We start from the raw sequence: 215,000 nt of genomic DNA on the forward strand, positions 1-215,000 counted from the left end.
GCCAGCTAAGGTCCCAAAGTGTGTATTAAGTGGAAAAGGATGTGGAGTTGCTTAGACAACTAGGATGTTGGCTTAGAAGCAGCCACCATTTAAAGAGTGCGTAATAGCTCACTAGTCGAGTGACTCTGCGCCGAAAATGTACCGGGGCTAAATACACCACCGAAGCTGCGGATTGATACCAATGGTATCAGTGGTAGGGGAGCGTTCTAAGGACAGTGAAGTCAGACCGGAAGGACTGGTGGAGTGCTTAGAAGTGAGAATGCCGGTATGAGTAGCGAAAGACGGGTGAGAATCCCGTCCACCGAATGCCTAAGGTTTCCTGAGGAAGGCTCGTCCGCTCAGGGTTAGTCAGGACCTAAGCCGAGGCCGACAGGCGTAGGCGATGGACAACAGGTTGATATTCCTGTACCACCTCTTTATCGTTTGAGCAATGGAGGGACGCAGAAGGATAGAAGAAGCGTGCGATTGGTTGTGCACGTCTAAGCAGTTAGGCTGATAAGTAGGCAAATCCGCTTATCGTAAAGGCTGAGCTGTGATGGGGAAGCTCCTTATGGAGCGAAGTCTTTGATTCCCCGCTGCCAAGAAAAGCTTCTAGCGAGATAAAAGGTGCCTGTACCGCAAACCGACACAGGTAGGCGAGGAGAGAATCCTAAGGTGTGCGAGAGAACTCTGGTTAAGGAACTCGGCAAAATGACCCCGTAACTTCGGGAGAAGGGGTGCTTTCTTAACGGAAAGCCGCAGTGAATAGGCCCAAGCGACTGTTTAGCAAAAACACAGCTCTCTGCGAAGCCGTAAGGCGAAGTATAGGGGGTGACACCTGCCCGGTGCTGGAAGGTTAAGGAGAGGGGTTAGCGTAAGCGAAGCTCTGAACTGAAGCCCCAGTAAACGGCGGCCGTAACTATAACGGTCCTAAGGTAGCGAAATTCCTTGTCGGGTAAGTTCCGACCCGCACGAAAGGTGTAACGATTTGGGCACTGTCTCAACCAGAGACTCGGTGAAATTATAGTACCTGTGAAGATGCAGGTTACCCGCGACAGGACGGAAAGACCCCGTGGAGCTTTACTGTAGCCTGATATTGAATTTTGGTACAGTTTGTACAGGATAGGCGGGAGCCATTGAAACCGGAGCGCTAGCTTCGGTGGAGGCGCTGGTGGGATACCGCCCTGACTGTATTGAAATTCTAACCTACGGGTCTTATCGACCCGGGAGACAGTGTCAGGTGGGCAGTTTGACTGGGGCGGTCGCCTCCTAAAGTGTAACGGAGGCGCCCAAAGGTTCCCTCAGAATGGTTGGAAATCATTCGTAGAGTGCAAAGGCATAAGGGAGCTTGACTGCGAGACCTACAAGTCGAGCAGGGACGAAAGTCGGGCTTAGTGATCCGGTGGTTCCGCATGGAAGGGCCATCGCTCAACGGATAAAAGCTACCCCGGGGATAACAGGCTTATCTCCCCCAAGAGTCCACATCGACGGGGAGGTTTGGCACCTCGATGTCGGCTCATCGCATCCTGGGGCTGTAGTCGGTCCCAAGGGTTGGGCTGTTCGCCCATTAAAGCGGTACGCGAGCTGGGTTCAGAACGTCGTGAGACAGTTCGGTCCCTATCCGTCGTGGGCGTAGGAAATTTGAGAGGAGCTGTCCTTAGTACGAGAGGACCGGGATGGACGCACCGCTGGTGTACCAGTTGTTCTGCCAAGGGCATAGCTGGGTAGCTATGTGCGGAAGGGATAAGTGCTGAAAGCATCTAAGCATGAAGCCCCCCTCAAGATGAGATTTCCCATAGCGTAAGCTAGTAAGATCCCTGAAAGATGATCAGGTTGATAGGTTCGAGGTGGAAGCATGGTGACATGTGGAGCTGACGAATACTAATAGATCGAGGACTTAACCATATAATATGTAGCAATGTTATCTAGTTTTGAAGGAATATGCCTTCATAGTTTGGTGATGATGGCAGAGAGGTCACACCCGTTCCCATACCGAACACGGAAGTTAAGCTCTCTAGCGCCGATGGTAGTTGGGACCTTGTCCCTGTGAGAGTAGGACGTCGCCAAGCAAGAACCTAAGTTATTTTGACTTAGGTTTTTTTGTGTTTATTTTTATTTACCGAATGCTATAATCCGTAAATTTAATAAAGCTACAGACGAAAAAAGAATGAAGTAGAGACTCTTTAAAATAATAGTAATGATTTTTTGTGTTCCTGATTTTCCTAATGTCGCTAAAGTAATACTTAAAATAGGACACATTATTTCTATCATAAGTATATATTTTAAATAATGAGATGCTATAAATAAATATTTAATAATTACAGAAATTACTGCAATAGAGAAAAATAAATAGGATAATAGCAAAGTTCTTTCTTTAACAGTTATCCTCCTTAGAAATTAAATCGTTATAATAATACAAGAGTGTATATATTTTGATTAAAAACATACTGAAGTGCTATTTAAACGATAAATACATAAAATAGATCTCTAGAAATATATATTCTAATTCCCTTTTCTTCTTGTATATAGTTGCAATTCTTCTTTTGAATATAACTAAAACACGAACGTTATTGACTGCTAATAAAAAAACATTCGATTATTTATTGACATTGTTTATGAAATATTGTTAATATAGCCATAGAAACAATAATATAAGACCTCATATAATCGCGGGGATATGGCCTGCAAGTCTCTACCTAACGACCGTTATTCGTTAGACTATGAGGGAAAGTCACTCGGTATTTTTCTATTCACAAGGGATACGTATGCCTGAGTAGAGCGCTTTCTCTCATAGTAAAAGAGAAACTGTTCTATTTCAGGCTTTTTTTATTTGAATCGGGGGGATTCTAATATGAAATCACTAGTTGGAGTCATAATGGGAAGTACGTCAGACTGGGAAACAATGAAATATGCTTGTGACATTTTAGATGAATTAAATATACCGTATGAGAAAAAAGTTGTATCCGCTCATCGGACTCCGGATTATATGTTTGAGTATGCAGAGACGGCTCGTGAACGTGGATTGAAAGTTATTATTGCTGGAGCTGGTGGAGCAGCACATTTACCAGGAATGGTTGCAGCGAAGACAAATCTTCCTGTAATTGGAGTTCCAGTTCAATCAAAAGCATTAAACGGCTTAGATTCATTATTATCCATCGCCCAAATGCCAGGAGGTGTTCCAGTTGCAACTGTTGCAATTGGTAAAGCCGGTTCAACGAATGCTGGATTACTTGCCGCACAAATACTTGGATCATTCCATGATGATATACATGATGGATTAGAATTGAGACGAGAAGCGATTGAAAAAGATGTGCGTGAAGGTAGTGAGCTAGTATGACGAGAATCATTTTACCTGGAAAAACAATCGGTATTATTGGAGGCGGCCAGCTAGGAAGAATGATGGCATTGGCAGCTAAGGAGATGGGATATAAAATTGCTGTTTTAGATCCTACAAAGCATTCGCCATGTGCACAAGTTGCTGATATTGAAATTGTTGCACCATATGATGATTTAAAAGCAATTCAGCATTTAGCAGAGATAAGTGATGTTGTCACATATGAATTTGAGAATATTGATTATAGATGTTTACAATGGCTTGAAAAACATGCGTACTTACCACAAGGTAGTCAGTTGTTAAATACAACGCAAAATCGTTTTACAGAAAAGAATGCGATTGAGAAGGCTGGGTTACCAGTAGCAACGTATAGATTAGTTCAAAATCAAGATCAGCTTACAGAAGCAATTGCTGGGTTATCATTCCCTTCCGTCTTAAAAACGACGACAGGTGGATATGATGGGAAAGGGCAAGTTGTTTTAAGAAGTGAAGCTGATGTTGAGGCGGCAAGAAATCTTGTGGATAAAGCAGAATGTATTTTAGAGAAATGGGTGCCTTTTGAAAAAGAAGTATCAGTTATTGTGATTCGTAGTGTAAGTGGTGAAACAAAAGTGTTTCCAGTAGCAGAAAATATTCATGTAAATAACATTTTACATGAATCTATCGTTCCAGCTCGCATTACAGAAGAGCTTTCTCAAAAAGCAATTGCGTATGCAAAGGTACTTGCGGATGAATTAGAACTTGTGGGAACACTAGCTGTAGAGATGTTTGCTACAGATAATGGTGAGATTTATATTAATGAATTAGCGCCAAGACCTCACAATTCAGGACACTATACACAGGATGCATGTGAAACGAGTCAATTTGGTCAACATATTCGAGCAATCTGTAATTTACCTCTAGGAGAAACAAATTTGTTAAAACCAGTTGTCATGGTAAACATTTTAGGCGAACATATAGAAGGGGTCCTAAGACAAGTGAATAGATTAACCGGGTGCTATTTACACTTGTATGGAAAAGAAGAAGCAAAAGCACAGCGAAAAATGGGGCATGTTAATATTTTAAATGATAATATTGAAGTCGCTCTAGAAAAAGCGAAGAGTTTGCATATTTGGGACCATCAAGAACAACTGTTGGAGGGAAAAAGATGATTAGTCGTTATACACGCCCTGAAATGGGTGCGATTTGGACGGAAGAGAACAAATTTAAAGCGTGGTTAGAAGTTGAGATTTTAGCTTGTGAAGCATGGGCTGAGCTTGGCGATATTCCAAAAGAAGATGTTAAAAAAATTCGTGAACATGCATCATTTGATATTGATCGTATTTATGAAATTGAAAAAGAAACACGTCATGACGTAGTTGCATTCACTCGTGCTGTATCAGAAACGCCAGCATTAGGCGAAGAACGTAAATGGGTTCATTACGGTTTAACATCTACAGATGTAGTAGATACAGCATTATCTTACATCTTAAAACAAGCGAATGAAATTATATTAAAAGACTTAGAGAACTTTGTAAGCATTTTAGCTAACAAAGCGAAAGAGCATAAATACACAATCATGATGGGAAGAACACACGGTGTTCATGCAGAACCAACGACATTTGGTTTAAAACTTGGTCTTTGGTATGAAGAGATGAAACGTAACGTAGAGCGTTTCAAACAAGCTGCTGATACAGTTCGTGTTGGTAAACTATCTGGTGCGGTTGGTACATATGCAAATATCGATCCATTCGTAGAAAAATATGTTTGTGAAAATTTAGGATTAGAAGCAGCACCAATTTCAACACAAACATTGCAACGTGATCGTCACGCACACTACATGTCAACACTTGCACTAATTGCAACATCTATCGAAAAGATGGCAGTTGAGATTCGTGGTTTACAAAAGAGTGAAACACGTGAAGTTGAAGAAGCTTTCGCAAAAGGTCAAAAGGGTTCTTCTGCAATGCCACATAAACGTAATCCAATTGGTTCTGAAAATATGACTGGTTTAGCTCGTGTTATCCGCGGTTATATGATGACAGCTTACGAAAATGTTCCATTATGGCATGAGCGTGACATTTCTCACTCTTCGGCAGAACGCGTAATTTTACCAGATGCTACAATCGCATTAAATTACATGTTAAATCGCTTTGGTAATATTGTTAAAAACTTAACTGTATACCCAGAGAATATGAAACGTAATATGACAAGAACATACGGCTTAATTTATTCTCAGCGCGTAATGCTTACACTAATCGACAAAGGTATGGTACGTGAAGAAGCTTATGATATCGTACAGCCTAAAGCGATGGAAGCTTGGGAAACACAAGTACAATTTAAAGAGCTTGTAGAAGCTGATGAGCGTATTACAAGCAAGTTAACACAAGAAGAAATTAATGAATGCTTCAACTATGAGCATCATATGCAACACGTTGATACAATCTTTGAACGCCTTGGATTAAACGAAGCGTAAAATTTCATATGGCACAGAATAGAGTCATTCTGTGCCATTCTTTATAAAAATATTATTCACATTTTTCAAACTACAGGGGGCTTGCGAAATGCAAAAGCTAGAATTGCTGTATGAAGGTAAGGCAAAAAGAATTTATCGTACAGAATCAGCAGATATGGTTTGGGTAGAGTACAAAGATAGTGCGACTGCTTTCAATGGGGAGAAAAAAGAGACGATTACAGGAAAAGGTCGTTTGAACAATGAAATTACAACTTTATTGTTCAGAAAGTTACAAGAAGTGGGAATTAAAACACATTTTGTTGAGAAGTTATCTGAGACAGAACAACTTGTTAAAAAAGTGAGTATTATTCCTTTAGAAGTTGTCACAAGAAATGTAATTGCAGGAAGTCTTTCAAAACGATTAGGAATGGAAGAGGGAACTGTACTTGCAGAACCAATCGTAGAATTTTACTTCAAAGATGATGATTTAGGAGATCCGCTTGTAACGGAAGATCATATTCGTGTATTAAACGTTGCATCGCCAGAGCAAGTAAGTGTATTACGAGATATGGCTCTACAAATCAATCAAGTGTTGATTGATCATTTCGCAAGCTGTCGTGTAAGATTAGTAGATTTCAAATTAGAGTTTGGTGTAACGGAAGAAGGAGAAATCATTTTAGCGGATGAAATTTCACCAGATACTTGCCGTTTATGGGATGAAACGAGCAATGAAAAGTTTGATAAAGACGTATTCCGTCGTGATCTTGGAAATTTAACAGATGCTTATGAAGAGATTTTAAAACGTTTAGGGGGAATTTCACATGTATAAAGTTAAGGTATATGTAACATTAAGAGAAAGCGTATTAGATCCACAAGGAACAGCAGTAAAAGGAGCACTTCATAGTCTTTCATTCACAGAAGTACAAGACGTTCGAATCGGAAAGTACATGGAACTAACAATTGATAAATCTGTATCTGATTTAGATAGCAAGGTAAAAGAAATGTGTGAAAAACTATTAGCGAACGTTGTAATGGAAGACTTCCGTTATGAAGTTGAGGAGGTTGTCGCACAGTGAAATTTGCCGTAATAGTATTTCCGGGTTCGAACTGTGATGTCGATATGTTCCATGCAATTAAAGATGAGCTTGGCGAAGAAGTAGATTACGTTTGGCACGATACAGAGAATTTAGATGAATATGATGCAATTCTACTACCAGGTGGATTTTCTTATGGTGACTACTTACGCTGCGGTGCTATCTCTCGCTTTGCTAATGCAATGAAAGCAGTGCAAAAAGCTGCTGAGCAAGGAAAGCCGATTTTAGGTGTATGTAATGGATTCCAGATTCTTGTTGAATCAGGATTACTACCAGGAGCGTTAATGAGAAACGAAAACTTAAAATTTATGTGTCGCACTGTTCAGTTACGTGTTGAAAATAATGAAACGATGTTTACATCACAATATGGAAAAGATGAAATAATTAATATTCCAATCGCGCATGGTGAGGGGAATTACTATTGTGATGAAGCGACTCTTAAACAATTAGAAGAGAACAATCAAATCGCATTCCGTTACGTAGAAAACCCTAACGGTAGCGTTTCAGATATTGCTGGTATTGTAAATGAAAAAGGAAATGTACTTGGTATGATGCCACACCCAGAGCGTGCTGTAGATGAATTACTTGGCGGTGCTGAAGGGTTAAAAGTCTTTCAATCTATCTTAAAACAGTGGAGGGAAACATATGTCGTTAATGCTTGAACCAAATCCAACACAAATTAAAGAAGAGCGTATATATGCGGAAATGGGGCTAACAGACGAAGAGTTTGCCATGGTTGAAAAGATTTTAGGTCGTCTGCCAAATTATACAGAAACAGGGTTATTCTCTGTAATGTGGTCTGAACATTGTAGTTATAAAAATTCAAAACCAGTGCTTCGAAAATTCCCAACAACAGGTGAGCGTGTTCTACAAGGGCCTGGGGAAGGTGCTGGAATTGTAGATATCGGTGATAATCAAGCAGTTGTATTTAAAATGGAAAGTCATAACCATCCTTCAGCTATTGAACCATATCAAGGAGCTGCAACAGGTGTTGGTGGTATTATTCGTGACGTATTCTCTATGGGAGCACGTCCGGTAGCTCTATTAAACTCACTTCGTTTCGGTGAATTACAGTCACCACGTGTGAAATATTTATTCGAAGAAGTAGTAGCAGGAATTGCAGGATACGGTAACTGCATCGGTATTCCGACTGTTGGCGGCGAAGTACAATTTGATTCATGTTACGAAGGAAATCCACTTGTAAATGCAATGTGCGTAGGTTTGATTAACCACGAAGACATTAAAAAAGGACAAGCACATGGTGCTGGTAACACAGTAATGTACGTAGGAGCATCAACTGGTCGTGACGGTATTCACGGTGCAACATTCGCGTCGGAAGAACTATCTGAAAGCTCAGAAGCGAAACGTCCAGCGGTTCAAGTAGGGGATCCATTTATGGAAAAACTTCTTATTGAAGCGTGTTTAGAATTAATTCAATCTGATGCACTTGTTGGAATTCAAGATATGGGTGCGGCTGGTTTAACATCATCATCTGCAGAAATGGCAAGTAAAGCAGGAATGGGTATTGAAATGTACTTAGATGATGTACCACAGCGTGAAACAGGAATGACACCATATGAAATGATGCTATCTGAATCACAAGAGCGTATGTTAATTGTCGTGAAAAAAGGTAGAGAACAAGAAATAGTAGATTTATTTGAGAAGTATGGTCTTGCAGCGGTTACGATGGGGAAAGTAACAGAAGATAAAATGCTTCGTTTATTCCATAAAGGTGAAAAGGTAGCTGAAGTTCCAGCAGATGCTTTAGCAGAAGAAGCACCAATTTATCATAAGCCCTCAAAAGAAGCAGCATACTTTGCTGAATTCCAAGCAATGAAAATGGAAACGCCAAAAGTAGAAAATTATAAAGAAACGTTATTCGCTTTATTACAGCAACCAACAATTGCAAGTAAAGAGTGGGTATACGATCAATACGATTACCAAGTTCGCACAAGCACAGTTGTTACGCCAGGTTCAGATGCTGCAGTTGTACGTGTACGCGGTACAGAAAAAGGATTAGCAATGACGACAGATTGTAACTCTCGCTACATTTATCTAGACCCAGAGATGGGCGGTAAAATTGCAGTAGCAGAGGCAGCGCGTAATATCGTATGTTCTGGCGGAGAGCCACTTGCAATTACAGATTGCTTAAACTTCGGTAACCCAGAAAAACCAGAAATCTTCTGGCAAATTGAGAAATCAGTAGACGGTATGAGTGAAGCTTGTCGCACATTACAAACACCAGTTATCGGCGGAAACGTATCGATGTATAACGAGCGTAGTGGTGAAGCTGTATATCCAACACCAACTGTTGGGATGGTCGGACTTGTGCATGACTTAAAACATGTAACAACACAAGAGTTTAAGCAAGCTGGTGATTTAGTGTATGTAATTGGTGAGACGAAAGCTGAGTTTGGCGGAAGTGAATTACAGAAAATGATTCACGGCAAAATTTTCGGTCAATCACCAAGTATCGATTTAGATGTAGAATTAAAACGCCAAAAACAAGTATTAGAAGCAATTCAAGCTGGTCTTGTTCAATCTGCACATGATGTTGCTGAAGGTGGTTTAGCAGTTGCGATTTCAGAAAGTGCAATTGGTGCTAAAGGCTTAGGTGCTACTGTGAAATTAGATGGAGAAGCAACAGCTGCATTATTCGCTGAATCACAGTCTCGCTTCGTGATAACTGTAAAACGTGAAAATAAAGAGGCGTTTGAGAAAGTGGTAGAAGCAATCCAAGTTGGAGAAGTAACAAGTACAAATGAAGTAACAATTCATAATGAAGAAAATGAAGTATTACTTACAGCAAATGTAGATGAAATGAGAAAGGCTTGGAAAGGGGCAATCCCATGCTTGCTGAAATAAAGGGGTTAAACGAAGAATGTGGCGTTTTCGGAATTTGGGGGCATGAAAATGCAGCACAAGTTTCATACTACGGATTGCACAGTTTACAGCACCGTGGGCAAGAAGGCGCAGGCATTGTCGTAAATAATGGGGAAAAAATCGTCGGTCACAAGGGGTTAGGTTTAATATCAGAAGTGTTTTCAAGAGGTGAGCTAGAAGGATTAAATGGAAAATCAGCAATCGGACATGTACGATATGCAACAGCTGGTGGAAGTGAAGTTGCTAACGTTCAACCATTGTTGTTCCGTTTTTCCGATCATAGTATGGCGTTAGCTCATAACGGAAATTTAATTAACGCAAAAATGCTTCGTCGTGAATTAGAAGCAGAGGGCAGTATTTTTCAAACTAGTTCAGATACAGAAGTACTTTTACATCTTATTAAACGTAGTACGAAAGATTCTTTAATTGAAAGTGTAAAAGAGGCTTTAAATAAAGTGAAAGGTGCGTTTGCGTATCTTTTACTAACTGGAAATGAAATGATCGTTGCATTAGATCCGAATGGGTTCCGTCCGCTTTCAATTGGAAAGATGGGGGATGCTTACGTTGTAGCATCTGAAACATGTGCTTTTGATGTAGTAGGTGCAACATACATTCGTGATGTAGAACCGGGTGAATTACTTATCATTAATGATGAAGGAATTCACGTAGATCGTTTCACAAACGATGTAGAACATGCAATTTGTAGTATGGAATACATTTACTTTGCACGACCAGATTCTAATATTGCAGGCGTTAACGTTCATGCAGCACGTAAGAATATGGGGAAACGTTTAGCGGCAGAAGCTCCTATTGAAGCAGATGTTGTTACTGGTGTACCAGACTCTAGTATTTCAGCTGCGATTGGCTATGCGGAGGCGACAGGTATTCCATATGAGTTAGGATTAATTAAAAATCGTTACGTTGGACGTACGTTTATCCAACCTTCTCAAGAACTGCGCGAGCAAGGGGTTAAGATGAAGCTTTCCGCAGTAAGAGGTGTAGTTGAAGGGAAACGAGTTGTTATGATTGATGACTCTATCGTAAGAGGAACGACAAGTAAACGAATTGTTCGTATGCTTCGGGAGGCTGGAGCGACAGAAGTTCACGTAAGAATTGCTTCACCACCTCTGAAATATCCATGTTTCTATGGCATTGATATTCAAACGAGAAAAGAATTAATTGCAGCAAATCATACAGTAGAAGAAATCCGTGAAATGATCGGAGCAGATTCTTTAACATTTTTAAGTGAAGATGGATTAGTAGATGCAATTGGACGTCCATATGAAGGAAAATATGGCGGCCTATGCATGGCTTACTTTAATGGGGACTATCCAACAGCTCTTTATGATTATGAGCAAGAGCTTTTAGAAAGTATGAAATAAGAAAAGTGAGAAAAGCTTCTACTTCTTTTGATGTAGAAGCTAGCTCTTTTCTTAAAATAGCCCGCCCTGGATGGGGAGAAATTAAAAGACGAGGTGTAAATAACGATGGCGAATGCATATAAGCAAGCAGGAGTAGATATTGAAGCTGGATATGAAGCGGTATCTCGCATGAAAAAACACGTACAAACAACTATGAGAAAAGAAGTACTAGGCGGTTTAGGCGGTTTTGGAGGTATGTTTGATCTATCAAAATTTGCATTAGAAGAACCTGTATTAGTATCTGGAACAGATGGCGTGGGAACGAAATTGATGCTCGCTTTTATGGCAGATAAACATGACACAATTGGTATTGATGCAGTAGCAATGTGTGTAAATGATATTGTTGTCCAAGGAGCAGAGCCGCTTTTCTTCCTTGATTATATTGCTTGCGGTAAAGCTGAACCTAGTAAAATTGAAAACATCGTCAAAGGTATATCAGAGGGCTGTCGCCAAGCTGGTTGTGCATTAATCGGTGGAGAAACAGCTGAAATGCCAGGAATGTATTCTACGGAAGAATATGATTTAGCTGGTTTTACAGTTGGGATTGTTGATAAAAAGAAAATTGTAACAGGTGAAAAGATTGAAGCTGGTCACGTGCTAATTGGCTTAGCATCTAGCGGTATTCATAGCAATGGTTACTCTTTAGTACGAAAAGTGTTACTAGAAGATGGGGAACTATCTTTAGAGCGTATTTATGGCCGCTTAGAACTACCTCTTGGTGAAGAATTATTAAAACCAACGAAAATTTATGTCAAACCTATTTTAGAACTATTGAAGAAACATGAAGTATACGGTATGGCGCATATTACAGGTGGTGGATTTATTGAAAATATTCCACGCATGTTGCCAGAAGGAATCGGTGCCGAGATTGAACTAGGATCTTGGGAAATTCAGCCGATCTTTAGTTTGCTTCAAGAAGTTGGAAAACTGGAAGAAAAAGAAATGTTCAATATTTTTAACATGGGTATTGGTATGGTAGTAGCAGTGAAGGAAGAAGATGCAAAAGATGTTGTTCGTCTTCTTGAAGAGCAAGGAGAAATGGCTCGTATTATTGGACGTACTATACAAGGAGCTGGCGTTACTTTTAATGGGGGCACAGCACTATGAGTAGATTAGCAGTTTTTGCTTCTGGAAGCGGATCTAACTTTCAATCTCTCGTTAATGCGGTAGAAGAAAAAAGATTGGATGCAGAAATTAGTTTATTAGTATGTGATAAACCAGAAGCACGCGCTGTTGGACGGGCAAATTATCATCATATTCCGTGTTTTGCTTTTTCAGCGAAAGCATATGAGTCAAAAGAAGCATTTGAAAAAGAGATATTAAAGAAGCTAGAAGAATATGAAATTGATTATGTTATTTTAGCTGGATATATGCGGTTAATCGGGCCGACGTTACTAGAAGCATACGGCGGGAAGATTATTAATATTCATCCATCATTACTACCGAGCTTTCCGGGTAAAGATGCTGTCGGTCAAGCGTTAGAAGCAGGTGTGAAAGTAACTGGAGTAACAATTCATTATGTAGATGCAGGTATGGATACAGGGCCAATTATTGCGCAAGAAGCAGTGGTTGTTTCTGAAGGGGATACGAGAGAAAGTTTACAAAAGAAAATTCAACAAGTTGAACATAAATTATACGTAAATACAGTGAATCAAATTGTTCAGTCTGTGAAAGAATCAACTGTTAACTAACATACAACCAGGGGTGAAGGATAAATGAAAAAGCGTGCATTAGTAAGTGTTTCAGATAAAACAGGAGTAGTAGAATTTGTTAAAGGGTTACTAGAACAAGGGATTGAAGTTATTTCAACAGGTGGTACGAAAAAGTTATTAGAAGAAAACGGTTTACAAGTAATTGGTATTTCTGAAGTAACTGGTTTCCCTGAAATTATGGATGGCCGTGTGAAAACGTTACATCCAAATATTCATGGTGGTCTATTAGCAGTTCGTGATAATGAAACACATGTAACACAAATGAATGAATTAGGTATGGAGCCAATTGACTTTGTTGTTGTTAACTTATATCCATTTAAAGAAACAATCGCTAAGCCTGATGTAACATTTGCTGATGCAATTGAAAATATTGATATCGGTGGCCCGACAATGATTCGCTCTGCTGCGAAAAATCATAAATTCGTATCTGTAATTGTAGATCCAGTAGATTATGATATTGTGTTAGCAGAACTGAAAGAGAACGGTGAAGTAGCAGAGGAAACGAAACGTAAACTAGCAGCGAAAGTATTCCGTCATACAGCAGCGTATGATGCGTTAATTTCTAACTACTTAACAGAGCAAATGGGTGAAGAAAGTCCAGAAACATTAACTGTGACATTTGAGAAAAAGCAAGACTTACGTTATGGCGAGAACCCACATCAAAAAGCAACTTTCTATAAAGCGCCATTCGCAGCAACTTCTTCTGTTGCATACGCAGAACAATTACACGGTAAAGAATTATCGTATAACAATATTAATGATGCAGACGCAGCGCTTAGCATCGTAAAAGAATTTACAGAACCAGCAGTAGTAGCAGTAAAACATATGAATCCATGTGGTGTTGGAGTAGGAACTAATATTCACGAAGCATATACTCGTGCTTATGAAGCAGATCCAGTATCAATCTTCGGCGGTATTATTGCAGCAAATCGTGAAATTGATAAAGCTACAGCAGAAAAGTTACATGAAATTTTCTTAGAAATTGTTATCGCACCTTCGTTCTCGCAAGAAGCTTTAGAAGTGTTGCAAAGTAAGAAGAACTTACGTTTATTAACTATAAATATTGAAAAAGCGACAAGTGCAAGCAAAAAACTAACTTCTGTACAAGGTGGACTTCTCGTTCAAGAGGAAGATACGTTATCATTAGATGAAAGTACAATTTCAATTCCAACGAAACGTGAACCTTCAGAGCAAGAATGGAAAGATTTAAAACTAGCTTGGAAAGTTGTAAAACATGTGAAATCAAATGCAATTGTTTTAGCGAAAGATGACATGACAATTGGTGTCGGTGCGGGACAGATGAACCGTGTAGGTTCTGCAAAAATCGCGATTACACAAGCTGGTGAAAAAGCACAAGGTAGCGCGCTTGCATCTGATGCTTTCTTCCCAATGCCAGATACATTAGAAGAAGCAGCAAAAGCGGGAATTACAGCAATCATTCAACCAGGCGGATCGATCCGTGATGAAGATTCTATTAAAGTGGCAGATACGTATGGGATTGCTATGGTGTTCACTGGCGTACGTCATTTCAAACACTAATAGAGGATGTTTAAAAAGTCCGGTCAAGATAACCTTCGCATGTCGTCGTTGCATCGCCAGTGCGGTACTTATGTAGGAAAGCTACACTCCGTGTCCTCCTGGCAAATGCGCCTAGACCTGCTCGGTGCTCTTGATCCTCCTTTTAAACCTTTATTGAGATGGATGTTTAAAAAGTCCGGTCAAGATAACCTTTTATTGATATGAAAAAGCAAACTAGGAGCATAGCTTCTAGTTTGTACTTATTTAATTATTGGGGGATGAAATATGAATGTTTTAGTAATTGGCCGCGGTGGGCGTGAGCATGCTTTAGCTTGGAAGTTTGTACAATCTGCAAAAGTGAAAAAGGTATATGTAGCACCAGGTAATGAAGGTATGCGAGATGTTGCAATACCAGTTGATATTGATGAAAATGATTTTGATGCATTAGTTTTATTTGCCAAAGAGAATAATGTGGAATTAACTTTCGTTGGACCAGAAATTCCACTTATGAATGGAATTGTTGATCGTTTTAAAGAAGAGGGACTTCGCGTATTTGGTCCGAATAAAGCGGCTGCTGTTATTGAAGGTAGTAAAGCTTTTACAAAAGAGCTTATGAAAAAGTATGATATTCCAACTGGGGCGTACGAAACTTTTACCGATTATGAAGAAGCAGTACAGTACATTCAAAAAGTTGGTGCACCAATCGTTATTAAAGCTGACGGATTAGCTGCTGGTAAAGGGGTAACGGTAGCAATGACGCTTGAAGAGGCATTACAAGCTGTGAAAGAAATGCTACAAGATGTGAAATTCGGCGCGGCAAGTAAGAAGATCGTTATTGAAGAGTTTTTAGATGGACAAGAATTTTCATTAATGGCATTCGTGAATGGAACAACTGTACATCCAATGGTAATCGCCCAAGATCATAAAAGAGCTTTTGATGGTGATAAAGGTCCAAATACGGGCGGAATGGGTGCATATTCTCCAGTACCACAAATTCCAGAATCAGCAGTTCAAGAAGCGATTCAAACCGTATTACATCCAACTGCTAAGGCGATGATTGCAGAAAACCGTTCGTTTACAGGTATTTTATACGCAGGTCTTATTTTAACAAATGATGGTCCGAAGGTAATTGAATTTAATGCACGCTTCGGTGATCCTGAAACAGAAGTTGTATTACCTCGCTTAGAAAATGATTTAGTTGACGTATGTAACGCTGTATTAGATGAAAGTGAACTAACGTTACAATGGTCAGAAGAAGCTGTAATCGGTGTTGTACTTGCTTCTAAAGGATATCCAGAAGCATATAAAAAAGGTGATATTATTAGTGGACTAGATGCACTGCAAGATGTGATTGTTTTCCATGCAGGTACAGCAATGAAACATGGGGACTTTGTAACGAACGGTGGCCGTGTATTATTTGTTGCTTGTAAGGCAAATAGTTTACAAGAAGCAAAAGATAAAGTATATAAAGAAATCGGTAAAATTGAGAGTGATGGTCTATTTTATCGAAGTGATATAGGATATCGTGCAATTGGGCATGAGATGACGAAAAGTTAATATGTAAAAATCCCGCTGAGGAATCAGCGGGATTTTTTATGCATCTTTATCTTTTTTTAATTTCCCTTTTTGCTTTGCCATTTCTCGAAGTAAATACTCGATGTGTGCATTGACGCTACGAAATTCATCATTTGCCCATTTTTCGATGACTGCGTGTAATTCAGGATCAATACGTAATGGAAAGCTTTTCTTTTTAGCCATAATTACTTATAGCCCTTAGTATAGGCTTCCTGTATTAATAACTGGTTGCGCACCTTTATCTGAAACGATGGCAACTAATAAGTTGTTTACCATATTTGCTTTACGCTCGTCATCGAGTTCTAGTACGCCTTCTTCATCTAACATATGGATGGAATCTTTCGCCATCTTCACAGCACCTTCAACAATTTCTTTTCTAGCAGCTAATACTGCTTTTGCTTGCTGGCGTTGTAGCATTGCATGGGCAATTTCTGTTGCGTAAGCTAAGTGCGTTAAACGAGTTTCTAATACTTCTACACCAGCAATTTCAAGACGCGCCTCTAATTCACGTTTTAATTCTTCAGAGATTTCTTCAGTATTTCCGCGTAACGTAACGCAGGTTTCATCTTGGAAATTGTCATAAGGATATTTTGTTGCAACATGGCGGATTGCCGTTTCGCTTTGAATTTCTACAAATCGATCATAATGTTCAACACCAAACATTGCTTTTGCAGAATCAACAACTTTATATACGATAACAGCTGCAATTTCAATTGGATTTCCATCAACGTCATTTACTTTTAATTTTTTACTGTTAAAGTTTTCAACACGTAAAGATACAGTTTGACGGAATGCGAACGGAATCGTTAAAAATAAACCGTTTTGACGAATTGTTCCTAAATAATTACCGAAGAACGTAATAACCTTCGCTTGATTCGGTTGAACAATACCGATACCTGTAGCGAGAACTGCGGCTAATATAATAGTTAGTGCCGCTCCTATGAAAATTTCTTGTGCAAGGAAAAATACACCGATAGCAGCTAAAATCAAAATTCCAATAATACCGAGAAAACCATTTACATAAAATACTTGTTTTTCTTTCATATGATCGCCTCCTGATATAAAAATGATATCACTTTTATATCATTTTAAGCAAGAGGTATGCACCTAATTTTCTGAATTTTATTGATTGATATCTTTTATATACATTTTAAGGCCGAAAAAGAGAATGTACGTTCTGTTTTATGGTAAAATAAAGAAGACTTAACCGCCCACTGCAGCAGCTAAGTCCCTTTGAGAGCATCTTGCATCGTGACAAATGATTCAAAGCGGTTTTGCCAGGATTATATTTTCAATCGCTGACTCAATCTCTTTGTCAGAAGCGTCATAACTTCCTTTTGACTTTGGCTTGTCATGAGTGGAAGTTTGATTCACTTCTTCTTTAGCATGTCCTTTTTCAGCAAAATTCATGCTAGGCATTTTAAATGCCCCCATATTCATGTATTTTCCGAATTTCCACATTTCAACAACAGGGCAGAAACGAACAATTCCTTCTGCAACTTTCATTGCACCAATCCATAGAAAAATGTTAGACCAAGTGCACCACGGCTTGCGTACAAGTTTAGTTGCACTACATCCGAAGAGGACAAGCCCAAGTGTAATTCGAATTAGAGCGTTTATTGTCCCGATATTTTGCTTCATTAGAAAAACACTCCTTTTTATGAAAGTTGAAATAGATAATACTATTTCTTTTATTAGTATCCCGTTTGATTTTTGGGATATGTAATCCAACATTTGACGTGGAAAAAGATGTTGGAATGTGCGTGTGTGTAAGTAACTTTTTTTGTTATAATGAAAGAATGCATAAAAGGAACTTCAAAATTAAATCCTCTAGTTTAAAAAATATGGAAGAGGTAATTCCAAACTTAATTCTCCGTTTTAAACAAATATTTAAGATGAAGTTAAAACAATAATGATGAAAATAAACTGTTATTTTGAACAGAAATATATATAACTAGAGAAAAGGAAGGGTGTTTTCATGTACGATATTTCCGGATGGAAACATGTATTTAAGCTTGATCCAAATAAGGAGTTAAGCGATGAACATTTAGAAATGATTTGTGAGTCTGGAACTGATGCGGTTATTGTAGGCGGAAGTGATGGAGTTACAATTGATAACGTATTACACATGCTAGTTAGCATTCGTAGATATGCAGTTCCTTGTGTATTAGAGGTTTCTGATGTAGAAGCAATTACACCAGGATTTGATTTTTATTACATCCCAAGTGTTTTAAATAGCCGAAAAGTAGAATGGGTAACAGGTGTTCATCATGAGGCATTGAAAGAATTTGGGGATATTATGGACTGGGACGAAATTTTTATGGAAGGGTATTGTGTTTTAAATCCAGAAGCGAAAGTAGCCCAGCTTACAGAAGCGAAATGTGATTTAACAGAAGATGACGTTATTGCATATGCTCGTTTAGCAGACAAGTTATTACATTTACCGATATTTTATTTAGAATATAGCGGTACGTATGGAGATGTTGAACTTGTTAAAAATGTAAAAGCAGAATTGAAACAAGCTAAGTTATACTATGGCGGTGGTATTTCTAATGCAGAACAGGCGAAAGAAATGGCACAATATGCTGATACAGTAGTTGTTGGAAATATTATTTATGATGATATAAAATTGGCGTTAAAAACAGTTAAAGCAGTAAAAGGAGAGTAGGTGCAGGCGTATATGAGTATGACAGATAGATTATTAAACGGTTTAAATCCACAGCAACAAAAAGCAGTCCAAACAACGAATGGACCACTTCTATTAATGGCAGGTGCAGGTAGTGGTAAGACACGTGTGTTAACACATCGTATTGCGTATTTACTTGGTGAAAAAGGTGTAGCACCATGGAATGTACTAGCTATTACCTTCACAAATAAAGCAGCTCGTGAAATGCGTGAGCGTATTGATACACTTGTGGGACCAGAAGCAGAAGATATTTGGATTTCGACGTTCCACTCTATGTGTGTACGTATTTTACGACGGGATATCGATCGTATTGGTATTAATCGTAACTTTACAATCTTAGATTCAGGCGATCAGCTAACTGTAGTCAAAAAAATTATGAAAGAGCGCAATATTGATCCGAAGAAATTTGAGCCGCGCTCTATTTTAGCGGGTATTAGTAATGCGAAAAATGAACTGTTATCTGCGGATAAATATGCAAAAAAAATTACAATGGCTGATCCATATGAAAAATTAACGAGCGATGTATACACAGAGTATCAAAAACGTCTTTTGAAAAATAATTCATTAGACTTTGATGATTTAATTATGACCACGATTCAGTTATTTGAACGTGTTCCAGAAGTATTAGAGTTTTATCAGCGTAAGTTCCAATATATTCACGTTGATGAGTATCAAGATACGAACAAAGCGCAATATCTTCTTGTTAAACATTTGGCAGCGCGTTTTAAAAATCTTTGCGTTGTAGGTGACTCTGACCAGTCTATTTATCGCTGGCGTGGTGCAGATATTTCTAACATTTTGTCGTTCGAAAAAGACTATGAGAATGCACAAGTAATTTTGTTAGAACAAAACTATCGTTCGTCACAAAATATTTTAAATGCAGCGAATGCTGTTATTGAAAAAAATACGAATCGTAAGCCGAAGAAATTATGGACAGACAATCAAGTTGGAAGTAAAATCTCGTATTATCGTGCTGCAACTGAAAAGGACGAAGCGTATTTTGTTGCGAAAAAAATTCGTGACGATATTCAAATGGGGAAACGAAAATATACTGATTTTGCAGTATTATATCGTACGAATGCTCAGTCTCGTATGGTCGAGGAGATTTTCCTTAAATCTAACATTCCGTACAAAATTGTCGGAGGTACGAAGTTCTACGATCGTAAAGAGATTAAAGATATTTTGGCGTACTTACGTTTAATCGGTAATCCAGATGATGAAATTAGTTTTGCACGTATTATTAACATGCCAAAGCGTGGTATTGGTGCGACTTCTATCGATAAAATTATTAATTACGGTGTGCAAAACGGAATTTCATTAACTGCTGTATTTGATGAAATTGAGCATGTTGGAGTAAGTGCAAAAATTACAAAGGCAGTAAAAGAATTTGCGAATTTATTAAATAACTGGGTAAATATGCAAGAGTATTTATCTGTTACAGAATTAGTAGAAGAAGTTATTGAAAAAACAGGCTATCGCGATATGTTGAAAAATGAACGTTCTTTAGAAGCGGAAGGTCGTTTAGAAAACTTAGACGAGTTCTTATCTGTTACGCAAACATTTGAATCTCAAAGCGAAGATAAGAGCCTTGTTGCATTCTTAACAGATTTAGCACTTGTTGCTGATATTGATCGTGTAGATGAAGACCCAACTGCTGGTGAAGAAGTTATTTTAATGACGATGCACTCAGCGAAAGGATTAGAGTTCCCGGTTGTCTTTATTGTTGGCTTAGAGGAGGGGATATTCCCTCATACTCGTTCTCTTATGGAAGAGGATGAAATGCAAGAAGAACGTCGTCTTGCTTATGTAGGTATTACCCGTGCAGAAGAAGAGCTATATTTATCTAACGCGCAAATGCGTACTTTATTTGGTAGAACAAGTATGAACGCTGCGTCTCGATTCATTACAGAAATCCCGACAGAACTAGTGGAATCATTAAATGAAACAGCGCCAAAGCGTGAAACATCGTTTGGTGCAAAAGGCAGAACGGCAAGTAGCGGCAAAACGACAATCACAACGACAACACGCTCTCGTTCAGCTTTCGCGCGCCCTGCAGCTAAGACGACAGGCGGCGAACAAATTGGCTGGGCAGTAGGAGATAAAGCTTCCCACCAAAAATGGGGAGTCGGTACAGTTGTAAGTGTAAAAGGTGAAGGGGATGCAAAAGAATTAGATATTGCATTCCCAAGCCCAATTGGTGTTAAACGTTTGTTAGCAAAATTTGCACCTGTGACGAAACAATAGAAAGGAATGAGGATATGTCAAAAGAGATAGCAAAAAAACGTATAGAAGAACTGCGTGATTTATTAAATACATTTAACTATCAATATCACGTATTAGACAATCCTTCTGTTTCTGATGCGGAATATGACCGTAATATGCAGGAGCTTATAAAATTAGAAGCAGAGAACCCAGAGTTTATGAGTGAAGATTCTCCCTCCGTTCGCGTTGGGGGGACTGTTCTTGATATATTTGAAAAAGTAACACATAAGTCACCAATGTTAAGTTTAGGAAATGCATTTAACGAAGGAGATTTACGTGATTTCGACAGAAGAGTACGTCAAGGAATTGATGGTGCGAATGTAAGATATATATGTGAATTAAAAATTGACGGGCTTGCCGTTTCGCTTCATTATGAAAAAGGACGCTTCATTCAAGGGGCGACACGTGGTGATGGTGTAACGGGTGAAGATATTACTCAAAATTTAAAAACGATTAAAGCTATCCCACTTCGTTTAAATGAAGAAGTAACGTTAGAAGCACGAGGCGAAGCTTATATGCCGAAGCGTTCATTCGTTAAACTAAATGAAGAAAAAGAGCAAAATGGAGAAGATGTATTTGCGAATCCGCGTAATGCAGCAGCAGGTTCAATACGTCAACTTGATCCGAAAATTGCAGCGAAGCGTAACTTATCTATGTTTGTGTATGGTCTTGCGAATGTAGAAGAAAAAACAATTCCATCACATAGTGAATCGCTTGATTTCTTAGGTGAACTTGGATTTAAGACAAATCCAAATCGCCGTACATGTGAAACAATTGAAGAAGTTATAGCTTATGTAGAAGAATGGCAAGAAAAACGTCCGCATCTTGATTATGAGATTGATGGAATCGTTATAAAAGTAGATGATGTTGCCCTTCAAGAAAGTCTAGGAACTACAGCGAAGAGTCCAAGATGGGCGATTGCTTATAAATTCCCGGCTGAAGAAGTTGTAACGAGATTAACAGGCATTGAATTAAGTGTTGGCCGAACAGGAGTTGTAACACCGACTGCAGAACTAGAGCCAGTGAGAGTTGCTGGTACGATTGTTCGTCGTGCTTCTTTACATAACGAGGATTTAATTCGTGAAAAAGACATTCGAATTGGTGACTACGTTGTTGTGAAGAAGGCTGGAGATATTATTCCTGAAGTTGTGAACGTTATTTTTGATAAGCGTACTGGTGAGGAAGAAGAATACCGCATGCCAACTCATTGTCCAGCATGTGAGAGTGAACTTGTTCGTTTAGAAGAAGAAGTAGCACTTCGTTGTATAAATCCAACTTGTCCTGCTCAAATTCGAGAAGGGTTAATCCATTTCGTTTCAAGAAATGCAATGAATATTGATGGACTTGGAGAACGTGTCATTACACAACTCTTTGATGCTGATTACATTCGTACATTTGCTGATTTATATGCATTGACGAAAGAGCAATTATTACAGTTAGAACGTTTTGGTGAAAAATCAGCAACAAACTTAATACAAGCAATTGAAAATTCTAAAGAAAACTCGTTAGAGCGATTATTATTTGGTCTTGGAATTCGCCACGTTGGAGCGAAAGCAGCACGTACATTTGCAGAGCACTTTGAAACGATGGATGAGCTTGTAAAAGCAACGGAAGAAGAACTAAAAGCAATTAATGAAATTGGCGAAAAAATGGCTCAATCTGTTGTGACATATTTTGATAATGAAGATGTATTAGAGTTATTACAGCAGTTTAAAGAGTATGGCGTGAATATGACATACAAAGGTATAAAAATTGCAGATTTACAAAATGTTGAATCTTACTTCGCAGGAAAAACGGTTGTTTTAACAGGTAAGCTAGAAGTTATGGGGCGAAGTGAAGCGAAGAAGAAGATTGAGGCATTAGGTGGAAAAGTAACGGGAAGTGTTAGTAAGAGTACGGATTTAGTTGTTGCAGGTGAAGCGGCTGGTTCGAAATTAGCACAAGCGGAGAAACATAATGTTGAGGTTTGGAATGAAGAGAGGTTCTTACAAGAGCTAAATAAGTAAGAGGTGCAAACTTACCATGAAAAAAATAGCATTAGCGGTATTAAGCCTTGGCCTACTTGTAAGTGGGTGTAGTGCAGGTGCCGACAAAGATGAAAAAGTGGCTGAGAAATCGGGGAAAGCAAAAGAACAATCAGTTGTTCCAAAATACGCTATTTCGGATGAATATTATAAGACGACTATTCCATTTGATGGTGGAAATGCACGTGGTTTAGTGGTGCAAGGGTTAAATAGTCGTCTTGATATAGATGAATTTGAAACAGGGTTAATGCGAATTGCAAAAGAATCATTTAGTACGAAAGATAATTTTTTAAAAGGCGGAAAAGCTCTAGATACTCAAACTATACAGATGCTTGTTAAAAGAAAACGTACAGATGCTGAACAAAAGGAACTAGAGGACAAATTAAAAAAAGATGCAGTTAAATTTCCTAATATAGGATTAAACCCTGCATTAGGAACAGGATCCGAATCACTAGAAGTGAAAAATAAAAAAAATCCAATATATATTTCAAATATTTTAGAGCATGATTATTATGTGAAAAAAGGCGATAACGGCGAGGAACGCGTTGGTATGGTAGTTGGATTAGCAATGAATTCTGTTCAATATTTTAACGAAGAGCATGGTTATCCACGTGAAGCTGCAATCCCGGATGAAAAGATGTTAGCTGAAGGGAAAAAAATGGCGCAAGAAATTTTGAAAGTCATACATCAAAAAGAACCTGAAACCAAAAATATTCCAATAACATTTGCGATTTATCGCCAAGCTCCAAAGTCTTCGCTCGTGCCAGGTAACTTTGTTTCTTATGCAAATGCCGAAAAAGGTAGTGAAACGGTTGAAGATTGGCAACAAATTAATGAAAAATATTATTTGTTCCCATCAGAGCAAGCGAAAACAGATAATAAACGTGAAGACCTTGCAAGAGTATCCAACTTTAAGGCAAAACTAAGCGATTATTTCCAAGGCGACTATACAGCTGTTATTGGTACTGGTATGTATAGAGATGATGAATTAAGAGAAATGAAGCTTGATATTCCTGTCCAGTTTAATGGAAAAGCTGAAATAGTTGGTTTTACACAATATGTGGCAGGGCTTGTTATGGAATACTTCCCGAATTATATGAAAGTACAAGTAACGATTAAATCTGTAGAACGCCCAGAAGCTATTATTATACGTGAAGCAAAACAAGATGAACCACTTGTGAAGATTTTAGATTAAATATGAAGGCTGTTCCTCTATGGAACAGCTTTTTTTCTTATGTAATTTTGTTATAATTTAAAATGTTGTAAAAAATAGGGGTAAGGGGTAAATCTCATGGAAGAATTAAGTTTTCAAGTCATTATTTTATTAATTGCATTCGGTTTTTTAGCAGCTTTTATTGATTCCGTTGTTGGAGGAGGAGGGTTAATTTCGCTTCCTGCGCTTATGTTTGTTGGCTTATCGCCAGCTTCGGCAATTGCAACGAATAAATTAGCGGCAACAATGGGGACGTTTACGAGTGCGATGTATTTTATTCGATCAGGAAAAGTTGATTTTAAAATTGTAGGAAAGTTAATCCCGTTAACTATTGTTGGAGCTGTTGCAGGTGCTTTAGTAGTAAAATTTATTCCACCGGATATTTTACGCCCATTAGTACTTGTAATGTTGGTATTTATTGCTATTTATATTATTGCAAAAAAGAATTGGGGAAGTGTGTCTACCTATAAGAAGATGACGCAAAGAAAAACATTAATATTTTTCTTTGCTATTTTAATGATAGGATTTTATGATGGATTTTTTGGACCAGGGACAGGGTCGTTTTTAATTTTTGCATTTTTATTAATTGGCTTGGATTTTATTCAAGCGGCAGCATCTGGAAAACTTTTGAACTTTGTTAGTAATATTGTATCTTTAATTACTTTTTTATTTTTAGATATAATTCATTTTGAATACGGTATTATCATGGGATTATCAATGATCTTAGGTGCTTATTTTGGATCGAAGTTTGCGGTTCAAAAAGGTGTTGGATATGTAAGGACTTTATTTTTATTAGTTACTATATTATTGATCGGGAAAAATGTTTTGGAATATACTCATATTTTGTAGATTCATACGCATGTATGAATCTCTTTTTTTTATTATATTTTAAAAATTTATTAATTTTTAAAATATAAGTCTAGGAATATTTGAATAAATCTAAATTATCGTGTAGAATAATGTTGTAAAATGTAAACGTTTTTCTAAGGGGAGGCTAAAAAAAATGGTAGTAGCATACAAACATGAGCCATTTACAGATTTTTCAGTGGAGGCTAACAAATTAGCGTTTGAAGAAGGTTTAAAGAAAGTAGAATCTTATCTTGGACAAGACTATCCATTAATTATTGGGGGAGAAAAAATCACTACAGAAGACAAAATTGTTTCTGTAAACCCTGCAAATAAAGAGGAACTTGTTGGTCGTGTTTCAAAAGCAAGCCGTGAGTTAGCTGAAAAAGCAATGCAAGTAGCGGATGAAACATTCCAAACTTGGAGAAAATCAAAGCCAGAAATGCGTGCAGACATTTTATTCCGTGCTGCAGCAATCGTTCGTCGCAGAAAACATGAATTCTCTGCTATTCTTGTAAAAGAAGCAGGTAAGCCATGGAATGAGGCAGATGCTGATACAGCAGAAGCAATCGACTTTATGGAATATTATGGTCGTCAAATGTTAAAATTAAAAGACGGTATTCCAGTAGAAAGCCGTCCAATTGAATATAATCGTTTCTCTTACATTCCATTAGGAGTAGGTGTTATCATTTCTCCTTGGAACTTCCCATTCGCAATTATGGCAGGTATGACAACAGCTGCTTTAGTTTCTGGTAACACAGTATTACTAAAACCAGCTAGTACAACTCCTGTAGTAGCAGCGAAATTTATGGAAGTATTAGAAGAAGCTGGCTTACCAGCTGGCGTAGTAAACTTCGTTCCAGGTAACGGTTCTGAAGTTGGTGACTACTTAGTAGATCATCCTCGTACACGTTTCGTAAGCTTCACGGGATCTCGTGATGTAGGTATCCGCATCTATGAGCGTGCAGCGAAAGTAAACCCAGGACAAATTTGGTTAAAACGCGTTATCGCTGAAATGGGCGGTAAAGATACAATCGTTGTTGATAAAGAAGCAGATCTTGAATTAGCAGCTAAGTCTATCGTTGCATCAGCATTCGGATTCTCAGGACAAAAATGTTCTGCATGTTCTCGTGCAGTAATCCATGAAGATGTATATGATCATGTATTAAATCGTGCTGTTGAATTAACAAAAGAATTAACAGTTGCTAACCCAGCAGTATTAGGTACAAACATGGGTCCTGTTAATGACCAAGCTGCATTCGATAAAGTAATGAGCTATGTTGCAATTGGTAAAGAAGAAGGTAGAATCTTAGCAGGTGGCGAAGGAGACGATTCTAAAGGTTGGTTCATCCAACCAACAATCGTTGCTGACGTTGCAGAAGATGCTCGCTTAATGAAAGAAGAAATCTTCGGACCAGTAGTAGCATTCTGTAAAGCGAAAGACTTCGATCATGCACTTGCAATTGCAAATAATACGGAATACGGTTTAACAGGTGCTGTTATTACTAACAACCGTGACCATATTGAAAAAGCACGCGAAGACTTCCACGTTGGTAACTTATACTTCAACCGTGGATGTACTGGTGCAATCGTAGGTTACCAACCATTCGGTGGCTTTAACATGTCTGGTACAGACTCTAAAGCTGGTGGACCTGATTACTTAGCACTTCACATGCAAGCAAAAACTACTTCTGAAACTTTATAAGAAATAGTAGAGGAGCTCTTCACAGAATGTGAAGAGCTCCTTTTAAAATTGAAATCCTATATATTACCATCGTTCGAAGGGAATGAGCTAAAACCTATTAATAGCGGGATAAACATGTGAACAGAAATAAAATGATGAGAAAAGTTGACTTATTAGTAATATTTTTTAGTATTCATTTTGAGAATTTCCTGTATAATACAATTTGAAAGAAAATCTATGGTTCGACAAGGAACACTCCTTTCGGTTTTGCTCACTGAAAGGAGTGTTTTTTTATGTAGCTAAAAATTCTTGCGTGCTTATTACATTTGCATATACGCCATTTAAACTAGCTAAAATTGTATTGTGAATGTAAACAGCTGGTATAGTAGCGTTCTTAAAAGACAGGTCTTTTGTAGCACAAGCATCATGTATAACGGTACATTGAAAGCCAAAATCGAATGCAGCCCTTACTGTAGCATCGATACACATATGAGTCATCATCCCACATACAACGACATGTTCAATATTTAAACGTTTTAATTGCTCTAGAAGATTAGTTTCTCGGAAGCTATTTGGATAATGTTTGACTATAACTGTTTCTTCTCTAAGTGGACGTACGCTTTCGTGAATATGTACACCTTCTGTATTAGGTAGGAAAAAAGTAGCGTCATCTTTTATAGCTACGTGTTGGATATGAAGAATAGGTTCGCTGTTTGTTCTAAAGTGTTGTAATAACTGATTAGCATATTTGCTTGCTTCTACTGGATTACGCAATTCCATCTTTCCATTTGGGAAATAATCGTTTTGAATATCGACGAGTAAAAGAGCTGTTTTCATATATTTATCTTCCTCCGAGTTTCATATTCAAATAAATTTATTCAATTCGTAGAGAGGATTCTCCTGTTTAAAAATATGAGGAAGAAGAATTTTAAATAACCTTGAAAGTTACTATTTTCTCATGAATTTTCATCTGAAAATTTTAATAAAGGAATAATTAATATTTTTCTAAAAAATGTATTGACTCTTATTATTCTGAGTTCTATAATGAGAATTAATTAAACGACAATTAAATCGATACATTCTTATCCAGAGAGGTGGAGGGACTGGCCCTACGATACCTCAGCAACGGGTTTTTTTAATACCGTGCTAACTCCAGCAAGCCATATAAAGGCTTGGAAGATGAGAAGATGTGAATGAGTACATATAAGTGCTCTCCTTCTTATCTTTATGGTTGATAAGAAGGAGAGCACTTTTTATTTTACCTCGAAAGCTCTGCTTCAAGTTTTTACAGCATATAGGAGGGGAAAAAATGATTTCTTTTAACAATGTAAGTAAAGTGTATGAATCAGCTGGGCAATCTGTTCATGCGGTAGAGGATGTAACATTATCAGTTGAGAAAGGCGAAATTTTTGGCATTATCGGTTTTAGTGGCGCTGGAAAGAGTACGTTATTACGCCTAGTAAATATGTTAGAGAGACCGACGGCAGGAACGATTTCAATAGATGATAAAGATATTACATCATTATCGACGAAAGAATTACGTAAACTGAGACAAAGAATTGGAATGATTTTTCAAAGTTTTAATTTATTTAATTCAAGAACAGTATTTGGAAATATTGCTTATCCATTAAAGTTAGCGAAAGTGCCAAAGAATGAGATAAAAGAAAGAGTAAATGAACTGCTGAAGTTTGTAGGGTTAGAAGATAAAGCAAACTATTACCCAGAGCAGCTATCAGGTGGACAAAAGCAGCGTGTGGGCATTGCTAGAGCACTTGCGACATCGCCAGATATTCTTATATGTGATGAGGCAACATCAGCCTTAGATCCAGAAACAACGACAGAAATTCTAAACTTATTAAAGAAAGTAAATAGAGAATACAATTTAACAATTCTTCTTATTACACATGAAATGCATGTTGTGAAAGAAATTTGTCACCGTGTAGCTGTAATGGAGAAGGGAAAAGTTATTGAAGAAGGAAAACTGTTTGATGTTTTCACGCAACCAAAAACAAAGACGACTCAAAACTTTGTACGTTCTGTCATTAATGATCATTTACCGGAAAGTGTTCTAGCGAAAATTCAAAATGGTGGTCAAATTTATCGTCTAACATTTACTGGTGAGGAGACAGGACAGCCGGTACTATCATATATCGCAAAAAACTATAACGTCGATGTAAATGTACTGTACGGAAATATTATTGAACTTCAAAATGTGCTATTTGGAAATCTTCTTGTAGAGTTGCAAGGTGAGCAGAGGGAAATTCAAAAAGCATTACAACATCTAAGACTGCAAGTGCAGCTGAAGGAGGTAGAAGCTCATGCGAGTTGATTGGAGTATATTTTGGCCGCGCATACTAGATGCGACGGGGGATACCCTCTTAATGGTAATTGTAACCCTTATATTTGCTACAATTCTTGGTATACCGCTAGGTTTACTTTTATATGTAACGAGAAAAGGAAACTTTTTAGAAAATAAATGGGTCTTTTCTATTCTTAACATCATAATTAATACAATTCGTCCGGTACCATTCATTATCTTTTTAGTAGCGTTAAGTCCACTAACGAGAAGTGTTATCGGAACGACGATTGGAACAGCAGCAGCAATTTTCCCGATGACGTTAGTCGCATCAATTGGTATTGCTAGAATGGTTGAAACAAACCTTGTTTCCGTTCCGAAAGGAGTAATTGAAGCAGCGCAAGCAATGGGCGCCTCGCCAATTAGAATTGTTTTTGAAATCCTTGTACCAGAAGCGTTAGCACCATTAATCTTAGGTGTCACATTTATGACAGTTGGTTTAATTGAATTTTCTGCAGTTGCTGGGCTTGTCGGTGGTGGCGGTCTTGGTGATTTAGCAATGACATATGGTTATCAACGTTTTGATACATCAGTTATGTTCGTAACGGTCGTGTTACTTATTATTCTCGTACAGATAGCTCAAAATTTAGGGAATTACTTTGCGAAAGTCTTGTTACGCAGATCATAAAAAGGAAGAGAGGAAAAGAGAATGAAGAAAATTTTAGCATTTGCATTATCAGCGATTGTAGGAGTCTCAGCATTAAGCGGCTGCTCAAGTGGAGACACGGGTGCAGGAGCGAAAGAAAAAGTAGTTCGCGTCGGTGTAACTGGAACGGATGGAGACGCTTGGGAAATTTTGAAGAAAAAAGCTGAAAAAGAAGGGATTAAGATTAAACTGGTGGAGTTCTCCGATTACACAACGCCAAATAAAGCGTTAGCTGATGGAGATATTGAACTAAATTCATTCCAGCATATTGCGTTCTTAGAGCAATTTAAAAAGGAACATAAGTTAGATATTACAGCTGTTGGTACAACACAAATTGCACCAATGGGTTTATACTCTGAAAAATATAAGAAATCAAATGAAATCCCAGATGGTTCAGAAATTGCAATTCCAAACGATCCAACGAACCAAGCACGTGCATTAAAACTTCTTGATGCAGCTGGATTATTAAAGCTGAAAAAGGATTTTGGTCTATTTGGAGATCCAAGTGGTATTGCTGAAAATCCGAAGAAATTAAAAATTACACCGGTTATCGCACAGCAAACACCTCGTGTGTTAAAAGATGTAGCGGCATCAGTTATTAATAACGGTGTTGCTGGTCAAGCTGGATTAGATCCAGCGAAGGATCCTATTTTCTTAGAAGATCCAAAGAATGAAAATGCGAAGCCTTATATTAATATTTTCGCAGCTCGTACGAAAGATAAAGATGATCCAACACTGAAAAAAGTAATTGAATTATACCATTCAAAAGAAGTAACAGATGCAATTAAGAAAGAAACAAATGATGGTTCAATTTCAGTAGATCTTTCACTTGAGGAGCTTGAAAAAATCGTAAAATAATGATTGGGTTTAATGGACTAACAGAAGGAACCCCTCCGCTGTTAGTTCGTTCAACATATAAACTTAACAAACAAACCCTAATTCTGTACCTTCCAATTTTGTATAACGTAGAATCCAATGTTTGTTAAGTAGAGTAATGGACCAGGAGTTTTCCTGGTCTTTTTTTATGAATGAAAATAGCTAGCGAACAGTAAGGTAATCCAAATTATAATGGGATAAGAAAATAAGCTGAAAAGGAGTGTAATTACGAATTGCTTTTGATGAATTAAGTGTTTTTTGGATAAAAAAAAGAAAATAGAAAAGAGAGTAATGAAAAATGCTGATATTACGCCGGGGTTATAGGAGCGATAAATGAAAAACAAAATAATATGTTGAACAGAGTTAAAGAAGATGGCCCCTTGTATAAAAATAATCCAGCATATAGAAGACAAGAAGTTAAGTTGATATAGAAAGACGATAAGTAATACAAAGATTGTTAATACGGAAATGGCAATGAAAAATTGTTGGCTAGTTATAAGACGGATTGAAAATTGATTAGCAAGATATTGTGGCATTTGGAAAGCTTCTTCAAGGTTATGAATGAAAAATAATAAGGGAATGATCCAGAGTATAGTAGTGGAATGCTTTTTCATCAACTTACATCACTCCAATAAAGTATAGAAAGCCTAAAAAAGGCCCTCTATACAGAGATAGTTATTCAATTATGATATTTTTTAAATTAACTTCATGATGATCTCGTTCTTTCGGATAAGCAGTTAGCTCCTCTTGCAAAATATTTAATATTTGCTTAGCTGATTGCTGGATTGGATTAGGTAGCTCATCTAATATATGCATCCCGACTTTTACTTTTGTACGAATTACCCTTCGTAGTAGTTCCTCATGCATGCACTACACCTCCAAACCGAATGTTTAGTATATCTTCTTCAAATTTTGCCCCTTGAATAGAAAGGTGTGTTAACGTTTTTGGCAATGTAATATTTCGTTTTACAGAGCCAGCTCGAATAATTAGCTCATCACCTTTTTGATTTAATGAAAGTTCACTTTTGTTTGAGAAGGGAATAGAAAGAATGAAAATATAATCATCGCCATCTTTTCTTACATATTGTGTGCGGCCGTTAAATTTCACTTCAGTAGGACAATGATCAGTTTTAAATAAAGCATCTCCTACACGTTCTAACATGGGTAAACCAACAACTTCTTGTTCAAACATTGGAGCTTCGTAAATAGGAAGTGGATCAAAACTATTTTGAATTAATGTTTTATATTTCTTTTGCGTATCTTTCCATGCTTGAAAATAAGGATCGGTGACGGTGTTAGGGATGACGCGATTAATCATAATGGCATCTACGTTATAATCGTATAAATTTAAATAAGTAAAGCTACGCTGAGCTTCTTTAATGACCATTTTTTCAGGATTTACAACGATGCGGATACTTGTTACTTCTCGGTTTGATAAAATATCTCTCATTTCTCCGAGCTGTTCAAGTGTATTTGTTAATTCGTCCATAATATCATCGGTTGGAAGAGGGACACCAAGGAGTGGTTGAGCTACAGGACGAACGACTTTTAAAACTTTTCTTTTAATAGGAAACAATTTTTCCATCCACCAGCCGAGCATGTCTGGAAAGCTTAGCATTGCTAATGTTTCTCCTGTTGGAGCACAATCAATAATGATAACATCATATGTGTTTTGTTTATAATAATCGAGTACGCGAAGTAAGCTAATTAAATCTTCCATACCAGGAAACATCGTTAATTCTTCTGTTGTAATATCATCGGCTGCTTTGGAAGTGAAGAGTAGTGTAATATATTTCTGTAATTTTCCCCATCCTTTTTCCATCTCATAAATCGTATTAATTTCTTGTGCCCACAAATTTTCACGAATTTCTAATGGCTCAGAAGATAGCTTTATACCAAATGAATCTCCTAAACTATGAGCGGGATCTGTACTCATGACTAAAGTTTTTAATCCTTGTTTTGCGCTTTGAATTGCTGTTGCTGCTGAAATGCTAGTTTTTCCTACGCCGCCTTTACCTGTATACAAAATAATTCTCATCATTCATATCTCCTTTGTTTCGAATATCGAATATTACGAGTGTCGAAGTAAATGATTGAATAAAAACCCAGATAGGGTTTTATTCAATCGGAATGTTTTTCATTTTAGGTGTAGAAACTTTTTCTTCTGTTTTTTGCTGTGACGTAGCAATGTGATTCATAATCTTTTGGAAGATTTGTAGTAAGAATGCTTTTTCTTCTTCTGACAATGCTTCTGTCACTAAGCTAAAGTAGTGGGCTGCATTTTGTTTTACTTCTTGAACGAGCATTACGCCGTTTTCTGTTAACCGAATTAATACAATACGTCGGTCGTTTTCATCACGGTAGCGCTCAATATATCCCTTTTTTACAAGGCGATTTACAACGCCCGTCGTTGTACTCATCGGTATATCAAGAAGGTCAGCAATTTTCGTCATTGTAATATCTGTATTTCGATCCATCCAAAGTAAACAAAATACTTCTGTTTTAGAAAGTGTTAAATCTAGGCTTACCCATTCTTCAGGATAGAAAAGTTTCTTGGCGTTATCTAGCAGTAAGTCTAAAAAATGTTCATATTGCAACAATTAATTCCACTCCCGTATATTTCGAGGTTCGTAATATTTATTTTTATTTTATGTAGAATAGAAAAAATTGTCAATGATTTTAATTATTTTTTCAGATTAGGCAGAAAACTTCCTTTAAAATAGTATTCTTTTATGATAGATTTATAAATATAAAACTAGAATTTACATAAAAATCCATCATGGTAAATATACTTATCTATAATGGGTATACAGCTAACGAGGGGGAGAACGATGAGAAGACGTAATACGCAAGCGTTCACGTTTTTAGCATGGACTTCATTTGTTTGTGCGCTTTCAGGTATGCTAATTGGGATTTATACGTTAGATGAAACGCTTAGTGTAAAAGGATACTATTTAATTGGAACATTATTTTTAACGATGTCTTGTTTTGTATTACAAAAAACAATTCGTGATAATGAAGAAGATAACGAGAGATTTCCGAAAAATAAACCGTTAGATAAAGAGTAAATTGTAAAGAAAGGCATTTGCCTTTCTTTTTTTATGTAAAAATGGCGTAAGTACTCTGTGTTGACTTGCTTGAAGTACTGAAAATTTGGTATCATCAATAGTATTGTAGATTGAACGATATATTATGGAGGTGGCCTAGCCGTGTCAAGAATTTCCGTTGAGAATGTAAAGCACGTAGCACATTTAGCACGTCTTGCAATTACTGATCAAGAAGCAGAAAAATTTCAAAAACAACTAGATGCAATTGTTACATTTGCAGAACAGTTAAATGAATTAGATACAACAGATGTAAAACCAACAACTCATGTATTAACTATGAAAAATGTTATGCGTGAAGATGTACCAGAAAAAGGTTTACCAGTCGAAGAAGTATTAAAAAATGCACCGGATCACAAAGATAATCAAATCCGTGTTCCAGCAGTATTAGAATAGAGGAGGGGAATTTCGATGTCATTATTTGATCATTCAGTATCAGAGTTACATAAGAAGTTAAACAGCAAAGAAATTTCCGTTACGGATTTAGTAGAAGAATCTTACAAACGTATTGCGGATGTTGAAGATAACGTAAAAGCTTTTCTTACATTAGATGAAGAAAATGCACGCGCAAAAGCGAAAGAATTAGATGCAAAAATCGGCGCTGAAGATAATGGTTTATTATTCGGTATGCCAATTGGTGTAAAAGATAACATTGTAACTAACGGTCTTCGTACAACTTGTGCGAGCAAAATGTTAGCAAACTTCGATCCAATTTATGATGCGACAGTTGTGCAAAAGCTAAAAGCTGCTGACACAATTACAATCGGTAAATTAAACATGGACGAGTTCGCAATGGGTTCTTCAAATGAAAACTCAGGATTCTACGCTACGAAAAACCCATGGAACTTAGATTACGTTCCAGGCGGATCTAGTGGTGGTTCTGCAGCAGCTGTAGCAGCAGGAGAAGTACTATTCTCTCTAGGTTCTGATACGGGTGGTTCTATCCGTCAGCCAGCTGCATATTGCGGTGTTGTAGGTTTAAAACCAACTTACGGACGCGTATCTCGTTACGGATTAGTAGCATTCGCATCTTCACTTGACCAAATCGGACCGATTACACGTACAGTAGAAGACAATGCATACTTATTACAAGCTATTTCAGGTATTGACCGAATGGATGCAACTTCTGCAAACGTTGAAGTTGGAAACTATTTAGCTGGTTTAACAGGCGATGTTAAAGGTTTACGCATTGCTGTACCGAAAGAATACTTAGGCGAAGGTGTTGGCGAAGAAGCTCGTGAGTCAGTACTAGCTGCTTTAAAAGTATTAGAAGGTATGGGTGCAACTTGGGAGGAAGTATCTCTTCCACACTCTAAATACGCTCTAGCAACGTATTACTTACTATCTTCTTCTGAAGCATCTGCTAACCTTTCACGCTTTGATGGCGTGCGTTACGGTGTTCGTTCTGATAATGTAAATAACTTATTAGATCTTTACAAAAACACACGTAGTGAAGGTTTCGGTGATGAAGTTAAACGTCGTATTATGCTTGGTACATTTGCTCTTAGCTCTGGTTACTATGATGCATATTACAAAAAAGCACAACAAGTACGTACATTAATTAAGAACGACTTTGAAAATGTATTTGCTAACTATGATGTTATTATTGGACCAACAACACCAACTCCGGCATTTAAAGTGGGAGAAAAAGTTGACGATCCAATGACAATGTATGCAAATGACATTTTAACAATCCCAGTAAACTTAGCGGGTGTTCCAGCGATTTCAGTTCCATGTGGATTCGGTGCTAACAACATGCCACTTGGTCTACAAATCATTGGTAAACACTTCGATGAAGCGACAATTTACCGCGTTGCACATGCGTTTGAGCAAGCAACAGACTATCATACAAAAAAAGCAAGTCTGTAAGGAGGCGAGCATAGATGAATTTAGAAACAATTATTGGTTTAGAGGTTCACGTTGAGTTAAAAACAAATTCGAAAATTTTCTCTGCGAGTCCAACAGAATTCGGAGCGGAGCCAAATACACAAACAAGTGTAATTGACTTAGGATACCCAGGGGTACTTCCTACTTTAAATAAAGAAGCAGTTAACTTTGCGATGAAAGCTGCAATGGCATTAAACTGTGAAATCGCAACGGAAACGAAGTTTGACCGTAAAAACTATTTCTATCCAGATAACCCGAAAGCTTACCAAATCTCTCAATTTGATAAGCCAATTGGTGAAAATGGTTGGATTGAAATCGAAGTAGACGGTAAAAAGAAACGTATCGGTATTACACGTCTTCATTTAGAAGAAGATGCTGGTAAATCAACGCATACAGCTGATGGTTCATTAGTAGACTACAACCGTCAAGGTATGCCTTTAATCGAGATCGTATCTGAGCCAGATATGCGTACGCCAGAAGAAGCATATGCATACTTAGAGAAGTTAAAATCAATCATTCAATACACTGGTGTATCTGATTGTAAGATGGAAGAAGGTTCCTTACGTTGTGATGCGAACATTTCTCTTCGTCCAGTTGGACAAGAGAAGTTCGGTACAAAAGCGGAACTGAAAAACTTAAACTCATTCACTTACGTACAAAAAGGTCTTGAGCACGAGCAAGTGCGCCAAGAAAAAGAACTGTTATCTGGTGGTATCATCCAACAAGAAACACGTCGTTATGATGAAGCAACGAAGAAAACAATCTTAATGCGTGTGAAAGAAGGATCTGACGATTACCGTTACTTCCCGGAGCCAGACTTAGTTGAACTTTACATCGATGATGAGTGGAAAGAAGCAGTTCGAGCTTCTATTCCAGAACTTCCAGATGCACGTAAAGCTCGCTACGTTGCAGAACTAGGCTTACCAGCTTATGATGCACACGTGTTAACATTAACGAAAGAGATGTCTGATTTCTTTGAAGCAACTGTTGCAGACGGTGCTGATGCGAAATTAACATCGAACTGGTTAATGGGTGAAGTACTTGCATACTTAAACAAACAACAAAAAGAATTAAAAGACGTTGCATTAACGCCTGCTGGTTTATCTAAAATGGTTCAATTAATTGAAAAAGGTACAATTTCTTCTAAAATCGCGAAGAAAGTATTTAATGAATTAATTGAAAAAGGTGGAGACCCAGAAGAAATCGTTAAAGCGAAAGGTCTTGTTCAAATTTCTGACGAGGGTACACTTCGTAAAGTTGTAACAGAAATTCTTGATAATAATGAGCAATCTATCGAAGACTTTAAAAACGGTAAAGACCGTGCAATTGGCTTCTTAGTTGGTCAAATTATGAAAGCTACAAAAGGACAAGCAAATCCACCGCTTGTTAACAAAATCTTACTTGAAGAGATTAATAAGCGATAATAGTAGTAACTTTTAAAGATTAAGCAGAAAAACACCCGTACATGGGTGTTTTTCTAGGTTAATCAAACGTTTGTTTAAATGAGACAAAATCGTTTAAACAAACGTTTGATTAACTGTCAAAAGTGGAAAAATGTTTGTATAGCAACTATGGTATGATAGTTGCAAAAAGGTGGGAATAATGATAAATCTAAACATAGAGGTTTTTTTCATCTCATGAAATAATAGATAGTTATTATTCGTTATATGTAAATTTTTATGGAAGAATGGATAGAAATAAAGTGAAACTTTAATCAGTGGGAGGTTCATCCAACACTGATTATTAGCCCTCACCAATCGGGCATTTACTGCCCGCAAATAGCGGGATAAATTTTGGAGTCAAATAAAAAACCATTGAAATGAATATTTACTTTTGATGGACTACACGAATCGGGTTCTTACTGCCTGTTTGAGCGGGATAAAAGAAGGATAGCAAGATGAGAGGAGGTAGGCATGGGAATACTGAATAGAAGTTCAGTATGTTCTTTTTCGATACATAAAGAAATTTCCTGTGCTAATAAATGATGAAGCGAGCAAGAATTATTTATAATCCTACTTCTGGGCGTGAGCTATTTAAGAAGAGCTTACCAGAAGTATTACAAAAATTAGAACAAGCTGGCTATGAGACATCTTGTCATGCGACAACGGGTCCTGGAGACGCTACTGTGGCGGCGAGGCAAGCTGCGGATCGTAAGTTTGATGTTGTTATTGCGGCTGGTGGCGACGGTACATTAAATGAAGTAGTAAACGGTTTAGTTGGGCATGAATTCCGTCCGAAATTTGGAATTATTCCAGTTGGAACGACAAATGACTTTGCACGTGCAATTGGTGTACCTCGTTCTATTGAAGAGGCAGCAGATATTATTTGCGAAGGAAAAACAGTGCCATTAGACCTTGGTAGAGCGAACGATACATATTTTATTAACATCGCTGGTGGCGGTCGTATTACAGAATTAACATACGAAGTACCGAGTAAGTTAAAGACAGTATTAGGGCAGCTTGCTTATTACCTAAAAGGTATCGAGATGTTACCATCATTGCATCCGACATATGTTGAAATTGAGTATGATGGAAAGTTACTACAAGAAGAAATTACGATGTTTTTAATTACGAATACTCGTTCAGTAGGTGGATTTGAAAAGGTAGCACCGTATGCATCTATTAACGATGGGTTATTTGACCTATTAGTATTGAAAAAAGGTTCTATCGCTGATTTAATTAAAGCAGCAACACAAGCACAACGTGGTGAACATATTAATAATCCAAAAGTGTTATATACACAAGCGAACCGAATTAAAGTACATTCACCAGATAAACTAATGATTAATTTAGATGGTGAGTATGGTGGAGATGCACCGATGGAATTCGAAAATATATATCATTGTTTAGAACTATTTGTTCCTGAACATCAAGAGGATGCCCTGTAAAGGCATCCTTTTTTACTTTGTTAAAATGAATTGTAAATTGGGAGTTAGTTTGATTTTTATGGTATTTTTACAATTCTTTTATTTTACATCCATACTTTATTGATACACTGGAAGAGATAAGAAATGAGAGGTAGGGTGCTATGGAGAAGGTAAAGGCGATATTATTTGATAAAGATGGGACATTAATGGATTTTCATTCAATATGGATAAAAGTAGCTGAAGAACTTGTAGCTGAATGTATAAGTTTATATCATTTACCAAGTACAATGCGGCAGACCTTATTAGAAGAGATTGGTGTAGAGGGAGCATTTGTTAATCCAAGGAGTGCAATAGCTGCTGGAACAAGCCTTGATGTAGCGAAGGGGCTTTGTAATTATATTGAGTCTGCTAGAGAAGAAGAGATGCATCAGTGGGTAAGTGAGAAGTTATTTTCCCTTATGTATGAGCATCGTTCGCATATGAAAATGACAGCAGACTTACCGAAAGTGTTACAGGCATTAAAAGATAAAGGATTTATATTAGGGGTTGTCACGGCGGATGATTTCGCACCAACAGAATTATTTTTAAAACAATATAAGTTGGAGAACTTTTTTGATTATATTATAGCCTCGGATACATTCCCTGCGCAAAAACCAGATAAAAAGATTATAGAAGTGTTTTGTGAGAAATTTAATTTAGAATCATGTGAGGTTGCGGTTGTTGGAGATACGCCAACTGATTTACATTTAGCTAAAAATGGCGATTGCTATGCAATTGGGGTGCTATCTGGTACAGGAGACCGTCCAACATTAGAACCACTTGCTGATTTAGTGTTAGATTCTGTTGGAGAGTTTATTTCTCAATCGGGTGAGTTTTTCTGGGAGAAAGAAAAGTCTAATGTGTAAGGAAAATAAGTCTATAAAGACTCTTAATGAGTCTTTATAGACTTATTTTTTATGCATGGATACAAAGAATATAGGATAAATGCTAGAAAAGAAAGTTGGCATATATTTTGCAATAAAAAGAGAAAACAATGTAAAGAAAAGGATGGGGTACGCAATGAACACAAAAAAATTTGCTAAAGTAAATGAACAAATTCCAGGACCGAAAGCGGCATCTTTATTAGAACGCCGTCAAAATATAGTACCAAAAGGAGTAAGTAACGGCATCCCAACGTTTGTACAATCTGCCAATGGTGCTCTTGTAACAGATGTTGATGGCAATCAGTACATTGATTTTGCAGGAGCAATCGGGACAATTAACGTAGGGCATTGTCATCCAACGGTTAAAGAAGCGCTCCATAAACAAGTCGATCAATACATTCATACTGGATTTAACGTCATGATGTATGAGCCATATATTGAATTAGCAGAAAAGCTTGCGGCATTGGCACCAGGAAGTTTCGATAAGCAAGTCCTGTTTTTAAATAGTGGTGCAGAAGCAGTTGAGAACGCGGTGAAAATCGCTCGTAAATATACGAAGAGACCTGGTATTATCGCATTTTCTAAAGGTTTCCACGGGCGTACATTAATGACAATGACGATGACAAGTAAAGTGAAGCCATATAAATTTGGGTTTGGTCCCTTTGCTCCAGAAGTATATAAAGCGCCATTTCCATACGAATACCGTCGCCCAGAGGGATTAACGGAAGAGCAGTATGATAATTTTATTATTGAAGAGTTTAAGAACTTCTTCATATCGGAAGTAGCACCAGAAACAATTGCAGCTGTTGTAATGGAACCTGTTCAAGGGGAAGGTGGATTTATCGTCCCAAGTAAGAAATTTGTCCAAGAAGTACGCCGCATTTGTTCAGAGAACGGCATCTTATTTGTAGCGGATGAAATACAAACAGGCTTTAGTCGTACAGGAAAATATTTTGCAATTGATCACTATGATGTCGTTCCAGATTTAATTACAGTGTCTAAATCATTAGGTGCTGGTGTACCGATAAGTGGTGTCATTGGACGTAAAGAAATTATGAATGAGTCTGCACCAGGTGAACTTGGTGGAACGTATGCAGGAAGTCCATTAGGATGTGCGGCTGCATTAGCTGTTCTCGATGTAATAGAAAATGAGAAATTAAATGATAGAGCGATAGAATTAGGAAAAGTCGTAATGAACCGATTCGAAGAGATGAAAAATAAATATCATTGCATCGGTGATGTGCGTGGGTTAGGCGCAATGTGTGCATTTGAGGTCGTTCAAGATCGTAAGACGAAAGCACCTGACAAAACGTTAACGGCTAATCTATGTGCAGAAGCAAATAAGCGTGGGTTACTGTTATTATCAGCAGGGACGTATGGAAATGTTATCCGTGTGTTAATGCCTTTAGTTATTACAGATGAGCAACTTGAAGAAGGTTTAACAATAATTGAAGAATCATTGCAAGCTTGTTATGAGCAAACAAACATCGCTCGCGTTTAAAAACTGAAGTATAAATAGCAAACATTCTAGCTGACTCTATATTAAATGCAGAAAATTCACTTTATAATAAAGGTAGTGAAGTGGATCGATGGATTTGAAGTTAGGGGTGGCTAGGATGGTTGCAGAAAAGGAACGAGTGTTAATGGATTTAAAAGATGTATTTGAATATGCGTTTGACGAAATTTTTGTTACAGATGAGCAAGGAATCGTTGTGCGTGTAAATAGTACATGTGAAAGGCACTACCAACTAGCTGCAGAAGAGTTAGTTGGTAAGCATGTAAAAGAACTACAAAAGGATGGAATCTTTTATCCATCAGCGACATTAGAAGTGATTGAAAAAAAGAGGCCAATTGAACTCGTTCAAACGACAAAATCAGGAGAGTATTTACACGTTCGTACAAGGCCTGTTTTTGATGATGAGGGAAATTTAAGAAGAGTGATTAGTTATTCTCGCGACCTTACTGAACTCTATCAATTACGTCAAAAGGTAGAGGAAATGGATAATCAGCTAAAAACATATAAAAAAGAATTAAGAGAAACATATGAGCATGAAGGACTTATTTTTAAAAGTCTAGCTATGCAAAAAATAGTCGATACAATCAAAAAAGTATCTGTAGTGGATAGTACTGTTCTCGTTTTAGGCGAGACTGGAGTAGGAAAAAGTCGATTAGTACGCCATTTACATGAAGTGAGTCACCGTAAGCATGAAAGTTTCTATGAAATTAATTGTGCGGCATTACCAACTAATTTAATTGAATCGGAGCTTTTTGGATATTCAGGTGGATCTTTTACAGGTGCGAATCGTGAAGGGAAAAAGGGACTATTAGAATCCGCGCATAAAGGAACTCTTTTTTTAGATGAAATCGGTGAAATGCCGCTTGAAATTCAAGCGAAGCTTTTGCAAGTATTGCAAGAAAAAACATTTCGTCCTATAGGCGGAAGAGAATTAAAAAAAGTAGATGTTCGAATTGTGGCGGCAACAAATAGAGATTTAAGCGAGATGGTGAAACAAGGAACATTTCGGAAAGATTTATACTATCGTTTGAATGTCATTCCAATTGCAATTCCCCCGCTTAGGGAAAGAACAGAAGATATTTTGCCGCTTATTTATCATTACTTGCAGCACTTTAATAAAAAGTACGGACGTGATGTGAAACTAGCGCCGAGTACGTTACAAATGTTTGTTGGATATCCGTGGGAAGGGAACAATAGAGAAATAGAGAATGTAATTGAGAGAATTGTTATTACTGTTGATGATGTTGTAACGGTAGAGGATTTGCCACTCTCTATGCAAGAGGCTGCAGTTGAACAATCGGGGCAAAGCCTTTATAAAATGCTGGAAGAGGTAGAGAGAAATATAATTCTTAAAGCGTATAAAACGTATGGATCAAGTTATAAAGTGGCTGAGTTTTTGCAAATTAGTCAATCTGCTGCTACTAGAAAAATTAAGAAGTTCATAGAGGAGGAAGAAAACATTGGATAAAAAGGCGACTTTCGTAAGTATAGATAAAAAGGCGATGTATATAAATGGTGAGTGGATTACACTACAAGAACAAATTGAAGTAAATAATCCTGCGACGAAGGAAATATTTGCAACTGTACCAAAAGGCGGAGTAACAGAGGCAAAGCAAGCTGTTGATGCTGCACATGAAGCTTTTAAAACGTGGTCTAAGTTAACGGCAGCAGATCGTGCAACGAAGTTAAAAAAGTGGTTTACGCTTATTGATGAAAATAAAGAAGAGATCGCAGCGATTATGACGAAGGAACAAGGGAAGCCGTTTGCAGAAGCGCTTGGTGAAGTAAATTATGCAAACAGTTTTGTTGAATGGTATGCAGAAGAGGGGAAACGCGTATATGGTGAAATGATTCCTGCTGCTCATCCGAATAAGCGCATTTTAGTTATGAAGCAACCAGTTGGCGTTATGGCAGCTATTACACCTTGGAACTTCCCAGCTGCTATGATTACGAGAAAGGTAGCCCCAGCGCTTGCAGCAGGCTGTACAGCCGTTGTGAAACCGGCAAGTCAAACGCCATTAACTGCATTGAAATTAGCTGAATTAGCCCATGAAGCAGATATTCCAAAGGGCGTAATCAATATCATAACAGGTAGTGCAAAAGCAATTGCTGATACATGGATGGAAGATGGTCGCGTTCGAAAAGTGTCCTTTACAGGGTCAACGGAAATCGGGAAAGAGTTAATGGCTAGTGCGGCGCAAACGATGAAAAAAGTTTCGCTTGAGTTAGGGGGACACGCTCCGTTTATCGTAATGAATGATGCAGATTTAGATAAAGCAGTAGAAGCGGTGATTGGTTCGAAATTCCGTAATGCAGGACAAACGTGTATATGTACAAACCGAGTATTCGTTCAAGAAGAAGTATACGAAGTATTTGTAGAGAAGTTCCAAAAGGCAGTAGGGCAGTTGAAAGTAGGAGACGGTTTCGGTGACGGAACGACTGTCGGGCCACTTATTGATGAGAATGCAGTTTCAAAAGTACAAGAACATATTGAAGATGCTATTCAAAAAGGTGGAACAGTTTTATATGGTGGTCAAAAGGTCGCAGAGTTAGAGGGACATTTCATTCAACCGACTGTAATTGGGTTGGCAAATGATACGATGCTTTGTATGAATGAAGAAACATTTGGGCCAGTGGCACCAGTTGCGAAATTTAAAACAGTTGATGAAGTAATCGAACGTGCAAACAATACACCATACGGTTTAGCTGCGTATATTTTCACGAAAGACATTAGCCAAGCATTCCAAATTAGTGAAGCGTTAGAGTACGGTATTATCGGTCTAAACGATGGTCTTCCATCAGTTGCACAAGCACCATTTGGTGGATTTAAAGAAAGTGGTATCGGTCGTGAAGGAGGCCATTTCGGCATCGAGGAATATTTAGAAATTAAATATATTTCATTGGGATTATAAGTAGTATACTAGAATCTCTATAAGGTAACAGAGAAGGAGATTCTAGTATGGTATATTGGCTATTATTACTTGTTACAATTATTTTTGAAGTAGCTGGAACAATTGCGATGAAACTATCAAATGGTTTAACAAAGCTCGTTCCAAGTGTACTGATTTTCGTGTTTTATGGGATTTGTTTCAGCGTGTTTGCCATCGTTGTGAAAAAGATTCATTTAAGTATTGCTTATGCTATTTGGTCTGGCGTTGGAACATTACTTATTACAATCATCAGTGTGTACTTTTTTAAAGAGCATATTAGTTTATTTCAAGCATTTTGTATTCTTTTTATTGTTTTGGGTGTCATTGGACTTAAGGTTTCATCGGCATCATGAAAGCTATCTTTTGTAGAAGATAGCTTTTTTCTATTTGTGCAGTTAGCAATTAATACGACAAAATATGACAAAAAAGAGTAAAGCGTTTTGTTATGATACATATGAAATATTGTCTTATGTGGAGGAAAGAGTATGTTAAAAAAGGTAAGTCAAATTGTTTTAATTTTTGGCATAGCTTTTAGTTTAAGTGCTTGCACTGAGACTAAAGATAGTAATGAAAGTAAACAAGAAGATGTTCAAGATAAAGTGTATAAAATAGGGGAGACAGTAGACGTAGATGGTTTGCAAGTAACTATCGATTCAGTTAAATTAGGATATCCGGATTATGATGAGAATAAAAAGAAAGAGGAGATTTTGGGGATTATTTTCAAAGTAGAAAATAATAGTAAAAAGGAAATACCTTTTGCATTTTATGAATTTGAGATTACCGATAAGAAAGGTACAAGATTTAAAGAATATAATAATCCTGATAGCTTTATTAGTAAAAAGTTAGCACCAGATGAAAAAATTCAAGATATCATGCTATTTGACGTAGCGAAAGAAAATACGTATATCGCTACGTATAGACCGGAGTTTACGCATGAAAATAGAACGATAAAATTTGAATTGAGACCAAATAAATAAAGAAACACATTGGATTATCCAATGTGTTTCTTTATGGTAATAAATTTAAAACGCCCAGTTACCTTTACGGAAGATAGGCTCATGTCTGCCATCAGCAGTAATACCGTCAATATCAAGCTCAGCTGATCCAATCATGAAGTCGTTGTGTGTGATACTAGCGTTTGCGCCGTTTTCAGCAAGTTCTTCTTTAGACATTGTTTTTCCGCCAACTAAGTTAAATGCATAAGCATTTCCGATTGCAAGGTGGCAAGATGCATTTTCGTCAAATAGTGTATTGTAGAATAAAACATTTGTGTTTGAAATTGGTGAGTCATGAGGTACTAAAGCTACTTCTCCTAAGAAGTGAGAACCTTCATCTGTTTCTACTAAATGTTTTAAAGCTTCTTCACCAGCTTCAGCTTTATAGTCTACGATACGCCCGTTTTCAAATGTTAACGTGAAATTATCGATAATATTACCTGCAAATACTAACGGTTTTGTACTAGAAACTTGGCCGTTTACACCTGTTTTAAGTGGCATTGTAAATACTTCTTCAGTTGGAATATTAGCCATAAATGGTACGTTCTTTTCATTTAAGCTACCAGCACCAGCCCATACATGTTTTTCTGGAAGTTCGATTGTTAAATCTGTTCCAGGACCTGTATAGTGAAGAGCTTTATAATGCTTTTCGTTTAAGTAATCCACTTTTGTATGTAATGTTTCATCATGTTCTTTCCATGCTTCTACAGGATTTTCTAAATCAGCACGAGTAGCTTTGAAAATAGCATCCCATAACTTTGCTTCTTGTTCTTCTGGCGCTACGTCAGGGAATACTTTCGCAGCCCATTCTTTCGTAGGAACAGAAATGACACACCAACTTACTTTATCTGCTTGTACGTAATCACGGTATACTTTCATTGCTTCTCCAGCTACTTTATGAGCTGTTGCAATACGCGATGCTTCTACACCTTTTAATAAATCAGGGTTTTCTGCATAGATAGACATAAATGCAGCGCCTTCTTTTGCTAATTCTTCACGAGCATGTGCTTTCCAAGATGGAAATTCAGCGAAAGCTTCTTCAGGAGCTAGATCGAACTTTAAGCGTGTTAACGTCTCATCATTCCAATCTACATATACGTGTTTTGCACCAGATTTATATGCTTTTTCTGTAACGAGGCGTACAAATTGTACAGCTTCAAGAGGTGCACTAATTGATAAAGTTTGTCCAGGTTGAATATTAACACCAACATTAACTGCAAGAGCAGCATATTTCTCTAACGTTTGTTCAAATGACATATGTATAATCTCCTTTAATTTGAAAGATTTCTTACTATATATAATACAAGAAAATTCTAAAAATATATATAAATATAAAGTAAAAAGAGAGCTCAAAATGTATTGAGCCCTTATATTTACTTAATTGAAGAAGCAAACTGCTCTACAGTCGTTGTATGGTGTATACGAACGCGCTTCATCTTTAACAATTCATTAGGTTCACCCTTCGTAATGAATTGCCCAGGCTTTGTCGTCGTCGCAAATTGATAATACTTCTTCGTTTCTGTAACAACCTTATCATCTACATGACCGAATGGATAAGCAATCGCGATAACAGGCTTACCTGTTATTTTTTCTAGTTTTTCTTTTGAACCTTTTAACTCTTCCTCATAGTTTGTAATTTTCGGTAAGTCTGCATGTGTTGCAGTATGAGATTGCACCGAGAAAATGCCGGAATCAACCATTTCTTTTATTTCAGAAGTAGACAATGCTCCTTCTACATCAACGTTATCAACAATCATATATTCTGTTGCTGCCGGTTTAAAAGTATCATCTTTTAGCTTTTGTAAAACGCGAAATGCATTCATATTATTTTTCATACCGTCATCAAATGTAACGAAAATCGGCTTATTTACTTTATTTATATCGCCCCAGCGTTCAAACGTTAAAAGCGTATAACCATTGTCTTTTAAATGTTTCATTTGTGCTTCAAAGTTAGCTGGTGATACGAATAAGTCTTTAATACCGTGACCATGATAATCATCGATTGCGTGATACATAAGAACAGGAACCTTTTGTTCGAAAGTAATAGTAGATTTCGTAAGCGGGATTGTTTTCCCATCTTCTTTCATTCCTGTTGCTTCAATTTGGAACTCACCGCGTTTTCCTTCAAATTCTTTTATGTCAAAAGGAATTGTAAATTGTTTCTCCTTTTCTTTAGAAGAAAAAGATTTAGCACGTTCCTTTCCATCAGCTGTGCGCCAAATTTTATATTGTACTTCATTTAAAGAATCTTTTAAGTCTGTAATATGAATACTTGTGTTTGTAGATTCGTGTGTGATGGGAGTATAAGAAATTTTACCTTGTTCTTGTAGAGCCTCTTTTTGTATAGCTACTTCTTGAACCTTTTTCTCTTTTTTAGGTTCTTGGCTTACATTGCTAGTATTGCAGCCTGCTAGAATGGCAGACGTACATAAAGCAATTGCTGCGTATTTTCTCATAAAAATCACCTTCTATTGTGTAGTATGTTGCATATTGACATTAAAATCCCCACCGCTATAAGAGTGGTGGGGATTTACCCTTGTTCATCATATCATTTGAAGAAAATGAGGGGAATATGATTTTTAGGAGGCTATTAAGGTAATAGATTAGTGACTTTGAATAGATGTATTTTTTTGTTTCTTATTAGAATTAATAATAATATAACCGACTACAAAGATAAGAGGAATAATGAAGACATAGATAGGCATTCCCCATACATAATAGCTTTTCAGCGTTAAGACTAGTAAATGTAAGAAATCGAAAATTGCGTGGGCTTTCATAATATCCTCCAATGGTTTTTTTGAAAATTATAACATTTTTAACTTGTTATTTGTATAATTTGGAAAATGATTTAAGCTAATTTTAAAGTAAGAAGAATACATATTAATATGCAATTTTGCATAAGTATATGTATTTTATTAAAATATAAAGATTTTATACTATAATGAAAACCGCTATAAAACTAAGTAAGAATAATGTATGGAGTGGAGAATAGAAATGAAATATAAAAAAATAATATATATCTTTTTTATATCGCTATTTATAGTTGGTTGTCAAAGTGAAGTGAGTAAAGCGAATAGCGTGGAAGAGTATATTCCATCGCATCTTATGAATGCGGAAGTGACGGCGGATATTATGACACTAGAATTTCCTTATGAGATAAAAGAGAAATTAGAGAAAATCGGAAATAAAATGAGCAATAGTATTACAAATAATTTAGATTGGTATTTGAAGTATGCCGAAGAAGAAATTATACCGAAAAAAACGTTTCCTTATCATCAAAACTTAGGTATTACAAAAGAAGAATATGATTTTATGATAGATAAAATGGATAATGCAGAATATATAAATACCAAAGACGGAAAACTCTTTTTTAAAAAGAAAGATCATGAAATTCAAATTCTCTCTGATGAAAATTTGAAGCTAATTAAAAATATTCGAATTGATACAGAGAAGAATACAATTAAAACTCCTTTGGGAGAATGCGAATATGAAGGTGAAATAAAGGCGTCGGATGAACAAAAAGCTACTGGTCCATGGAGTGGGAAGATGTGGACTTTAAAAAGCGATGGATTACTTTATCATTTTTCATTAGGAAAGTTAAAAAACATAAACAAATCTATCATTTACATTTCAATAAAAGGTATATATAAAGATAGGATTATCAATACAGAAGAAGCAGTTGAATTTCACTCGGTTTCATAAAGAATCAAAAAAATCACCTTACTTGTTAAAGTAAGGTGATTTTTTATTAAATAAACAATCCAGCGATTGTCGCAGATAAAATAGAAGCAAGTGTTGATGCAAATAGCATTTTCCAACCAAATTTAGAAACAACGCTTCCTTGCTTTTCAGAAAGGGCACGGATTGTACCAACGATTGCACCAATTTGGCTAATACTTGCGAAGCTAATTAAGAATACTGTAACGATTCCAACTGTACGTGGAGCTAATGTTGTAGCTGTGTCTTTTAAATCAAGGATTGCTACAAACTCGTTTAAAACAATCTTCGTACCCATAATACCACCAGCTGGGATAATATCTTGAGTTGGAATACCCATTAAGAATGCGAATGGAGAAAGTACGTAACCGAAGATTTGTTGTAAAGTAACAGCATGTCCCATTGCGCCTGAAGCTGCACTAATTACGTAGTTTACAACTTCCATCACACCGATAAAGGCGATCATTAATGCGGCAACGATACCAGCTACTTTTAAACCATCAAGCGCACCGTTAATCATTGCGCCGATAAAGCTGTCTCCGAATAGAGTTCTATCAAATTTCTGAATCACTTCATCTTCTTTCTTCGTATCAACTGGTGTTAATAACGAACAAACGATTAAGCTTGAGAATAAGTTTAGCGGAAGAGCTGCTAGTACGTATTTTGCATCTAACATCATTACGTATGATGCTGTAACAGAAGCAGAAACGGAGCTCATCGCAGAACAACAAATGATAAACATACGGTTTTTATTGAAATGCTGTAAATCGTTTTTAATAACGATTAATGCTTCACTTGAACCGAAGAATACAGAGTTTACTGCGTGGAATGACTCAACGCGTGGTAAACCAGTAATTTTTGAAATTGCACCGCCGACAACGCGAACGATGAATGGTAAAACACCTAAATAACTAAAGATTGAAAGTAGTGCTGAGAAAAATACGATGATTAATAATACGTTTAAGAAAAAGACAAAATCTCTGTGAATTCCATTAAAGAGAAAATCGACACCTGTCGTACCAAGTTTAATTAGTTTGTTGAAAACTTTACTAATGAAAATAATGATTTGTTGACCAATCTTTGTAGCAAACATAAACCAACCGATTAAAATTTGGAAACCAATCATAATTGCAATTGCACGGAAGTTGATTTTACTTTTGTTGTTTGACAAAGCAAAACATAAACCTAACACGGCAAGAATACCGATAATGCTCATTACATATTGCATGTAGTTGCCCCTTTCAGAAGTTCGTATAAAGTTTGTACATAAAACGCTCGTTATATTACTAAAAATAAAAGAACGAGGTTTTATGTCATACGTAAGATGTCTGACCTTTTAGAAAAATAAAAATAAAAAAAGACCCATATGGATTCACTTTCATCTATGAGAGAAAGCTAATCAATATGAGTCCTTTTTTGCGCATAGGCTAATATTCATTAGTTTTCCCCATAGTCCAGCAATTTAAGGTTGCCGGGTAGAAACTCTCGATCCATATTATCAAGTATATATGAGGTAACATCGTCCGTATTAAATTAGTAGTAGCGTAACATTAACAGAGAAGTATCGTCAATAGCTTTTTTTCTTCCAATAGAAAAAGACCATATAAGTATGATAAAATGTAACGCAGTGTTATGAAAAAGAGAGGTCGGAAAATGAGTACTAAAATGACGCCACCAGTTGAGAAAAACGAGTTTATAGATGTAGTATTTGAAGATTTAACACATGATGGTGCCGGTGTTGCGAAAGTAAAGGGCTATCCTATTTTCGTTAAAAACGGATTACCAGGTGAAGAAGCGCAAATTAAAATTATTAAAGTGAAGAAAAACTTTGCATTTGGTCGTTTAATGAAGCTTCATACAGAAAGTCCATATCGTAAAGATGCTGAATGCCCAGTATATAATCAGTGCGGCGGTTGTCAGCTTCAGCACTTAACTTATGAAGGACAATTACAAGCGAAAGAAAAACAAGTACGTGACGTTATGCAGCGTATCGGAGGACTAGGTGATGTTCCTGTTCATCCTGTACTTGGCATGAAGAATCCGTGGGTATACCGTAATAAAGCACAAGTACCAATCGGAGAACGTGAAGGCGGACTTGTAGCTGGTTTTTATCGCCAAGGAACGCATGACATCATTAATATGGAATCATGCTTAATTCAGGCAGAAGAAAACGATACATTAATCCAAGAAGTAAAACGTATTTGTGAAAAGCACGGTATCACTGCGTACAACGAAGAGCGTAACAAAGGAACACTTCGTCACGTAATGGCTCGTTACGGACAAGTAACAGGGGAAATTATGCTTGTCTTCATTACGCGTACAGCAGAATTGCCGAACAAAAAAGCAATTATTGAAGAAATTGCAGCGAAATTCCCAGAAGTAAAATCAATTGTTCAAAACGTAAATACGAAGCGTACGAATGTAATTTTCGGAGACAAAACGACAGTACTGTACGGATCAGAATACATTTATGACTTTATCGGTGACATTAAATTTGCGATTTCAGCACGTTCATTCTATCAAGTAAACCCAGAGCAAACGAAAGTGCTTTACGATAAAACGTTAGAATACGCAAAATTAAATGGTAACGAAACAGTAATCGATGCCTATTGCGGAATCGGATCAATCTCGTTATTCCTAGCGCAAAAAGCGAAAAAAGTGTACGGCGTTGAAATCGTCCCAGAAGCAATTGAAGACGCAAATCGAAACGCAGCACTAAACAACATGACAAACGCTGAATTTGGCGTAGGAGAAGCTGAAGTAGTTATTCCAAAATGGTACAAAGAAGGCGTAATCGCCGACACAATGGTCGTAGACCCACCGCGTAAAGGCTGTGACGAAGCATTACTAAACACAATCATCGACATGAAGCCAAACCGCGTCGTATACGTATCATGTAACCCAGCAACATTAGCACGTGACTTAAAAGTACTAGAAGAAGGTGGATATAAAACACAGGAAGTACAACCTGTTGATATGTTCCCGCATACGACTCATGTGGAGTGTGTGGCTTGGCTTAAGTTAGTATAATAGGAAAGCAGTTGATATAGAAAAAATCTATACCACCTGCTTTTTGGTTTACAAAAATACCATTCATAAGCGATTTTAGTTAAAATAAATATTGCTGATTTTCACAAATTATAAATTGAGATTTTGAAATTGTATTCATAGTGAGAGGATTTGAATTTGAAATGATAGATAATTTTTGGCGTGAATTACCACGACCATTTTTCGTACTTGCACCAATGGAAGATGTGACAGACGTTGTGTTCCGTCACGTAGTAAGTGAAGCTGGTCGTCCGGACGTATTCTTCACAGAGTTTACAAACTCGGATAGCTATTGCCATCCAGAAGGTATGAAAAGTGTACGTGGCCGTTTAATTTTTACAGAAGACGAACAACCGATGGTAGCACATATTTGGGGAGACAATCCTGAATACTTCCGTCAAATGAGTATCGGTATGGCAGAGCTAGGATTTAAAGGTATCGATATTAACATGGGTTGCCCAGTTCCGAACGTTGCATCAAGAGGAAAAGGTAGTGGCCTTATTCTACGTCCAGACGTTGCAGCAGAACTTATCCAAGCAGCAAAAGCGGGTGGACTACCTGTCAGCGTAAAAACAAGACTTGGCTTTAAAGAGTTAAGCGAGTGGGAAGATTGGTTAACGCACATTTTCAAACAAGATATTGCAAACCTTTCTATTCACTTACGTACAAGAGAAGAAATGAGCCAAGTAGATGCGCACTGGGAACTAATTCCGGAAATTAAAAAATTACGTGACCGCATTGCACCAAATACGTTAATAACAATCAATGGAGACATCCTTGATCGTAAAATGGGGCTGGAACTTGCTGAAAAATACGGCATTGATGGCGTAATGATCGGACGAGGCATCTTCAAAAATCCATTTGCGTTTGAAAAAGAGCCAAGGGAACATAGCAGTAAAGAACATCTAGATCTTTTAAGACTACAACTTGATTTACAAGATCAATATGCAGAAGTACTGCCACGCTCAATCACAGGACTTCATCGCTTCTTTAAAATTTATGTAAAAGGCTTCCCTGGAGCTGCTGAATTGAGAAATCAATTGATGAGTACGAAATCGACTGATGAGGTGCGTGCTTTGTTGGATAAGTTTGAGGATAGTGTTGGTATGGCTCAGGATAGTGAGACGGTTTAACTTTTAAGCAGTTAAATCATTTCATATGTAGTGCATGACATGAGTGAGTTGAAAATAAGTGCAGAGCTGGAAAAGAACAGTGTATTTGAGAAATCAAAACACTGTTTTTTTCTTTTAGTTAATGTTAAGAGAGAAATCTTTTTATAGGCATATAAAAAACATGTAAGAGCTCTGTAGATACAATGATAGAGAAAAGTTCGGGTAAGACTATAAAACATATCTTTAAAATGTTAAAGTATTAATTTAGCGGACAATAACTAAAAGGTTAGATTAAACATGATAATTTAAAGCAGGTTATAGCATAAACTTTAACCGCTGAATAAATAATCAACATTTCAGGAGGAAACCCAATGGCAATGAGCAACAACGATATATTAAAAAGAGTAAGATACGCTTTAGATATAAAAGACATAGATATGGTAGAAATCTTTAAACTTGGCGGGATGGAAGTAACGAAAGAAGACGTAGTTGATATGCTTACAAAAATAAAGAGAGCTCCTCAGCATGAAGCTGAAAATGATGAGGTAGCTGAAGATGAGTACGTAAAAACATGCGATATGATGATGTTAGAGGCATTTTTAAATGGATTTATTACTTTAAAAAGAGGAAAGCAAGATCCGAAACCAGGGCAGCCTGCACCTGTACAGAGCAAGGAGAGTGCCAATAACCTTCTTCTAAAGAAAATGAAAATCGCACTATCTTTAACGAGTGAGGATGTACTTGATATATTAGATAGCGTAGGCGTTACGGTAACAAAAGGAGAGTTAGGCGCTCTATTAAGAAAGAAAGGCCATAAAAATTACAAAGAGTGTGGCGATAGATACGCAAGGAATTTCATTAAGGGATTAGGTGTAAAGTATAGAGGATAATGAGTTCGTTAAAGCAGTAAATGATATAATAGGTAGAGTAGGACGTTCGTATCCTACTCTTTTTTATTTGTAAAAATACTATGCCAGGTGATGAAATGGTACATACATATTTAGGTGAGACAATTAATTTTCATATAACTTATAAGAAGAAAAAGTCCGTGCGTCTTTTTGTGGATTCGTATGGAAATGTGGAAGTGCAGGCTCCGAAAGGGACACCTGTTGAATACTTAGTTCAGTTGCTAGAGGAAAAGTGGGATTGGATTCAGACAACACGTAAGGAAATGGCGGAGCGAGCGCGTGGACCACAGGAAAAGGATTATGATCAAGGAGAGGGCTTTTTGTATTTAGGGAATACGTATCCGATACAGATTTCCCAAGATGCAAGCATTGAGCAAGACAATGCGATTTTTGAAGGGGATAAGTTACATATTTATGTGAAAGAGCTTAAGGATGAGAAAATACAACAAGCTTTAAAACGATTTTACTATAAGCAGTGTAAATCTTTAGTAGAGAAGAGTATTAAAGTGCATCAAAGTAATTTCAAAACAAAACCACGTTCTATTCGTATTACAGATAGTAGTCGTACTTGGGGTACTTGCGATTCGAATTTACAACTAACATTCAATTGGAAGCTAGCAATGGCACCACAGCGAGTAATTGACTATGTGGTTGTTCATGAAATGTGTCATATGGTTCATTTAAATCATGATCGATCTTTTTGGCGTCTTGTCGGGAAGATAATGCCTGATTATAAAGAAATGGAGAATTGGTTAGCGTTATCTAGTTGGAAGATGACGATTTAGGAAGGGATATCGATTTTTGTCTGTAAATCGATATTTCTTGTCGAATCGTTGATATATTGTGAGTTTTGATAGATATATTTTAAAAATCGTTGATATATTGTAAGTTATGATAGATATATTCGAAAAATCGTTGATATAATTTCATTTACCACAGGATTGTTCAACAAATCGAAAAGAGAAGAGGTCACAGCAGACATCTCCTCTTTTCGAGTATATAGATTATCGCCCAAATTTCACAATGAAAGTATCTGCTGTTTTCTCCATCTCATACCCAAGATACCCCTCCGAAAGCAAAGCCTGCTGTCCACTAGCATCACTCATTAGAATACTTTGAATATCCGTCCAATCGCTTTCTTTATCTCCGCGCAATTTCTTCACAAAAACATACCGCAGACTACCACCATACTTCTCCTTTAGCGCAGCAATCGCCATCCCTTGCGCAAACTTATCCTTCAAACTCGGGATGTTAAAAGGAGCAACGGTGCAGCATACGTAATCATATTTGCTGTCTTCTTTTTGCAATTCGTCCATGATGACGTTTGCTAATATTTTTTGCATACCATTTCCTCGGCAGTTCGGATGAACGTTTGAGATTTCTTGATAGATGACGCGGTGCAGTTCACTTTCTGATAGACCAATATCAAGCCCTAAATGTTCATCGTCGATAGGAGGGACGAGTAGAGCGCGAAATGCGATGAGTTCGTTTTCGATAAAAGCGCCGATCATCATGCCGTTTCCTTCTAGAATGTATTGAAATTCTTCTTGTGAGAGTGGTTGTAAACGACTTTTATCTTCTAGTGCTTCAACTACAATGTTTTGTAGTGATAAGATTTGCTCGATGTGCTCTAGTGATAGTAATGTAACGTGAAATGGATTGTTATTTTGTTTTAATGTTCCTTTGTATAGAACTGTCATGCGTTAGTCCTCCTTTAGCGTACAATGTCCTGAAAGACGGTGAGTTCTTGTAATGTATCTTCGTTTATTTCAATGCCGAGTCCAGGCTTTTCGTTTAAGCGAATGAATGGTACGTCGTAATGTAAGTTTCCGATGTCTTTTGTGAATTTTAATGGCCCTGTTAGCTCTACGCTCGTAATGATTTTCTTTGCGAAAGCGACATGGAATCCTGCGGAAGAGGCAACAGATGATTCGACCATTGATCCCACTTGGCATTCAATGCCTGCCATTTCTGCTTGATGAGCGAGCTTTACAGCGGGATATATGCCGCCGCATTTCATTAGTTTTATATTTACTTTATCAGCAGCTTCTAATTTAATAATTTGGCGCATTTCACGAGAACTTTTTAGTCCTTCATCAATCATAAGCGGGAGGTCTGTTTTAGAACGAATATGAGCCATGGCATCAATATCGTCCGCGATAACAGGTTGTTCAATCCAGTCAATGTTTAAATGTCCTAATGAACGTAGTGCTGTTAATGTGTTTGCGCTATTTTTCCAGCCTTGGTTTACATCAACGCGAATAGCGATGTCATTTCCTACACGTTCTCGTACAGCTTCAATACGTTTCACATCTTCTTTTACATTTGTACCAACTTTCATTTTGAAAGATTGGTAACCTTTTTGAATCATAGAAGCAGCTTCTTCAGCCATGTTTTCTGGATCGGCAATACTTAAAACATGAGTGACAGGGAATTCTTCATGGTAGCGCCCGCCAATTAATTGATATACAGGTTGATTTAGTTTTTTGCCCATTATATCAAAACAAGCAATATCAATTGCGGCTTTCGCTGTTGGAACACCGTAAATTGTATTGTCCATCATGTCGTGTATTTTTTCGATATTCATTGGATTTTGCCCGATTAGAGCAGGGGTTAGCGTATGTTTTAAAGTATAGAAAGTACTTTCCCATGATTCACCTGTGACGTGATCATCAGCAACGCCTTCACCGTAACCGATAATACCTTCATCTGTTTCCATTTTGACGATAATAGAGGGCATATCAGAATAAGAGCCATAACTAATAACAAACGGATTGTGAAGCGGTAAACGAATTGCGTAAAGATGAATAGCTGTAATTTTCATTGAATAGAGACCCCTTCCTGTTTACAATAGTTTTATACATTTGATATAGTTGACGTTAAATAGTCGTTAATTAATGATAAGGAGTTAGAGAAAATGATGATAAAAATTGCAGTTGTCGGTTCAAGGGAGTTTATGGAGAACCTTTTTCCTATTGCTCAAAAATTAGAAGGAATAGAAATTGATCCATATATTTACCTTCATCCGGCGGAATCTTCTGAACTATTAAAGTGTTTAAAGCCTTGTGATGTCATCTTTTTCTCAGGTGCTTTACCTTATTATATGGCAAAAGAAATAAGAGAACAATTACAAATTCCAAGTACATACTTACAGCAAGACGAGACAACTGTCGCATCTTCAATTCTTTCTATCATGTATCATCAAAGTATTCAACCACATAACATTTCCATCGATTTAGTAGACCGCTCGTTTATTACAAATGTGTTCCATGATATCGGTATAAAAGAAAGCCCGCAAGTGTTGGATTATGAAAATATGCTGTGGAGTAAAGATGAAATAAATAGAGTTATCGATTTTCATGTAGCTAAATATCAATCTGGAGAGGCTCATTTAGCTTTAACTAGTATTCACGCTGTTTACGACGAGCTTCAAAAAATAGGTGTTCCTTCAGAGCGTATGATTGATCCAACACAATCCATTATACATGGGCTAAAAGATGCAAAAATAAAAGCTGAGTTAGCAAAAAGCTATTCAGCTACTGTTGGTGCTTGTATTATTTCTTCCTTAGAATTACGAACGAGTTTGCTTGAAAAACTAGATGTCATTTCAAAAGAACTACGTGGTTCATTTAAACAAGTGGATGAAATGACATGCATTTTGTATACAACTCGTGGTGATATCGAATCAATTATTAAAACAAATGCGATAGATAACTTGTTTGCGAGCGTAGAAGGAACGATAGCTATTGGATTTGGTTATGGGAAAACCGTGAAAGAAGCGGAGCAAAATGCAAAAATCGCTCAAAGTTTTGCAAAGAACAATCCAATAGATCGTTGTTTTTATATACTAACAAGTGATAAAGATTTGTTTGGTCCGTTCCCGAAAGAACAGAGAGTACAAAGTTTGAAAAATGATAATCCGGAACTAATGAAAATAGCGAAGGAAACAAAGCTTAGTCCGGCCAACTTGTCAAAAATCATTCAATTTAGTCAATCGCACCCGTCATTGAAGTTTACAGCAGCTGACCTTTCTGAGTACTTACAAGTAACTCGAAGATCGACAGAAAGGTTGTTAAAGAAATTAGTTGATTACGGGTATGCTCATATTTGCGGCGAGGAAATGCCCTATCAACAAGGGCGACCTCGTGCACTATATGAACTGAATTTACCGCTATTTTTAAGCTTCTAGTTGAGCTTTTTGTTTCTTTAGTAGTTCTGCTTTTTCAATGTCTGATAGTTTTACAATTGTGAAGCCTGTTATACCATAAATGATTGAGATAATAGGTACGATGAAATTCAAAATAGCATAAGGAGCATATTCAAATGCACCTACGCCAAGTGTTGCGAGAATAAATACACCGCACGTATTCCAAGGAACGAAGACAGAAGTTAATGTTCCACCATCTTCTAATGCTCTGGATAAGTTTTTTGAATGTAGTCCTTTTTCCGTGTAGGCATTTGCGTACATTCTTGAAGGGACAACAATTGAAATATATTGTTCAGAGCAAGTAAGGTTTGTTGCAAAACAAGATGCGATAGTAGAAGCGATAAGCCCTTTTGCTGATTTCGCTAACTTTAAAATTTGATTTACAATTGAGCGAAGAATACCTGTATGTTCTAATACTCCTCCGAAAGTCATAGCGACAATTGTCATAGAGACTGTATTCATCATCGAATCTAAGCCACCGCGGTTAAATAGTTCGTCTACTAGCTTGTTTCCAGTGTCTATAACAAATCCAGCTTGGAGTGCACCGACAGATGCTGAGACAGAACCACCTTGAATAAAGACTTGTGATAAGAATCCTAAAATAATACCGACGAGAATCGCTGGTATAGCAGGGACTTTTTTAGCGACCAATACCATAACGACTACGGGTATAATGAGTAGAAAAGGCGAGATAACAAAGTTTTGTTGCAATACTTGTAACGTTTGATCGATGCTCTTCGCATCAATATTGTTAGCGCCAAAGCTTTTTCCTAAGACTGCGTAGACGATAAGAGTAATAATTAAACCTGGAACTGTAGTAAATAACATATGACGAATGTGTGCGAATAAATCTGTATTTGTTAATCCTGCGGCTAAGTTAGTTGTATCTGAAAGCGGTGACATTTTATCGCCAAAATAAGAGCCTGAAATAATGGCACCAGCAACCATTGGAGCTGGAATTCCCATACTTAGGCCAATTCCCATTCCAGCAACACCAATTGTGCCCATTGTAGACCAAGAGCTACCAATTGCTAATGCTACGATAGAACAAATGACGGTAATGGAAACTAAAAATAGTGATGGAGTTAAAAGTTTTAAACCGTAATAAATCATCGTTGCGACGATTCCACCGCCAATCCAAGCACCAATTGTTAAGCCAACAAGAATAATAATGACGATAGCGGGTAATGCAAGACGAATCCCTTTATACATTGCTTCTTCAAGATCATTCCATTTGTAACCGTAACGCCAAGCGACAATAGAAGCAACGGTTGTACCAATAATAAGTGGAACGTGAGGGGTTTGTTTTAATACAACAATTGTAACCATCATAACTGCAACGGTAATGATAATAGGGATAATCGCTATTCCAAAAGGTATTTCTTTTTTCATAAAGTTCCTCCTTGTTACGTATGTTTGTTTGTATTTTTAGAATTGTCGTAAAATAGACGTTTATTAGGTTATGATAACTAAAAGTTTATGTAAGCGTCAACATAAAAAACAGAAAATAAGGAATGTTCTAGTTGTTTGTTTAGTTTGTAATATAAGTGCAGAGTAAGCTTTTTAAGTATTTAAAAATAAATAATTGACTTTTTTCTTAAAATTCAATATGTTCATAAAAACATCTGTTTTTCATAAGTATAATTAACCCGAATCGTTTGTAATGTGGGAAGGAGACTGGAACGTTGAAAACATTAGAACTACAAGAGCGCTTAACGGAGATTTTTCAGCATTTACACGAAAACCCTGAAGTAAGTTGGAAAGAATATGAAACGACAGCGTATATTACTGACTTTTTAAAAGAAGAAGGAATTTCATATAGAACATTTGATGATTGTCCAGGTGTAATTGCTGAGATTGGAGGCGGGAATCCAGTTATTGCGATTCGTGCTGATATGGATGCACTTTGGCAAGAAGTAAATGGAGAATTTAAAGCGAACCATTCATGTGGCCATGATGCTCATATGACCATTGTAATGGGACTTATTTTACAATTGAAAAATATGAGATGGAAAAGTGGTACGGTTAGATTTATTTTTCAGCCGGCAGAAGAGAAGGGGAATGGTGCTTTGAAGATGGTGGAGAAAGGTGCTGTAGATGATGCTGATTTCTTATTTGGCGTCCATCTAAGACCAATTGAAGAACTATCTTTGAAACAAGCAGCCCCATCTATTCGCCATGGAGCAGCAGGATTTTTAGAGGGTATGATTCATGGGGAGGATGCACACGGGGCAAGACCACACCAAGGTGTGAATGCAATTGATGTCATTTCCATGATTAATATCGGTTTGAAAAATATTTGGCTGCCACCGCAAAGTTCCTATTCAGTAAAAATGACGAGATGCCAAGCAGGTGGTGATAATTTAAATATCATTCCGGGAAATGGTCATTTCAGTTTAGATGTAAGAGCTGAGAGTAATATACTATTAGAAGAATTAAAGAAAAAGATTGAGCATGTAATAGAATCAGCTGCATCGATGGGGTCGAAAACTTCATACGAATGGATGGATCTTGCACCAGGAGCAGAGGTTTCCGAAGAAGCAGAGCGCTTTATGCGTAAAGGTATTCTCGAAGTGTATGGGGAAGAGAGATGCACAGGGCCTCTCTATACGACAGGAAGCGATGATTTCCATTACTATACAGTGAAAAGACCACATTTAAAAGCTGTCATGCTTGGACTAGGAGCAGACCTACAACCTGGATTACACCATCCGTATATGAGGTTTGATCATAGTTGTATTATGGATGGGGTAGAAATATTGAAACAAACTGTATTGAAAGTGTTAGAAGACAGGGGCTAAAGAGCTCCTGTTTTTTTGTCGTGAATTGTCGGTAAATCGATATATTTGAAAAATCGTTGATATATTTGAAGTTATGATAGATATATTGAGAAAATCGTTGATATATTTGAAGTTACGATAGATATATTAAGAAAATCGTTAATATAATTTCACGTACCTATTAATTTGATGAAAAATGAGCCTCCAGTACATGGTGTATAATAATAAGTACCATTTTTTAATAGGAGAAAACGAATGAACGAACAATATTACGATGCAGTTTTACATATAAAAACAGTCGGTGAGCAAAAAGGGTTTAACAAGTCTATGCATTATCATCGCTATGAACCGACACCGTATAGCGGGTTAGATGAGTTATTGAATCAATATGAAATACGAAGTAGCGACCGAATTGTAGACTTTGGGTGCGGAAAAGGGCGATTAAACTTTTATATGCATCATAAATGTGGTGCTTCAGCAGTTGGAATTGAAATGAATGAAGAGTTTTATAAAGAAGCGATGGATAATCGAGATCGTTATGCACGAAAGGCACGAAACAGTAAGGGGAAAATTCAATTCCAATGTTGTTTAGCGCAGGAATATGAGATTGATCCACATGATAATAGGTTTTATTTCTTTAATCCATTTTCTGTACAAGTGTTTATGAATGTAGTAAATAACATTTTGCTTTCAGTAGAAGAAACGGGGAGAGAAGTGGATATTATTTTATATTATCCTTCTGAGGACTATATTTTCTTCTTAGAAAATCAGACTGCGTTTGAGCTGAAGAAAGAAGTTAGATTGCCAGGTGCTTATGAGAAGAATGGGAATGAGAGGTTTTTAGTTTATAGATTGGAGTGTTAATGTATGGGGGCTTGGGGAGTAGCAATATTATCAGACGATATTGCTGAAGATATTAAGTTACTGTATAAGGATTTGTTAGCAAATGAATATTCAAATGAGGACGCAAGTAGGATTGTAATTGAGGAATACAAGAATGAATTAGATAATGAAGAGACTATTGTTTTTTGGTTAGTATTTGCTTCCATACAATGGAGGTTAGGGAGACTTCAAGAGAATGTTAAGCAGGAGGCATTGCAAATAATAGAAAGTGGTGCAGATTTAGCCCGTTGGGAAGAAGAACCTAAATTACAGAAGAAACGTGAAGTAGTTTTAAATAAACTAAGAGAGCAGTTACATTCTCGGCAGCCAGAAGCTAAAAAAGTGCCGAAAAGATTTATAGCTAATACTTCTTTAAAAGCAGGTGATGCTGTTAGTTATGAATTAGTATCAGGGAGTTGTATTATTCTTAAAGTAATTGAGATTATTGAGGAATGGCACGGAGATAGGTATCCTCTATTTGAAATATGTGACTGGGAAGGCAAAGAAGTTCCTTCAAAGGAACAAATTAACCAATTTGGTTTAAAGAAAAGGATTTATGAAGATGGAAAGCAAGAAATGATGAAACTTGCTATTTATCCTTCAGGAAAAAGAGATAATCCAACTAAGAGAATGCAAATAGTAGCAGAAAATGTAAAAGTAGTATTGAATGTAGGTACACCTTATACAGTAATGAGTTGGAAGGAACTTGATAACTATTTACATGAAATATAATAAAAAAGACGCGCTACCAATAGGTAGCGCGTCTTTTTTATTAGTTACGGATTAAGTAATCAAATGCACCTAAAGCTGCGTTTGCACCTGAACCCATAGAGATGATGATTTGTTTGTACGGATTATTTGTACAGTCACCTGCAGCAAACACTCCTGGTACGTTTGTAGCGCCGTGCTTGTCTGTTACGATTTCACCGCGAACGCGTTCAACTGTTTCGCCTAACCAGTCTGTGTTTGGCACAAGACCGATTTGTACGAATACACCTTGTAATTCAACGTGATGAACTTCTTCAGTTTCACGATCGATGTAAGAAATACCGTTTACTTTATCAGTACCAGTGATTTCTTTCGTTTGAACGTTTTTCAGAACAGTTACGTTTGGTAAGCTGTTAAGACGCTCTTGTAATACAGCATCAGCTTTTAATTCTGGCATGAATTCAAGAACAGTTACGTGCTTAACGATACCTGCTAAGTCGATAGCTGCTTCAATACCAGAGTTACCTCCGCCGATAACTGCTACGTCTTTTCCAGTGAATAATGGACCGTCACAGTGTGGGCAATATGCTACACCTTTATTTTTGAACTCAGCTTCACCTGGTACGCCAACATTACGCCAGCGAGCACCTGTAGAAACGATTACGCTCTTACTTTTCAGAATAGCGCCGTTTTCAAGTTCCACTTCAATAAGTTCTTTTTTCTCTAAACGTTTCGCACGTTGTAGATTCATTACATCGATGTCGTATTCTTTTACGTGCTCTTCAAGGCTTGCTACTAGCTTAGGACCTTCAGTCTTTTTCACGCTGATGAAGTTCTCAATGCCCATAGTATCCATTACTTGACCACCAAAGCGCTCAGCAACGATACCAGTGCGGATGCCTTTACGTGCTGCGTAAATTGCTGCACTTGCACCAGCAGGGCCGCCACCAACAACAAGAACATCGTATGGATCTTTATCAGAAAGCTCTGATGCATCTGGACCGTTACCCATTTTAGCTAAAATTTCTTCAAGTGTCATACGACCGCTTCCGAAAGATTCGCCGTTTAGGTAAACAGTTGGTACTGCCATAATGTCTTTGCTTTCTACTTCCTCTTTGAATGCAGCGCCATCAATCATAGTATGTGTAATACCAGGGTTAAGAACGCTCATTACGTTAAGAGCTTGTACAACATCAGGACAGTTATGACAACTTAGGCTGATATAAGATTCAAAATGATATTCGCCTTGAATGTTTTTAATTTGATCGATTAATTTTTGTTCAACTTTTGGAGCGCGTCCACTTACTTGTAGTAAAGCTAACACTAATGATGTAAATTCGTGTCCTAATGGAATACCAGCGAATACGACACCAGTGTTTTCACCAGGGCGGTTTACGCTAAAGCTTGGTGTTCTCTCTAATTCAACTTTTTCTACTGTAATCTTAGATGACATAGTAGCTAATTCGTCTACTAGAGCTAACATATCTTTAGATACGTTATCGTCTCCTGCGCTTACTTTAAGTAAAATATCGTTCTCCATTAATTGAAGGTATTGGGATAGTTGTGTTTTTATATCTGCATCTAGTATCATTTTGATCGAACTCCTTAGATTTTGCCTACAAGGTCAAGGCTTGGTTTAAGTGTTGCAGAACCCTCTTGCCATTTAGCTGGGCAAACTTCACCTGGGTTGTTACGTACGTATTGAGCAGCTTTAATTTTGTTAACAAGAATGCTTGCGTCACGGCCGATACCGTCAGCATTGATTTCCATAGATTGGATAACGCCGTCTGGATCGATGATGAATGTACCACGAGCAGCAAGACCTTCTTCTTCCATTAAAACGTTGAAGTTTGTAGTGATTGTGCGAGTTGGGTCACCAATCATGATGTACTCGATTTTGCCGATAGTTTCTGAGCTATCATGCCATGCTTTGTGAGTGAAGTGAGTGTCTGTAGATACAGAGTATACTTCAACGCCTAAGTCTTTTAGAGTTGCGTATTGGTTTTGTAAGTCTTCAAGTTCAGTTGGGCAAACGAATGTGAAGTCAGCTGGGTAGAAACAAACTACACTCCATTTTCCTTTTAAACTTTCGTCAGTAACTTGGATAAATTCTCCATTATGGTAAGCATTAGCTTTAAACGGTTTTACTTCTGTGCCGATTAATAACATGTTAAAATTCCTCCTAAATGTTGGTTTTGAGCATCAAAAAATAGTGTGCTCATAAAATATATTTTTTAATTAACTATAATAATTCTAATTCGATATTAATTATCATATAGAAGTGGTTATTTTGTCAAGAGAATAAACCAACTTTATACCAATTTAATTAATATTTATTCTCAATTAAGACTAACAGGGAATGGAAAGGTAATTTTAAGTCTATAAATTTTAGATGAGTAGTTGAAAGTTTAGTGTGTATGTTAGAGATAGTGTGTAAGTTTAATTTCTTAGGAAGGAGATATTTCTTAGAAGTTGTGGTTTTGAAAAGGAACTGCTTACTTCTATTTTACAAAGAATTTTGTGATAAATAAAATAAAATGAATCGGAAATTTTTTGAACAATTTTTGTCATCTCAAATATATAATTAGGAAGTATATTACGATAATAGTTAGAAACATTGACTCAAAGTGCTAACAAGATATAATAAAACCTAGATATACATTTCAAAAAGAAGATCATATATTTTAGGATGAAAGATTTAATCCTATTATTTTTTATAGCTTTTAGAAAACGCTTACAATTAGTGTGGAGGGGAAACCATGTCTAAGTTCATGAAGTATTTTTTAATGGAAGCTAAAGATGTGATTGCATATGTGAAAGAGAAATTATCTAAGTTTGAACATGCAAAGGGGTTACAGTGTAAAGAAATAGGTGATGGCAATTTAAATTATGTGTTCCGCGTTTGGGATGAAAAAGAGAACATGTCTGTCATCGTAAAGCAAGCTGGGGATACAGCTCGCATTTCAGATGAGTTTAAGTTGTCGACGAATCGTATTCGTATAGAATCAGATGTTTTGCAGTTAGAGGATGAGTTAGCACCTGGACTTGTTCCTAAGGTGTATTTATTTGATAGTGTGATGAATTGTTGCGTAATGGAAGATTTATCGGATCACACAATATTACGTACAGCACTTATAAATCATCAAATATTTCCGAGGCTTGCTGACGACTTAACTACTTTTATGGTAAATACACTTTTATTAACATCGGATGTTGTAATGAATCATAAAGAGAAGAAGGAACTTGTGAAGAATTATATAAATCCTGAATTATGTGAGATTACAGAGGACCTCGTATATTCAGAACCATTTACAAATCATAATAAGCGTAATGAGTTATTTCAGTTAAATGAGGGATGGATTAGGGAACATATTTATAGTGATAAAGAGCTTCGTATGGAAGTAGCGAAACGTAAATTTTCTTTTATGACGAATGCACAGGCATTACTTCATGGTGATTTACATACTGGTTCTGTTTTTGTAAGAGATGATTCTACAAAGGTTATTGATCCTGAGTTTGCTTTTTATGGACCTATGGGATATGACGTTGGGAATGTAATGGCGAATTTAATGTTTGCTTGGGTGAATGCAGATGCAACGATGTCACCTGGAGCTAAGAAAGATACGTATATGGATTGGTTACAAACTACGATGGTAGAGGTAATTGATTTATTTAAGCAGAAGTTTTTAGGTGCTTGGGATATTCATGTGACCGAGATTATGGCGAAGGAAGAAGGCTTTAGCGAAGTCTATTTGAAATCTGTATTAGAAGATACAGCTGCAGTGACAGGTCTGGAATTAATTCGCCGTATTGTTGGATTAGCGAAAGTAAAAGATATTACTTGTATTGGGAATGGGGAAGCACGTGCTAGAGCGGAGCGAATTTGTCTTCAAGTAGCGAAGGGTTTTATTTTACGAGCGAATCAATATAGAACGGGCACAAGTTTTGTAGAAACGTTAAAAGAACAGTCAATGCACTACGCGAAGTAAGGGGAGAATATGATGGAAGAGCAATTAATACCAATTCAGTGGAAAGATGATGCTTTAGTTTTGTTAGATCAAACGTTATTACCAAATGAAATTGTCTATGAATCTTTTAAAACAGCTGAAAGTGTGTGGGATGCGATTCAAGTAATGAAAGTACGAGGTGCACCCGCGATTGGTGTTTCAGCTGCTTATGGAGTGTATTTAGGGATAAAGGAATTTGCTGAAAGTACGGAAGAAGGATTTATGGATGAAGTAAGAAAGGTATGTACATACTTGGCGACATCAAGACCGACTGCCGTAAATTTATTTTGGGCACTTGAAAGAATGGAAAGTGTAGCGACAGATAATATTCATTTATCAATCTCACAGCTGAAAAATAGATTACTAGAAGAGGCAAAAGAGATTCATAGAGAAGATGAAGAAATTAACCGTCAAATTGGAGAACATGCATTAACATTATTCCATGATGGAATGGGAGTATTAACACATTGTAATGCTGGTGCGTTAGCGACAACTAAGTATGGTACCGCGACAGCTCCCATGTACTTAGCGAAAGAAAAAGGATGGGACTTAAAAATCTATTCTGATGAAACACGCCCTAGATTACAAGGTTCAACGTTAACAGCATTAGAACTGCAGCGAGCAGGCATTGACGTTACTGTTATTACAGATAATATGGCAGCTATGGTCATGTCACAAGGGAAGATTGATGCGGTAATTGTTGGATGTGATCGTGTGGCAGCAAATGGTGATGTAGCAAATAAAATTGGCACATTAGGCGTATCTATTTTAGCTAAGTACTACAACATTCCGTTTTATGTAGCAGCGCCAACACCGACAATTGATTTAAAGACATCGACAGGAAAAGAAATTCCGATTGAAGAAAGAGATGCTTCTGAAGTGATTAATCGCTTCGGAAAATATTCAGCTCCGAAAGAAAGTAAAGTATATAATCCAGCATTTGATGTTACTCCACATGAAAATGTAACAGCGATTATTACAGAAAAAGGGATTGTAAAGGCACCGTTTACGGAGAATTTAAAAAAGCTATTTCAATAAGTAGATAAATGTAAAAGTCAGTCATCATAAGCTTCATACTTAGGGGGATGTATATGTTATTACAAAAAGAAAGAGAAGAAATTGTAGCGTATGGAAAGAAAATGATTTCTAGTGGTTTAACAAAGGGAACGGGCGGTAATATTAGTATCTTTAATCGTGAACAAGGTCTTGTTGCGATTAGCCCAAGTGGTTTAGAGTATTATGAAACAAAGCCTGAAGATGTAGTTATATTAAACCTAGATGGTGAAGTAGTAGAAGGAGAGAGAAAACCATCAAGTGAATTAGATATGCACCTTATTTACTATAGGAAGCGTGAAGATATAAATGCGCTTGTGCATACACACTCTCCTTACGCGAAGACGATTGCATCATTAGGATGGGAGCTTCCTGCTGTATCGTATTTAATTGCTTTCGCAGGACCGAATGTGCGCTGTGCACCGTATGAAACATTTGGTACGAAGCAATTAGCGGAGGCTGCTTTTGAAGGCATGATTGATCGCCGTGCTGTTTTACTTGCAAATCACGGTTTAATTGCTGGTGCAAATAATATAAAAATGGCGTTTACTGTTGCAGAAGAGATTGAGTTTTGTGCTCAAATTTATTATCAAACGAAAAGCATTGGGGAACCAAAGCTATTGCCAGAAGATGAGATGGAGAATTTGGCGAAGAAGTTTGAAGGGTATGGGCAGCAGTAGAATGAAACAAAAACACCCTCAAGAAATCTTGAGGGTGTTTTTTAAGCTTTTTTAAGCAACAAATACATAAAGTAAGGAGCCCCAATTAAAGCAACGACAATACCTGCTGGAATGCCATTAGGATCAACGATATTTCGTCCGATTGTATCTGCTAATAATAATAGCCATCCGCCGATTAAAAGGGCGATAGGCATGAAGATTTGATGTCTTGGACCTACTAAAGATTTCGCGATATGAGGAGCCATTAATCCGATAAAGCTAATTCCTCCTGTTACGGAAACAGCTGCGGCTGCAAGTGCAACGGCTGCAACTAATAAGTACCTGCGTTCTTTTTCAATTTCAATTCCAACGCCAATTGCGACTGGTTCGTTTAATGCTAAAATGTTTAATCGATTTGCTTTATAGAAAACAAACGGAATTAATACGATTAACCATGGGAGCATTGCTAAAACGAAAATCCAGTCATCTCCCCAAATATTTCCGGCAATCCATTTTGAGATAAAGTCCACTTTCATACGATCAGCGGATGAAATAAGGACAATCATCGCTCCAGATAGTGCAAATGCAAAACCGATACCAGTTAATGTTAATCGTATTGGTTGAAGTCCAGTTGATTTACTATATGAAAACACGTAAATTAGAACAGCTGTCAGAAATGCCCCAATAAATCCAACGACAGGTAGTAAGTAAAGAAATGAACCTACGTCTATTGGAAAGTATAAAAAGAAAATAGCAACAGCAACACCAGCCCCAGAGTTAATACCAAGAATACCAGGTTCAGCTAAATCATTTCGGGTAATTCCTTGCAGAATAGCCCCTGATAAAGCGAGAGCCATACCAGCTAATAATGTAATGACAATTCTAGGTAGTCTTAAAGAGTATAAAACAAACTCCTCTTTAAAAGTCCCTTGCCCCATTAATGTTGGGAGTAGTCGATCATAAGATAAAGATGCTGAACCAAGTCCCATTCCAACTACAATGGTTGTGATGATTACTATAAGTAAAGCGAGTATAATGAGACGCTGTTTTCTTAAAATAGATTGCATCATGAGAATGTTTTTCCTCCTTTACGTACAATGAATAGGAAGAATGGTAACCCTACAATCGCGACAATTGCCGCAACTGGTGTTTCGTATGGAGCGTTAATAGTACGTCCGATTGTATCTGCAAGTAGCATAAAGGAAGCTCCAGCAATTGCTGACATCGGTATAACAAATCGGTAATCTGGACCGACAATTGGGCGTACCATGTGAGGTACCATTAAGCCGATGAATGCCATATTTCCAACAAGAGCTACAGATGCACCTGCAAGTAAGATAATAATGATAAATAAAATAGTTTTAATAACAATAATTTTTTGACCTAGTCCAATAGCCACTTCCTCACTGAAACTAAGAACTGTCAATTTTTTTGCTAGTAAGATAGCGATAAAGATACTAATTGAAATGACCGGAATAATAATTTTTAATTGGCTCCAAGTTGTTCCAATTACGCCCCCAGCAGTCCAAAGTGATACATCTTGTGAAATTTTAAAGTAAATGCCGATTCCTTCTGAAATTGCGAGTAGAAATGCTGAAACTGCAGCGCCCGCTAATACAATTCGAAGAGGAGAAAGGCCGCCTTTTTTCACCATACCAATTCCAAATACCATAATTGCGCCAATTGCAGCACCGATAAAGCAAGCTAATGTTAAGTAAAGATAGCTGATGGAAGGGTTGAAAGCAAGTGTCAGTGCAAGCGCAGCATTTGCTCCACCAGATAGCCCTAATAATCCAGGATCCGCAAGTGGATTTCGTGTTAATCCTTGCATAATTGCCCCAGAAACGGCTAATCCAGCTCCTACAAAAATAGCAGCAACTTCACGTGGTAAACGTATTTCTCGAATAATAGATATTTTGTCTCCTTTAGCGGAGGAAGTGAGTGCTAACCATACATCTTTTATCGAAGTATCTGCAGCACCTAATACCATTGCAACCATAAAAATAAGAAAGAATGCAATTAAGCTTAAAATTAGTTTGTATGTAAAAGCTATAGAACGTGGATTGTCATGATCTTTTGTCATTCGTTTCACATCTTTTCTGTTCATAGAATAAAGGAAGAGGAATTCTTAAATTAAGAATTCCTCATGTTTGTATTATTTACCAAGAAAGCTCTTCTTGAAGAAGTCTAGTTGGAAATCTAATGTAAGTGGATCATTGAAATAGAATTCCATCATGTTTGCTTCATATACGCGATTATTTTTTACTGCTGGGATGTTTTTATATGATTCTGTCTCTTGGAATGAGTTATCAGTATCTTTGTTTTTACTTACGATTAAGTAATCACCAGCAAATTCAGGTAATACCTCAGTAGATAATGCGTAGTAACCTTCTTTTAATGCTTTCTCTTTTACTTTTTCAGGCATTTTTAATTTCATTTCTTGGTACAGGATTTCTGTTCCACGGCCCCAGTTCTCGCCGTATACATAAAGCTGTTTGTTGAAGTTTTCTACAACAGAAACTGTTGCATCTTCACCGATTTTTGCTTTAATTTCTTTACCAGCTTCTTGTGCACGTTTCTTGAAGTCATCAACCCAAGTTTTTGCTTCTTTTTCTTTATTTAATAACTTACCGATTTCTAAATGCTGTGTTAAGTAATCAACTTTTCCGTAAGTGTATGTTACAGTAGGCGCGATTTTCTTTAACTTATCGACATTTTTAACATTTGATAAACCGATGATTAAATCTGGATTTAGTTCAGCGATTTTTTCAACATTTTCATCAGATACTTCAGCAACATCTTTAAGTTTGCTATCAAAACGTGGGTTTTGTTTAGACCATGAATCTACCCCAACAAGATTTACACCTAATGACATTACGTTACCAGCGAATGATGATAATACAACAACGCGTTTTGGATTTGCAGGAACTTCTACTTTTTTACCATCTTCAGATTGGTATGTAATTGTTTCTGATTTGCTACCTTTTGCATCGTTCTTTTTGTCTGTAGAGTTATTGCTACAAGCGCTCATAACAAGAACGAAAAGGACTGTTAGTGAAATAAATAACTTTTTCATCGTCTTTCTCCTTTAACATAGATGATATGTGTATACAATAATTTGTTTAACTGCAATCTTTTTGAAATAGTAGTGGTAATGCAAAATAATTTATTAAAAATCTTGAATATGAGATTTTATAATATAGTAATAACCATATTAATGAAAGAAGATGTAATCTCAAATTTGCTAATTATTAACAAAATGATAATGATTATCACTATTGATTCTTTAAATAATATAATTTTATATAGGTGTATTGTCAATAGTAATTTTGATTGTAAATTTTGCGGAAACAGGTTATATTTTATTGAGAATGATAATCAACGATTAATAGCTGAGGAGTGAGCACGAATGAATCGAGAAGAATTGTTTGATGTAACCGTGATAGGCGGAGGACCTGCAGGGCTTTATTCAGCTTTTTATAGTGGACTCAGAGAAATGAGAACGAAAATAATAGAATTTCAACCACATTTAGGTGGAAAAATACATGTGTATCCGGAAAAAATGATTTGGGATGTAGGAGGACTATTGCCAGTTACAGGTGATAAGTTAATTGAACAACTTGTACAGCAAGGGTTAACATTTAAGCCGGAAGTTGTATTAGATACAAAAGTAGAATCGATTATTCGTAATCAAGATGGTACTTTTACATTAAAAACAAGTACTGGCGAAGAACACTTTTCAAAAACAGTTATCGTCGCAACAGGAAGTGGTATATTGAAACCGCAAAAGTTATCTATTGAAGGTGCTGAGCGATTTGAAGTATCGAATTTAAATTATACAGTTAAATCTTTAAAGCGTTTCAAAGGTAAAACAGTTATTATTTCCGGTGGAGGCAATTCTGCTGTTGATTGGGCAAATGAATTGGAACCAATTGCGAAAAAAGTGTATGTAACTTATAGAAAAGAAGAATTATCTGGTCATGAAGCACAAGTAAAACAACTTATGAACAGCTCAGCGGAGTGTTTCTTTAATACATCGATTACAAAATTAATTGCCGGTGATAATCATGAAGCAATCGAATATGTAGAATTAACAAATCATGAAACAGGTGAGGTTTCTCATTTACCTATTGATGAAGTTATTATTAATCATGGATATGAACGCGACATTACATTATTAGAAAATAGTGAGTTAGACGTTGCAATTATAGATAATTATTATATTGCAGGTAATGCAAATAGTGAGTCTTCAGTAGATGGATTATATGCTGCTGGAGATATTTTAAAGCACGAAGGGAAACTACACTTAATTGCAGGTGCATTCCAAGATGCTGGAAATGCTGTGAATAAAGCAAAACAATTTATCCAACCAGATGCAAGTGAGTACGGAATGGTTTCTTCTCATAATGAAGTATTTAAGAAGAGAAATCGCGAACTGATTAAGCAGATGATGAAATAATAAGGAACAAGTATACCCCCACGTATTTCTCTATTCAAGTGAATGAGAGATGTACGTGGGGGTTTTCCTGTTTACTATATTTTCTATCATTATAATGACACCGGTTTCATCAGTTCATATGATATGAACATTTTATTGGTAAAGCATCCTAGAAAACAATTTAGCTATGTTTTGCTTACACAGAACATGGCTAAATTACGCTGTCCCTTTAGCGCGTTTATTAGGAAATGGCATATTTAGTATAGAAGCAATATACTGTTTTCCGTGTTTTCGAGCCAATGATTCTAATATTTGACGGACGCGTTTTGTAAGATGACCTTGTTTTTGGATGGCTTCACAATATGCGTCATAGAAGGCATATTTAGCCCAAAGGAAATCATCTTGTTGGAATAAGAAATGATTTTTGTACCATTCACCAATTGTATGATAACAATTGTTTTCATGTATTGCTGTGCTTTGAGAAAGAAAACGATCAGATAAAGATACATTCAAATGAGAAATTGTGTTTTCTGTTTCAACTTGCAGTGTTTTTTCTAACATTGTAATGATGTGACGAGTAGCCATATGTTAACTCTCCTTTGTGTAAATGGGTAATACCATTCTATATTTAAAAAATTCTTACTATATAATACTATACAATATATGGAATGCATCTACCTGCTTTTTGAACTGCATTTACAAAATCTTTTTTATTTGTTTACAAAAATAAAGTAAAGTAAGATACAGTATAGATGAAAAAATAATAAAGGAATGAACGCATTGTATATAACAATAGAAGAGACTGCGGAGTATTTGAATTTACCAAAATCGTATATTGAAGAGTTAATTCAGCAAAAGAAAATTCGTGCGCTATTCGATGGAGAGCAATATTTAGTAAATAAAGAACAATTCAATACGCATTTAGAACAAATGGAGAAATATAAGCAATTAGTGGAAGAAATATTGAACGAACCAATTCCAGAAGATATGGATGTTAAAGACGAAGATTAAACTATGGGAAATCCCTTATGAAGATATGCAGAAATGTATCTTCATAAGGGATTTTTTGTTTGAAGATATCAAAAACATAAGGAGTTCTTAGCCTTTCTTCAAATTTTGATAGGTAGTAGTCTACCATGTTAAAAGCATATTTTTTTCTAGCTAGGACAAACATAGAGAACGTAACCTGTACAGATACATATACTATCAGTGCAAAAGCTTATAAATTAATGGAAGGGGTTTTCTCGTGAGTTTATTTCATTGTGATTTTTTGAAAGACTTAATTGGATCTTTTGTGAGAGTAAACAGGGGTGGTCCAGAATCTCAAAAAGGAACAATAATATCAGTATGTCAGGACTACTTCGTATTGAAGAATGAAAAAGGTGAGCTTTATTACTATCAACTTAAACATCTAAAAAGTATTACAAAAAATGCGAAAGAATGTGGATCAAGTGATTGTGAGTGGGAAGATTGCGCCTGTGCAGAAGATTTTGAAGCACTACTTGAAAGTTTCAAATATTGCTGGGTGAAAATTAATCGCGGCGGTCCAGAGAAAGTGGAAGGCATTTTGCAAGATGTTTCTTGTGACTTCGTAACATTAATCGTAAAAGAAGAAATTATATTAATTGCAATAAAGCATATTAAAAGTGTTAACTATAATGCTTTAGCATGCGGAGAGAGCGATGAGAGCGACAATAGTAAGGAAAGTAGCGATAATTCAGGTCGTGCTCGTGCACAAAGACAATCAAGTAGAGGAAGATAATAAGAAAGGGGGATACGAAATTGGAGAATGTATTATGCTGTGACCAAATTAAATGTTTAGTTGGTGAGACTGTAAAAGTAAACCTTCGTGGACCAGAAAGTCGAGTTGGTGAGCTCGTATCGTTAGGAAAAGATTATCTAACGTTACAGTTACCTCATGGTGAATTAGTATATTATCAGTTGAAACATGTGAAGAGTCTAGTGAAGAAAGTGAAAGAAAGTAAATGTGGCGATTGCTATAGTTCATGTTTCTGCTCTGATGAGGATACTTTTTTAGATATATTAAAAGACTTGAAGTATAAGTGGGTAAAAATTAATCGTGGCGGTCCAGAGTGTGTGGAAGGTTTATTAAGTGAGGTACACCATGGCTGTATTACACTAGTAAACGGTGATGAAGTTATTTATGTAATTAAGTCTCATATTAAGAGTGTGAGTCAAGTAGTTAAATGTAAAAAGAATGAAGATGAATAATGTTTAATAAATAAGAGGGGCATTATGAGGGAAAGAGAAGAACAATTTCTTATTTCGATAGTATGAAAAGGAATTACTTACTATTAAAACAGAACTTTGCCCTGATTATTTTTTTAGAAATGGAAGACAGATAAGAAGAAATTCGTAGGAAGGAGGATATAGATGAATGAGTTAAACAAAAGTATTGGAGAAAATATATATGTTAAATTAATCGGTGAAAAAAGATTTAAAGGTGTATTAATTGATGTAGGAAATGATATCGTTGTTCTTTACAATGGACAAGACTACGTATATATATCTTTATATCATGTACAATATTATAAGTTTTTAAGATCAAATGATGAAGAAATCTCAAAACCAGATGTGGATTCTGTAATTAAGAGAGAGTCTCCTTCAATTTCTTTGAGGAAAGTATTAAGTACATCTAAAGGGATTTTTACGGAAATTTATGTAGCCGGAAATGCTCCAATACATGGTTATGTTACAAGTGTGATGAACGATTATATTGTTTTTTATAGTCCAGTTTATAAAACTGTATATATATCTTTAAAACACTTGAAATGGTTAATTCCGTATAAAGAAAATCAAGTGCCTTATGCCCTCAATAAAAATGAACTCCCCGTGAATCCGTTAAATATTACGTTAGCTCGAACGTTTGAAGAACAGCTTATTAAAATGGCTGGGAAAATTATGGTGTTCGATTTAGGTGAGGAGTCCAATAAAATTGGAAAAATGGCGAAAATTGATGAAGGTCATATTGAAATATCAAAAGCACGTGATGCGAAAATGTATGTAAATATTCAACATGTAAAATCTGTCCATTGTCCGTAAGCTAGTTGAAAGGGCTGGCTTTTTCTTTTATATGCAGAAGAAAAGGTCGAGCCTATTTGTTTTAGTTTAATTTGGAGATGAGGGGAAAATGAATTGAATATAAGCATAGTATAGTGTGATTTTTTAAAAGGTAACTTTGCACTAACTTATAAACATTGTGTACGAGCTATCTTATTATATATTCAATTTATTTTTTGAGGAGGAGCTGCTCAACTAATTTATTAAAGGGGTTTTGTTTGTGGAGCAGTTTCCGAATTCGTTATCAATTACATTGCTTGGTAGTGCTGGTGGAGCAGCAAAAGCAGTTTTAGCAATTTTAAATCAAGCGATAGCAAATGAAAAAGATCCAATTTATGAAGTATTAAAGAATGCTAAATTTCATTTGGTGGATATAAAACAAAAAGATAGGAATTATTACGATGAGTTGTTTTCGAATTTGAAAGATCAATTATATTTATATGAAATAAACCTTCAAAATGTAGTGGAATTTAAAAAACATTTAAAAGAAAAAAGAACGAGTGTTGTGATTGATGTTTCAGGGGCAGATACAATTAGAGTATTAAGCTGCTGTAATGAACTAGGAATTTGTTATATTAATTCAGCCTTGGAAAATGAGGCAGTAGATCAGGACGATAGCTTAATCGGTTTTCAGCTTACGGAAAGATATACAAGGTTTGAGAAGGAGAAAGAGAAATTTACAAATACAAAAGCGATTATAGGTTCAGGTATGAATCCAGGTGTTGTTCAATGGATGGTTGTTGAGCTTATGAAGGAACGACCAAATGAAAGGCCAAGAGCATGTTATATTGTAGAACATGACACATCATTTTTGAATGATACAGCACTTATAAAGCCACATACACTTTATGCTTCATGGGCAGTAGAGCGATTTTTAGATGAAGCGATCTGGAGTTATCCGATGTATATGAGTCATCATCGTCCTCTTTACTTTTATGAAGATGTATATTCTTCAGAGTATAAAGTGAAGTTAGGAGAAAAAGAATTCTATGGTTGTTTAATGCCACATGAGGAAGTATTAATTTTAGGGAAAAACTTCAATATGGAAGTTGGTTTTCTTTATCGAATTAATGAGTATACAACAAATATAATTAGACAGAACTTAGATCAAGTAGAAGATTTATGGAACTGGAATCGTAAAGTGTTTAATCCAGCGGAAGAAGAGGTTGCTGGAGAGGACTTGGTCGGTGTGTTACTCGTTTATGAAAATAGTGAGACATATATGTATAATGTGATGAATAGTAGCCAAGTTTTTCGTAAATATAAAACGAATGCAACGTATTTTCAGGTAGGGTGCGGGATTTATGCGGGCTTGTCCAGTTTACTTTTAGATCAATTTGAACAAGGTGCTTATTACGTCGAGGAGTTGTTATTAAATACAGAAAGTAAGTACGGTGAGTATTTAAATTTATATATGAAGGATTTTGTAATGGGGCATAATAATTTTACGGATGGATTGTTACATGACAGGGTAAGATGGATGTAAGTTGTTACCAAAAGGAAGGAGAGATCTCCTTCCTTTCAGTATTATAAGGTTAAATATTGCCCTGAAAGCAATTTCATACTTATACTTTAAGGAGATAACAATGAAAGTTTTTTGTATCGATCAAGGGGAGTTTTTATATGAATAAATACAAGAGCTTGATTTATGAAGAAAGAAGAGCCTTAAAGGTATTTATATTATTATTTTATATTATATTCTTTTTATATGACGCTATATATTATTTTGTATATCCTGCTATGAATATTAGTGGAACAGCGGTAGGTTGGCCAGAAGGTAGTCTTGGGATAGGTGTGCCTATATTTGTAATAGCATTATTTCCTATTTCTATATATCTTCAAAAAAGAGGGTATGTATATTCTGTAAAATATTTATTTTTATTTGGGTACATGTTTATCAATCTTGTGAATAATTTAATGATTTATTTGCGAACGGATAGACCTTTTGAACATGGTAGTATGGTAGAAATGTTATTAATTTTATTTGCTCCAGTTTTCGTGAATAGAAAATACTTTTATTTAGTGTCCTTTAGTGTAATTGGAAAGTACGTATTTTTCACATTGCTATTACAAGATTTAAAAGTGATAATTCCACTTGTTTTATGTGTATTTTATTTCATTATTTCACATTCTTTATTAAAACGATTTCAATCTTATGTAAGAACAGTGGTTGAAATGATGAACAATATGAAAGAGACGGAAAATTTAGCTGTGATTGGGACTATGTCTACAACAATTGCTCATGAAATTCGAAATCCGTTAACAGCGTTAAAAGGGTTTACGCAAATGCAAAAAGAAAGAAATCCAACTGATACGATGAGCTACGACATTATGCTACAAGAAATTGAAAGAGTCAATGGATTTGTTAGTGAATTGATGTTGTTAGGAAAACCAAAGCCAACAAATTATGAAAGGTGTAATATACGAGACATCCTTCTATATGTTGTGCATCTAATGGAAAGTTATGCAACGCAATATAGAGTTAAATGTCATTTACAAGTAGATGGGAATTTACCGGCTATAAACGGTGATGATAAGCAATTAAAACAAGTGTTATTAAATATCATTAAAAATGGAATAGAATCAATGCCAGAGGGTGGAGAAATTCATATCCGTGCATATCAAAAAACGCAAGGACATTTGTGTATTTCTGTTGAAGACCAAGGATTTGGTATAGAGAATGAGAAGTTAGAAAAAATTGGCAAGGCGTTTTACACAACAAAGGAGACTGGTACAGGACTTGGATTAATGATTACATATAAAATTATTAAGGAACATCAAGGGAGTATCACGATCCAAAGTAGTGTAGGAGTAGGAACGAAAGTAGAAATTTTTTTGCCGACCTTTTAATGTATTGGGAGAAAAGATTTTTCAGAAAAGTGTTCTTGTTGTGTAAATATAAACATTTTATAAAATGTTTCAAGAAGGGTTTTTTTTATAAAATACTTCGTTTATAATGGAGGAAAATATCGACATGAGATTGATTGCTCATGTAGCGGTTCAGTAGTGTTATGAAAAGATAAGAAGGGGTGCACACGCATCCTTTTTTCTATGCAGATATTATGAAAGAGGTGGTATGATGGAATTAACATTAAATTCGACTGTATGTTTACACACGATTCAATTTCGAAAAGAGCAAAAGAATTATATTGTAAAAGATACAATTACAGGAGAAAAATATGAAATGCCGCCACTTTGGATTGATGCATTGGCAATGATGCGTGACGGTTTTTTGTTGGGGGAAATTGAGGAGAAATTAAAAGAAGAGTATCCATCCGAAGAAGTGAATATGTTAGCATTCACGAGGCAACTGTTAGAACTAGAACTTGTTGAAATGGTAGATGGAGAAGAGATAGCTTGCACAAAGAAGAAAGAGATAGATTGTTTAGCTTGGGTGCGTCCTCGTGTGGAACAATTCTTTCTTAATTTAAATAGAAAATATAGAAGCAAAGACCAGTAGTGGCCTTTGCTTTTTTTATAGGCTATGTTTAAAAAATAACAGCAAATGCTCTTGCGAAAGCACCGTCACTATTTTTAATTTTTAAAGGTGCTGCTGAGAAAAAGAAACGTTTTGCTTCGATAGCATCTAGATTTGTTAAGTTTTCAATTAAGTAAATATCATTCCCTAGTAATATGTGATGAATCGGTGATGTTTCTGTTGTGACTTCATCAGGAGAAATGAAATCTAAACCGATAGATTTTACTTTTAATCGCACTAGTTCTTTAGCTAATTCTTCAGAAAGATAAAATGCTTCCTTCTCATAAGCTTCTGTATTCCATTTTGTGGATAGATTAGAATGAAAAATAACAATATCACCTTCTTTTATGTCAGTATTATGCAATACTGTCTTAGGTAATTTTCGCTCTTGAATATGTGTTACATCTATAAGAACAGCTTCACCTACAAATTGATCCAGCGGTAATTGATCGATGGTCGTTGCGCCTGAAATAAAATGCGCAGGAGCATCACAATGCGTGCCAACATGAACGACAGAATGAAAATCTGTAACTTGATATCCTGATTCTTCAACACTTGTAACAGCTTCTAGTTGTATTTTAGGTGTTCCAGGAAATTGAGACATATTATTTTCAAATGTTTGTGATAAATCAATTACTTTCATTTTACATACCTCCAATATATGTTTTTCAAATAATAAAAAGCTCATCCTTCAGTATCAAGAAAGATGAGCTTTACATGCTAGTTGAGTTTTATCTTCCAAAATGCATTGCATTTTGCAGGAATTAGCACCTATTCAGTTTGTATAAACTGAGGTTGCTGGGCTTCAAAGGGCCGGTCCCTCTGCCTCTCTTGATAAAGAAGTATTCAGTTTTTAAAATCGGAATTTTCCGATAGTTAAATTGTAATTCATTTCCTTTTTGCGTGCAATACAAAATAGGTATTCACCCAAATAAAGCTGCTCGCATATTGTAGCTTATGTAAATAGAATGCTGCGAAGGAGTGAGTGCAGTGACAGGAAATGTATTAAATTATTATGCTGGTGGTAATACAGCTAGGGGATTTCACAATTTATACGAAGAGAATTTAAAAGGATTAGACAGATTATTTATCTTAAAGGGTGGCCCAGGAACGGGAAAATCTTCTTTAATAAAAGCAATAGGTCGTGAATGGATTGAAAAAGGATATGATATTGAATTTTTACATTGTTCTTCTGATAATAAATCGGTTGATGGTGTAATTATCCCAAAATTAAAAGTAGGAATTGTTGATGGGACATCGCCGCATGTTATTGAGCCAAAAATGCCAGGAGTTGTTGAAGAGTATATAAATTTAGGAATTGCTTGGGACTCAGATAAACTAAGAAAGCAGAAGTTAGAAATTGAAAGATTTGTTTCAGAAGCAAGCAAAGCTTTTCAGTCTGCTTACGCACGTTTTAAAGAGGCATTGGTTATACATGATGAGTGGGAGAAGATATATATTGATAATATAGATTTTAATAAAGCAAATGAACTAACCGATCAGCTAATCCAGAAATTATTTGCAGATAAAAGCGGGAGACAATCGCTTGTAAAACATCGTTTTTTAGGAGCAGCTACACCGAAAGGAGCAGTTGATTTTGTTCCTAATTTAACAGAAGGGTTACCACATCGTTATTTTATAAAAGGGCGCCCAGGTTCTGGAAAATCAACGATGCTCAAAAAGTTAGCTAAGGCAGCTGAAGAAAAAGGATTTGAAGTTGAAGTATATCATTGCGGATTTGACCCGAATAGTCTTGATATGGTTATCGTAAGAGAATTAGGTTTTGCAATTTTTGATAGCACCGCACCACATGAATATTTTCCAAGTCGCGAGGGTGATGAAATTATTGATATGTATGCCCTTATTGTTACGCCAGGGACGGATGAGAAATATGCGAAGGAAATTCGTGATGTTTCCATTCAATATAAAGCAAAAATGAATGAGGCGATGTCTTTCTTAGCGAAAGCAAAATCGATTCGTGATAAATTAGAACGAATTTATATTGCTGCTATGGATTTTTCAATAGTAGATGCATATAAAGAGGAGATTCAAAAAGAGTTTGAACGAATTGCTGCTACTGTAATTGAACAGCAACAATAGACGTTTCATTAGGCTGTCAGTAATTTCTGACAGTTTTTTTAGTATGTAGTAAAATTAATAGTGTATTGTCGAATTTCCAAGGAAATAATCAAAAAATGGAGATGTTATGAAATGAGAGAGAAAATCGAGTTGGAGTTAGAAAGAATTGAAAAAGAGAATGATGTAAAAATTTTATTTGCGGTGGAATCAGGGAGTCGTGCTTGGGGGTTTCCATCGAAAGATAGCGATTATGATGTTAGGTTTGTTTATATACATCCGGTAGAATGGTATTTATCAATTCATGACAAACGAGATGTAATTGAATATCCAATTAGTGATGATTTAGATATAAGTGGTTGGGATATTAAAAAGGCGTTGCAACTATTCGCGAAGTCGAATCCTGCTTTACTTGAGTGGATTCGATCACCAATTTTTTATTCGAAAAACTCTAATTTTCCAGAACTACTTCAACAGATGAGTGAGAAGAATTTTGATCCAAAAGCAACGATATATCATTATTTACATATGGCGTCGAAAAATTATCGTGAATTTTTGCAAGGTGAGAATGTAAAGCTGAAAAAGTACTTTTATGTATTACGTCCCATTTTAGCTTGTAAGTGGCTAGAAGAGAAAACGACTTTACCTCCTGTAGAATTTGATCGATTAATTACAGAATTATCATTAGAACGTAGCGTATTAGATGAAATTGAAAAGTTGTTAATAAAGAAAAAAGCAGGTACTGAATTAGATGTTGGATTGAAAATTAAGGTGCTAAATCAATTTTTAGAAGAACAAATTCATTACTATCAGCAATATGTAAAAGGAATTGAAAAGGGATCAGGAATCGATATTGAGAGTTTAAATACATTGTTTCGAGATATGTTGTTTGAAGCATATGAAAAAGAGCACAAGTAAGTTTGTGCTCTTTTTATTTTGTAGGAATGAAGAAAACAGATATAGCTGCGATAAGACCTGCAAAGGAGAATAAGTAAAAATTCCATGCTAAGTCATATTGCATTGTCATAATAATACCGACGAGAATTGGGCCAGCAATTGCACCAACTCGGCCAAGCCCCAGTCCCCAGCCTAAGGAGGTAGCTCGGATATGTGATGGGAAGTATTGTGTTACATATGCATTTAATATTTGAGTAATACCGACTGATCCAATACCAGCAAGGCCAATTAAAAGATAAATGATTGTAACAGATGGTTTGATTGTTAATAGTCCGATACATATGGCTGCCATAAGATAAGAGATGCTAATAACGATTTTTGCTCCTATACGATCAGCAATTGCTCCAGCGAATAATGCGCCGATAGCTGCGGTAATATTTAGCATAAGTAGAAATGACAGACTAGACCCAAGAGGATATCCTGCCTGGCGCATCATCTGTGGTAACCAAGTGTTTAAACCATATATTAAAAACATTCCCATTATATAAGTGATCCAAAAAAGTAGCGTTGCTTTTATGTATTCTTTTGAGAATAAAGTAAAAAATCCATTTTTCTTTCGTATAGTAGATGGGTCTTGATGAGTTTTATCTTTTACATGAAATTCAATTTGAAAACGATTAAGAATTTGGTTCACTTCTTCTTGGTGATTACGTGATAATAAAAATTGAATGGACTCGGGTAAATAGCGAATAATGAAAGGGATGAGGAGTAGTGGAATCATTCCGATACCAAACATAATTCTCCATCCGAAATCTTCTAACATAAGCATGGACAAAATAGCACCTAACACGATACCTAAAGGATAGCCAGTAAACATAAGAGCATAAATAAAAGATTGCCTTTTTTTGGTGAATATTCAACAGTAAGTGCTGAAGCTGTTGGGATAACACCGCCTAATCCGATTCCTCCTATAAATCGAGATAATCCAAATAACTCAGGAGAAGGAGCGATAGCCGCTAAACCCATTGTGATAGAAAAAAGTGCTAAACAGCATATAAGCGTCCATTTACGCCCAATTAGATCTGTAATCGTTCCAACTAGAATAGCCCCAATAAACATCCCAAATAAAGCATAGCTTGCAATTGTACCAGCATGCGCTGGTGATAGCGCCCAGCTTTTGTCTTCTAGGAGCTTTGGTAGAACGGCACCGTAAATACCTAAATCATATCCATCAGCTAAAATGGCTAGCCAACAAATAAAAACAACAAGTTTTGTAATAGAGCTTGGAAAGATAGTTTCTGTAGATTCTAGATGAGGTGGAGCTGAAGGTTGCATAATATTCACCCCTTTTAATTTGTAGATGAATATATTATTTTATTTAATGTTAATATTTTCCTCCTTGTGTCGAATTTTATCTGAAAAGGGTTTATAACAAATAAAGAAGTTCAACAGTAATTTTGTTGAACTTCTTTATTTGTTTACTCATTATCAACTCGTTTTAACGGTTGATCTGCTGGGCCTTCAAGAACGTCTCCCTCAATTGAAAAACGAGAACCATGGCAAGGGCAATCCCAAGTACAATCACCATTATTCCATTCAACTTCACAGCCGAGATGTGTACAAGTTGTATCGACGATATGTAATTTTCCTTCTTTGTCCTTATAAGCACCTGCTCGTTTACCGTTAACATGTACGACAGATCCTTCACCAACTTCGAGATCTTCTGGCTTACGTAATGCGGTTTCAATCTTTCCTGCAATTAAATGTTTCGCAACATCAATGTTTTGGGAGAGGAACGTTTTTATATCTGGATTTGCATGGAAGCGTGATGGTGCATACAGTTCTTTATAGGGACTGTGAACTTTTAGGATGGAGTCCTTCAGTAGGTGAGCGGCAGCAGTTCCAGTTGTCATTCCCCATTTGCGATATCCAGTTGCAACAAATATATTTGGATTTCTTTCGTTAATATGTCCGATATAAGGAAGCTTATCTAGAGTAATTAAATCTTGTGCTGACCATCTATAAGGAACTTCATCTATTCCAAAAGTGGCTTCAGCAAAAGAATAGAGTGCTTCATAATGAAGCATCGTATTTATTCCCTGACCTGTTTTATGACTTTCTCCGCCAATCAAAATTAATTTTTCTCCATTGTTTGTTATATAGCGTAAGGAGCGCTTTGGATCATCAATACTTAAATACATGCCACCTGGATACTCCGTTTTTGCTTTTATTGCAAGAGCGTAGGAGCGTTCTGCGTACATTCGCGTAAAGAAAAAGCTATTCGCATCATAAAAAGGAAAATGTGAACAAGAGACGACATATTCACAAGTGATATGATGGCCCTCTTTTGTAATTATTTGTGAATAATCGCCCTTTTCCACATCCATAGCTGTTGTTTGTTCGTAGACCTTTCCGCCCATCTCCACAAACTTTTCTAAAAGTGTTTTTAAATAAAGAAGGGGATGGAATTGTGCTTGATTTTTCATTACAAGCGCAGATTGTACTGGAATAGGAATCGATAGAGATTGAACATAGTCACAAGGTATATTTAATTTTTGATAAGCTTCATATTCTTTCGATAAATTTCTTAATCCGTTATCAGTAGTTGTATATAAATATGAATCTTCATTTGAGAAATTACAGTCGATTTTATATGTTTGAACAGTTTTATTTATGAATTGTAGAGCCTGATTATTTGATTCATAGTAAAGCAGGGCCTTTTCTACACCGAAATGATTTATTAATTCATCATAAATAAGATCATGTTGTGCTGTTACTTTCGCTGTTGTATGCCCAGTCGTTCCATTTAAAATACGACCAGAATCAATTAAAACAACATCGATGCCTTCTTTTGCAAGTAAATAGGCAGTAGTAATACCTGTAATACCAGCACCGATAATAGCAACTTTCGTCTTTATATTTTCGGATAAACGAGGGAAAGTAGGAAACTGAGTAGATTCAATCCAATAAGATAGCGGCAGTTGTGGAAATGTATCACTTGTCATTGCGGAAACCTCCTGATTTTAGAACAATTTTCCTTTTAATATTTCCATATTATATGAAATTCATGTGTGTTGTTTTAGAAGTAGTCTATTTTTATTAAAAGAGGTTATAAATTATTTTAATATAATTAATTAGGTGGGGCATTATGATGTAGTAGGATTTATATAAAACTAAATTCAAGTGATTCTGTTTGTTGATTACATAGGGAGTTATTGAATGAGATAGAGTCTATGGCGTTTAAGAAAATGTCTATATATAGTGGGTAAATCCTTATGGAATCTATACATTTTCTTTAGTGAAATAAAGTATGATTATAAAAATATAACCACCTTTTATTACTAGGTCATAAAAGGTGTTGACAATATAGAAATTCTATTGTTATGATTCATCATGTGGAAAGGTTGATAGAGAGTAAAAAGAGAAATGTTTTTCATTGATAATTAAAGCGAAAAATAAGTGACGATAGAGTGAGTATATTTTCCTTATAATAGATGCTTTTTGGATCATCTAGTAAAATCAATCTGGAAGCAAGAATTGATATATGTAAGTTGCGCAAGGCGCGGCATAAGAAAGGAGCAAAAGGATGAAGGAGCTTCATACGTTTGGGTGGTATGCAGCACGTGTATCACCACATTTGCCGAAAAAAGCATTTAAACCAGTGCCTACTCGTTTATTTGGTGGACTGGCTTATTTGCTTGTGGCATTGGCGGGGTTAATATCGATTGGTGTATTTGAATTGAATGTGTGGGCGAATCTAGGAATTGCGATTGTTCTTGGATTATGTTTTGCTTCACTAGGATTTTTAGGGCATGAAATTTTACATGGAACTGTTGTAAGAAAGGCATGGCTTCGTGACTTCTTAGGCGCGATTGCATTTATGCCATTATCAACAGGGCCAAAGCTTTGGAGAAAGTGGCATAATGCAACGCATCATGTTCATACACAGCATGAAGAGAATGATCCAGATGCATGGCCGACACTTGAGAAACTTAAGAAGAGTAAGTTTTTGAGTTGGGTATATCGTATGCCTTTACATGTACGTTCATTCTTTAGTTTTTTGTCACTAACAATTCAATTTACATTGCATTCGACTCGAATGTTCTTTCATTTTATAAAAGAGTTCAAGTCATCCAATCAAAAATCTGTATGGCTTCAACTTCTTTTGCCTTGGACAGTTTGGATTAGTTTATTGTTTATTATGGGACCTGGAAAATGGTTATTTGCATATGTCATTCCGTTGTTAATTGCTAACTTTATTGTAATGGCATATATCGCAACAAATCACCGCTTAAATCCAATTGTTCCAGTAAATGATCCGTTAGCAAACTGTTTGTCAGTAACAGTGCCGCGCTGGGTAGACGTTTTACATTTCAATTTCTCATATCATACAGAACATCATCTGTTTCCCGCTATGAGTTCTAAATACTATCCGTTAGTAAAAGAGAAGATTAAAGAAATGTGGCCGGAACGCTATCATGAGATGCCGATGACAAAAGCTTTGGCAGCGCTATGGAATACACCACGTGTGTATTATCAAGGAAGTGAATTAGTGGATCCGCATAGAGAGCATTTCTATGGTTCTTTAGGAAATGGACTAGATCCTCATAATATTTCATATCGTGAGGAACATATAGAAGAAGAAAAGAGTATTAAAAAAGTAAATCAGTAAAAATTAATATATTTTTGCAATGAAAAAGCAAGCCATCTCAGGCTTGCTTTTTCTTATAAAGAAACTTCCTTTTTGTTCCTTTTATGGACTTGGACGGAGTTAGTTTCTTTTCGTTGTAGTCGTTTTTCTAAAAGATTAACAAAATAAGTAAATAGAAGAACAAGTATGAGATAGTATGCACCAACGATTATGTAAGTATCTAATTGTTGGAAATTACCTGCTGCAATTGATAAACCTGAACCCCATAATTCGGACATTCCTACATAAGCAACAAGTGAAGAATCTTTTAATCCGATAATAAATTGGTTTCCTAGAGGAGGAAGAGACAGACGAAATGCTTGTGGTAATATAATTCGTCGCATAGCTAAAGGATAAGGCATGCCTAAAGAGCGAGCTGCTTCTAATTGTCCCCGGTCAACGGATTGAATAGATCCACGGAAAATTTCCGTAATATATGCTCCGTTATGAATTGCTAAAGCGATTGCACCTGCCCAAAAAGGGGTGAAAACAACAACGGATGTAATTCCAAAATAGAGAATGGCAATTTGAACAATTAAAGGTGTACCACGAATAATAGCAATGTAGACATGAGCGATACTATTTAAAACTTTATTGTTAGAGATTCGAAAGAAAGCGAATAATAATCCAATTAATGAACCGAGTACTAGGGAAGTTAATGTTAATTGTAATGTGACAATAGTAGCCTTTAAGAGTGTGGGATAGGAAGAGATAAAAATTTCAAACATGCGTTTCACCTCATATTGTATAGATTTTAGTAGAGAATGAAATGCCCCACATAAAATGAACATTTAATCAGTGGGGCATTGTTTATAAATCTTTTGAATGGCTAACTTACTTCGTTTTTTCCTCTTCACCGAGAATATTACGCCCGAACCATTTTTTACTGATCTTTTCATACGTACCATCTTTAATGATTTCATCTAACGCTTTATTTACTTTCTCAACCATTTCTTTATCATCTTTGCGAATAGCAATTCCCATTTCATCAAGATTTAATGGTTTTCCGGCTTCTTTTATCTTCGATTTTCCTTCTTTTATCATACGTAGACCAACCATTTGATCCGTAATTACTGCGTCAACACGCCCAGGCTCTAAGTCCATAAGAGCAGTAATATCGCTGTCATATTCTGTGATTTGATCTGTATATTTTGCAACAAGATTTTTAAAGGTACTAGCTTTTACAACACCAATTTTCTTACCTTTTAAATCTTCTGGAGAAGAGATAGCGGTATTCTTTTTAGCCACAAAAATTTGGGCGCCAGAGCGATAGTACGGATTTGAGAAACTAACAGCTTTTAAGCGCTCCTCTGTAATTGCCATACTACCCAGTATTACATCATATTTCTTCGCTTGAAGACCTTGAATCAGCGTTTCCCATGGGTTTGTAACGGGCGTAGCCTTCATGTTCATCTTTTTAGCAAGAGCTTCACCGATTTCTACATCAAAGCCGACAAGTTTGCCGTCATTTTCTTTATAGTTAAAAGGTTTGTATAATCCACTCATCGCATAGCGAAATTCTTTTTCACTATTTGATGAAGTAGTAGAGCTTTCTTTGCTACAAGCTCCTAGTATGAAGGATGTACATAGTGTAATGCTCGCAACAATGGTTAATAGTTTTCTTTTCATAAAACCCCTCCTATATATTGATCATACGGATAGTTTTTTAGTATGTTATTGAAATATTTTATTTGGATGATTAGTTGTGCACCGTATGAATGTATTCCTTTTCGTTTGAAACAAAAGTTACATTATAAAACGTTGCGTAAAAATTGTTTTGCCCGTTCATGTGATGGAGCTGAAAAGAATTGTACTGGCGGAGCATCTTCTACAATCTTTCCATCGTCCATAAAGATGACGCGATCAGCTACATCTTTTGCGAAATTCATTTCATGAGTAACAATAACCATTGTCATCCCTTCTTCAGCAAGTTCTTTCATAACTTGCAATACTTCTCCAACAAGTTCAGGGTCTAAAGCTGAGGTAGGCTCATCAAATAGCATAATCTTAGGGCTCATTGCAAGAGCTCGTGCAATGGCAATGCGCTGTTTTTGACCACCTGAAAGAAGATGAGGAGTTACATCCGCTTTATCTTGAAGGCCGACTTTTTGGAGAAGTTGATTTCCAATATCCTGTGCATTTGCTTTCTCTAATTTTTTTACGTGAATAGGTGCTTCTATGATGTTTTCTAGTGAGGTCATATGAGGAAAGAGGTTAAAGTGCTGAAAAACCATACCGACATTTTCACGGACTTTATTTAAATTTGAATGCTTTGGATCAATTCGCTCACCTTGTAAGTGAATTTCGCCTTCATCGTACATTTCTAAAAAGTTAAGACAGCGAAGTAATGTACTTTTACCAGAACCACTGGCACCAATTAAAACAACAACTTCTTTTTCTTTTACTTCTAAATCAATTCCTTTTAACACATCAAGTGAACCGAATGATTTTACTAGATTTCGAACTTGAATCATACAAAACCCCCAGTTAAAAATATATTTTACAAATGTTGCCCTGTATTTCTGTTATTAGTCATAAATTGTCAGAATCCTTTATTTTTTTCGTGCAATTTGATATTCAAAGAAATAATGATTTTTAAAATCTCTATATCCTTCTATAATGAAAATATGGATAATAATATATAGGTAGTATTTATATTGCTTATAAAAAGGGGGAAAGGGAAGATGGAAAAAGAAAGAAAAACATTTTCTTTTGGATTACGTACACAACTTATGCTATTCACTACAGTTTTAGCTTTCATTACATATTCAACAAGTATATTTTTTATTTACGTGATATACGATTATTTTCAAAGTTATGTAAGTCAAACTGTATATAATATTATCGTTATGTTATTAGGGGTAGTATGGTCTGGAATTTTAGCATATGGAGCAGCCGTATTTTTAATTAAACCGCTTCGCAAGTTAGAGGAAGCGGCAAGAAAAGCAGCTGAGGGTGATATTCGTGAAGATGTTCCATTACCGAAGACAGATGATGAAATTAAATCTTTAAGTGTTGCATTTAATATGATGTTAGGAAACTTAAGGGGCATGGTAAAAAATATTGATACAACATTTTCGTATACAAATAATCAAGTACAGCAGATTAGAAAACAAACAGGCGAAGCAACGAGACAAGCGCAAGGTGTATCTGAGACACTTGCAGAGATTTCTTCAGGCGCTGAGCAATCAGCGGCATCAATTCAAGCAATTGTTTCTGCTGTTGATACAACGACTTCTATTGCAAGTGAAGTAGAAGAAAAAGCGAAGCAGTCTGATACATTGTCTTCAGAAATGGTTGAAGCTTTAGGGCATAGTACTCGTGTCTTTACGTCTTTAATTCAAGGTATTCAAACATTGGCAAAAGAAAATGAAGATTCAATGCAAAATGTACAGAAGTTAGAAGAACGAATGAAACAAGTAGAACATATTGTGTCTGTTGTGAGTGCGATTGCTAGCCAAACGAATTTATTAGCACTAAATGCTTCTATTGAGGCAGCTCGCGCAGGAGAGCATGGAAGAGGCTTTGCGGTTGTTGCGGAAGAAGTACGTAAACTTGCTGATGAAAGTGATCATTCTGCAAGAAACATATCGCAGTTATTACGGAATATGCAAGATGAAGTACAACAAGTTGCAATGAAAATGACAGAACAAGTGAAAATAGCTAAAGAAGAGGCGAAACGTGGGGAAGCTACGGAATTAATTTTAAAAGAAATGTCATCAAGTGTTATGGAAGTAGCCGATGCAACTCAGCAAATTAGTAGTTATATGAATGAACAAGTGAGCCACATTCATCAAACAGGAGCACAAACAAAAGCTGTAGCAGCAATTGCTGAAGAAACGTCAGCTGGTTCGCAAGAAGTAGCACGTGTGACGCTACAACAATCTAAAAATATGATAGTAATCGATCAATTATTAAAGGATTTAGAGAAGCAAGCAACTGATTTGAAACAAACAATTGAACGATTTTCAATGTAAAAGGAAGAACAGAATATTGTTCTTCTCTTTTTTATTTAGCTTGATTTAATATTTACAGTTAAACTATGAACGTTTCCGCAACATTCTTTTCTGTCCCTTTCGGATGAAAATTATAGCGAGCTATAATATTAAAAGGGGTGTCTTTTATGAAAAAAGAAAAAAGACAACGGTTAATTAAACAATTTGTAAAGGAGTATGAAATAGATAAGCAAGAAAGATTAGTAGAATTGTTAGCAAAAAAAGATGTATTAGTAACACAAGCTACGGTTTCTCGCGATATTCGTGAGTTAAACTTAACGAAGGTACCTTCTCAAGAAGGATTAATGATATATAAAGTTTTCTCAGAAGAGCATTTACAAACTGATATAAAGTTAAAGAAAAAATTACGAGAAGTTGTTGTAAAAATTGATTGTGTAGATCAATTAATGGTTATTAAAACATTACCTGGTAATGCACATGTTATTGGTGTTTTATTTGATGAGTTAGATTGGAAAGAAAAAATAGGATGTATATGTGGAAATGATACATGCCTTATAATTTCACAGTCGAAATCAGATAGGGAGATTATAGAAGAAAGATTAAATTTAATTATTTAGATGCAAAAATCCTGTTTTTAATAAAATTAAAAACAGGATTTTTGTTTAAATACGGAAGTTAAATATTCAATATATATGCGTAATATATGTATTTTTTATTGAGAAAGCAAGATAGTTTGTTATAAAAATACATATTCGTATGATTTTAAAAAAATAACTTGTTTAATATTTCACAATGATAATGTGGATGCTTTCACAAAGATGAAAGTACAGAGCATTTATTATGTACTTGTAAGACATCAAACATATTTAAAAGGAGGTACAACAAATGAAACATCCGATACATGTTACTTCAGAAATTGGGGAATTACAAACGGTTTTATTAAAACGACCGGGTAAAGAAGTGGAAAACTTGACGCCAGATTATTTGCAGCAATTATTATTTGACGATATTCCATACTTACCAATTATTCAAAAAGAGCATGATTATTTTGCACAAACGTTACGCAATCGGGGTGTTGAAGTTCTTTATTTAGAAAAACTAGCCGCTGAGGCGTTAGTAGATAAAAAACTTCGAGAAGAATTTGTTGATCGTATTTTAAAAGAAGGACAGGCCGACGTAAATGTTGCACATCAAACTTTAAAAGAATATTTACTTTCCTTTTCAAATGAAGAATTAATTCAAAAAATTATGGGCGGTGTACGGAAAAACGAAATTGAAACAAGTAAGAAGACACATTTATATGAATTAATGGAAGATCACTATCCGTTTTACTTAGATCCAATGCCTAATTTATATTTTACTCGTGACCCAGCAGCTAGCGTGGGCGATGGCTTAACGATAAATAAGATGAGAGAACCAGCGCGTAGACGTGAATCATTATTCATGGAGTACATCATTAAATATCATCCAAGATTTGCAAAACATAATGTACCAATCTGGTTAGATCGTGATTATAAATTTCCAATTGAAGGTGGCGACGAGCTAATTTTAAATGAAGAAACAATTGCGATTGGAGTATCTGCTCGTACTTCAGCTAAAGCAATTGAACGTTTAGCTAAAAATCTTTTTAGCCGACAAAATAAAATTAAGAAAGTGTTAGCAATAGAAATTCCAAAATGTCGAGCATTTATGCATTTAGATACAGTATTTACAATGGTTGATTATGACAAGTTTACAATTCACCCAGCCATTCAAGGGCCAAAAGGGAATATGAATATTTATATTTTAGAAAAAGGATCAGATGAGGAAACTCTTAAAATTACACATCGTACTTCTTTAATGGAAGCATTAAAAGAGGTATTAGGCTTAAGTGAATTAGTTCTTATTCCATGTGGAGGAGGAGATGTAATTGCTTCTGCTCGTGAACAATGGAATGATGGCTCGAACACATTAGCAATTGCGCCAGGTGTAGTTGTTACATATGATCGTAACTATGTATCTAATACGTTATTACGTGAACACGGTATAGAAGTGATTGAGGTGCTAAGTTCGGAATTATCTCGTGGTCGTGGGGGTCCACGTTGCATGAGTATGCCAATTGTTCGTAAAGATATTTAGTATAAATAACGGAGAAAGTAGGGATGAATTATGTTAATGACTAGACCAAATTTAAAAGGAAGAAGCTTTCTAGCAGAAAAAGATTTTACACAAGAAGAATTGTTATATTTTCTAGATTTGGCAGCAGAATTAAAAGAGAAAAAGAAAAACGGTATCCCGCATCATTATTTAGAAGGTAAAAATGTAGCGCTCTTATTTGAAAAAACTTCTACTCGTACGCGTTGTGCATTTACAGTAGCATGTACAGATTTAGGGGCAAATCCTGAATATTTAGGGAAAGGTGATATTCAACTTGGGAAAAAAGAATCTGTAGAGGATACAGCAAAAGTGTTAGGGCGTATGTTTGACGGAATTGAGTTTCGTGGATTTAATCATGAAACTGTAGAATCTTTAGCACAAAATTCTGGTGTGCCAGTTTGGAATGGATTAACAGATATGTGGCATCCAACACAAACACTAGCAGATTTATTAACAATTAGAGAACATATAGGGAAATTGAAAAATGTGAAGCTCGTTTACGTTGGCGATGGGCGAAATAATGTTGCTAATAGCTTACTAGTTGGTGGAGCAATCGTTGGAATGGATGTACGTATTTGTACACCGGAATCTTTATGGCCTGCACAAGAAGTAATTGATTTAGCAAAAAAATATAATGAACAAGTAATGATAACAAGTAATGTGGAAGAAGCTGTTGCGAATGCAGATGTAATTTATACAGATGTATGGGTGTCTATGGGGGAAGAAGAAAAATTTGCTGAACGTGTCGAGTTATTGAAACCTTATCAAGTAAATATGAAAATGATTAAAGCAACAGGGAATGAAAACGTGATTTTCTTACATTGTTTACCTGCATTTCATGATGTTGAAACGATGTATGGCGAAGAAGTTTATGAGAAATATGGGTTGAAAGAAATGGAGGTAACTGACGAAGTATTCCGCAGTAAACATTCAAAAGTATTTGATCAAGCTGAAAATAGAATGCATACAATTAAAGCGGTTATGGCAGCTACTTTAGGAAACATGGAGTAAAGAAGAAAGGGAGTCTTCCTTTCTTCTTTCTCCTCCTTTAGACACTATCATTCACTATTGCTTTTGTATTGTTATTGCAATTAAAGAGAGGTGAGTGGAATGGGTGAAGATAAGAAATTAGGGTTGTTTACACTAACGGCTCTTGTAGTTGGGTCTATGATTGGCGGTGGAGCCTTTAATTTAGCGAGTGATATGGCAAAAGGTGCTGGTGCTGGAGCCATTATTATTGGCTGGGTTATAACAGGAATTGGGATGATCGCACTCGGATTATCTTTTCAAAATCTAACTGTAAAACGGCCAGATTTAGATGGTGGTATTTTTAGCTATGCAAAAGCAGGGTTTGGTAATTTTATGGGGTTTAATAGTGCGTGGGGATACTGGCTATCTGCTTGGCTTGGGAATGTAGCTTACGGTACATTATTGTTTTCTTCATTAGGATATTTCTTCCCGATCTTTGAAGGCGGTCAAAATGTAGAATCCATTATTGGTGCAAGCGTATTATTATGGTGTGTTCACATGTTAATTTTACGTGGAGTTCAATCAGCAGCCCTTGTGAATTTAGTAACTACAATCGCAAAATTAGTACCTGTATTTGTATTTATTGTCATAGGAATCTTTGCGTTTCATATTGATACGTTCTTAGATGGATTTTGGGGGCAAACTGGTTCTTTTTCATGGGGAGCAGTTGGCAGCCAAGTTAAAAGTACAATGCTTGTAACTTTATGGGTATTTATTGGGGTAGAAGGGGCTGTTGTTTTATCCAGTCGAGCAAAAAATAGAAGTGATGTAGGGAAAGCAACCGTTATTGGCTTAATTGGTACACTCATCATTTACATTTTAATCACATTATTGTCTCTTGGACTTATGCAGCAAGCAGACATTGCAGGTTTGAAAAATCCGGCTATGGCTTATTTGTTTGAAAGTGTTGTTGGAAAATGGGGTGCTATCTTTATTAATTTAGGTTTAGTCATCTCTGTATTAGGTGCTTGGTTAGGTTGGACTTTGCTCGCTTCTGAAATTCCATATTTAGCGGCTAAAGATGGAGTATTTCCAAAATGGTTCGCAAAAGAAAATAAAAATAAGGCTCCAGTAAATTCATTATGGATAACAAATGGTTTAATACAAATATTCTTGTTAACATTCGTCGTTTCTGATCAGGCGTATAACTTTGCATTCTCTTTAGCATCTTCAGCTATTTTAATCCCATATGCTTTTTCAGCATTTTATCAACTGAAGCATAGCTTAAAGTCTGAAGAAGCAGATCGAAATAAAAATATAATAATTGGCTTGATCGCAAGTATTTATGGAGTGTGGTTAGTTTATGCAGCCGGTTTAGAGTATTTATTATTAACAATGACTTTATATGCGCCAGGTATTTTTATTTTTTACAATGTTCAAAAGCAAAAGAGTTCGAAGCAAATATTTACTCGAGTGGAATTAGCATCATCCGTAGCAATTGGTGCTTTAGCATTCTTTGCGATTTATGGATTAATTACAGGCAGTATTACTTTATAAAGCGCTGTGAAAGCGAAATCAACTGGAGGGCTGGAATATGGCACGAAGAAAAATTGTAGTTGCACTAGGGGGAAATGCGATACAGTCTGGAGAAGCTACTGCGGGAGCGCAGCAAGAAGCGTTGGAAAAAACGGCAGAACAACTTGTGAAAATAATGGAAAATGATGTGGATATAGTAATTGCGCATGGAAATGGCCCACAAGTGGGGAATATTTTATTACAGCAAAAAGCTGCAGAAACGGAAAAGACACCTGCAATGCCATTAGATACTTGTGGGGCAATGAGCCAAGGGATGATTGGATATTGGATGGAAAATGCAATTGAAAAGGCATTGAAAAAACGGAATATAAACAAAGATGTAGCAACGGTTATAACACGTGTTGTTGTGGATAAAAAAGATGAGGCATTTAAAAATCCAACTAAACCAATTGGTCCTTTTTATACAGAAGAAGAGGCCAGAAAATTAATGGATGAAACAAAAGCAGTGTTTAAAGAAGATGCTGGTAGAGGATGGAGACGTGTTGTTCCATCACCGAAGCCTGTAAGTATTCATGAACATAAAGTGATTAATTCTTTGGTCGAAGATGGAAACATAGTGATAGCTGTGGGCGGAGGTGGAATTCCAGTAATTGATTCTGAAGAAGGGTTAAAAGGAACTGAAGCGGTTATCGATAAAGATTTCGCTGCGCAGAAATTAGCAGAATTAGTAGATGCCGATACGCTCGTTATTTTAACTGCAGTTGATTATGTGTATGTAAATTATAATCAACCGAATCAAAAAAAATTAGAGCATGTCACAGTGAATCAATTAGAAGAATATATTGAAGAACAACAATTTGCTGCGGGAAGCATGCTTCCAAAAATCGAAGCTGCTATTAATTTTGTTAATACAAATCCAAAAAGAAAAACGATTATTACGTCTTTAGAAAAAGTATATGAAGCACTAGAAGAAAAAGCCGGTACTATTATTTCAAAACAGAATGTATGCATGTATGTTTAAATTATTATGTACGCTACTTAGTAGTAAAAAAAGAATGAGGTTAATAACTTCATTCTTTTTATTTATTAATATTTTTTGTACTCATTGTTCATAAAGTTTTCATGATGAAATCTGAATATACAAGTTAATTATGATAAAATTCAAATTGAATACGCTTTCTTGATTTTTCGCTCCAACATACAGCAAGAGAGAGGGAATTTTATGAATAGACGGAACGTAGTGAAAGACTTAAAGCAGTTCGAATTATTTGCTCATTTAACAGAAAAAAAATTGAAAGGCTTAACAGAGTTTGTTTATTGGCGAACTTATAAAAAAGGTCAATTTTTATTTTTAGAAGGGGATTCAAGGGAAAGAATTTACTTCATGTTAGATGGTTTTGTAAAGTTAGAGCGGGTTAATCAAAATGGGAACTTATTATACGATGACTATGTAAAGCGGTATTCTATTTTTCCTTATGGTGGTATGTTTACAGACAGAGGATATAACTATACAGCAGAAGCAATGACGGATGTGGAGGTATATTATATTCCAACGGTAATCTTTGAAGATATGGTAAAGTCCAGCAGAACACAATTGATGTACGTTGTTCAGCAATTATCATCTATATTAAAATTGAACGAAAATCGAGTGCAAAATATTACAATTCCTAATGCACAAGATCGTGTTATCCAAACGTTAAATTATTTAATGCAGGATTTAGGAGAACAGAGTGGAGAAAAGATTGTAATTTCATGTCCACTTACAACAATTGAAATATCCAAAATATCTGGAACATCTCGAGAGACAGTTAGCAGCGTATTAAAACAATTAAAAAATGATAGCATTGTTACAATTTTAGATAAAAAAATTACAATACATGATCCAACATATTTTGAAGAAATCTCTATGTGAAAATTGTATATTGATTTTTTAATTCATAGTGTATATTAATAAGGTTCTTTATATATTTATAAGGAACTTTTTTACGTTATCCTCTATAAAAAGATTGTATAGTATGGTAATAATAGCTAAAATCGATAATAAAATACAAAGTGAAGGGGAGAAAGAATGATTCGTATTGAGTATGATCGATTAGTAGCTATTTGTTACAGTATAGGGGTTTTGTTATTATTAAAAATTCCAAATGATAATGAATTAATTGGGGAAAAACTATTCAATGTCTATAAGATTCCGATACATACGTATGTTTATATGGATTATAAAGTCTCAAATATATTGATTGTTTCTTTCATACTACATGTAATTGCATTTATATTATTTTTAAAATGGCTAGGAAAAAAGGAGTCTAGTACATTTAGAAAAATGAATAAAATAAAAGTAGTAGGTACTAGTATTTTGATTGTAATGATGCCGTTTATTTTAAATACAATCCTCCAGACATTGAATAAAACATGGTATTATGCAGGAAAAACAGGGGTAGAAGCAATAGAATATAAAAAAGAAGATAGCCAGTGTAGAATGGAGAAAAATGGAGAGAATATCCAACCGAAGTGCATTGTTACTTTAAAAAATTATCGTAATCATTCACAAGCATTAAAAGTTGTTTTATATGATAATGCAAACGAGAATTCAAAAAGCTATCCAGTACCGAAACCAGTCTATTTACAAAAACATGAGACAAAGCAATTTGAATTTCAAGTTCCTGTTTCTTATAATAGAGGTATTGAAAAAGATAAAGTACCAAATATTAAATTACATTCATTGCATGAAAATGATACGAAATACAATTAATCTGTAAGTAAAAGTTTATGAGTAGGAGCAAGAATTTGAAACGATATAGAAAATCAACTTGAATCATCCAACATACTGCGAGGTAACGGTATATTGGATGATTTTTTTATGTTATCCCCTTTTTTCACGTATGAAAAGGAGGAATACTTTGTTGGAAATGAAAAACATCACAAGGATCATACATGGTTTTTACTTTACGTAATCTGTGAAAGTTAGAGCCATAATAACTAGTTTGCCAATTTTTAATGTCGATATCGGGCCAGTTCACATAGTCACCTAGTGTATAAGGATCTAAGCTTTCTCGTAAACCTTTAACCCAGCGTATATTTCGATTTTCTTCATCATCGCATTTCCAAGAGGTAATGTATTCTTGAGCAATAATTGCTTTACGATGAAAATAAGCCGTTTCATTCGGCGAAATATTTTCAACAGCACCTATGAGCGATTGATGCCAAATACTAGCATCTTTATTTGGTGCATGAGAAAGAAAGGATTGCATGATTTGAATGCCTTTAAGGGGAATAGGTTTATAGACATAGGAACCAGAGCGCTTAAAATTTTCAGGGATGTTACCTCCATTAAAAAATTCAACAGCCTTTATATAAGGAACTTCTTCTATAAAGAGAGAGGGGCTACCAGTTTCAAGAAGAGGGGATAATAGGGAATGGAGTTCAGAGGGAGAACCGACAAACTCGCCTTGTGCTTCAATTTTATTTCGTTGCTTGGCGAATAATTCGATCGATGAAGTGAGACGTTCATCTATATAAGGTGCCCAGTTTTGCCACGCTTGAAATGCAGCAATAAAGTCTTCCCATTCCCATGTAATTGAGAAAATTGATACATTTTTTATCGGGTGGACTCGAAAAGTTAAGGAAGTGACAATTCCGAAGTTTCCACCACCGCCACCACGGCATGCCCAAAAAAGGTTAGAGTTTTCTTGTTCATTTGCACGAATGAGTTTTGCACCAAATTTTCCACACGCTTGTACCATTTCCACTTCCATTAATTGATCACATGTTAATCCAAATAAGCGCGAAAGCATACCAATACCACCGCCAAGTGCTAATCCAACAACTCCAACGCTTGCACTTGTACCAGCAGGAATTGTAACACCGTAATTCCAAAGTTCTTTATAAACAGTGCCAAGATTTGCACCAGCCTCAATTGTTGCTGTTAATTTCTCTGTATTAACAGTAATGCGATGCATTTCACTCACATCAATAATAAGTCCTCTATTTAAAAGAGAAAAATTTTCATAGCTATGACGTCCACTTCTTAACCGAAATGGTATATGACGTTCACGTGCCCATTTTAAGGCGTTACAGACATCCTTGTTATTTTGACAAAAAACAATAATACAAGGGAGTTTTGGAATACTTAAATTTAAATTCATTCGGGCTACGTCGTAGTCAGGATCTGTGGGAACAACGATACGACCTGTTAATTTTGTTTGCTTCAATTTATTACTCCTTTCTAAAATAATCAGAGTTTTTTATTAATATATGAAAAATGTCTGTAATACGCGTGGACAAGGAGAGGTGAAGAATGAGATTTACCTTTGTGAGAAATAAATAAAGCATAAGAATAAAGAATCTACATAGAGTTCAATGAAAACAGTTGCAAACTGTTCATATTTTGTTATGATAGTGTTACGAAAACGTTTGCATAAAATTCCGATGGGATGCAAAAGGAGAGAATGACTATGAATAAGACATGGTGGAAAGAAGCGGTTGCTTATCAAATTTATCCACGAAGCTTTATGGATTCAAATGGTGATGGTATTGGAGATTTACAAGGTATTATTGCAAAACTGGATTATTTAAAAGATTTAGGTATAGATGTAATTTGGATTTGTCCAATGTATAAGTCGCCTAATGATGATAATGGTTATGATATTAGTGATTATCAAGATATTATGGATGAGTTTGGTACAATGGCAGACTTTGATGCTTTACTAGATGAAGTTCATAAGCGTGATATGAAGCTTATTATTGATTTAGTTATTAATCATACGAGTGATGAACATCCATGGTTTATTGAATCACGTTCATCTAAAGATAATCCGAAGCGTGATTGGTATATTTGGCATGATGGTAAAGATGGTGCGGAGCCAAACAACTGGGAAAGTATTTTTAATGGTTCGGCATGGGAATATGATGAAGAAACAGAACAATATTATTTACATTTATTCTCACGTAAACAACCAGATTTAAACTGGGAGAATAAAGAAGTTCGCGAAGTACTATACGATACGGTTAATTGGTGGCTTGATAAAGGTATTGATGGTTTCCGCGTTGATGCGATCAGTCATATTAAAAAAGAAGAAGGCCTCAAGGATATGCCAAATCCAAAAGGGTTAAAATATGTGCCATCTTTTGATAAACATATGAATGTGAAAGGTATTCAACCTTTATTAGAAGAGCTAAAAGAAAATACATTCTCTAAGTACGATATTATGACTGTTGGTGAAGCAAATGGTGTTAAGATTGAAGATGCTGAGCTTTGGGTTGGAGAAGAGCAAGGTAAGTTCAATATGGTATTCCAATTTGAACATTTAAGTTTATGGGATGCAGAGAAGAAGAAAGACCTTGATGTTGTAGGATTGAAAAAAGTATTAACGAAATGGCAAAAAGGATTAGAAAATAAAGGATGGAACGCTTTATATATTGAGAATCACGATAAACCACGTATCGTTTCAACATGGGGAGATGATAAACAATATTGGCGTGAAAGTGCAACAGCTCTAGGGGCGATGTATTTCTTTATGCACGGTACACCTTTTATTTATCAAGGCCAAGAAATTGGTATGACAAATGTTCAGTTACCAAATATTGAAGATTACGATGATGTAGCAATTAAAAATTTATATCGCGAGAAAATTGCAGAGGGCGTACCACATCAAGATATGATGGAGATTATATGGGCTTCTTGCCGCGATAATTCACGTACACCTATGCAGTGGAATGATGAGATGAATGCTGGTTTCACAACAAGTACACCTTGGTTTAGCATGAATCCAAATTACAAAGAAATTAATGTTGAAAAGCAAAAAAATGAAGAAAAGTCTATTTTCAATTTCTATAAGAAAATGATTGCCCTGAAAAAAGAGCACGATGTACTGAACTATGGTACGTATGATTTACTTTTAGAAGACGATCCACAAATTTATGCATATACACGTACGTTACAGGATGAAAAAGTCATTGTAATTAGTAATATCTCAAAAGAGGAAGCTGTGTATAATGAGGGTTCATTTGCACTAGAACGCAAACGTTTGCTTTTAAATAACTATGAAGTTGCGGAACATGAAGAAGTAACAACAATTGCTTTAAAGCCTTATGAAACAAGGGTTTATCGCATTTCATAATAAAAAAGGATGCTCTTTGAGCATCTTTTTTTATGAAAAAAAATAAATTTCTATTGCAAAGTGAAAACGCTTTTATTAAAATAGATTTATGAAAACGGTTGCGTAAAGATAAAAATAAAGTAACATAAGGAATCGTTTTCATAAAGGGAACAGAAATTATAATTTAAATCATTATGTTTTTATAAATAAAGGGGAGGAAGAACAGATGAAAATTACGTCTTTTGATTTTTGGCAAAAGTTCGGGAAAGCGTTATTAGTTGTTGTAGCCGTAATGCCAGCAGCTGGTTTAATGATTTCCATCGGTAAGTTAATTGGTATGTCTGCTGGGGATGTTAACGCAGTTCATACAATCGCTCGCGTAATGGAAGACATCGGTTGGGCAATCATTACAAATCTACACATCTTATTCGCAGTAGCAATTGGGGGATCTTGGGCGAAAGATCGCGCAGGTGGTGCATTTGCAGCGCTATTAGCATTCGTCTTAACAAACCGAATTACAGGAGCTATATTTGGGGTAAACGCTGAAATGTTAGCGGATTCAAAAGCGAAAGTTTCTTCAGTAATAGCGGGAGATTTAATTGTAAAAGATTACTTTACTTCTGTACTTGGTGCACCTGCATTAAACATGGGAGTGTTCGTAGGGATTATCACAGGTTTCTTAGGAGCTACTTTATATAACAAATATTATAACTATAATAAACTGCCACAGGCATTAGCATTCTTTAATGGAAAACGATTTGTACCATTCGTTGTAATTCTTTGGTCTACAGTTACTGCGATTGTATTATCACTTCTATGGCCATTCATCCAAAGTGGGTTAAATGAATTTGGTCGCTGGATTGCAGCTTCAAAAGATAGTGCACCAGTTGTTGCACCGTTTGTATATGGAACGTTAGAGCGTTTATTATTACCATTTGGTTTACACCATATGTTAACGATTCCGATGAACTATACAGAGCTAGGCGGAACATATACGATGCTAACTGGTTCAAAAGTTGGACAAGTTGTAGCAGGACAAGATCCATTATGGCTTGCATGGATTACAGATTTAAATAATTTATTAGCAAATGGAGATACGAAGGCATATAACGATTTATTAAATAACGTTGTACCAGCTCGTTTCAAAGCTGGACAAGTTATCGGCTCAACAGCAGCTTTAATGGGAATTGCATTTGCGATGTTCCGTAACGTTGATAAAGAAAAGCGTGCAAAATATAAACCAATGTTTTTATCAGCAGCATTAGCAGTATTCTTAACAGGTGTAACAGAACCAATTGAATTCATGTTCATGTTTATTGCTCCAGTATTATATGTTGTATATGCTATTACAACAGGACTTGCATTCGCGCTAGCTGATTTAATTAACTTACGTGTTCATGCATTTGGATTTATTGAGTTAATTACTCGTACGCCAATGATGGTTAACGCAGGTTTAACAAGAGACTTAATCAACTTTGTTATTGTTTCATTAGTGTTCTTCGGTCTTAACTTTACACTATTTAATTTCTTAATTAAAAAATTCAATTTACCAACACCAGGGCGTGCAGGTAACTATATTGATAATGAAGATGAGGCATCAGAAGGAACAGGAAATGTACAAGACGGTTCATTAGCAACAAAAGTTATCGATTTATTAGGTGGAAAAGAAAATATTGCTGACGTAGATGCTTGTATGACACGCTTACGTGTAACAGTAAAAGATTTAGATGTTGTTGCACCAGAAGCACAGTGGAAACAAAATGGTGCTTTAGGGCTTATTGTAAAAGATAAAGGTGTACAAGCGGTATATGGTCCGAAAGCTGACGTATTAAAGTCAGACATTCAAGATATGTTAGGTGCGTAATAATATGAAATTGCTAACTTTAAACTGTCATTCTTGGCAAGAAGAGAATCAAATAGAAAAGATACAATACCTTGCTAAAGTAATTCAAGAAGAAGAGTACGATGTCATCGCATTGCAAGAAGTAAGTCAGTCCATACAAGCTGAAAATGTATGCGGTAACAAGAAAGAAGATAATTTTGGACTTTTACTATTAGAAGAGTTAAAAGCGCTACATGTAAAAGATTACAATATTACTTGGGATTTCTCTCATATTGGTTATGACGTGTATGAAGAAGGATTAGCAATTATAACGAAGCATAATATTATAAAAGAAGATACGTTCTTCATTTCAGAAAACGAGGATACAACGTATTGGAAAACGCGTAAAATTGTAAGTGCAACAATTGCTTATAATGGTAAGGATATAACGTTTTACTCTTGCCATCTCGGTTGGTGGAATGATGAAGAAGAGTCATTCGAAGGTCAAGTCGATCGTTTGATGGAGCGTGTAGATAGCAATAAGCTCGCCTTCTTAATGGGGGATTTTAATAACAATGCTCGGTTGGAAGGCGAAGGTTATGAGTATATGATGCAAAAAGGGTTGTATGACACATATGAATTAGCAATAGAGAAGGATGAAGGAACGACTGTCCAAGGTGAGATTGCTGGTTGGGATGAAAATAAACATAATTTGCGAATCGATCTAATATTGTGTAACCAAAGTAAAAAAGTTCATTCTTCAAAAGTTATTTTTAATGGTACAAACAGAAATGTAATTTCAGATCATTTCGGTGTAGAGGTTCAATTGGATATATAATAGAAGAAATCCTCACAGAGAATAAAAGCTGTGAGGATTTTTTTTAGGAATACAAGTATTTCCAAGAGAAAATACTTGTATTTTTTATGACATTTCATATATATTTGTTATTATTGAATGTAAAACCGATTTGGTCATTTTGTATTCATACTTTGACTCACTTCGTTATATAATGAAGTAAGTGAAAGTTAATGGGAAAAAATAGTACGTTTTTGGTTAATACACGATGTAGAAAGTGATATAATTGCAAAATGCATGTATCATTTTCTAAAGAAGGAAAAATATATAATTAGGTGATAACTTCTATGAAACAAATTTGGCGTATTTATAAGACAGATTTACGGAATGTAGCCAAACATTGGGCTGCAATTGTTATTGTTTTAGGATTAATGATTTTACCATCGTTATATGCATGGTTTAACATTAAAGCTTCTTGGGATCCGTATGGAAATACAAAAGAGGTTCCCATTGCAGTTTCTAACCAAGATGCAGGTTCTAATTTAAGAGGGAAAGATATTAATATCGGGAAAGAGATTGTAGATTCCCTTAAGAAAAACAAAAATCTTGGCTGGAAATTTGTAGATGAAAAACAAGCAATTTACGGAGTTGAGCGTGGGGATTATTATGCAAGTATTACGATTCCAAAAGACTTCTCTGAAAAAATCGCAACTGTTCTGGATGAAAATCCGAAAAAACCAGAACTGGATTACTATGTGAATGAAAAAGTAAACGCGATTGCACCGAAGATTACAGCAAAAGGTGCATCAGGTATTACGGAAGAAATTAGTAAAAACTTCGTTAAAACAGCGAACGGTGAGATTTTTAAAATCTTCAATGACCTTGGAATCGATTTAGAAACAAACTTACCAAGTATCGAGAAAGTAAAAGATCTTGTCTTTAAGTTAGAAGCGCAGTTCCCAGAAATGAATACACTTATGGATAAGGCGTTAGATGATGCAACTCGAGCAGAAGATGTTGTGAAAGTAGCGCAAAAAGAGTTGCCAGTTGTAGAGAGTGTTATGAATGATGGGCAAGAAGCGTTAGGGAATTTAGATAAATTCTTTGCAAATAATGATGAAACTTTAAAGAACGCACCTGGAACAATGAGAAACAATTTAACTGTAGCAAAAGATGTAATGGATAAGGCCAATGCTTTTACGAACTTTTTAATGAATCCAGGGATAGACCTTTCTGGTATGAAGGGATTACCGGAGTTCCCAGCACGCCCTGATCTTTCAAAGATGAATGATGAAGGTTATAAAAACATTGCAAGAAACATTAATCAAACAGTTAATAACGTTTTAAACTCAGCACGTGCAGGAACAGCATACGGAAAAAGTGTTGTGAATGGATTGCAAAATGGTCAGTTTGATCCAGAAAAGGCAAAACAAGACCTTAATGCGGTTTCTGAAAATCTTCAAGGGCGTACAGATAGTATTGCATATCTTATTAATGTATTTACTGAACTTCAAAAGTCAGCGACGACTGATTTTGGTCAAAGCTTTTTCCAAGGGCGAGTGGATCGCTTAACTAAGCTAAAAAGCGGTATGGAAAATGCAAACAAGGGTATTAAAGATATTGTAAATGTTATCGGTACAGGACAAGAAGTAAAGAAAGATGTAACAGATGTAGCGAATCAAAAGTTAGATGCAGCAAATGGATTAATTGATCAAGCGGAAAAAGATTATAATGAAACGTTTGTAGCAGATTATAAAAAAGCAGTCAGCACAGTCGATCAAGCTAAAGCTGATGCAAATGAAGCATACGATAGTGTGAAAAATGAATATGAAAAGGCAAAAAATAATTTAGAAGGTGTTATAGCAGACGTAAATAATAGAGGTGTTAATGGATTAGATAGTACAAAAGTGGCTTTAAACGATTTAAATGGTCAACTACAAGCTACTAATAATCTAATTGGTGATGCGATTCCGGTTCTAGAAAGCACAAATAAGGTATTAGCAGATGTAAATAGCGGAAAAAACCTTAATGGCGGAATTGCAAAATTGAACAAAATACAAAATTCTGTTCAAAAAGGTATAGATGCAACGAATAAAGCAACTACACTAATTAATAATGGACAGAAGCCTACAAAAGAGGTTGTAGAAAGCATTAATGAAGCGACTAAAAATGCTTCAGCTCAATTAGGTGATTTCTTAGCAACATATGATTCAGAAATCGTTCCAAACTTTAACACAGCAATTGAACGTACGAAACGTATGTCCAAAAACACATCTCAAATTTTAAAAGAGGCAGATAAAAAGCTTCCAGATGTTAAAAAATTACTAGAAGATTCATCAAAAGGCTTAGTAGACGGGAAAAAGAAATTGGCAGATATTAAAGCTGAAATGCCGGAGACTGAGAAAAAGATTAAAGAATTAGCAGATAAAATTCGTGATTTTGAATCTGAAGAGGATTTAAAAGACATCATACGTTTATTGAAAAATGATGTTGAAAAGCAAAGTGATTACTTTGCGAATCCAGTAAATTTAAAAGAAAATAAATTATTTGCGATGCCGAACTACGGTTCAGCGATGTCACCATTCTATACAGTGCTTGCATTATGGGTAGGCGCATTATTAATGGTTTCATTATTAACGGTAGAAGTACACGAAGAGGGCGCGAATTATAAGAGCCATGAAATTTACTTCGGACGTTTATTAACATTCTTAACGATAGGTCTTTCACAAGCGTTTATCGTATCGATGGGAGATATATTCTTACTCGGTACGTACGTAGTCGATAAGTTCTGGTTTGTGTTATTTAGTTTATTTATTGGTGGAGTCTTCGTTTGTATCGTATACTCACTCGTTTCTATTTTCGGAAACGTTGGGAAATCGATGGCGATCATTTTACTTGTACTACAAGTAGCAGGATCGGGCGGAACATTCCCAATCCAAATGACACCAGCGTTCTTCCAAGCGATTTATCCGTTCTTACCATTCACATACGCAATTAGCGCAATTCGTGAAACAGTTGGCGGAATGCTTTGGGATATCGTAACACGAGATTTACTTGTGTTAAGTGCTTTCGTAGTAGTTATGATTGTTGCTGCGTTATTACTGAAAACACCAATTAACAAATCAAGTGAAAAATTTGTTGAGAATGCAAAAGGAAGTAAAATCATTCACTAAAATAAAAGGTTCCTACCGATAGAGGTAGGAACCTTTTTGTTTAATCAAATTTTAATTTTTTTAATGCTTCTGCGAATGGGTTATTTAATGGTTCTTCTTCTTTTTTCTGTTGTTTCATATATTTTTGAACGTCGCGTTTATCGGCTTTGTTTCCAGATTCTTTTTTACGTCGTTCTTGGAATGTTGATAATTTCTCACGATAGCCACATTTACATGCGAAAATTTGGCCTGCACCCTCACCACGTAATTCTAGTTTCTTCTTACATTGCGGACAGCGAGCGTTTGTTGTACGAGATACATTTTTACGATGACCACATTCACGATCTTGGCATACGAGCATTTTTCCCTTTTTGCCGTTTACTTCTAGCATTGGTTTACCGCAGTCTGGACAAGACTTCGTTGAAATGTTGTCATGTTTATATTTTTTATCACTCGATTTAATTTCAGAAACAATTTCTTTCGTATAGTTCTTCATTTCCGAAATGAATACTTCTTTCTTTAATTTTCCTTTTGCAATTGCTTCAAGTTTTTGTTCCCACTCACCAGTTAGTGTAGGTGATTTTAATTCTTCTGGTACTAAATCAAGTAATTGACGACCTTTTGATGTAATGTGAATATCTTTACCACGTTTTTCAATTAAGAAAGAATTGAAAAGTTTGTCGATAATATCTGCACGTGTCGCTACAGTACCTAATCCACCAGTCGATTTTAACGTATCAGCAAGTTGTTTATTTTGCGTATCCATATATTTTGTAGGATTCTCCATTGCTGAAAGTAAAGTTGCTTCATTAAAGCGTGCAGGTGCTTTCGTTTGACCTGATGTTTGCATAAGTAACTTTACAGTTAATGTATCGCCCTTTTCAATGTGAGGTAGAATCTGCTCTTTTACGTCATCAGTTACATCATCGTCTTCAAATCGATTTTCGTATACTTCCTTCCAACCAGCATGTAAAATCGTTTTTCCGCGTGCAATGAATGTTTCATTGCCGACCTTTGTGCGTAACGTTAGTTGTTCGTATTCGAATGCTGGGAATAAAACAGCTAAGAAACGTTTTACAACTAAATCATAAATTTTGCGTTCTTTATCTGTGAATGCTGAGAAGTTAACGTATCCTTCTGTTGGAATAATCGCATGATGATCGCTTACTTTACTATCATCAACAAATGATTTGTTAGGTTTGATAGGCTTTTGTAATACTTTATGTGCGAAGGGACGGTATTCTCCAACACCACATGCTTTTAGACGTTCTGGAAGTGTTCCAACGATATCAGATGAAATGTAGCGTGAATCTGTACGAGGGTACGTTAGTACTTTATGCTGTTCATACAATTTTTGCATAATATTTAATGTTTCTTTAGCAGAGTAACCGAACTTTTTATTTGCATCACGTTGCAATTCAGTTAAATCGTAAAGACCAGGAGAGAATGACTTCTTCTGTTTCTTATCAATTTCCACAACAGTAGCATTTTGTTTATCTAAACTTTTTACAATACCATCGATTTTTTCTTTATTAAAACTACGGCTATTGCCATTTGCATCTTGCCAAGTAAGTTTGAGCTTCTCCATTGTTTGAGCTTCGATGCCGTAGTAAGTTTGTGCTTTGAAGTTCTTTATTTCATCCTCACGACTAGCAATCATAGCAACAGTAGGGGTTTGTACACGGCCGCAATTTAACTGGGCATTAAAGCGAGTCGTTAAAGCACGAGTTGCATTAAGACCGATATACCAGTCAGCTTCTGAACGCGCAACTGCTGAAGCGTATAAATTGTCATAGGCTTTACCTGGTTTTAAATTTGCAAAACCATCTTTAATTGCTTTATCGGTTACAGAAGAAATCCATAAACGTTTGATTGGTTTATTTAGCTTAACTTTATCGATAATCCAGCGTGCGACTAATTCCCCTTCACGTCCAGCGTCTGTTGCTACAATAATTTCATTTACATCTTTTCTAAGTAGCTGACTTTTTACAGCATTAAATTGTTTACCAGTTTGTTTAATAACCGTTAATTTCAAACGCTCAGGTAGCATCGGTAAATCTTCTAAATTCCACTTTTTATATTTTACATCATAACTTTCTGGATCTGCTAATGTAACGAGATGACCTAAAGCCCAAGTTACAATATATTTACTACCTTCAAGATAGCCGTTTCCTTTTTTATCACACTTCAGTACACGAGCAATATCTCGTGCAACGGAAGGTTTTTCAGCGATTACAACGCTTTTTGACATATTAAAAACATCCTTTCAAATTTCCATAAGTTAAATATAGCATACATCTTCTTGAGATTCAGTTTCGCTCCATATTTCAGCTGTTTTTAATGGAGTTAACAAAATCCCAACTGATTAAAGTTTCACTTTATCAGTTGCTTCTACAGTAAATAGAAAAGTAAAGAACTTGTTATTTTACTAGAATAAGAGTAGACTTTGAAGTAGATGAATAAGAAACACATGGGAGTTTGTGGATACAAACTGAGAGTATGGCTACTAGTCCGTCATTGACCATTTGAACCTGTTGGATAATGCCAGCGTAGGGAGAGTGTAAAAGCACATATTCAGGCACTTTGCGTACGCGCAAAGTGTCTTTTTGTGTATCTCCCATCATTATAGTTAGGAGATGAAAAGGATGAATATGAAAGAAATTAGTAAAGTAGTGGATTTGGTGAGAGAATCTAATCCGCTTGTTCATAATATTACAAATGTTGTTGTAACAAATTTTACTGCTAATGGTTTGTTGGCACTTGGGGCATCGCCTGTAATGGCGTATGCAAAAGAAGAAGTAGCAGAAATGGCTAGCATTGCTGGAGCGTTAGTATTAAATATGGGGACACTTCGTCCTGAAGAAGTAGAAGCGATGTTACTCGCGGGTAAATCAGCAAATGCGAACAATGTGCCAGTACTATTTGATCCAGTTGGTGCAGGAGCAACTTCGTATCGAACAGAAGTTGCGAGACATATTCCGGCTGAAATTGATTTAGCAATTATCCGCGGAAATGCAGCTGAAATAGCAAATGTTATTAATGAGAAATGGGAAATTAAAGGGGTAGACGCTGGTACTGGAAATGGCGATGTTGTAAGTATTGCAAGGCAGGCAGCAGATGAACTAAATACAGTTGCGGTCATTACTGGAAAAGAAGATGTTGTTACAGATGGAGAGAGAACTATTGTTATTCGAAATGGTCACCCTATTTTAACGAAAGTTACGGGAACAGGTTGTTTACTAACTTCTGTAATAGGAGCATTTGTAGCAGTGGAAAAAGATTATGTAAAAGCAGCAGTAGCAGCATTAACGTTTTATGGTGTAGCTTCGGAACTGGCAGCTGCTAAGACCGTGGAAAAGGGACCTGGTAGTTTCCAAATTGAATTTTTAAATCAGTTAGCGAATACTACTTCTGGTGATATTGAGAAGTATGGAAAGATTGAGGAGTTAGAGTAAGAGGGAGTGAAAGAAATGGCACGCATTGAAATAGATAAAATGTCTAAGCTATTGCAAGTGTATTTTATTATGGGAAGTAATAACTGCACGAGGGATCCTTTAGCTGTATTGAAAGAAGCGTTAGATGGTGGAGTGACAATTTTTCAGTTTCGCGAGAAGGGGGAAGGTTCTTTAATCGGAGAAGATAGAGTGCGCTTTGCAAAAGAATTGCAGACGCTTTGTAAGGAATATAGCGTTCCTTTCATTGTAAATGATGATGTAGAATTAGCCATTGAATTAGATGCAGATGGTGTTCATGTAGGACAAGATGATGAAGGAATTACATCTGTTCGTGAAAAAATGGGAGATAAAATTATCGGCGTATCTGCTCATACAATTGAAGAAGCACGCTTTGCAATCGAAAATGGAGCAGATTATTTAGGCGTTGGACCTATTTTCCCAACGAGTACGAAAAAAGATACGAAAGCGGTTCAAGGAACGAAAGGATTAGCTTATTTTAGAGAACAAGGAATTACAGTGCCAATCGTTGGTATTGGTGGGATTACAATTGAAAATACAGCAGCAGTTATAGAAGCGGGTGCGGACGGTGTTTCAGTTATTTCAGCAATTAGTTTAGCTGAATCGGCGTATGAAAGTACGAGAAAATTAGCTGAAGAAGTAAAGAGAAGTTTGTAGGGAAGGACGTGTAGCATTTTAAGTGCTGCATGGAGAAATAGACTGCCCAAAAATTTAAACAAACATTTGATTAAAAAAGCACAAACCTTTTTAAATAAAGGTTTGTGCTTTTTCTTTAAAACATAATTGAAATTAAGAGCATTCCAATTCCGATAGAAGTAAATGTTGCGATTAAGCCTGGAATCATAAAGCTATGATTTAATACGTATTTACCAATACCTGTTGTACCGGTACGGTCAAAGTTAATGGCAGCAACGATTGTGCCGTAGTTTGGAATGAAGAAATATCCGTTTACTGCAGGGAACATCGCAATCAGTAGCGCTGGTGGAATACCAAGGGATAGTCCAAGTGGCATTAAGGCACGTACTGTTGCTGCTTGGCTGTACAGTAAAATAGATAGAATGAATAGTGCGATGGCAAATAGCCAAGGTGCACTTGTTACTAAATGCTGAATGGATCCTTGAATCATATTTAAGTTTCCATTAAAGAAAGTATCTCCCATCCAAGCGATACCGAAAATAGCAACAACTGCTGTTGCCCCCGCTTTAAAGACGTTACCAGACACAATGCTTTCTACATTTGGTTTACAGAAAATAATAATAAGAGCCGCGATAGTTAACATAACCATCTCAATTGTATTCGGCATGGAAAGACGGGCTAACTTCCCATCAACTATCCATCCTGGACGAAGTGCTTCAAATGAACCAAGAAGTACAACAAGGAAGGTTCCTACAAGGAAAAGGATAACTGATAATTTTGCGCCCTTTACACCTACAAATTCTTTTTTCTCTTCAAGCTTAGGAATCATTCCTTCTTTTAATCGTTTTAAGTATTCAGGGTCTTCATTTAATTCTTTTCCCATCTTACTAGCAACGAATGCTGCTAACATACAAGCAATGAAAGTGGAAGGAATACTCACTTTTAAAATATCTAATAAAGTGATTTTATAGTCAGCTAACATTGCTAAAAGAGCAACTGTGGCAGCTGAAATTGGACTAGCTGTAATTGCTTGTTGAGAAGCGATTACGGCAATCGACATTGGGCGTTCCGGTCTAATCCCTGATTCACGAGAGACTTCTGCAATAACAGGAAGTACAGAATAGGCAACGTGACCAGTACCTGCACATAGTGTGAATAAATAAGTAACAATTGGAGCAAAAAAAGTAATACGCTTTGGATTTTTTCGTAATGCCTTTTCAGCTAGATGAACAAGATAGTCCATTCCTCCAGCAGCTTGCAAAGCACCAGCAGCTGTAATTACTGCCAAAATCATAAGCATTACATCGATAGGAGGCGCGGTTGGTTGTAGGTGGAAGACAAAAACGAGTATTGCCATACCAACTCCACCCATTACTCCTAAACCAACTCCGCCTAGGCGTGCACCAATAAAAATACAGAGTAACAAGGTAAGAAATTGTAGCCAAAACATGATAAACTACCTCCGAAATTCATTAGTTAAGATATATTCGAATAGTTTAATTTGAATGAAAATTAAATAAATACCCGAAGAAATCCTTGTTATTTATACATTTTTTATTATATAACACAAAAAAAGTAACATTCACGTACTTTTTGAAATTATTTCGAAAAAGCAATGCATTAAAAATTTGTATTTATATCTCTAAATAAGTAGACATTTTGATTTATATGTTGTAATCTTTGAAAGAGAATAAATTAATTCTCATAGAACTCCCATATCGTTCAACTCGTTCAGCGAGAAAGGCAAACTGATGGAAACATGAGGACGCAAAACTACAGGAGCTAAGGTCGAAAGGCTACGCTAGCCAGTTACCGGACGGATAGGGTTGGTCTTGGCCAATGCTTTTACATTGGCTTTTTTTTATTCTCGAACATATTGAGAAACATTTTCAAACAAAATATCCATATATTTTGTTTTTTTGTTTGTGTTGATTAAGGAAGGTGGATATTAATGAAAAAATATTGGCATAAGTTATCGTTCCTTCAAAAGAACGTCTTATTAACCGTATTAGTTATTTTGACACTTGTTGGAAGTATGGGTGCATTAAGTTTCAATATGTTTCAAAATAGTATGATGTCTTTATTTGAAAGGCAGTCTATTGAAACAGGAGAAATAGTATTGAAAAAACTGGATGTAGAATTAGTTAGAGACATGGCGAAAGATCCTACAGCCGAAAAAGTGAAAAAAGAAAAGTTAACAGAGAAATTAGATGAAGTATCAAAAGAATTGAAAAGCGTTGGACAAACGTATGTTACAGGAGCAAAGCCGAATGAAAAGCGAGAATTACAACTCGTTGGTTTGACTACAGAGTTAACAAATGCGTTTCCTATAAAGCCGGGAGATTATTATGAACAACCCGCTCATTGGATGAAGGCATACGATAAAGTGATTGATACGAAAAAGGCTCAAATGACAGAAGTATATGAAGATGAAATAGGTTCGTGGGTGACAATATTAGAACCAATTACAGATGGAGAAAACAATATTATTGCAATTGTTGCCGCTGACTTAGATGCTTCCATTGTTCCTATTACAAAAGAGAAGTTTATGATACAGGGTTTACTCTTTATCATTATTTCATTAGCAATTGCGACTATTACTCAATTCTTTATCGTGCGTCACTCGCTAGCTCCATTAAAAGATTTACGAGAAGGGTTACGTAAAATTGGTGAAGGTGACTTGAGTATTAAATTAAAAGAAAGACCAGATGATATTGGAATTATTAATGTTTATTTCAATAACACGATTGAAAAGTTTAAAGGGATTATAGATAAAGTAAGGCAAACTGCTGAGCAAGTTTCTTCTTCTTCACAAGAATTGTCGGCGAGTACAGAGGAAAACAGCATGGCAGTTCAAGAGATTGCAAGTTCTATTGAAGGTTTAAGAGTAGGGGCACAGTCTCAAAAAACTTCAGTACAACAATGTTTAGGGATTGTACATGGAATGGAAGATAAGGTAGAAGAGATAACTGGGGCTGCGAAACAAGTTGCGGTTGCTTCTGAAGGTATGGAACAACATTCAATTGAAGGTAATGAAGTGATTGGACAAATTATTAATCAAATGAGTTTAATCCAAAATGCAGTACAAGATTTGTCTTCCATCATTTATTCGTTAGAAACAAGGTCAAAAGAAATTAGTGATATCGTAACTGTAATTACAGGTATTTCAAATCAAACAAATTTATTAGCTTTAAATGCTTCTATTGAGGCTTCACGTGCTGGAGCAGCTGGAAGAGGGTTTGCAGTTGTTGCTGATGAAGTACGAAAATTAGCAGAACAGACGGAAGCGTCTGCTAAAGATATAGCGAAATTAATTGGTGAAACACAAGCTGAGACAGAAGATGCTGTAGTTTCCATGCAAAAAGGTTCAAAAGAAGTAGAAACTGGAATTTCGCTTGTTCAAAGTAGCGGAGATTTCTTTGAAAAAATCTCAAAATCAGCGCAATCTGTTACAGATCAAGTAAAAGCTGTTTCTGGTAATTCGAGTGATATTTTACAAAATAGCCAGAATATTGTTCAAGTCGTAAATGAATTATCACATATTGCAAATACTTATGCCAACAGCAGTAGTAATGTTGAAGAAAGCATGAAAGAGCAAGAAATATCAGTACAAGATATTGCAGAATTAGCGACTTCTTTAAGTTGGCTCTCTCAGGAATTACAAGAGCTTATTGGTGAGTTTAAAAGCGAATAAGGAGAAAGTTCAATTCTAATCAAGGGGGTATCTCCGCTACTGATTATGAATTGAACGAATCTGCCCTTTAATAAGGGATAAAAAAGGTGTGAATTTTCACACCTTTATTATATTTAAGAGAGGAATTTACATAAATATGAAATTAGCAATTTCTTATAGTGAGATGGTAAAAGAATTTTTAGAAAAAGTAGAAGGAAGTATTAAAATACCTAAAGATGTGCAAGGAACAGAACTTAGGATAAAAAGGAAAACGGAACTGTTTTCAAATTTGACTCACATTGTAGATTTAATAGGAGCGACTGCAACGTGGTTATATCATATTTCTAAAGAAAAACATATTGTCGTGCTTTATCATGTAAGAGGAAGTTTATTTCCGATTACTATTGAAGTTTCTAATTTTCTCTCCTATGAAAGTTTAAATTTACAAATTGAAGAGCAACTGGAGCAAATTAAAGAAATGAATGAGGAAGAAATAGAAGAGTTTCAAAACGGTAATACATTATATGAAATGTCACCTATTATTATTGGCGAAACATATTATGAGCTACAAGACACGAATACATTACAATTTGTATTTAGTAAAAATATGCAAAGTGTAGAAATAATATTTAATAGTGTTAATTGGAAAGAGACAACAATTACTCGTTATGCACAACAAATACAAGGTGTTTTAATTAATAAATCACAAAATAAGAATAATCATATAAATAATTTTAATATTATTACAGAGGCCGAGATGGCACTTTATAGTCAAGTGAATGATACGACAGCAGTATATCCTGAGAAAAGTATCGTCGATATGTTCTATAATACTGTTACTCAATTTCCAAATCGTATAGCTTTATCTTCAAGGGAAGGTACTTTAACTTATGAGGAGCTAAATAAAAAAAGTAATCAAATAGCTCATATGTTAATCAAAAACGGCGTCCAATTAGGAGACTATGTTGGAATATTTATGAAACGTAGCATAGACACAGTAGTAAGTATGGTAGCTATATTAAAAGCTGGTGCAGCGTATGTTCCGATTGATCCAGATTATCCGGAAAGTAGAATACAGTACATTATTCAAGATAGCCAAGCGAAAGTTATATTGATGAAAGAGACGCCTATAACATGTGATGGGGTTCAAACAGTTTCAATGTATGATAGTGAAACTTATGAAGATATAGATGTAAAGTTGTCTATTCATTGTGATGATGTAGCTTATATGATTTATACATCTGGTTCAACAGGGAATCCAAAGGGAACGATGTTAGCACATAGAGGCGTTGTTAATCTGTATACTTGGATGAAAAAGCAATATGAATTGACAGAAGAGGATGTATTTGCCCAATTTCCTTCCTTTAGTTTCGATGCTTCTGTATGGGAGTCATTTGCTTCTTTATTCTGTGGAGGAAACTTATATGTACTATTAGAGGAAGAGCGATTGTCTGTAGAAGCATTTGCAAATGCAATCTATAAAGTGAAAGCAACTTCAATCTTGGCATTAGCAACAATTTTTGTTCGACAAGTAGCAACTTATTTGGCAGAAGAAGATATATATAAGCTAGCTTCCCTAAAAAGAATTGCGATTGGCGGTGAAATGTTGCCTGTAGAGGTTATTAAATTGTGGAGAGAAAGAATAGGTACAAATGTTGAAATTCATAATGTATACGGACCGACAGAATGTACTGTAGTGACGACAACCTATAAAATACCTAGTCAGTTAAATGAGGATGTTGCGAGTATTCCCATTGGTAAACCATGTGCTAATTATCAAGTTATGATTTTGGATGAGAATATGAATCTTTGTCCAATTGGTGTACCTGGTGAATTATATATAGATTCAGTGGGATTAGCAAAAGGGTATTTTAATAAGCCTAATAAAACAATTGAAGCTTTTATTCCGAACCCTTTTAATCCTATAGTTAATATATATAAAACAGGTGATATCGTTAAGTTGCTAGAGGATGGAAATATAGAGTTTTTACATCGGAAAGATGATCAAGTAAAAATTAGAGGACATCGTATTGAACTAGGCGAAATCCAAAGTAAAATTTCTCAAAATCATAATATAAAAGAAAATGCTGTTTTTGCTAAGAAGAGTAAGGAAGGTAGCCAATATTTAATCGCGTTCTATACAACTTTAAATAAAAAAGAAATACCAGAATTAGTTTATCAGTTACAAGAGCAATTACCAGATTATATGGTGCCATCTAAACTAATTTATATTAATGAATTACCACTTACACCTAATAAAAAGATTGATGTTAAGAAGTTAGCTCAGTTAGAAGAAAAGTATGAACCGGTTCGTCTACAAGAATATGTTGCACCTTCTAATAAAGCAGAAAAACAAATAGCGAACGCCTGGGCGGAAGTATTAGGAATTTCAAAAGTTGGAGTGCATGATGATTTCTTTACAATTGGTGGACATTCATTAAAAGTATTACGAGTCTTAACATTGTTAAAAGAAGATTTCTCACATTTAACAATTCAAGATTTCTTTAAAGAAAGAACGATATATGGATTAGCTCGAATTGAGCGAGAAGTAAAAGTAGAGAAAGAAGAAGTATTTCGTGAATATAAAGTGATTCACGAACCAGATACTATCACGTATGCAAACGTTTTGGAAGAAAACCAGATTTCAAATGTCTTTTTAACAGGAGCTACTGGTTATTTAGGATCACACATATTATATGAATTGTTGAGAGATACAGCTGCTACTATTTATTGTTTAGTAAGACCAACTAAAGATGTGCAGCAAAGAATTATAGATACATTAACAGGCTACTTTAATGATGTATGTGAAGAATGGTTACAGCGTATACAGGCCGTAGCTGGTGATCTGGGAGAAGAGTATCTTGGGATGAGCGAAGAAGAATTTATGTTCATCAGTTCTAAGATGGATACGATAATTCATTGCGGTGCAGATGTAAGACATTTTGGGGATGTAAAACAATTTGAAAATATAAATGTCCAAGGAACTAGCCGTATGCTAGCATTAGCGGAGAAAGGTGCTACATTCCATTTTATTTCTACAATTGGTATCCCGTTAGAATTAGCGGTAGATCAATGGGATACATACATGAAAACTGGTGATTTTAATTACAGTGTAGACTTAGAGAATGTATATTCAAATAGTAAACTACAAGCGGAAAACATTGTTCGTGAAGCAATGAAAAATGGTTTGCGCGGAAATATTTATCGTGCAGGTAATTTAGCATGTCATTCAGAAACAGGTTCGTTCCAACAAAATATTGAAGGAAACGCATTTTATCGTCTTATTAAAACAATGCTATTAATTGGGAAAGCACCAAATGTGAAGTGGAAAGTTGATTTCACACCAATTGATTTTGCTAGTAAATCAATTGTATCGTATTTGCAAGATGCGCAAATTATAGGAGAGACGTTACATATTTGTCATCCACATCAAATTGAGTTTGAACAATTTATACAGCTAATTGGAGAGTGTGGATACAATCTTGAAATGGTTCCACTTTCAGAATATGTAAATACCGGACTTGCATTAGCGAAGGGAAATGAAGTAATAGCAGAGTTAATTGCTTCTCAAGTTGCAGGAGATGGAGCGCAGCAATCTGAAATTGTAATGGGTACGCGTAGAACGAATAAATGGATTAAGAAAAAAGAATTGATAGTACCAGCAATTAATAAAGAATTTATTCAGCAGTTATTAGCTCATGGTGAAAAAGTTGGTTATTTTCCAAAAATAATGAAATGATTATGCATGCTTTTGTTTGTTCAATAAAATAAATCATGCTACAATGAAAACGAATTAAGGACCGGGGAGCCAATTGGCTGAGAGGATGTAAGTAAACATCGACCCTCAACCTGATCTGGATAATGCCAGCGTAGGGAGTTACTTAAAGTGATGTAGCATATGTTATTCTGTAATAACTTGCATACAAGGCTTTCCTACGCAGTAGGAAAGCCTTTTCTTATTTTTGAAATTTATTTTTATAAGGGGGATTTTATTATGTCACAACAAGTTACAATGTCATTTTCAGTAGTACCACAAGCAAAAACGAAAGATGTATATTCTGTTGTCGATAAAGCAATTGAAGTTGTGCAACAATCGGGAGTTCGTTATGAAGTAGGGGCAATGGAAACAACTTTGGAAGGAGAATTAGATGTACTTCTTGATGTCGTTAAACGTGCGCAACAAGCTTGCGTCGATGCTGGAGCAGAAGAAGTGATTACTTCTATTAAAATCCATTATCGTCCAAGCACTGGTGTAACGATAGATGAAAAGGTTTGGAAGTACCGTGATGAATATGCAAAACCAGAAGCAATCTAAACTTATTACAACTATTTGGCTTATCCTTCTCATTGCGATATGGGAAGGATCTGTTTCATTATTTAAAATCGAACCGTGGATTTTACCAAAGCCTTCTGCCATTGTTCAAGAATTAATTGGGATGAAAGATTTACTATTACCAAATACGATGCAAACACTCCAGGAAGTTATAATTGGACTATTCTTTGCAATTTTATTGGGGACGAGCATCGCAATTATTATGGACGTTATACCGTTATTTCGTATTTTAATAAATCCATTGCTCGTTATTTCGCAAACAATTCCAATTGTTGTACTTGCACCGCTATTTATTATTTGGTTTGGATATGGGATGTTGCCGAAAGTAATGGTCGTAATACTCGTTTGTTTCTTCCCAATTGCGCTTAGTATTTTAGAAGGTTTTCAAACAGTAGATAAAAACATGCTGAAACTGTTACAAACAATGAAGGCGACAAAATGGCAAGTTTACCAGAAAGTAAAATTTCCAGCAGTGCTTCCATACTTTTTCTCAGGTTTAAAAATTGCAGTTACATATAGCGTAATGGGGGCAATTATCGGAGAATGGCTCGGTGCAAGTGAAGGATTAGGCGTTATGCTTACGAGGGCTACAAAATCCTTTTTGACTGCCCGAGTATTTGGTGTTGCAGCAATCATCGTTATGGTGACATTATGCCTGTATTTTATCGTAGAGTTTATGGCAAGAATAACAGCACCATGGATATATAGAAAGGACGGCAGAAAATGAAAAAAGGTTTGAAAGTTATGTTAGCTGCCTTAGTAGCGGTAGGTGTGGCTGGATGTAATCCGGCGAAGAAAGAAGAAAGTGCAAGTAAAGATCAAAAAGTAAAAGTAGTATTAGATTGGTTTCCAAATACGAATCATACTGGCTTGTATGTAGCGCAAACGAAAGATTATTACAAAAAGCAAGGATTAGATGTAGAAATTATTCAACCAGGTGACAATGTAACAGCAGAGCAAATGATAGCATCAGGAAAAGCAGACTTCGCAATAAGCGCACAAGAAAATGTAACGTTAGCTCGTGTGGAAGGAATTCCTGTTGTATCTGTAGGAGCGATTATTCAGCATAACACTTCAGCGTTTGCATCGCTTAAGAAAGATAATATGACGTCACCGAAAGATTTTGAAGGTAAACGTTACGGCGGCTGGGGAGGACCAGCGGAAGAAGCGACATTAAAGACGATTATGGATAAACATCAAGCTGATTTTAATAAAGTTGAAAAAATCATCTTAGGACAAACAGATTTCTTTAAATCAATCGGTCGTGATGCAGATTTCGAATGGATTTATTACGGTTGGGATGGTATTGAAGCGAAGCGCCAAGGAAAAGAGTTAAATACGATTATGGTGAAGGACTTAGATCCAGCGCTTGATTTCTATAGTCCTGTTATTATTACGAGTGAAAAACATACGAAGCAAGATAAAGACTTTGTGAAAAAGTTTATGAGTGCAACGACAGAAGGTTATAATTTTGCAATTAAGGAACCGAGAGAGGCTGCTGATATTTTAATTAAAGCTGTTCCAGATGTAAATAAAGATTTAGTTCAAGAAAGCCAAAAATGGTTAAGTACGAAGTATCAAGATGATGCTAAAGCATGGGGAGTACAGAAGGAAGAAATTTGGACGAATTACATGAATTTCTTATATGACAACAAAGTTATTAAAAAGAAAATCGATGTAAAAGATGCTTTTACAAATGAATTCCTTCCAAGTGAAAAATGAGCGGATTACAAATAAAAAATATAGTGAAATCTTTTGACGGAAAGAATGTATTAGAGAATATTAGTGCCTCTATACAAGAGGGAGAGTTTGTTTCCTTTGTAGGACCGAGTGGTTGCGGGAAAAGCACATTATTAAACATGATTGCAAATGTTGAAAAACCAACAAGCGGGAACGTAACGTATAACGATAAGCAAGTACAAGAGCAAGATGTTGTTAGTTATATGCCACAACAAGATTTATTACTACAGTGGCGATCAGCTTTGCAAAATATCGTTCTTCCGTTAGAAATTGAAGGAAAGCCGAAAAAACAAAGGCTGACAGAAGGAATGGAAGCATTAAAGCAGTTCCAACTAGATGAATATGCAGACCATTATCCAGATGAATTATCTGGTGGTATGCGTCAAAGAATTAGTTTTCTGCGCACATATTTATGTGAAAAGCCAATTATGCTGCTGGATGAGCCTTTTGGTAAATTAGATGCATTTACAAAAATGGAAGTACATAGCTGGCTTTTAAACTCTTGGCATCAAGAAAAGCAAACAATCGTTATGGTGACACATGACTTAGATGAGGCAATCTTGCTTTCAGATCGCGTATTTATTTTATCTCAAAGACCAGCGTCAATAGTTGGCGAGGTACAAGTGAAATTACCTAGGCCGAGAACGATGGATATGTTAACATCACTCGAATTAAAAAAGGATAAAGAAGAGATTTTAAGTGTGTTAGCTCCTTATATGAAAAAATAGAAAAAGCCTTTTAACAGTTTTTAGTATAATTACTGTTAAGAGGCTTTTTTTAGAATATGAAAAGATGGAGAAGGAACAAAAGGGAAAATAGAGAATAGAATATAACAGAGTAGTTTATACTCTTAATATAACAAATGTTAAAGGAGTGAAAGGATAAAATGACTTTATCAACTGTTCTTCAAATGGTTTTAGCTTGATATGGGAGAAGTCTGCCCATTTTTTAAGATTAAGCTAAATTGAAGACAGCAGGTAAAGAACCTTAATCCTTTTTTACGATAATATGTAATGGGTAAGGTGTATTCACCTTACCCATTTTTATATGCATAATTAAATAAGGCTTCATACTGTTGGTCTCTCTATTTAGCTTATGGACGATAAGTAAAGGAGAGAAAAAAATGAGTATATTAACAGTAGAAAATTTAAGTCATTCGTATGGTGAGAAAACCATCTTATATAATGTGTGCTTTCGATTATTAAAGGGGGAGCATGTTGGGTTAGTAGGGAAAAATGGGATTGGAAAATCAACACTGCTAAGAATTTTAACAGGAGAACTTATACATGATGATGGGAACATTGAATGGTTTCCACATGTGAAGGTTGGATTTTTGCAGCAGCATATAGATTTACAAGAAGGAATAACAATTGAAGGATACTTGCAAAGTGCATTTTCTAACTTGTATGCGATTGAATACGAAATGTTAAAAATTGCAGAAGAGATGGCTGAAGCAGTAGAAGTAGAAAAATTGTTAGTAAGGTATGGAGAGTTACAAACTATATTGGAAAACTCTAATTTCTATCAAATTCATACAGAAATTGAAGAAGTAGCAATTGGTTTAGGGCTGTTTGAAATAGGATTGGAAAAGGATGTTTCAAAGTTAAGTGGAGGACAGCGGACAAAGTTATTACTAGGAAAGCTTCTTCTAGAAAAAGCTGATGTTTTATTGCTAGATGAACCAACGAACTATTTAGATACAGCACATATAGAATGGTTGCAATCGTACTTGAAGTTGTATGAAAAAGCTTATATTATCATTTCGCATGACGAAGTGTTTTTGAACAATATTACGAATGTCATTTACCATCTAGAAGAACGAAAAGTTAAGCGATATGTAGGGGATTATGAAAAGTTTTTACAAAGTTATCAAGTGCAAAGGAAACAATTACAATCGGCGTATGTGAAACAACAAAAAGAAATTGCTCAGTTAGAAACATTTATTCAAAAAAATAAAATTCGAAAAGCAAAACAGGCAAAAAGTCGAGAGAAAGTATTGGAGAAAATGCGAAGGGTTGAAAAGGTAAATAATGTACCTCAGTCCTGTTTTGCTTTTACTGTTTATAATGAACCAGTAAGTCGTATATTACAGGCTGAGAAACTAAGAGTGGGTTATAGTGAGCCGTTATTTCCAGACTTGAATTTACAAGTGAAAAAAGGAGAAAAGATAGCTATTGTTGGTCAGAATGGTATTGGAAAAACGACAATATTAAAAACGTTATTAGGTCAAATAAAGCCGCTAAGCGGTTCGATTTTTGTTGGGGACCGAGTAAATCCTGCTTATTTTGCACAGGAAGAGTTTGCTTCAGAAATAACACCGTTAGAGAAAATTTGGGCAGAACGACCAGATATGACAAAGAAAGAAGCGCGCCAAGCATTAGCGAAGTGTGGATTGAAAGAAGAACACGTATTAAAACCTATTCGTTTATTAAGCGGTGGAGAGCAAACGAAAGTGCGTTTATGTGAACTTATCGTAACGAAAAGCAATGTTTTAATTTTAGACGAACCGACTAATCATTTGGATGTAGAAACTAAGATGGCTTTACAGGAAGCGTTACAACAATACAAAGGAACGATTTTAATTGTCTCACATGAACCTTCTTTCTATGAATCGTGGATAACAAAAGTATGGAATATAGAAGATTGGAATGCTGAACAATATGAATAAAGAAAAGGCATTAGCTTTTATGAGCTAATGCCTTTTCTTTGTGATTAACATGATTTTCGAGAACTCTTACATGAGAATTGTATGAAGAAGCACTCTTATGGTGCGCTTATAAGCGTGCTTTTTCTTTTGTTATATTTATAATAATACGAAAGCCTTTCCCTAACAGGTGACTATCTTTCTTTATATATATAGATAGTTCAAAACGGAATGAAAATAATTCCTATATGTAAAGGATAATGTGGATATTATAGGAAGACAATAGAAATTAAAGGAAATTCATGTAAAATTCAAATGAACTTCATATAAACTTCATATTAGAAACTAAATATAATCATAATAGGTTATTGTAATATTTTTGATTTTTCATAAAATTAAAAGTTTGAATTTAGGAAGTCTTGCTCGAACCTAAATTCAAACTTTAGTGAAATAATTAATGGATATTACGTCTAGTTTTCGCTAATGACGGCATTTAAAATTTCGGCAGGATTACCTGTTCCTGCACCGCCAATTGTAATAGATCCACCAGGAGGAATTTCGCCATTCCATCCTGCGTTTGTAATTACATAATGATTATTTGTTTTACTACTAATTTTAGAATCCCAAACTTGTGTTAAATTGCCGCTATAATCAAATTCTAATTTCCAATTTTTAATAGGAGTCGTTCCATTATTTTTGATTATAATCGAGAAGTTATAACCGCTGCCCCAATTCGAAGTGACTGAAAATGTAGCAGTGCCATTTCCATCAGGAGGTGTCGTATTAGTTTCATCCGTTTTGACAGTAAGAGCGGTAGGTTGTGATTTATTTCCAGCAACATCTTTGGCAATTACTGAAAATGTGTATTCTGTATTAGGTTTTAAGTTTTTAATTGTAATGCTATTTGTTGTTGTACTCCATTTCTCTTCTCCAGCAGTAATTTCATATTCCGTAACTCCTACGTTATCAGTAGATGCAGTCCAGTTTAATTGAACTGAGTTTGAATTTTTATTCGTAACTACAATATTTTTAACATTCGTTGGTGGCTCAGTATCTTTTTGACTAATAGGTCCACCAAGTAATTCTTTTACTAGCGTATCAAGTAATTTTGGACCACTACAACTATATTTTGGACTTGTACGGCAATCCCCGCTTAGTTCCCAAAACATTGCTCCACTTAAACCCTTCGTCTTTATATAGTCTGTTTTATATTTCATAGATTCATTGTCATCGTAGCTAATAAATGTGCCTGTAGTCGCATTATATAAGTAAGGTACTTTAGCAGTGTCATTCCAGTAGCGTACAAAACCATTTTTATTAACGTAATTGGCTGCTAAATCACCGTAATCATACACACCTGTGTCACCGGTAGAATAATCATCCCAAGTACCTTTAGAAGCAAGTTTCCCATCGCTACCTGGTTTGCAAGGTTGATATTGTCCGTTATTTTCTTTGCCACAACTTTTCCAGCCACGTCCGTAAAAGGGTACGCCTAATACTAGTTTATCGACTGGAACACCTTCATTTGTATAAACATTTATAGCACCATCTACGTAAAAATTCGTATTTGCTGCTGGATCATTTGGATCCTTATATAGAGCTGCATTATGATTAGAAGTAGCTTCCCATCCGCCGTGGAAATCATATGTCATAATATTAATCCAATCGAGTATTTGAGAAATTTTCTTTAGCTCTGTATGATCAGCGTAGCGTTGGCTTGCACCTGAAGCGATTGTTAGTAAATATTGTTTGCCATCTTCAGTACCTGCTTTATTCAAAGCATTTCGGACGTCTTGAAGAAGGAGAGTGAAATTTTGTTTATCTTCAGGACGATAACTACCACCAGGAATCGTTTCAACGCCCGGATATTCCCAGTCTAAATCTACGCCATCAAACCCATATGCGCGAAGAAAAGCTACTGTAGATTCAGCAAATACTTTTCTTGTTTTTTCATCAGCGGCCATATCAGAAAAGCGGTTAGACCAAGTCCAGCCACCAACGGAAATAATTGTTTTTAAGTGAGGATATTTAGCTTTTAATCGTTTTAGTTCTCCGAAATTTCCGCAACGGGCATATTTATCGCAATCTTCCCAAGTTGTACCTGAGCCAGGATACGATTTGGTAACATCAGCCCATGGTTCCCCGAGTACGAGAGTACCATTAGGAACCTCTTTATTTTGCAATGGTACACCAGATTCTTTACAGTTCCACGTTTGTTTATTTGGATTATCAGGATGAGTAGAAGGGTTTCCATGTTTTCCATTCCAACAAATATCCGCGAAAGCATAGTTAAGGTGAGTAAGTTTTGATGCATCAATGTCAGCAACTTGATAATTACGTCCGTAAACGCCCCACGAAGGAAAGTACCCAACAATTTTTTGATTTTGCTTTGGTGAATCTGCTAATGCGAGATTTGGAGTAATAAAATTTGTGAGAAAAAGAGGTAAGAAAAGTAGTAGAGATAGTAATAGCAGTGTGAATTTTTGAGACCTCATAGCCATTTCTCCTTTCAAAATAAAAGATATATTTAAAGGCATACGCCAATAAACCAAAATGAATCTAGACGTATGAAACGTCTAGATAAAATGATCAGACATCACGAAGTCTATACAAGGGAGCTGGGGGTGATTAAATCGTAACAAATGTAAGATTTAGTGTAAACGCTTTATTAAGTTGAAAAAGACTTTCTCAATACAAAAAGGCTTGAATACAAACTATATATGAAAACGAAAGATTGGTATGGGAAGAAAAAGCTCATTATAAATAAATTTGAGAAAAAATTGTATGGAGCCAATTATTAAAGACGTAGAAAGATAAGGAAATATCATGTAAAATAATAGTAAAAATATGTAAAGGAGGGAATAGTGTGGATGTGTTTTTGAACATTGCTGAAGAAAAAATTCGACAAGCAATACGGAATGGTGATCTTGATTATCTTCCGGGAAAAGGAAAACCACTACAATTAGAAGATCTTTCAATGGTACCTCCAGAACTTAGAATGAGTTATAAAATTTTAAAAAATGCGGGAATGATTCCACCAGAAATGGAACTACAAAAAGATATATTAAAAATAGAGGATCTAATTGCTTGCTGTTATGATGAAGAAGAGAGAAAGAAATTACGAGAAGAGTTAACAGCAAAAACGCTTCGTTTTCAGCAGGTAATGGAAAAGAGAAAGATTAAAGATAGTTCAGCTTTTCGTATGTATCAAGGCAAATTATTTCGTAAATTACGCTAAGAGGGATAAGATGACTACATTTAAAACGATAGAAGAATTAGCGACCTATATCGAAGAACAACAATTGGTACTTCTGTTTATTAAAACGGAAAATTGTGGTGTTTGTGATGTTATGCTAAGAAAAGTAAATTGCGTATTAGAGAATTATGATTACGTAGAGAAAATAGAGATATTACTACAAGACATGCAAGAGATTGCGGGGCGATATGGAGTATTTACAGGGCCAACAATTTTATTATTTCATAATGGAAAAGAAATTCTTCGTGAATCACGCTTCATTTCACTTGAAAATCTAGAGAGAATCATTCAATTATTCGAGGAATAGGGGAGGCTTTTATATGGGATTTATTATTGTCATACTATTATTTGTTGTAGTTGGAATAATCGTAACAGCAGTTCGATCGAACAAAAAGAAGGTGAACTTGGCGAAACAAAATAACATACATAATTCATCTAACAGCTCATCACCATTATTTTTCTTTGCTGGATCGGATAATGATAGCTCGCATGATGGCGGTTCACATGATTGTGGAGGCTCTTTTGGGGGAGATAGCGGAGGAAGCTGCGGTGGCGGTGGGGATTGATGAAAATGCGCCTTATATAGGCGTATTTCTTTTTAAACAAACATTTGATTAGTCGGCTTACATATACATAAACACAGTTAAACAAACGTTTGATTAATATTTTTAACATACTAAGGGGAATGGAAATGAAAAGGGAACCGAAAGTGAAAAATAAGGGGAAAGTAGTGTTATTTTTATTAGCTGCGGGAGGCGTATTTCTTGTTAAATTAGCATTTAAATTTGGAACAATACATATGATTCGAACTTGGTTTGAAAGTACGTTTTCTTAAATAAGGAATATAGCCTCTTGCGATAGAGGTTTTTGATTTGTTATTATTAGACTGAACGGTCGGTTTAAAGAGGTGTGAATATGAGAAGAAGCGCAGAAGAGATAAAGAAAGAAATTGCATACAAAGCAGAAAGTCTATTTTCACAGAAGGGCTACGCAGCTACATCTATGGAAGAGATTTGTGAAATTACAAAGCGAAGTAAAGGAAGTATTTATTATCACTTTAAAAGTAAAGAAGAATTATTTTTATTTGTAGTGAAACAGCATACGTATGATTGGCTTGAAAAATGGAATGAAAAAGAGAAGTTGTATAGCACTAGTACTGAAAAACTATATGGTCTCGCGGAATATCATGTAGAGGACATACAGCAACCAATTTCAAATGCCATAGAGGAATTCTCTATGAGTCAAGTTGTAAGTAAAGAGATTTTGGAGGAACTATTAGCTTTAACTAGAGAATCATATGTTATGTTTGAGAAATTAATTGAAGCAGGTATACAGTCTGGAGAGTTCCGTGAAGATAATACTCGTGATCTTATGTATATTGTGAATGGATTATTATCAGGGCTTGGAGTACTTTACTACGAGCTAGATTATAAAGAGTTGAAGCGTATTTATAAAAAGGCAATAGATGTATTGTTAAAAGGAATGGCAGCTGAATAATAGGTCAGTTGCTTTTCTTACAAAATAAATTAGACTGAACGGTCGGTTTGTGAAAGGGGAATGAAAATGAACGCTTTATTTAAAAACCGAGCATTTATGCTCGTTATGGCGTCTGATATTTTACAACAATTTGCAATTTGGATCAGAAATATGGCTCTTTTGTATTTTATAATGGAGCGAACGAATAATGATCCGGTTTCTGTTTCTTTGTTATCAGTTATGGAATATGCACCTATTTTTATTTTCTCGTTTATCGGTGGTGCGCTAGCTGATCGCTGGAATCCGAAAAGAACAATGGTCGCTGGAGATGTGTTGAGTGTACTGTCTATTATAGGAATTGTCCTGTTGTTAAAGCTGGATTATTGGCAGGCTATATTTTTTGCGACACTCATTTCCGCGATTGTAGGTCAGTTTTCTCAGCCCTCATCTTCGCGTATATTTAAGCGCTATGTAAAAGAAGAAGAGATAGCAAATGCGATTGCATTTAACCAAACATTACAGTCATTATTTCTGATTTTTGGACCAGTGGTAGGATCGCTTGTGTATACACAACTTGGTTTATTTACGTCACTATATAGCTTAATCATTTTATTTTTGTTATCTGCTATCGCCCTTTCATTTTTACCAAAATGGGTTGAAAAAGAGCAAGTGGCGAGAGATTCATTAAAAAATGATATAAAAGAAGGTTGGAAGTATGTTCTTCATACGAAAAATTTACGTATGATTACGATTACTTTCACCATTATAGGCTTAGCTGTTGGATTAACAACTCCATTAGAGGTGTTTCTTGTAATAGAACGCCTTGGAATGGAAAAGGAAGCAGTTCAATATTTAGCTGCAGCTGATGGAATAGGTATGTTAATTGGTGGTATTGTTGCTGCAATTTTCGCTTCAAAAGTGAATCCGAAAAAAATGTTTGTATTCGGTATGGGCATATTAGCAATGTCATTTTTAGTAGAAGGGCTATCTACATCATTTTGGATTACTAGTTTCATGAGGTTTGGAACAGGTATTTGTTTAGCTTGTGTTAATATTGTTGTCGGTACGCTTATGATTCAACTTGTACCAGAAAATATGGTTGGAAGAGTAAATGGGACGATTTTACCACTGTTTATGGGGGCAATGCTAATTGGAACTTCACTAGCTGGAGGATTAAAGGAACTAACTTCACTAGTTACTGTGTTTTGTATAGCAATGGCACTTATTTTATTAGCGATAGGGCCAGTTCTACGTATGCAAATAAAAAAAGAAGATGTTGCTAATAAAGAGGCACTAACAAATTCGTTAGCTTCGAAATAACTATTGTAAGGGAGCAATATTGCTCCCTTTTTCTTTGAGGAACTTTTGACAACTATATGAGCCAATTATATACTGATGTTGTAAAAACGATTTTACAGGTTAGGAGCAATGGTGTGAAAAATCAAATCTATGAATTACGCACTGAAAATAATATTTCACAAGGCGCATTAGCTGATAAATGTAAAGTTTCTAGACAAACGATAAATGCAATTGAGAATAATAAATATGATCCAAGTTTAGCGTTAGCATTCCGTTTAGCTGAAGTATTAGGAACAACTGTTGATAAATTATTTTTGTACAAGCAGTAGAGTCGTTCATTATAAGTCGCACCTTTAAAAATAAAAAAGATCCTCTTCTTATGAGAAGAGGATCTTTTCTTATAGCGTTTTAGTCTTTGGACTAGGTGGTGTAACGGATGTATTATTTTCTGGAACTCTAGTTAGTAAAAATCCTCCGATAATAAACAGAACAATAATACTAAGAACACCAGCGTTTGTTTTTCCTGTTAATTGGGTTGTAACACCGACTAATACCGGACCCATAATTGCGGCAAACTTGCCAAATATATTATAAAATCCGAAGAATTCATTAGCAGATTCTTTAGGTACTAGTTTTGCAAAGTATGAACGACTTAGTGCTTGAATACCACCTTGAGATGTAGCAACTAACATTGCTAAAATCCAAAAATCAAGTGTCGTTTTTAAAAAATAAGCATATGTGCAAATAATGATATAAATAATGATACCGACATATAACATTTTTTTACCAGTAAATGTTTCAGATAATTTTCCGTATAGTAAAGCAAATGGACAAGCGACAATTTGTGTTACAAATAATATGATTAATAGATTCGTTGCACTAATACCGAGATCGGTTCCGTAAGCGGTAGACATAGTAATAATTGTGTCGACTCCGTCAATATAGAAAAAGTAAGCGATTAGAAACATAAATACAGTTTTATATTCTTTAATATTTTTAAAAGTATCAGCAAGACGTTTGAAGCTCATTCTAATAGGTCTTGGATGACGCTCAATATAGTGTGTTTGCTCTACGTTTTTTAGCATTGGAATTGTAAATAATCCCCACCAAAGAGCTGTTATTGCAAAGGAAATTTGACTAGCAATGCCGACCGATAAGGGAATAGTTCCTTTTTGGGAAAGAATAATAAGAGCGATACAACCGATAAAAGGAATTGTACTCCCGATATAACCCAATGCAAATCCTCTTGTAGAAATTCGGTCCATTCTATCTTCAGAAGTGACGTCTACTAAAAATGCATCATAGAAAATGTTTGCTCCAGCAAAGCCGATTAAGGCGAGCATATAGCACCCTAGCAATAAGTACCACTGAGAGGTTGGAACGACTGCTAACATACTTGTAAATACGATACCGAGTCCAAAGAAGAATGTGAAAAAACGTTTTTTAAATCCTTTATAATCAGCAACTGTGCCAAGAATAGGAGCAAGTATAGAAATTAAAAGTGTTGCGAATGAGTTTGCATATCCCCAATATGCTGTTGAAGTTGCCCCAGATAGTCCAGCTTCTTTTGCAGCTGCTTTAAAGTAAATTGGAAATAATGCAGTTGTAATGACGAGCGAGTATACAGAGTTCGCCCAATCGTATAATATCCAGCTTTTTTCTTGTCTGGACATTTTTTCCATATAATGTTCCCCCTTAAATTTGTTTTACTAACAGTGTACAAAAATAAAAATTATAAAAAGAGAAACAGTGATGAATTTTACATAACTTTTACATATATACACTGTTCTTTACAATTGGAGTAAATCCTCTACAATTGCTCCGTCTGTTTCACCTAAGTGTAAACCGAGTAGTCTAGCGATAGTTGGGCCCTCATCAATAAGTCTCATATACGGTATGGTAATGCCGCTTTTTATCCCTTTCCCAGCAGCTATAAAAATTGTTTCATAGTTAGGTTTTGTTGGAGAGTATCCATGCGTACCAAATGTATATTTTTTACTGGGCGTAACATCTTTTTCGGTAATTTCTTTTATAAAATCTCCTGTATAGTTTTCAGTGAAATAATACCCTTCTCGTGCTTCTAACATGAATAAACAATTACCGTCTGCACCGCAGTCTTTCGCAGCTTCATCATGAAGTATAAATTCAATTCCGTTTTGTTTATTTTGAAGTAGTTCTTCAAGGAGTAGTTGTACCTCCCGAATTGTATCCGTATCATTTTTGTCCTTTACATATACATAGGCAGAGCCGTCGCAACTTTGGCAATAGGCTTTCCAGTCTACTAATTTTCTTTTTTTATTAAGAGATATAAGTCCTCTTTGATGGAATAGCACATTTAATTGTATGGATTTGTTTTCACTTAAAGCGCTATGATCACCAAGGGCAATAATTGTACTTTCTTCGTATAAGTCACTTTCTTTTAGTGCTTGAATAATTTTCCCTAGACGTTCGTCGTGTCTCTGGATAGCAGCTATTGTTTCGTTAGATTCAAAGCCGTGATAGTGTCTTTGTGTGTCTAGATCGGTGAAATGTACGAACATGATATTAGGCTTTTTCGTCTGGATTGTATGCACAGCAGAGGCGAGGACGAAATCATCCAGCTCTGGTTGTGATAAACCATTTCTTATATGGCCGAAACGACGATTTAAATCTAATTGGTATAGTGGGCTACCGCTAAATAAGGAAACTAACACTTGATTTTGCCAAGGTCTATTTGGAAAAATTTCTGGTAAATTGTAATCGATGTTCGCTCTTCCAGTAACAGGCCATAGAAGGGCAGCTGTCGTTAAATTTGCTTTGCGCGCTTCATCATACAATGTTGTTCCTTTTATTGATTTTCGGTACCAATGCCAATCAGGTGATTCACGCCCTGGTTGAAGTAACGTATTGCTAACAACACCGTGCTTGTTAGGGTAATTACCGGTTACGATTGTTGAGTGGCTTGGATATGTTACAGAAGGATAAATTGGTTCTACTTTTTCGACAACCGTGCCCTTTTTTATTAGAGATTGGAAATGAGGTAGTTTTTGTAGTATAGGAAAATCTAAAGCTGATAAACAGTCGAATGATAAAATAATGACATGGTTTGTTAATGCTTTATCCATAAAGTTCCCTCCTGATTATATAAAACCTATTCTTATATATTACTATTAATACCTAGTAATAAAAATATATTTTTATGTGAAAATTTATTATTTATTTTCAGAAAAATTAAACATATAATTAAGTATAAGGGAATCTATGGAAGGAGGAAACACTATGGATTGGTTAGATGGATTTGGTATCTTTTACATCATTGGCGGAATCACGATTATACTTGTATTTGCTATTTCATATTTACTAAAGAAACGGTTTCCAGACAAACAGTTCGATATTATATTTGCACTTAGTTTAATACTTCTTTGCTTAGCGTCCTTTCCCGTTACAATGATTGTTATTGGTGGGTGGGAAGGAATGGGATATGGATTTATTGGTTTCTTCGTCCTACTTGGTACACTTATCGGTATGATTGCACATCAACTTGTGAAAATTACGTGGAAAAGCTACGTATAAAACTGCAAAAAATGAAAAGAATATATAAAAATAAGAAAATTAGCTATTGTTTTAAAAAAGAATTTGTATTATGATAATCAACAAATTTATTTCGTTATAACGATGAAAAAGGACTAGTACATGTTCAACCTTTTTAGCAGAGAGAGAATCCGTCAGGCTGAAAGATTCTTAAAAAGGCAATATGGAACCTGCCTTTGAGTTCTGCATATGCAGCGGGAATTTCCCGTTATCAAAAAGAGAGCATGCGCAATTTTTGTGCATGAATCAGGGTGGTAACGCCGACAAAGCTCGGTCCCTATTTAGGGACGCGGGCTTTTTTGTATTTTCTAGAAGGAGGAAGACTGACTATGGCAAAAGAACAAGTGCAAGCCATTACGAAGATGGAAGAGGACTTTGCGCAGTGGTATACCGATATTGTAAAAAAAGCCGAACTTGTTGATTATTCAAGTGTAAAAGGATGCATGATTTTACGTCCGTATGGTTATGCCTTATGGGAGAATATGCAGAAGGTGATGGATGAGAAGTTAAAAGAAACTGGCCATGAAAATGTATATATGCCAATGTTTATCCCAGAGAGTTTATTGCAAAAAGAGAAGGATCATGTTGAAGGATTTGCTCCTGAAGTAGCATGGGTTACGCATGGTGGAGATGAAAAGTTAGCGGAAAGACTTTGTGTACGTCCTACATCTGAAACTTTATTCTGTGAGCACTTTTCAAAAATTGTGCAATCCTATAATGATTTGCCAAAGTTATATAATCAGTGGTGTTCAGTAGTTCGTTGGGAGAAGACAACTAGGCCGTTCCTTCGTACGACTGAATTTTTATGGCAAGAGGGTCATACAATCCATGAAACGGCAGAAGAATCGCAGGCTGAAACATTAAATATTTTAAACTTATATGCTTCTTTCTGTGAGGATTATTTAGCAATACCAGTTATTAAAGGACAAAAAACAGAAAAAGAGAAGTTTGCTGGAGCAAAGGCAACTTATACAATTGAAAGTTTAATGCATGATGGAAAAGCACTTCAAACAGGAACCTCTCATAACTTTGGGACGAATTTCTCAGAAGCATTTGATATTAAGTTTTTAGATCGTAACGGTAAGTGGCAATATGTGCACCAAACATCTTGGGGTGTATCAACAAGAATGATAGGCGGGCTAATAATGGTTCATAGTGATAATAATGGACTTGTAATGCCACCAAAAGTCGCTCCAGTGCAAGTTGTTATTGTACCAATTGCTCAGCATAAAGAAGGAGTTTTAGCAAAAGCAACAGAGTTACAAGCACATATTCAAAAGGTTGCACGAGTAAAAATAGATGCTAGTAATAAAACACCAGGCTGGAAATTTAATGAGTATGAAATGAAGGGGATTCCAATTCGATTAGAAGTTGGCCCTAAAGATATTGAAAAGAATCAAGTTGTACTTGTAAGAAGAGATACGAAGGAAAAAGAGTTTGTACCAATGGATCAATTAGAAGAACGTATTCCAGCATTACTTGAAGAAATTCATATTGCTTTATTTAATAAAGCAAAAGCATTTCGCGATGAGAATACGTATGTTGCGACAAATTTCGAAGAGATGAAAAAAATAGCTGACGAAAAGCAAGGCTTTATTAAGGCAATGTGGTGCGGGGAATTAGCTTGTGAAGAAAAACTAAAAGAAGAAGTTGGCGTATCTTCACGTTGTATGCCTTTTGAGCAAGAGCATTTAGCTGAAGAATGTATTTGTTGTGGTAAAGAAGCTAAACAAATGGTGTATTGGGGAAAAGCGTATTAATACTTTTTCTGATAGGTGATAAAAGGACTTTGGGCTGCATAATAAAATGTAATCCAAAGTCCTTTTTAGTTTTATACAGTATTTCATGTACTTTTTAGATGGAAGGATGTTGTTCTTATTTTACGTTTTTACGACGAATAAACAGTAACATACCAATTAGGAATGTTGAAAGCCCCATTAAAATAGATATAGGATAATGCGTTGCAGTATTAGGTAATTTATCACCTTGTTTTTTCGTATTATCTTTTACATTACCCCCTTGAGAACCGTTGCCCTCCTGAGAATTGCTATCGCCTTTAACACGATTGCCACCTTGAGAGCCATTACCCCCTTGAGAACTGCTATCACCTTTAACACGATTGCCGCCTTGAGAGCCATTGCCGCCAGAACCATTGCCACTAGAGCCATTGCCGCCAGAACCATTGCCACTAGAGCCATTGCCGCCAGAACCATTGCCACTAGAGCCATTGCCGCCAGAACCATTGCCACCAGAGCCATTGCCGCCAGAACCGTTACCGCCAGAACCATTGCCACTAGAGCCATTGCCGCCAGAACCATTGCCACTAGAGCCATTGCCGCCAGAACCGTTGTCACCGGAACCATTGCCACCAGAGCCATTGCCGCCAGAACCATTACCGCCAGAACCGTTGTCACCAGAGCCACTGCCGCCAGAGCCGTTGCCACCAGAACCATTGCCACCGGAACCGCTGCCGTCAGAGCCACTACCACCAGAACCGTTACCGCCAGAACCATTGCCACCAGAACCGTTACCGCCGGAACCATTACCGCCAGAACCGTTGTCACCAGAGCCACTGCCGCCAGAGCCGTTGCCACCAGAACCATTGCCACCGGAACCGCTGCCGTCAGAGCCACTACCACCAGAACCGTTACCGCCGGAACCATTGCCACCAGAGCCACTGCCACCAGAACCGTTACCGCCAGAACCATTGTCACCAGAACCAGTATCGTCCTGAGAACCGTTATTTCCTGGAGGTATATTATTATCCTTTGAGTTTCCTTCTGCAAAATGATCGCTATTTTGTACAATAGCGTTTGTTAATGGTTGGAAGTTTTCAGTTGCAGCATTACCGATATTTAAACCGCTAAAAAAAGATAAAGAGAGTGTTGATGCTAAAATGAAGATTTTCGTCATGGTTTTCCTCCTAAGAGATTAATGTTCCATCTAAAATACATCCCTTTGTAATATTTCTTAGGAAAAAGAGTTTTATGCAAAAAAAACTATATATAGAAAAAGGTGGTGTATTTGTCAAAGCAGAAAAGAGTTAATGTAGATTTCCTACAAATAGTAGAGGGGGAGAATTTACATTCATAACGGTAGAGGAAGTGGCAGCAGATGAAAGAGTATATAGCGTTTGATATTGGCGGTACGCAAATTAAGTATGGTATTGTTTCAGAAATAGGGAGAGTATTAAAGCGTCAAACAGTTGCAACAGAAATTCATTTAGGCGGAGAACAAATTATTCAAAAACTTATATATGTATCCAAAAAAATAATGAATGAACATACTATTGCCGGAATCGGTATTAGCACTGCGGGAATTGTTGATATTAATAAAGGAATTGTGACGGGAGGCGCGGATCATATTCCGGGATATAGTACTATTCCTATTATTGATAGATTGCAAGAGATATTAAAAGTTCCAGTATCGATTGACAATGATGTGAATTGTGCAGCGTTTGGAGAAAAGTGGAATGGTAGTGGAAGAGAGAAAGATAACTTTATTATGCTCACCCTTGGAACAGGGATTGGAGGAGCAATTTTTATAGATGGAAAATTGTACCGAGGACATTCATTTAGTGCTGGTGAATGGGGGAATATGTTAATAGAAGGAAAAACGTTTGAAGAGGTTGCTTCGATTTCAGGATTAATTCGACTTGTAAGCAAATATAAAGGCAAAGGCAAGTGGAATGGGAAAAGAATTTTCGAGTTGTATGATAAAGGAGATCGGGAAGTTGCTCAAGCAGTTGGGATTTTCTTTAAACATTTGGCAATCGGAATTAGTAATCTTGCTTATATTTTTAATCCAGAAACGATTATTATTGGTGGAGGAATTACCGATAGAGGAAATGAGTTTTTAAAAGAAGTAAAAGAAGAGGTCAGTAAATACTTAAATCAAGAGATTTATAATAATTGTGAGATTGAACTTGCGCAAAACGGTAATTGTGCAGGAATGATTGGTGCTATTTACCACTTCTTACATCATCATAAGTAAATTATATGAATGTTTTCATATAACTGAGAATTTATCCTTTTTATCGCTAGGTAAATAATGCTACAATATAAGAGAAGAATACAATATTTTCCGATTCGGAAAATGCTTTGTAGAAAGGGAGAAACTTCATGCCTATTATTTTAGAAAAAGGTCAAAAGATCGATTTAACGAAAGGACAACCAAAAGTAGCAAAACTACAGGTTGGCTTAGGCTGGGATCCAATTGGGCAATCAGGTGGATTTCTGTCTTCATTATTTGGAAGTAAACCAAATGTAGATTGTGATGCATCTGTTGTTATGTTAGAAGGAGATCGTTTTTTAAACAAAAATGATTTAGTTTACTTCGGAAATAAACTTTCTACTTGTGGTAGTATTATTCATTCAGGAGATAATTTAACAGGTGAAGGCGCTGGTGATGACGAAACAATTTTCGTAGAATTACATAAAGTTCCAAGCCGTATTAATCGTTTAGTATTCGTTGTAAATATTTATGACTGTGTAAATCGTCGTCAAGATTTCGGGATGATTCGTAATGCATATATTCGTATTCAAAACCCGCAAACTGGTGAAGAATTAGCACGCTATAATTTATCGGATAATTATGCTGGCAAAACAACTCTAATTGCAGGTGAAATGTATCGTCACGGAAGTGAATGGAAGTTTTCAGCAGTTGGAGAAGGCACGCAAGATAAAAACTTAAGTGAGATTGTATCACGTTATCAATAAAATAACCGAGGAGGAATTGTATATGGCATCAATTTCATTGAAAAAGGGACAAAAGGTAGACTTAACAAAAACGAATCCAGGTCTTTCGAAAGTTCTTGTAGGACTTGGTTGGGACACGAATCGTTATGACGGACAAAACGATTTCGACTTAGATGTTAGTATTTTCTTAGTAGGCGCGAATGGTAAAGTTTCAGGAGCTGAAGATTTCGTTTTCTATAATAATCCAAAAGGTGCGAATGGTGCTGTAGAGCATTTAGGAGATAACCGCACTGGTGAAGGTGAAGGCGATGACGAAGCGATTAAAGTAGATTTGAAAAATGTTCCTGCTCACATCGAACGTATTTGTTTCACAATTACAATTTATGATGGAGAAGGCCGTAGCCAAAACTTCGGACAAGTTTCTAATTCTTTCGTACGTATTCTTGATGAAGAAAAGAATGCAGAATTAATTCGTTACGATTTAGGAGAAGATTTCTCTATTGAAACAGCCGTAGTAGTAGGTGAATTATATCGTCATGCAGGTGATTGGAAATTCAATGCAATCGGAAGTGGATTCCAAGGTGGATTAGCGTCTCTATGTAATAACTTTGGTTTAGATGTAGAGTAATAGATTTGATTTATATATCCATCGGTGAAATGTATGTTTACTGATGGATATATTTTTAAAGATAAAAATATAGAGGTGAATATAGATGGTTATTCAATTACAAAAAGGCCAGAAAATCGATTTAGGTAAGACAAGCCCTGGTTTAACAAAAGCAGTAATTGGTCTTGGATGGGATATTAAATCTTATGACGGCGGAGCCGATTTCGATTTAGATGCATCTGCCTTTTTATTAGATGCAAACGGAAAATGTACGAAGGAAACTGATTTTATCTTCTATAATAATTTGCAGTCTCCTTGTGGATCTGTTTTACATACAGGAGATAACCGTACAGGTGAAGGTGAAGGTGACGATGAGCAACTTGTTGTGGATTTGAAGAAAGTTCCAGCAGATGTGCACAGAATTGCTATTACAGTTACGATTTATGATGCAGAAGGCCGTAGTCAAAACTTTGGGCAAGTAGGAAATGCGTTTGTTCGTTTAGCGAATGAAGAAACGAGTGAAGAAGTTCTTCGTTTTGATTTAGGGGAAGATTTCTCCATCGAAACAGCAGTTGTCTTTTGTGAATTATACCGTCATAATGGACAGTGGAAGTTTAATGCAGTAGGAAGTGGATTCCAAGGTGGTTTAGGTGCGCTTGTAAGAGCGTATGGCTTGGATGCATAGAAAGGAAACGATATTCGTTTCCTTTTTTTGACCTTTCTATAAATCTAGCAAAGAATAGGGGATAAAGGTAAGATGAGTATTTTGCAAGGAATCCTTGATACGTATGCTCAGTTTTTCGACTTGGACATGTGGATTAAAGTGTTGCAGGATCCAGTATCTTGGGGATTAATTGGTACACTTGTTGTACTTGAAGGATTATTATCTGCTGATAACGCACTTGTGTTAGCGGTAATGGTAAAACATCTTCCGGAAGAAAAACGTAAAAAAGCATTATTCTATGGACTTATTGGAGCTTATGTGTTCCGCTTTATTGCGATTGGAATCGGAATGTTCTTAATTAAATTATGGTGGGTAAAACTTCTTGGTGCACTTTACCTTGCTTGGTTATCAGTAAAATACTTTATTGATAAGCGTAAAGGTGCAAGTGAAGAAGACGAAGCTCACGGTATGAATCAAAATAGTATTCTCTTTAGAATGTTTGGTGTCTTCTGGGGAACAGTTGCGATGGTTGAATTAATGGATATCGCATTCTCTGTAGATAGCGTACTTGCTGCATTTGGTGTATCTAATGAAGTTTGGATTTTACTATTAGGCGGAATGCTAGGTATTTTAATGATGCGTGGTATTGCTGGTGTATTCTTAAAATTGTTAGAGCGTATTCCAGAGCTTGAAACGACAGCATACATTTTAATCTTAATTATTGCAGCAAAAATGTTACTGTCTTTAATCGAGATTGAGATTAGTCATACACTATTCTTTATTATTTTAGTTGTAGCATTTGGAGCAACATTTATACTTCACTACATGAAGAATTCTGGACAAGCTAGAGAAGAAGTTGCAGCTACTAAAGAAGACAATAAATAATTGAAATGGGTTTGCTCGTTTTGCGAGCGCCCATTTTTTATAACCAAAAATAGTTTATAATAGAAGAAGGACTTAGAAAAAACGTAAATGTTTTTGGAGGTGAACTGTTGTGTTTTCACGTTTTACACTTCAACCATATGCATTAAAAGATGAATCAGATTTAAAGCAATTTGAAACGCTTTTAGAAAAACGCCCACAATATGAGCTGACAGAGAATGAGATGAAATTTAGTTATATAGCATGTCGAATCCTTGGTGTTCCTAATGATGTAGATGAATATTTTAATGAACTGTTTGATTATAGTGAAGCGAAAGGAATCGAAGTTTTACACGAACAAAATTTAAACAAAGTGATTGATTCGGAAAAGCTTCGTCATATTCAAGAAGTGTTCGGATTACATCAAGAAGCACCAAATGGTCTGACAGTAAATAGGCTAGTTGCACACTTATCTGGGAAACAACTTTTACCGAAAGTAGACAATCCTGATTTACAGCATTACATACATACGACGTTTATTTCACTATTGAAATTATATGAGAAGCAACATAATCAGTCGTTAAAGACAGAAGGCTTCCGTCGTTTCTTAATCGACATAATTAAACTAAGCGAAAATTACGTAGCGAAGTGGTTCTCTACGATTAATTATAAGAAACAAATGCCGCGTATCATTTGGTACGGTGATGCACAGGAAAGCCGTATATATTTCTTATACTTTCTTATTATGCTCGGTTGTGATGTGCTTTATTATCACCCAGAAGGAAAAGATGGATTTGAAAATATTGATGAAGAGGGAAGAACTTTTGTTGTATCTCATTCAAGTCGCATTTCGCTTGAACCATTCCCTGATCGTCGCCGTGAGCGTGTTGCAACAGTAGCGTATCAAGCTTCGAAAGAAATTGAACAAGTACTTCACCACGATAATTCACTGCTGTACAAGCCGTGGCAATTCCGTTCCTATACGCCTGTAGCTCGTACGTTAAAAACGACATATGATGAACTCTTTTTAATTACGAAAGAAAAGGCATTTGTACGCCCAACATTCTTTGTTGAAAATAAACATATTTATATTCCTTCTTTATTTGCGAAAATATCAGGCGTTTCAAAGAATGATAAAGAATATTTTCAACGATTAAAGGCTGTTACATCATTTGATAACAGTTTATTAATTAATACATTCCCGTTTACGAAAGAGCAAAAAGCAAACTTCCAATATCATTATCGAGATGCATTGGACCGAGCTGGAAAATTGCATCCTGATCTAATTATGAATAGCCATTGGTGGCCGCATAAGCGTTTACCGGAAGGTTTACAGCATGGGATTGCAGAGGCGATTATCCATACGTGCGAAAGTGAAATGTGCAAACCAATTGCGAAAGAGACGAAACAAGATGTAGCGCTATATGTTTTCGCACAACTTTCTCAAATACCACCGAATATTTTAGAACAGCTTGAGAAATTTGATTATTCACAAGATGTACCGAAAATTGTTATATTTAATAATGAGAAGAGCGGAGAATTAACTCGTTCTGACGCTGTTTTATTACTATTTTTGAATCAAATTGGAGTAGATGTATTCCATTTCAATCCAACGGGAAGAAACGATATTGAACCGTATATTGAAGCGGGGGCATTTGATTCACATTGGCTTGAAGAGGTTAATTTCGATCTTGAGTTTCATGGTTCATCAGCCTATAAAAATTTATCACAAACAATAAAAGGACTATTTCGTCCATTTTTATAAGGAAAGGGAGAATACCATATGAATAACCCAGTCGTACTAGATCCGAAAACAGAATTAAATGAACAAACAGCACAAGATGTTCGCTTACAACTTAGACAAGATGCGGATGTACAACGTATTTATAATGCGGTAGATATTAAAGATCAATTAGAATTAATTGAACTTGGAAAAGAACCTTCTATGGAAATTTCACGTTTTGCGGATCAAATTTTACATACAATGTCATTATCAAAGATAGAAGATTCTGGTGAATTATTAAAACAGCTTGGTAAAATTATGGACCGATTTGATAGTAAAGACTTTGCGGAAGAAAAAAGTGGTTTCTTCTCACGTATGTTCAAAAAAGCGGATAAAATGATAGAACAAATCTTTAGTAAATATCAAACGATGGGCCGCGAAATTGATAAAGTTTATGTGGAAATTACGAAGTACCAAGATGAGATGAAAAAATCAATTGGTACGTTAGATGGCTTGTATGAGCAAAACTTAAAATATTATTTAGACTTAGAGAAGTACGTAGTAGCAGGAGAAATGTTATTAGAGCGTTTAAATACAGAGTTAGTTCCGATGTATGAAGAGCGTGTACGTAATAATGATCAATTAGCAGGTATTGAATTAGAGTCGCTTAAAAACTCTGTTGAAATTTTAGAACAGCGTATTGACGATTTAGAAAAAGCACGTATGGTTGCGTTACTTACAGCACCACAAATTCGTATGATTCAACGTGGTAATAATAAATTAATTGGTAAAATCAATACAGCATTTATTACAACGATTCCTATCTTTAAAAATGGTATCATTCAAGCGGTAAATGCCAAGCGCCAAAAGCTTGTTGCAGATTCTATGGCTGAACTGGATCGCCGTACAAATGAATTACTTAAGAAAAATGCACAAAATATCGCAACGCAAAGTGTAGAAGTAGCGAGATTATCAGGTTCTTCTAGTATTAAGATGGAAACACTTGAGGAAACTTGGAACATTATTTCAAGAGGTATGCAAGAAACACAACAAATTGAAGAACAAAATAAACGTGAGCGTGAAGAAAGCCGCAAGCGTATGGCTACATTAACAGAGAATATCAAAAAAGAATTACAAGGATAAAGTGAAACTTTAATCAGTGGGGTTTTGTTCATCAACACCGATTATTAGCCTTCACCAATTGGACATTTATGGGCAGTTAATCCATCACCTAACTTCTTTGCTCAAACTGAATTTTGAGGTGGGAGTTTTACTGCACGGAAAATAGTAGGATAAATGAAAAGGCAATGAGGACTATTCCTCATTGCCTTTTAGTTTCTCTTCACTAATTTAATAATCTCATTCACAATAAGTGGAATGATACTTAATAAGAGAACAAATCCCCAATCTCGCATCGTTAATGCATGTACACCGAATATATTTGCAAGGGGCGGGATGGAGATGATACAAACTTGCATAAGAACACCGATAAGAAGGGAGAAAACTAAATATTTATTTGTAAAGATCCCAATTGAAAAAATTGATTTCGTTCTTGAACGCAAGTTAAATGAATGAACGAGCTGAGAAAAACTAAGAACGACAAATGCCATCGTTTGAGCGTGTAATAGAGCATCGTCATCAATTCGCTCTGGGAAAAGAGGAAATAAATTTGTATCTCCAGTATAGAATTTTGCTCCGGCGATAAAAGCTATTAGCGTTAAAAGTCCAATGATAACTCCATTGAAAATCAGGAAAGGAACGCTGCCACTAAATAAGCTTTCTTTCGCATGTCGTGGTTTTTCCTTCATCACATCTGGATCTTCAGGATCAACCCCAAGTGATAATGCAGGCAGTGTATCTGTAATTAAATTCACCCACAAAATATGAATAGGTCGTAGTGGTGTTGCCCAGCCGAGTAAAATCGCTAAAAATAAAGCGATAATTTCTCCGAAGTTACAAGAGAGTAGGAAGAGAATTGATTTTTTTATGTTACGATAAATATTTCTACCTTCTTCAACGGCTTTCACAATAGATGAGAAATTATCATCTGTTAACACGACGTCTGCTGCCCCTTTTGCAACGTCTGTTCCTGTAATGCCCATCGCAACGCCAACATCAGCTTGCTTTAAAGATGGTGCATCATTGACACCATCACCAGTCATAGAAACGATATTTCCTTTCGCGCGTAATGCCTTTACAATTTTCACTTTATGCTCTGGAGAGACTCTAGCGAATACATTTAAATGATTAATTTTGCTAGCTAGTTCTGTATCAGAAATGTTATCTAATTCAGTTCCAATCATAATTTCCGATATTTCTTCAGCAATGCCAAGTTCTTTGGCAATTGCAAAGGCGGTATCTTTATGGTCACCAGTAATCATAACTGTGCGAATACCGGCTTTTTTACATTCTTTAATTGAATCTTTCACTTCAGTTCGTGGTGGATCAATCATACCGACAAGACCAATAAAGATAAGATTTTTTTCAAGATGATTTATATCCACATCGTTTGAATCGTATTGTTTAAATGCGAATGAAAGTACTCTTAAAGCTTCTTGAGACATTGCTCCGGCAGCTTCTAATATTTGATTTTTATCAGAATCAGTTAAAATCTCGATTTTGCCGTTTTTAAAAATATGGGTACATCGAGGTAAGAGCTTATCAATAGCGCCTTTCGTCATGCTATAGTAGCTTTCATCGTATGTATGTACAGTTGACATCATTTTACGATCTGAATCGAAAGGTACTTCGTTAACACGTTCATGTATTTTTTCTAAATGATCTTTTTGCATGTTAAAAGTGGTTCCAGCAACGAGAAGTGCAATTTCAGTCGGGTCTCCCGTTTGTGATTCGTTATTGTAAGATGCATCATTACATAGCACCATATTTTCTAACAATAGACGTTGCGCATCATTATTTACATTTAAACTTTCTAAGCGATCGTATGTGTTATCACTATAAAAGTGAGTAACGGTCATTTTATTTTGCGTTAACGTACCTGTTTTATCTGAACAAATAATTGTGACAGAACCGAGGGCTTCAACAGCTGGTAGTTTGCGAATGATAACGTTTTGTTTAATCATACGTTGCACACCAATTGCAAGAACGATGGAAACGATAGCTGGCAAGCCTTCTGGGATAGCTGCAACGGCTAAACTAATAGCAGTCATAAACATTTCTAACGTATCCCGGCCTTGTAAAAAACCGATGAGGAACATAACGATACAAATAGCTACAGCGACAAAGCCTAAATATTTTCCGACTTGTGCTAAGCTTTTTTGAAGTGGTGTCATATCATCGTCTGCTTCATGTAAAAGGGTAGCAATCTTACCAATTTGTGAGTTCATTCCAGTTTCAACAGCAACACCGACGCCTCTTCCATATGTTACAAGAGTAGACATAAAGGCCATGTTTTTTTGATCGCCGAGTGGTACTTGCTCATCACGTTGCATGGAAGGGTGGTAGATTGCATCTTTATCAACAGGGACAGATTCACCAGTTAGAGCAGATTCTTCAACTTTTAAATTTGCGGTTTCGATAAGGCGTAAATCGCAGGGGATATATCGTCCGGCGTCGAGCATAACGATATCCCCTGGAACGACGTGCTCAGATGGAATTTCTTTTAGTTCACCATTTCTCTTGACGATAGCTTTAGGTGTTGCCATCTTTTTCAATGCCTCTAAAGCTTGTTCTGCTTTCGATTCTTGGACAACACCGATAACAGCATTTAAAACTACAACAAGCGCGATAATACTGGCATCCGCCCATTCACCTACAAAGGCAGAAATAAGGGCAGCAATAATAAGGACATATACGAGGACGTCATTAATTTGGGCGAAAATACGCTGCCATAAAGTGCGTTTTTGTTTTGTAGCTAATTCATTAGAACCGTATTGCTTTAAACGTTCACTTACAATCGCATCTGTTAAACCGTGTTGTTCGTTTGTTTCTAGGTCAATCAATGTTTGATCTTTCGTCTTACTGTACCAATTGCTCATAAGTAAGCACCTCCAGTAAAAACAGTTAGCAATGGTAGTGTTGCTATTATTTGTGAGTAGTATGTATGGAGAAAAAATCTAAGGTGAGGTTCTACTTCTATTGTACAATATTTTACAGTTGGTTGAGGAAAAGAGAAGAGTTGTCATGAATTTGTTGGAAGTAAAAAAGAGCCTCATATAAGAGAGGCTTTTTTACTTTTTAATTAATGTACCTAATTCTTCTGTAATGGCTTGCATTTCACTAATGCTGAATGTTTCACGTTTCATAACATGATCATAAATGTCACGTAAATCTTCGTACATTTCTTCGTTAAAACTAGCAGCTCTCATCGCTCCAGCATTAACCATACGTAATTTTTCTTTAATAGCTTCGACCATATATTCAACGTTTTCTTCTGACTTTACGGATAAATCCACCGAAGTGTCCCCCTTTAAAATAACATAAGGCTATCTTAACATTTTTTATCATTTTAGTTAATGAATCTTTTCAATCCCATTAAATTAGTAGGGATTTCCTTTATATTTAATAATTGGTTGTTTATACTATAAGTATATATTAAGAAATGCACCAAGAAGGGAAGAAACAAAAATATGGTTCAAGTATTGTTTGTTTGTCTTGGGAACATTTGCCGTTCTCCGATGGCAGAAGCGATTTTTCGAAATCTTGTCGTAAAAGAGGGACTTGAAGAGAAAATTGTCATTGATTCTGCAGGAACTGGAGATTGGCACGTTGGCCATCCGCCACATAAAGGAACACAAAAAATTTTAAAAGAAAATGCAGTCACTTTTGAAGGAATTAAAGCAAGGCAAGTAGAAAAAGAAGACTTAACAAAGTTTGATTATATTATTGCCATGGACAACAAGAATATAGCAGATTTAAAAAGTTTAGGTAAAACTGGAGGCTATATTGGTAGGCTGTCCGACTTTGTTCCAGACGGTGGCTGGACAGACGTTCCTGACCCTTACTATACAGGGAATTTCCAAGAAGTATATGACCTTGTAACAGAAGGGTGTGCAAAGCTATTAGCTTTCATTCGAAATGAACAAGGAATATGAGGAAGCTTAGAAAGAAATACTTTCTAACATAAGAAATGAAAGGGTGAAGGAATATGGCAAAGAAAAATAATATTGCTCGAAACATTGCGATTGGTGTAGCTGCAGGTGTAGCTGTATCCATGTTAAAGAAAGAAAACCGCGAAAAAGTAAAAAATACAGCAGAAAAAGCAAAAACAAAGATGATTGAAATTGGTGAAAATGCAAAGATCAAAGAAAAAGTGCAAACTGTTACAGATAAAGGACGCGAACTTGCTGATTTCAATGTGGTAAAAGCGAAAGTAGCAGAAATTAAAAAATTAACGCCATCTGTTGTAGAGACGTTAAAAGAAACGAAAGAAATTTTTAGTAAGAAAAAAGTTGAGCCAGAAGAAAAGCCAGAAACGATCGAAATTCAAGCTGTATCTCCAAAGGTAGATGAGTTGAAAGTAGAAGAAGAGCCAATAGTTGCTGAAGATGGTGGTATGAAAGAAGCGCGTGAATTATTTATGAAAGACTCAAATGCAGTGGAAAAAAAAACTGAAGCGTACATTGAGTTAAAGCAAGATAAAGAAGAGAAGAAAAGCGTTTAAACATATATGAGAAAAATTTTAGAAAAGGTGAGAAGAAATCGTACTTATTCGTTTGGTAAAGATTTATATGACCGGACGATGCGCGATGATGTAGCGGGCTTGGCAGCACAGCTCGCTTATTTCTTCTTGCTTGCAATTTTTCCTGGGCTCGTTTTCTTAATTACGCTTCTTGGATTTATTCCCATTCAAACAGAGGATGTGCTTAGTTTATTAGAGGTTTATGTACCAGATGATGCAATGAACTTAATTGAGGTAAATGTAGATAAAGTTGTAAACCAGCAAAATGGTGGTTTATTATCATTTGGTTTATTATCCATGTTATGGTTTGCCTCAAATGGTGTTAATGCGGTTATGAATGCTTTTAACCGCGCTTATGACGTGAAGGAAACACGTTCTTTTATTACAACAAGAGCGTTATCAATTGTGTTTACATTAGCTATTATTTTTATGATTGTCTTTGCGTTAATTGTTCCGGTATTCGGACAAGTTATTGGAGCAGCAGTGTTTAAAGCACTCGGTTTATCAGATAGTTTTTCTTTCGTATGGAGCATTACACGATTAGTAGCGAGTTTCTTCGTGCTATTTGCTTTGTTTAGTTTCTTATATACATTTGCACCAGATCGAAAGTTAAAAAGAAGAGAAGTTATTTCAGGGGCGTTATTTGCTACTGTAGGATGGATTGTGGTATCGTACTCATTTGCTTATTATGTAGATAAGTTTGCGAATTACGCCAATACATATGGTGGTCTCGGTGGTATCATTATTTTAATGTTATGGTTTTACTTAACTGGATGGGTAATTTTACTTGGCGGTGAAATTAATGGTTTACTCCACCATTATAGAACCGGTGACAATAATTCCCGTAATGAATAATGAGCTCTTGTTCCATAATAAAAAGGAACAGGGGGGATATTTCATGAGTAATAATAAAAAGAACCATAATAATAAAAGTAATAATAAACAAAAGAGCAGTTCGCATCCAAAGCATAAAACGAGTAGCAGTGCGAACGGTCATAATAGCTATCATTAAAAAAAACGGGTCCTCTATGAGGGACCCGTTTTATTTGCTTCCTTTTAATAATCGTAAGCCATTCAAAATGACAAGAATCGTACTTCCTTCATGGCCAATAACACCGAATGGAAGAGCTAAAAATTGCAAGAAGTTTGAACAAATTAGCATGGCAATAACGGCTAGCGAAAAGATTACGTTTTGCTTCACAATACGATTCATTCGTTTTGATAGACGGATCGCTTGAGAAAGACGAGATAGTTCGTTCTTCATCAGTACAACATCCGCAGTTTCTAAAGCTACATCTGTTCCTTCTCCCATTGCGACACCAATGCTAGCAGTAGCTAGTGCAGGTGCATCATTTATACCGTCTCCGACCATTGCTACTGTACCGTATTTTTCTTTTAACTTTTTAATCGTTTCAACTTTTGTTTCTGGTAAGCATGATGCGTAATATTCCTTTATATTACTTTCAGAGGCAATTGCTTTTGCCGTTTCTTCATTATCTCCAGTAATCATAATTGCTTCGACACCAATGCTTTGTAAATCACGAATAGCAGCTATTGTTTCTTGGCGAAGCGTATCTTTTAAAGCGATAAGTCCAAGAATGCCTCCCTCATCACTAATATAAACGACAGTTTTACCTTCCTTTTCAAGTGAGGCAGAAATACCATTATGAAATGTTTTTGTTTCTTCACCGATAAAATCAGCTTTACCTATTTTATAAGCGTTGTTTTCGAATATTCCTTTTAGCCCAAAACCAGTTACATCTTCAACCTTTTCTGGTTTTTTTAATGTAATGTCGTACGCATGTTGTGCATATTTAACAATAGATTCAGCCAAAGGATGTGTAGAGTGACTTTCAATTGATGCTGTAATAGAAAGTACTTCTTTTTCTGTCATATTTTCTCGAACATATACATCTGTTACGGTAGGTTTACCTTCCGTTAATGTTCCTGTTTTATCAAAGGCGATTGCTTTTACTGAAGCGAGGCGTTCTAAATGTATGCCACCTTTAAAGAGAATTCCATTTCTTGCTCCGTTAGAAATGGCTGATAACGTTGCTGGTGTAATGGCAGCAACGAGTGCACAAGGAGATGCGACTACAAGTAAGATCATAGCGCGATAAAACGTTTCATTCCAGCTCCAGTCAAGTAAGAAATGAGGAACGAACATCATAAGCGCAACAACGAGTAGTACACCTTTTACGTATGTTCCTTCAAACTTTTCGATGAATAGTTGTGATGGTGATTTTTCACTTTGTGCACTTTGTACGAGACGAATAATCTTTTGGAATAATGTTTGATCGCTCGGCTTCGTAATTTTAACTTCGATAGCACCACGTAAATTTACAGTACCTGCAAATACTTCATCGCCATATCTTTTCTCATTTGGAATAGGTTCTCCCGTGATTGCTGCTTCATCGATATTTGTTTCACCGTTATGAATCGTACCGTCAGCAGGAACACGTTCACCTGGTTTAATTAAAATAATGTCGTTAATTTGTAACTCTCCAACAGGAATACGTTCCTCTGTTCCGTTGGAAATGCGTAATGCTTCTTCGGGTTGTAAGTCAAGAAGAGCGGAAATCTCTTTTTGGCTCTTACTTAATGTATAAGATTCCATAGCACCGCTGAGCGCAAAGATGAAGATTAAAATAGCCCCTTCTGCCCAGTAGCCAATAATTGCAGCACCGATAGCTGCAAAGAGCATTAGCATTTCAACATTTAGCTCTTTTTCTTCAATCGTATCTTCAATGCCTTCTTTAGCTTTTGCATATCCACCAACTATATAAGCAAGGATATAGCAAGTAATACCTACATTCATTGCATCGTTCTTTGTGAATAGCCAGCCAGCTAAAATAAAAATACCAGATGCCACTGCAAATACAAGTTCATAATGTTTTTTTAATGTGTCCCATAAAGAGGGATGAGAAATTGTTTCTTTTGCGTGTAACGTTTTTACTTCTGAGTTCATTACTACTCGCTCCTTCCGAATTCTTATTGAGAAAAATAATCAAAATCGAAACCCCTATAAAACGACGAAAGCTGCCATCCATAATGGATAGCAGCATTTCTGTTTAATCTGTTTTTAATAGTTATTATGTTGTAATTATTCTATAGTATATCATATGTTTTTATGAGATGGTACGGTTTTGTTTCAAGTATAAACGGAAAACTTGTGTTTTCGCAATTCCTTTGGTATATATGAATATTGTTCATAAAAAGGTCGGAAAGGAAGACAACAAGTGAAGACAGAGAAATTTTTTACCCATCCGATTGGCGTATTTATTGCTGCAATAGTAGCAACTTTTTTATGGGGAAGCGCATTTCCTTTTATTAAGTTAAGTTATGCTGAACTTGGAATTCAACCACAAGAAGTTGGAGAACAAATATTATTTGCCGGTTATCGTTTCTTGTTATCTGGAGTCATGCTCTTATTATTCTTTAAAGTGTTAGGAAAAGATATGAGCTTCAAAAAAGGAACGGGGAAACAGTTAATACAAATTGGTTTATTCCAAACGTTTCTTCAATATATCTGTTTTTACATTGGAATGAGTTATAGTTCAGGAATTGAAGGAGCTATCATTTCAGGGACATCATCATTCTTTCAAATTTTACTCGCCCATTTTTTATATAAAGATGATGCTCTCAATATAAGAAAAATAATTGGGGTATCGATTGGTTTTTGTGGCGTCATTTTAGTAAATGTGCCGAGTGATGGTAGCTTATCATTTCATTTTGGAATCGGAAGCTTATTACTTCTTAGTGCAGCAATGCTGTATTCATATGGAAACATATTAGCAAAAGAAGGTAGTAAAACATTAGATGTTGGCTATATGACAGCATACCAAATGATGTTTGGTTCTATAGGATTATTATGTATAGGGGCTTTACAAGTTGGAGTCATGCCATTTACATTTAGTCTACATGCACTACTTATGCTGATTTATTTATCTTTCTTATCTGCAGCTGGTTTTTGCATTTGGAATACAATTATGAAGTACAACAAGGTTGGAAAAGTATCTATGTATATGTTCTTTATACCCGTATTTGGTGTGTTATTATCGAGCATGATTTTAGGTGAAGCAATTCATTCATTTGTGCTACTCGGTTTAGCATGTGTAGCCGCGGGAATTATTGTGGTAAATCGAACGCCAGCTAAGCAAAAAATGGAGCAAGAAAAACAAGTAGCATAGAGAGCAGAAAAGCGATTACAATGGAAGAACAGTACTGTTCTTCTTTTTTTCATAGAAAAAGGATAATAGACTAAGTGTAACGAAAAAAGATACAAAAAGCATTTATTGAGGAGAACATGTTATGAATCTACTTTACGTGGTGTTAATTGGGCAAATACTTCTTTTTTTAATTGGTGCAATTTATGCAATGCGGCAGACAAAAAGAACGAAAGATAATATGCCGTTACCTTTAGTAATCCGTCTTATTCTTAGTTTTTCTTTAACAGGTAGTGCAATTTGGATATGGTTACAAGATCCATCTGTAGAGTATAGTACGTGGGTTGCACTTGGTATGACTTTATCGACTGTGGGAGATTTGTTTATGGCTGGGCTGATTCCAATTGGTCACAGGTTAATTGGAGGGATGGTTACTTTCGCTCTTGCTCATTGTTTTTATGTAAAAGCATTTTTGCAAACAGGAATTTCGTGGAATGGTTTTTGGATTGGTTTACTCGTATATGGGCTCTTTCTAATTGTAGGATGGTTCTTCTTTATCCGAAATGATAAACAGGATAAATTGTTTACGATAGGAGCTCTAATTTACGGATTGTGGGTTGGAGGAATGGCTTGCTTTGCATTCGCCTTATATTATGAAAATACAGGGATATGGTGGATACCAGCGTTTGGTGGTTTACTATTTGTGATTTCTGATTTTATTATTGGCGTGACAGATATCGGAGGGCGTAAATTGAAGTATGAGCCACTTTGGATTTGGTTTACATATGTAGCTGCTCAAATGTGTATTGTATATGTGGGATTATAAAAAGATACTCTCAAAATAGTGAATAGACTATTTTGAGAGTATCTTTTTTGCTTGTTTAATTTGATCAGTATTACCATTTTGAAATTTCTAATATTATAATTTTATAATTCGGAATTTTGTAGAAAAATATCGGTTGTATTATTTATAATAAAAGTAAAAAGATGATGAGATGGTGAAATGATGCAAAAGAAAAAACATTGGCGTGAATTCTTTGGAACTATTGCAATCGCATGTTTATTGGTGTTTTTGGCGAAAATTTTTGTGTTTTTCCCTACGACTGTAAAAGGAGCATCTATGAGGCCAACGTTGCAAGATGGAGATAAGGTGATTGTTAATAAGTTAGCAAAACAATTTGAAAGCTATGGGAGAGAAGATATTATTGTTATGAAAACAGATAATTTTTATGTCAAAAGAGTGATTGGATTACCTGGAGATATAATTGAGATGAGAAATGATCAATTATATGTAAATTCTGAAGTGAAAGATGAAGAGTATTTGGATAGTAATAAAAAACAAGCAGAAAAAAAACTTATGAATTTAACAGAGGACTTTGGACCAATTACAGTTCCCGAAAATAAGATTTTTGTTATGGGAGATAATCGCTTAATAAGTAAAGATAGTAGAAATGGTTTAGGTTTTATTGATAGAGAAGATGTGTTAGGAAAGTTAGCAGGCATTTATTATCCGTTTGAACATATGAAAATAATAAAGTAAAAAACCAAGCAAATTTTAGTTTGCTTGGTTTTTTTGGTTAAACAGTAGGAGATTCGTTTGATACAAAAATATCTTCATGTTTCTTTGTAGTACTTAAAACGAATTTATGTTGTAGCAATTGTAGTTTAAATAACGCCAAAGGATCATGATATGTTTCTGGATTGCTTCTTAGCGTTGCTAATGTTTGCTCGTCTTCCTTTATCTCAAGTTGAGCTGCATCTACATTTTGTTTCAATATATTAAGTGGATCTTTGAAGAACATCATGATATCACGTTCTAATGCACCTTCAAATACTTCAAATTGAAGGAAGAATTGTTTTGAAATTGTGTGAGCAATTTCTGTATAGTCTTCTGTTTCAATATATTGTTTATATTTGTTGGCGAGCATAGATTGGTTTTTTTGCATATTACCAAATAATTTTCCGGCACTTTTTAAGAAAAACTGTGTCGGTGTAAAGCGTAATAAAATATTGATGTTCGTTACTGTAATTCGATTTGTCATTCGTACAACATCTCGATTCCAATCATCTAATAATTTGAAATCGCAAGGAAGTTTCATACGTTCTTCTTTATATAATTTATTAAACGTTTCACTCATTTCATCTAAATAAGCTTGAGCTTGAATAAATTCATTATGTGCTGTTTCAATCCATTCTTGAATAGACCCAGTAAATTTAGGAAGAAGTACCTGTTGTACATGCTTTTGAACTCGTTCATTCATTGCAGCATTTAATTCTTCATGAACTAATTTGAAATCACTATCTTCTTGAACAAGATCAGAGCAGCTCTGTAATAATTCAGGAATTTGAGAATGTATATCTCGTGTAATTTCTTCTTTCGTTAAAAGATAGGATTCGGTAATAGAACGAATTTTATCTTTTTCAAGAGCAGTAAGGTTATTAATAAATCCAGTAAGTTTCACTGAGATGTGTTTATTCCAGCGTACGGATTTTACTAATGTATTTTCTAATTCCACACGTTCATTTATGAGATAAGCAATTGTCTTTTGCGTAAACCATATTAGCTTTTCTATACGTTCTTTTTCTATATCGCGTTTTGCAAGATTAGAAAGAATAGATTCTGTTACATCTCCAAGTTGCTGGCTACTCTCTTGCGAAGGAGAGTATGGGAAGAATTGTGCATCTGGAAAATGTACTTTAAGTTTACTAATTAGTTTTTCATCAGTAGTCGTATTATTTGTGTGTGATACGAAGTGAATTTGTAAGTTTGGTACTTGTTCACGTAAATAAATTAACGTATCAATTTCTTGACTATGCAATGGTGAAGAAGAATTTAATACGTATACAAGGCTATCTGCTGCTTGTAAGTATTCAAAGTATGCATTGTTTTTATCCAATTGTCCTTGAATAGATGGTGTAATAAGAAATGTAAACTTATTTTTTCTTAAAAACCTACTTGGTAGCTTAATTTCTATACATTTTTTCTCAAGTTCTGACTGAGCAGATGTAGCCGTTATTTGATGGAATTCATCAAGGTTAGGGATATTTCTTATATCTAACTCGGTAAATTCTGTTATTTCAGTTTGACTAGCGTCTTTAAATAGAATAGGAGTTGTTAAAGTTTCAGTTAAGATGTTCTCTCCCAATATTGAATTAACAAATGATGTTTTATCATGGTCACTAGTTCCAGCTATTAGTATTGGTGTGACATTTAAATCACATAGTTCATGGACGAGTAGCGTAAATTGATGACTTAAATCTACATCATTTTTCTCAGCCCATACAGCGATTGTTTCGAATAAATGAGAAACTGTTTCCATATTTACATCTGCTTCAGCTGATGTATTAGAAAGTAAGGATCCAGCACTTTTTACGAGTAATGATTCTAAAGTTGTAGGTGAGACTTCATTCCATGCTAACACTGCTGCAGAGACAACTAGAGAATCTTTTGCTTTCGTTAAACTGAACCAATTTGTTAATAAATTTGGTACAAGTCCGTTTAATTCATGCATAAAATGATTTCCGGTAATTAATGCAAAGTATGTTTCTTGGTAGCGAGTAGAGATTTCATTCCAATCGTCATTATTGTCTGTTTCAATATGCAAGAATAAATGATTAATACTTTGAATCCAAGGAAGGTATAAGGATTCATGTTGATAGCTATTCCAAAGAGCAATAACAAGTTCTTTAAATTGAGCTTGATCAACAGCATATAGAGCTTTTAAAGACTCATAGAAATATTCAGGCTTAATATTTTTTGTAAATCCTTTGTTTATGTAAGTTATTAACGTATCAAACCAGTGTAAAGATTGTGTTCGGATACCTTCTTGAACAGCTAGTTCGATAGCGTTGTTCCAATCTTCTTGTTTTTCATAGAAAGAACGTGCAATTGCAGTAATATTTGGGTAATCCGGTTGGAATGCAACAGCTTCACTAATCGTCTTAAAAGCGAGTCCTAAACGATCTTGTTCGATATAAAGAGAAAGAAGTTGTAAGGAAACCTCCATCGTAAGAGTCGTATCTTCCGTTTGAATAGATTGATAAATTTCTTCTGCCTTTGGTAAGAATCCTAGTTCAAAATAAGCATCTGCAATATTTTTTGTCGCCCAAAGTGCAAGAGCATTATTTACTTTTTCCCATTTAAATATAGCTGCTTCAAAATCTTTATTTTGATAATAAAATTCACCTTGAGCAAATCGAATATTAGAAATGTTGGAGAATTCATTTTTAGATTCATTTATATATGCTTCACCGAGTACTTCCGATGCAGGAGTAGAAGTTTCTTCTGTTAAAAATGTTTTATAGTAAACTTTTTGAATAAATTGATTTTCAATGGTCATGTTCGTTCCCCCCTGTATAATTTAGAAAAATGATGTTGTATGTAAAAGGGTGTATGTTCTTTTAATAGGTAGAAGTTGCATTATATAGACCAAACTATGTTTTTGCTAGATATATCATTTTTCTTGAGAGTTAAACCGTTGCGAAAAGTAACTTTCCTTTATTGTAACAAAAAAACACGCATATGAATTTTTATTTTTTATCGGGTTATTTGCGGGCAATAAGAATCTAATCTCAAAATTGGTGAATGTAAGTGAGTTATGTGGAGTCGGGATGTCTGTAAAAGTAAGATTGGCATAGGTTAATAATTAGTAGAGGATGAACAAAACTCCCACTGAGTAAAGTTTTTCTTTATCTCTGTTAAAGGAAAGAATAGAAGTAGAGTTCATTATAAAAACAATGTATAGTGAATATGTATACCATGTTTGCCTTAAAGATAGAAAGGGTACAATGTGGAATAACGACCGTGCATAGGATGTGTCTTCCGAATGGAACAACATATTGGCGAGTTAATCGCGCATTATGGCTATTTTGGAATTGTTATAGCTTTGGCTGGTGGGATTGTTGGATTACCGATACCAGACGAGTTTTTATTGACCTTTGTTGGTTATAATGTTTCAAAAGGAGTTATGTCAGGAACTGCTGCTTTTTTAAGTGGGCTGGCTGGTGCGATGTTAGGGATCACGTTAAGCTACATATTAGGTTTAAAACTTGGGCTCCCTGTTTTAAAGAAATATGGGCCGAAAATTAGAATTAAAGAACATCATATTGAAAAAACACATATTTTATTTGAAAAATATGGGCCATTTCTTTTAATGATTGGTTATTTTATACCGGGCGTACGTCATTTAACAGCATATTTTGCTGGGGTATCAAATTTGACACTTTGGCGTTTTTGTTTGTACGCTTACGGTGGTGCGCTCATTTGGATAAGTGTTTTTATTGGGCTTGGCTGGAAGTTAGGCGAGAAGTGGCGCTTCGTTGAGTATAGTTTACATCATTATGGAATATGGATTTTATTAATTTCAGCAGTTGTTACATGTTTTGTATGGTTGTACATAAAGAAAAAGAAAAACCGCTAATAGCGGTTTTTTTAGCTGAAAGCAATAAATAATACACCAGCTGTAATAAAGACTACACCAACGCCGGTCATAAAGTTTAACTTTTCACCGAGGATAATCATAGCGAGAATGATAGAAAATACGACGCTTAATTTATCGACAGGAGCTACTTGTGAAACCTTTCCTGTTTTGAGGGCAAGAAAATAAAATAGCCATGAAGAAGCACCTGCAATCCCACTTAATGTGATAAATAGCAGTGCTTTTTTATTTAGCAGTACGTCGCCGATATTTTGAAATTTACCTTGTATGATAATAACGCCTATCATAAATAATGCCATAATAATAGATCGAATTGTTGTTGCAACGTTTGCATCGATGCCGTCTAAACCAAACTTTCCAAAAATCGATACAAGGGCAGCAGCAATTGCTGATAATAGTGCAAATAAGAGCCACGAACTCATAGTAAAATTCCTCCAATCTTACAGTATTATACATGAAAATGATTCTCATGTATAAAGTTGAAGCAATTGAGCTTATAGGAAGCACGACTTCAACTTAACTTCTTGCTCCACCTGAATTTTAAGGTGGGAGTTTTACTGCCTGTAAATAGTGAGCTAAATAGCGAAATAATCCCCACCTTATATTTTTAATAAGGTGGGGATTATTATACTACTCTGCAATTTCCTCATATAAAAAGTACGTTACATTATAAATATGTTCTACTTCATCGTCTGTCATAAACAGTAATTCGTCACGCTCAATCCCTTTTTTCTTTTCAATAAACTCAATCATGTTTTTGCGTTCTTCTCTCTTCATCAATTTTATTTCTCCTCTCAATCTGTTTTAATACAGTTTATTTAAGTTAATGCTATTATATAACAGAATCTTTAGAAAGTTCCACCTATTTTATTGTTTTTTTCAAAAGAACTTTTCGACAAAACAAGCCCACCTAAGGGGGGCTTGTTTTATTTTATAGTCGTAAAAACTCAGGCTCCGTCGTACCGGCACCATCGATGTAATAAATTGTGTCGGGGTTGATTTTTATCAATACGTAATTAGGGTCTTCAGGGCCGAGTAACCAACGTTTTAAGCTATTATTCCAAAACTTGTTTTTTAATGTCGAGTCTTCCTCAATTGAAGCCAATCCTTCAACTTCAATATAATCTTCATCTAATTTTTTCCCTTCTCGTCCGAGTAGTACATGGACATTAGGATTTTGTTCAATATCTGTTATCTTTTTTGATTGTCGATCTGTTGCAACATACAGTACAAAATCTTCATGGAAAAACATCATAAAGGCGCTATGAGGTTTCTCGTTTCGTACTGTAGATAATACACCAGTACGTTGACCTTGAATAATAGTTGCGATTTTTTCTTTTAAGTGCATATTTTTTACCTCTTTTCTTAATTTACATTTTCTTTATTTAAACAAGATGATTTAAACATCTTTCATACTGTTTTCTTCAATTCAATTTTTTAAACGCAATTGTGATGAAATCGGACAAGTTAGGAGAAGAATAATAATAATATCGAGGAGAAATACATACGATGGAAGGATGAAAAGCATGTTTAATAAAATATTTCTTATCGTGGCTCTTATAGGTGTACCACTGTCTGTACTTGGGAAAACACTTCATTGGCCTCAAACAATTATGTTTGCTGTGTATTGTATTACGATTATCGCATTAGCGGGTTTTATGGGGAGAGCGACAGAAAGTTTGGCAATTGTATCTGGTCCTAGAATAGGTGGATTATTAAATGCTACTTTCGGTAATGCCGTTGAACTAATCATTTCAATTTTTGCACTTCAGGCAGGATTAATTGAGGTGGTGTTAGCCTCTTTAACGGGTTCTGTACTTGGAAATTTATTATTAGTAGGAGGGCTATCCTTTTTTGTAGGAGGGCTTAAATACAAAAGACAAAGTTTTAATGTGTATGATGCAAGGCATAATTCAGCTTTATTAATCTTTGCTGTAGTAGTAGCATTTGTTATTCCAGAGATTTTTTCAATGAAGATGGATGCTGGAAAGACGTATCAATTAAGTATTGGTGTCTCAATTATTATGATTATTATGTACCTTGCTGCATTGCTATTTAAGTTAGTTACGCACCGTGGTGTATATCAGCATAAAAGTGATGAAGTCGCTCATGAGGAAGAACCAGAGTGGTCGAAAGGGAAAGCATTACTCATTTTAGCGATAGCAACAATTGCGGTAGCTTATGTGTCAGAGGCGCTCGTGCATACATTTGAGACAGTTGCAAAATCATTTGGTTGGTCAGAACTATTTATAGGGGTTATTATCGTCGCAATTGTTGGGAATGCAGCGGAACATGCATCTGCAATTATTATGGCATATAAAAATAAAGTAAATATTGCAGTTGAGATTGCAGTTGGTTCTACATTACAAATTGCCATGTTTGTTGCTCCTGTATTGGTACTGCTTTCTATGTTCTTCGCGCAAAGGATGCCTTTAGTATTTACAATACCAGAACTTGTTTCTATGATTACAGCTGTTTTCTTAACGATTGCGATTTCAAATGATGGAGATACAAACTGGTTTGAAGGCGGTACTTTATTAGCAGCGTATGTCATTATGGGAATTGGTTTTTATTTATTATGAAAAATAGGCATAACAATTGTGCCCAGAGAAAACAATAAACGAAGTAGTATATATACCTTTACGTAGGAAGGAGCCAGACAGGTGAAACGAGTATACAGCATATGTCTTTCAACTATGGTCTCGTTTATTCTATTATTTCCTAACATGAGTTTTGCAAAGACAACGGTAGAAACAAAAATGCCTTCATCTGTTTTAAATATTTCTAAAGACAATACGTTTCCAAACGATGCGCAAGATTTACCGCGTTTGCAACCGAGTAAGTTTGCTCAAGAACTATTGAAAACAGCAAATATTAAAATTGAAAACCCAGACTTAATTCGAATGTTTAATGAAACGACAATTTCGAATGCGCCGCTTGCGGTAGGGTACCGAGCGAAGATTTATTTAGGTCAATGGGCTTTACATTATGAATCGATTGATACATCGATTAATTGGGAATATAAACAAGTGAATCGAAATGTGTATGATAATCGCGGAGGAGACCGTTTATATCCACTTCGCTATAAGCAAGAAACACAAAAGACGGTTGAAGGCGATTTAACAGCAGATATGAAAGATGCTGCAGATGTGAAAAAAATGATGCTTCTCAAAGCACTTGAAAAAGTACAATTACCTCTTTCGTTTAAGACAACTATTGGTTATGGTACTGGACATGAGCGTGTGTATAATATTAGTCCGAGTCAACTTGGATATTTATACGCTTATACACCAGCAGTAAATGAAAAGGGAAAAGTAACATTTGGAGAAGTGTATCTTGTATTAAAGGGAAATCAAAAAAGACTTGTTGTGAAAAATATTACTTCTCAAGGAATTGGAGCGGCAATTCCAATTCATGATCATTTGTTTTTTAAATTTATTTCTTCTTCTCACTCGCAATAACATAAAAAACGTCAGCTTATAAGCTGACGTTTTTTTTATAATGTAATGTTTGCTGTTTTTGATAAGAAATCTTCTGTCGGATAGTAGCTGTTTTTTACAAGAACATTTGGTCCAAGACATTTTACTGCAGGACAGTGGCAGCTTAATGATTTTGCTGTTTTTGAAGTGCTCCATTTTTCATACGCTTCTTGTAATGTGTTTGTTTGTATGTTTCCTAGAAGTGGAACATCACCAAAGTCCGTCACAATAATATTTCCATCGAAAATATTTACATTTAAACGAGAACGGCCATCTGGATCATTACGAACAGTTACATTTTTGCTCTCTTGCAATTTTTTAAATGTAGCTATGTCTTTTTCGTCATCGCTACAAGCATAGAAAGGTAAAGTTCCAAATAGCATCCATACATTTTCATCGCGAATTTCTAGTAAATGTTCAATCGCATCACGAATTTCAGCTTTTGTTAAAATCTCTAGATTACTCGCGAAGTCACTTGGATACATTGGATGAACTTCATGACGTTTACAGCCCATCTCTTCGACGATTTGGCGGTGAATATGTTCAATATGTGGTAGAGTTCTTTTGTTTAGCATTGTTTCGGCCGATACAAGTACACCTGCATCTGATAGAGCCTTACTATTTGTAATCATTCTTTCAAATAATTTTGCACGTTGTTCGTAAGTAGGCTTACGCTCCATCATTGCAAATCCGCCTTCAACGAAGTCATCAATTGTTCCCCAGTTATGAGATATATGCAATACGTCTAAATAAGGAATAATCTGTTCGTAACGTGCTAAATCTATAGTTAAGTTAGAGTTGATTTGAGTGCGAACGCCTCGTTCATGGGCATATTTTAAGAGTGGTGTTACATAGTTGTCGACGGATTTTTTTGAAAGCATAGGTTCGCCGCCAGTAATACTTAAAGAACGTAAATGAGGAATCTCATCTAATCGTTTTAATAAAAGATCCATCGGAAGCGGATTTGGGTCTTTCGGCTGTAACGTGTAACCAACAGCGCAATGCTCACAGCGCATGTTGCATAACGTCGTCGTTGTAAATTCAACATTTGTTAATAGTAGTTTGCCGTACTCTTCAAGGTCCATATACGCTTCCCATGGATCGTAAGAAGGAGTAATCGGCTTCATTTTTTGTGATATCGTCATATGAAATACTCCTTTGACTATTGAAATAACAATTTGTCCATTCTCTATAATAGAAGAATATGTGCTTTTTATAAAGTGAAACTTTTTAGCATGGAAAGAGAGAGGGCTTACATTATAGTGGATGACTGTGACAAAATTGATGAAATTTCATGCCCATAGCAATCGTTTTTGCGGTATAATAAAAGCAACTCGAATTAAAAGGAGAGTGCCTTCATGGGAAAAGCAATTCAAGATAAAGATACACAATTAGTATATTTAAAAGAACGTTTAAATATGTTCATTGAAGTAATTGATACAATTGAACCTGAAGAAGTAGAATTAGAAGATGTAGATCGTCTTCTTGCAATGTTAGATGAATTAGAATTAAAATGTGAGCAATTTAAAAAAGACGAATAATATATTAAAAAGGCTACCAATTCCAATTTGGTAGCCTTTTTCTGTTCGGGTAATAGAAGGACGATAGAAAAAGAGGTATAATCAAGTTGTGAAAAATTTCATTTATGCTCTAATAGCGTGAAACAAATAAATAGCTAAAGAGCATAACAATTGAATTTTCAGCTCATAACGTTTTGGTAGCGTTCACAATTGAGGGGGAAGTAACAATGGAAAAGCTTCAAGAAAGCATGTATCAACTAATTGTTGAAACGTCAACGAACTTACCGAAAGATGTTCGTCGTGCGATTCAACAAGCGAAAGAGCGAGAAAATGCAGGGACTCGTTCTGCGATGGCACTTGGCACAATTACAAATAATATTAAAATGGCTGATGATAACATCTCGCCGATTTGCCAAGATACAGGGATGCCAACGTTTAAAATTTATACACCAGTTGGTGTGAATCAATTAAAGTTGAAGGAAGCTATCTATAATGCGCTTGAGCGGGCGACAAAAGATGGTAAACTTCGTCCCAATTCTGTTGATTCTCTTTTTGGAGATAATAGTGGAAATAATTTAGGACCAGGTACACCGGTGATTAAGTTTGAACAATGGGAAAAAGATTATATTGATGCACGTTTAATCCTAAAAGGTGGTGGCTGTGAGAATAAAAATATTCAATATAGCTTACCGTGTGAACTAGAAGGACTTGGACGAGCTGGCCGTGATTTAGAAGGGATTCGTAAATGCCTTCTTCATGCAGTATATCAAGCACAAGGGCAAGGATGTAGCGCTGGTGTAATTGGTGTTGGTATCGGGGGAGACCGCACATCAGGTTATGAATTGGCAAAAAATCAATTATTCCGTACATTAGATGATGTCAATCCAGTACCAGAGTTACAACATCTTGAAGAGTACGTATTAGAAAATGCGAATAAGCTTGGCATTGGTACGATGGGATTTGGCGGAGAAACAACTTTACTTGGTTGTAAAATTGGCGTCTATAATCGTTTGCCAGCTAGTTTCTATGTATCTGTTGCGTATAATTGCTGGGCATATCGTCGCCTTGGTGTGAAAATCCATCCTGAAACAGGAGACATTATGGATTGGCTATATCAAGAAGGTGAAGATACACTTCAGCATGAAGTACAAGAAAAAACAGAGCAACGTGAGATTGTATTACAAGCACCAATTACAGAAGAGCAAATTCGTGAACTTCGCGTTGGTGATGTTGTAACAATTAATGGCATGATGTATACAGGTCGTGACGCAATCCATAAGCATTTAATGGATAATGATTGTCCAGTAGATTTAAATGGACAAATTATTTACCACTGTGGTCCAGTTGTTGTGAAAGATGAAAATGACAATTGGCAAATTAAAGCGGCAGGTCCAACGACAAGTATTCGTGAAGAACCGTACCAAGGCGATATTATGAAGAAATTCGGTATTCGCGCTGTCATTGGAAAAGGCGGTATGGGTGCGAAAACATTAGCGGCTTTAGAAGAACACGGCGGTGTATATTTAAACGCAATCGGTGGTGCAGCGCAATATTATGCTGAATGTATTAAAGAAGTGAAAGATGTTGATTTCTTACAATTTGGTATTCCGGAAGCAATGTGGCATTTACGTATCGACGGGTTTAAAGCAGTTGTAACGATGGACTCTCATGGTAATAGCTTACATGCAGATGTTGATAAAACATCACTTGAAAAATTAGCTAGCTTTAAAGAGCCAGTATTTAAGTAAATAAAAAATGCATCTCGAATGATTCGAGATGCATTTTTTTGGTATATATAGAAAAACATGTTCAGCATGAAAGAATGTGTAGCAACAGAAACTACAAGTACGATTATATATGGAAAGGAGACTATTTATGAAATATAAATGGTTATATATCGGTCTCATTTTTTCAATTATGATGGCACTTGTTCCAGTTTCAGCACTGGCTTATACAAATACTCCACATAACTGGGGAATCCCGCGTCCTAAAAATGAAACAGTACCAGATGCAGGAAAGTTATATACAGATTTACTACAAAAAAATGGCGGGTTTTATTTAGGAGATACGAAGAAAAAAGATATTTATTTAACATTTGATAATGGATATGAGAATGGATACACAGGGAAAATATTAGATGTATTAAAAGAGAAAAAAGTACCAGCAACTTTCTTTGTAACGGGGCATTACATTAAAACACAAAAAGATTTATTGTTAAGAATGAAGGATGAAGGACATATTATTGGAAACCATTCTTGGAGTCATCCTGATTTTACAGCGGTAAATGATGAGAAACTTCGTGAAGAATTAACAAGTGTAACGGAAGAAATTAAAAAAGTAACTGGGCAAAAAGAAGTGAAATATGTACGTCCTCCGCGCGGTGTATTTAGTGAAAGAACGTTAGCTCTTACGAAAGAAATGGGCTATTATAATGTATTTTGGTCACTTGCATTTTTGGATTGGAAAGTGGATCAGCAAAGAGGATGGCAATATGCGCATAATAATGTTATGACGATGATTCATCCAGGATCTATTTTATTACTTCATGCAATATCAAAAGATAATGCAGAAGCACTTGCGAAAATCATTGATGATTTGCGCGAGAAAGGGTATCATTTTAAAAGTCTAGATGACTTAGTAAAAGGCAATCAACCGTAAGCAGGTATGCTTACGGTTTTCTCATGCTATAATGATGTGTAAAAAGGATGGGGAAACGTATGTGGAGCGAACATGTTACGTTAGAGTATCCGTATCATTTTGAAGAAGTATTAAAACGTTTATCTTTTGATCCTCTTAACGTCATTCAATTAGATGAGAAAGTTATTTATATCCCGCTTTGTATAGACGAGGAACAGGTTGTTGTTCGCTTACAAGGGATTGGTACTGTTCAAAATCCACAGTTTTGGATTTCTAGTCAGACAGGAGATCCAGAGAAAGTCATGAAACGAATGAGGGCCATTTTTCATTGGAATGAACCGTTTCAAGATATACAAAATCATTTTTTAAACACATCATTACGTCCACTATTTGAAACATATGCTTATACTCCAATTATTTTAGAATTTGATTATTTTGCTTGTCTGCTTCGCTGTATCATTCACCAACAAATAAATTTGAAATTTGCTACTGTGTTAACAGAACAATTTGTGAAACGGTATGGAACAGAGAAGAACGGTGTATTCTTTTTCCCCACTCCGGAAATAGTAGCAAATATTTCAATAGAAGAATTGAGAGAGCAGAAGTTTAGTCAGCGAAAGGCTGAATATATAGTAGGATTAGGTCGAAGTATTGTCAGTGGTACATTAAATTTAGCGAGTATAGAAAATGGGACGGAAGAAGACATTTCAGCACAATTGTTGCCAATTAGGGGAATTGGTGCATGGACAGTGCAAAACTTTTTAATGTTTGGGCTTGGACGGAAAAATATGTTCCCGAAAGCGGACATTGGGATTCAGCGTGCAGTGCAAGGTATATTTCAATTAGATGATAAACCTGATGATGCATTTTTAGAAAAAGTGAAACAAGAGTGTGAACCATACTGCAGTTATGCAGCGTTATATTTATGGAAAAGTATAGAGTAGAGGTGTAATAATGATACAAAAGCAACATGAGAGTAAGTTGGAAGTTGGTCAAACGTTTCCTGTGACAATTAAACGTCTTGGGATTAACGGAGAAGGCGTTGGTTATTTTAAGAGACAAGTTGTTTTTATTCCAGGGGCATTACCAGGAGAAGAAGTTGTTGCAGAAACAACGAAAATTCAGCGTGGCTTCGCTGAAGCGAAAGTGAAAAAAGTTCGTAAAGCTTCACCGCATCGTGTGAAAGCACCGTGTCCAGTATATGAGGAGTGTGGCGGTTGTCAGCTGCAACATTTAGATTATAAAGAACAATTGAATCAAAAGCGTGATATCGTTGTACAAGCATTTGAGAAGTACATGAAAAATAGTATGGAAGAGAAAATTCGCCCAACGCTTGGCATGGAAAATCCATGGCATTATCGTAATAAGAGTCAATTACAAGTGGGGCGTAAAGACGAAAAGGTTATTACAGGGCTGTATAAACAAAACTCACATCAGTTAATTGATATTGCTCATTGTATGATTCAACATAAAGCAACGAATGAAGCGACAAAAGTTGTAAGACGTATTTTAGAAAAATTAAATGTTTCTATTTACAATGAGAAAAAACAAAAAGGTTTAGTACGTACAATTGTGACACGTACTGCAGTTCAAACAGGGGAAGTACAAGTTACACTGATTACAACAAAAGAAGAGTTGCCAAATAAAGAACAATTTATTGCAGAAGTACAAAAACAGATGCCAGCTGTTAAATCGATTATGCAAAATGTAAACTGGCGTAAAACATCTGTTATTTTCGGTGATAAAACATTTAAATTAGCTGGAAAAGAAGTCATTCAAGAAACACTTGGTGATTTATCATTTGAACTGTCAGCACGTGCATTCTTCCAGTTGAATCCAGAACAAACGGTTGTTTTATATAATGAAGCGAAAAAAGCGGCTGCTTTAACAGGAAATGAGAAAATTGTAGATGCGTATTGTGGTGTTGGTACAATCGGACTTTGGCTTGCAAATGATGCAGCGGAAGTACGTGGTATGGATGTAATTCCAGAAGCGATTGCAGACGCAAGAAAAAATGCGAAGCGTCACGGATTTACAAATACGAAATATGAAGCAGGTAAAGCTGAACAATGGTTACCGAAATGGGTAAAAGAAGGATGGCGTCCAGATGTAATTGTTGTCGATCCACCTCGTACAGGTTGCGATGATAAATTACTGGAAACAATTTTAAAAGTGAAACCGAAACAAGTTGTTTACGTATCTTGTAACCCTTCTTCATTAGCGCGTGATGTACAAGCGTTAATGAAGAGCTATGAAGTGGAATATGTACAACCAGTTGATATGTTCCCGCATACAGCTCATGTAGAAAATGTAGTGAAGCTTGTTAGAAAGTAAAGTTTATTAATATTCCCTCATGGTATGAGGGAATATTTTCTATGAAGGAGAATGAAATGAACAATTATAAATTAACGATTCAGTACGATGGTGCACGTTTTAAAGGATGGCAACGTCTCGGAAATAACGATAATACGATTCAAGGAAAAATCGAAAGTGTCATTTCTGAAATGGTCGGAAAAGAAACTGAAATTATCGGTTGTAGTAGAACAGACGCTGGTGTACATGCTTTGAATCAAGTTGCTAACTTTCAAAGTGATGAGAAGTTAGTGGAACATAAAGTGAAAAAATATTTAAATCAATATTTACCTAACGATATTAGCATTACGAATGTGGAAGAAGTACATGATCGTTTCCATGCTCGTTACAATTCTAAAGCAAAAACATATCTGTATAAAATTTGGAATGAAGAGCATACAAATCCATTTATGCGTAAATACAGCATGCATGTGAATAAAAAATTAAATGTGAAAAGCATGAAAGCAGCTGCAAAACATTTAGTTGGTTCACATGACTTTACTGCTTTTTCAAATGCGAAATCAAAGAAAAAATCTATGGTTCGAGAAGTATATACACTTGATGTGATGGAAGAGGCAGGGTTTGTACAAATTAGAGTAAGTGGTAACGGCTTCCTTCATAATATGGTAAGAAAAATTGTCGGGGCATTAATTGAAGTTGGATTAGGACAATTAGATGCTGAAGCAATTCCAAACATTTTAGAGGAAAAGCAGCGCAATCAAATTAATTGTCTTGCTGAGGCAAGTGGGTTGTATTTAGAGAATGTTGAGTTTTAATGGCAAATAAAAAAATCGGGCTAAGTAGCTCGATTTTTTTAGTATTAAGAAGATTTTTCGTTTTTTATACGTATCTTCAAATTCCAAAAAGCAGCAAGCATAATAGCTGCAAAGGAGCCAAAAATTGTTCCTAATAGCTTTGCATAAGGAGAGCTGCTTACATCGGCATTAATGAATAACATCATACAGAGCATGGCAGGGAAAAAGTATAAGTATTGTAATAACTTTAATTTTTTATCATTACTCATATATATAGCCCCTTTCTAGCATGTTATATATTTATTATAACATATTTTACCAAGTTATTTTTACACTTGGAGACATGTTTATTTCATATGTGTAAATGCAGTTTTTTAATTCGATATTGTAAGTTTTGCCTACTTAATCCTAAAAATTTTGCAGCTTGTGAGATGTTGCCATGATTCTCTTTAAGAATTTGGTTAATGTAGTTCTTTTCCATTTTTTCTATTGTGTGTTTTAAAGTTTTAGGTGCATCAGTATTGTGAGTAGTTAGTGCATGTTGCATATTGAATTCTGTTTTTATTCGTTCGCGAAAGCGAGTAGGAAGATGAAACGCTGTAATGATGGTTTCATCTTCTATCAAGTTCATGGAACCTTCAATTATATGTTCCAACTCCCGTACGTTTCCAGGCCAATCGTAGGCATAGAAAAATTCTCTTACATTTACATCTACATCGGTTACGTTGAGCCCGAATTGAGTATTATATTTTTCAATAAAGTGCTGAACAAGAGCTGGAATATCTTCTTTTCTTTCACGTAAAGGCGGAAGACATAAAGTAACGACGCTTAATCGGTAATATAAGTCTTCTCTTAATCGATTATGTGCGATGGCTTCAAAGGGATCTTCATTGATAGTTGCTATAATGCGAACATCAATTTCTTTTTCGTGTGTACCTCCGATTCTTCGTATTGTTTTTTCTTGTATAGCCCGCAGCAACTTAGCTTGAAGTATTGGGCTTAATGAATTGATTTCATCTAATAACAAAGTTCCTCCGTTTGCTTCTTCGAATAAGCCTGATTTATCTATTGCTCCTGTAAAGGCACCTCGATTTGTGCCAAATAGTAGGCTTTCCATTAAGGTATTAGGTATAGCGGCACAGTTTTGTGAAATAAAGGGTTTTGTTGAACGCTGACTTTCATTATGGATGCTTTGTGCAAATAGTTCTTTACCAGTGCCTGTTTCTCCTACTAGAAGTATGGAGGAAGATGTACGAATTACTCTTTTTCCTTCTGTAATGATTGATTGAATGGCTTCAGAATCACCAATTATGTGATCAAAGGTAAATTTAGTACTTTGTTTTCGAGAAGGACCTATTTTTATCGTTTGCTTTAAGTTACTAATTTCTTTTGATATTTCAATAGCGCCTTTAATTTTTCCATTTTCTATTATAGGGAAAGTATCGTTAATCGTTGTAATTTCTTGTCCTTTATTGTTAAAATACGTTTGTTTTATATTTTTCTTTGTTTTTCCAAATTTTAATGCCTCTATAAGAGTACTATTTTTATTTTCCTCAAATGCGAATACTTCTAAAGGACTTTTATATAGCACATCTGAGCGCTCCATTGATTCAATTTCCATCATTTTGCGGTTATAGATAATCGTCTTACTTTCCTCGTTAATAATATGAATTCCGATGTCGAGTTCATTGAGTAAAGTTTCATATAGCATATTCATTTCAATGATCTGTTTTAAATTAATTTCTTCTGTACGCATAGATTATCTTCTCCTCATTCCACCCTATGAAGACTGACTTTTTATAATTTTATTAAAATTCTTATAAAATCGCAAAAATTTTTTGCTATTTTCCTTTTAAAATCTCTGAAATGATAGAAAAATTTTGCGGTTATGAAGTTTTTTTTTTGAGAAACCTTCATTTTAAATAGGAATTGGAGATTGGTACGCATTTTGCATAAATAATAATTGATATATCTAAAGGAGGGATATGCAACGTTTCAGTACCAACTAATAAGAAGGAGGAGTGTATAAAGTGAAGACGGTTATAGAATGCGTGTATAGTCCTTGTTACGGGAAAGTAGAGAAGTTATTTGTTACGGAAAGTTCTTACGTATACGAGTGGGAGAAATTAGCATTAATTGAAACAATAGATAAACAGAAAGTAGAAATTAAGATAGGGATCAGTGGTTATATTGAATCATTAGAAGTAGTAGAAGGACAAGCTATTGCTGATCAAAAGTTATTAATAACAGTAAGGGATGACCTTTTAGTAACAGGCAGTGATTAATGTAAGTGACGTGTATTTTTGCTCTTTTAAATCATTATTTTTACGGTGAATAATTTTAAAAACGCTTACATTAAATGGGTTTACAAAGTGAAAAGGGGGGATTTATATGATGAATCAAAATCAAGGATTAAAAAGAGAATTGAAAAGCAGGCACATATTTATGATTGCACTTGGAGGCGTTATTGGTACCGGTCTTTTTTTAGGATCTGGGTATACAATTCATGAAGCTGGGCCTGGAGGAGCGATTGTAGCATATCTTGTTGGAGGATTTGTTATGTATTTAACGATGCTCTGTCTCGGAGAGTTAGCTGTTGCAATGCCTGACGCAGGATCTTATCAAACGTATGCGACAAAGCATATTTCTCCTGCAGCAGGTTATGTAGTTGGATGGATGTCATGGTTAAACTGGTCAGCTACGATAGGGATTGAACTAATTGCAGTTAGTATTTTAATGAAACGATGGTTTCCTGATGTACCTTCATGGATTTGGTGCGTAGTGTTTGCGGTACTCCTCTTTGCTATTAATGCGTTATCTTCAAGAAGTTTTGCGGAAGTTGAATTTTGGTTTGCAAGTATTAAAGTAATTACGATTATTGCATTTATTATTTTAGGCGGGGCAGCAATGTTTGGTTTTCTAGATATGAAAGGAAATGAACCAGCGCCGATGTTCTCTAGTTTTACTGATTATGGTGGATTGTTCCCCAATGGATTATCAGCCATTTTAATTACGATGATTGCAGTTAATTTTTCTTTCCAAGGAACAGAATTAGTTGGTATTGCAGCAGGTGAGAGTGAAAATCCAGAGAAAACAATCCCGAAGGCAATTAACAATACAGTTTGGCGTATACTTGTTTTCTTTGTACTATCTATTTTTATTCTTGCTGGACTATTCCCTTGGCAACAAGCGGGAGTAATTGAAAGTCCATTTGTAGTTGTATTTGATAAAATTGGTATTCCTTATGCAGCAGATATTATAAATTTTGTTATCATTACAGCAGTGCTATCCGTTGCGAATTCAGGGTTATATGCAACTTCTCGTATGCTATGGTCTATGTCTAATCAAGGAATGATTAGTCCGATTTTTGGTAAGTTATCTAAAAACGGTGTTCCTATTTATGCATTGATTGTAAGTACAATTGTAGGCTGCCTTTCATTACTATCAGGTATTTATGCGGAAGATACAGTTTATTTATGGCTACTTTCTATTGCCGGGTTCGGGGCGATATTAGTTTGGGCATCTATTGCTCTATCTAACTTATTAGCTAGAAGGTCATACATAAAGCAGGGCGGGGATGTGAAAGAATTGAAATTTAAAACACCATTGTATCCATTTGTACCACTTCTTGCATTAGTATTAAATTTAACAGTAATCGTTGGAATGGCCTTTATTCCAGAACAAAGAATGGCATTGTATTGTGGTATTCCATTTATGATTGTTTGTTTACTGTTTTACCGTGCGACAAGAAATAAGGCACGTAAAGTAGAACATATTGAAAAGACAAATACGACGGAAGTAGAGAGCTTATAATATGAATTAATTTGGAGACTGTAAGATTTGTAAACAGTCTCTTTTTTTGTGAAAATAAAGCTGGAAACATACTATGTATGCAAAGGGGAATTAGCGATGAATCCAGAAGTTTCGCAGTTGTTAAAACAAATAGATTCAAGGAAAGAGGAATTGTTAGAACTTACAAAAACATTAATTCGTTTTGAAACACTAGCACCACCAGCGAGAAATACAAATGAAGCGCAAGAATTTGTTGCAGATTTTTTAAGAAAACGAAATTTTAGTATTGATAAATGGGATGTATATCCTAATGATCCGAACGTTGTTGGTGTGAAAAAAGGGGCAAAAAGTGACTCATATAAAAGTCTTATTATTAATGGACATATGGATGTAGCTGAAGTATCGGCAGATGAGGCGTGGGAAACAAATCCGTTTGAGCCATTTATAAAAGATGGTTGGTTAGTTGGACGTGGTGCAGCTGATATGAAAGGTGGGCTGGCTGGAGCGCTATTTGCCATTCAACTTTTACAAGAAGCTGGTATTGAATTACCTGGAGATTTAATCTTTCAATCAGTAATAGGAGAAGAAGTTGGAGAGGCAGGTACACTTCAATGCTGCAGGCGAGGTTACGATGCTGATTTTGCAGTAGTAGTGGATACGAGTAATTTACATATGCAAGGACAAGGCGGTGTCATTACTGGATGGATTACAGTGAAAAGTCCGCAAACGTTTCATGATGCAACGCGCAGACAAATGATCCATGCTGGAGGATGTTTATTTGGAGCGAGTGCGATTGAAAAAATGATGAAAATTGTGCAAAGCTTACAAGAATTAGAGCGCCACTGGGCAGTTATGAAAACATATGAAGGCTATCCGTCTGGAACAACAACAATTAATCCAGCTGTTATTGAGGGTGGAAGACATGCAGCTTTTATTGCGGATGAGTGCCGGTTATGGATAACAGTGCACTTTTATCCGAATGAAACACATGAACAAATAATAAAAGAAATTGAAGAGTATATCGGTAAAGTAGCAGCTGCCGATCCATGGCTAAGTGAAAATCCACCACAATTTAAGTGGGGCGGAGAATCAATGATTGTGGATCGTGGCGAAATTTTCCCTTCTTTAGAAATAGATAGTGAACATACAGCTGTAAAAACGCTTAGCTCAGTACATGAATCAATTCTTTCTAAAAATGCAATTTTAGATATGTCTGCAACGGTAACGGATGGTGGTTGGTTTAGTGAATTTCATATTCCAGCGATTATATATGGACCAGGTACATTAGAAGAAGCACATTCTGTAAATGAGAAAGTTGAAGTTGAACAGTTAATTGAATTTACAAAAGTGATAACAGCATTTATATATGAATGGTGCCACACGGAAAAATAGATTTGTACAGTAAAATCGTACGAGTATGTATACTTGTACGATTTTTTATTGAACTATTTCAGTGTTGAATATAAACAACTGAAATAGTTCTTTATTTTTCTATGTCTTTCGTTTTAGTTCAATTAATTTCTCTTTCGCTAATTCAACGGCAATCGCATCATCTAAATAGCCAATTGGAAAGAGATAGTCGGGAATAATATCTGTCGATAATATGAAATAAAGTAATGCGCTCCCAAGAACTGCACGTTCTTCTTTTGAAATGGTTTCATTACAAAATTGTTGATACATATCTGTTAATTGTTCAATAAAAGGACCAGCACTATCAATTTGCTCTAATTTGCTTGCAAAACTGTCATGAATACGTTTTTCGCCTTCTGTTGTCTGGGCATAGCGTTCGTAATTTTCGAGTTCTTGTTTTACGCGAGTTGTAGTGTAATCGAAATCGAATAAGTTAGAGGATTGCAGAGTTTGCTGAATGGTATCAAGAGATGTGTACATATCCGTCTTTTCTTTATTAATGTGAGGAGAATCAGGATACATTTCATCAAATAACAATTGGGGTGGAACTTGTAGACATTCTGCGAATTTTTGTAGGTGTTTTTGTTTTGGCGGTTGTTTACCATTCATAATTCTTGAGATTGTTGCGGGATCAATATTTGTAAGCATTCCGAGTTGGCGCATAGATAAGGCACGTTCTTTTAAAAGTTTTTTTATTAATCTACTAAGCCGCTCATTTGGATTTTCTTTAGGCATAGCGAAGGCACTCCTTTTTATTGTTGAAAAAATGTTGAGCATTTATTACATGTATATGAAACAGACAGGCACAGTTGCTCAACATTTTCATAAGATGCATGGAAAAGTGAGGAAAAGGGGTGGCTATTTATGAGTACGGCAGGTCTATTTTCAATTTTTTTAATCGGGATTGCTTCTAATTTAGATAATGCAGGTGTTGGGATTGCATATGGCATTCGTAAAATTAGAATTTCGTGGTTCAACAATTTTATCATCGCATTTTTTGGGTTTTTATTTACTTTATTAGCTGGATTTTTTGGGAACTGGATTGCGTTATTTATTTCAGAGTTTACAGCAAACCTGATTGGAGCGATAGTTTTAGGGATAATCGGGGTGTTTATTTTGTGCCAGCCTTTCTTGGGGCAAAGAAATACCGTAGGCTCTAAAGATGGTAATGTACTTATGGGAATTTTACGTGATCCAGAAAAAGCAGATTTTGATGGTTCTAAAACAATTAGTTTTTCAGAAGCAATTGTATTAGGGATTGCGTTGTCTATTAATAATATTGCAGGTGGATTTGATGCTGGGATAACAAATTTAAATCTTTGGCTTACAGCGACTATTTCTGGGGTGTTTAGTTTTATTTGTATTAGTGGTTTTGCGTATGTAGGAAAACGATTTTTAGCAGAATACTTAGGGAAATGGGCGACAATTATCGCAGGAGTATTATTAATTCTTATTGGGATCGATCAGTTGTTGTAAGGAGAGTAGAAAACAAGGTTCGAGTATTTCCTTGGAAATACAGCAAGGGATTGCATATATCGACGTACTTTTCTCCATACTAATACGGATTTCTTTTAAGAAAGGGGGATTTGTATGGGACGCGGGAAAGCATTTGATCATAAGAAAAAAGGGCATGATCATCAACCACCTAAAGGTGCGTTCATTCATAAAGATGTAAATGAACATACTTTGGAAGAGGAAGAGCTACCAGTAAATATTGAGGCGTATAAAAATAGTTTAAAAAAACATTAAAAGCACCTACATAGGTGCTTTTTTACCGTATATCTTCAATTAATTGTTCCGATTCTTCATGCATACTGTACTCACTTAATACTTGAATGCAAAGCCATTTTAATTCCTCAATCGTATGCTCAAGTTCTTCAGGAAGCACGTGATAAATGTCTTCAAGTCCCATCCCGAAATGAATAAGTTCAAGTACTTGATCATCGATGTTCCGATCCATTAATAATTCAAGTACTTCTAAATTGAATATGTATCGGTGAGCTTCGTCTAGTGAAACAACTTTTAACTTCAAGCTTTCTACAATACTCAATATAAAAAGAAGGATTGTTTTTTCAAGAACAGGTTGTTTTCCCATTTGAAATATTAGTTTCATCTTTCACACCTCCACATATAGCGCTAGGTTGTACTATATTATTCAGGAGGGGGGAACAAATATGCATGATATAGAGAAACTTTCAGCACTGTTTTTATAAGAAGATTGATAACTCGCAAAATTGAGGTTTTGGCGAAATAAAAAATCCTGCTAGTATAGCAGGATAACTCGCGATTAAAAAATGCTCCAACCTTCTTGAGCAGAAAGAAGTTCAAGAATTTTAAAACCAGCAATACTATTTCCGTTTGCATCTAAAGCTGGTCCGAAAATACCGATTCCCATGTCTCCTTTTACGCAGCCAAAAATACCACCGGCTACACCGCTTTTTGCAGGAATACCAACACGAATTGCAAATTCACCAGATTCGTTATACATACCACATGTGACCATAAATGTTTTGCAAATTTTTGTAATATGTTTAGGGATGATTTGTTTCTTTTTATATGGATCATATCCATCCATTGCAAAAATTAAGCCGATACGTGCTAAATCGATGCAGTTTACTTCAACTGCGCATTGACGAGTATATAAATCCATAAGTTCTTCAATATCACAATCGATAATTCCGTTTTGTTTCATATAATAACAAAGTGAACGGTTTAGGTAAGCTGTCTCTAGTTCTGAATCGGCAACTTTAGAGGAATAATTAATAGTAGGATTATCTGTTATTTCACGTACAAAATGAAGAATACGTTCCATTTTTTCCTCGTTATCTTTTCCTTCTAACATGCTTGTAATAGCTAATGCTCCTGCATTTATCATTGGATTAAGGGGTTTGGACGGACTTGTCGTTTCTAACTTAATAATAGAATTAAATGGGTCACCCGTTGGTTCCATTCCAACTTTAGAAAATACATATTCTTCACCACGGTCTAAAAGGGCAAGGGCAAGTGTAATTACTTTGGAAATACTTTGAAGAGTAAATAGTGTTTGTGAGTTGCCTGCATGGATATATTCTGTTTCTTTATGGAAAATGGCAATCCCTAAATCGTCTGGATTTGCATTTCCTAGTTCGGGGATATAAGTAGCAAGTTTTCCTTTTTTTGTATATGGTTTTACTTGTTCTAACAACTGTTGTAAGTTGTTTGTTTCAATGCACTGCATAGTACCAACGCTCCTATTTTGAATTAACTAAGTTTACTTTTCCCGATATGCTCGGAAATAAATAATAACATGAAAAAGTGGAATGATAAAACGAAAGTTCAATGTGCTATAATAGGTCTTTCGTTTCGAGTATTCTGTATTTTAAAAAGGAGAATTTTCCTTTTATATAACAGTTTGGAAATAGGAGATTTATCCATAAAAAGTTCGGAAATAAAAACTACACATCTATACAACTATATGTTATTATGGTTATGTAATAGAAAGCGTTTTCTAAAGCGCACTTATAATGATAACGATTTCATAAATTAAATTAGGGGGAATTAAAATGTTGCAGTTTTTACAACGTATTGGTAAAGCTTTAATGCTTCCGATCGCAGTACTACCAGCAGCAGGATTATTGCTTCGTTTAGGGCAACCAGATGTATTTGATATTCCTGTTATGGCACAGGCCGGCGCAGCAGTTTTTGATAACTTAGCACTTATTTTTGCAATTGGTATTGCAATCGGTCTTTCAGTGGATGGTAGTGGTGCAGCAGGTCTTGCAGGTGCAATTGGTTATCTTGTTATGAAAAATAGTATTGATGCACTTAGCAAAGGGTATTCAACTGCTGAATTACAAGGTAAATTAGGTAAAGTCCAAGATTTAATAGGTAATAGCGCAAATGTAGATCCATCTAAGCTTGCGGATACAATGACACAAGTATCTAAGGCTGCTGAATTATCGACTAAAGTAGATATGAAAGTTTTAGGTGGTATTATTGTTGGTGTTATAGCAGGACTTCTTTATAATAAATTCCATAAGATTAAACTTCCAGAATGGTTAGGTTTCTTTGCTGGAAAACGTTTCGTTCCAATTGTTACATCAGTTGTGATGCTGATATTAGGAATTCTATTTGCACAAATTTGGCCAACAATTCAAAATGGTATTGATGCATTAGCTCATGGAATTGTTAATTTAGGTGCAATTGGTTCAGGATTATTTGGTTTATTAAACCGTTTATTAATCCCAATTGGTTTACACCACGTAATGAACACATACTTCTGGTTTGTATTTGGGGACTTTACAAATGCAGCAGGTAATGTTGTTAATGGTGATATTGCTCGTTTCCTTGCAGGTGACAAAACAGCAGGTATGTTTATGACTGGTTTCTTCCCAGTTATGATGTTCGGTTTACCAGCAGCATGTTTCGCAATGATTGCAGCTGCTAAACCAGAAAAGCGTAAAGCAGTTACTGGTATGTTAGCTGGTCTAGCATTAACTTCATTCTTAACTGGTATTACAGAGCCTATTGAATTCTCATTCATGTTCTTATCACCAGTATTATATGGTATTCATGCTGTACTAACAGGTCTTTCTTTATTCATTACAACATCACTTGGCATTCATGATGGTTTCTCATTTAGTGCCGGTGCAATCGATTATGCTTTAAACTTCGGTATTGCAACAAAACCAGTCTTACTAGCAGGTATCGGTTTAATTTACGCAGCAATTTATTTCATAGTATTCTACTTCTTAATTAAGAAGTTCGATTTAAAAACTCCTGGTCGTGAAGATGACGATGAGTTAGTTGAAGATGGTGATGCACCAGTTGCAGGTTCAATTGGTGAAACTTACGTAGCAGCTTTAGGCGGAAAAGAAAACTTAACAGTTATTGATAACTGTGCAACACGTCTACGCTTACAAGTAAAAGATGCTGGTCAAGTAAATGAAGCAGCATTAAAACGTGCTGGTGCAAAAGGTGTTATGAAATTAAGTAATACTAGTGTACAAGTTATCGTAGGTACAAATGTTGAATCTGTTGCCGATGATATGAAAAAACACGTATAAATAATGAGATAAGAGGATGTCCCAAAAGATTGATAACATCAATTTTTTAGAGGATATCCTCTTTTTTTTGTTAATAATTTAACGGGAATCTTACTTTTGTAAATTTTCTTTTTCTTTTTTGTACATATAGGTTGGTAATATGTGCAGTGCGTGATAAAGTAGGGATGATATAGAATGGATTATCCATAATCTACTAAAACGAATCTTTAGTAGAGGAATTAAATTATTGGTGAGTAAGGGGAAAAAAGCAATTATGGATCAGGAAAAAAATAATGCGAATGGGAAAGCACATCGGCCGATTGTATACATAAAAAGAACAATCATTCTCGTCTTACTATTATCACTTGTATATTTCATGTATACAAAAATTGTTGCGCATAATAAGAAAGAAGAAACTTTAAAAGCGGCAGCAGAAATGAAGAAACAAGAAGAGTTAAAAAAGAAAGAAGAAAAAAAGAAACAAGAAGCACAGAAGCAAAAACAAAAAGAGCAGGAAGAACAAATGAAGCAAGCGCAAGCAGCGGAGAAACCTGCTGAAGGACCACCTCAAGAAATTAATGAAAACGCTCAATTGGACCAGTATTTACAAAACGCAGGATTTAGCGGGACAGCTGTTATTGTGAAGAACGGAAAAGTTCTTCTGAATAAAGGGTACGGTATGGCAAATAAAGAGCAGCAAGTACCGAATAATTCAGAGACGACTTTTTATATTGGTTCTATTTCAAAGGCGTTTGTAGCAACTGCTATTATGCAATTGAAAGATCAAAATAAATTACAAGTAGAAGATACTGTTGCGAAGTATATTCCAGATTTTCCACAAGGTAATAATATTCAGCTAAAACATCTATTAACACATACATCAGGGATTCCCGAATATGAGCAGGGAAAAGAAGATATTTCTCATGAAGAACTGATAAAGCGGATAGGAAATCAAAAGCGTATTGGTGGTCCGGGAGAGAAGTGGAAGTATTCTGATTCGAACTACTCTATACTTGCTTATATTGCAGAGAAGGTAAGTGGGCAGTCACTCGAAGAATATATTAAACAACATATTTTTGCTACTGCGGGTATGAAACATTCTGGCTTTGGCACAGCGTTAGAACAAACAAGATTCCCATCAACGGGTTATAAAATAGTAAATAATAATATGACAACACCTAATATTCCAAGCATGTCACAACTTTATGGTTGTGGTGATATATATACGAGTGCACATGATTTATATTTATTTAATGAGGCGTTATACTCTGGAAAATTAATTTCAAAAGAGAGTTACGATCAAATGTTTACGGGTGGAAAAAAGGATTACGGGTTTGGATGGTACGTAGACCCAGGAAGCTATTCGAATCATGGTGTAATGCCAGGTTGGAATTGCTTAAACGGATTTAGTAAAAATGGTAGTGTATATGTTGTTTTATTATCTAACATTCAAAATAATATTAAATCATTTGGTAAAGTGAATAATGACATTTATTCGATATTGCGGAATATTGAAGTGTAAGAAACTATCCTTTTGGATAGTTTTTTTTATGCTCTGAAACAAATATTTCTTTTAGAAAATGTATGTCTTACCTATCACAAAAATATCCATTTTGTATACATTAAGATGTATGGATGTAAAATTTTATAATCTAAAAATAATAGGAGGAGAAGTGTATGTGTCTGTTCAGAAAATATTGGCATAAATTATCAAGATTGTTTAATAGACAATTAGATTATTTTTTAGATAATAAGTTATTGCCTGCTGTGGAAAGACTTTTATTTTCACAAAACTTCGCGAGATTTATTCAAAGAAACTCTAAGCAAGCTACGGAAGAAGTTATTGAATCAAGTAGATTTCAATCTATTATTTGTAACATTTTAAAAGAATGCAATACATCACCTTTTAAAGAAATTGCAAAGCAGTATTTAGGTAAAAACGTAGAAATTACGGTGACAGTTGGACAATTAACAGGTGTTATTGTAGCAGTTGGTGATGACTTCTTAACATTGCAAGAAGGAATAGGAACAGAGGTTTTATTACCATTTATAAGTATTATATCAATTAAAGAAGCGTAAGAAAGGAGACTTATATATGTTATTTACTGATGAATTACGTAACCATGTTGGCGAACTAGTGCAAGTTGTGACAGCTGTAGAAATCATTGCAGGCGTTCTTTTATCTGTGACGGATGGGGCAGTAATTGTTCGTACTTCTCCTTCTTATGGACCACCAGAAGATGTAGTTGTGCGTATTCCTATTATTGCTTATGTTCGCTTGGAAGGGTAAGAGTGATACAAGTATGAGAGTGTCAGTTGTTATTCCAGTGCATAATGAAGCAAGTACTTTATCAAAAGTTTTAGTAGAGGTAAGAAAACTCGAACCATATGAAGTTATCATAGTAGATAATGGATCTACAGATGGGACGAAGGAAATAGCATTACAGCATAATTGCCGTGTGATTTATTATAGAGATTCTCTTGGTAATGATGTGGGACGGGCAATTGGTGCTAGAGAAGCAAAAGGTGAGATTGTTTTGTTTTTAGATGGTGATATCGTCATGAAAAGTGAAGAATTATACAATTTTATTAAAGGAATACGACAAGGGCATGAGATTGTTTTAAATAATTTAACATGGTCCGTTTACTTGAAGATGAGACCGCATTATACGACGGTTGGAAAATATATGTTAAATCGTTATTTGAACAAGAAAGAGTTTGTTGTAGGATCTTTAATTGCAATACCACATGCGATAAGTCGTAAAGTGATTGAAAAACTGGGGTGGTGGAATTTAGCAGATCCAGCATTATTTCAAGCGATGGCGATGTCTAGAGGAGTAGATATTTCTGATATGGCTTCAGTTGATGTCATCTACACAAATAAAGTTCGACCTGTGCATACTGGTACATCACCTGGCTCTCCTTATCCGAAAGCGACTAGTCGTATTATGGGTGATCATTTGCGAGCTTTACAATACGTAATCGAAACATATGGTAAACGCGGTGGTTTTTCAGAGAACAATAGAGATAGAGAGTTTGTAGGAAAGTATAAACCAGTTTTATTACAAAAGAATAAAGCGAAATATAGTGCCATTATCCCAGTATCAGAAGAGAAAATAACCATAAGGTCTGTTATAAAAGAAGTGAAAGAAGCAGGTGTAGATGAAATTATAGTTGTCGCGAATGGAGCAGATGTTGAGACTGTTAAACAGGCAAAGCTAGAGAATGTTATTGTTGTTGAATTTACGAAGGCGCTTGGACATAATGTAGCACGAGCAATAGGTGCCATGCATGCTACGGCAGATATTTGTTTATTCGTTGATAGTGATCTTGTTATTCCAGCAAAAAAACTCACTCTATTTTTACATGCTGTTGAAGATGGAAATGACGTGGTGTTAAATGATTTACAATGCTTATTAGATATGTTTCATCCAGCAGATCCAATTAGTATGGGAAAATACTTTGTGAATTTGATAGCGAAACGACCAGATTTATGGAATAACTCACTAACTGCTGTACCACATGCCATTCATAAGAAGGTAATAGAGAAAATAGGATATGATTCCCTTATCATTCCGCCATTAGCACAAGTGAAAGCTATTTTAGAAGGATTCTCTATTACAACAGTAGAGTTAGTAGATGTTATAAAAACAAATCGCGTACGTCCAGAGCAACACGAATTTGTAAATGGGCGTATTTCAGCATTTGATCGTATTTTCGGTGATCAACTTGAAGCGGTTGCGTATTTATTACAATGTACGGACGAACGTGGTGGTTTTACAGATGGAGATAGAGATAGAGATGTAATTCAACAATTGAGAAGGGAAGAAGAGAATACAAATGAATAGTAGTAAAGTAGCTATTATTGGGCTAGGGTATGTTGGCCTTCCTTTAGCGGTACATTTTGCAGAAAGAGGGCATACAGTACTTGGATTAGATAAAGATATTAGAAAAATAGACTCAATTATAAAAGGAGAAAGTTATATTCCGGATGTTTCTTCTAAAGAGTTACAAAGTTTATTGACGAAAAAAAAATTAACAGTAAATACACCGGATCAAGGCATTGCTGATTTTCAAAATAGTGATTATGTTATTGTCACTGTCCCGACTCCAATTAATGAACAAAGAGAACCAGACTTAAGTGCCCTCATTTCAGCTTCGCATTATATACAACAAAACCTTCAAAAAGGACAAACCTTCATTTTTGAAAGCTCCACATATCCAGGCACACTTGAAGAAGTCATCCTACCTATTATTTCTCAAAATGGTAAAAAGGTAGGGGAAGATTTCTATATCGGATATTCCCCTGAGAGAATTGATCCAGCAAATAGTCAATATTCAGTTCAAGCTATTCCAAAAGTTATTAGTGGACAAACAGAAAAGTGTAAACAAAAGGTACAGGATTTATATAGTACCATTTTTGACGAAGTTGTACCTGTTAGCTCTCCGAAAGTAGCAGAGATGTGCAAGCTATTTGAAAATATTCAGCGCTTAGTTAACATTTCTTTAGTAAATGAACTAAACACACTATGTGAAAGTTTAGGCATTGATTTTTATGAGGCCATTGAAGCGGCATCTACAAAACCATTTGGGTTTACTCCGTATTGGCCAGGGCCAGGGATAGGGGGACACTGTATTCCCGTAGACCCTTTATATTTTCAATGGAGAATAAAAAAGAATGGGGCAATTAGTCAATTAATTGAGGCTGCACATATAATTAATGAAGAAATGCCAGAGAAAATGGTCCGGAAAGTAAAAAGTGTGGTGCAATTACCTGCAACGGTGTTAATTGTAGGGATTGCGTATAAAAAAGATGTAAATGATTTGAGAGAATCACCAGCGTTACCGATTATTCAATTATTAAGAAATCAAGGATACGAGATAGAATATCATGATCCTTATATTTCTTCCGCAGAAATTGGAGATAAGGTGTACCAATCTGTTTCTTTAGATGAAGAAAAAGTTAAAAAAGCGGATTGTATTTTAATTTTAACGGATCATTCTAATATTGATTGGAAGCTTTTTAAAGGAATGGATCGAGTAATAGATACACGCGGGATTGTAAAGAAGGTGAGTAAATGAGTAAGAAATGTTTAATTACAGGTGGGGCCGGATTTATCGGGTCGCATTTAGCTGAAGAGTTGATGAGAAGAGGTTATGAGGTCACTGTTGTGGATAACTTTTATAAAGGTAAAAATAAGTACCATAAAGAGTTAATGAAAGAAATCCGTGTTATTCCAATAAGTGTTTTAGATAAAAATTCTATTTATGAATTAGTAGATCAGCATGATGTCGTGTTTCATTTAGCAGCAATTTTAGGTGTGAAAACAACAATGGAAAAAAGTATAGAGCTCATAGAAACGAATTTTGATGGGACAAGAAATGTTTTACAAGCAGCGTTAAAAGGAAAGAAGAAAGTAGTTTTTGCTTCTACTTCAGAAGTATATGGTAAGGCCAAGCCGCCTTTCTCTGAAGAGGGAGATCGATTGTACGGGGCAACTTCTAAAATTCGTTGGAGTTATGCAGTTTGTAAAACGTTGGAAGAGACATTATGTTTAGGGTACGCATTAGAAGGTTTACCAGTAACGATTGTTCGATACTTTAATATTTATGGTCCAAGAGCGAAAGATGGTCCATATGCAGGAGTAATCCCGCGATTTATCCGCGCGGCACTGCAAGGAGAAGACATTCTCGTATATGGAGATGGAAAGCAGACACGTTGTTTTACGTATGTAAGTGATGCGGTAGAGGCAACGATTCGGGCAATGGATGAGAAGGTAAATGGTGAGATTATTAATATAGGTTCTGAGAATGAAAAGAGCATAAAAGAAGTAGCAGAAGTAATTAAAAAATTAACGAATTCTTCTTCGAAGATTGTCCAAGTGCCTTTTGAAGAAGTATATCCTCATGGTTTTGAAGAAATTCCAAATAGAAGACCAGATGTAACAAAATTAAAAGAGCTTGTTCAATTTCAGGCGAAAGTAACGTGGGAAAACGGATTGAAGGAAACAATTAAGTGGTTTCGTGAACAAAACAATGGCTAAGTCATTATCTGTTATTATTCCTGCATGTAATGAGGTCGATACGATTTCAGACGTTATTCAATCGGTAAGACCATTAAATCCAGTAGAAATCATTGTAGTAGCAAACGGTTGTAATGATGGAACAGAAGATGTTGCAGATCGTTTAGGGTGTAAAGTAATCAAGCATACAGAGCTACTAGGGAACGATGTTGGACGTGCAGTCGGCGCAAAACATGCGATAGGTGATGTATTACTATTTATAGATGGTGATTTTGCTATTCCAACTTCAAAATTAAAATTATTCCTTAATCCGATTTTATACGATCAGGCAGATGTAGTTTTAAATAATTTGGATGCATTATTTTTAAAAAGGCAAAAAACCACTTCTATTACAGTATGGCGCCAAATATTAAATGCAATGTTAGAGCGTGAAGAATTAAAAATGAATTCTTTATTAGATGTACCTCATGCGCTGACGAAAGAAGTCGTTCAAAGCATCGGATATGAATGTTTTGTTAATCCTATTGTGGCTCATTTACGCCTAGTTCAAAGTAAATGGAGAATTAGTCGTCATTGTGCTATTGACGTTATTACGCCGAATAAATTTCGTCCATTCCAGCATGCTGCATATGGGACAAATCTTTCCCAATCTGAAAAAAGAATGATAGGTGATCATATAGAAGCAGTAGCAGAACGGATATTAAGCAGTGATGAGCGCGGAGGATATTATGATGGAAATAGGAAAAGGGATAGTGTCTATCATACTTTAAGTTTTGAAGAGTTTTATCAAGGGTGGGGTGTTACATCTGATTTCTATAAAGGAAAGCAACTATCGGTTGTTATTCCCGTACAAGATGAAGAGAAAACAATTGGAAACGTTATAGAAGAGCTTCGCAAAATTGAACCCTTCGAAATTATCGTTGTCGTAAATGGTTCGTCAGATAAAACGAAAAAAATTGCAAAAGACAAAGGGGCAACGACAATTGTATATAAAGAAGCACTCGGAAATGATGTGGGGCGCTCACTTGGAACGTATTTTGCAAAAGGAGAAATTGTGTTATTTATAGATGGCGATTTTGTTATTCCAGCGAGTGAGCTATATCCTTTTGCGAAAGCTATTGCAGATGGAACAGATGTTGCATTAAATGATCTAAATCATTATTTAGATTTAAGAGTACCGCTTCATCTTGTAACTGCATTTAAATATGCATTAAATTTAGCTTGTGATAGAAAAGATCTAGGCGTAGGCTCTCTTATCGCTGTACCGAATGCGTTTAGCCGTAAGTGTTTGAAAGAAATTGGGTATAGATCTTTACTGGCGCCGTGTGTAGCCCAAGTGAAAGCTATTCTTTCAGGATTTGAAGTTGCATGTGTAAGTGGTGTTGAGGTCGATAAGATGAACCGTATTCGTCCCAGTGAACATTTTGCTAAAATAGGTCATCCACCAGCTGTACTTCGAATTATAGGTGATCATATAGAAGGACTAGATCAAATAATTGCATTAACAGACAATCGTGGCGGATTCTATGATGGCAATAGAAAAAGAGATGTTTTATAGAAGTAACAAAAAAAGTGTACAACATGTGTACACTTTTTTGTTCTGTTATAAAAACTATAACAGATTAGGAGATAAGAGTATTACAGCTCTACAATGGGTATTGTTCTTATATTACAAAATAGGACTCGTATATAAGGATACCAAAAAAATACAATTAAGGAAAGGGTTAATTTTAAAGACTTTTAAATGAAGTTAACACTATATATATAGTAGTTTGCTCAATATTTCACAAACATGTCACAACTATTTCGTTCACTTTCGTAAAAAAGTAGTATTCTAAGTGTGTAAGCTGTTATATAAAAAATCTTAGTCCTGTACTAATCAAAAATGGAGGAGATTAGGATGACTCAAGTATTAGAAAATGTTAAAAACGCATGGGAAAACTTTAAAGGTGAAAAATGGAAAGCAGAGATTGATGTTCGCGATTTCATTTTAAATAATGTAAACGTTTTCGAAGGGGACGAATCTTTCTTAGCAGAAGCAACTGAAGCAACGAAACAACTTTGGGATCAAGTAATGGATTTAACAACGAAAGAACGTGAAAACGGTGGCGTTCTTGATATGGATACAAAAATTGTTTCTTCTATTACATCACATGACCCAGGATACTTAAATAAAGATATTGAAAAAGTAGTCGGTTTCCAAACTGATAAACCATTTAAACGTTCTTTACAACCATATGGTGGTATTCGTATGGCAGAACAAGCTTGTGAATCTTATGGATACGAAATGGATAAAGAACTTAGTCGTATTTTTAGAGAGTGGAGAAAAACTCATAACCAAGGTGTATTTGATGCATACACACCAGAAATGAGAAATGCACGTAAATCAGGTGTTATTACTGGTCTTCCAGATGCATACGGACGTGGACGTATTATCGGTGACTATCGCCGAGTAGCGTTATATGGTATTGATCATTTAATTGAAGCGAAAAAAGCTGATTTGAATTTAACTGGTGGTGTAATGAGCGAAGATACAATGCGTTTACGCGAAGAGTTATCTGAGCAAATGCGTGCACTTCAAGAGTTAAAAGAAATGGCTGCTTCTCATGGCTTCGATATTTCTAAGCCAGCAACAAATGCACAAGAAGCATTCCAATGGTTATACTTCGCATACCTTGCAGCGATTAAAGAGCAAAACGGAGCTGCAATGAGTCTTGGACGTACTTCTACATTCTTAGATATTTACATTGAAAGAGATTTAGCAAATGGTACTTTAACAGAAGAAGAAGTACAAGAAATTGTAGATCACTTCATTATGAAATTACGTCTTGTGAAATTCGCAAGAACACCTGATTATAATGAATTATTCTCTGGTGACCCAACTTGGGTAACTGAATCTATCGGTGGTATGGCATTAGATGGTCGTCCATTAGTAACAAAGAACTCATTCCGTTTCTTGCATACATTAGATAATTTAGGACCAGCTCCAGAACCAAACTTAACTGTTCTTTGGTCTAAACAATTACCAGAGAACTTTAAAAACTACTGTGCGAAAATGTCTATTAAAACATCAGCAATTCAATATGAAAATGATGACATTATGCGTCCTGAATACGGCGATGATTACGGTATTGCATGTTGCGTATCTGCAATGAGAATCGGTAAACAAATGCAGTTCTTCGGAGCTCGTGCAAACTTAGCGAAAGCATTATTATATGCGATTAACGGTGGTAAAGATGAAAAGTCAAAAGCACAAGTTGGTCCTGAGTACGCACCAATTACTTCTGAAGTATTAAATTATGAAGAAGTTATGCATAAGTTTGATATGACAATGGAATGGTTAGCGGGTCTATATTTAAACACATTAAATGTTATCCATTACATGCATGATAAATATAGCTATGAACGTATTGAAATGGCACTTCATGATACAAACGTTCTTCGTACAATGGCAACAGGTATCGCTGGTCTATCTGTAGTAGCAGATTCATTAAGTGCAATTAAGTACGCAAAAGTAAAACCAATTCGTGATGAAAATGGTATTGCAGTTGACTTCGAGATTGAAGGAGATTTCCCTAAATACGGTAACAATGATGATCGTGTAGATGAGATTGCTGTAAATCTTGTAAAAACATTTATGAATAAACTTCGTAAACATAAAACATACAGAAACTCTGTTCATACAATGTCAATCTTAACAATCACATCTAACGTTGTTTACGGTAAGAAAACTGGTAATACTCCAGATGGCCGCCGTACTGGAGAACCATTTGCACCAGGTGCGAACCCAATGCATGGACGCGATACAAAAGGTGCATTAGCTTCATTATTATCTGTGGCTAAATTACCATATGAAGATGCACAAGATGGTATTTCTAATACATTCTCTATTATTCCGAAAGCACTTGGTAAAGAAGATGATGTACAAGTACGTAACTTAGTATCAATGCTTGATGGCTATGCAGTAAAAGAAGGGCACCACTTAAATATTAACGTATTTAACCGTGAAACATTAATGGATGCAATGGAACATCCTGAGAAGTATCCACAATTAACAATTCGTGTATCTGGTTATGCTGTAAACTTTATTAAATTAACTCGTGAACAACAAATTGATGTAATTAACCGTACAATGCATGAAAGCATGTAAATGAAAAAGGTTTCCCTTCGCTCTTAATATATAGCGAAGGGAGGCTGTTTCAATAAAGGAGGAAGTAACATGGTAAAAGGAAGAATACATTCTGTAGAGTCTTGTGGTACTGTTGATGGCCCGGGGATTCGTTATGTCATATTTACACAAGGGTGTTTATTACGTTGTCAATATTGTCATAATGCTGATACGTGGGAAATCGGTAAAGGTAAAGAAATAACAGTTGAAGAAGTGATGCAGGATGTGACATGTTACCTTCCATTTATTGAAGCTTCCGGAGGCGGTATAACAGTTAGCGGTGGAGAGCCATTATTACAGCTAGACTTTTTAATTGAGTTGTTTAAAAAGTGTAAAGCGGCTGGTATCCATACAACAATCGACTCTTCTGGTGGTTGTTATTCTGAGGAACCAGAATTCCAAAATAAGCTAGATATTTTAATGGATTATACAGATTTAGTTTTATTGGATCTGAAACATATCGATTCCAAAAAGCATCGTAAATTAACAGGGAAATCAAATGAACATATTTTACAATTTGCTCGTTATTTATCGGATAAGAATAAACCGATTTGGGTACGACACGTATTAGTTCCTGGTGTTACGGATAATGAAGAGGATCTACAAAAACTATCTAGCTTTATTCAAAGTCTGTCTAATGTTCAAAAAGTTGAAGTGTTACCATATCATAAGCTTGGTGTATATAAATGGGAGGCGCTTGGACACAAGTATCCACTCGCAAATGTAGAACCACCTACTGAGAAAAATGTAGAACATGCTAAATATATTTTACAAGCGGTCTAATCCAAATATTGGATTAGGCTTTTTGCTTTCTTTACAATAAAATCTAGAGTATATATTGATAAAAGAGTATACTGAAAGTAGAATATCCATAATTTTGTACGGAATAAATGGAGAAATTTACATAATTGTAAAGGGAAATCAAAATAGTAAAAAGAATTAAGAAGTAAAAGAGTGAGTATCATGGAATAGAGAACATTTGTAAGTTATTGCGAAAGCTCTTATAGGAAAGTATAATGTAAAGATATGAGCACAGATAGGATTAAGGGGTCAATCTTATATGCTTTGCATATCCACGACAGGTACATAGCTGAAAGGGAATTATTAGAATCTGTTTATGTAATTTTTAAGGAAAATGTTTTTCCTATTGTCGTATATGCAATATGGAGAAACAAAAAGCTAGGAGTGGATTTGTTTGATAAAAAACCCCAAGGTTTTAATATTAACTGCACATTACGGTAATGGTCATGTGCAAGTAGCAAAAACATTAGAACAAACATTTCGCCAAAAAGGAATTGAAGATGTTATTGTATGCGACTTGTTTGGAGAATCACATCCATTTATAACTGACATTACAAAATATCTATATTTAAAAAGTTATACAATAGGAAAAGAATTATATCGTTTGTTTTATTACGGGGTAGAAAAAATTTATGATAAGAAAATAGCATCTTGGTATGCGAACTTTGGAAGAAAACGTTTGAAAACACTATTACAGGTGGAGAAACCAGATATTGTAATTAATACATTTCCAATTATCGCTGTACCAGAATTGAAGAAACAAACAGGTATTTCAATTCCTGTCTATAACGTATTAACGGATTTTTGCGTGCACAAAATATGGATTCATCGAGAAGTAGATCGTTATTTTGTTGCAACGGATCATGTGAAAGAATTGATGGTTGATATCGGTGTACCTGCGGAACAAATTGTTGAAACAGGAATTCCAATTCGGAGTAGTTTTGAGTTAAAGGTAAATCCAGAAATCATATATACTAAATATCAGTTATGTAAGAATAAAAAGATTTTACTAATTGTAGCAGGTGCTCATGGGGTATTAGGAAATGTAAAAGAACTATGCCAATCATTTATGTCAGTGCCTAATTTACAAGTAGTTGTCGTTTGTGGGAAAAATGAAGCTTTAAAACAGGATTTATTAAGTTTACAGAAGCAAAATTCCGATGTATTAAAAGTGTTTGGGTATGTTGAAAATATTGATGAATTATTCCGTGTTACTTCTTGTATGATTACGAAGCCAGGCGGAATAACATTAAGTGAAGCAGCAGCGTTGCAAGTACCTGTCATTTTATATAAGCCTGTTCCAGGACAAGAAAATGAAAATGCGATGTACTTTGAAAGAAAGGGAGCAGCAGTTGTCATTCGCGATGATAGTGAGGTTTTTGCAAAAACAGAGGCATTATTACAAGATGATGTGAAGCTTCTTCAAATGAAAGAAGCAATGAAAAGCATCTATCTTCCAGAGCCAGCTGGTCATATTGTAGATGCAATTTTGGCAGAAAATCATGCAGAACCGCGTCATATACCTATTAAATCACCTGCTCTTGCACAATCTTTTACTTAATATGAAACCCTCTTTGTATATGTAAAGAGGGTTCTTTATTATTTTCAAAGAAAATTCAGCCAGTTATCCACAAAAGGATTGCGCTTTCATTAAACAGTAAAGTCGGAATATTAACAACTATATCCACATTGTCCACAATTTTTAGAAAAATATCCACAATTAAAACAGCTGATATATGCTTTAATATAGAAAAATATTAAATGTTTTTGAAAATTACTAACAATTCTGTTGGTTTTGTGGATAAAGTTGTCCACAGCAAAAAAAGCCCATTATGTATAAGGGGCTTTTTTGCTTACTTCTATCAATCGAGAAAATTATGTAATGAAAATGAATAATTAGGGGGGAAACTTCTAATTATTCATTTTCACTTTAAATGCTTTTCGAGCGATATCCTGCTGCACGATCTGCTTTTTGAAATTCGCGTTGATAGAGAACTTCTTGTGTACTAGATAATGTGTTTTTTGCTTTATCACGTTTCTTTTTATCCATTACAAATCACCTCGTGTCTTAAAGTTACTATTTATCGTTTCCAAAGACATGAGGGGATATACGCATATGGAAAATGTTAATGATTGATTATCATTTCAGAAAATTTAGATTATGCTTCTTTTAATTGATGAGCATCTTGGAAGGTTGTATCTCGCATTGTAGCAAGTGTGTATTGATCTTTTGGAATTTCATATAAGTTATATACTTCTTCGTTTGCGTTAATTTCATCATATACGGCTTTTCTTGTTTCGTTTGCTAGATTCACATATTGCAGTTTTTCTGCAGCTTTAATAGAACGAATATTTATTTTACGAATACGCATGAAAATTGTTTCAATATCTAATTCATAGAAAAGTTCACTAAAAAATGAATCTTTTGCCAATTTATTATAGCCTTTTCCATGATATGGTTTGCCAAGCCATGTCCCGAGAAATCCAGCTTTTTCTTGCACATCAAATAAAGTAATTGTTCCGATAGGGTTACCCCATTCATCTAAAATTGTGCGTGAAATTAATTCACCACGCTCTTCAGCTTCAATCGTTTGTTTTGTTAAGAATAAATATTCTTCATAAGAATAAGCCTTTTGACGCACAAAAGGGAAGACAGCTGGATCCACCATTAACTCGTATAGAACGTGGCTGTCGTGTAAGTCGCGTTTTTTCAACATACTAACTCCTCCTCACACGAGGGTAGCATGACGAAAAAACACCCCACCCTCGAAATTTTTATATCAATCTTTAAAAAATTTCGGGGTGGGAATCGAACCCACTAGAACCAGTTTCTAACGCTGGTGGCGCACCATTTGCCTTCCCCATTCATCAATTTGAAAATGATAATCACGACACAAATTGATTATGGTTTCATTCAGTTTATAATCGTATAATACTTTATCTAGTCAAAAAAATAAACTAGTTTTTTTTATTTTTTTTGTAAATTATTTTTCCATCAATCATAGTTAGTACAGGCTTGGCTAAATAATGGAAAGGATGATGAGTCCATAACACGAGATCGGCGTCTTTTCCAACCTCGATGCTTCCAATTCTATCCTCTAAACGCAAATTTCGCGCTGGGAATATGGTGATTCCTTCTAGTGCTGTTTTCTCGTCTAATCCTTCTCTTACTGCGACAGCGGCACAAATATTTAAATATTGAATGGGTGTATAAGGATGATCTGTTGTTATAGAAACTTCCACACCATTTTTAGATAATATATGGTAAGTATCCCATGTCTTGTTTTTTAGTTCGATTTTAGAACGACGTGTCAGAGTGGGACCAACTGAAACCTTCAAATTATGTTTCGAAAGCTCTTCAACAAGAAAGTGTCCTTCTGTACAATGTTCAATACGTAGATCGAGGTTGAATTCCGTTGCAAAGCGTAGCGCAGAACTAATATCATCTGCTCGGTGAGCGTGGATACGTACGGGTATTTCACGACGTAATGCTTTTAAAATAGGAAGCATTCGAAAATCAGCTTCGTGCCCGTAGTGTTGTGCTTCATAGAATGATTCCCGAAGTAACCCCATAATCCCCATACGTGTAATGGATTCTTTTGTTCCATTACTATGGACTTTTTTAGGATTTTCTCCAAAGGCAATCTTTAAACCAGCAGGTTCTTGAATAATCATATGATCAATACAAGTTCCAGCTGTTTTTATTACACAAGTAGTCCCCCCGATAATATTTTGACTGCCAGGCATAACGTGAACGGTTGTAATTCCGTTTTGTACAGCGTCTTGAAAGGCGATATCCAAAGGGTGGATTCCATCTAAAGAACGAATATGTGGTGTTGAAACTTCAGATGTTTCATTGGCATCATTTCCAGCCCAACCAGTGCCTTCATCATAGAGACCAAGGTGAGTATGGACATCAATAAAGCCAGGTAAGAGATGGAGTGCTCGTGCATCTATAACGGTCATATCTTGAGTAGGTTGAATAAAAGGTTTGACCTCGGTAATTCGCTCTCCTGTAACGAGTACATCGCCTTGAAACTTTTGAGATGTAATAGGGTATACAATGGCTTGTTTGAGCAATATTTTCATAGGTACCTCATTTCTGTTACTTTATAATGCTAATGGAAGTTAAGGGAAAGTAACTGAAAGGTTATTTGTATGGTAATGCTTCGGATCCTAGAAAATGAAAGTTTTGAAAGAGCCCATGTAAAATTGTGTTTTAGAAGTACTACATTGTATGCGAAAGTATATTTTGTAATGCATGGTCTATTGCCGGAAATGTGTATTGGTATCCATGTTCAATTGCCTTAATGGGTAATACACGTTGCCCTTCTAGTACAAGTATGCTCATTTCACCTAATAAAGTTTGAATGATAAATGAAGGTACAGGCAACCAATGAGGCTTGTTCATTATAGTTGCAATGTTTTCTCCAAATTCCTTCATTCTTATGGGTGTTGGTGCTGTCATATTAAGAGGACCATCAATTTCTTTTTTGTGTATGATGAAATCCATCATACGAACGACATCGTCTATATGAATCCATGATAACCATTGTTTCCCAGAACCAATGGTGCCGCCGATATAGAATTGATAGGGAAGTAGCATTTTTGGAAGAGCTCCTCCATTTGCACCTAATACGACTCCAAATCTTGCGTAGATTGTTCGTATTCCGAGAGAACGTGCTTTAGATGCTTCTTGTTCCCATGAATATACTGTATTTGCTAAAAAGTCATTTCCAGGAGTCTCATGCTGTTCTGTAAAAGACTCTATTTCAGATGTTCCGTAGTATCCAATAGCACTTGCGTTAATAAATGTGTGTGGCTTTGTATGGAGTCCCTGCAATTGTTTAATGAGTCCTTTTGTTGTTTGAATTCTACTGTTTAAAATGGCTTTCTTTTGTTGCTTTGTCCATCTACTATTAATAGACTCTCCGGCTAGATTAATAACTACATCAATAGAAGAGAGGGGGAAGGTTTGTAAATCTGGTGTCCATTGAACATACTGAAGGTTAGGGTCGGAAGTTTCAGTAGTTTTTTTTCGTGTGAGAATGTAAACAGTATATCCTTTTTGAATAAAAAAAGTAGAAAGGGATTTACCGATAAAGCCTGTACCACCAGAAATTGCGATTTTCACAAGTATTTCCTCCTCATTATATATATTCTTGAAAAGAAAAAATGTTCCTCGACTATGTTAAAATAATAGAGAGGTGAGAGTATGGCTGTCATTACAAAAATAGAAGTACAAAAACGATCGAAAGAACGATTTAATATTTATATTGATAAAGGTCAAGGCGAAGAGTACGGATTTAGTGTGGATCAAGTAATCTTAATAAAACATGGATTACAAAAGGGCTTAGAAATTGATGAAATCGAGTTAGGGAATATTTTGTACAATGAAGAAGTACAAAAAGCATATTTACAAGCAATCTCCTATTTATCCTATCAAATGAGAACAAAACAAGAAATAGAAGATTTTTTACGAAAAAAAGAAGTGGGACAGGCCATCATCTCTGAAGTCGTTTCGAAATTATTACATGACCGATATATTAATGATAAAGAGTATGCTGTTTTATATACGCGAACGCAAAGTAATGTGAATCGAAAAGGTCCAACTGTTATTAAAAGAGAGTTATTAAATAAAGGTGTTCAGGATTTAATTATTACACATAGTTTACAAGAATATCCGAAGGAAAAGCAAATTGAGAATGCCTTGTTTCTCATAGAGAAGAAGAAAAAATCTTATCAAAAACATTCTTTTTTACAAATGAAACTAAAGTTAGATGAGATGCTTGTTCGAAAAGGATATTCTAGAGAAGTAATTCAAATTTGTTTGGAAGAATTGAAAGACGAAAAAGATGACGAAAAGCAACAAGAAGCGTTACACTATCATGGGAATAAATATTATGAGAAATATAAGAAGCATGATGGATGGACATTTGAAAACAAGATGAAACAAGCGTTATATCGAAAAGGATTCTCTATTGATGAAATCGAGATATTTTTGCAAATGAAACGCGAAGAGGAATGAGGAGAATAAGATGAATATGCCAAAACGCTACAGTGAAATGACACCGCATGAGCTAAGGGAAGAAATTGGCGCTTTGAAGGAGCAAGCAGTAAAAGCTGAGCAGCTTGGGATTGTCAATGAATTTGATGTATTAATGAGAAAAATGGCAATGGCTCGTGCTTATATGACGGATATAAACAAGTTCCATATTGGTGAAACATATGAATTAGTAGAAGAACCTGGTGTATTATTTAAAATTACGTATTTCAATGGGGTATTTGCTTGGGGATATAAGCAAAATGATAATGAAGAGATTGGCATACCAATTTCCTTATTGCAAGAAAAATAAAAACCAGAGAGCACATATCTCTCTGGTTTTCATCTTTGGTAGGCGTTAAAGGAGATAGGAGATTCTAAAATTGGCGTTTTTTACATTCATTTGCCAATATAATGAGAGACTGGGTTTGTTGCGTCTGTCCGTTAACTTGCGCTTTCGCATGTTTTGGACGAGTCCACGTATGGTTAAATAATTCAGAACGACTATCTAAGCGATCACGGTAGCTCATCTTTATCACCTCGTGTAGGAAGTTAATTTAATTTGTACTACTCTTCCTGCTGATTTGCAGCACGCATACGTTCTTGTGGGTGCGTGTTAATTGTGCCGTTAGGTCGTTTCGAAGCGAAGCGTGATTTCGCTTTCGGTTGACCGTCGATTTTGCTGTTGTTTTTTGACTCAGACCAAAATTCGGCTTGTTTACCCATTGCGAACGCCCTCCTCATTATCGGTTGATACCTTTTTAAGAAGTATCAATTATAGAATGTGCAAAATTGAAGAAACTATCCTTTAGAAATGAAGGGATAAATAGGTAAAAGGAGATTATAATATGAATGATATTTATGAAACATTAACGAAAGAATTATTAGACAAGAATGACAAGCTTTCTTACGCACAAGCTCGTGCGTGGGTTGAGTTACTATGGGAAGATTTTCAAACAACTTATGCAAAATCAGGTCGTTATCAAGGCGATGAAATGACGGAACAAGTGGTACGATCATGGATTAATAATCATGGTGTACGCCTTCATGAAATGCGGACAAATAATCCGAAGTATAGTCATTTAATTAATCAAGAAGATCATTTGAAACATTAAAAAAAGCGACTTAAGTCGCTTTTTTTAATGTGGAAGTAATTCCAGTTTTTTTCGAAGCTTTTCTTCACTAAAGATCCATCCTGTATAGGAATTAATAATATTTAAATTGTGGTCGAGCTGAACGATTGCAACAAATGGATAATAATCTTTACTTCGATATCGTAAATCAATGAATCGTACTTCATAATAATGGTCATGATCAAAAATATCCCAGCGATATACAGGAGAGAAAGATAGGAAGGCTGAGATGTTTTCATCTTGTTTAGCTGCTCGCATAATATTGTTGTCTGGGAACGGTACCCGATCGAACTTGTCATATATCATGATGTTACCACGGTGCCATCTCGCAACGTAGTAATAATCAGCCGTAACGACTGCTAAATGGTAATGATAAAATCGGTAAGAAGGAGAAATGATAATCTTTTCGACATTTTTGAAACGTTTGTGTACAACGCTTCTTATATTTCTGTGCATCATAATCCGTCCGATATAGTAAACAATCATTAATATATATGCCGCTAAAGCTGTATATCCCTTATGAGAACCGACGAGCATGCAAGCAATTGCAAGTATATGGATAAAGAAAATTACGGTATCGAATGTATTAATTATGCCAAGTGCGACCCATTTTTTTGTGAAAGGTCGTAATGCTTGTGTACCATAGGCGTTGAAAATATCTACAAAGACGTGAAGAAAGACGGCAATAAATGACCAAAGTAGTAGATGAAGATATGGAGCTTCTGAAAAGAAGGCGAAAGAGATGCCACTTATAAGGAATGACCAAAGAATTACCGCGGGAATAGAATGAGTAATCCCACGATGATTTCTTATATATTTAGCGTTATTACGCAATTTTAGAACTGTGTCAATGTCAGGAATGTTGGAACCAGCAATTGTAGCAAGCATAACAGCTTGGGGGCCAATATCACTTTGTGCTATGGCTGGATCTAATGTTGCTAAGCTACCTAAAGTGACACCCATAACAAGGTGAGTGGCTGTGTCCATAGAAATCCACCTCCGTTTTTTATTAATGTAACTCTTTTTATTCGATACCTCAAGTCCTTTGCCTTCTATTTCCTATGTCATCTTACTTAAATTTTTTCCTAAAATCTTTATAATAGTACTTATATGCAAAAAAATGAGGGGGATCAAGTTTGACACTTGAAATACTAAACAATTTTAATATAGAGCAGTTTCAAAATGATTTAATTGGTTGGTTTGAAGAAGAACAGCGTGACTTACCGTGGAGAAAGAATAAAGATCCATACCGTGTTTGGGTTTCTGAAATTATGTTGCAGCAAACAAGAGTAGAAGCTGTAAAACCATATTACGCAAATTTTATGGGGAAGTTTCCTACACTTGAAGCGTTAGCGAACGCAGATGATGAAGAAGTATTAAAAGCATGGGAAGGTTTAGGATATTATTCTAGAGCACGTAATTTACATGCGGCAGTAAAAGAGGTAAAAGAAGTATACGGTGGGGTTGTACCAAGTGATGTAAAGAAAATTGAAAAGTTAAAAGGAGTAGGACCATATACAAAAGGTGCTATTTTAAGTATCGCATATGGTATACCAGAGCCGGCAGTTGATGGAAATGTTATGCGTGTATTATCTCGTATTTTATCAGTATGGGATGATATTGCAAAACCAAAGACTCGAAAAGTTTTTGAAGAGATTGTGCGTGAAATTATTTCAGTAGAAAACCCATCTTATTTTAATCAAGGATTGATGGAATTAGGTGCATTGATTTGTATTCCTAAAAATCCATCGTGCTTACTTTGTCCTGTGCGTGAGCATTGCAGAGGATATGCTGAAGGTGTTCAAAAAGAATTACCAGTAAAAAGTAAAGCGAAAGCTCCTAAAATGGTACCTATTGTTGCAGGCGTACTTCAAACTGAAGACGGTCGTTACGTTATTAATAAACGTCCAAGTACAGGTTTGTTAGCTAACATGTGGGAGTTTCCTAATGCTGAACTTGGAGAAGGTATTCGCAATCAGAAGGAACAGCTTATAGATTATATGAAAGAAAAATTTGAGCTCGAGGTTTCTATTGATGAATACGCAATGAATGTACAACATACGTTTACACATCGTACTTGGGATATATTTGTATTTTACGGAAAAGTAACCGGTAATATTGTTGATACAGATACATTAAAATTTGTATCGAAAGAGGTATTTGAGCAATTACCTTTCTCAAAATCACACCGTACTATTTATGAAAATTGTGTGGAGAAAATTACAATGCAATAAATAAAAAAGTGTTCCCAATCTAGGGAACACTTTTTTAATCGTAAGAAATTTTTGTCCCATGAGTCCAACTAGCTTCACCTTCTTGTAAGCCGCCTCTTGATTCAATTTCTACTACAATTTCTTTGTAAATACTCTGCCCTTCTACATTTAAATAAGGCAGAACCTGTTGTAGTGAGTGATGAAAATAAGCTAATTCATCTTCTTTCCATTCATTTTTTGAAATCATCGTTAGTTCAGTCATATCGCGTCCTATATACATATTTCCACCTCCATTTCTTATAGTTTGAATAAGTAACAAAAGATATATGCGGAAATTATTCAAAAGAAAATTACGGATAGCTTCTAAGTGAATTGGTTACATTATTGATTGTGGAGGTGAGAAAGATGAGTAAAAAACAACAAGGTTATAACAAGGCAACTTCTGGTGCTAGCATTCAAAGTACAAATGCTAGTTATGGTACAGAATTTGCAACTGAAACAAATGTACAAGCAGTAAAACAAGCAAACGCACAATCAGAAGCAAAGAAAGCACAAGCTTCTGGTGCACAAAGTGCAAACGCTAGTTATGGTACAGAATTTGCAACTGAAACAGACGTGCATGCTGTGAAAAAACAAAATGCTAAGTCAGCTGCAAAACAATCACAATCTTCTAGCTCAAATCAGTAATGAAAGAAAAACACTTCTCTAATTCGGGAGAAGTGTTTTCTTTTTGCGTGGATCGTTGTAATGAAAAGAAAGCGAACGACATAACTTCTAATAAGTCAACAAATGTAGTCAAAGGAGAAGGAAGTTAACAATTAGAATTATGTAATTAGGAATAATAACTGATGAATAAGTCCAAAAGGGGGTAAGTAATGAACGATTTTGATAAGTTGGTAGGGGAGCAATTAGAAACGATGGATGAATTGTTAAAGTTACAAGCACATCTAGAGAAGTATCAACAAATTGAAATGAATGAAAAAGATACGTGCGATAAAAAAGAACTGCATTTTATCCGCCAGGAAATATATAGAACAGAAGTAGCGTTGAAGATGTTACATGAGAAATTTGAAGAGCAAACGAATAGTGTAATTCAATCTTTTGCAACTGAAAAAATGATTTCAAATTTAGGATAAGATATATTGTTATCTTTAGGTGAAAAGTCCTTCTTTGTATGGAAATAGAGAAGGGCTTTTTCTATTACATGTCCTCGCTTATAAATAATACAGTACAATCCTTTTATCTCCTAAGAAGCGGTGGGGGCATAGTATTCAACGATAAACCTCCTACATATTCAGTTTGAAAAATAGAGTCTTATCCCTTTAGTTTTAAAATTTCGACAAAAAAGTTATAATAGAAAAAAAGTGAATGCCGTTCAAAGGGCATTTGCAGTTGAAAGAAGGGAGCATATATGGGATTTCCCAAAGAAGGAGAAAAAGTACAAATACATAGTTATAAACATAATGGCTCCATTCATAGAATGTGGGAAGAAACAACAATTTTAAAAGGGACACAGAGTCTTGTAATCGGAGCGAATGATCGTACAGTAGTTACAGAATCGGATGGCCGAACATGGATTACTCGTGAACCAGCAATTTGCTATTTTCATGCCAACTATTGGTTTAATGTGATTGGGATGCTTAGGGAAGATGGCGTATATTATTATTGTAATTTAAGCTCACCTTTTGCGTATGATCCTGAAGCATTAAAGTATATTGATTATGATTTAGATATTAAAGTATATCCAGATATGACATATACGCTTCTAGATGAAGATGAGTATGAAAAACATAGTGAAATTATGCAGTATCCACCTGTTATTGATACAATTTTAAAACGAAATGTAGCACATTTAACACAGTGGATTCATCAAAGAAAAGGTCCATTTGCACCAGATTTCGTAGATATGTGGTATGAACGATATTTAATGTACAGAAATTAAAACAAACCTGCAGGGGGCTTCCCGGCAGGTTTGTCCTATTAGAGGGGGGATTATGTGCAAGGCATAAAAAGATATTTACAATTTGTTAAACCATATCGGTGGCTTATTGCTATTACAATTATTATCGGACTAGTTAAGTTCGGTATCCCACTTATTATGCCGTGGTTATTAAAGTATATTATCGATGATGTAATTCAAGGCGCTGGCTCACTTCAAGATAAAACATCTCAATTAATAACAGCGATTGGAATTGCTTTCTTTATTTTTGCGGTATTAAGACCACCGATTGAATATTATCGTCAATATTTCGCCCAACGTATCGCAAATACAATACTGTATGATTTGCGGAAGCATATTTTCGGTCACTTACAAAAGTTAAGTTTACGTTATTACTCCAATACAAAAACAGGGGAGATTATTTCGCGTGTCATCCATGATGTAGAACAAACGAAAGATTTTGTAATTACTGGTTTGATGAACGTCTGGTTAGATACTGCAACAATTGCTATTGCTATCATTGTTATGTTTTCTATGAATATAAAATTAACATTTGTTGCGTTATTGATTTTACCTATTTATGTAATTGCAGTGAAATATTTTTTCGGGCGTCTTCGGAAATTGACGAAAGAGCGTTCACAAGCGTTAGCGACGATGCAAGGGTATTTGCATGAACGTATTCAAGGAATGCAAGTGACACGTAGCTTTGCGTTAGAAGAGTATGAGGGGAAGCAGTTTGAAAAAAGAAATAATGAATTTTTAACGAAAGCATTAACCCATACAAGTTGGACGGCAAGAACATTTTCGGCAGTAAATACGTTAACCGATTTAGGTCCGTTACTTGTGATTGGTTTTGCAGCATATGAAGTAATTCAAGGACAGTTAACGCTAGGAACGATGGTAGCTTTTGTTGGATATATGGATAGTTTATATAGTCCGCTTCGCCGCCTTGTTAATTCATCTACAACATTAACACAATCTTTTGCATCGATGGACCGTGTGTTTGAACTGTTAGATGAAAAATACGATATTGTTAATGTGCCAAATGCGGTACAAACGAAAAAATTAAATGGAGAAATTGTATTTGACAATGTTTCTTTTCGTTATAATGTAGATGAAAAAGAGATATTACACAACTTGTCATTAACTATGCAGCCTGGAGAGAAAGTAGCGCTTGTAGGAGCAAGTGGGGGAGGAAAGTCATCTCTTGCTAGTTTGATCCCGCGTTTCTATGATGTTTCTGAAGGCACGGTTTATGTAGATGGCATAGATGTAAGAAAGTATAATATGAGAAATTTGCGTAGTCATATTGGAATTGTACTGCAAGATAATTTATTGTTTAGCGATACAATTGGAGCTAATATTTTATATGGAAATCCGAAGGCTACAGAGAAAGAGGTGATTGCAGCTGCTAAAGCTGCGCAAATTCATGATTTTATTATAGACTTACCAGATGGTTATAATACTGTCGTTGGAGAACGTGGTGTGAAGCTATCGGGCGGGCAAAGACAACGCGTGGCAATTGCACGAGTGTTTCTAAAGAATCCTTCGGTACTTATATTAGATGAAGCAACTTCAGCATTAGATTTAGAAAATGAAAGGTATATTCAAGAGGCGCTTCAGACGTTAGCTGCTGACCGGACAACGATTATAATTGCACATCGATTAGCGACGATTACGCATGTTGATACGATTATTTACATTGAAGACGGTGAGATTAAAGAGACTGGTTCTCATGAAGAGTTAATGCAAAAAAGAGGATTTTATTACAATTTATATCAACTTCAACATATAACAGAAACAGCTCCTTTAGCATAAAAGGAGCTGTTTTTTTATTCGTCTTCTTTTTTATCATCGATTTGGAGTTCTTTTTCTGGTTTATGGTATGTGTAGAAGCTATCTACAAGCAAATCTAAATGCTCTACTTCTTCACTATAGTTAATGATGGAAGAAATAAGAGGGAAGAGATGTAACCATGTTTTATATGCTTCTTCATCGTCTTTATTTTGATATTCCATAAAGATATCAATTAATTCTTGTTTACCTGTTTCAACTTCATCAAGCATTTCGACTGATTGTTGTTTTTTTGCTTTACCAATAAATTTTAATAAAACTTGTTCATGATAATGCGTTAATGAGTCAAGTTCGTTTTGGATAGATTCCTGAAATTCTTCCGGCATATAGCGCAGTTCATTTTCAGTACGGTGTAATGATTTTAACGTACTTAAAGCACGGCTTGTTGTCGCTAACATTTGTCTGAATAAAACGAGCTTACGAATTTTTGCGAACTTTACTTTTTTCGTGTAGCTTCTTTCTTCTTTATACAGCAAATAGTAATGGTTTAGTTTGATCATTTTTTCTTTCATACGATCAATATCAGTTTTTAGCGTTGTAAAATCAGAAGCCTGCCTGCTATTCATTCGAATCCATTTTACAATTTCTTCTGTATTATCAACGATACGATGATAAAGTTTTGTTTCATATTTTGGCGGCATAAATACTAAATTTACAAGTGAAGCCGCAATAATACCAATCATAATCGTCGCAAATCGAAGTAAGGCAAAACTAAAGAAATCTTCGCCTTGATACTCCATAATGGCGATAACTGTTACTAAAGCAATTGATATTGTGTTTTCTAATCGTAATTGTAATGTAAGAGCAATTACTAATATACATGTTAATCCAATAATAAAAGGATTATGTCCAAAAGCAGTAGCAAATGCGATAGCAAATATCGCACCAATTACATTTGCTTGAATTTGTTCAAGTGCTGTTAAATAAGAACGGTATACAGACGGTTGAACAGCAAAGATAGCTGAAATTCCCGCAAATACCGGACTCGGTAATTGAAGTAAAATACAAGCAAATAAAGCTAACGTGATGGCAATACCCGTTTTTAAAATGCGAGCACCAAGTTTCATACCCTTAATAAGATCCTTTCTCTTGTCATAATGAATGTACAACATGATACTATACATTCATTACAATATGTTAGCAAGTGATATTTTAGTGACGTTAAAAGAAATTAGTGTTCATTTTATCCCGCTAATTGTGAGTAGTAAGATTCGCGCCTCAAAATTCAGAAGCTGGATGCCGGTAAACGTCCGATTGGTGTAGGCTAATTAAAGTTTCACTTTATAATTTTTCCTAATTCCTTTTAAACATCAGTTTTTAGTAAAAAAACCTGCTGAATTTCAGCAGGTCTCAAATTGTTACTATAGATTACTATGAGAAGCGTACTTCGTCAATTTTTTCTTAATAATGAAAATTACTCATTTTACTCTGTTGAGATAGATGGATCTGCCTGTTCTTTTTTCGGGATAATCTCAAAAAACTTGTTCTGTATATCATCTAATAATGGTGTTAACAAAGCAACTTCCTCATATTGCTCGTGCTCGTTTAGTACACGAATATAGTCTAGCAATAATTCAGTTACATCTTTCAAACCATTTTTACTAATTGGTTGTAATGTAACATTTGCGCCTTTTGCGATTCTTCTTTTTAAGGCCTGTTCTGTTAAGCCTAAGTTTGAATCACGACGCAAATAAACAACACCGCCAGTCATGCCAGCGCAAATCCATGGACCAGGGTCACCTAAAACAAGCGCTCGCCCGTTTGTCATATATTCAAAAGCAAAACCTTTAATATTGGAGTATGCACCTATATTTCCTTGCTCTTTTTCACGGAGTGGTTTTGTTATTCTACCTCCAATTATCATGTCTGCCCCAGAAAGGCGAATGCCAGCGCGAGCATCAGCGTTCCCTTGTACGTATAGTGCCCCTTTTTGTGCACCATATCCAAATCCTTTTCCGACAGAACCGTTATAATATACTCCGTCTTTTCCTTTTGATTTCGTTATATAAATCCCACCACCAAAGGAAGTTTTACCAATGCCATCTTGTGCGCCGCCATTTACGTGTATAAATAAATTTTCACTATTGTAAGCACCTAACCCATTTCCGGGAATAGAACCATTCGTATACTTTAATGTAAGTGGTTCAAGTTGAGTAGCTTCATATAGTTTACTGCGAACGCGATAACATGATTCTAGACCACCCATAACGCGTTGCTCTACACCAACGCCTACCAATTCTTTTGAGTCAGCGGAATGAACTGTCTTAAATTGTTTTTCCGATACGCCTTCTGTTGTTGTAACAGATGGATGTTCTATTATTTGTAGTAAATTACGTAAGTTTAATAAATTTTCGCCTCGAACTTGCTCTAATAAATCAGAACGCCCAACAATTGCTTGTAAATTTGTATAACCAAGCTGTCCTGTTAATCGTTTTAGTTCTACACCGAAAGAGGTGAATAAATTTAGCAGGCCAGCAACTGCGCTTTCTAATTCGCGTGGGACGAAGCGGCGTAACCCGTGTTCTTTTGCTTGTGCTTCAGACTCGATTTGTGTCGCAATTCCAACATGGCAAGTATCTAGATGGCACCCACGGCAAGTAGTACAGCCGATTGCAATCATTGATAGTGTGCCAAATCCAATACGGTTTGCTCCGAGGAGCATGATTTTCAAGGCATCATTTACACTTCGAATACCACCATCTGCCCAAATCTCTACTTTATGTCTCATGCTTGCTTCTAATAAAGCGTTGTGAGCGGCTTTAACACCAATTTCTACAGGGAGACCTACATGCTGCAATGCGTGAATACGTGCAGCGCCTGTTCCGCCATCGAATCCGCTAATGTTAATAAAATCAGCGCCAGCTTTGGCGATACCGACAGCAATTGTTCCGATATTAGGAACAACAGGGACTTTCACGGCTACTTTGGCAAGTTGATTAGCTGTTTTAATTTCTGTAATCATTTGAGCTAAATCTTCAATTGAATAAATATCATGGTTATTAGAAGGCGAAATTAAATCTGAGCCGATTGTCGCATTACGTGCTTCAGCGATTTTGGCTGTCACTTTTGAACCAGGTAAATGCCCACCTTCCCCAGGCTTTGCGCCTTGACCGATTTTGATTTCAATTAAGTTTGATGAGTTTAGTAGTTCGGCATTTACTCCAAATCGCCCAGATGCTACTTGTTGTCCACGTGTATGTGGATATTTTCCAATCATATCTTTAATTTCGCCGCCTTCACCGTTCAAGCTAATCATATTTAGCTGATCGGCTGCTTCTGCATATGCGCGAAAGGCAATTTCGTTTTGAGAACCAAATGACATAGAACTAATAATAAATGGTAAATTATGATTTTTGATGCCGATAGATACTTCTTCAGTTGGAACGACATGTTTTGTTTGTTTCGTTTGAACAAGGTGTCTGATTGCGATTGGATTATTCTCTTCTAGTTCACTTAACTTGTCACGGTAATCATCATAAGAATTTCCTTTTGCAACATCGCCGATTGCTTTCCAAATTCGCGGGAATATATGAAATGATTTTCGCATTCTAATTTTAGGATTGTTATAATCCTCTGCTCGTATTTTTGCATCTTCAACAAGTGATTCAAGTGAAAAGGCTAAATCATTTGAACCGAAGAAATTTGTAATCTGTAATATATTTGCGATTTCTTCATGTAATCCAATAGATGAATAGAGACGTCCGTAACCACGTAACTCATGAATTCCAATTGTTGAAATGACTTTTTCTAATCCTTTATTAAGTGCAGTATATAGATTCGTAATTGGTGTTTTTGTTCCATCATTTACAGTCGCGAATAATAAATATGGATTAATACCATCTGCTCCTAATCCATATAGCGTGACAATGTCATGTAAGGAGCGAAGAGCACCAGAACGTATAACGAGAGAACAATTGCGGCGTAATTTATTTTCACTTAATGCTTGATGTACTTTAGCGGTAACTAAATGTGGATCAATCCACAATCGTTCATTTAGATGGGCTTTTGCGTCATCTAATACTAGTAGGGAAGCGCCATTGTTAACAGCAGCTATCGCTTCAGAACTAATGCGGCTTAATGCGCATTGCAGAGTTTCTGACGAGCTGAATGTAGCAGAGATTGTGGCGATAGAGTTATGAGTCTTAAATAGCTCTATGAGTTGTTCGTACGTAATTGTGTGTAATTCCTCTGCAATAGGTTGTGCCACGCTGCCTTCTAAAATAATTGGTGAAAGCATTTCAACTACAAATGGCCGTTTTGCGCCGCTTAATAAACTTGGACGCTCTCCAAGTACAGTACGTGTAGAGAAGTGTTCAATTTCACGGTCACGGTCAATTGCAGGGTTTGTAACAACAGCTACACTTTCTTTAATAAAGTCAGCGATATTTCGTCTATCAGTATCGAGTGCGGCAAGTGGTGAGTCATGCCCAAGTGAGCGTATTGGCTCAACGCCTTTTGTTGCCATCTGTTCAAGAAGTTGAATATGTTCTCGGTCCCATCCGAAAGCGACGTATTCTTTCGTTTCAACTTGAACAGAATCACATAGCCCTTGGATTTTTTTCGTTTCAGGGATAGATAAATTTAAATGGTAATTGGTAGTATCAATTCGCTTTTTAAAACGGTTATATACTTGGATTTGATATTTGTCATATTCATAAAGAACAAGTTCATCTTGTTCATTCCATTTTAATCCGACTTTTTCTCCAGGAGCGAGTGGTTTTGGTTCTGCTACATATTTAGTTGGTGATACAACTCCAGGTTCAGAAGAGAAAATATAAGAGCTCTCTGTCTCTACTTTCCATACTGGGCGTAATCCAAGGGAATCAACGCTGAAAACAGCTTCATCTTTAAAACGGGAAATGATGCCAGCTGGTCCTTGTGCAAAATGTCCCCATGCTTCACGTATATACGTATATAAATCTTGTAAAGGTGTTTCATAAAGTTTAATTTCATTAATAATTGGTGGGAATAGAATTTCCATTGCTTCAAATAAGCTGTAGCCGTATTGAACAAGTAGGGTTTCTAAGGTGCGGTTTAAATCTTGAGAGTCACTGCCTCCTGCAGTAAGTGGTACATCAATCATTTCAGCTTGATCGCGTAATTTCGCAATTGTGTTAATTTCACCATTATGTCCGAGAATGCTAAATGGTTGTACACGAAAAAAATTAGATAATGTATTAGTAGAGTAGCGGTTATGTCCTAATGTCATAGTTGAAGCGATAAGCGGATGTTGTAAATCATTATAGTAGGCAACAAGCGTATCACCAGCACCTAGAACTTTATATACAACATGATCATGACTTAATGAAGCAACATGAATTGCTTCGTTTTCCTCTATTTTTATTGTGACAGAAAATAATGTTTGCTCAATATTTATAATTTCGTTTTCTGCGATAAGGGCAACTTGCCAAAATAAAGGTTCTTCTTGTTTACCAAGTGGACCGAGCGCATCTGAGTTTGTTGCATCGTCACTTTCGAAAATAATAGTAAAGTTTTTGTTGTTTAATTGCGTACGAATATAATCTTTTAAGGCAGTAATGTTTTCTTTTTTATTTAGAAAAAAATGTCCAACGATAAAGTGGGGATGATCCACAATCGTTGGATTATATCCGCTACTTTTTAGTTTTTCATTCCAAAGTGTTTTTGGTATATCAATGTGAATGCCGATGCCATCGCCCTCGCCATTAATGAAACCAGCTCTATGATTCATTTTGACGAGTGATTGTATGCAAAGGTCAATGTTTTCTTTTGTAGCAATTTTTCGTTTCTCCATAACGGAAACGATTCCACACGCATCATGTTCTGCATTTCTATAATCTCGAAATAAAGACGGTGTCCATGTATTTTTTTTATTGAGCATCCGTCAATCCCCCTTCTTGTAAAAGTTAGAATAATCTTACTATTTAAGGCGCAAATCACCTTGTACACAGAGATAGTAATGCTGTAAAAGAATATAAAACAGATAATTATGAATAATTATACTATTAATACGTAATTTATGAAATAGAAAAAAGGAAAAAAGAAAGGTGAGCTTTCTTTTTTCCTTTTAATGACGGGATTATTTATTGTCTGCTAGGGCAGCAAATGCTCTGCCGACAGCTTCGATTGTATATTCAATATCTTCTTTTGTATGTTCTGTAGTTAAGAACCATGCCTCGTATTTAGAAGGTGCTAAGTTAACTCCTTCTTGAAGCATAAGCTTGAAGAATTTACCGAACATTTCACCGTCTGTATCTTGTGCGGCATCGTAATCTTCAATTGTATTAGTTGTGAAGTATACAGTTAAAGCCCCTTTTAGACGATTTAATGTAATGTCGATATTATGTTTCGCTGCTTGCTCTAAAATTCCTTTTTCAAGCATTGCACCAAGTTCATCTAATTTCTCATAAAGCCCTTCTTGTTGAAGTACTTCTAGACAAGCGATACCTGATGCCATAGAAGCAGGGTTTCCTGCCATTGTACCAGCTTGGTATGCAGGTCCAAGCGGAGCAACTTGTTCCATAATTTCTTTCTTACCACCGTAAGCACCGATTGGTAAGCCACCGCCAATAACTTTACCAAGCGCTGTTAAGTCAGGTGTAACACCAAGTAAGTCTTGAGCACCGCCGTACATAAAGCGGAAAGCAGTAATAACTTCATCATAAATTACTAGTGCGCCAGCTTCGTGAACAAGTTCATTCACTTTTTCAAGGAATCCAGGTTTAGGCTCTACAATACCGAAGTTTCCAACGATCGGTTCTACAAGGATAGCTGCTACTTCATGACCCCATTTATCTAAAGCTTCTTTTAAAGTTTCTACATTGTTAAATGGAACGGTAATAACTTCTTGTGCAATACTTTGTGGTACGCCAGCTGAGTCAGGAGTTCCTAAAGTAGAAGGGCCAGATCCAGCTGCCACAAGTACTAAATCAGAATGACCGTGGTAACAACCAGCAAATTTCATGATTTTTGTGCGACCTGTATAAGCACGAGCAACACGAATCGTTGTCATCACTGCTTCTGTACCAGAGTTTACGAAACGGACTTTATCTAATGCAGGCATTGCTTCTTTTAACATTTTTGCGAATTTTACCTCTAGCGCTGTTGGTGTTCCATAAAGTACCCCATTTTCAGCAGCTGTTGTAATTGCTTTTGTTATATGCGGATGAGCATGTCCAGTAATAATAGGACCGTATGCTGCTAAATAATCGATATATTTATTTCCGTCTACATCCCAGAAATAAGCGCCTTTCCCACGTTCCATAGCAACAGGAGCGCCGCCGCCAACTGCTTTAAAAGAACGAGAAGGACTGTTAACACCGCCAACGATATGCTCTAAAGCTTCTTTATGTAATGCTTCTGACTTTGTGAAATTCACTACAATTCATCTCCTTACAAAAATCTATGTATTATTCTAACATGTTTTTCGAAAAGACGTATTGTTTGTGATAGCGAAGGCAGTTGGGTAAACTATTCGTTGTGACATTTAGGAGGGGGGTCCGATTATGAAATCGGTAATTGAGGTACAAGGGTTACGTAAAGAGTTTACAGCCTATTCAAGTCGTCCGGGCTTAAAGGGTGCATTTCGCGATTTATTAAATCGTAATTATAAAATAGTACCAGCAGTAAATGATGTATCTTTTACTGTAAATCAAGGTGAAATGGTTGGTTATATCGGTGAGAACGGTGCTGGTAAATCAACAACAATTAAAATGCTTACGGGGATTTTAACTCCGACATCAGGGCAAATCACAGTAAATGGAATGAACCCACATAAACAAAGAGAAGAATTTGTAAGAACAATTGGTGTTGTTTTTGGACAGCGTTCGCAACTTTGGTGGGATATTGCAGTACAAGAATCGTTTCGTTTATTAAAGAAAGTGTATGGTGTATCAGACGCTCAGTATAAGGAGCATATGGAGCACGTAATTGAAACGTTAGATATAGGGCCCTTATTAGATAAACCAGTTCGAAAATTATCTCTTGGTCAAAGGATGCGTTGTGAATTAGCGGCAGCCTTAATTCATAATCCACCGTTATTATTTTTAGATGAGCCAACAATTGGGTTAGATGTACTTGTGAAATTGAAAATACGTGAATTTTTAAAAGAAATGAATGAACGTTATAAAACAACAATTTTATTAACAACACACGATATTACTGATATTGAAGCTTTATGTGAGCGCGTTATCATGCTGGATGAAGGAAATATTATGTATGACGGTTCTTTAAATAATCTTCGTACGCAGTGGGGAGCGGAGAAGGAAATTCACTTTCAGTTTGTTGCACCAGTTTCCTATCAGGCTTTATCAATGGTTATGCCAGATAATCATGTCGTTTGGTCGAAAGCAAAAGAGGAAAATGCATGGGTTGCAAAAATTCCGAATGAAGAAGTTATTATTTCAATGCTTATTTCTAAAGTAGTACAAGCCTTTCAAATTAAAGATTTAAAAATTAACGAAGTGTCTACAGAGGAAATTATTCGTAACATTTATGAAGAGGGTATTACGCATGGGTAAGTATATTGAAATGATTCGAATTCGCTTTTTAATGATGCTTGCGTATCGTACAAATTACTATAGCGGGATTTTAATTTATACGATTAATATAGGTGCTTACTATTTTTTATGGCAAGCAATTTATAGCGGAAAAGAGAATATTGAAAGTTTATCTATTTCGCAAATGACCACGTATATCGCAATCGCGTGGATGGCACGTGCCTTCTATTTTAATAATATAGATAGGGAAATTGCGATGGAGATTCAAGAAGGACGTGTGGCTGTAGAATTAATTCGTCCGTATAACTATTTGGGAATGAAAGTTATGCAAGGTCTTGGCGAGGGAATATTCCGTTTTGCCTTCTTTTCCATTCCAGGCATGGTTATCGTTACGTTATTATTTTCGTTGCAAATTACAACAAATTTTCAAACTTGGTTATATTTCTTCTTATCTTTAATATTTAGTTTTATTATTAATACACAAATTAATTTAATGACGGGAATGCTTACGTTTTTCCTGTTTAATAATAGTGGGATTATGTATGCAAAACGCGTTGTTATTGATTTATTTTCAGGTCTATTATTACCAATTAGTTTTTATCCGCTATGGGCCCAAAAAGCAATGATGTTTTTACCGTTTCAGGCTATTAGTTATATTCCAAGTATGATTTTTTCTGAAGGTATACAGGGGAGTAAGTTGTATGAGGCTTTAGTATTTCAAGTGATTTGGGCGATTGTACTTATTATTCCAATTGTACTCATGTGGAGAACGGCGAGAAAACGTCTAATTGTACAAGGGGGATGATGAGATGCTATATATAAACTTATTTTTACAATATGCAAGTCAATATATAAAAACAAAATTGGAGTATCGAGGCGATTTTATCGTTGGTTTACTTTCTGATTTATCGCTTCAAGCAGTTAATTTAATATTTATTCTCGTTGTATTTGGGCATACACAAGCATTGAAGGGATGGAGTCGAGAAGAAGTAATCTTTATTTATGGTTTCTTTTTAGTACCATTTGCCATCTTTTCAGCTTTCTTTAATATATGGGATTTTAATGATCGATACATTATTAAAGGGGAGATGGATCGTGTATTAACGCGGCCGATCCATAGCCTATTTCAAATTATATTAGAAAGAATGGAACTTGAATCTTTAATTGGAGCTATTACAGGGATTGTTGTAATGGGATATGCAGCTGTGGAGTTACAATTATCTTTTTACTGGTATGATTTCTTCTTATTTATATTGATGGTAGGAGGAGGAGCACTTGTATATGGAGGGATATTTGTTACGCTGGCGAGCCTTGGTTTTTGGTCGGATGCGAAAAGTTCAATTATGCCTCTTATGTATAACATAGGTAATTACGGGCGCTATCCTGTTAATATTTATAATCGTGTAATTCGTTTCATTTTAACGTTTGTTTTACCGTTTGCGTTTGTTGGAGTATATCCAGCGGCATACTTTTTAAGAAAAACAGAATGGAATAGTTATGCATTTGCGACGCCAATTGTTGGTGTTATCTGTTTTACGATTGCAATCACCCTCTGGAATCAAGGGGTAAAAAGGTATCGTGGCGCGGGTAATTAATTATAGAAGCTTGTTCGTTTCTAAGGGATAAATCAGTTCTCCACCTCATACATATAAAATGAGGTGGAGGACATGTTATGGGGATTTATTCTATTAATTGCAGCAATCGCTATTTTGAAAAGTGTCCAATTATTATGGAGTTCCTATTCGGATTCAACGCGTTTTTTTTCGCTCTATAATTTGGCCACATTATTTTTAATCTATACAACAGTACTAATCGCATTTGGATTAAGTTACGTTGTATTAGAGGAAATGGGTTTCGCAGTTTTGAAAGAGGACGGAGAAAGTTTGAACGCTCATTCTTTTCAACTCGTCGAAGTTTGTTTATATTTTAGCGCAGTTACTCTATTGTCTGTTGGATATGGTGACATATCTCCGATTGGAATTGGGCGATGGATTGCAATCGCAGAAGCGCTAATTGGATATACACTCCCTTTTGCTTTTGTGATGAGGTCTGTAATAGACAATGAAAAATAAGGAAGCATTTGTTATAGTAAAGGAAAAGAGTAGGAGTGATAACTATGATTACAGTAGGAGAAATGGCACCAGAATTCACATTAGAGGGAAGTAACGGAGAAGAAGTTCGCCTAGCTGATTTCCGCGGTAAAAATGTAGTTCTCTATTTTTATCCGAAAGATATGACGCCAGGATGTACAACTGAAGCATGTGATTTTCGTGATGCGTATGGAGTATTTCAAGAGAAGGATACGGTTATTCTTGGAGTAAGTCCTGATTCAGCGAATAGACATTTGAAATTCATTGAGAAACATGAATTGCCATTTACACTTTTAGTAGATGAAGATCATAAAGTAGCAGAGTTATACGATGTTTGGAAGTTAAAAAAGAACTTTGGGAAAGAGTATATGGGAATCGAGCGTTCTACATTCCTTATTAATAAAGACGGTGAACTTGTAAAAGAGTGGCGTAAAGTGAAAGTGAAAGGACATATTGAGGATGTTCTTTCTTATATAAAGTAAATCTACATTGGAGATAAAATATGCAGAAACAAGGCAAGTGTCTATACATATTTTACTGCCTTACATAAAGTGGAAGTGTAGGGCATACCTCCTCAGATGATAGTATTCCAAGTGCGATTATGTCGCACTTTTTTCTATGGAATATATGAAGAAAAAAGGGAAAGATACATAAAAACAAGTCCTGAATATAAAAATAAACTACATACTTATAGTAGAAATATTGACGATTTATAAGAAAAGGAGTACACTCTTTATAAGAATTATAAAATAATAATCCGTATAGAATCGGGGTGCATGACGGTGGTCAAAGAAGAATTAAAAGAAGCGCTAGAAATGCTGAAAAATACGGGTGTACGCATTACTCCACAGCGTCATGCTATTTTAGAGTACCTTGTGGAATCAATGACGCACCCAACAGCGGATGATATTTATAAAGCATTAGAAGGTAAGTTTCCAAATATGAGTGTTGCAACTGTCTATAATAACTTACGTGTGTTTAAAGAGGTTGGACTTGTAAAGGAATTAACTTATGGAGACGCTTCAAGTAGATTTGATTATGTTACAAGTCAACATTATCATGTGATTTGCGAAAAATGTGGTAAGATTGTTGATTTTCCTTATGGAGGCTTGGAAAAGCTGGAAGAGGAAGCTGCGAAAACGACAGGCTTCGTTATCAATAGTCATCGCTTAGAAATTTATGGCGTTTGTCCAGAGTGTCATAAGGCGTAATATATAATAAAGAAAGAGGCTGACGGCTATACGTCAGCCTCTTTCTTTATTATATAAGGATTAGCGTGAGGTTAATCGGGATTTACAGTGCTAAGTTAGTAAGAAGGGTTAGATAAAAGTTTGTCGAATTTACTTTGTATTGGTGGAAATGAATTCTTGGAGGGGACATTTTGAAGAAATATGAGATTAAAAATAACATTCCAACATTGGAAGAATATAAATATTTATGTGATTCTGTGGGATGGACTAACTATATGAACTTTGAGGTGGCGGAAATATCACTTCAAAATTCGATTTACTGTATAACAGTCAAGGATAATAATCAAATCATCGGCATGGGGAGAATTGTTGGTGATGGGGCTATCTATTTCTATATTCAAGATATAGTGGTTCATCCAGATTATCAAAAGAATGGTATTGGAAAGAAAATAATGAATACTTTAGTAGAATACTTAAATGGGAATACTCCAGATAAAGCATTCATTGGTTTGTTTGCGTCGCAAGGTAAAACATCATTCTACGAAAAATATGATTTTAAAGATTATTCGCCTAATATGACAGGGATGTTTACTGTTATTTCGAAAAAATAGGTGTAATAAATTTAATAAAACAATTAAAAAGTTGATTTTTTAAGAAATCAACTTTTTAATGAGTTGAAACGTTTGTAGTGTTGCAAATTCGTATTTCCCTTGATACTTATGATTTATAACTCTTCTTATTATACTTTTCATCAAATTCTTTTCCTTCTAGATCTCGATCTAGTGTTAAAGGTTGATTGCAGTGCATACATGCATCGACACGGCCGAGCATTTTGGTTGGCTTATCACAGCTTGGACAAATAATTTGGATAGTCTTAGTAGATAACATACCAATCCAAAAGTAAACGACAGTGCTAGCGATAACAGCTAAAAAGCCAACCATCATAAACGTTGTCATAATAATAATGTTTTCGCGGAAAAAGACACCTAAGTATGCAATGAAGAGGCCGATAAATACTAAACTTAATGCAAAGGTCCGGATTTTATTGATTTTGTTTGAATACTTAATGCTCATTCTCACCACGCTCCTATACTAATAATATAACATAAAATTTAGAATTTTCACTCTCGTGTAAATTGATAAAGAGGTAAGATATGAAATGAATAGGAGGAAAGCCAAGAATGAATGGATGCTATAATGATTTTTACAGCGGTTTTTAAGTTTTTAACGGGA

196 protein-coding genes, 2 rRNA genes, 5 pseudogenes, 7 riboswitches and 1 other annotated feature (1 of these 211 cut by a window edge) are annotated in these 215,000 nt (G+C 35.7%); of the genes and pseudogenes, 143 read left to right on the forward strand and 60 right to left on the reverse strand.

Annotated features, from left to right (window positions below; genetic code table 11):
- Nucleotides 1-1,884, forward strand: a 23S ribosomal RNA gene (locus tag GD442_RS01665) (it extends 1,038 nt beyond the left edge of the window).
- 48 nt (nt 1,885-1,932) lie between these two features.
- Nucleotides 1,933-2,048 (forward strand): 5S ribosomal RNA (gene rrf / locus GD442_RS01670).
- Nucleotides 2,049-2,091: 43 nt separating this feature from the next.
- Here the strand turns inward: rrf and GD442_RS27990 are convergent.
- Entirely contained in the window at nt 2,092-2,343 is a 252-nt protein-coding gene (locus tag GD442_RS27990; protein ID WP_000927500.1) for a hypothetical protein, read from the reverse strand.
- 275 nt (nt 2,344-2,618) lie between these two features.
- A riboswitch (purine riboswitch) is annotated at nt 2,619-2,720 on the forward strand.
- 110 nt (nt 2,721-2,830) lie between these two features.
- Here GD442_RS27990 and purE point away from each other — a divergent pair.
- The 12 genes from purE (at nt 2,831) to purD (ending at nt 15,932) form a co-directional block, all read left to right on the forward strand.
- On the forward strand, nt 2,831-3,316 hold the full coding sequence (purE, locus tag GD442_RS01680) for a 5-(carboxyamino)imidazole ribonucleotide mutase (protein ID WP_048538232.1): 486 nt from the start codon (nt 2,831-2,833) through the stop codon (nt 3,314-3,316).
- Entirely contained in the window at nt 3,313-4,464 is a 1,152-nt protein-coding gene (gene purK / locus GD442_RS01685) for a 5-(carboxyamino)imidazole ribonucleotide synthase (RefSeq protein WP_000196774.1), read from the forward strand. The genes purE and purK overlap by 4 nt, the downstream gene beginning before the upstream one ends.
- Entirely contained in the window at nt 4,461-5,768 is a 1,308-nt protein-coding gene (purB, locus tag GD442_RS01690; RefSeq protein ID WP_000625682.1) for an adenylosuccinate lyase, read from the forward strand. Before purK ends, purB begins: the two co-directional genes overlap by 4 nt.
- 88 nt (nt 5,769-5,856) lie before the next feature.
- The gene (purC, locus tag GD442_RS01695; RefSeq protein WP_001170544.1) at nt 5,857-6,576 is read left to right on the forward strand and encodes a phosphoribosylaminoimidazolesuccinocarboxamide synthase; all 720 of its coding nucleotides are present in this window, start codon (nt 5,857-5,859) and stop codon (nt 6,574-6,576) included.
- Nucleotides 6,569-6,823 (forward strand): phosphoribosylformylglycinamidine synthase subunit PurS, encoded by a 255-nt coding sequence (purS, locus tag GD442_RS01700; RefSeq protein WP_000278823.1) that lies wholly within the window; start codon nt 6,569-6,571, stop codon nt 6,821-6,823. The genes purC and purS overlap by 8 nt, the downstream gene beginning before the upstream one ends.
- A complete protein-coding gene (gene purQ, locus GD442_RS01705) occupies nt 6,820-7,503 on the forward strand; it encodes a phosphoribosylformylglycinamidine synthase subunit PurQ (protein WP_000666786.1) in 684 nt (227 codons plus the stop codon). Before purS ends, purQ begins: the two co-directional genes overlap by 4 nt.
- Nucleotides 7,487-9,706 (forward strand): phosphoribosylformylglycinamidine synthase II, encoded by a 2,220-nt coding sequence (purL, locus tag GD442_RS01710; RefSeq protein ID WP_159365029.1) that lies wholly within the window; start codon nt 7,487-7,489, stop codon nt 9,704-9,706. The genes purQ and purL overlap by 17 nt, the downstream gene beginning before the upstream one ends.
- Nucleotides 9,691-11,106, forward strand: coding sequence for an amidophosphoribosyltransferase (purF, locus tag GD442_RS01715; RefSeq protein ID WP_000879025.1), 1,416 nt, complete (start codon nt 9,691-9,693; stop codon nt 11,104-11,106). Before purL ends, purF begins: the two co-directional genes overlap by 16 nt.
- A gap of 105 nt (nt 11,107-11,211) precedes the next feature.
- Complete coding sequence (gene purM / locus GD442_RS01720; RefSeq protein ID WP_001262439.1) at nt 11,212-12,252, forward strand: phosphoribosylformylglycinamidine cyclo-ligase; 1,041 nt, start codon at nt 11,212-11,214, stop codon at nt 12,250-12,252.
- A complete protein-coding gene (purN, locus tag GD442_RS01725) occupies nt 12,249-12,836 on the forward strand; it encodes a phosphoribosylglycinamide formyltransferase (protein ID WP_000088589.1) in 588 nt (195 codons plus the stop codon). The genes purM and purN overlap by 4 nt, the downstream gene beginning before the upstream one ends.
- A gap of 24 nt (nt 12,837-12,860) precedes the next feature.
- Nucleotides 12,861-14,396 (forward strand): bifunctional phosphoribosylaminoimidazolecarboxamide formyltransferase/IMP cyclohydrolase, encoded by a 1,536-nt coding sequence (gene purH, locus GD442_RS01730; RefSeq protein WP_006926241.1) that lies wholly within the window; start codon nt 12,861-12,863, stop codon nt 14,394-14,396.
- A gap of 264 nt (nt 14,397-14,660) precedes the next feature.
- Nucleotides 14,661-15,932, forward strand: a complete 1,272-nt coding sequence (gene purD, locus GD442_RS01735) for a phosphoribosylamine--glycine ligase (protein WP_159365030.1) — start codon at nt 14,661-14,663, stop codon at nt 15,930-15,932.
- Nucleotides 15,933-15,968: 36 nt separating this feature from the next.
- On the opposite strand, the gene GD442_RS01740 is transcribed toward purD, so the two are convergent.
- The 3 genes from GD442_RS01740 to GD442_RS01750 all read right to left on the reverse strand — a co-directional run bounded on the left by GD442_RS01740 (nt 15,969) and on the right by GD442_RS01750 (nt 17,591).
- On the reverse strand, nt 15,969-16,133 hold the full coding sequence (locus GD442_RS01740) for a type II toxin-antitoxin system antitoxin (RefSeq protein ID WP_001085171.1): 165 nt from the start codon (nt 16,131-16,133) through the stop codon (nt 15,969-15,971).
- A gap of 15 nt (nt 16,134-16,148) precedes the next feature.
- On the reverse strand, nt 16,149-16,994 hold the full coding sequence (locus GD442_RS01745; protein WP_000660669.1) for an SPFH domain-containing protein: 846 nt from the start codon (nt 16,992-16,994) through the stop codon (nt 16,149-16,151).
- Between the two features lie 219 nt (nt 16,995-17,213).
- On the reverse strand, nt 17,214-17,591 hold the full coding sequence (locus tag GD442_RS01750; protein ID WP_000812346.1) for a YgaP family membrane protein: 378 nt from the start codon (nt 17,589-17,591) through the stop codon (nt 17,214-17,216).
- 337 nt (nt 17,592-17,928) lie between these two features.
- Between GD442_RS01750 and pcrB the strand changes: the two genes are divergently transcribed.
- The 6 genes from pcrB to pruA all read left to right on the forward strand — a co-directional run bounded on the left by pcrB (nt 17,929) and on the right by pruA (nt 26,686).
- The gene (pcrB, locus tag GD442_RS01755; RefSeq protein ID WP_000272098.1) at nt 17,929-18,618 is read left to right on the forward strand and encodes a heptaprenylglyceryl phosphate synthase; all 690 of its coding nucleotides are present in this window, start codon (nt 17,929-17,931) and stop codon (nt 18,616-18,618) included.
- A gap of 12 nt (nt 18,619-18,630) precedes the next feature.
- Nucleotides 18,631-20,880 (forward strand): DNA helicase PcrA, encoded by a 2,250-nt coding sequence (gene pcrA, locus GD442_RS01760; protein ID WP_002164784.1) that lies wholly within the window; start codon nt 18,631-18,633, stop codon nt 20,878-20,880.
- Between the two features lie 14 nt (nt 20,881-20,894).
- Nucleotides 20,895-22,904, forward strand: a complete 2,010-nt coding sequence (ligA, locus tag GD442_RS01765; RefSeq protein ID WP_000031450.1) for an NAD-dependent DNA ligase LigA — start codon at nt 20,895-20,897, stop codon at nt 22,902-22,904.
- A gap of 16 nt (nt 22,905-22,920) precedes the next feature.
- Nucleotides 22,921-24,117: a CamS family sex pheromone protein gene (locus tag GD442_RS01770; protein WP_000717030.1), complete on the forward strand. Its 1,197-nt coding sequence runs from the start codon at nt 22,921-22,923 to the stop codon at nt 24,115-24,117.
- A gap of 96 nt (nt 24,118-24,213) precedes the next feature.
- Nucleotides 24,214-24,984, forward strand: coding sequence for a TSUP family transporter (locus tag GD442_RS01775; protein ID WP_000391974.1), 771 nt, complete (start codon nt 24,214-24,216; stop codon nt 24,982-24,984).
- A gap of 154 nt (nt 24,985-25,138) precedes the next feature.
- On the forward strand, nt 25,139-26,686 hold the full coding sequence (gene pruA / locus GD442_RS01780) for an L-glutamate gamma-semialdehyde dehydrogenase (protein WP_000259555.1): 1,548 nt from the start codon (nt 25,139-25,141) through the stop codon (nt 26,684-26,686).
- A gap of 250 nt (nt 26,687-26,936) precedes the next feature.
- Here the strand turns inward: pruA and GD442_RS01785 are convergent.
- Nucleotides 26,937-27,502 (reverse strand): annotated as a pseudogene (locus GD442_RS01785) (cysteine hydrolase family protein).
- A gap of 242 nt (nt 27,503-27,744) precedes the next feature.
- Nucleotides 27,745-27,851, forward strand: a riboswitch (SAM riboswitch).
- Nucleotides 27,852-27,974: 123 nt separating this feature from the next.
- Between GD442_RS01785 and GD442_RS01790 the strand changes: the two are divergent.
- The 3 genes from GD442_RS01790 to GD442_RS01800 are packed head-to-tail and all read left to right on the forward strand — an operon-like array spanning nt 27,975 to nt 30,525.
- Complete coding sequence (locus GD442_RS01790) at nt 27,975-28,994, forward strand: methionine ABC transporter ATP-binding protein (protein WP_000622969.1); 1,020 nt, start codon at nt 27,975-27,977, stop codon at nt 28,992-28,994.
- Nucleotides 28,984-29,649, forward strand: a complete 666-nt coding sequence (locus GD442_RS01795; RefSeq protein WP_001261865.1) for a methionine ABC transporter permease — start codon at nt 28,984-28,986, stop codon at nt 29,647-29,649. The genes GD442_RS01790 and GD442_RS01795 overlap by 11 nt, the downstream gene beginning before the upstream one ends.
- A gap of 21 nt (nt 29,650-29,670) precedes the next feature.
- Nucleotides 29,671-30,525, forward strand: coding sequence for a MetQ/NlpA family ABC transporter substrate-binding protein (locus tag GD442_RS01800; RefSeq protein ID WP_000721599.1), 855 nt, complete (start codon nt 29,671-29,673; stop codon nt 30,523-30,525).
- Nucleotides 30,526-30,689: 164 nt separating this feature from the next.
- Here GD442_RS01800 and GD442_RS01805 read toward each other — a convergent pair whose 3' ends face one another.
- The 4 genes from GD442_RS01805 to GD442_RS01820 form a co-directional block, all read right to left on the reverse strand.
- Entirely contained in the window at nt 30,690-31,157 is a 468-nt protein-coding gene (locus tag GD442_RS01805) for an HXXEE domain-containing protein (protein WP_002182395.1), read from the reverse strand.
- 61 nt (nt 31,158-31,218) lie between these two features.
- Nucleotides 31,219-31,410: a DUF3926 domain-containing protein gene (locus tag GD442_RS01810; protein ID WP_000544103.1), complete on the reverse strand. Its 192-nt coding sequence runs from the start codon at nt 31,408-31,410 to the stop codon at nt 31,219-31,221.
- Nucleotides 31,403-32,584, reverse strand: a complete 1,182-nt coding sequence (locus tag GD442_RS01815) for an ArsA family ATPase (RefSeq protein ID WP_002182396.1) — start codon at nt 32,582-32,584, stop codon at nt 31,403-31,405. The genes GD442_RS01810 and GD442_RS01815 overlap by 8 nt, the downstream gene beginning before the upstream one ends.
- Nucleotides 32,585-32,660: 76 nt before the next feature.
- Nucleotides 32,661-33,143 carry a MarR family winged helix-turn-helix transcriptional regulator gene (locus tag GD442_RS01820; protein ID WP_000942461.1) on the reverse strand — a complete coding sequence of 161 codons (483 nt, stop codon included), beginning with the start codon at nt 33,141-33,143 and terminating at the stop codon, nt 32,661-32,663.
- Nucleotides 33,144-33,374: 231 nt separating this feature from the next.
- Between GD442_RS01820 and GD442_RS01825 the strand changes: the two genes are divergently transcribed.
- The 11 genes from GD442_RS01825 to GD442_RS01875 all read left to right on the forward strand — a co-directional run bounded on the left by GD442_RS01825 (nt 33,375) and on the right by GD442_RS01875 (nt 44,746).
- A complete protein-coding gene (locus GD442_RS01825; RefSeq protein ID WP_001254393.1) occupies nt 33,375-33,611 on the forward strand; it encodes a YiaA/YiaB family inner membrane protein in 237 nt (78 codons plus the stop codon).
- Nucleotides 33,612-33,752: 141 nt separating this feature from the next.
- Nucleotides 33,753-34,043, forward strand: coding sequence for an Asp-tRNA(Asn)/Glu-tRNA(Gln) amidotransferase subunit GatC (gene gatC, locus GD442_RS01830; RefSeq protein ID WP_000086999.1), 291 nt, complete (start codon nt 33,753-33,755; stop codon nt 34,041-34,043).
- A gap of 15 nt (nt 34,044-34,058) precedes the next feature.
- Nucleotides 34,059-35,516, forward strand: a complete 1,458-nt coding sequence (gene gatA / locus GD442_RS01835; protein ID WP_000051455.1) for an Asp-tRNA(Asn)/Glu-tRNA(Gln) amidotransferase subunit GatA — start codon at nt 34,059-34,061, stop codon at nt 35,514-35,516.
- 14 nt (nt 35,517-35,530) lie between these two features.
- Nucleotides 35,531-36,958: an Asp-tRNA(Asn)/Glu-tRNA(Gln) amidotransferase subunit GatB gene (gene gatB, locus GD442_RS01840; RefSeq protein ID WP_001047685.1), complete on the forward strand. Its 1,428-nt coding sequence runs from the start codon at nt 35,531-35,533 to the stop codon at nt 36,956-36,958.
- A 557-nt stretch (nt 36,959-37,515) separates the two neighbouring features.
- Complete coding sequence (locus GD442_RS01845) at nt 37,516-38,421, forward strand: diacylglycerol kinase (protein WP_000977679.1); 906 nt, start codon at nt 37,516-37,518, stop codon at nt 38,419-38,421.
- 140 nt (nt 38,422-38,561) lie between these two features.
- Nucleotides 38,562-39,305, forward strand: coding sequence for an HAD family hydrolase (locus tag GD442_RS01850; RefSeq protein WP_000416672.1), 744 nt, complete (start codon nt 38,562-38,564; stop codon nt 39,303-39,305).
- A 154-nt stretch (nt 39,306-39,459) separates the two neighbouring features.
- Nucleotides 39,460-40,824: a 4-aminobutyrate--2-oxoglutarate transaminase gene (gene gabT / locus GD442_RS01855; RefSeq protein WP_002182397.1), complete on the forward strand. Its 1,365-nt coding sequence runs from the start codon at nt 39,460-39,462 to the stop codon at nt 40,822-40,824.
- 115 nt (nt 40,825-40,939) lie between these two features.
- Entirely contained in the window at nt 40,940-42,307 is a 1,368-nt protein-coding gene (locus GD442_RS01860; protein ID WP_000225136.1) for a sigma-54 interaction domain-containing protein, read from the forward strand.
- Entirely contained in the window at nt 42,300-43,751 is a 1,452-nt protein-coding gene (gabD, locus tag GD442_RS01865) for an NADP-dependent succinate-semialdehyde dehydrogenase (RefSeq protein WP_000358132.1), read from the forward strand. Before GD442_RS01860 ends, gabD begins: the two co-directional genes overlap by 8 nt.
- A 47-nt stretch (nt 43,752-43,798) precedes the next feature.
- A complete protein-coding gene (locus tag GD442_RS01870; protein ID WP_000263262.1) occupies nt 43,799-44,122 on the forward strand; it encodes a DMT family transporter in 324 nt (107 codons plus the stop codon).
- 132 nt (nt 44,123-44,254) lie between these two features.
- Nucleotides 44,255-44,746 carry a DUF4352 domain-containing protein gene (locus tag GD442_RS01875; RefSeq protein ID WP_000915110.1) on the forward strand — a complete coding sequence of 164 codons (492 nt, stop codon included), beginning with the start codon at nt 44,255-44,257 and terminating at the stop codon, nt 44,744-44,746.
- A gap of 45 nt (nt 44,747-44,791) precedes the next feature.
- On the opposite strand, the gene GD442_RS01880 is transcribed toward GD442_RS01875, so the two are convergent.
- The 3 genes from GD442_RS01880 to GD442_RS27575 form a co-directional block, all read right to left on the reverse strand.
- Entirely contained in the window at nt 44,792-46,021 is a 1,230-nt protein-coding gene (locus tag GD442_RS01880; RefSeq protein WP_000007349.1) for an aminopeptidase, read from the reverse strand.
- Between the two features lie 116 nt (nt 46,022-46,137).
- Nucleotides 46,138-47,220 (reverse strand): polysaccharide deacetylase family protein, encoded by a 1,083-nt coding sequence (locus GD442_RS01885; protein ID WP_159365031.1) that lies wholly within the window; start codon nt 47,218-47,220, stop codon nt 46,138-46,140.
- Between the two features lie 147 nt (nt 47,221-47,367).
- Nucleotides 47,368-47,541, reverse strand: coding sequence for a hypothetical protein (locus GD442_RS27575; protein WP_000643592.1), 174 nt, complete (start codon nt 47,539-47,541; stop codon nt 47,368-47,370).
- A gap of 217 nt (nt 47,542-47,758) precedes the next feature.
- Between GD442_RS27575 and GD442_RS01890 the strand changes: the two genes are divergently transcribed.
- Nucleotides 47,759-48,466: a hypothetical protein gene (locus GD442_RS01890; RefSeq protein ID WP_078404135.1), complete on the forward strand. Its 708-nt coding sequence runs from the start codon at nt 47,759-47,761 to the stop codon at nt 48,464-48,466.
- A 46-nt stretch (nt 48,467-48,512) separates the two neighbouring features.
- On the opposite strand, the gene GD442_RS01895 is transcribed toward GD442_RS01890, so the two are convergent.
- On the reverse strand, nt 48,513-49,709 hold the full coding sequence (locus GD442_RS01895) for a NupC/NupG family nucleoside CNT transporter (protein WP_001200491.1): 1,197 nt from the start codon (nt 49,707-49,709) through the stop codon (nt 48,513-48,515).
- A 202-nt stretch (nt 49,710-49,911) separates the two neighbouring features.
- Nucleotides 49,912-50,013, reverse strand: a riboswitch (purine riboswitch).
- A 121-nt stretch (nt 50,014-50,134) separates the two neighbouring features.
- On the opposite strand from GD442_RS01895, the gene rlmD (GD442_RS01900) reads away from it, so the two are divergent.
- The 4 genes from rlmD (GD442_RS01900) to GD442_RS01915 all read left to right on the forward strand — a co-directional run bounded on the left by rlmD (GD442_RS01900) (nt 50,135) and on the right by GD442_RS01915 (nt 54,334).
- Entirely contained in the window at nt 50,135-51,511 is a 1,377-nt protein-coding gene (gene rlmD / locus GD442_RS01900) for a 23S rRNA (uracil(1939)-C(5))-methyltransferase RlmD (RefSeq protein WP_000105032.1), read from the forward strand.
- Between the two features lie 161 nt (nt 51,512-51,672).
- Nucleotides 51,673-52,662 carry a tRNA dihydrouridine synthase gene (locus GD442_RS01905; protein ID WP_071714721.1) on the forward strand — a complete coding sequence of 330 codons (990 nt, stop codon included), beginning with the start codon at nt 51,673-51,675 and terminating at the stop codon, nt 52,660-52,662.
- Between the two features lie 350 nt (nt 52,663-53,012).
- Nucleotides 53,013-53,531, forward strand: coding sequence for a YehS family protein (locus GD442_RS01910; RefSeq protein WP_001251702.1), 519 nt, complete (start codon nt 53,013-53,015; stop codon nt 53,529-53,531).
- A 95-nt stretch (nt 53,532-53,626) separates the two neighbouring features.
- A complete protein-coding gene (locus tag GD442_RS01915) occupies nt 53,627-54,334 on the forward strand; it encodes a M48 family metallopeptidase (RefSeq protein ID WP_074553589.1) in 708 nt (235 codons plus the stop codon).
- A 219-nt stretch (nt 54,335-54,553) separates the two neighbouring features.
- On the opposite strand, the gene GD442_RS01920 is transcribed toward GD442_RS01915, so the two are convergent.
- Both GD442_RS01920 and GD442_RS01925 read right to left on the reverse strand, forming a co-directional pair.
- Nucleotides 54,554-55,249 carry an N-acetyltransferase gene (locus tag GD442_RS01920; protein WP_078187439.1) on the reverse strand — a complete coding sequence of 232 codons (696 nt, stop codon included), beginning with the start codon at nt 55,247-55,249 and terminating at the stop codon, nt 54,554-54,556.
- A 14-nt stretch (nt 55,250-55,263) separates the two neighbouring features.
- A complete protein-coding gene (locus GD442_RS01925; RefSeq protein WP_086408068.1) occupies nt 55,264-56,373 on the reverse strand; it encodes a mandelate racemase/muconate lactonizing enzyme family protein in 1,110 nt (369 codons plus the stop codon).
- Between the two features lie 93 nt (nt 56,374-56,466).
- Between GD442_RS01925 and GD442_RS01930 the strand changes: the two genes are divergently transcribed.
- On the forward strand, nt 56,467-57,738 hold the full coding sequence (locus GD442_RS01930; protein ID WP_086408067.1) for a transcriptional regulator: 1,272 nt from the start codon (nt 56,467-56,469) through the stop codon (nt 57,736-57,738).
- On the opposite strand, the gene nhaC is transcribed toward GD442_RS01930, so the two are convergent.
- Nucleotides 57,727-59,148, reverse strand: a complete 1,422-nt coding sequence (nhaC, locus tag GD442_RS01935; RefSeq protein WP_000711522.1) for a Na+/H+ antiporter NhaC — start codon at nt 59,146-59,148, stop codon at nt 57,727-57,729. The genes GD442_RS01930 and nhaC overlap by 12 nt on opposite strands.
- Before the next feature lie 293 nt (nt 59,149-59,441).
- Between nhaC and GD442_RS01940 the strand changes: the two genes are divergently transcribed.
- From GD442_RS01940 to GD442_RS01950, 3 genes are all read left to right on the forward strand, one after another.
- On the forward strand, nt 59,442-60,557 hold the full coding sequence (locus tag GD442_RS01940) for a M20 peptidase aminoacylase family protein (protein WP_000853516.1): 1,116 nt from the start codon (nt 59,442-59,444) through the stop codon (nt 60,555-60,557).
- 234 nt (nt 60,558-60,791) lie between these two features.
- The gene (locus GD442_RS01945; protein ID WP_001005624.1) at nt 60,792-61,400 is read left to right on the forward strand and encodes an SAM-dependent methyltransferase; all 609 of its coding nucleotides are present in this window, start codon (nt 60,792-60,794) and stop codon (nt 61,398-61,400) included.
- Nucleotides 61,401-61,403: 3 nt separating this feature from the next.
- Entirely contained in the window at nt 61,404-62,150 is a 747-nt protein-coding gene (locus GD442_RS01950; RefSeq protein ID WP_000501503.1) for a hypothetical protein, read from the forward strand.
- A 40-nt stretch (nt 62,151-62,190) separates the two neighbouring features.
- Here GD442_RS01950 and ahpF read toward each other — a convergent pair whose 3' ends face one another.
- Nucleotides 62,191-63,717, reverse strand: coding sequence for an alkyl hydroperoxide reductase subunit F (ahpF, locus tag GD442_RS01955; protein ID WP_000599508.1), 1,527 nt, complete (start codon nt 63,715-63,717; stop codon nt 62,191-62,193).
- A gap of 14 nt (nt 63,718-63,731) precedes the next feature.
- Entirely contained in the window at nt 63,732-64,295 is a 564-nt protein-coding gene (ahpC, locus tag GD442_RS01960; RefSeq protein ID WP_000924420.1) for an alkyl hydroperoxide reductase subunit C, read from the reverse strand.
- Nucleotides 64,296-64,885: 590 nt separating this feature from the next.
- On the opposite strand from ahpC, the gene mtnK reads away from it, so the two are divergent.
- Genes mtnK through GD442_RS01975 form a run of 3 tightly spaced genes read left to right on the forward strand, consistent with a single transcriptional unit; the run spans nt 64,886 to nt 67,866 of the window.
- Complete coding sequence (gene mtnK / locus GD442_RS01965) at nt 64,886-66,115, forward strand: S-methyl-5-thioribose kinase (protein WP_017657393.1); 1,230 nt, start codon at nt 64,886-64,888, stop codon at nt 66,113-66,115.
- 9 nt (nt 66,116-66,124) lie between these two features.
- Complete coding sequence (gene mtnA, locus GD442_RS01970) at nt 66,125-67,171, forward strand: S-methyl-5-thioribose-1-phosphate isomerase (RefSeq protein ID WP_002025237.1); 1,047 nt, start codon at nt 66,125-66,127, stop codon at nt 67,169-67,171.
- A gap of 53 nt (nt 67,172-67,224) precedes the next feature.
- The gene (locus GD442_RS01975) at nt 67,225-67,866 is read left to right on the forward strand and encodes an L-fuculose-phosphate aldolase (protein ID WP_000926557.1); all 642 of its coding nucleotides are present in this window, start codon (nt 67,225-67,227) and stop codon (nt 67,864-67,866) included.
- A 41-nt stretch (nt 67,867-67,907) separates the two neighbouring features.
- Here GD442_RS01975 and GD442_RS01980 read toward each other — a convergent pair whose 3' ends face one another.
- The 3 genes from GD442_RS01980 to GD442_RS01990 are packed head-to-tail and all read right to left on the reverse strand — an operon-like array spanning nt 67,908 to nt 70,921.
- Nucleotides 67,908-68,915 (reverse strand): FecCD family ABC transporter permease, encoded by a 1,008-nt coding sequence (locus tag GD442_RS01980; RefSeq protein WP_000983752.1) that lies wholly within the window; start codon nt 68,913-68,915, stop codon nt 67,908-67,910.
- Nucleotides 68,912-69,952, reverse strand: coding sequence for a FecCD family ABC transporter permease (locus GD442_RS01985; RefSeq protein ID WP_002025239.1), 1,041 nt, complete (start codon nt 69,950-69,952; stop codon nt 68,912-68,914). Before GD442_RS01985 ends, GD442_RS01980 begins: the two co-directional genes overlap by 4 nt.
- Before the next feature lie 48 nt (nt 69,953-70,000).
- The gene (locus tag GD442_RS01990) at nt 70,001-70,921 is read right to left on the reverse strand and encodes an iron-hydroxamate ABC transporter substrate-binding protein (RefSeq protein WP_074554010.1); all 921 of its coding nucleotides are present in this window, start codon (nt 70,919-70,921) and stop codon (nt 70,001-70,003) included.
- Between the two features lie 333 nt (nt 70,922-71,254).
- On the opposite strand from GD442_RS01990, the gene GD442_RS01995 reads away from it, so the two are divergent.
- On the forward strand, nt 71,255-72,304 hold the full coding sequence (locus GD442_RS01995) for an NAD(P)/FAD-dependent oxidoreductase (protein ID WP_001078299.1): 1,050 nt from the start codon (nt 71,255-71,257) through the stop codon (nt 72,302-72,304).
- Nucleotides 72,305-72,499: 195 nt separating this feature from the next.
- On the opposite strand, the gene GD442_RS02000 is transcribed toward GD442_RS01995, so the two are convergent.
- Nucleotides 72,500-72,868: a hypothetical protein gene (locus GD442_RS02000; protein ID WP_000235476.1), complete on the reverse strand. Its 369-nt coding sequence runs from the start codon at nt 72,866-72,868 to the stop codon at nt 72,500-72,502.
- Between the two features lie 186 nt (nt 72,869-73,054).
- Between GD442_RS02000 and GD442_RS02005 the strand changes: the two genes are divergently transcribed.
- The 7 genes from GD442_RS02005 (at nt 73,055) to GD442_RS02035 (ending at nt 78,824) form a co-directional block, all read left to right on the forward strand.
- Nucleotides 73,055-73,294, forward strand: a complete 240-nt coding sequence (locus GD442_RS02005; protein ID WP_002025240.1) for a helix-turn-helix domain-containing protein — start codon at nt 73,055-73,057, stop codon at nt 73,292-73,294.
- Nucleotides 73,295-73,529: 235 nt separating this feature from the next.
- Complete coding sequence (locus GD442_RS02010; RefSeq protein WP_000051527.1) at nt 73,530-74,045, forward strand: spore coat protein B; 516 nt, start codon at nt 73,530-73,532, stop codon at nt 74,043-74,045.
- Nucleotides 74,046-74,065: 20 nt separating this feature from the next.
- Nucleotides 74,066-74,515, forward strand: a complete 450-nt coding sequence (locus tag GD442_RS02015) for a spore coat protein B (protein WP_000432509.1) — start codon at nt 74,066-74,068, stop codon at nt 74,513-74,515.
- A 162-nt stretch (nt 74,516-74,677) separates the two neighbouring features.
- Nucleotides 74,678-75,346, forward strand: a complete 669-nt coding sequence (locus tag GD442_RS02020) for an LSm family protein (RefSeq protein WP_001004284.1) — start codon at nt 74,678-74,680, stop codon at nt 75,344-75,346.
- Nucleotides 75,347-75,584: 238 nt separating this feature from the next.
- The gene (locus GD442_RS02025) at nt 75,585-76,850 is read left to right on the forward strand and encodes a hypothetical protein (RefSeq protein ID WP_000434716.1); all 1,266 of its coding nucleotides are present in this window, start codon (nt 75,585-75,587) and stop codon (nt 76,848-76,850) included.
- 137 nt (nt 76,851-76,987) lie between these two features.
- Nucleotides 76,988-78,214, forward strand: coding sequence for an ATP-binding protein (locus GD442_RS02030; protein WP_001046103.1), 1,227 nt, complete (start codon nt 76,988-76,990; stop codon nt 78,212-78,214).
- Between the two features lie 229 nt (nt 78,215-78,443).
- Complete coding sequence (locus GD442_RS02035; RefSeq protein WP_000424116.1) at nt 78,444-78,824, forward strand: hypothetical protein; 381 nt, start codon at nt 78,444-78,446, stop codon at nt 78,822-78,824.
- A gap of 28 nt (nt 78,825-78,852) precedes the next feature.
- Here GD442_RS02035 and GD442_RS02040 read toward each other — a convergent pair whose 3' ends face one another.
- Nucleotides 78,853-79,485 (reverse strand): cyclase family protein, encoded by a 633-nt coding sequence (locus tag GD442_RS02040; protein WP_006926178.1) that lies wholly within the window; start codon nt 79,483-79,485, stop codon nt 78,853-78,855.
- Nucleotides 79,486-79,570: 85 nt separating this feature from the next.
- Nucleotides 79,571-79,683: riboswitch (SAM riboswitch) on the reverse strand.
- A gap of 149 nt (nt 79,684-79,832) precedes the next feature.
- Here GD442_RS02040 and GD442_RS02045 point away from each other — a divergent pair.
- The gene (locus GD442_RS02045; protein ID WP_074554014.1) at nt 79,833-80,942 is read left to right on the forward strand and encodes a PRK06851 family protein; all 1,110 of its coding nucleotides are present in this window, start codon (nt 79,833-79,835) and stop codon (nt 80,940-80,942) included.
- A 111-nt stretch (nt 80,943-81,053) separates the two neighbouring features.
- Complete coding sequence (locus GD442_RS02050) at nt 81,054-81,836, forward strand: nucleotidyltransferase domain-containing protein (RefSeq protein WP_001208237.1); 783 nt, start codon at nt 81,054-81,056, stop codon at nt 81,834-81,836.
- A gap of 13 nt (nt 81,837-81,849) precedes the next feature.
- Here the strand turns inward: GD442_RS02050 and GD442_RS02055 are convergent.
- Together GD442_RS02055 and GD442_RS02060 are read right to left on the reverse strand one after the other, a co-directional pair.
- Nucleotides 81,850-83,150, reverse strand: a pseudogene (locus tag GD442_RS02055) (MFS transporter).
- A gap of 143 nt (nt 83,151-83,293) precedes the next feature.
- Nucleotides 83,294-84,820, reverse strand: coding sequence for an FAD-dependent oxidoreductase (locus GD442_RS02060; protein WP_000199980.1), 1,527 nt, complete (start codon nt 84,818-84,820; stop codon nt 83,294-83,296).
- Between the two features lie 581 nt (nt 84,821-85,401).
- On the opposite strand from GD442_RS02060, the gene desB reads away from it, so the two are divergent.
- Nucleotides 85,402-86,487, forward strand: coding sequence for a Delta(10) desaturase DesB (desB, locus tag GD442_RS02065; protein ID WP_000661226.1), 1,086 nt, complete (start codon nt 85,402-85,404; stop codon nt 86,485-86,487).
- Between the two features lie 53 nt (nt 86,488-86,540).
- Here desB and GD442_RS02070 read toward each other — a convergent pair whose 3' ends face one another.
- The 3 genes from GD442_RS02070 to GD442_RS02080 all read right to left on the reverse strand — a co-directional run bounded on the left by GD442_RS02070 (nt 86,541) and on the right by GD442_RS02080 (nt 88,979).
- Nucleotides 86,541-87,296: an amino acid ABC transporter permease gene (locus tag GD442_RS02070; RefSeq protein ID WP_002025246.1), complete on the reverse strand. Its 756-nt coding sequence runs from the start codon at nt 87,294-87,296 to the stop codon at nt 86,541-86,543.
- Nucleotides 87,297-87,339: 43 nt separating this feature from the next.
- Nucleotides 87,340-88,134, reverse strand: a complete 795-nt coding sequence (locus GD442_RS02075; protein WP_000823765.1) for an ABC transporter substrate-binding protein — start codon at nt 88,132-88,134, stop codon at nt 87,340-87,342.
- Nucleotides 88,135-88,256: 122 nt separating this feature from the next.
- Nucleotides 88,257-88,979 carry an amino acid ABC transporter ATP-binding protein gene (locus GD442_RS02080; protein ID WP_000616927.1) on the reverse strand — a complete coding sequence of 241 codons (723 nt, stop codon included), beginning with the start codon at nt 88,977-88,979 and terminating at the stop codon, nt 88,257-88,259.
- 375 nt (nt 88,980-89,354) lie between these two features.
- On the opposite strand from GD442_RS02080, the pseudogene GD442_RS28440 reads away from it, so the two are divergent.
- The 9 genes and pseudogenes from GD442_RS28440 to GD442_RS02120 form a co-directional block, all read left to right on the forward strand.
- Nucleotides 89,355-89,540 (forward strand): annotated as a pseudogene (locus tag GD442_RS28440) (HAMP domain-containing protein); the annotation flags it as partial.
- A gap of 369 nt (nt 89,541-89,909) precedes the next feature.
- A pseudogene (locus GD442_RS28445) lies at nt 89,910-90,482 on the forward strand (methyl-accepting chemotaxis protein); the annotation flags it as partial.
- 146 nt (nt 90,483-90,628) lie between these two features.
- A complete protein-coding gene (gene argR, locus GD442_RS02090; protein ID WP_000711826.1) occupies nt 90,629-91,078 on the forward strand; it encodes an arginine repressor in 450 nt (149 codons plus the stop codon).
- A gap of 268 nt (nt 91,079-91,346) precedes the next feature.
- Nucleotides 91,347-92,579, forward strand: coding sequence for an arginine deiminase (arcA, locus tag GD442_RS02095; protein WP_000682331.1), 1,233 nt, complete (start codon nt 91,347-91,349; stop codon nt 92,577-92,579).
- 30 nt (nt 92,580-92,609) lie between these two features.
- Nucleotides 92,610-93,608, forward strand: coding sequence for an ornithine carbamoyltransferase (gene argF / locus GD442_RS02100; protein ID WP_000930289.1), 999 nt, complete (start codon nt 92,610-92,612; stop codon nt 93,606-93,608).
- Between the two features lie 99 nt (nt 93,609-93,707).
- A complete protein-coding gene (arcD, locus tag GD442_RS02105; RefSeq protein ID WP_000503412.1) occupies nt 93,708-95,123 on the forward strand; it encodes an arginine-ornithine antiporter in 1,416 nt (471 codons plus the stop codon).
- Nucleotides 95,124-95,160: 37 nt separating this feature from the next.
- Nucleotides 95,161-96,123, forward strand: a complete 963-nt coding sequence (arcC, locus tag GD442_RS02110; protein WP_000113951.1) for a carbamate kinase — start codon at nt 95,161-95,163, stop codon at nt 96,121-96,123.
- 201 nt (nt 96,124-96,324) lie between these two features.
- Nucleotides 96,325-97,014: a Crp/Fnr family transcriptional regulator gene (locus GD442_RS02115; protein ID WP_001081905.1), complete on the forward strand. Its 690-nt coding sequence runs from the start codon at nt 96,325-96,327 to the stop codon at nt 97,012-97,014.
- Between the two features lie 156 nt (nt 97,015-97,170).
- A complete protein-coding gene (locus GD442_RS02120; RefSeq protein WP_000619186.1) occupies nt 97,171-97,854 on the forward strand; it encodes a hypothetical protein in 684 nt (227 codons plus the stop codon).
- A gap of 124 nt (nt 97,855-97,978) precedes the next feature.
- On the opposite strand, the gene GD442_RS02125 is transcribed toward GD442_RS02120, so the two are convergent.
- Nucleotides 97,979-99,313: an FAD-binding oxidoreductase gene (locus GD442_RS02125; protein WP_000814898.1), complete on the reverse strand. Its 1,335-nt coding sequence runs from the start codon at nt 99,311-99,313 to the stop codon at nt 97,979-97,981.
- Between the two features lie 243 nt (nt 99,314-99,556).
- Between GD442_RS02125 and GD442_RS02130 the strand changes: the two genes are divergently transcribed.
- The 4 genes from GD442_RS02130 to GD442_RS02145 all read left to right on the forward strand — a co-directional run bounded on the left by GD442_RS02130 (nt 99,557) and on the right by GD442_RS02145 (nt 106,991).
- Nucleotides 99,557-101,221 (forward strand): glycoside hydrolase family 13 protein, encoded by a 1,665-nt coding sequence (locus GD442_RS02130; RefSeq protein ID WP_001044710.1) that lies wholly within the window; start codon nt 99,557-99,559, stop codon nt 101,219-101,221.
- A gap of 205 nt (nt 101,222-101,426) precedes the next feature.
- The gene (locus GD442_RS02135; RefSeq protein ID WP_000705560.1) at nt 101,427-103,064 is read left to right on the forward strand and encodes a PTS transporter subunit IIBC; all 1,638 of its coding nucleotides are present in this window, start codon (nt 101,427-101,429) and stop codon (nt 103,062-103,064) included.
- A gap of 4 nt (nt 103,065-103,068) precedes the next feature.
- The gene (locus GD442_RS02140; protein WP_000771985.1) at nt 103,069-103,860 is read left to right on the forward strand and encodes an endonuclease/exonuclease/phosphatase family protein; all 792 of its coding nucleotides are present in this window, start codon (nt 103,069-103,071) and stop codon (nt 103,858-103,860) included.
- 305 nt (nt 103,861-104,165) lie between these two features.
- Complete coding sequence (locus GD442_RS02145) at nt 104,166-106,991, forward strand: YhgE/Pip domain-containing protein (protein ID WP_074555646.1); 2,826 nt, start codon at nt 104,166-104,168, stop codon at nt 106,989-106,991.
- Nucleotides 106,992-107,031: 40 nt separating this feature from the next.
- Here the strand turns inward: GD442_RS02145 and topB are convergent, their stop codons facing one another.
- Nucleotides 107,032-109,221, reverse strand: a complete 2,190-nt coding sequence (gene topB, locus GD442_RS02150) for a DNA topoisomerase III (RefSeq protein WP_086408066.1) — start codon at nt 109,219-109,221, stop codon at nt 107,032-107,034.
- Nucleotides 109,222-109,430: 209 nt separating this feature from the next.
- Nucleotides 109,431-109,543: riboswitch (TPP riboswitch) on the forward strand.
- 72 nt (nt 109,544-109,615) lie between these two features.
- Here topB and thiM point away from each other — a divergent pair.
- The gene (thiM, locus tag GD442_RS02155) at nt 109,616-110,425 is read left to right on the forward strand and encodes a hydroxyethylthiazole kinase (protein ID WP_086408065.1); all 810 of its coding nucleotides are present in this window, start codon (nt 109,616-109,618) and stop codon (nt 110,423-110,425) included.
- 15 nt (nt 110,426-110,440) lie between these two features.
- Complete coding sequence (gene thiE / locus GD442_RS02160) at nt 110,441-111,100, forward strand: thiamine phosphate synthase (RefSeq protein WP_000090960.1); 660 nt, start codon at nt 110,441-110,443, stop codon at nt 111,098-111,100.
- A gap of 115 nt (nt 111,101-111,215) precedes the next feature.
- On the opposite strand, the gene GD442_RS02165 is transcribed toward thiE, so the two are convergent.
- The gene (locus GD442_RS02165) at nt 111,216-112,529 is read right to left on the reverse strand and encodes an anaerobic C4-dicarboxylate transporter family protein (protein ID WP_000498704.1); all 1,314 of its coding nucleotides are present in this window, start codon (nt 112,527-112,529) and stop codon (nt 111,216-111,218) included.
- A gap of 282 nt (nt 112,530-112,811) precedes the next feature.
- Nucleotides 112,812-112,896: riboswitch (cyclic di-GMP riboswitch) on the forward strand.
- A 134-nt stretch (nt 112,897-113,030) separates the two neighbouring features.
- On the opposite strand from GD442_RS02165, the gene GD442_RS02170 reads away from it, so the two are divergent.
- From GD442_RS02170 to GD442_RS02200, 7 genes are all read left to right on the forward strand, one after another.
- Nucleotides 113,031-114,773 (forward strand): methyl-accepting chemotaxis protein, encoded by a 1,743-nt coding sequence (locus GD442_RS02170; protein WP_000761079.1) that lies wholly within the window; start codon nt 113,031-113,033, stop codon nt 114,771-114,773.
- Between the two features lie 136 nt (nt 114,774-114,909).
- Nucleotides 114,910-118,491, forward strand: a complete 3,582-nt coding sequence (locus GD442_RS02175) for a non-ribosomal peptide synthetase family protein (RefSeq protein ID WP_140348643.1) — start codon at nt 114,910-114,912, stop codon at nt 118,489-118,491.
- Between the two features lie 52 nt (nt 118,492-118,543).
- A riboswitch (TPP riboswitch) is annotated at nt 118,544-118,645 on the forward strand.
- 101 nt (nt 118,646-118,746) lie between these two features.
- Nucleotides 118,747-119,067 (forward strand): MTH1187 family thiamine-binding protein, encoded by a 321-nt coding sequence (locus GD442_RS02180; protein WP_000082906.1) that lies wholly within the window; start codon nt 118,747-118,749, stop codon nt 119,065-119,067.
- The gene (locus GD442_RS02185) at nt 119,039-119,812 is read left to right on the forward strand and encodes an ABC transporter permease (protein ID WP_001057166.1); all 774 of its coding nucleotides are present in this window, start codon (nt 119,039-119,041) and stop codon (nt 119,810-119,812) included. The genes GD442_RS02180 and GD442_RS02185 overlap by 29 nt, the downstream gene beginning before the upstream one ends.
- Nucleotides 119,809-120,807 carry an ABC transporter substrate-binding protein gene (locus GD442_RS02190; RefSeq protein WP_017657406.1) on the forward strand — a complete coding sequence of 333 codons (999 nt, stop codon included), beginning with the start codon at nt 119,809-119,811 and terminating at the stop codon, nt 120,805-120,807. Before GD442_RS02185 ends, GD442_RS02190 begins: the two co-directional genes overlap by 4 nt.
- A complete protein-coding gene (locus tag GD442_RS02195) occupies nt 120,804-121,553 on the forward strand; it encodes an ABC transporter ATP-binding protein (protein ID WP_000016090.1) in 750 nt (249 codons plus the stop codon). The genes GD442_RS02190 and GD442_RS02195 overlap by 4 nt, the downstream gene beginning before the upstream one ends.
- 395 nt (nt 121,554-121,948) lie before the next feature.
- Nucleotides 121,949-123,493 (forward strand): ABC-F family ATP-binding cassette domain-containing protein, encoded by a 1,545-nt coding sequence (locus tag GD442_RS02200; RefSeq protein ID WP_000025957.1) that lies wholly within the window; start codon nt 121,949-121,951, stop codon nt 123,491-123,493.
- A 446-nt stretch (nt 123,494-123,939) separates the two neighbouring features.
- Here GD442_RS02200 and GD442_RS02205 read toward each other — a convergent pair whose 3' ends face one another.
- Nucleotides 123,940-125,964 carry a glycosyl hydrolase family 18 protein gene (locus tag GD442_RS02205; protein WP_001257473.1) on the reverse strand — a complete coding sequence of 675 codons (2,025 nt, stop codon included), beginning with the start codon at nt 125,962-125,964 and terminating at the stop codon, nt 123,940-123,942.
- Between the two features lie 371 nt (nt 125,965-126,335).
- Between GD442_RS02205 and GD442_RS02210 the strand changes: the two genes are divergently transcribed.
- The 7 genes from GD442_RS02210 (at nt 126,336) to GD442_RS02240 (ending at nt 129,829) form a co-directional block, all read left to right on the forward strand.
- Nucleotides 126,336-126,707, forward strand: a complete 372-nt coding sequence (locus GD442_RS02210) for a DnaJ family domain-containing protein (RefSeq protein WP_000382376.1) — start codon at nt 126,336-126,338, stop codon at nt 126,705-126,707.
- A 10-nt stretch (nt 126,708-126,717) separates the two neighbouring features.
- Nucleotides 126,718-127,032 (forward strand): thioredoxin family protein, encoded by a 315-nt coding sequence (locus tag GD442_RS02215; protein WP_000206515.1) that lies wholly within the window; start codon nt 126,718-126,720, stop codon nt 127,030-127,032.
- Nucleotides 127,033-127,045: 13 nt separating this feature from the next.
- The gene (locus GD442_RS02220) at nt 127,046-127,291 is read left to right on the forward strand and encodes a hypothetical protein (protein WP_000505774.1); all 246 of its coding nucleotides are present in this window, start codon (nt 127,046-127,048) and stop codon (nt 127,289-127,291) included.
- Nucleotides 127,292-127,416: 125 nt separating this feature from the next.
- Nucleotides 127,417-127,560 (forward strand): hypothetical protein, encoded by a 144-nt coding sequence (locus GD442_RS02225; RefSeq protein WP_000817981.1) that lies wholly within the window; start codon nt 127,417-127,419, stop codon nt 127,558-127,560.
- Nucleotides 127,561-127,640: 80 nt separating this feature from the next.
- Entirely contained in the window at nt 127,641-128,222 is a 582-nt protein-coding gene (locus GD442_RS02230) for a TetR/AcrR family transcriptional regulator (protein ID WP_001254450.1), read from the forward strand.
- A 66-nt stretch (nt 128,223-128,288) separates the two neighbouring features.
- Nucleotides 128,289-129,521, forward strand: coding sequence for an MFS transporter (locus GD442_RS02235; RefSeq protein ID WP_000992547.1), 1,233 nt, complete (start codon nt 128,289-128,291; stop codon nt 129,519-129,521).
- A 56-nt stretch (nt 129,522-129,577) separates the two neighbouring features.
- Nucleotides 129,578-129,829, forward strand: a complete 252-nt coding sequence (locus GD442_RS02240) for a helix-turn-helix transcriptional regulator (RefSeq protein ID WP_002023181.1) — start codon at nt 129,578-129,580, stop codon at nt 129,827-129,829.
- 69 nt (nt 129,830-129,898) lie between these two features.
- Here GD442_RS02240 and GD442_RS02245 read toward each other — a convergent pair whose 3' ends face one another.
- Both GD442_RS02245 and GD442_RS02250 read right to left on the reverse strand, forming a co-directional pair.
- Nucleotides 129,899-131,182 carry an MFS transporter gene (locus GD442_RS02245; RefSeq protein WP_086408064.1) on the reverse strand — a complete coding sequence of 428 codons (1,284 nt, stop codon included), beginning with the start codon at nt 131,180-131,182 and terminating at the stop codon, nt 129,899-129,901.
- Nucleotides 131,183-131,290: 108 nt separating this feature from the next.
- On the reverse strand, nt 131,291-132,604 hold the full coding sequence (locus tag GD442_RS02250) for an alkaline phosphatase family protein (protein ID WP_000356409.1): 1,314 nt from the start codon (nt 132,602-132,604) through the stop codon (nt 131,291-131,293).
- Nucleotides 132,605-132,758: 154 nt separating this feature from the next.
- Here GD442_RS02250 and GD442_RS02255 point away from each other — a divergent pair, with 154 nt between their 5' ends.
- Complete coding sequence (locus GD442_RS02255; RefSeq protein ID WP_140348641.1) at nt 132,759-133,052, forward strand: YesK-like family protein; 294 nt, start codon at nt 132,759-132,761, stop codon at nt 133,050-133,052.
- Nucleotides 133,053-133,145: 93 nt separating this feature from the next.
- Nucleotides 133,146-133,352, forward strand: a binding site (T-box leader).
- A gap of 47 nt (nt 133,353-133,399) precedes the next feature.
- Nucleotides 133,400-134,830, forward strand: a complete 1,431-nt coding sequence (proS, locus tag GD442_RS02260) for a proline--tRNA ligase (RefSeq protein ID WP_001040977.1) — start codon at nt 133,400-133,402, stop codon at nt 134,828-134,830.
- A gap of 115 nt (nt 134,831-134,945) precedes the next feature.
- Here proS and GD442_RS02265 read toward each other — a convergent pair whose 3' ends face one another.
- On the reverse strand, nt 134,946-135,983 hold the full coding sequence (locus tag GD442_RS02265; protein ID WP_086408062.1) for an LPXTG cell wall anchor domain-containing protein: 1,038 nt from the start codon (nt 135,981-135,983) through the stop codon (nt 134,946-134,948).
- A 201-nt stretch (nt 135,984-136,184) separates the two neighbouring features.
- Between GD442_RS02265 and GD442_RS02270 the strand changes: the two genes are divergently transcribed.
- The 7 genes from GD442_RS02270 to GD442_RS02300 all read left to right on the forward strand — a co-directional run bounded on the left by GD442_RS02270 (nt 136,185) and on the right by GD442_RS02300 (nt 142,765).
- The gene (locus GD442_RS02270; RefSeq protein WP_000666117.1) at nt 136,185-137,063 is read left to right on the forward strand and encodes an ROK family protein; all 879 of its coding nucleotides are present in this window, start codon (nt 136,185-136,187) and stop codon (nt 137,061-137,063) included.
- 128 nt (nt 137,064-137,191) lie between these two features.
- Nucleotides 137,192-137,788, forward strand: a complete 597-nt coding sequence (locus GD442_RS02275) for a TerD family protein (RefSeq protein WP_001121586.1) — start codon at nt 137,192-137,194, stop codon at nt 137,786-137,788.
- Nucleotides 137,789-137,810: 22 nt separating this feature from the next.
- On the forward strand, nt 137,811-138,395 hold the full coding sequence (locus GD442_RS02280) for a TerD family protein (protein WP_000146726.1): 585 nt from the start codon (nt 137,811-137,813) through the stop codon (nt 138,393-138,395).
- 85 nt (nt 138,396-138,480) lie between these two features.
- The gene (locus tag GD442_RS02285) at nt 138,481-139,059 is read left to right on the forward strand and encodes a TerD family protein (RefSeq protein WP_000236643.1); all 579 of its coding nucleotides are present in this window, start codon (nt 138,481-138,483) and stop codon (nt 139,057-139,059) included.
- Nucleotides 139,060-139,131: 72 nt separating this feature from the next.
- The gene (locus GD442_RS02290) at nt 139,132-139,923 is read left to right on the forward strand and encodes a TerC family protein (RefSeq protein ID WP_000025704.1); all 792 of its coding nucleotides are present in this window, start codon (nt 139,132-139,134) and stop codon (nt 139,921-139,923) included.
- Nucleotides 139,924-140,032: 109 nt separating this feature from the next.
- Nucleotides 140,033-141,664, forward strand: a complete 1,632-nt coding sequence (locus GD442_RS02295; protein WP_000492859.1) for a YceG family protein — start codon at nt 140,033-140,035, stop codon at nt 141,662-141,664.
- Nucleotides 141,665-141,682: 18 nt separating this feature from the next.
- Nucleotides 141,683-142,765, forward strand: coding sequence for a toxic anion resistance protein (locus GD442_RS02300; protein WP_001064409.1), 1,083 nt, complete (start codon nt 141,683-141,685; stop codon nt 142,763-142,765).
- Between the two features lie 188 nt (nt 142,766-142,953).
- Here the strand turns inward: GD442_RS02300 and GD442_RS02305 are convergent, their stop codons facing one another.
- Both GD442_RS02305 and GD442_RS02310 read right to left on the reverse strand, forming a co-directional pair.
- Nucleotides 142,954-145,620 (reverse strand): cation-translocating P-type ATPase, encoded by a 2,667-nt coding sequence (locus GD442_RS02305; RefSeq protein WP_074555624.1) that lies wholly within the window; start codon nt 145,618-145,620, stop codon nt 142,954-142,956.
- A 192-nt stretch (nt 145,621-145,812) separates the two neighbouring features.
- Nucleotides 145,813-146,037 carry a DUF1128 domain-containing protein gene (locus GD442_RS02310; RefSeq protein ID WP_000366196.1) on the reverse strand — a complete coding sequence of 75 codons (225 nt, stop codon included), beginning with the start codon at nt 146,035-146,037 and terminating at the stop codon, nt 145,813-145,815.
- Between the two features lie 174 nt (nt 146,038-146,211).
- Here GD442_RS02310 and GD442_RS02315 point away from each other — a divergent pair, with 174 nt between their 5' ends.
- The 3 genes from GD442_RS02315 to GD442_RS02325 are packed head-to-tail and all read left to right on the forward strand — an operon-like array spanning nt 146,212 to nt 148,118.
- Entirely contained in the window at nt 146,212-146,676 is a 465-nt protein-coding gene (locus GD442_RS02315; protein WP_000250916.1) for a low molecular weight protein-tyrosine-phosphatase, read from the forward strand.
- A gap of 53 nt (nt 146,677-146,729) precedes the next feature.
- Nucleotides 146,730-147,245 (forward strand): DUF4075 domain-containing protein, encoded by a 516-nt coding sequence (locus GD442_RS02320; protein ID WP_001085389.1) that lies wholly within the window; start codon nt 146,730-146,732, stop codon nt 147,243-147,245.
- 6 nt (nt 147,246-147,251) lie between these two features.
- Complete coding sequence (locus GD442_RS02325) at nt 147,252-148,118, forward strand: YihY/virulence factor BrkB family protein (protein WP_001226536.1); 867 nt, start codon at nt 147,252-147,254, stop codon at nt 148,116-148,118.
- A 187-nt stretch (nt 148,119-148,305) separates the two neighbouring features.
- Here the strand turns inward: GD442_RS02325 and GD442_RS02330 are convergent, their stop codons facing one another.
- Nucleotides 148,306-150,231: a heavy metal translocating P-type ATPase gene (locus GD442_RS02330; RefSeq protein WP_086408061.1), complete on the reverse strand. Its 1,926-nt coding sequence runs from the start codon at nt 150,229-150,231 to the stop codon at nt 148,306-148,308.
- Nucleotides 150,232-150,502: 271 nt separating this feature from the next.
- Between GD442_RS02330 and GD442_RS02335 the strand changes: the two genes are divergently transcribed.
- The 3 genes from GD442_RS02335 (at nt 150,503) to lepB (ending at nt 152,969) form a co-directional block, all read left to right on the forward strand.
- Entirely contained in the window at nt 150,503-151,453 is a 951-nt protein-coding gene (locus tag GD442_RS02335; protein ID WP_000845696.1) for a DMT family transporter, read from the forward strand.
- Between the two features lie 121 nt (nt 151,454-151,574).
- Entirely contained in the window at nt 151,575-152,255 is a 681-nt protein-coding gene (locus GD442_RS02340) for a lysoplasmalogenase (protein WP_001051082.1), read from the forward strand.
- Nucleotides 152,256-152,432: 177 nt separating this feature from the next.
- Complete coding sequence (gene lepB / locus GD442_RS02345) at nt 152,433-152,969, forward strand: signal peptidase I (protein ID WP_025687051.1); 537 nt, start codon at nt 152,433-152,435, stop codon at nt 152,967-152,969.
- A 37-nt stretch (nt 152,970-153,006) separates the two neighbouring features.
- Here the strand turns inward: lepB and GD442_RS02350 are convergent, their stop codons facing one another.
- Nucleotides 153,007-155,769, reverse strand: a complete 2,763-nt coding sequence (locus GD442_RS02350) for a tetratricopeptide repeat protein (protein ID WP_000151418.1) — start codon at nt 155,767-155,769, stop codon at nt 153,007-153,009.
- A 486-nt stretch (nt 155,770-156,255) separates the two neighbouring features.
- On the opposite strand from GD442_RS02350, the gene GD442_RS02355 reads away from it, so the two are divergent.
- Complete coding sequence (locus GD442_RS02355) at nt 156,256-156,849, forward strand: DedA family protein (protein ID WP_000434872.1); 594 nt, start codon at nt 156,256-156,258, stop codon at nt 156,847-156,849.
- An 11-nt stretch (nt 156,850-156,860) separates the two neighbouring features.
- Here the strand turns inward: GD442_RS02355 and GD442_RS02360 are convergent, their stop codons facing one another.
- The 3 genes from GD442_RS02360 to GD442_RS02370 form a co-directional block, all read right to left on the reverse strand.
- On the reverse strand, nt 156,861-157,289 hold the full coding sequence (locus tag GD442_RS02360) for an EamA family transporter (protein ID WP_000100295.1): 429 nt from the start codon (nt 157,287-157,289) through the stop codon (nt 156,861-156,863).
- Between the two features lie 208 nt (nt 157,290-157,497).
- The gene (locus GD442_RS02365; protein ID WP_000817786.1) at nt 157,498-157,644 is read right to left on the reverse strand and encodes a BH0509 family protein; all 147 of its coding nucleotides are present in this window, start codon (nt 157,642-157,644) and stop codon (nt 157,498-157,500) included.
- Nucleotides 157,645-157,798: 154 nt separating this feature from the next.
- Complete coding sequence (locus tag GD442_RS02370) at nt 157,799-158,215, reverse strand: pyridoxamine 5'-phosphate oxidase family protein (RefSeq protein WP_000550220.1); 417 nt, start codon at nt 158,213-158,215, stop codon at nt 157,799-157,801.
- A 178-nt stretch (nt 158,216-158,393) separates the two neighbouring features.
- Here GD442_RS02370 and cax point away from each other — a divergent pair, with 178 nt between their 5' ends.
- Nucleotides 158,394-159,449 carry a calcium/proton exchanger gene (cax, locus tag GD442_RS02375; RefSeq protein WP_000482146.1) on the forward strand — a complete coding sequence of 352 codons (1,056 nt, stop codon included), beginning with the start codon at nt 158,394-158,396 and terminating at the stop codon, nt 159,447-159,449.
- 81 nt (nt 159,450-159,530) lie between these two features.
- A complete protein-coding gene (locus GD442_RS02380) occupies nt 159,531-160,328 on the forward strand; it encodes a YfkD famly protein (protein ID WP_001990596.1) in 798 nt (265 codons plus the stop codon).
- A 35-nt stretch (nt 160,329-160,363) separates the two neighbouring features.
- On the opposite strand, the gene yfkAB is transcribed toward GD442_RS02380, so the two are convergent.
- Nucleotides 160,364-161,491, reverse strand: a complete 1,128-nt coding sequence (yfkAB, locus tag GD442_RS02385) for a radical SAM/CxCxxxxC motif protein YfkAB (RefSeq protein ID WP_000156016.1) — start codon at nt 161,489-161,491, stop codon at nt 160,364-160,366.
- A gap of 213 nt (nt 161,492-161,704) precedes the next feature.
- Between yfkAB and GD442_RS02390 the strand changes: the two genes are divergently transcribed.
- The 6 genes from GD442_RS02390 (at nt 161,705) to truA (ending at nt 167,631) form a co-directional block, all read left to right on the forward strand.
- On the forward strand, nt 161,705-161,887 hold the full coding sequence (locus tag GD442_RS02390; RefSeq protein ID WP_000513558.1) for an SE1561 family protein: 183 nt from the start codon (nt 161,705-161,707) through the stop codon (nt 161,885-161,887).
- Between the two features lie 206 nt (nt 161,888-162,093).
- Nucleotides 162,094-163,614: a class I fumarate hydratase gene (gene fumA, locus GD442_RS02395; protein ID WP_000413523.1), complete on the forward strand. Its 1,521-nt coding sequence runs from the start codon at nt 162,094-162,096 to the stop codon at nt 163,612-163,614.
- Nucleotides 163,615-163,741: 127 nt separating this feature from the next.
- The gene (gene pdaA, locus GD442_RS02400) at nt 163,742-164,524 is read left to right on the forward strand and encodes a delta-lactam-biosynthetic de-N-acetylase (protein ID WP_000875956.1); all 783 of its coding nucleotides are present in this window, start codon (nt 163,742-163,744) and stop codon (nt 164,522-164,524) included.
- Between the two features lie 59 nt (nt 164,525-164,583).
- Nucleotides 164,584-165,447: a DNA-3-methyladenine glycosylase family protein gene (locus GD442_RS02405; protein WP_000269422.1), complete on the forward strand. Its 864-nt coding sequence runs from the start codon at nt 164,584-164,586 to the stop codon at nt 165,445-165,447.
- Between the two features lie 10 nt (nt 165,448-165,457).
- Nucleotides 165,458-166,837: a 23S rRNA (uracil(1939)-C(5))-methyltransferase RlmD gene (gene rlmD, locus GD442_RS02410; protein ID WP_000615206.1), complete on the forward strand. Its 1,380-nt coding sequence runs from the start codon at nt 165,458-165,460 to the stop codon at nt 166,835-166,837.
- A 56-nt stretch (nt 166,838-166,893) separates the two neighbouring features.
- Nucleotides 166,894-167,631, forward strand: coding sequence for a tRNA pseudouridine(38-40) synthase TruA (gene truA, locus GD442_RS02415; RefSeq protein ID WP_033687392.1), 738 nt, complete (start codon nt 166,894-166,896; stop codon nt 167,629-167,631).
- 44 nt (nt 167,632-167,675) lie between these two features.
- On the opposite strand, the gene GD442_RS02420 is transcribed toward truA, so the two are convergent.
- Nucleotides 167,676-167,879 carry a hypothetical protein gene (locus GD442_RS02420; protein WP_000063860.1) on the reverse strand — a complete coding sequence of 68 codons (204 nt, stop codon included), beginning with the start codon at nt 167,877-167,879 and terminating at the stop codon, nt 167,676-167,678.
- Nucleotides 167,880-167,962: 83 nt separating this feature from the next.
- Nucleotides 167,963-169,366 (reverse strand): sigma-54 interaction domain-containing protein, encoded by a 1,404-nt coding sequence (locus GD442_RS02425; RefSeq protein WP_159365032.1) that lies wholly within the window; start codon nt 169,364-169,366, stop codon nt 167,963-167,965.
- 274 nt (nt 169,367-169,640) lie between these two features.
- On the opposite strand from GD442_RS02425, the gene GD442_RS02430 reads away from it, so the two are divergent.
- The 3 genes from GD442_RS02430 to GD442_RS02440 all read left to right on the forward strand — a co-directional run bounded on the left by GD442_RS02430 (nt 169,641) and on the right by GD442_RS02440 (nt 172,794).
- Nucleotides 169,641-169,895, forward strand: coding sequence for a biotin/lipoyl attachment domain-containing protein (locus GD442_RS02430; protein ID WP_000859480.1), 255 nt, complete (start codon nt 169,641-169,643; stop codon nt 169,893-169,895).
- A gap of 106 nt (nt 169,896-170,001) precedes the next feature.
- Nucleotides 170,002-171,423 carry an amino acid permease gene (locus tag GD442_RS02435; protein WP_000981865.1) on the forward strand — a complete coding sequence of 474 codons (1,422 nt, stop codon included), beginning with the start codon at nt 170,002-170,004 and terminating at the stop codon, nt 171,421-171,423.
- A gap of 96 nt (nt 171,424-171,519) precedes the next feature.
- On the forward strand, nt 171,520-172,794 hold the full coding sequence (locus GD442_RS02440; RefSeq protein ID WP_086408060.1) for an acetylornithine deacetylase: 1,275 nt from the start codon (nt 171,520-171,522) through the stop codon (nt 172,792-172,794).
- 99 nt (nt 172,795-172,893) lie between these two features.
- On the opposite strand, the gene GD442_RS02445 is transcribed toward GD442_RS02440, so the two are convergent.
- On the reverse strand, nt 172,894-173,547 hold the full coding sequence (locus GD442_RS02445; protein WP_001123715.1) for a helix-turn-helix domain-containing protein: 654 nt from the start codon (nt 173,545-173,547) through the stop codon (nt 172,894-172,896).
- A gap of 129 nt (nt 173,548-173,676) precedes the next feature.
- Here GD442_RS02445 and ytaF point away from each other — a divergent pair, with 129 nt between their 5' ends.
- Together ytaF and GD442_RS27580 are read left to right on the forward strand one after the other, a co-directional pair.
- Nucleotides 173,677-174,288 (forward strand): sporulation membrane protein YtaF, encoded by a 612-nt coding sequence (gene ytaF / locus GD442_RS02450; protein ID WP_000100723.1) that lies wholly within the window; start codon nt 173,677-173,679, stop codon nt 174,286-174,288.
- A gap of 114 nt (nt 174,289-174,402) precedes the next feature.
- Nucleotides 174,403-174,561, forward strand: coding sequence for a hypothetical protein (locus GD442_RS27580; protein WP_000532409.1), 159 nt, complete (start codon nt 174,403-174,405; stop codon nt 174,559-174,561).
- Between the two features lie 22 nt (nt 174,562-174,583).
- Here the strand turns inward: GD442_RS27580 and GD442_RS02455 are convergent, their stop codons facing one another.
- Together GD442_RS02455 and glsA are read right to left on the reverse strand one after the other, a co-directional pair.
- Complete coding sequence (locus tag GD442_RS02455) at nt 174,584-174,925, reverse strand: DUF3969 family protein (RefSeq protein ID WP_000766604.1); 342 nt, start codon at nt 174,923-174,925, stop codon at nt 174,584-174,586.
- Between the two features lie 174 nt (nt 174,926-175,099).
- Nucleotides 175,100-176,029, reverse strand: a complete 930-nt coding sequence (glsA, locus tag GD442_RS02460) for a glutaminase A (protein ID WP_001149861.1) — start codon at nt 176,027-176,029, stop codon at nt 175,100-175,102.
- A gap of 69 nt (nt 176,030-176,098) precedes the next feature.
- Between glsA and GD442_RS28335 the strand changes: the two are divergent.
- The 13 genes and pseudogenes from GD442_RS28335 (at nt 176,099) to GD442_RS02520 (ending at nt 190,389) form a co-directional block, all read left to right on the forward strand.
- Nucleotides 176,099-176,213, forward strand: a pseudogene (locus GD442_RS28335) (transcriptional regulator).
- 141 nt (nt 176,214-176,354) lie between these two features.
- Nucleotides 176,355-177,857, forward strand: a complete 1,503-nt coding sequence (gene nagE / locus GD442_RS02465) for an N-acetylglucosamine-specific PTS transporter subunit IIBC (RefSeq protein WP_000938900.1) — start codon at nt 176,355-176,357, stop codon at nt 177,855-177,857.
- 253 nt (nt 177,858-178,110) lie between these two features.
- Nucleotides 178,111-179,358, forward strand: a complete 1,248-nt coding sequence (locus GD442_RS02470; protein WP_000371811.1) for a serine hydrolase domain-containing protein — start codon at nt 178,111-178,113, stop codon at nt 179,356-179,358.
- Between the two features lie 155 nt (nt 179,359-179,513).
- The gene (locus GD442_RS02475; RefSeq protein WP_000335530.1) at nt 179,514-179,915 is read left to right on the forward strand and encodes a hypothetical protein; all 402 of its coding nucleotides are present in this window, start codon (nt 179,514-179,516) and stop codon (nt 179,913-179,915) included.
- A gap of 16 nt (nt 179,916-179,931) precedes the next feature.
- Nucleotides 179,932-180,126, forward strand: coding sequence for an LSm family protein (locus GD442_RS02480; protein WP_000899469.1), 195 nt, complete (start codon nt 179,932-179,934; stop codon nt 180,124-180,126).
- A 13-nt stretch (nt 180,127-180,139) separates the two neighbouring features.
- On the forward strand, nt 180,140-181,684 hold the full coding sequence (locus GD442_RS02485; RefSeq protein WP_001266466.1) for a glycosyltransferase family 2 protein: 1,545 nt from the start codon (nt 180,140-180,142) through the stop codon (nt 181,682-181,684).
- Entirely contained in the window at nt 181,677-182,918 is a 1,242-nt protein-coding gene (locus GD442_RS02490) for a nucleotide sugar dehydrogenase (RefSeq protein WP_001088925.1), read from the forward strand. Before GD442_RS02485 ends, GD442_RS02490 begins: the two co-directional genes overlap by 8 nt.
- Nucleotides 182,915-183,880, forward strand: coding sequence for an NAD-dependent epimerase/dehydratase family protein (locus tag GD442_RS02495; RefSeq protein WP_000037020.1), 966 nt, complete (start codon nt 182,915-182,917; stop codon nt 183,878-183,880). The genes GD442_RS02490 and GD442_RS02495 overlap by 4 nt, the downstream gene beginning before the upstream one ends.
- The gene (locus GD442_RS02500; protein WP_159365239.1) at nt 183,873-185,417 is read left to right on the forward strand and encodes a glycosyltransferase family 2 protein; all 1,545 of its coding nucleotides are present in this window, start codon (nt 183,873-183,875) and stop codon (nt 185,415-185,417) included. The genes GD442_RS02495 and GD442_RS02500 overlap by 8 nt, the downstream gene beginning before the upstream one ends.
- Nucleotides 185,386-185,607: a hypothetical protein gene (locus GD442_RS02505; protein WP_002094217.1), complete on the forward strand. Its 222-nt coding sequence runs from the start codon at nt 185,386-185,388 to the stop codon at nt 185,605-185,607. Before GD442_RS02500 ends, GD442_RS02505 begins: the two co-directional genes overlap by 32 nt.
- Nucleotides 185,608-185,759: 152 nt before the next feature.
- Nucleotides 185,760-188,009 carry a formate C-acetyltransferase gene (pflB, locus tag GD442_RS02510; protein ID WP_000195471.1) on the forward strand — a complete coding sequence of 750 codons (2,250 nt, stop codon included), beginning with the start codon at nt 185,760-185,762 and terminating at the stop codon, nt 188,007-188,009.
- Nucleotides 188,010-188,078: 69 nt separating this feature from the next.
- The gene (gene pflA, locus GD442_RS02515) at nt 188,079-188,810 is read left to right on the forward strand and encodes a pyruvate formate-lyase-activating protein (protein WP_000238459.1); all 732 of its coding nucleotides are present in this window, start codon (nt 188,079-188,081) and stop codon (nt 188,808-188,810) included.
- A gap of 412 nt (nt 188,811-189,222) precedes the next feature.
- Nucleotides 189,223-190,389: a diglucosyl diacylglycerol synthase gene (locus tag GD442_RS02520; protein WP_000594693.1), complete on the forward strand. Its 1,167-nt coding sequence runs from the start codon at nt 189,223-189,225 to the stop codon at nt 190,387-190,389.
- Nucleotides 190,390-190,758: 369 nt separating this feature from the next.
- Here the strand turns inward: GD442_RS02520 and GD442_RS02525 are convergent, their stop codons facing one another.
- From GD442_RS02525 to GD442_RS02540, 4 genes are all read right to left on the reverse strand, one after another.
- Entirely contained in the window at nt 190,759-190,878 is a 120-nt protein-coding gene (locus tag GD442_RS02525) for a YfhE family protein (RefSeq protein WP_000358482.1), read from the reverse strand.
- 109 nt (nt 190,879-190,987) lie between these two features.
- The gene (locus GD442_RS02530; protein ID WP_000914737.1) at nt 190,988-191,545 is read right to left on the reverse strand and encodes a GNAT family N-acetyltransferase; all 558 of its coding nucleotides are present in this window, start codon (nt 191,543-191,545) and stop codon (nt 190,988-190,990) included.
- Nucleotides 191,546-191,786: 241 nt separating this feature from the next.
- A complete protein-coding gene (locus GD442_RS02535; protein WP_000698319.1) occupies nt 191,787-192,917 on the reverse strand; it encodes an amidohydrolase in 1,131 nt (376 codons plus the stop codon).
- Between the two features lie 139 nt (nt 192,918-193,056).
- Nucleotides 193,057-193,962: a TIGR01777 family oxidoreductase gene (locus GD442_RS02540; RefSeq protein WP_000684382.1), complete on the reverse strand. Its 906-nt coding sequence runs from the start codon at nt 193,960-193,962 to the stop codon at nt 193,057-193,059.
- Between the two features lie 81 nt (nt 193,963-194,043).
- On the opposite strand from GD442_RS02540, the gene recX reads away from it, so the two are divergent.
- Both recX and GD442_RS02550 read left to right on the forward strand, forming a co-directional pair.
- Nucleotides 194,044-194,856, forward strand: a complete 813-nt coding sequence (gene recX, locus GD442_RS02545; protein WP_000268502.1) for a recombination regulator RecX — start codon at nt 194,044-194,046, stop codon at nt 194,854-194,856.
- A gap of 10 nt (nt 194,857-194,866) precedes the next feature.
- Nucleotides 194,867-195,184: a YfhH family protein gene (locus GD442_RS02550; protein ID WP_001057020.1), complete on the forward strand. Its 318-nt coding sequence runs from the start codon at nt 194,867-194,869 to the stop codon at nt 195,182-195,184.
- 64 nt (nt 195,185-195,248) lie between these two features.
- On the opposite strand, the gene GD442_RS02555 is transcribed toward GD442_RS02550, so the two are convergent.
- Both GD442_RS02555 and GD442_RS02560 read right to left on the reverse strand, forming a co-directional pair.
- Nucleotides 195,249-195,401, reverse strand: coding sequence for a YpzG family protein (locus GD442_RS02555; protein WP_000122093.1), 153 nt, complete (start codon nt 195,399-195,401; stop codon nt 195,249-195,251).
- A gap of 37 nt (nt 195,402-195,438) precedes the next feature.
- Nucleotides 195,439-195,597: a small, acid-soluble spore protein K gene (locus tag GD442_RS02560; RefSeq protein WP_000517891.1), complete on the reverse strand. Its 159-nt coding sequence runs from the start codon at nt 195,595-195,597 to the stop codon at nt 195,439-195,441.
- A gap of 122 nt (nt 195,598-195,719) precedes the next feature.
- Here GD442_RS02560 and GD442_RS02565 point away from each other — a divergent pair, with 122 nt between their 5' ends.
- Nucleotides 195,720-195,986: a YfhJ family protein gene (locus GD442_RS02565; RefSeq protein WP_000998166.1), complete on the forward strand. Its 267-nt coding sequence runs from the start codon at nt 195,720-195,722 to the stop codon at nt 195,984-195,986.
- A gap of 24 nt (nt 195,987-196,010) precedes the next feature.
- Here GD442_RS02565 and GD442_RS02570 read toward each other — a convergent pair whose 3' ends face one another.
- Nucleotides 196,011-196,991, reverse strand: a complete 981-nt coding sequence (locus GD442_RS02570) for a metal-dependent hydrolase (protein ID WP_000379135.1) — start codon at nt 196,989-196,991, stop codon at nt 196,011-196,013.
- A gap of 149 nt (nt 196,992-197,140) precedes the next feature.
- Here GD442_RS02570 and mutY point away from each other — a divergent pair, with 149 nt between their 5' ends.
- The gene (gene mutY, locus GD442_RS02575) at nt 197,141-198,238 is read left to right on the forward strand and encodes an A/G-specific adenine glycosylase (RefSeq protein ID WP_000171397.1); all 1,098 of its coding nucleotides are present in this window, start codon (nt 197,141-197,143) and stop codon (nt 198,236-198,238) included.
- Nucleotides 198,239-198,272: 34 nt separating this feature from the next.
- On the opposite strand, the gene GD442_RS02580 is transcribed toward mutY, so the two are convergent.
- Nucleotides 198,273-198,497: a hypothetical protein gene (locus GD442_RS02580; protein ID WP_000275436.1), complete on the reverse strand. Its 225-nt coding sequence runs from the start codon at nt 198,495-198,497 to the stop codon at nt 198,273-198,275.
- 125 nt (nt 198,498-198,622) lie between these two features.
- Between GD442_RS02580 and GD442_RS02585 the strand changes: the two genes are divergently transcribed.
- The 4 genes from GD442_RS02585 (at nt 198,623) to GD442_RS02600 (ending at nt 201,974) form a co-directional block, all read left to right on the forward strand.
- The gene (locus GD442_RS02585; protein ID WP_000039035.1) at nt 198,623-198,904 is read left to right on the forward strand and encodes a gamma-type small acid-soluble spore protein; all 282 of its coding nucleotides are present in this window, start codon (nt 198,623-198,625) and stop codon (nt 198,902-198,904) included.
- A 188-nt stretch (nt 198,905-199,092) separates the two neighbouring features.
- Nucleotides 199,093-199,353: a YgaB family protein gene (locus GD442_RS02590; RefSeq protein WP_000997575.1), complete on the forward strand. Its 261-nt coding sequence runs from the start codon at nt 199,093-199,095 to the stop codon at nt 199,351-199,353.
- Nucleotides 199,354-199,628: 275 nt separating this feature from the next.
- The gene (gene ntdP, locus GD442_RS02595) at nt 199,629-200,159 is read left to right on the forward strand and encodes a nucleoside tri-diphosphate phosphatase (protein WP_000506622.1); all 531 of its coding nucleotides are present in this window, start codon (nt 199,629-199,631) and stop codon (nt 200,157-200,159) included.
- A 54-nt stretch (nt 200,160-200,213) separates the two neighbouring features.
- On the forward strand, nt 200,214-201,974 hold the full coding sequence (locus GD442_RS02600) for an ABC transporter ATP-binding protein (RefSeq protein WP_001161599.1): 1,761 nt from the start codon (nt 200,214-200,216) through the stop codon (nt 201,972-201,974).
- A gap of 14 nt (nt 201,975-201,988) precedes the next feature.
- Here the strand turns inward: GD442_RS02600 and GD442_RS02605 are convergent, their stop codons facing one another.
- From GD442_RS02605 to hemL, 3 genes are all read right to left on the reverse strand, one after another.
- On the reverse strand, nt 201,989-203,077 hold the full coding sequence (locus tag GD442_RS02605; RefSeq protein WP_000765787.1) for an aromatic acid exporter family protein: 1,089 nt from the start codon (nt 203,075-203,077) through the stop codon (nt 201,989-201,991).
- Nucleotides 203,078-203,433: 356 nt separating this feature from the next.
- On the reverse strand, nt 203,434-207,870 hold the full coding sequence (locus GD442_RS02610; protein WP_000932762.1) for a glutamate synthase-related protein: 4,437 nt from the start codon (nt 207,868-207,870) through the stop codon (nt 203,434-203,436).
- A 198-nt stretch (nt 207,871-208,068) separates the two neighbouring features.
- Entirely contained in the window at nt 208,069-209,367 is a 1,299-nt protein-coding gene (hemL, locus tag GD442_RS02615; RefSeq protein ID WP_001011863.1) for a glutamate-1-semialdehyde-2,1-aminomutase, read from the reverse strand.
- Between the two features lie 127 nt (nt 209,368-209,494).
- Between hemL and GD442_RS02620 the strand changes: the two genes are divergently transcribed.
- The 7 genes from GD442_RS02620 to GD442_RS02650 all read left to right on the forward strand — a co-directional run bounded on the left by GD442_RS02620 (nt 209,495) and on the right by GD442_RS02650 (nt 214,378).
- Entirely contained in the window at nt 209,495-210,508 is a 1,014-nt protein-coding gene (locus GD442_RS02620; RefSeq protein ID WP_086408059.1) for an ABC transporter ATP-binding protein, read from the forward strand.
- Nucleotides 210,501-211,292: an ABC transporter permease gene (locus GD442_RS02625; RefSeq protein ID WP_000521519.1), complete on the forward strand. Its 792-nt coding sequence runs from the start codon at nt 210,501-210,503 to the stop codon at nt 211,290-211,292. Before GD442_RS02620 ends, GD442_RS02625 begins: the two co-directional genes overlap by 8 nt.
- 4 nt (nt 211,293-211,296) lie before the next feature.
- The gene (locus GD442_RS02630; RefSeq protein ID WP_000965773.1) at nt 211,297-212,082 is read left to right on the forward strand and encodes an ABC transporter permease; all 786 of its coding nucleotides are present in this window, start codon (nt 211,297-211,299) and stop codon (nt 212,080-212,082) included.
- A gap of 72 nt (nt 212,083-212,154) precedes the next feature.
- Nucleotides 212,155-212,559 (forward strand): potassium channel family protein, encoded by a 405-nt coding sequence (locus GD442_RS02635; protein WP_000964343.1) that lies wholly within the window; start codon nt 212,155-212,157, stop codon nt 212,557-212,559.
- A gap of 44 nt (nt 212,560-212,603) precedes the next feature.
- A complete protein-coding gene (gene bcp, locus GD442_RS02640; RefSeq protein ID WP_000633710.1) occupies nt 212,604-213,059 on the forward strand; it encodes a thioredoxin-dependent thiol peroxidase in 456 nt (151 codons plus the stop codon).
- 300 nt (nt 213,060-213,359) lie between these two features.
- Nucleotides 213,360-213,788: a peroxide-responsive transcriptional repressor PerR gene (perR, locus tag GD442_RS02645; protein ID WP_000237829.1), complete on the forward strand. Its 429-nt coding sequence runs from the start codon at nt 213,360-213,362 to the stop codon at nt 213,786-213,788.
- Nucleotides 213,789-213,958: 170 nt separating this feature from the next.
- The gene (locus tag GD442_RS02650) at nt 213,959-214,378 is read left to right on the forward strand and encodes a GNAT family N-acetyltransferase (protein ID WP_000759735.1); all 420 of its coding nucleotides are present in this window, start codon (nt 213,959-213,961) and stop codon (nt 214,376-214,378) included.
- A 106-nt stretch (nt 214,379-214,484) separates the two neighbouring features.
- On the opposite strand, the gene GD442_RS02655 is transcribed toward GD442_RS02650, so the two are convergent.
- Nucleotides 214,485-214,841 (reverse strand): YgzB family protein, encoded by a 357-nt coding sequence (locus GD442_RS02655; RefSeq protein WP_000025058.1) that lies wholly within the window; start codon nt 214,839-214,841, stop codon nt 214,485-214,487.
- Between the last annotated feature and the right edge of the window lie 159 nt (nt 214,842-215,000).

Origin of the sequence: Bacillus sp. A260, from assembly GCF_009861435.1 — a bacterium.
Classification (GTDB): Bacteria; Bacillota; Bacilli; order Bacillales; family Bacillaceae_G; genus Bacillus_A; species Bacillus_A cereus.

What these genes read in the sequence shown, in the direction of transcription:
- purE (WP_048538232.1), top strand. Translation starts at nt 2,831, where the DNA reads ATGAAATCACTAGTTGGAGTCATAATGGGAAGTACGTCAGACTGGGAA.
- purK (WP_000196774.1), top strand. Translation starts at nt 3,313, where the DNA reads ATGACGAGAATCATTTTACCTGGAAAAACAATCGGTATTATTGGAGGC.
- purB (WP_000625682.1), top strand. Translation starts at nt 4,461, where the DNA reads ATGATTAGTCGTTATACACGCCCTGAAATGGGTGCGATTTGGACGGAA.
- purC (WP_001170544.1), top strand. Translation starts at nt 5,857, where the DNA reads ATGCAAAAGCTAGAATTGCTGTATGAAGGTAAGGCAAAAAGAATTTAT.
- purS (WP_000278823.1), top strand. Translation starts at nt 6,569, where the DNA reads ATGTATAAAGTTAAGGTATATGTAACATTAAGAGAAAGCGTATTAGAT.
- purL (WP_159365029.1), top strand. Translation starts at nt 7,487, where the DNA reads ATGTCGTTAATGCTTGAACCAAATCCAACACAAATTAAAGAAGAGCGT.
- purF (WP_000879025.1), top strand. Translation starts at nt 9,691, where the DNA reads ATGCTTGCTGAAATAAAGGGGTTAAACGAAGAATGTGGCGTTTTCGGA.
- purM (WP_001262439.1), top strand. Translation starts at nt 11,212, where the DNA reads ATGGCGAATGCATATAAGCAAGCAGGAGTAGATATTGAAGCTGGATAT.
- purN (WP_000088589.1), top strand. Translation starts at nt 12,249, where the DNA reads ATGAGTAGATTAGCAGTTTTTGCTTCTGGAAGCGGATCTAACTTTCAA.
- purH (WP_006926241.1), top strand. Translation starts at nt 12,861, where the DNA reads ATGAAAAAGCGTGCATTAGTAAGTGTTTCAGATAAAACAGGAGTAGTA.
- purD (WP_159365030.1), top strand. Translation starts at nt 14,661, where the DNA reads ATGAATGTTTTAGTAATTGGCCGCGGTGGGCGTGAGCATGCTTTAGCT.
- GD442_RS01740 (WP_001085171.1), bottom strand. Translation starts at nt 16,133, where the DNA reads ATGGCTAAAAAGAAAAGCTTTCCATTACGTATTGATCCTGAATTACAC.
- GD442_RS01745 (WP_000660669.1), bottom strand. Translation starts at nt 16,994, where the DNA reads ATGAAAGAAAAACAAGTATTTTATGTAAATGGTTTTCTCGGTATTATT.
- GD442_RS01750 (WP_000812346.1), bottom strand. Translation starts at nt 17,591, where the DNA reads ATGAAGCAAAATATCGGGACAATAAACGCTCTAATTCGAATTACACTT.
- pcrB (WP_000272098.1), top strand. Translation starts at nt 17,929, where the DNA reads ATGTACGATATTTCCGGATGGAAACATGTATTTAAGCTTGATCCAAAT.
- pcrA (WP_002164784.1), top strand. Translation starts at nt 18,631, where the DNA reads ATGAGTATGACAGATAGATTATTAAACGGTTTAAATCCACAGCAACAA.
- ligA (WP_000031450.1), top strand. Translation starts at nt 20,895, where the DNA reads ATGTCAAAAGAGATAGCAAAAAAACGTATAGAAGAACTGCGTGATTTA.
- GD442_RS01770 (WP_000717030.1), top strand. Translation starts at nt 22,921, where the DNA reads ATGAAAAAAATAGCATTAGCGGTATTAAGCCTTGGCCTACTTGTAAGT.
- GD442_RS01775 (WP_000391974.1), top strand. Translation starts at nt 24,214, where the DNA reads ATGGAAGAATTAAGTTTTCAAGTCATTATTTTATTAATTGCATTCGGT.
- pruA (WP_000259555.1), top strand. Translation starts at nt 25,139, where the DNA reads ATGGTAGTAGCATACAAACATGAGCCATTTACAGATTTTTCAGTGGAG.
- GD442_RS01790 (WP_000622969.1), top strand. Translation starts at nt 27,975, where the DNA reads ATGATTTCTTTTAACAATGTAAGTAAAGTGTATGAATCAGCTGGGCAA.
- GD442_RS01795 (WP_001261865.1), top strand. Translation starts at nt 28,984, where the DNA reads ATGCGAGTTGATTGGAGTATATTTTGGCCGCGCATACTAGATGCGACG.
- GD442_RS01800 (WP_000721599.1), top strand. Translation starts at nt 29,671, where the DNA reads ATGAAGAAAATTTTAGCATTTGCATTATCAGCGATTGTAGGAGTCTCA.
- GD442_RS01805 (WP_002182395.1), bottom strand. Translation starts at nt 31,157, where the DNA reads ATGAAAAAGCATTCCACTACTATACTCTGGATCATTCCCTTATTATTT.
- GD442_RS01810 (WP_000544103.1), bottom strand. Translation starts at nt 31,410, where the DNA reads ATGCATGAGGAACTACTACGAAGGGTAATTCGTACAAAAGTAAAAGTC.
- GD442_RS01815 (WP_002182396.1), bottom strand. Translation starts at nt 32,584, where the DNA reads ATGATGAGAATTATTTTGTATACAGGTAAAGGCGGCGTAGGAAAAACT.
- GD442_RS01825 (WP_001254393.1), top strand. Translation starts at nt 33,375, where the DNA reads ATGAGAAGACGTAATACGCAAGCGTTCACGTTTTTAGCATGGACTTCA.
- gatA (WP_000051455.1), top strand. Translation starts at nt 34,059, where the DNA reads ATGTCATTATTTGATCATTCAGTATCAGAGTTACATAAGAAGTTAAAC.
- gatB (WP_001047685.1), top strand. Translation starts at nt 35,531, where the DNA reads ATGAATTTAGAAACAATTATTGGTTTAGAGGTTCACGTTGAGTTAAAA.
- GD442_RS01845 (WP_000977679.1), top strand. Translation starts at nt 37,516, where the DNA reads ATGATGAAGCGAGCAAGAATTATTTATAATCCTACTTCTGGGCGTGAG.
- GD442_RS01850 (WP_000416672.1), top strand. Translation starts at nt 38,562, where the DNA reads ATGGAGAAGGTAAAGGCGATATTATTTGATAAAGATGGGACATTAATG.
- gabT (WP_002182397.1), top strand. Translation starts at nt 39,460, where the DNA reads ATGAACACAAAAAAATTTGCTAAAGTAAATGAACAAATTCCAGGACCG.
- GD442_RS01860 (WP_000225136.1), top strand. Translation starts at nt 40,940, where the DNA reads ATGGTTGCAGAAAAGGAACGAGTGTTAATGGATTTAAAAGATGTATTT.
- GD442_RS01870 (WP_000263262.1), top strand. Translation starts at nt 43,799, where the DNA reads ATGGTATATTGGCTATTATTACTTGTTACAATTATTTTTGAAGTAGCT.
- GD442_RS01875 (WP_000915110.1), top strand. Translation starts at nt 44,255, where the DNA reads ATGTTAAAAAAGGTAAGTCAAATTGTTTTAATTTTTGGCATAGCTTTT.
- GD442_RS01880 (WP_000007349.1), bottom strand. Translation starts at nt 46,021, where the DNA reads ATGTCATTTGAACAAACGTTAGAGAAATATGCTGCTCTTGCAGTTAAT.
- GD442_RS01885 (WP_159365031.1), bottom strand. Translation starts at nt 47,220, where the DNA reads ATGAGAAAATACGCAGCAATTGCTTTATGTACGTCTGCCATTCTAGCA.
- GD442_RS27575 (WP_000643592.1), bottom strand. Translation starts at nt 47,541, where the DNA reads ATGAAAGCCCACGCAATTTTCGATTTCTTACATTTACTAGTCTTAACG.
- GD442_RS01890 (WP_078404135.1), top strand. Translation starts at nt 47,759, where the DNA reads ATGAAATATAAAAAAATAATATATATCTTTTTTATATCGCTATTTATA.
- GD442_RS01895 (WP_001200491.1), bottom strand. Translation starts at nt 49,709, where the DNA reads ATGCAATATGTAATGAGCATTATCGGTATTCTTGCCGTGTTAGGTTTA.
- rlmD (WP_000105032.1), top strand. Translation starts at nt 50,135, where the DNA reads ATGAGTACTAAAATGACGCCACCAGTTGAGAAAAACGAGTTTATAGAT.
- GD442_RS01905 (WP_071714721.1), top strand. Translation starts at nt 51,673, where the DNA reads ATGATAGATAATTTTTGGCGTGAATTACCACGACCATTTTTCGTACTT.
- GD442_RS01910 (WP_001251702.1), top strand. Translation starts at nt 53,013, where the DNA reads ATGGCAATGAGCAACAACGATATATTAAAAAGAGTAAGATACGCTTTA.
- GD442_RS01915 (WP_074553589.1), top strand. Translation starts at nt 53,627, where the DNA reads ATGGTACATACATATTTAGGTGAGACAATTAATTTTCATATAACTTAT.
- GD442_RS01920 (WP_078187439.1), bottom strand. Translation starts at nt 55,249, where the DNA reads ATGACAGTTCTATACAAAGGAACATTAAAACAAAATAACAATCCATTT.
- GD442_RS01925 (WP_086408068.1), bottom strand. Translation starts at nt 56,373, where the DNA reads ATGAAAATTACAGCTATTCATCTTTACGCAATTCGTTTACCGCTTCAC.
- GD442_RS01930 (WP_086408067.1), top strand. Translation starts at nt 56,467, where the DNA reads ATGATGATAAAAATTGCAGTTGTCGGTTCAAGGGAGTTTATGGAGAAC.
- nhaC (WP_000711522.1), bottom strand. Translation starts at nt 59,148, where the DNA reads ATGAAAAAAGAAATACCTTTTGGAATAGCGATTATCCCTATTATCATT.
- GD442_RS01945 (WP_001005624.1), top strand. Translation starts at nt 60,792, where the DNA reads ATGAACGAACAATATTACGATGCAGTTTTACATATAAAAACAGTCGGT.
- GD442_RS01950 (WP_000501503.1), top strand. Translation starts at nt 61,404, where the DNA reads ATGGGGGCTTGGGGAGTAGCAATATTATCAGACGATATTGCTGAAGAT.
- ahpF (WP_000599508.1), bottom strand. Translation starts at nt 63,717, where the DNA reads ATGATACTAGATGCAGATATAAAAACACAACTATCCCAATACCTTCAA.
- ahpC (WP_000924420.1), bottom strand. Translation starts at nt 64,295, where the DNA reads ATGTTATTAATCGGCACAGAAGTAAAACCGTTTAAAGCTAATGCTTAC.
- mtnK (WP_017657393.1), top strand. Translation starts at nt 64,886, where the DNA reads ATGTCTAAGTTCATGAAGTATTTTTTAATGGAAGCTAAAGATGTGATT.
- mtnA (WP_002025237.1), top strand. Translation starts at nt 66,125, where the DNA reads ATGATGGAAGAGCAATTAATACCAATTCAGTGGAAAGATGATGCTTTA.
- GD442_RS01975 (WP_000926557.1), top strand. Translation starts at nt 67,225, where the DNA reads ATGTTATTACAAAAAGAAAGAGAAGAAATTGTAGCGTATGGAAAGAAA.
- GD442_RS01980 (WP_000983752.1), bottom strand. Translation starts at nt 68,915, where the DNA reads ATGATGCAATCTATTTTAAGAAAACAGCGTCTCATTATACTCGCTTTA.
- GD442_RS01985 (WP_002025239.1), bottom strand. Translation starts at nt 69,952, where the DNA reads ATGAACAGAAAAGATGTGAAACGAATGACAAAAGATCATGACAATCCA.
- GD442_RS01990 (WP_074554010.1), bottom strand. Translation starts at nt 70,921, where the DNA reads ATGAAAAAGTTATTTATTTCACTAACAGTCCTTTTCGTTCTTGTTATG.
- GD442_RS01995 (WP_001078299.1), top strand. Translation starts at nt 71,255, where the DNA reads ATGAATCGAGAAGAATTGTTTGATGTAACCGTGATAGGCGGAGGACCT.
- GD442_RS02000 (WP_000235476.1), bottom strand. Translation starts at nt 72,868, where the DNA reads ATGGCTACTCGTCACATCATTACAATGTTAGAAAAAACACTGCAAGTT.
- GD442_RS02005 (WP_002025240.1), top strand. Translation starts at nt 73,055, where the DNA reads ATGAACGCATTGTATATAACAATAGAAGAGACTGCGGAGTATTTGAAT.
- GD442_RS02020 (WP_001004284.1), top strand. Translation starts at nt 74,678, where the DNA reads ATGAATGAGTTAAACAAAAGTATTGGAGAAAATATATATGTTAAATTA.
- GD442_RS02030 (WP_001046103.1), top strand. Translation starts at nt 76,988, where the DNA reads ATGAATAAATACAAGAGCTTGATTTATGAAGAAAGAAGAGCCTTAAAG.
- GD442_RS02035 (WP_000424116.1), top strand. Translation starts at nt 78,444, where the DNA reads ATGGAATTAACATTAAATTCGACTGTATGTTTACACACGATTCAATTT.
- GD442_RS02040 (WP_006926178.1), bottom strand. Translation starts at nt 79,485, where the DNA reads ATGAAAGTAATTGATTTATCACAAACATTTGAAAATAATATGTCTCAA.
- GD442_RS02050 (WP_001208237.1), top strand. Translation starts at nt 81,054, where the DNA reads ATGAGAGAGAAAATCGAGTTGGAGTTAGAAAGAATTGAAAAAGAGAAT.
- GD442_RS02060 (WP_000199980.1), bottom strand. Translation starts at nt 84,820, where the DNA reads ATGACAAGTGATACATTTCCACAACTGCCGCTATCTTATTGGATTGAA.
- desB (WP_000661226.1), top strand. Translation starts at nt 85,402, where the DNA reads ATGAAGGAGCTTCATACGTTTGGGTGGTATGCAGCACGTGTATCACCA.
- GD442_RS02070 (WP_002025246.1), bottom strand. Translation starts at nt 87,296, where the DNA reads ATGTTCATTTTATGTGGGGCATTTCATTCTCTACTAAAATCTATACAA.
- GD442_RS02075 (WP_000823765.1), bottom strand. Translation starts at nt 88,134, where the DNA reads ATGAAAAGAAAACTATTAACCATTGTTGCGAGCATTACACTATGTACA.
- GD442_RS02080 (WP_000616927.1), bottom strand. Translation starts at nt 88,979, where the DNA reads ATGATTCAAGTTCGAAATCTAGTAAAATCATTCGGTTCACTTGATGTG.
- argR (WP_000711826.1), top strand. Translation starts at nt 90,629, where the DNA reads ATGAAAAAAGAAAAAAGACAACGGTTAATTAAACAATTTGTAAAGGAG.
- arcA (WP_000682331.1), top strand. Translation starts at nt 91,347, where the DNA reads ATGAAACATCCGATACATGTTACTTCAGAAATTGGGGAATTACAAACG.
- argF (WP_000930289.1), top strand. Translation starts at nt 92,610, where the DNA reads ATGTTAATGACTAGACCAAATTTAAAAGGAAGAAGCTTTCTAGCAGAA.
- arcD (WP_000503412.1), top strand. Translation starts at nt 93,708, where the DNA reads ATGGGTGAAGATAAGAAATTAGGGTTGTTTACACTAACGGCTCTTGTA.
- arcC (WP_000113951.1), top strand. Translation starts at nt 95,161, where the DNA reads ATGGCACGAAGAAAAATTGTAGTTGCACTAGGGGGAAATGCGATACAG.
- GD442_RS02115 (WP_001081905.1), top strand. Translation starts at nt 96,325, where the DNA reads ATGAATAGACGGAACGTAGTGAAAGACTTAAAGCAGTTCGAATTATTT.
- GD442_RS02120 (WP_000619186.1), top strand. Translation starts at nt 97,171, where the DNA reads ATGATTCGTATTGAGTATGATCGATTAGTAGCTATTTGTTACAGTATA.
- GD442_RS02130 (WP_001044710.1), top strand. Translation starts at nt 99,557, where the DNA reads ATGAATAAGACATGGTGGAAAGAAGCGGTTGCTTATCAAATTTATCCA.
- GD442_RS02135 (WP_000705560.1), top strand. Translation starts at nt 101,427, where the DNA reads ATGAAAATTACGTCTTTTGATTTTTGGCAAAAGTTCGGGAAAGCGTTA.
- GD442_RS02140 (WP_000771985.1), top strand. Translation starts at nt 103,069, where the DNA reads ATGAAATTGCTAACTTTAAACTGTCATTCTTGGCAAGAAGAGAATCAA.
- GD442_RS02145 (WP_074555646.1), top strand. Translation starts at nt 104,166, where the DNA reads ATGAAACAAATTTGGCGTATTTATAAGACAGATTTACGGAATGTAGCC.
- topB (WP_086408066.1), bottom strand. Translation starts at nt 109,221, where the DNA reads ATGTCAAAAAGCGTTGTAATCGCTGAAAAACCTTCCGTTGCACGAGAT.
- thiM (WP_086408065.1), top strand. Translation starts at nt 109,616, where the DNA reads ATGAATATGAAAGAAATTAGTAAAGTAGTGGATTTGGTGAGAGAATCT.
- thiE (WP_000090960.1), top strand. Translation starts at nt 110,441, where the DNA reads ATGGCACGCATTGAAATAGATAAAATGTCTAAGCTATTGCAAGTGTAT.
- GD442_RS02165 (WP_000498704.1), bottom strand. Translation starts at nt 112,529, where the DNA reads ATGTTTTGGCTACAATTTCTTACCTTGTTACTCTGTATTTTTATTGGT.
- GD442_RS02170 (WP_000761079.1), top strand. Translation starts at nt 113,031, where the DNA reads ATGAAAAAATATTGGCATAAGTTATCGTTCCTTCAAAAGAACGTCTTA.
- GD442_RS02175 (WP_140348643.1), top strand. Translation starts at nt 114,910, where the DNA reads ATGAAATTAGCAATTTCTTATAGTGAGATGGTAAAAGAATTTTTAGAA.
- GD442_RS02180 (WP_000082906.1), top strand. Translation starts at nt 118,747, where the DNA reads ATGTCACAACAAGTTACAATGTCATTTTCAGTAGTACCACAAGCAAAA.
- GD442_RS02185 (WP_001057166.1), top strand. Translation starts at nt 119,039, where the DNA reads ATGAATATGCAAAACCAGAAGCAATCTAAACTTATTACAACTATTTGG.
- GD442_RS02190 (WP_017657406.1), top strand. Translation starts at nt 119,809, where the DNA reads ATGAAAAAAGGTTTGAAAGTTATGTTAGCTGCCTTAGTAGCGGTAGGT.
- GD442_RS02195 (WP_000016090.1), top strand. Translation starts at nt 120,804, where the DNA reads ATGAGCGGATTACAAATAAAAAATATAGTGAAATCTTTTGACGGAAAG.
- GD442_RS02200 (WP_000025957.1), top strand. Translation starts at nt 121,949, where the DNA reads ATGAGTATATTAACAGTAGAAAATTTAAGTCATTCGTATGGTGAGAAA.
- GD442_RS02205 (WP_001257473.1), bottom strand. Translation starts at nt 125,964, where the DNA reads ATGAGGTCTCAAAAATTCACACTGCTATTACTATCTCTACTACTTTTC.
- GD442_RS02215 (WP_000206515.1), top strand. Translation starts at nt 126,718, where the DNA reads ATGACTACATTTAAAACGATAGAAGAATTAGCGACCTATATCGAAGAA.
- GD442_RS02220 (WP_000505774.1), top strand. Translation starts at nt 127,046, where the DNA reads ATGGGATTTATTATTGTCATACTATTATTTGTTGTAGTTGGAATAATC.
- GD442_RS02225 (WP_000817981.1), top strand. Translation starts at nt 127,417, where the DNA reads ATGAAAAGGGAACCGAAAGTGAAAAATAAGGGGAAAGTAGTGTTATTT.
- GD442_RS02230 (WP_001254450.1), top strand. Translation starts at nt 127,641, where the DNA reads ATGAGAAGAAGCGCAGAAGAGATAAAGAAAGAAATTGCATACAAAGCA.
- GD442_RS02235 (WP_000992547.1), top strand. Translation starts at nt 128,289, where the DNA reads ATGAACGCTTTATTTAAAAACCGAGCATTTATGCTCGTTATGGCGTCT.
- GD442_RS02240 (WP_002023181.1), top strand. Translation starts at nt 129,578, where the DNA reads ATGAGCCAATTATATACTGATGTTGTAAAAACGATTTTACAGGTTAGG.
- GD442_RS02245 (WP_086408064.1), bottom strand. Translation starts at nt 131,182, where the DNA reads ATGGAAAAAATGTCCAGACAAGAAAAAAGCTGGATATTATACGATTGG.
- GD442_RS02250 (WP_000356409.1), bottom strand. Translation starts at nt 132,604, where the DNA reads ATGGATAAAGCATTAACAAACCATGTCATTATTTTATCATTCGACTGT.
- GD442_RS02255 (WP_140348641.1), top strand. Translation starts at nt 132,759, where the DNA reads ATGGATTGGTTAGATGGATTTGGTATCTTTTACATCATTGGCGGAATC.
- proS (WP_001040977.1), top strand. Translation starts at nt 133,400, where the DNA reads ATGGCAAAAGAACAAGTGCAAGCCATTACGAAGATGGAAGAGGACTTT.
- GD442_RS02265 (WP_086408062.1), bottom strand. Translation starts at nt 135,983, where the DNA reads ATGACGAAAATCTTCATTTTAGCATCAACACTCTCTTTATCTTTTTTT.
- GD442_RS02270 (WP_000666117.1), top strand. Translation starts at nt 136,185, where the DNA reads ATGAAAGAGTATATAGCGTTTGATATTGGCGGTACGCAAATTAAGTAT.
- GD442_RS02275 (WP_001121586.1), top strand. Translation starts at nt 137,192, where the DNA reads ATGCCTATTATTTTAGAAAAAGGTCAAAAGATCGATTTAACGAAAGGA.
- GD442_RS02280 (WP_000146726.1), top strand. Translation starts at nt 137,811, where the DNA reads ATGGCATCAATTTCATTGAAAAAGGGACAAAAGGTAGACTTAACAAAA.
- GD442_RS02285 (WP_000236643.1), top strand. Translation starts at nt 138,481, where the DNA reads ATGGTTATTCAATTACAAAAAGGCCAGAAAATCGATTTAGGTAAGACA.
- GD442_RS02290 (WP_000025704.1), top strand. Translation starts at nt 139,132, where the DNA reads ATGAGTATTTTGCAAGGAATCCTTGATACGTATGCTCAGTTTTTCGAC.
- GD442_RS02300 (WP_001064409.1), top strand. Translation starts at nt 141,683, where the DNA reads ATGAATAACCCAGTCGTACTAGATCCGAAAACAGAATTAAATGAACAA.
- GD442_RS02305 (WP_074555624.1), bottom strand. Translation starts at nt 145,620, where the DNA reads ATGAGCAATTGGTACAGTAAGACGAAAGATCAAACATTGATTGACCTA.
- GD442_RS02315 (WP_000250916.1), top strand. Translation starts at nt 146,212, where the DNA reads ATGGTTCAAGTATTGTTTGTTTGTCTTGGGAACATTTGCCGTTCTCCG.
- GD442_RS02320 (WP_001085389.1), top strand. Translation starts at nt 146,730, where the DNA reads ATGGCAAAGAAAAATAATATTGCTCGAAACATTGCGATTGGTGTAGCT.
- GD442_RS02325 (WP_001226536.1), top strand. Translation starts at nt 147,252, where the DNA reads ATGAGAAAAATTTTAGAAAAGGTGAGAAGAAATCGTACTTATTCGTTT.
- GD442_RS02330 (WP_086408061.1), bottom strand. Translation starts at nt 150,231, where the DNA reads ATGAACTCAGAAGTAAAAACGTTACACGCAAAAGAAACAATTTCTCAT.
- GD442_RS02340 (WP_001051082.1), top strand. Translation starts at nt 151,575, where the DNA reads ATGAATCTACTTTACGTGGTGTTAATTGGGCAAATACTTCTTTTTTTA.
- lepB (WP_025687051.1), top strand. Translation starts at nt 152,433, where the DNA reads ATGATGCAAAAGAAAAAACATTGGCGTGAATTCTTTGGAACTATTGCA.
- GD442_RS02350 (WP_000151418.1), bottom strand. Translation starts at nt 155,769, where the DNA reads ATGACCATTGAAAATCAATTTATTCAAAAAGTTTACTATAAAACATTT.
- GD442_RS02355 (WP_000434872.1), top strand. Translation starts at nt 156,256, where the DNA reads ATGGAACAACATATTGGCGAGTTAATCGCGCATTATGGCTATTTTGGA.
- GD442_RS02360 (WP_000100295.1), bottom strand. Translation starts at nt 157,289, where the DNA reads ATGAGTTCGTGGCTCTTATTTGCACTATTATCAGCAATTGCTGCTGCC.
- GD442_RS02365 (WP_000817786.1), bottom strand. Translation starts at nt 157,644, where the DNA reads ATGAAGAGAGAAGAACGCAAAAACATGATTGAGTTTATTGAAAAGAAA.
- GD442_RS02370 (WP_000550220.1), bottom strand. Translation starts at nt 158,215, where the DNA reads ATGCACTTAAAAGAAAAAATCGCAACTATTATTCAAGGTCAACGTACT.
- cax (WP_000482146.1), top strand. Translation starts at nt 158,394, where the DNA reads ATGTTTAATAAAATATTTCTTATCGTGGCTCTTATAGGTGTACCACTG.
- yfkAB (WP_000156016.1), bottom strand. Translation starts at nt 161,491, where the DNA reads ATGACGATATCACAAAAAATGAAGCCGATTACTCCTTCTTACGATCCA.
- GD442_RS02390 (WP_000513558.1), top strand. Translation starts at nt 161,705, where the DNA reads ATGGGAAAAGCAATTCAAGATAAAGATACACAATTAGTATATTTAAAA.
- fumA (WP_000413523.1), top strand. Translation starts at nt 162,094, where the DNA reads ATGGAAAAGCTTCAAGAAAGCATGTATCAACTAATTGTTGAAACGTCA.
- pdaA (WP_000875956.1), top strand. Translation starts at nt 163,742, where the DNA reads ATGAAATATAAATGGTTATATATCGGTCTCATTTTTTCAATTATGATG.
- GD442_RS02405 (WP_000269422.1), top strand. Translation starts at nt 164,584, where the DNA reads ATGTGGAGCGAACATGTTACGTTAGAGTATCCGTATCATTTTGAAGAA.
- rlmD (WP_000615206.1), top strand. Translation starts at nt 165,458, where the DNA reads ATGATACAAAAGCAACATGAGAGTAAGTTGGAAGTTGGTCAAACGTTT.
- truA (WP_033687392.1), top strand. Translation starts at nt 166,894, where the DNA reads ATGAACAATTATAAATTAACGATTCAGTACGATGGTGCACGTTTTAAA.
- GD442_RS02420 (WP_000063860.1), bottom strand. Translation starts at nt 167,879, where the DNA reads ATGAGTAATGATAAAAAATTAAAGTTATTACAATACTTATACTTTTTC.
- GD442_RS02425 (WP_159365032.1), bottom strand. Translation starts at nt 169,366, where the DNA reads ATGCGTACAGAAGAAATTAATTTAAAACAGATCATTGAAATGAATATG.
- GD442_RS02435 (WP_000981865.1), top strand. Translation starts at nt 170,002, where the DNA reads ATGATGAATCAAAATCAAGGATTAAAAAGAGAATTGAAAAGCAGGCAC.
- GD442_RS02440 (WP_086408060.1), top strand. Translation starts at nt 171,520, where the DNA reads ATGAATCCAGAAGTTTCGCAGTTGTTAAAACAAATAGATTCAAGGAAA.
- GD442_RS02445 (WP_001123715.1), bottom strand. Translation starts at nt 173,547, where the DNA reads ATGCCTAAAGAAAATCCAAATGAGCGGCTTAGTAGATTAATAAAAAAA.
- ytaF (WP_000100723.1), top strand. Translation starts at nt 173,677, where the DNA reads ATGAGTACGGCAGGTCTATTTTCAATTTTTTTAATCGGGATTGCTTCT.
- GD442_RS27580 (WP_000532409.1), top strand. Translation starts at nt 174,403, where the DNA reads ATGGGACGCGGGAAAGCATTTGATCATAAGAAAAAAGGGCATGATCAT.
- GD442_RS02455 (WP_000766604.1), bottom strand. Translation starts at nt 174,925, where the DNA reads ATGAAACTAATATTTCAAATGGGAAAACAACCTGTTCTTGAAAAAACA.
- glsA (WP_001149861.1), bottom strand. Translation starts at nt 176,029, where the DNA reads ATGCAGTGCATTGAAACAAACAACTTACAACAGTTGTTAGAACAAGTA.
- nagE (WP_000938900.1), top strand. Translation starts at nt 176,355, where the DNA reads ATGTTGCAGTTTTTACAACGTATTGGTAAAGCTTTAATGCTTCCGATC.
- GD442_RS02470 (WP_000371811.1), top strand. Translation starts at nt 178,111, where the DNA reads ATGGATCAGGAAAAAAATAATGCGAATGGGAAAGCACATCGGCCGATT.
- GD442_RS02475 (WP_000335530.1), top strand. Translation starts at nt 179,514, where the DNA reads ATGTGTCTGTTCAGAAAATATTGGCATAAATTATCAAGATTGTTTAAT.
- GD442_RS02480 (WP_000899469.1), top strand. Translation starts at nt 179,932, where the DNA reads ATGTTATTTACTGATGAATTACGTAACCATGTTGGCGAACTAGTGCAA.
- GD442_RS02485 (WP_001266466.1), top strand. Translation starts at nt 180,140, where the DNA reads ATGAGAGTGTCAGTTGTTATTCCAGTGCATAATGAAGCAAGTACTTTA.
- GD442_RS02490 (WP_001088925.1), top strand. Translation starts at nt 181,677, where the DNA reads ATGAATAGTAGTAAAGTAGCTATTATTGGGCTAGGGTATGTTGGCCTT.
- GD442_RS02495 (WP_000037020.1), top strand. Translation starts at nt 182,915, where the DNA reads ATGAGTAAGAAATGTTTAATTACAGGTGGGGCCGGATTTATCGGGTCG.
- GD442_RS02500 (WP_159365239.1), top strand. Translation starts at nt 183,873, where the DNA reads ATGGCTAAGTCATTATCTGTTATTATTCCTGCATGTAATGAGGTCGAT.
- GD442_RS02505 (WP_002094217.1), top strand. Translation starts at nt 185,386, where the DNA reads ATGATGGCAATAGAAAAAGAGATGTTTTATAGAAGTAACAAAAAAAGT.
- pflB (WP_000195471.1), top strand. Translation starts at nt 185,760, where the DNA reads ATGACTCAAGTATTAGAAAATGTTAAAAACGCATGGGAAAACTTTAAA.
- pflA (WP_000238459.1), top strand. Translation starts at nt 188,079, where the DNA reads ATGGTAAAAGGAAGAATACATTCTGTAGAGTCTTGTGGTACTGTTGAT.
- GD442_RS02525 (WP_000358482.1), bottom strand. Translation starts at nt 190,878, where the DNA reads ATGGATAAAAAGAAACGTGATAAAGCAAAAAACACATTATCTAGTACA.
- GD442_RS02530 (WP_000914737.1), bottom strand. Translation starts at nt 191,545, where the DNA reads ATGTTGAAAAAACGCGACTTACACGACAGCCACGTTCTATACGAGTTA.
- GD442_RS02535 (WP_000698319.1), bottom strand. Translation starts at nt 192,917, where the DNA reads ATGAAAATATTGCTCAAACAAGCCATTGTATACCCTATTACATCTCAA.
- recX (WP_000268502.1), top strand. Translation starts at nt 194,044, where the DNA reads ATGGCTGTCATTACAAAAATAGAAGTACAAAAACGATCGAAAGAACGA.
- GD442_RS02550 (WP_001057020.1), top strand. Translation starts at nt 194,867, where the DNA reads ATGAATATGCCAAAACGCTACAGTGAAATGACACCGCATGAGCTAAGG.
- GD442_RS02555 (WP_000122093.1), bottom strand. Translation starts at nt 195,401, where the DNA reads ATGAGCTACCGTGATCGCTTAGATAGTCGTTCTGAATTATTTAACCAT.
- GD442_RS02560 (WP_000517891.1), bottom strand. Translation starts at nt 195,597, where the DNA reads ATGGGTAAACAAGCCGAATTTTGGTCTGAGTCAAAAAACAACAGCAAA.
- GD442_RS02565 (WP_000998166.1), top strand. Translation starts at nt 195,720, where the DNA reads ATGAATGATATTTATGAAACATTAACGAAAGAATTATTAGACAAGAAT.
- GD442_RS02570 (WP_000379135.1), bottom strand. Translation starts at nt 196,991, where the DNA reads ATGGACACAGCCACTCACCTTGTTATGGGTGTCACTTTAGGTAGCTTA.
- GD442_RS02580 (WP_000275436.1), bottom strand. Translation starts at nt 198,497, where the DNA reads ATGTATATAGGACGCGATATGACTGAACTAACGATGATTTCAAAAAAT.
- GD442_RS02585 (WP_000039035.1), top strand. Translation starts at nt 198,623, where the DNA reads ATGAGTAAAAAACAACAAGGTTATAACAAGGCAACTTCTGGTGCTAGC.
- GD442_RS02590 (WP_000997575.1), top strand. Translation starts at nt 199,093, where the DNA reads ATGAACGATTTTGATAAGTTGGTAGGGGAGCAATTAGAAACGATGGAT.
- ntdP (WP_000506622.1), top strand. Translation starts at nt 199,629, where the DNA reads ATGGGATTTCCCAAAGAAGGAGAAAAAGTACAAATACATAGTTATAAA.
- GD442_RS02605 (WP_000765787.1), bottom strand. Translation starts at nt 203,077, where the DNA reads ATGAAACTTGGTGCTCGCATTTTAAAAACGGGTATTGCCATCACGTTA.
- GD442_RS02610 (WP_000932762.1), bottom strand. Translation starts at nt 207,870, where the DNA reads ATGCTCAATAAAAAAAATACATGGACACCGTCTTTATTTCGAGATTAT.
- GD442_RS02620 (WP_086408059.1), top strand. Translation starts at nt 209,495, where the DNA reads ATGAAATCGGTAATTGAGGTACAAGGGTTACGTAAAGAGTTTACAGCC.
- GD442_RS02625 (WP_000521519.1), top strand. Translation starts at nt 210,501, where the DNA reads ATGGGTAAGTATATTGAAATGATTCGAATTCGCTTTTTAATGATGCTT.
- GD442_RS02630 (WP_000965773.1), top strand. Translation starts at nt 211,297, where the DNA reads ATGCTATATATAAACTTATTTTTACAATATGCAAGTCAATATATAAAA.
- GD442_RS02635 (WP_000964343.1), top strand. Translation starts at nt 212,155, where the DNA reads ATGTTATGGGGATTTATTCTATTAATTGCAGCAATCGCTATTTTGAAA.
- bcp (WP_000633710.1), top strand. Translation starts at nt 212,604, where the DNA reads ATGATTACAGTAGGAGAAATGGCACCAGAATTCACATTAGAGGGAAGT.
- GD442_RS02655 (WP_000025058.1), bottom strand. Translation starts at nt 214,841, where the DNA reads ATGAGCATTAAGTATTCAAACAAAATCAATAAAATCCGGACCTTTGCA.